The sequence below is a fragment of the Streptomyces sp. NPDC050732 genome (assembly GCF_040654255.1).
Classification (GTDB): Bacteria; Actinomycetota; Actinomycetes; order Streptomycetales; family Streptomycetaceae; genus Streptomyces.
This window is the reverse complement of sequence record NZ_JBFAHP010000017.1, coordinates 1-179,740: the sequence shown is the minus strand read 5'-3', so window position 1 is coordinate 179,740 and position 179,740 is coordinate 1. Positions and strand designations below refer to the sequence as shown.

Sequence of the window (179,740 nt, the reverse complement as noted above, 5' to 3'; positions counted from 1 at the left end):
GCCGACTTCCCCGTCATCCTCGGCGGCGCCGCGCTGACCCGCGCCTACGTCGAGCAGGACCTGCACGAAATCTACGAGGGCGAGGTGCGCTACGCCCGCGACGCGTTCGAGGGCCTGCGCCTGATGGACGCCCTCATCGCGGTCAAGCGCGGCGTGCCCGGCGCCACCCTGCCCGAACTCAAGCAGCGCCGGGTGCCCAGCAAGGCCGCCACCGCGGTGCTGGAGGTCAACGAGGAGGAGCAGCCGGCCCGTTCGGAGGTGGCCACCGACAATCCGGTGCCCACTCCGCCGTTCTGGGGCACCCGGGTGGTCAAGGGCATCCAGCTCAAGGAGTACGCCTCCTGGCTGGATGAGAGCGCCCTGTTCAAGGGCCAGTGGGGCCTCAAGCAGGCCCGCACCGGCACCGGCCCCACGTATGAGGAGCTGGTGGAGAGCGAGGGGCGGCCCCGCCTGCGCGGCTGGCTGGACGAGCTGCACACCAAGAACATGCTGGAGGCGGCCGTCGTGCACGGCTACTTCCCGTGTGTCTCCAAGGGCGATGACCTGATCATCCTCAACGACGACGGGTCGGAGCGCACCCGCTTCACCTTCCCGCGCCAGCGCCGCGGGCGCCGGCTGTGCCTGGCGGACTTTTTCCGCCCCGAGGAATCGGGGGAGACGGACGTCGTGGGGCTGCAGGTGGTCACCGTCGGCTCGAAGATCGGCGAAGCGACCGCCGAACTGTTCGCCGCCGACTCCTACCGCGACTACCTCGAACTGCACGGCCTGTCCGTCCAGCTCGCCGAGGCCCTCGCCGAGTACTGGCACGCCCGGGTGCGTTCCGAGCTGGGCATCGCCGGGAGCGACCCGGCGGCGATCGAGGGCATGTTCCGCACCGAGTACCAGGGGTGCCGCTACTCGCTGGGCTACCCGGCCTGCCCCGACCTGGAGGACCGGGCGAAGATCGCCGAGCTTCTGCAGCCGGAGCGGATCGGCGTACAGCTCTCGGAGGAGTTCCAGCTGCACCCCGAGCAGTCCACCGACGCGATCGTCACCCACCACCCCGAGGCGAATTATTTCAACGCGCGCTGATCCGGAGCAGTCGTACACTGGTCGGTCCAGTGCAGGCCGGTTGCCTTCCCGCAAGAAGGAGGCGACCGGCCTTCTCGTCCCTCATGGAAGGTGTGGTCGCATGACCAGTACGGTTCCCGCGCTCGGCACCCGAACGGCCGAAGGCTCCGCGCTGCAGGGTGTGCTGCTCGACATGGACGGAACCCTCGTGGACACCGAGGGCTTCTGGTGGGACGCCGAGGTCGACGTCTTCGCGTCCCTCGGCCACGCACTCGACGAGGCGTGGCGCGATGTCGTCGTCGGCGGCCCCATGACGCGCAGCGCCGGTTTCCTCATCGAGGCCACCGGCGCCGACATCACCGTCGCCGAGCTCACCGTGCTGCTCAACGACCGCTTCGAGGACCGCATCGGCCGCTCCCTGCCGCTGATGCCGGGCGCCGCGCGCCTGCTCGCCGAACTCGCCGCGCACGAGGTGCCGATGGCGCTGGTGTCCGCGTCGCACCGCCGCATCATCGACCGCGTCCTCGACTCGGTCGGCGCCCACCACTTCGAACTCACCGTCGCCGGCGACGAGGTGGCCCGCACCAAGCCCCACCCCGACCCGTACCTCCTCGCGGCCCGGGGGCTCGGCGTGGACCCCACCAGATGCGCCGTCATCGAGGACACCGCGACCGGCGTCGCCTCGGCGGAGGCCGCGGGCTGCCGGGTGGTGGCCGTGCCCTCGGTCGCCCCCATCCTCGCCGCCGCGGGCCGCACCGTCGTCCCCTCCCTCGAACACGTCAACCTGCCTTTCCTGCAAGGCCTGATGACCCTCTGACAGCTACCGTCGGAACCCCGCCGTCAGCTGTGACGTTTCCCACTCCGGCGGGGGTCGACAGCGGGCCCGGCGTATGCAGGGAGCCCCTTTGGGGTGCCGGGTGGCGTGACGTTGTGTCCCGATTGGTGGGAGCGTGCACGAAACCTTCCGGTGTCGGGTTATCGGTGTGTCCACGCCCGGTTTCGCAGCGTGATTGATACGCGGTTCATGCGCCCTCCGAAGCTCATCTGGTGCGGACTAATCTCGTCGCGAGAACATCGCCCCACCCCCCGTGCCCCACCAACCCTCACCCCGCGTTGCGGGATTCACGGGATTCAAGAGCTCTGGAGAACGTCGAGCATGAACCGCAAGACTTTGGTGCTGCCGGCAGTCATAGGTCTGCTCGCCCCCGCGCTCGCCGCGTGCGGCGGTTCGGACGGCGGAGACGGCGACAAGCCGGTCACCGCCGGCACCACGGACACGTTCGCCATCTCCAAGGAGGTCCCGGCGCCCTTCGACCCGGCGTACGCCTACGACGCCGGTTCCTGGAACATCCTGCGCCAGACCGTCCAGACGCTGATGGCCATGCCGCGCGGCGGCGGCGACCCGCAGCCCGAGGCCGCCGAGCAGTGCGGTTTCACCGACACGGGCAACGAGCGCTACGCCTGCACCCTGCGCAAGGGGCTGAAGTTCTCCGACGGCAAGCCGCTGACGGCCGCCGATGTGAAGTTCTCCATCGAGCGGGTCCGCGACATCAAGGTCAAGTACCCCAGCGGTTCCGACGGCCTGGTGTCGAACGTCGAAGAGATCGAGGTCCAGGGCGACCGCGACATCGTCTTCCACCTCAAGACCCCGGACGCCACGTTCCCGTTCAAGCTGGCCACGCCGACCGCCGGCATCATCAGCAAGGACCACTACAGCAAGAACAAGCTGCGGGACGGCTTCGACGTGGACGGCTCGGGCCCGTACACGGCGAAGCAGGAGGTCGAGGACGACCGCCTGGTCAAGACGGTGTTCACCAAGAACCCCCACTACAAGGGCGCGTTCAAGGTCCAGAGCGACAAGGTGGAGCTCCGCAACTTCGCCGACACCGACGCCATGGGCAAGGCCCTTGAGGACGGCGACATCGACCTGATGACGCGCACCATGTCGCCGGAGCAGGTCAAGCAGTACGACGGGGCCAAGGACAAGAAGATCGACGTGGTCGAGATGCAGGGTCTGGAGATCCGCTACCTCGCCTTCAACACCGAGGCCCCGACGGCCAAGACCAAGGCCGTCCGCCAGGCCATGGCGCAGCTCGTCGACCGCGGCGCGCTGGCCTCCGCGGTGTACGGCTCGACGGCCGACCCGCTGTACTCGCTGGTCCCGTCCACCATCACCGGGCACGCCAACTCGTTCTTCAACAAGTACGGCAACCCGAGCACGGCCAAGGCCCGCGCCCTGCTGAACAAGGCGAACATCTCCACGCCGGTGAAGATGACGCTGCACTACACCACCGACCACTATGGCCCCGGCACGAAGAAGGAGTTCGAGCTGCTGCGCGAGCAGCTGAACGACTCCGGACTGTTCGACGTGTCGATCAAGGGCGTGCCGTGGAACACCTTCCGCGCGGCCGAGCGCAACGGCAAGTACGCGGCGTACGGCATGGGCTGGTTCCCCGACTTCCCGGACGCCGACAACTTCCTCGCGCCGTTCCTCGACAAGGACAACTTCCTCGGCTCGCCGTACGTGAACGACACGATCAACGATCAGCTGATCCCGACGTCGCGACGCGAGGCCGACCGGCTCGCCGCCTCCAAGAGCATCCGCCGCATCCAGGACATCGTCGCCGACGACGTCCCGGTGCTCCCGCTCTGGCAGGGCAAGCAGTACATCGCGGCACGCGACGACATCACGGGTGTCGAGTGGGCCCTCAACTCCTCCTCCAACCTCCAGCTGTGGGAGCTCAGCCGCGGCGTCAGCGGCTGACCGTCCGCCCCTGGCGGGCACCTCCAGTTCCAGCGAACGACCACAACACCAAAGGCACGTAAGTGAAATGTCGTAACCAGTGGCTGGCCCTTCCCCTCACGGGAGGGCTCGCCGCCGCCCTGCTGACCGGCTGTGGCACGGAATCGGGTGGCGCGGGGGACACGGGCGACGCGGTCGTGATGGGGATGTCCGACGACGTCCTCGCCACCGACCCGGCATCCGGCTACGACCCCGGTTCCTGGCTCCTGTTCAACAACGTCTTCCAGTCGCTCCTGAGCTTCCCCAAGGGCGCCACCGAGCCCGCGCCGGAGGCCGCCGAGAGCTGCGGCTTCACGGACACGGAGGCGAAGGTCTTCAAGTGCGAGCTGCGTGACGGACTGAAGTTCAGCAACGGCAACGCGCTCACGTCGAAGGACGTCAAGTTCTCCTTCGACCGCATGCGGAAGATCAACGACGGCGACGGCCCCGCGATCATGTTCCCGATGCTCGACCGGGTACAGGCACCGGACGCCAAGACCGTCGTCTTCAAGCTGAAGTACTCCGACGCGACGTTCCCCAGCAAGATCGCCTCGGGCGCCGGCTCCATCGTGGACCACCGCGAGTACGACATGAACCGGCTGCGCGAGGACGGCAAGGCCGTCGGCTCCGGACCGTACAAGCTCGACTCGTTCGACAAGGAGCAGGCGGCCTTCTCCGTCAACTCCGGCTACAAGGGCACCGCCAAGGTGAAGAACGAAGGCGTGGCCATCAAGTTCTTCCACGGCGACCAGAAGGGCCTCAAGAAGGCGCTCCTGGAGGACCGGATCGACCTGGCCTACCGAGGCCTCGCCGCCGCCGACATCGCCGACATCGAGCAGGACACCTCCAAGGACGTCGACATCGTCGAGGGCACCAGCGCCGAGGTGCAGCACCTGGTCTTCAACATGAAGGACCCGGTGGCGGGCAAGCTCGGCGTGCGCAAGGCCATGGCGTACCTCCTCGACCGGGACGCCCTGGTCAAGGAGGTCTACCAGGACACGGCCACGCCGCTCTACTCGATCGTCCCCGCCGGCATCAGCGGCCACAACACGGCGTTCTTCGACACCTACGGCGCCCGCCCGCAGCGCGCCAAGGCCGCCGCCGCGCTCCGCTCCGACGGCATCGACGGCAAGGTCAAGCTGACGCTCTGGTCGACGCCGACCCGCTACGGCCCGGCCACCGACCACGAGCTGCGGGCCATCGCCAAGCAGCTCAACGCGTCCGGCCTCTTCGACGCCGACGTGAAGTCCGTCGCGTTCGATCAGTACGAGAAGGACATCGAGGCCGGCAAGTACGGCGTCTACGTCAAGGGCTGGGTGCCGGACTACCCGGACCCCGACAACTTCACGCAGCCGTTCTTCGGCAAGGGCAACGTCCTCGGCAACCACTTCGAGAACGGCACCATCACCGGGAAGATCATCCCCGGCACCGCGACGGAGAGCGACCGCGCCAAGACCGACAAGCAGTACGGCCAGCTGCAGGACATCGTGGCCGAGCAGCTGCCCGTCCTGCCGGTCTGGCAGGCCAAGCAGTACGCCGTCGTCCGCGACAGCGTCTACGGCCTGGAGTCCTGCCTCGACGCGTCCACCGTCTTCCGCTTCTGGGAGATCAGCAAGGGCTGACCGCACCGCCGACCGACCCCACGAACGAAGGTGGCCGCCCCCACGGGGACGGCCACCTTCGTCGCGCTCGGAGCAAGCACCCGGTCACTGCGCGCCGGGACGCACCAGACCGCTCTCGTACGCATACACCGCGGCCTGCACCCGGTCGCGCAGGCCCAGCTTCGTCAGCACATGGCCCACATGCGTCTTCACGGTCGTCTCGCTAACGAAGAGGTCCGCCGCGATCTCCGCGTTCGACAAGCCGCGCGCGACCAGCTTGAGGACCTCCACCTCCCGGTCGGTGAGCGTGTGCAGGGTGTCCGGCACCGGCTCGTCACCCGACGGCAGGTGCGCGGAGTACTTGTCGAGGAGCCGCCGCGTGATGCTCGGCGCGAGCATCGCCTCACCCGCCGCCACCACCCGGATCGCCTGCACCAGCTCGTTCGCCGGAGCGTCCTTCAGGAGGAAGCCGCTGGCACCGGCCCGCAGCGCCTCCACCACATACTCGTCGAGGTCGAAGGTCGTCAGGACCAGCACCTTCGCCGGACCGTCCCGGCCGGGACCGGTGATCTGCCGGGTCGCCTCCACACCGTCCATCCGCGGCATGCGGATGTCCATCAGGACCACATCGGGCTGCAGCGCCCGCACCTGGTCGAGAGCCTGCAGGCCGTCTCCGGCCTCGCCGACGACCGCGATGTCCTGCTCGGCCTCCAGAATCATCCGGAACCCGGTGCGCAACAGCGGCTGGTCATCGACCAGTAGGACGCGGATGGCCACGTGTCTCTCCTTCAGCTAGTCCGCGCCCATTCTGCCCTGCCCGCCCTCCGCGGACTCGGGCGCCCTCACAGGAAGCGGATACGGCGGGGGAGTCCCCCCGAATTCGGGACACACCGCCTGATGATCGCACCAACCGCACAATTTGGTCGGCCGCGGCCGCCAGTTCCCCGTCTCCGTCGCCAGCTCGATCGCCTCCCACAGCGCGAGCAGCTTCCGCTCCACCCGCTCCAGATCCGCCACCACCGGGTCATACGTGATCACATCACCGCTGCCCAGATAGACGAGCTGGAGACGGCGCGGCACCACACCCTTCAGACGCCACACCACCAAGGCGTAGAACTTCATCTGGAACAGCGCGCCCTCCGCGTACTCCGGACGCGGGGCCTTGCCCGTCTTGTAATCCACGATGCGGACATCGCCCGAAGGCGCCACGTCCACCCGGTCGATGATCCCGCGCAGCTTCAGCCCCGACGCCAGCTCCGCCTGCACGAACAGCTCACGCTCCGCCGGCTCCAGACGCGTCGGATCCTCCAGCGTGAACCAGCGCTCCACCAGCTTCTCCGCGTCCGACAGCCAGCGCGCCATGCGCTCGCCCTCCGGATCGTCCGCGAACAACTCCGTCAGCTCCGGCTTCGCCTCCCGCAACCGGTCCCACTGACCCGGAATGAGCGACTTCGCACGCGGCGCCGTCCGCTCACCCGCCGGGGCATCGAAGAGCCGCTCCAGAACCGCGTGCACCAGAGTGCCCCGGGTCGCCGCCTCACTCGGCTTCTCGGGCAGCTTGTCGATCACCCGGAACCGGTACAGCAGCGGACACTGCATGAAATCGCCCGCGCGCGAGGGCGACAGGGACGCCGGGCGCACGGCCGCCGCGGCACCGTCGGTACTGGTTTCCATGAGGACAGACCCTACGACCCACCACTGACAACAGCCGCATACCATCGACGACAGACCGTCTCACCCTGCATGATCGTGCGGGTAACCGCGCCATACCGGGGCGAGGGACGCTTCGAACGAGGGGACATCGTGGACGAAAGCGGCGGGAGCGGCGGGCCGCAGTCCGACGGCACCGAAGGGCTGCGGCAGAAAGACCCGCAGAACCCGAAAGACGCACACGGCGCGACCGGCTCCCCGGAGCCGACACGCCCGGCCGACACGGACACGGACACGACCACACACACGACCCACGAGCCGGAACACCCCCGGCACAGTGAGACCGGCACGTCCCTCACCAAGACGCCCCGAGAAGAGCCGCCCGCCGGGCCACCACGCCCGCCCGGGCCACCCCGCGGCAAGGGAACCCCGGTCCCCCCCAAGGCACAGAAAGGACCCGGCGGCGGACTCCTCATGGGCAAGCCGTTCGGCGTGCCCGTCTACGTCGCACCCAGCTGGTTCCTCGTCGCCGCCCTCATCACCTGGGTCTTCGGCGGCCAGCTCGACCGCGTCCTGCCCGAGCTCGGCGGCGCCCGCTACCTCGTCTCCCTCTTCTTCGCCGTCGCCTTCTACGCCTCCGTACTCGTCCACGAGCTGGCCCACACCGTCGCCGCCCTCCGCTTCAAACTCCCGGTCCGCCGCATCCAGCTCCAGTTCTTCGGCGGCGTCTCCGAAATCGAGAAGGAGTCCGAGACCCCCGGCCGCGAATTCGTCCTCGCCTTCGTCGGCCCACTCCTCTCCCTCGTCCTCGCCGGCATCTTCTACGCGGGAATGCAGGCCGTCGACCCCGGCACCGTGCCCGGCGTACTCCTCGCCGGACTGATGATCTCCAACCTCATCGTCGCCGCCTTCAACCTCCTCCCCGGCCTGCCCCTCGACGGCGGCCGCATGCTGCGCGCCGTCGTCTGGAAGATCACCGGCAAACCCATGAGCGGCACCGTCGCCGCCGCCTGGGTCGGCCGCGCCCTCGCCATCTCCGTCCTCATCGGACTGCCCCTCCTCAACCAGTCCGGCGCCCTCGGCGGCGAACCCGAGGACATCGGCGGCATGAACACCGTCACCGACGCCCTGCTCGCCGCGATCCTCGCCGCCATCATCTGGACCGGCGCAGGAAACAGCCTCCGCATGGCCCGCCTGCGCGAACACCTGCCCGAACTCCGCGCCCGCACCCTGACCCGCCGCGCCGTCCCCGTCGAAAGCGACACCCCCCTCTCCGAAGCCCTCCGCAGGGCCAACGACGCCGGCGCCCGCGCCCTCGTCGTCGTCGACGCCGACGGCGACCCCATGGCCGTCGTCCGCGAAGCCGCCATCGTCTCCGTCCCCCAGCACCGCCGCCCCTGGGTCGGCGTCGGCGGCCTCGCCCAGGACATCACCGAAGGCATGCGCATCTCCGCCGAGCTCGCCGGCGAAGAACTCCTCGACACCCTCCGCGCCACCCCCGCCACCGAATACCTCGTCGTCGAGGAGTCCGGCGAGATCTACGGAGTACTCTCCGCCGCCGACGTCGAACGCGCCTTCGTCAAGGCCATGGCCAGGCCCTCCTGACCACCGCACCTCCAGCGGTGGTCCGAGCTTCCCGCCACGGCCGGTAGGCTGGTCACATGTCCGAACCGACCGGTGCCGCCCGCCGTCGCGGGCCCTTCAAGGTCGGGGACCAGGTCCAGCTCACCGACCCCAAGGGACGCCACTACACGTTCACGCTCGAAGCCGGGAAGAACTTCCACACCCACAAGGGTTCCTTCCCCCACGACGAGCTGATCGGCGCTCCCGAGGGCAGTGTTGTCCGAACCACGGGAAACGTCGCCTACCTGGCGCTGCGACCCCTGCTCCCCGACTACGTCCTGTCCATGCCCCGCGGCGCCGCCGTGGTCTACCCCAAGGACGCGGGGCAGATCCTGGCCTTCGCCGACATCTTCCCCGGCGCCCGCGTCGTCGAGGCGGGCGTGGGCTCAGGATCGCTCAGCAGCTTCCTGCTGCGCGCCATCGGTGACCAGGGAATGCTGCACTCGTACGAGCGCCGCGAGGACTTCGCCGAGATCGCCCAGCAGAACGTGGAACGCTACTTCGGCGGCCCCCACCCCGCCTGGCAGCTCACCGTCGGCGACCTCCAGGACAACCTCAGCGACACCGAGGTCGACCGCGTCATCCTCGACATGCTCGCCCCCTGGGAATGCCTGGAGGCCGTCTCCAAGGCACTCGTCCCCGGCGGCATCCTCTGCTGCTACGTCGCGACCACCACCCAGCTCGCCAGGACCGTCGAGTCCATCCGCGAGATAGGCGGCTTCAACGAGCCGACCGCCTGGGAGTCGATGATCCGCAACTGGCACATCGAAGGCCTCGCCGTCCGCCCCGACCACCGCATGATCGGGCACACCGGCTTCCTCCTCACCGCCCGCCGCCTCGCGGACGGCGTCGAGCCCCCCATGCGCCGCCGCCGCCCCGCCAAGGGCGCCTACGGCGACGACTACTCCGGCCCCAACGCCGACGGCGGCACCCCGCGCTGACCCGCGCCACGGAACCCGCCCAATGAACAGGCGCCGCCGCCGAGTTCCCTGACCGACCAGGGAACTCGGCGGCGGCGCCGTTTCGTTGACAGGACACCAGCCCGTACCGGAAGAACCGCGAGAACCACCGGCCCACCATCCGACCCCGGTGTTCCACCTCACTGTGACGTATGGCACGATGCTGGCCACCCCCCGCCGGCACAGCCCTCACAGGAGACACTTCCTAGTGCAGCACCCCGCCGTCCCGGAACTGGCCCACACCGCCACCCGCCCCATCCACTGGCTCGCCACCGCCGCCGCACTGGCCGCCGTCGTCGCCGGCTCGGCCGTCCTCCAGCCCGACCCCGCGACCGCCGCACAGACCGGCCCCAAACCGCACCCCAGAGCCGCCGCGGCCGCCCCGGCCCCGGCCCCCGCACCCGACCCGGCCTCCGTCGACTTCCCGATCACCTGCGGCCCCGTCAAGCCCGTCGTCAAGGAAAAGGCCACCGGCGACCTCGACGGCGACGCCCGACCCGAAACGGTCGCCGTCGTCCACTGCCGCGCCGGCTCAGGCACCCCGCCCGACGGCATCTATGTGATCACCAGGCCGGCAGCGGGCAAACCCCGCGTCGTCGCGACACTCGTCGACCCCAAGGACCGACTCACCGTCAGCGACTTCGCCCTCCGTGACGGCACAGTCACCGCCACCCTCCTCGGCTACTCCACACCCGACGTACCCCGCTGCTGCCCCGACAAGCACGACAAAGCCAAGTGGCAATGGCAGGACGGGACGTTCGAGCGGACGACACCCGCCGAAGCCCTCGGCGTATGACGCCCCGGCAGCGGCCGGATCAAGCCGCCTCGGGCCCGTAGACCTCGACACCGTCCGAAACACGCCGCACATGGATACAGTCGCCAGGACACTCCTTGGCCGAATCCACCACATCACGGAGAAGCGGCAACGGCACGGGCGTTGTCGCCCCAGGAGCCTGCAGCAGCTCGTCGTCACCACTCTTCACATACGCCAGACCATCGATGTCCAGCTCGAAGACCTCCGGCGCGTACTGCGCACAGATGCCGTCCCCGGTACAGAGGTCCTGGTCGATCCAGACCTCCAGCGGATCGCCCTCACTGCCGGTCTCGGCCTGGTGCCGCACGGTCATCTCTCCTGCCGGTCGCTGCGCCGGGCGGCCCGAAAATACAGCAAGTCGGGCCAGCCCTGACGGGTGTTGAACAGTTCGACGATACAACCGCCCGCTTTCCGATGTTGTTGGGTGGGTATTCCTCTGGCGTGAGGGAGAGCGCAAGGGTGAAGATCGGACACACCCCCACTGTCTTTGTGATCTAGGGGTTTCAATCGACACCCACCCAGGTAGGGTCTGGAAGCGTCCAGCTCCCCTTGGAGGAGGTGAGGACCGTGGCAGCCCACGACGACGACATCAACCGCGGCATCCGGCCGGGGCGAGGGTCTGAGGACCCCGCCGGTCAGGTTGCCTATCTCGAGCAGGAAATCGCCGTCCTGCGACGCAAGCTCGCCGACTCTCCGCGTCATACGAGGATTCTCGAAGAGCGGATCGTCGAGCTGCAGACCAACCTGGCCGGCGTATCCGCACAGAACGAGCGGCTCGCCAACACGCTCCGTGAGGCCCGCGACCAGATCGTGGCCCTCAAGGAGGAAGTCGACCGGCTCGCACAGCCACCGGCCGGCTTCGGAGTCTTCCTCGTGGCGAACGAGGACGGCACGGCGGACATCTTCACCGGGGGCCGCAAGCTCCGGGTGAACGTCAGCCCGAGCGTGGAGCTCGAAGAGCTCAGGCGCGGCCAGGAAGTCATGCTCAACGAAGCGCTCAACGTGGTCGAGGCCATGGAGTTCGAGAGCGTCGGCGACATCGTCACCCTCAAGGAAATCCTTGAGGACGGCGATCGAGCCCTGGTGGTCGGACACACCGACGAAGAACGAGTGGTGCGGCTCGCCGAACCCCTCCTCGACGTCACCATCCGCCCGGGCGACGCCCTCCTGCTCGAACCCCGCTCCGGCTACGTCTACGAAGTCATCCCCAAGAGCGAGGTCGAAGAACTCGTCCTCGAAGAAGTCCCCGACATCAGCTACGAGAAAATCGGCGGCCTCGGCGGCCAGATCGAGATGATCCGGGACGCCGTCGAGCTCCCCTACCTCTACCCCGACCTCTTCAAGGAGCACGAACTGCGGCCGCCCAAGGGCGTCCTGCTGTACGGGCCCCCCGGCTGCGGCAAGACGCTGATCGCGAAAGCCGTCGCCAACTCCCTTGCCAAGAAGGTCGCCGAGGTGACCGGCCAGCCCGCGGGGAAGAGCTACTTCCTCAACATCAAGGGCCCCGAGCTCCTCAACAAGTACGTCGGCGAGACCGAGCGCCACATCCGCCTGGTCTTCCAGCGAGCCCGGGAGAAGGCGAGCGAGGGCACCCCCGTCATCGTCTTCTTCGACGAGATGGAATCCCTCTTCCGCACCCGCGGATCCGGAGTCAGCTCGGACGTGGAGAACACCATCGTCCCCCAGCTGCTCGCCGAGATCGACGGCGTGGAAGGCCTGGAGAACGTCATCGTCATCGGCGCCTCCAACCGCGAGGACATGATCGACCCCGCGATCCTGCGACCCGGACGACTCGACGTCAAGATCAAGATCGAGCGCCCGGACGCCGAGGCCGCGAAGGACATCTTCGCCAAGTACCTCACCGAACGGCTCCCCCTGCACGCCGACGACCTGGCCGAACACAGCGCCGACCGGCGCACCACCGTCCAGGGCATGATCCAATCCGTCGTCGAGCAGATGTACGCCGAATCCGAGGAGAACCGCTTCCTTGAGGTGACGTACGCCAACGGCGACAAGGAAGTCCTCTACTTCAAGGACTTCAATTCCGGCGCCATGATCGAAAACATCGTGGGCCGCGCCAAGAAGATGGCCATCAAGGCCTTCCTCGAAGCGAACCAGAAGGGCATCCGGGTCGCTCACCTCCTCCAGGCTTGCATCGACGAGTTCAAGGAGAACGAGGACCTGCCCAACACCACCAACCCCGACGACTGGGCCAGGATCTCCGGAAAGAAGGGCGAGCGGATCGTGTACATCCGAACCCTCGTCACCGGAAAGCAGGGCGCGGACACCGGACGCTCCATCGACACGGTGGCCAACACCGGTCAATACCTGTAGAACACAGGACGGCTGCGGGTGTCCTTCACGGGTACCCGCAGCCGTCTGTTTTTCAATGAAGGCAATGATCTCCCCACCAGCGCAAAGGCGTTCTAGGCTCTTCGGTACCGCCGAGTCGCGCAGTGCGGGGACGGGCACCGCACACGCACCGGAGCAACAGCGGTACTTGAGCGCCGTTCCCGAACGGGAGCGCCGCCGGGCAAGGAGGGCCGCATGACCGTACGGCGAGTAATGGGCATCGAGACGGAGTACGGCATCTCCGTCCCCGGCCACCCCAACGCCAATGCAATGCTCACCTCGTCCCAGATCGTCAACGCCTACGCCGCGGCGATGCACCGGGCGCGGCGCGCCCGCTGGGACTTCGAGGAGGAGAACCCGCTGCGGGACGCGCGGGGATTCGACCTCGCCCGCGAGGCCGCCGACTCCAGCCAGCTGACCGACGAGGACATCGGCCTCGCCAACGTCATCCTGACCAACGGAGCGCGCCTCTACGTGGACCACGCGCACCCCGAATACAGCTCACCCGAGATCACCAACCCCCTGGACGCGGTCCTGTGGGACAAGGCCGGCGAACGCATCATGGCCGAGGCCGCCGAACGCGCGGCCCAGCTCCCCGGCGCCCAGCCGATCCACCTCTACAAGAACAACACCGACAACAAGGGCGCCTCCTACGGCACGCACGAGAACTACCTGATGAAGCGGGAGACCCCCTTCTCGGACATCGTGCGGCACCTGACACCCTTCTTCGTCTCCCGCCAGGTCGTCACCGGCGCAGGACGCGTCGGCATCGGCCAGGACGGCCACGAACACGGCTTCCAGCTCAGCCAGCGCGCCGACTACTTCGAAGTCGAGGTAGGCCTGGAGACGACCCTGAAGCGGCCCATCATCAACACCCGCGACGAGCCGCACTCAGACGCCGAGAAGTACCGCAGGCTGCACGTCATCATCGGCGACGCCAACCTCTCCGAGATCTCGACGTACCTCAAGCTCGGCACGACGTCCCTGGTCCTCGCGATGATCGAGGACGGCTTCATCAACGTCGACCTCGCCGTCGACCAGCCCGTGCGCACGCTGCACCAGGTCTCCCACGACGCGACACTCAAGCACCTCGTCACGCTCCGCAGCGGCCGGTCACTCACCGCCGTCCAACTCCAGATGGAGTACTTCGAGCTCGCCCGCAAGTACGTCGAGGAGCGGTACGGCTCCGACGCCGACGACCAGACCAAGGACGTACTGACCCGCTGGGAGGACGTCCTCGGCCGCCTGGAGAGCGACCCGATGAGCCTCTCCGGAGAGCTCGACTGGGTCGCCAAGCGCGAACTCATGGAGGGCTACCGCCGCCGCGACAACCTCGACTGGGACGCCGCCCGGCTCCACCTGGTCGACCTCCAGTACGCCGACGTACGTCCCGAGAAGGGCCTCTACAACCGGCTGGTGGCCCGCGGCAAGATGAAGCGGCTCCTCGACGAGGCGGACGTCGAGCGCGCCACCACCAAGCCGCCCGAGGACACGCGCGCGTACTTCCGCGGCCGTTGCCTTGAGCAGTACGCGGACGACGTGGCCGCGGCGTCCTGGGACTCGGTCATCTTCGACCTCCCTGGCCGTGACTCTCTGCAGCGGGTCCCCACGCTGGAGCCCCTGCGCGGCACGCGCAACCACGTCAAGGAACTCCTGGACCGCTGCCGCACCGCAGAGGACCTGGTTCGGGTCCTCTCGGGCGGCTGAAAGGTCATCGACGGGGGAATCACAGAGGTGGGTCCCGCACGTTGATGCAACTGCGGGGCCGATGTCGGACCCGGAGCGTAGGGTCTGATCAAGAACGTCTAACCGAGCGAGCGGGGTGAGGTAGATGGCGACCAAGGACACCGGCGGCGGACAGCAGAAGGCGACGCGTCCCACCGAGGAGACCGAGGAGCAGACGCAGGACGCGCAGGCTTCGGAGGACCTCAAGGAGCGGCAGGAGAAGCTGAGCGACGACGTCGACTCTGTGCTTGACGAAATCGATGATGTGCTCGAGGAGAACGCCGAGGACTTCGTGCGCTCCTTCGTTCAGAAGGGCGGAGAGTGATTCTTCCTTTGAATCGAAGGCTGGGGATGTAGGGAGGGGTCTTGTCGGAGCCGCTCAAGCGGTGCGCGCGATGCCGAGAGTTGAAACCGCGCGAGGCGTTTGCATCGAATCGGGCATTGCGTGACGGCCTGCAGTGCTACTGCAGGCCGTGCGCCGCGGAGTATCACCAGGAGCGGCAAAAGGCCAAGGGTAAGAACGTTCGGCTCAAGGTCGCAGCTCCGGCCGGGCACAAATACTGCCGCAGGTGTGGGGAGACCAAGCCTCATGCCGAATGGGACCGTAACAAGACGGCATCCGACGGCCTGTCCACTCGGTGCAAAGCGTGTCGGGCCATCGAAGGCCGTGCAGCCCATCTCAAGCGTCAGTACGGCATGACCGAGGCCGAGCGTGACCAACTGATCAGGTCCCAGAAGGGCCTCTGTGTGATCTGTCTCGAGGCACCTGCCGTGCATGTGGATCACTGTCACGAGACGGGTAAAGTCCGAGGCGTACTGTGCTTCAACTGCAACTCAGGCATCGGCAAGTTGGGGGACGACCCCGACAAGACCCGCCGAGCCACCGCTTACCTGGAAGGAAACTCGTGGAAGCCAATCCTCGTAGCACCGGGCGTCTACCAGCTGCCTTCCTGACGCCTGGTTCGTCGTCGTTCATGGACTTCCTGTCCGAGCACCAGCCGGAGATCCTGCCCGGCAACCGTCAACTGCCGCCCACCCAGGGCGTCATCGAGGCTCCGCACGGCACGACCATCGTGGCCGTGACGTTCCCGGGCGGTGTGGTCCTGGCCGGTGACCGGCGGGCCACCATGGGCAATGTGATCGCGCAGCGCGACATCGAGAAGGTGTTCCCTGCCGACGAGTACTCGGCGGTGGGCATCGCCGGTACGGCGGGTCTCGCCGTGGAGATGGTGAAGCTCTTCCAGCTGGAGCTGGAGCACTTCGAGAAGGTCGAGGGCGCCACGCTCTCGCTCGAAGGCAAGGCGAACCGGCTGTCCACGATGATCCGCAGCAACCTCGGCATGGCCATGCAGGGTCTCGCCGTGGTGCCGCTCTTCGCGGGGTACGACGTGGACCGCGAGAAGGGGCGCATCTTCTCGTACGACGTGACGGGTGGGCGTTCGGAGGAGCACGGCTTCGCGGCGACCGGTTCGGGTTCGGTGTTCGCGCGCGGTGCGATGAAGAAGCTCTACCACGATGGTCTGACCGAGGAGCAGGCGACGACGCTGGTCGTCCAGGCGCTGTACGACGCGGCCGACGACGACTCGGCGACCGGTGGTCCGGATGTGGCCCGCCGGATCTATCCGATCGTCACCGTGATCTCCGACGAGGGGTTCCGGAGGCTGACGGACGACGAGTCGTCCGCGATCGCGCGCGCGATCCTGGAGAAGCGTCTTGAGCAGCCGGACGGACCGCGCGCCGCACTGCTCTGATCGCTCCGAATTCGCCACTGACTGAAGTTTTTTGACAGAAAGGGACGGATCCGGTGTCGACGCCGTTCTATGTCTCACCCCAGCAGGCCATGGCCGACCGGGCGGAATACGCCCGGAAGGGCATCGCCCGTGGCCGCAGCCTTGTCGTGATGCAGTATGCCGACGGCATCGTGTTCGTCGGCGAGAACCCGTCCCGTGCGCTGCACAAGTTCAGCGAGATCTATGACCGGATCGGCTTCGCGGCCGCCGGCAAGTACAACGAGTACGAGAATCTGCGGATCGGCGGTGTGCGGTACGCGGACCTTCGTGGATATACGTACGACCGCGATGACGTGACGGCCCGTGGGCTCGCCAATGTCTATGCGCAGACGCTCGGCACGATCTTCTCCAGTAACGCGGAGAAGCCGTACGAGGTGGAGCTGGTCGTCGCCGAGGTCGGCGTGACGCCGGACGGCGATCAGATCTACCGGCTGCCGCACGACGGTTCGATCGTGGATGAGCACGGTTCGGTCGCGGTCGGTGGCAATGCCGAGCAGATCAGCACGTATCTCGATCAGCGTCACCGGGACGGGATGACGCTGGCCGAGGCGCTCAAGCTCGCGGTGCAGGCGCTGTCCCGCGACACCAACGGCAGTGAGCGGGAGATCCCCGCGGAGCGGCTGGAGGTGGCGATCCTCGACCGGACGCGGCCGCAGCAGCGGAAGTTCAAGCGGATCGTGGGGCGGCAGTTGTCGCGGCTGCTCGACGAGGGCGGTGCGACGGACGCGGCGACCGACACGGACGAGGAAGCCGGGCCCGCGCCGCGGTCCGGCGGCGACATCGAGTAGGTCGTTTCCGCTTCCTGTTAGTGGGTGCGCCCCGTGTTCCGGCCTTGCGGCCGGGAGGCGGGGCGCTTCTTTGTGTGTCGTGTGTCGTGTGCGTCAGTGGGCGGGGCCTGTGGAGCCGCGCACGATCAGTTCGACGGGGAGTGGGGTGGCGTCGGGGCTGCGGCCTTCCAGGACGGCGACGAGGGATTCCATGCCGCGCTCGCCGAACCGTTCGGCGGGGAGGCGGACCGTCGTGAGTTCGGGTTCGACGGCGGTGGCCAGGGTCAGGTCGTCGAAGCCGGTGACGGAGACGTCCTCGGGGACGCGCAGGCCGAGCCGGCGTGCGGCTTTGCAGACGCCGGCGGCGAGGAAGTCGTCGTCGCAGACGACCGCGGTGGGCCGGGGGCCGGGGGCGGAGAGGGCGGCTTCGGCGACGACGCGGGCGCTCGCGACGTTCAGGGGGGCGGCGACCCGGTGCACGGCGGTGTCCGTGCCCCGCAGTGTCCGCGCGAGGGCTTCGGCGCGGACGTCGAAGGTCCAGGAGTCGACGTCCGCGCCGAGGTGGAGGAAGTCGCGGTGGCCGAGGGCGAGGAGGTGTTCCGTCACCTGGCGCATGCCGTCGGCGAGGTCGAGGTTGACGGTGGTGGCGCCGAGGCTGCCCGCGGGGTCGCTGTCGAGCATGACGAGGGGGAGGTCGTCGCCGCGGATGGTGGCGAGGGTGTCGGAGGCCATGGAGGAGGCGAGGACGCCGTCGAGGGAGGCGCGTGCGGAGGCGAAGGGGTCGCGGGCGGGGCCGATGCCGTCGGGGGAGGGGTAGAGGACGACGCCGAAGCCGTGCCGGGCGGCGATGCGGGCGACGCCGGTGTAGACGTGGGCGAAGAATTCGTTGGTGAGTTCGGGGACGACGAGGAGGGCGGTCCTGGTCCTGCCGAGGCGGAGGTTGCGGGCCGCGAGGTTGGGGCGGTAGCCGAGTTCGCGTGCGGCGGTCCGTACGCGTTCGGCGGTGGGTTCGGCGACGCGGCCGCGCCATTTGTCGCCGAGGACGAGGGAGACGGTGGCCTGGGAGACCCCGGCCGCGCGTGCGACGTCGCGGCTCGTGGGGCGGGTGCCCCCGGTTTCCTGTAGCGGCCCGGCCACTGAGACCTCCTGGTTGGTGCCCGCGGCACGGAGCTGTCTCGTGGTCGCGGGGTCGCGGTGGACCCGCGTGCTGCGCTCATGGTACGTATGACGCCGGACGTTATACGTAAAACCCCGGCTCGGCGTGCGGGGGGAGGGCGGGAGAGCATGGCGGCGGGATACGCGGAGATCCTCAGGACGCGCTACGCGACACGGCTGCTCGCCGGGACGCTGGTGGGCAGGCTGCCGAATGCCACGGCGGCGATCGCGATCGTGCTGTTCATCCGGGCCGAGGGCGGCACCTACAGCCTGGCCGGCGCGCTCGCCGCGGTGTACGGCGTGGCGAACGCGGTGGGTCAGCCGCTGCTCGGGCGCCTCGTCGACCTGTACGGCCAGCCGCGGGTCCAGCTGCCCGCCGCGCTGCTCTCCGGGCTGGGCATGGCGGTGTTCGCGTTCACGGGGCCGGACCAGCTGGGGCTCGCGTATGTGGCGGTGGGGGCCGCGGGTCTGTTCACGCCGCCTCTGGAGGGCGGTCTGCGCGCCCTGTGGCCGAGTGTCCTGGGCAAGGAGGAGCAGGTCCACACCGCGTACGCGATGGATGCCATCGCCCAGGAAGTCATGTTCACCGTGGGCCCGTTGCTCATCACGGGCTGCGTGGCCCTGTGGTCGGAGCGGGTGGCGCTGCTCGTCGTCAATGTGGTGGGTGTGCTCGGTGCCCTCTCCGTAGTGGTGTCCCGGCCTTCGCGCGCGTGGCGCTCGGCGCCGCGGGAGGCGCACTGGCTCGGTGCCCTGCGCTCGCCCGGGCTCCTCGCGCTCCTCGGCGCGTTCCTCTTCATCGGCATGGCGCTCGGCTCGATCACCGTCGCGGGTGTGTCGTACGCGGACGTGCACGGCGGTGACGCGGTGTACGGCTGGATGATGGCGGCGCTCGGACTGGGTGCGCTCGTCGGGGGTTCCGTGTACGGGGCGCGGCAGTGGGCCGGCGTGCCGGAGCGGAGGCTGAGTGTCCTGGTGGCGTTGTTGGCGGTCTGCTATTGGCCGTTGGTGTTGACGCCGGGGGCGGTGGCGATGACGGCGCTGACGGCGCTCGCGGGTGTGTTTCTCGCGCCGGCGCTCGCGTGTGCGTTCATCATCGTGGACCGGCATGCTCCGCGGGGGACGGTGACGGAGGCGTTCTCCTGGCTGGTGACGACGTTCACGGTGGGGGCGTCGTTGGGGACTGCGGCGGCGGGGCCGGTGGTCGAGTGGGGTGGTACGGCGTGGGGTTTCGCGGTGCCGGGGCTCGCCGGTGTGGCGGCGCTGATGGTTCTGCTGGCCACGGCGCGGGTACTGGTACCGGTCGTGGAATCCGGGGTCGTTGCGGGTTCATCGGAAAATGATCGAAACGGTGCTGCCGAACCCGGTTTCAGTGCCGGGCATCAGGCGTAATGTTCAGTCATGGACCGCCGCATTTTCGGGCTGGAGAACGAGTACGGCGTCACGTGCACGTTCAGGGGACAGCGCCGCCTGTCGCCTGACGAGGTGGCGCGCTACCTCTTCCGCCGTGTTGTGTCATGGGGCCGCAGCAGCAACGTCTTTCTGCGGAACGGTGCCCGCCTGTATCTCGACGTGGGGTCACATCCGGAATACGCGACACCCGAATGTGACAACGTGACCGAGCTGGTCACCCACGACAAGGCGGGCGAGCGCATTCTGGAAGGCCTGCTCGTCGACGCCGAGCGCCGCCTGCACGAGGAGGGAATCGCGGGCGACGTCTACCTTTTCAAGAACAACACCGATTCGGCGGGAAACTCCTACGGCTGCCACGAGAACTATCTGGTGGCCCGTCACGGGGAGTTCTCCCGGCTCGCGGACATCCTCATTCCGTTCCTCGTCACGCGGCAGCTGCTGTGTGGTGCGGGCAAGGTGCTGCAGACTCCGCGCGGTGCCGTGTACTGCGTCAGTCAGCGTGCCGAGCACATCTGGGAAGGGGTGTCCTCCGCGACCACCCGGTCCCGGCCGATCATCAACACCCGCGACGAGCCGCACGCGGACGCCGAGCGCTATCGCAGGCTCCACGTCATCGTCGGTGACTCGAACATGTCCGAGACGACCATGCTCCTCAAGGTCGGGGCCACCGATCTCGTGCTGCGCATGATCGAGGCGGGCACGGTGATGCGGGACCTCACTCTGGAGAACCCGATCAGGGCGATCCGCGAGGTCAGTCACGACATCACCGGCCGCCGCAAGGTGCGTCTGGCCAGTGGCCGTGAGGCCTCGGCCCTCGAAGTGCAGCGCGAGTACTACGAGAAGGCGGTGGACTTCGTCGACCGGCGCGGCATCCGCACCGGCACCGTCGAGCAGGTCCTGGAGCTGTGGGGCCGCACGCTGGACGCGATCGAGAGCGAGGACCTCGACCGCATCGGCACCGAGATCGACTGGGTCATGAAGTACAAGCTCATCGAGCGGTACCGCGCGAAGAACAACATGACCATGTCGCATCCGCGGGTCGCGCAGATAGACCTCGCGTACCACGACATCCACCGTCGTCGAGGGCTGTACTACCTCCTGGAGAAGAAGGGGCAAGCCGCCCGCATCTGCAACGACTTGAAGATCTTCGAGGGCAAGTCGGTGCCGCCGCAGACCACCCGTGCGCGGCTGCGCGGGGACTTCATCCGGCGGGCTCAGGAGCAGCGGCGTGACTTCACGGTCGACTGGGTCCACCTCAAGCTCAACGACCAGGCACAGCGCACCGTGTTGTGCAAGGACCCCTTCCGGTCGGTGGACGACCGGGTGGAGAAGCTCATCGCCGGTATGTGAGCCCCTGGGTCCCGAGGGGCCCGGGGGAATCGAGTGACGTTGCGGGAACGCAACACGGGCGCCGTACGTTCCTCGTACGGCGCCCTTCTCACGCCGTAGAGTTGCGCGCACGCCAACCCACAAGATCGACCGATACGAGGCCCCCACCGTGCGCCGACGCTCACTTCTCCTTGCTGTCCCGGCCGGCCTGCTCACGCTGGCAGGTTGTGGTGACGACAAGGCCGACAAGGCCAAGACGAAGCCCAGCGACAGTCCGACGAACGCGACGTCGGCCCCGCCGACCGCGAAGATCGTGGACGGGCCGCTGCCCGAGATCACGAAGGGCGACAAGTTCGGCGAGAAGCCGACCGTGGCCAAGGGCAAGGGCGAGCCGTCCTCGGATCTCGCCGTCAAGACCCTGATCGAGGGCAAGGGCAAGAAGGTCGTCAAGGGCGACTATCTGCAGGCCAACTACCTCGGCCAGATCTGGGCGACGGCCAAGGTCTTCGACAATTCGTACGACCGCGGCAACCCCACGGTCTTCCCGATCGGTGTCGGCCAGGTCATCCCGGGCTGGGACCAGGCGCTGGTCGGCAAGAAGCTCGACAGCCGGGTGGAGATCGCCATCCCGCCGAAGATGGGGTACGGCAAGGAGGGCAACAAGCAGGCAGGCATCAAGGGCTCGGACACGCTGGTGTTCGTCGTCGATCTCGTCGGGACCTTCAACTCCAAGAGCTCGGTGGAGGGCAAGGAGGTCGCGCAGTCGAACAAGGACCTGCCCAAGGTCGGTACGAACACCGACGGCAAGGCCCCCTCGATCGACGTCCCGAAGACCGACGCCCCCAAGAAGCTCGTCGCTTCGTACGTCCTGGAGGGCGACGGCGACGAGGTCAAGGAGACCGACAGCCTCCTCTGCCAGTACAAGGGTGTGCTCTGGGCCGACGGCAAGGAGTTCGACTCCTCGTACAAGAGCGGTCAGCTCGCCCAGTTCCAGCTGGCGCAGGTCGTCAAGGGCTGGGCGCAGGGTCTGACGGGCAAGAAGGTCGGCAGCCGCGTCCTCATCGTCATCCCGCCGGAGCTGGGGTACGGCGACCAGCCCCCGCAGGGCAGCTCGATCAAGAAGGACTCCACGCTGGTGTTCTGCGTGGACATCCTCGCGAAGGCCTGAGCCCTCGCGGATGTAAGACTGTCCGAGCTGACCTTTCGTATCAAAGCAGGAGCATTTTCGTGAGCATTGACAAGCCCGAGGTCGACTTCCCCGTCGGCGAGGCGCCGACCGAGCTGCGGATCAAGGACATCTGGGAGGGCGACGGGGCGGTCGCCAAGGCGGGCGACCGCGTCAAGGTCCACTACGTGGGTGTGGCCTTCAGCACGGGCGAGGAGTTCGACGCGAGCTGGAACCGCGGCGCGCCGCTGGAGTTCCAGCTGGGCGCGGGCCAGGTCATCTCCGGCTGGGACCAGGGCGTGCAGGGCATGAAGGTCGGTGGCCGGCGCGAGCTGACCATTCCGGCCCACCTGGCGTACGGCGACCGTGGCGCCGGTGGCGGCCGCATCGCCCCGGGCGAGACGCTGATCTTCGTCTGCGACCTGGTCTCCGTCTGAGGACGTCTGTGACCTGATCCTTTCGCCGAGGGTCCATGCCTGTCCGGCATGGGCCCTCCCGTCTCCCACCACCACCCTCAACGGAATTCCCTTCGGGATGCACCCCTAGCCCTCGGCTTTTGCGCAGACACCCCCGGGCGGTACGGTCATCGGTCGGAAGCACAATCTGAACAGCCGAGAAAGGGCGTCGATGGCCATTGCCAAGGCCGAGCGGCTGATGAACCTTGCGCTGTGCCTGCTCGGGACCCGGCGGCCGCTCAGCAAGCGTGAGCTGCGGGACTCCATCGAGGCTTACGTCGAGGCCTTCGGGGCGGGGGGCCGGGCGGCCGGTTCCGACGACTCCTTCAATCGGATGTTCGAGCGTGACAAGGATGATCTGCGCGAGCTGGGCCTGGTCATCGAGACCGTGGAGAACCTGGAGGGCGAGGTCGGCTACCTCGCCCGCCGCGACAGCAACCGCCTGCCGCCCATCACCCTCGACGCCGAGGAGGCCGCGGCCCTCGGCCTGGCCGCCAAGGTCTGGCAGCAGGCCCGCCTGGCCGGGGCCGCCAGCGGTGCCCTGCAGAAGCTGCGCGCCGCCGGCCTGCCCGAGGGCGTGGACCCGTACGGGGCGCACAGCGCCCTGGAGCCCCGCATCCCCGCGCACGAGGCGGCCTTCGAGCCGCTGATGCTGGCCTGCCGCGACCGCCGTCCCGTCGTCTTCGACTACCGCAAGGCGACCGCCGCCCGCCCCGAGCAGCGGCACGTGGAGCCCTGGGCGCTGGAGTGCTGGCGCGGCCACTGGTACCTCGCGGGCTGGGACCGCGACCGGGGTGCCGAGCGGGTCTTCCGGCTCTCCCGGATCACCGGCAAGGTGCGCGCCCGCGCGGGGAAGTACACGGCGGACGTACCGGACGTCGTCACGGTCCGCGAGACCGTCGCGAGCTGGGCGGGCGAGACCGCCGACCGCACCGCCCTGATCCGGCTGCGCACGGACGCCGGCTACCCGCTGCGGGCCAAGGCCATCGCGGTGCGGGAACTGGGCGACGGCTGGGCGGAGTTGGAGATTCCGTACGGTCACGGGCTCGATGCCTGGCTGGTGGAGTTCGGGCCCGACGTGGTGGTCCTGGAGCCCGCCGAGCTGCGGGCCGACGTCGTGGACCGGCTGCGCGCCGTGGCCAAGGGCTGAGGGGAACGGAAGACCAATGGCCTCGAACGCCATCGACCAGACGCGGCGGATGCTGTCGCTGGTCACCTATCTGCGGGAGCGCCCCGGCGCCCGCGTCGGCGATGTCGCCCGCGCCTTCGGCATCACCACGGACGAGCTGATCTCCGACCTCGACGTGCTGCCGATGTGCGGGACCAGCTTCCGCGGCGGCGACCTCCTCGACATCGACACCGACGGCGACCGCATCTGGTGGCACAACCCCGACGACGTCGCGGCCCCGCTGCGGCTCGCCGCCGACGAGGCGACCGCCCTGCTCGTCGCCGCCCGCGCCGTGTCCACCCTGCCCGGCCTGCGCGAGAGCGACCGGCTCGCGCTGCTGCGCGCCACCGCGAAGCTGGAGACCGCGGCGGGCGAGGCGGCGGGCGCCAGTTCGCGCCTCTCGGTGACCTTCGAGTCCGAGGGCGGCGTCTTCGCCGACGTCGACCGGGCCATCTCCGAGCGCCGCAGGCTCTGGATCCGCTACTACTCACCCGCCCGCGACGAGGTCACCGAGCGCGAGATCGACCCGATCCGCCTGGTCAGCGTCGGCCACACCTATGTGGAGGCGTGGTGCCGCCGCTCCGAGGCGCGGCGCACCTTCCGCCTCGACCGCGTCGCCGAGATCAAGATCCTCGACGAGCCGTCCGCGCCGCCCGAGGTGGAGCTGCGCGACCTCTCCGAAGGCCTCGTGCAGCCGGCCGCCGAGGACCCGGAGGTCGTCGTGGAGGTCGGCCCCGGCGGCCGCTGGGTCGCCGAGTACTACCCGCACGACAGTGCTGAGGAGCTGCCCGACGGCGGTCTGCGGATCACGCTGCGCACCCCCGAGCCCGCCTCGCTGCGCCGGCTCGCGCTGCGGCTCGGCAGGGACGGCCGGATCGTCTCCCCGGCGCAGCTCGCGGAGAGCGCACGGCAGGCGGCACGCGAGGCCCTGGAGGCGTACGACAGGGATGTCGAGACGTACGGGAAGGGCGTCGAGACGTACGAGAGGGACGTCGAGGCGTACGAGAGGGATCACGACAGTCAGGAGCAAGGGCGTTGAGCACACCGACGATGTCCGGGCTGCCCGGGGTGCCGGCGCAGCCGCGGCCCGCCCCCGTCTTCTTCACGGCCGCCTGCCCGGACTGCCGCGCACGCTTCGAGCTCTCCGCCGGGGCGCTGCGGCTCGCGATCGGCGCCAGCCGCCGCACCACCTTCTACTCCTTCACCTGTCCCGAGTGCGGGGCCGCGGTGCGCAAGCCCGCGGGGGAGCGCATCGTCGAACTCCTCACCCGCGGCGGGGTGCGGACGCTGCGTCTGCACTCGACCGTCTAGGCTCGGCGCATGTTCTGGGCGATGCTCGCGATCGCGGCGGGCTTCTTGGGCCTCGCCGTCCTCGGCGTACTGGCGGTCAGGGTCTTCGTGGAGGCGCAGCGCCTCGCACGTCAAGTGACCGAGACCACACAGAAGATCAACCGGGCCGCGGAGGACCTGGAGAAGGCCGCGGCCCGTGTGGCCGGTGCGGGACGAGGGGCTCTTTAGCGTCCGCGACCTGTCAACTCCCCGAGGAGGGCGGGTACGCTGCGGGCACGGCCCGGATCGAGGCGGGGGCCGCACTCGGAGTATGCGCGGGGATTGCCGAGCGTTTACCCCGGGGGGTTACGATCGCTGTCAGCGCGGGAGATCGGATGTATGTCCGGTCTGCCGGGCAACCAGACTCCTGTCGCCTCGGTGAAGAAGGTATACAGCTATGGGTAGGCTCGGCCCCACCGAGATCATTCTCATCCTCGTCATCGTCGTCCTGCTGTTCGGCGCCAAGAAGCTGCCCGACATGGCGCGCTCCCTCGGCAAGTCGGCCCGCATCCTCAAGAGCGAGGCCAAGGCCATGAAGTCGGAGGGCAAGGACGACGCCGCCGCCCCGGCCGACCCGCCGAGCGACCCGGCCCTCCAGAAGCGCACGATCCAGGCTGCCCCCGGCGACGTGACCAGCTCGCGCCCGGTCACCGAGCCGACCGACCGCACGACGCAGCGCTGATCCAAGGCCGGCGACGACGGCCGGTCTGCCGCACGAGATGAGGACGTGGGTTGCTCAAGTCTGCCCGCAAGAAGGAGAAGGACCCCGAGGGGCGGATGTCCCTCGCGGAGCACCTGCGCGAGCTCCGCAACCGGCTCGCGAAGGGGCTCCTCGCCATCACGGTCGTATCGATCGTGGCGGCTTTCTACAGCCAGGAGCTGATGGAGTTCCTGGCTGATCCGGTGCCGCGCTGCGAGCCGGGGATGGACCCCACGGGCGGCCACTGCGCGAAGGTGACGTTCAACGACCTGCTGTCGCCCTTCACCACCACGGTGAAGGTCAGCCTCATGGTCGGCATCATCGTGTCCAGTCCGGTGTGGCTGTACCAGCTGTGGGCCTTCGTGGCGCCCGGTCTGCACAGGCACGAGCGGAAGTACACCTACTGGTTCGTCTCCGCCGCGGTGCCGCTCTTCTTCGGGGGCGCCTGGCTGGCGTACACGATCATGCCGGTCAGCATGCGGGTCCTGATCAGCATCACGCCCGACCAGGCCGAGAACCTCCTCGCGATGGACAAGATCCTCGACTTCACGGTCAGGATGGTCCTCGTCTTCGGTATCTCCTTCGAGCTGCCCCTGCTCCTGGTGATGCTGAACATGACGGGGATGGTGACCGGCCGCCGCATGCTCACGTGGTGGCGCGGCGTGGTCATGGGTGTCTTCATCTTCGGTGCCGTGGCGACCCCGACCACCGACCCCGTCGGCATGATCGCGCTCGCGGGGCCGATCGTCGTCCTCTACTTCATGGCCGTCGGCATCTCCTTCCTGAACGACGCGCGCCGCCGTCGCAACGATCCGGACGCCGAGCTCGACGACGACGAGGCCTCCGACATCGACCTCACGCCCGAGGCCGTCGGCGAGGTCGAATCGGTGCGGTCGCCGCAGGCGCTGCCGGAGCAGGCGGGCACCGGGCGTGCCGATCATCGTGTGAACGGTTTCGACGACGTGACCTGACCTTGTAGGGTCCGGCCGTGACCAGCGAGATCACCCTCTTCGTCAATCCCACCGCGGGCCGCGGCCGGGGCGCCCACGCGGCGCAGCCGGCCGCTTCCGCTTTGCGGGCCCGCGGCTTCTCCGTGCGAACGGTCATCGGTGAGGACGCCCCCGACGCGCTGCGGCGGGCCCGCGAGGCCGTCGACGGCGGCACGGGGGCGCTGATAGCCGTCGGCGGCGACGGCATGGCGAGCCTCGCGTTGCAGGCCGTCGCCGGGACGGGCACCCCGTTGGGGGTGATCGCGGTGGGGACAGGCAACGACTTCGCGCGGGCCCTCGGCCTGCCGGTGCGTGACCCCGCCGCCGCGGGGGAGGTCGTGGCCGAGGCGCTCAAGGGGGCGCGCACCCGCGACGTCGACCTGGGCCGGGTCGGCGGGACCTGGTTCGGGACGGTGCTCGCCTCGGGCTTCGACTCGCGCGTCAACGACCGGGGCAACCGGATGCGGTGGCCCACGGGGCGCTTCAAGTACGACCTCGCGATGGTCGCGGAGCTGGCCGCTCTCAAGCCGATCCCGTACCGCGTCACCCTGGACGGCGAGGACGTCCACGAGGTCGAGGCCACGCTGGTCGCGGTCGGCAACGGATCGTCGTACGGCGGCGGCATGCGGATCTGCGCCGGTGCCGACATGGGCGACGGCCTCCTCGACGTCACCGTGGTGGGGGAGTGCAGCCGGACGACGCTGCTCAAGGTCTTCCCGCGGGTCTACAGGGGCACGCACCTCGACCATCCGAAGGTCACCGTGCACCGCGCGGCCAGGGTCGAGCTCGCCGCGCCCGGTGTCACCGGGTACGCGGACGGGGAGCCGCTGGGCGCGCTGCCGCTGACCGCGGAGTGCGTGCCGGGGGCGGTGCGGGTCCTGGCCACGTGAGCTGACGATATTGATCGTCTGTTGTCAGTGGTGGCCGGTAGTCTCGAAAGCACGATGACAGAGGACCTCTCACCGGCCGAGCGGTACGCGGCGGCGCGCAAGCGCGCTGCCGAGCAGGCCACCGCACTCGCGTCCTTCCGCGAGATGTACGAATTCGGCCTCGACCCCTTCCAGATCGAGGCCTGCCAGGCGCTGGAGGCGGGCAAGGGCGTGCTCGTGGCCGCCCCCACGGGCTCGGGCAAGACGATCGTCGGCGAGTTCGCCGTGCACCTCGCGCTCCGCCAGGGCAAGAAGTGCTTCTACACCACGCCCATCAAGGCGCTCTCCAACCAGAAGTACGCCGACCTCTCCAAGAGGTACGGCGCGGACAAGGTCGGCCTGCTCACCGGCGACAACAGCGTCAACAGCGACGCCCCGGTGGTCGTCATGACCACCGAAGTCCTGCGGAACATGCTGTATTCGGGCTCGCAGTCGTTGCTGAACCTCGGCTATGTGGTCATGGACGAGGTGCACTATCTCTCGGACCGCTTCCGCGGCGCCGTCTGGGAGGAAGTGATCATCCACCTCCAGGAGTCGGTGACACTGGTCTCCCTGTCGGCCACGGTGTCGAACGCGGAGGAGTTCGGCGACTGGCTCGACACCGTCCGCGGTGACACCGAAGTGATCGTCTCCGAGCACCGGCCCGTGCCGCTCTTCCAGCACGTGCTTGCCGGGCGCCGGATGTACGACCTCTTCGAGGAGGGCGAGGGCCACAAGAAGGCGGTCAACCCGGACCTCACGCGCATGGCGCGCATGGAGGCCAGCCGCTCGTACAACCCGCGCGACCGCCGCAAGGGCAAGATGATCCGCGAGGCCGACCGCGAGCGGGAGCGCCGCCAGCGGTCGCGGATCTGGACGCCGGGCCGCCCCGAGGTCATCGAGCGGCTCGACGCCGAGGGCCTGCTGCCCGCGATCACGTTCATCTTCAGCCGTGCGGGCTGCGAGGCCGCGGTGCAGCAGTGTCTGTACGCGGGCCTCCGGCTGAACGACGACGAGGCGCGGATGACGGTCCGCGAGATCGTCGAGGAGCGCACGGGCTCCATTCCGAACGAGGACCTCCATGTCCTCGGCTACTACGAATGGCTGGAGGGGTTGGAGCGCGGCATCGCGGCGCACCACGCGGGCATGCTGCCCACCTTCAAGGAGGTCGTCGAGGAGCTGTTCGTGCGCGGCCTCGTCAAGGCCGTGTTCGCCACCGAGACCCTCGCGCTCGGCATCAACATGCCCGCGCGCAGCGTGGTCCTGGAGAAGCTCGTCAAGTGGAACGGCGAGCAGCACGCCGACATCACCCCGGGTGAGTACACGCAGCTGACCGGTCGTGCCGGGCGCCGCGGCATCGACGTGGAGGGCCATGCGGTGGTCCTCTGGCAGCGCGCCATGAGCCCCGAGCACCTGGCGGGCCTCGCGGGCACGCGGACGTATCCGCTGCGCTCCAGCTTCAAGCCGTCGTACAACATGGCGGTGAACCTGGTCGAGCAGTTCGGGCGGCACCGCTCGCGCGAGCTCCTGGAGACGTCCTTCGCGCAGTTCCAGGCCGACAAGTCGGTCGTGGGGATCTCCCGGCAGGTCCAGAAGAACGAAGAGGGCCTGGAGGGCTACAAGGACTCCATGACCTGCCACCTGGGCGACTTCGAGGAGTACGCGCGGCTGCGCCGCGAGCTCAAGGACCGTGAGACGGAGCTCGCCAAGCAGGGCGCGGCCCAGCGCAGGGCCGCTGCCGCCGCCGCCCTGGAGAAGCTGAAGCCGGGGGACGTCATCCACGTCCCGACGGGGAAGTACGCGGGCCTGGCGCTCGTCCTCGATCCGGGTCTGCCCGCCGGGCGGGCCAACGGCCACCGCGGCTTCGACCACGTGGACGGGCCGCGTCCCCTTGTGCTCACCGCCGAGCGGCAGGTCAAGCGGCTCGCGTCGATGGACTTCCCGGTGCCCGTCGAGGCCCTGGAGCGGATGCGCATCCCGAAGTCGTTCAACGCCCGCTCGCCGCAGTCCCGCCGCGACCTGGCGTCCGCGCTGCGCACCAAGGCCGGGCACATCGTCCCCGACCGGCACCGCAAGGGGCGCGCGGCGGCCGCGGACGACCAGGAGATCGCACGGCTGCGCACGGAGCTGCGCGCGCACCCCTGCCACGGCTGCGACGAGCGCGAGGACCACGCCCGCTGGGCCGAGCGGTACCACCGCCTCAAGCGCGACACCGCGCAGCTGGAGCGCCGCATCGAGGGGCGTACGAACACGATCGCCCGCACCTTCGACCGCATCGTCGCGCTCCTCACCGAGCTCGACTACCTCCGCGGTGACGAGGTCACCGAGCACGGCAAGCGGCTCGCCCGGTTGTACGGCGAGCTGGACCTGCTGGCCAGTGAATGCCTGCGCGCCCGCGTGTGGGAGGGGCTGAACCCGGCGGAGCTGGCCGCGTGCGTCTCGGCGCTGGTGTACGAGTCGCGGGTGGGTGACGACGCGCTCGCGCCGAAGCTGCCGTCCGGTGCGGCGAAGGCGGCGCTGGGCGAGATGGTGCGCATCTGGGGCCGCCTTGACGGTCTGGAGGAGGAGTTCAGGATCAGTCAGGCGGAGGGCGTCGGTCAGCGCGAGCCCGACCTCGGCTTCGCCTGGGCGGCGTACATGTGGGCGAGCGACAAGGGCCTCGACGAGGTGCTGCGCGAGGCCGAGATGCCGGCCGGTGACTTCGTGCGCTGGTGCAAGCAGGTCATCGACGTCCTCGGGCAGATCTCCGCGGCGGCGCCGCGCGAGGGCAGCACGGTCGCGCGGAACGCCCGCAAGGCCGTCGACCAACTCCTGCGCGGCGTCGTGGCGTACAGCTCGGTGGGCTGAGGGCGCGGCAGCGGCTGGACACGGGCGCGTTCTTCGACCGACGGGTCGTCGAACGCGCCCGTTCCGCATGCCCTTTCGGCGTCACTCCATGTGTGCGAAGGGTTGCCGGGTGTGCAAAAGGGGAGAGTGTATGCCCCTCGGCGAGCCCTTTGCAGGGGGTTGCCGAATATGACTCGGCGATGATTTCGGCGGACTAAGCTCGCCCGGAGCGCGGCGAGTTGAAACGAGTTGCGACGTATTCGCGCGCTTGTTCCCAAATCTCCCGATCGTTCGTTTCGTCATCCCCAAAAACATGTTCCGTCATCCCCCGAAGACGTCAAATCCCCCAAGACGAGTGTTCAGAGGGCATACATGGTGAGTGTTCAATCGCCTCCCGGTGGCCGAGAAGTCCCTTACGCGCGCGTGTTGTTGCTGCCCGCCATGCTGATGGCGGCGGCGACCGGAGCCGCCGTCGCCTCGGTGGCGGCGCCGGCCCGGGCCGCCGTCGGCTGGTGCGGCGCCGTCGCGACCCTCATGGTCGTCGCGGTCGGCGCCGAGGCGGTACGCCGCGGCCGGACCGTCCGGAGGCAGCGCACGCAGTACGCACAGCGACTCGCCAACCTCGAACGGCGCATCGCATCCCACGACGACGAGACCGTCCGCCTCGGCCGGGAGATCCTGCCCGACGCGGTGTGGCGGCTGCGGCAGGGCGAAGCGCCCGCGGAAGTGATCCGCAACGTCGTCGACAAGAGCGAGGCCTACCACGAACTCCCCTCCTCGCAGCGCGACTTGCTCCGCTCCGTCCTCGAAACCCTGGACCACGAGGAAGCGATGCGCGAGTCCGCGCAGCGCGCCTTCGTCAACATCGCCCGGCGCGTCCAGTCGATCGTCCACCAGCAGGCCGCCGAACTCCGCGAGATGGAGGAGTTCCACGGCCGCAACCCCGAGGTCTTCGACGACCTCCTGCGCATCGACCACGGCACCGCCCTGATCGGCCGGCTCGCCGACTCCATCGCGGTGCTCGGCGGCGCCCGCCCCGGCCGCCAGTGGCCCAAGCCCGTACCGCTGTACAGCGTGCTGCGCGGCGCGATGTGCCGGATCCTCGACTACCCGCGCGTCGAACTGCACTCCATCGCCGACGTCGCCATCCACGGCACGTCCGTCGAGCCGCTCATCCATGCCTGCGCCGAACTCCTCGACAACGCCACCCGGTACTCGCCCCCGCAGACCAAGGTGCACGTCACCGCCGTCGAGGTGCAGACCGGCATCGCCGTCGAGATCGAGGACGGCGGCGTCAGCCTCAGCGAGGAGGCGCGGGCCCGCGCCGAGCGCATGCTGGCCCAGGCACAGGCCGGCATCGACCTCAACGACCTCGGGGAGACGCCCCGCCTCGGCATGGCCGTCGTAGGACGCCTCTCGCAGATGTACAACCTCCAGGTCTCGCTGCGGCAGTCCGCGTACGGCGGGGTCCGCGCGGTGCTCATCGTGCCGCGCGAGATGATGACCACCGGACCCGCGCCCGGCCTCGCCCACGGCATCGGCGCCTCCGCCGTGCCGCGCGTGGACAACGCCGGACGGACCATCGAGGAGCCCGCCCGCAACATCCGCCGCAAGAAGCCGCGCGTCGTCACCGCGGGCCCGCCGCTGCGCTCCCCGCTCACCGCGACCGCGACCGTGGAGGACGACGTTCCCGAGGTCACCGAGTGGACCTCCGGTGGCCTGCCGCAGCGCCGCAGCCGCGTCAAGATCTCCCTCAAGGAGCGGTACGCCCAAGCGGCCGAGGCCCAGCGGGCCGCCGAGGCCCACGCCGCCGCCACCGCGTCGCCCCCGCCCGCGCCCAAGCGGGACGAGCCCGAACCGGGCCTGTGGATCGAGGCGTTCATGAAGGGCGTCAAGGGGGACGACCAGCCGGGCGGTTCCGATCCGGTGCCCCCGCAGAACAACCACGGCAGCGCCGACGAGAGGGACTGGCAGTGATCCAGCAACGCGCCAACTTCGACTGGATGCTGAAGGAACTCGCCGACGGGGTCCCGCAGACCCGGCAGATCGTGGTGCTCTCCGCCGACGGCCTGCGCATCGCGCGCTACGGCGGCGACCCCGACGCGGCCGACCGCATCGCCGCGGCCTGCGCGGGACTGCAGTCCCTCGCCGCCGCCGTCGCCACCGAGATCCCGCACAGCGACGGCGGCATGAAGATGGTCATCATCGAGATCAACGGCGGCTACTTCTACCTGATGGCCGCGGGCGCGGGCGCCTACCTCGCCGTGCTCGCCGACGAGACCGTCGACGCGGGCCTCATCGGCACCCGCATGCGTGACCTCGTCGTGCGCATCGGGGCGCACCTGACGAGCCCGCCCAGGCGTGACGGGCAGGCCGTATGACTCCTCCGCAAGACTCCTCCCACGGCTCGGAGCAGGGCGCGGGTCCGCCGGACCCCGGCATGCCCCCGCAGCGGGAGCGCCGCAGTCCCGAGAACCCGGAGCGGCTGTACATCCTCACCGGCGACGACTCCGAGCGGGCCCCGCTCGACCTCGTCACCCTGATCGTCGCGCAGGGCGAGGCGTCCCCGATGGCCCAGCCGGAGCACTCCGCGATCCTGCGGCTGTGCACGACACCGCTGTCCGTCGCCGAGCTCTCGGCCTACATGGCGCTGCCGTTCAGCGTCGTGACCGTCGTCCTGACGGAGTTACTGGCGACCGAGCTCGTGCAGGCGCGCGCCCCCATCGTCCGCTCCGCGCTCCCCGACCGATCCCTCCTCGAAGCGGTGATGCATGGACTTCAGAAACTCTGAGACCACCGACACGATCTCCGGCCCGCGCAGTGAGGACGTCCTGCCGCACACCGCCACGGCCGCCGTGAAGGTCGTGATCGTGGGCGGCTTCGGGGTCGGCAAGACGACGATGGTCGGCTCGGTCAGCGAGATCCGCCCGCTGACGACCGAGGAGACCATGACCCAGGCGGGCATCGGGGTCGACGACAACTACGGCTCCGAGTCCAAGACGGCCACCACCGTGGCGATGGACTTCGGTCGCATCAGCATCTCCGAGGAGCTCGTCCTCTACCTCTTCGGCACCCCCGGCCAGGAACGCTTCTGGTTCCTGTGGAACGGCCTCTTCGAAGGCGCGCTCGGCGCGGTCGTGCTCATCGACACCCGGCGCCTCGAAGTCAGCTTCGACGTGATCGGCCGCCTGGAGGAGCGCGGCGTGCCGTTCGTCGTCGCCGTCAACGACTTCCCGGACGCGCCCGTCCACCCCGTCGAGACGCTCCGCAGGGCGCTCGACCTGGAACCGATCGTGCCGATCATGGCGTGCGACGCCCGCCGCAGGGAGTCCAGCCGGGACGTCCTGATGACCCTGATGCGCTATCTCCACTCCCTGGCGGCGGCCCGCGTCTGACCGTCCCCGCACCCCGTATCCAGCAACCCGGAACCCTTCAGCGAAACCCGGAGCGACGACCGTGACGACCCCTGCCACCCCCTCCTGGCCCGGCACCGGCGACCCGACCGCCGAGCCCCCCGTCGGCTGTCCCGCCCACGGCCTCGGCCCCCGCGGCCTGCGCCGGCTGTACGGCCCCGAGGCGGACGCCGACCTCGCGGGTCTGTACGAGAAGCTGCGCGCCGAGCACGGCGCGGTGGCGCCCGTGCTGATCCACAACGACGTGCCGATGTGGGCGGTGCTCGGCCACAGCGAGAACCTCCACATGGTCCGCACCCCCTCGCAGTACACGCGCGACTCGCGCCGCTGGCGGGCGGTGCAGGACGGCTCGGCGGGTCCCGACCACCCGCTCGCGCCGGTCTTCACCTGGCAGCCGATGTGCAGCTTCGTCGAGGGCGACGAGCACCAGCGGCTGCGCGGCGCGGTCACCGGAGCCATGTCGAGCATCGACCACCGCGGCATCCGCCGCCACATCAACCGCTATACGAACCACCTGCTCAACGACTTCTGCCAGGACGGCCGCGCCGACCTCGTCAGCCGGTTCGCCGAGCACCTGCCGATGATGGTGATGTGCCACGTCCTCGGCATGCCCGAGGAGTACAACGAGCGCATGGTGCAGTCGGCCCGCGACATGATCAAGGGCACCGACACCGCCATCGCCAGCAACGCGTACGTGATGGAGGTCCTGATGGGGCTCGTGGCGCGGCGCCGCGCAAACCCCGAGGAGGACTTCACCAGCAACCTCATCGCGCATCCCGCCCGGCTCACCGACGACGAGGTCGGCGCGCACCTGCGCCTGGTCCTCATCGCCGCGTACGAGGCGACCGCCAACCTCATCGCGAACGTCCTGCGGATGGTCCTCACCGACCCGCGCTTCCGCGCCCAGCTCAGCGGCGGCCAGATGACGGTGCCCGAGGCGGTCGAGCAGTCCCTGTGGGACGAACCGCCGTTCAGCGCGATGATCGGCTACTTCGCCAAGCAGGACACCCAGCTCGGCGGGCAGCGGATCCGGGCGGGCGACGGCCTGATCATGGGCATCGCGCCGGGCAACGTCGATCCGGTCGTACGGCCCGATCTCGCCGCCAACATGCAGGGCAACCGCTCGCACCTCGCGTTCGGCGGCGGGCCGCACGAGTGCCCCGGCCAGGACATCGGCCGCGCCATCGCCGACACCGGCGTCGACGCGCTCCTGATGCGGCTGCCGGACGTCGAACTGGACATCGACGAGAGCGAGTTGCGGTGGACGGCGACGATCATGTCGCGGCATCTGGTGGAGCTGCCGGTCAAGTTCGCGCCGCGGCCCCCGCAGGACGTGACGGCCCGCCCCTCGGCGCAGATGCCGGCGCCGCGCAGGGACTGGCAGGTGTCGTCCCCGCCGCCGCGCGGTCCTGAGCCCGTCGCCCCGGTCGCCCGGCCGGCGGCCGCCGCCCCGGCCGCGAGCCCCGAGACCGCCCGGCCCAAGGGGGCCTGGCAGCGCTTCCTCACCTGGTGGCGCGGCTACTGACGGCTACCGCGCCCAGACGTCGTACGCCGACCAGGCGCTCAGTGTCCGCCCGCTGACGAAGCGGTGCGCGGCGCCCGTGACCGGATCCGTGAACTCCAGGACGCGCGCCAGGAGTTGCAGGGGCCGCCGGAAGTCGTCCGGCGGCACGGGCCCGGCCACCACCGGGTAGACCGGGTCGCCGAGGATGGGCAGGCCCAACGCGTTCATGTGGACGCGGAGCTGGTGGGTGCGGCCGGTGTGCGGGGTGAGGCGGTAGCGGCCGAGACCGGCGCGGTGCTCGACGAGCTCGATCCGGCTCTCGCTGTTCGGCGCCGCGCCCGCCACCTCGTACGCCGCGATGATCCCGCGCTCCTTGACGATGTGACTGCGCACGGTCCGCGGGAGGAGCATGTCCGGGTCGTACGGGGCCACGGCCTCGTACTCCTTCCGTACGCGGCGCTCGCTGAACAGCGTCTGGTACGCGCCGCGTTCCTCGGGCCGCACGGTGAACAGGAGCAGTCCGGCGGTCAGCCGGTCCAGGCGGTGCGCGGCGCCGAGCGTCGGGATGCCGAGCTCCTTGCGCAGCCGGGCGAGGGCGGTCTGGGTGACGTGGCTGCCGCGCGGCATCGTCGCGAGGAAGTGCGGCTTGTCCACGACGACGATGTGCTCGTCGCGGTGGACGACGTCGAGGGCGAACGGCACGGTGACCTCGGGGCGGAGGTCCCGGTGGAACCAGACGAAGGCGCCCGGCACGTAGGGCGCGTCGGGGGGTACCGGTGCGCCGTCCGCGCCGACGATCCTGCCGTCCCGCAGCATCGCGTCGATGACGCCGGGGCCGGCCGCGAGCCGCTCCACCAGGTGGTCGCGGACGGTGGGCCACGCCCCGTCGGGCGGCAGCTTGACCCGGGTGGGGTCGACGCCGTCGCGCTGGGGGAGCGGGGCGGGCGGGATGCGGGGCTTGCGTGTCATCAGGGGGTCAGCGTACGGGGCGGCGCGCGAAGGAAGGGCGGCCCAGGTCACGGGGGGCGGGCGGTGGTGGTGGGGTGCGTTCGCGGGGCTTCGGGGGCGGACGGTGTGCGGGGCGCGCGAGCGCGGCATCCGAGGGCTCACGTGCGCCCCGGAAAACCACTGCCGCCCCATGGGCCCCCGCTGGCACGATGCGCCCATGCCTTTCAAGATCTCCGACATCGTCGCGGCCGGCACGCTCGCCCGCCGTCCGCAGCCGACGCTTGCCGTCGCCGGGGGCGGCCTGGTCGTGCGGCCGTGGGCGGTCGAGGACGCGCCCGCCGTGTACGAGGCGTTCCAGGACCCCGAGATACAGCGCTGGCACGCGCGCGTGGCCGACTCCGAGAGCGAGGTGCGGGGGTGGATGGAGGGCTGGCGCAAGGCGTGGGCGGACGAGCGCGACGCGTACTGGGCGGTCGCCGACGCCGGGACCGACGAGGTCCTGGGGCGGGTCGCCCTGCGGTGCATCGTCCTCGGTGACGGCCAGGCGGAGGTCGCGTACTGGACCATGCCGTCGGCGCGCGGTCTGGGCATCGCCCCGCGCGCCGTCACGGCACTCAGTGACTGGGCCTTCGACGAAGTGGGCCTGCACCGCCTGGAGCTGACCCACTCGACGGCGAACGAGGCGTCCTGCCGCGTGGCCCTGAAGACGGGGTTCGCGGTGGAGGGCACGAAGCGGAGCGCACTGCTGCACGAGGACGGCTGGCACGACATGCACCTGCACGCCCGCATCAGGGACGACGGGCCGGCCGCCTTGGTGTGACGCGGCGTCTCCCGGGGAACCGCGCGCTCAGCCCCCACGCGCCGCACCGGCCGCCGCACCGCACCGCGGAACGGGGTTACGCCTGCTCCTGCTCCGCCTCCACCTGTGCGTTCCACTCGCGCTTGGAGGCCTGCCAGCCGTCCTCGTTGTGGCCGAGGCGCCAGTAGCCGGAGATGGAGAGCCGCTCGCGCGGCACCTCGCGCTCCACGCGCAGATGGCGGCGCAGCTCCTTCACGAAGCCCGCCTCGCCGTGCACGAAGGCGTGGAGGTCGCCCTCGGGGAACTCCAGTGCGCGTACGGCTTCGACCAGGAGCTGTCCGACCGGGCGGCCGGCGCGGTGCAGCCAGACGATCTCCGCGTCCGTCGCGATCTTCTGCTCCTCCTCGGGGCCCTCGACCTCGATGAAGATGCGGGCGGCCGCGCCCTCGGGCAGGGCCTCGGCCGCGGCGGCGATGGCGGGCAGGGCGCTCTCGTCGCCGGCGAGCAGGTGCCAGTCGGCGTCGGCGCTCGGGGCATAGCCGCCGCCGGGGCCGAGGAAGCGGACCGTGGCGCCCGGCTCGACGTCGCGCGCCCACGGTCCCGCGAGGCCCTCGTCGCCGTGGATCACGAAGTCGAGGGCCAGCTCGCGGGTCGCGGCGTCCCACCAGCGCACCGTGTACGTCCGGGTCACCGGCCACTGCTCGCGCGGGAACTCCTCGCGGACGCGCTGCATGTCGAACGGCTCGGGGTAGGTGACGCCCTCGGCGTCGAAGAGGAGTTTCACGTAGTGATCGGTGCACTCGCCCGCCGTGAACTCGGCGAGCCCGTCGCCGCCGAGGACCACGCGCTGCATGTGCGGGGTCAGCCGTTCCGTGCGCACGACCTGCGCGACATGGGCCTTCGGTGCTTTGCGTGCCGGACGTTCTGCCATGGCGACGGCCTCCCCTGATCCACAAGTACTTAGGTTTACCTAAGCTAACACCTCAGGTGTGCAGGGTGGTGAGAAGCCGTGTCAGCGAGCCGCCGAGGCCCCAGCGGGCCGCGAGCTCGTCCAGGGCCGCGGGATCGCGCGGCTCGTGCGGCAGGGCGAGGTCGACCTCCGGCAGGGGGACGTCGTCCGCCACCCGCACGACCTTCGGCGCGACCGCCACATACGCGCGGGACTCGTCGAGCCGCTTGCGCTGCGACGGCGTGAGCTTCGACTTCGGGTCGTCGACGGCGGCCATGATCCCGGCCAGGTCGCCGAACGCGTCCAGGAGCTTGGCCGCCGTCTTCTCGCCGATGCCGGGCACGCCGGGCAGGCCGTCGCTCGGGTCGCCGCGCAGCAGTGCCAGGTCCACATAGCCCGGCCCGTCCACGCCGTACTTCTCGCGGAGCCACGCCTCGTCCGTCGTCTGGAGGGTGCCGACGCCCTTCAGGGGATAGAGGACACGGATGCCGCGCTCGTCGTCCACCAGTTGGTAGAGGTCGCGGTCGCCGGTGACGATGTCGACCGGGCCGGTGGCGCGGGCCGCGAAGGTGCCGATCACGTCGTCCGCCTCGTACGCCTCGACGCCGACGCGGGCGATGCCGAGCGCGTCGAGGACGGCCTCGATGACCGGCACCTGCGGGGCGAGGGTGTCGGGGGTCTCCTCGGCGTCCGGACCCTGCGCGACCTCCTCGGCGACGCGGTGCGCCTTGTACGAGGGGATGAGCTCGACCCGCCAGTGCGGGCGCCAGTCCGCGTCCATGCACGCGACCAGGTCGTCCGGCCGGTGGTCCTGGACGAGGCGGGTGATGAAGTCGAGGAGTCCGCGCACGGCGTTGACCGGGGTGCCGTCCGGTGCCTTCACGGACTCCGGGACGCCGAAATAGGCCCGGAAGTAGAGGGACGCCGTGTCGAGGAGCATGAGCCGTCGGGTTCGCTGAGTCACATCGCGCATCATGCCGCACGGCACCGACAGCGCGGCCGCGTTGCGCATCGCGCCCCAGCGTGCCGAGAACGCAACGGATGTGAACTGGGTCACTCTTGCGTTTGCTTCGGGTAAGTGGGGGCAGGGGCGCACCCGGAGCGAACACGGTCGCAGTTTCAACTTTTCGACCGGTAAGCGGGCAGACACCGCGTCGCTCCACGGCCCGCCGGCGGGGGAGGCGGGCCGTCTTGGTTCAACCCGAGAGGTGTATGTGTCCAGGCTGCAGGCCGAGCACTTGTACAAAGTGTTCGGCAGACGACCCGATGACGCGGTGGAGAAAATCCGCCACGGAGCCGACCGAGAGGAGCTGCGAGCCGACGGCACGACCGCTGCCGTGATCGACGCCTCCTTCGAGGTCGAGCCGGGCCAGATCTTCGTCGTCATGGGTCTCTCCGGATCCGGCAAGTCCACGTTGCTGCGCATGCTCAACGGACTGTCGGAGCCGACGGCCGGCCACGTCCGCTTCGACGGTCAGGACCTGACCGAACTGAGCGCCAAGGAGATGCGGGAGGTGCGCTCCAAGAAGATCAGCATGGTCTTCCAGCACTTCGCGCTCTTCCCGCACCGCAGCGTCCTTGAGAACGCCGGCTACGGCCTTGAGGTGCAGGGCATCCCGCGCGCCGAGCGTGAGAAGCGCGCCACCGAGGCGCTGGAGCTCGCCGGCCTCAAGGGCTGGGAGAAGTCCTGGCCCGACGAGCTGTCCGGCGGCATGCAGCAGCGCGTGGGCCTCGCCCGCGCGCTGGCCACCGACGCCGACCTGCTCCTCATGGACGAGTCGTTCAGCGCGCTCGACCCGCTGATCCGCCGCGACATGCAGGACCAGCTCCTGGTGCTCCAGAAGCGGCTGAAGAAGACCATCGTCTTCATCACCCACGACCTCAACGAGGCCATGCGCCTGGGCGACCAGATCGCCGTCATGCGCGACGGCCGCATCGTCCAGATCGGCACCGCGGAGGACATCCTCGTCACCCCGGCCAACGACTACGTCGCCGCGTTCACGCAGGACGTCGACCGCTCCCGCGTGCTCACGGCGGGCGCGATCATGGCCGACCCCGACGAGGACTTCGTGTTGGCCGACGCCCCCGCGACGGTCACCGAGGACACCCCGATCATCGAACTGTTCACGCCCTGCTCGACCAGTGGTGTGGCGGTCGCCGTGACCGACGGCGACGGCAAGCTCGTCGGCGTCGTACCGCGGGCCAGGCTGCTCGCCGTGCTCGGCGAGCCGATGGACTCCGAGGACGAGCCGCAGGAGAGCGAGAAGGTGAGCAGCGGTGCCTAGGATTCCGTTCGGCGACTGGGTCAACGACTGCGTCGACTGGCTGCTCAGCCACATGGCCTGGCTGTTCGACTTCTTCAAGACCGTCTTCCAGGGCGCCTACGACGGCATAGCCGACGTGCTCCAGGCGCCCGAGCCGCTGCTGCTCGCGGGCATCTTCGCCGTCATCGCGTTCTGGCTGCGCGGCGTGGTCGCGGGTGTGCTGACCTTCGCGGGCTTCGCGTTCATCGTCTCGCTGGAGCTGTGGGACCACGCGATGATGACGCTGGCCCTGGTGCTCGTCTCGACGATCATCGCGCTGCTCATCTCCGTGCCCGTGGGCATCTGGGCGGCCCGGTCCAGCACGGTCAGCGGCGTCGTCCGCCCGGTGCTCGACTTCATGCAGACGCTGCCGGCGATGATCTACCTCATCCCCGCCATCCTCTTCTTCGGGATGGGCGCCCCGGCGGGCATCGTCGCCACCCTGATCTTCGCCCTGGCGCCCGGCGTCCGCATGACGGAGCTGGGCATCCGCCAGGTCGACAAGGAACTGGTCGAGGCCGCCGACGCGTTCGGCACCACGCCGCGCAACATCCTGCTGCGCGTCCAGCTGCCCCTCGCCCTCCCCACGATCATGGCCGGTGTCAACCAGGTCATCATGCTGGGCCTGTCCATGGCCGCCATCGCGGGCATGGTCGGCACGGAGGGCCTGGGCGCCGACGTCAACGAATCCATCGGTCAGCTCAACGTAGGCCTCGGCTCCGAGGCGGGCATCGCCATCGTCATCCTGGCGATCTACCTGGACCGGATGACGGGCGCCCTCGGCACGCAGGTCTCCCCGCTGGGCCGGCGCGCCGTCGCGAAGCTGCGGGCCGCGCAGGGCCTGAACATCTGGACCTACCGTCCGCAGGCCGCCGTCGCGGTCGTCGGCGTGGTCGTCCTCGCCCTCGTCGCGGGCGGCATGGGCGTCTTCGGCGGTTCGAAGTCCGAGGACACCGCCTCGGGCTCGGCCAACGTCGGCCAGGGCAAGCGGCTCAACATCGGCTACATCCCCTGGGACGAGGGCGTCGCCTCCACCTTCCTCTGGAAGGAGATCCTGGAGCAGCGCGGCTTCAAGCCGCAGACCAAGCAGCTGGAGGCGGGCCCGCTCTACACCTCGCTGGCGCAGGGCAGCATCGACTTCCAGACCGACGCGTGGCTGCCGACGACGCACGCCGCGTACTGGAAGAAGTACGGCTCCAAGCTGGAGGACATGGGCTCGTGGTTCGGCCCGACCTCGCTGGAGCTCTCCGTGCCCTCGTACGTGAAGGGCGTCGACTCGCTCGACGACCTCAAGGGCAAGAGCGGCACGTTCAAGGGCAAGATCGTCGGCATCGAGCCGAGCGCAGGAATGATGGGGCTCCTCAAGGACAAGGTCCTGAAGGAGTACGGCCTCGACAAGGAGTACAAGGTCGTCGACGGCTCCACCCCGGCGATGCTGGCCGAGCTGAAGCGCGCGTACGCCAAGAAGGAACCGATCGTCACCACGCTCTGGTCGCCGCACTGGGCGTACAGCGACTTCGACCTGAAGAAGCTCAAGGACCCGAAGGGCGCCTGGGGCAAGGGCGACGGCGTGCACTCGCTGGCGCGCAAGGGCTTCTCCGACGAGAATCCCCTGGTCGCCAAGTGGCTCAAGGACTTCAAGATGAGCGAGAAGCAGCTCACGGGTCTTGAGGCGGAGATCAACAAGGCGGGCAAGGGCAAGCAGCAGGAAGCCGTCCGTGCCTGGCTGAAGAAGAACCCCGGCGTCGTCGACGAGCTCGCCCCGCTGCCGGACGACTCCACCCCCGCCGAGGCGAAGCGCCCGCTGAACGCCGCGTACTTCGCGTGGGACGAGAACATCGCCGTCACCAATCTGTGGAAGCGCGTCCTGGAGAAGCGCGGCTACAAGATGAAGCTGACGCCGGCCGACGTCGGCCCGGTCTACACCGCCCTCGCCCAGGGCGACCTCGACCTGGACCTCGACGCCTGGCTGCCCACGGCCCAGAAGCAGTACTGGGACAAGAACAAGGCGAACCTCAAGGACCTCGGCTCCTGGTACAGCCCGACGTCGCTGGAGATCGCCGTCCCGTCCTACGTCAAGGACGTGAAGTCGCTGGAGGACCTCAAGGGCAAGGGCGACAAGTTCAAGGGCAAGATCATCGGCATCGAGCCCGGCACGGGCGTGATGACGGCCCTCAAGGACAAGGTGCTCCCCGGCTACGGCCTCGACAAGGAGTACAAGATCGTCCCCGGTTCCACGCCGGCGATGCTCTCCGAGCTGAAGTCGGCCTACGCCAAGAAGGAGCCGGTCGCGGTCCTGCTCTGGTCGCCGCACTGGGCGTACAACGAGTACGACCTGACCAAGCTGAAGGACCCCAAGGGCGGCTTCGGCAAGGGCGACACGATCCGCACGATCTCCAGCAAGAAGTTCCCCGAGCAGTACCCGCAGCTCACGAAGTGGCTCAAGGACTTCAAGATGAGCGAGCAGGAACTGGCCAGCCTGGAGAACGAGATCAACAAGGCGGGCAAGGGCAATGAGCCCGAGGCCGTCGACGCCTGGCTGAAGAAGAACCCGGGCTTCGAGCAGAAGATGACGGCGGCGAAGTAAGCCGAAACCTTTCCGCTCCCCGAGGGGTGGGCCTCGCCCTGTGGCGAAGCCCACCCCTTCCGGCGTTCCTGTAGGGGCCGCCGACTCCTTAGCCTCGGCTGGGCCCTTATCGACCGCATACCTGAACGTGAGATCCCGCCCGTGACCGCAAGGCAGCCCAGGACGGCAGTCTTCGCCGCCGCCTCGGCACTGGCCCTGGCCGCCGCCCTCCTCGTCGCGCAGCTCGCCCGCGCCGACGCAGCCCCCGCCTCCGCGGCCACCGCGCGCCTCGCCGCGCTCGCCGAGGACATGACCGCCGCCGCCGGGCACCGCTACGGCGCGCGGGACCACACCGGCCGCACCATGGACGCCGCGCAGATCGCACAGGACCCGGACGGCCGCTACCTCGCCGTCTACCACACGCTCCTCGCCGACGGCCGCTTCCACGCCGCCGTCGCCACCTCCACCGACCTGCGCCACTGGCGGCGCCGCCACGACTTCGGGCCCGGCACGCACCAGGCCTCGCTCGCGCACGACGGCCGCGGGGGCTATGTCCTCGCGTACGAGAAGGACCCGCGCAACCACATCGCGGTGCGGTCGTACGAGAACCTCGCCGCACTGCTCGACGGGCACGCCGGCCGGGCCTTCGACGCGCCGCTGACCCTCTCGCGCTGCGCCGAGGGCACCCCGAGCGTCACCGCGGTGCGCGGCGCCACGATCCACCTCACCGGGCACTACCGGGCGGACTGCGACACCGACCGCCAGCTGCGCGCCACCCTCACCGGCTTCCGGCACTGGCACGCCGAGCCCGACCGGCGCCTGGACCGTGCCGTGCGCGCCCGGGGCAACGGCGGCAACATCGGCGACCGGGCGCCCGTGGAGCTCGACGGGCAGCGCGTGGTGCTCGTCGAGGGCCAGGGGCGGCGGGGCGACTTCGGCAGCTGGGGCACGTACGCCTACGACCCCCCGAGTGGCCGCGCGGACCGCCTCGACATCCGCACGCACGGCGGCAGCCGCGCCTTCGCCAACCCGTCGGCGACCCTCCTCACCGACCCGCGGGGCCGTCCCGCCCTGCTCGTCAGCCTGTTCGTACCGGCGGAGGGGGCCGCGCCCGGGGAGGCCGGACAACTGCTCTACTGGCACAAGCTGTAGCTCCACCGGCACAAGCTGCGGGGGTCGGTCCCGGCAACGGGGCGAAACCGTTTGGCGAACATGCGTAGGGTGCAGAAAACCCCTCAGGGTTGAGAGCGGGCCGATGCGCTGAAGGGAGCCGAGGCGATGGACGAGCACAAGGAGACCCTCCGGGTGGGCTCTGCCGTGCGGCGGCGCCGCCGCCAGCTGGAGCTCACCCTTGCCGTCGTCGCCGAGCGCAGCGGACTCTCCGTGCCGTTCCTCAGCCAGATCGAGAACGAGCGCGCCCGGCCCAGCTCGCGGTCCCTGCAGCGGGTCGCCGACGCGCTGTGCACCACCGACGTGGAGCTCCTGGCCGCCGCCGACCCGGCCCGCACCGTCGAGGTGGTGCGCGCCGACGACGCCACGGACCTGGAGGGCTCCACGCCCGAGGCGCGCGTACGGGAACTGGCGCGCGGCCACCACCAGCTGCACGCCCTGGAGTTCATCGGGGACCACGACGAGGGACGCGAGTTCCAGCACCGCAACGACGAGCTGATGTACGTCGTCGAGGGCGCCGTCGAGATGGAGGCCGAAGGGCGGGCCTACCGCCTGGGACGCGGCGACACGCTGTTCCTCACGGGTGGGGTGCGGCACCGCTGGCGGGCCACCGTGCCGGACACCCGGGTCCTGGTGATCGCCGTGGGGGACCACATCGAAGCGGTGGACGACAGGGGGCGCTGACGTGCCGCTCGCGCGTGGCCCGCGACGGGTCGTCTCGCTGGTGCCCTCGCTGACCGAGGCGGTCGCGGTCACCGTGCCGGGCGCGCTGATCGGGGCGACGGACTGGTGCAGCCACCCCGCGGACCTCGACGACCTCGGCGTGGTGCGGGTGGGCGGCACGAAGAACCCCGACGTGCCCCGCATCGTCGCCCTCGCCCCCGACCTCGTCGTCGCCAACGAGGAGGAGAACCGCGCGCCCGACCTGGCGGCCCTGCGCGCGGCCGGCATCGAGGTCCTGGTGACGGAGGTGCGGACACTGGGCCAGGCCTTCCGCGAACTGGCCCGCGTCCTCGCGGCGTGCGGGGCGGAGCGGCGGCCGCGGTGGCTGGCGGACGCGGAGACGGCGTGGCACGGCGTGGCGTCCCCCTCGGCCCGCCTCCGGGGGGCGGTCCCGATCTGGCGGCGCCCGTGGATGGTCCTGGGCCGCGACACGTTCGCGGGAGACCTGCTCGCGCGCCTGGGCGTCGACAACGCGTACGCGGCGCATGCCGAGCGCTACCCCCGCGTCTCCGTCGAGGCACTGTGCTCGGCCGGCCTCGACCTGGTGGTCCTCCCCGACGAGCCGTACCGCTTCACGCCCGACGACGGCCCCGAGGCGTTCCCGCCGGACACCCCGGTCGCCCTGGTCAGCGGCCGCCACCTCACCTGGTACGGGCCGTCGCTGGCGGAGGCGCCCGGGGTGCTCGGCACCGCGTTGCGGGCAGCGGTCGACTAGCCCGCGGCCGGCTACTCCGGCCGACCGAAGGCCCGACGGCTTTTGGACACAGGCATCCGCCTGCCGCCGCGCGCCAGGGCGTGTTTCAGGCAGGCGCCGCGAGCAGTTTCCCGCCGGCGAGGCCGCGCAGGGTGTGGTTCAGGGCCACGGCCACGGCGGTCACGAGGAAGGCGAAGAGACCGGTCGCGAGCCAGTCGAACACCGCGAGGCCGGTGTGGTGGGCGAGGCCCTCCGCGCCGGTGACGCAGGTGCCGATGGGGAAGGTGAACGCCCACCAGGTCATCGCGAAGCCCATGCCGCGGCGGCGGGCGCGGACCACCATGGCTGCGGCGAGTGACAGCCACAGCAGGGCGAAGCCCAGCACGGGGACGCCGTAGAGGACGGCGAAGGCGAGGAAGCCGCGGTCGAGGGGGGCGGGGACGACGCCCGGGGCGAAGTCGGCGAACTTGTTCGCGGCGGTCGTGGACTGGCCCAGCGGGCCGAGGACCAGGAACAGGGTGGGGGTGAGCGCCAGGGGCAGCGGGCCCGCGGTCACCAGACGGGCGAAGACCATCGGCAGCATCACCAGGGTGGCGAGCAGGCTCAGGCCGAACATCGCGAAGCAGGCGTACAGCATGGTCTGCTGGGCCTGGCCCGCGGGCAGGTGGGGTATGAGCAGCGGTCCTACGGCCGCCGACACCATGGGCGCCACCACGGGCAGCAGCCACACCGGCGAGGCCTGGTCGGCGGTGATGCGGTGCCGGGTCACCATGAGGTACGGGATGGTGACGGCGGCCGCGAGACCGATGGCCGTGCCGGCGGTGAACAGGACGGTGTCGAGCGCGACGGCCGCGCCCGTGCCGAGCCAGTCCTTGCCGACGATCAGCGTGCCGGCGCCGACCGCGAGCAGCGCCATGGACAGGCAGCCGTAGAACGGTGCCACGGCCGGGTCGAGCAGGTGGGCCCTGGCCTGGTCGCGGTGGTGGATCCAGTGCGCGGCACGGGCGGTGAGCAGGACGGCCAGCATCGCGAACGACAGCGCCCACACGATGGTGCAGCCCGTGCGCAGCCCCGTGAATGGGTACGGCAGCGTCGCGCCCGCGTTGGCGATGATGGCGGTGCCCATGACGGACGCGTACCAGTTCGGGCCGAGGTGCCGGACCGCGAGGGCGCGGGCGGGGAGGGCCGTGGGGGAGACGGCGACGGGGTGAGCGGTGGTGACCATGTGTCCACCGTCGTACGGGGGAGGCGGTGCGACCAGGGAGTGCTCTTCTATGGGGGCATAAGCTGGCTTTATGAGTACTGGCTTTATGAGTCCGTCCCCTGCGTCCCCCGAGCCCTCTCAGCCCTCCGCCGCCGCCTCTGACTCTGCCTCTGCCTCTGAGGCGTCCCTCGCGCACCGCGTGCCCGACCTCGGCGCGCTCCAGCTGCTGCTCGCCGTGGCGCGGCTCGGCAGTCTCGGGCGGGCCGCCCGGGAGCTCGGCATCACGCAGCCCGCGGCGAGCAGCCGGGTGCGCGCGATGGAACGCCAGCTGGGCGTCGCCCTCGTCGACCGGTCGCCCCGCGGCTCGCGCCTCACCGACGCGGGCGCCCTGGTCACCGACTGGGCGGGCCGCGTCGTGGAGGCGGCGGAGGCCTTCGACGCGGGGGCGCAGGCGCTGCGCGTGCGGCGGGACTCGCGGCTGCGGGTGGCGGCCAGCATGACGATCGCCGAGTACCTGCTGCCGGGCTGGCTGATCGCCCTGCGGACGCAGCGGCCGGACACGGCGGTCTCCCTGCTCGCGGGGAACTCCGCGACTGTTGCCTCCCGGCTGCTCGCCGGTGAGGCGGACCTCGGCTTCGTCGAGGGGCTCACCGTGCCGGGCGGTCTTGACGGGGTCGTCGTCGCGCACGACCGCCTGGTCGTCGTGACGGCGCCGGGGCACCCGTGGGCGCGGCGCAGGAAGCCGCTCGCGGCGGCGGAGCTCGCGGCGACGCCGCTGATCCTGCGCGAGGAGGGCTCGGGCACCCGCCAGGTCCTCGACGCGGCGCTCGGCGGCCTCGCCCGCCCCCTGATCGAGCTGTCGTCCACGACGGCGGTGAAGGCCTCGGCGGTGAGCGGCGCGGGCCCCTCGGTCCTGAGCGAACTCGCGGTCGGCGAGGAACTGGCGGCACGCCGCCTGGTGGAGATCCCCCTGGCCGAGGTCCGGCTGCGCAGGGAACTGCGGGCGGTCTGGCCGACAGGGCACCGGCCTGCGGGGCCGGGGCGGGATCTGCTGGCGCTGACGCGGAGTGGGGTGGGGGCGCGGTAGGCGTGATGTGTGTTCCGTGGAGCGGTGGCGGGTTGTTCTTCCCTCGCTTTCGACTGCGGGCCCTTTGTGGCTGGTCGCGCAGTTCCCCGTGTCCTGAACGGCTCCGCCGCCAGGGCACGAGGGCCTGGCTCCGCTAACGGGCAGCGAGGGCGGGCGTACGGAAAAATGCGTGGCGTCCGTCGAGACGCGACGCCCACCATGGACGGCATGAACCCCACCGCGCCCCCGGCCACCGGCGTACGTACCCCCTGGTGGCAACTGCCCGTGCACGTACGGGGAGGGCTGGAGGCCGCGCTCGGTGCGCCCGTGAGCGAGGCGGTGACGCAGCGGGGCGGGTTCTCGCCGGGGGTCGCCGCCCGGGTGCTGCTCGCCGACGGGCGGCGGGCGTTCGTCAAGGCTGTCAGCGCCGACGTCAACCCCGGCAGTCCGCGGCTGCACCGCGCCGAGGCCCGTAACGCCGCCGCGCTGCCGGACTCCGTGCCCGCGCCCCGGCTCCTCGCTTCCTACGACGACGGGACCTGGGTCGCCCTGGCCTTCGAGGACGTGGAGGGGCGCCAGCCGCAAGTGCCCTGGCAGGCGCACGAGTTCGGGCGGGTGCTGGAAGCTGTGGATGGTCTCTCGCGGGTCCTGACTCCCGCGCCGCTGGACGCCCCCACCGCGGCAGAGGCGCTGACGGGCGTCTTCCGGGGCTGGGAGCGGCTGATCGAGCAGGGTGCGGAGGGTGCGGGGGGTGCGGAGGGCGCGGGGGGTGAAGAGGGTGCTGCCGGGCTTGATCCGTGGGTTCGCCGGAATCTGCCCGCCCTCGCCGAACTCGCCGCCCCGTGGCAAGAGTTCGCGGTCGGCGACACTCTCGCCCACGGCGACCTGCGCGCCGACAACATGCTGCTCACAGCGGACGGCGACCGGGTCGTTTTCGTCGACTGGCCGCATGCCCTGCGCGCCGCGCCCTGGCTGGACCTGCTCCTCATGTTGCCGTGCGTGCGGGCGCAGGGCGGGCCCGACCCGGAGGAGGTGTTCACCGCCCAGCGGATGGGCCGGGCGGCGGATCCGCGGGGTGTGACCGCGACGCTGGCGGGCGTCGCCGGATTCTTCGTACGGGGCTCGTTGCAGCCGGCGCCGCCCGGCCTGCCGACCCTGCGCGCCTTCCAGGCCGCCCAGGGAGCGGCCGCCCTGGAGTGGCTCAGGACGCGGCTCGGACCAGCGCTGCCATGACGCGCGTGTCCTCGCCCATCTCCGGATGCCACTGCACGCCGAGCGCCCAGGCGGGCCGGGGGAGTTCGACTGCTTCGACGGTGCCGTCCTCCGCGTACGCCGACACGATCAGGTCCCTGCCGAGGCGGTCCACCGCCTGGTGGTGATAGGTCGGCACGTCCGTCGACGCGTCGGGGACGATCGAGGCGTAGAGCGTGTCGGGGACCGGCTTCACGGAGTGCGTGCCGAACACGCCGACTGCCTCCGCGTGTCCGTCCATGTGCTGGATCAGCGTCCCGCCGAGCGCCACGTTCATGAGCTGCATGCCGCGGCAGATGCCGAGCAGCGGTGTCCCCGACGCCAACGCGGCCTCGATCAGCGCCAGTTCCCAGCTGTCCCGCTCCCGTGCGGGCGGCCCGGTGCGCTCGTCGCGCACCGCCCCGTACCGCTCGGGCTCCACGTCGGGGCCGCCCGCGACGACCACGCCGTCGAGGCGGGCGACGACGGCCCCCGCGTGCGCCGGATCGTCCGGCGGCAGCATCGCGGTGAGGCCGCCCGCCGCCCGTACGAGACGCGGGTACCCGGCGGGCAGCAGGGCCGCGGGCAGCCGCCACACGCCCCAGCTGACCTGGGGGTCCAGATAGGTGCTGACCCCGATCAGCGGCCTGCTGCTCACTGCGCTCTCGCTCTCGCTCACCGTTCTCCTCACGATCGTGCTCAGTCGCGTTCCAACTCTGCCTCCGCCGCCGCGAGCGCCGCGAACTCCTCCTCCGGTGCGCGCGCCACCAAATGCTTGCGGCTGTAGACGCCGAAGTAGGCGAGGGCGACCACGTACACCGCGAGCGCGATGAGCGCCGCCGTCACGTCCACCAGGAACGTCGCGACGAGTGCCGCGCACGCGAGGACCAGCGCCACGGACGACGTCAGGACGCCGCCGGGCGTGCGGTAGGGCCGCTCCAGGCCGGGCTCGCGGCGGCGCAGGACGATGTGGGAGAGCGACATGAGGGCGTACGAGATGGTCGCGCCGAAGACCGCGACGTTCAGCATGCGGGCGCCGTCGCCGGTCGCCGCGGCGAGCCCGAAGCCGATGGCGCCCGGCACGAGCAGGCCCAGATACGGGGCCTTGCGACTGCTGGTGAGGGAGAGGAAGCGGGGGAGGTAGCCGGCGCGGGAGAGCGCGAAGAGCTGGCGCGAGCCCGCGTAGATGAGGGAGAAGAAGGAGGCGACCAGGCCGGCGAGGCCCGCGTAGTTGATGACGCGGCTCAGGCCGGTCGCGTCGCCGTCCGGCTGCAGCGCCTCGACCAGGGGGTTGCCCGCGTCCTGGATCGCGTTCGCACCGCGCGCGCCGGCCGACGCGAAGAAGGTGAGCAGCGCGAGGGCGACGAGGATGGCCATCGACCAGCGGATCGCGCGCGGCAGCGTGCGCGCCGGGTCCTTGGTCTCCTCGGCGGCCAGCGGCACGCCCTCGACCCCGAGGAAGAACCACATGCCGAACGGGAACGCCGCCCAGATGCCCAACAGGCCCATCGGCAGCCACGAGTTGGCGCCGAAGGCGTCCGGCTCCACGGGGATGTCGTTCAGCTTCGACGCGTCGAAGTCCATGAAGGCGCCGACCGCGAAGACGAGCAGCGCCGCCACCGCGACGCCGGTGACGACGAAGCTGAAGCGCAGCGCCTCGCCGACGCCCCACAGGTGGATCCCGATGAAGATGACGAAGCAGGCGAGGTAGACGGGCCAGCCCGAGGTCAGGCCGAAGAGACCGAGCGACTCGACATAGTCGCCGATGAAGATGGAGATCGCGGCCGGCGCCAGGATGTACTCGATCAGGATCGCCGTGCCGGTCAGGAAGCCGCCCCAGGGGCCGAGCGCGCGGCGTGCGAAGCCGTAGCCGCCGCCCGCGGTGGGCAGGACGGACGACAGTTCCGCCAGCGAGAAGACCATGCACGTGTACATCACGCCCATGAGCGCCATGGCGATCGCGAGACCGCCGAAGCCGCCCTCCGCGAGGCCGAAGTTCCAGCCGGAGAAGTCGCCGGACACGACGTAGGCGACGCCGAGTCCGGTGAGCAGCAGCCAGCCCGCGCTGCCCCGGCGGAGCGTTCTGCGTTCCAGGTAGTCGTCCGCCGGTTCGGCCGGGCTCGGCTTGCTGGACTCCACGGTCATGGCACGGCTCCTATGCGGCGGCGGCACTGCGTTCGGCTTGGCGACGGGGTGACTCAATGGAACGGATCCATACCTTTGCCGTGTCGCGCACCGGAAAGCAAGACCCGTGCGTTACGTGATGGTTAACCCGTGCCCCTCACGTCAGAAAGCCCCGCAACAGCGCCGCCGTCCCCGCGCAGTGCTCCCGCATCATCTCCCGCGCGCCGTCCGCGTCCCCGTCGAGCACCGCCTCGACGAGCGCGGTGTGCTGGCGCTGCGAATGCTCCAGGTTCCGCACCAGCAGCGGGATGCAGTCCAGGAGGTCGTTGACGGTCGCGCGGACCGCCGCGTACTGCGCGGTGAGCGTCGGCGACCCGCACAGCTCGGCGAGCGTGAGGTGGAGCAGCGTATCGAGCCTGCGGTACTCCGCAAGGGGTGCGTCGTGGGTCCGCGCGAGCGCCGTGCGCAGCCGGTCCGCCTGCTCGCCGGTGAGGCCGTGCGCCGCGCAGAGCCCGGCCGCGCCGACCTCAAGGACCTCGCGGAAGCGCAGGGCGTCCTCGACGTCGACGTCCTTGATGCGGCGGCGCAGCTCGTCCTCGCCCGGCGCCTCGGGGCGCGGTCGCACGAACGTGCCGCCGTACCTCCCGCGCCGCGACTCGACGAGCCCCTGGTCCTGCAGCACCTTCAGGACCTCGCGCAGCGTCACCCGGCTGATGCCGAGGCGGTCGGCCAGCTCCCGCTCCGACGGCAGCCGTTCGCCGCCGGGCACCAGGCCGAGGCGGACGACCTGGAGGATCTGCTCCAGGGCCTCCTCGAAGCCGTTGCCCGCCCGCACCGGACGCAGTACCGGTGTCAGCCGGTCGTCGTCCAGCGCCGCGGGTGACGTGCCCTCTTCCGTGTGCGACATGCCCGTACCCCCTTCCCAAGCAAAGGTTCTCGGCAATACCTTATGGCTCCCGGCTGACCCAAGGAGGCTTTTCCCGTGGCAGACCGCACACCCCCGCTCGCCGTCGAGGAGCTGAAGGCCCTCGTCGCGAGCGGCGAGATCGACACTGTCGTCCTGGCCTTCCCCGATATGCAGGGGCGGCTCCAGGGCAAGCGGTTCGCCGCCCGCTTCTTCCTCGACGAGGTCCTCGAACACGGCACGGAGGGCTGCAACTACCTCCTCGCCGTCGACGCGGACATGAACACCGTCGACGGCTACGCAATGTCCTCCTGGGACCGCGGATACGGCGACTTCGCCATGCACCCCGACCTCTCCACCCTGCGCCGCGTCCCCTGGAACGAGGGCACGGCCATGCTCATCGCCGACCTCGCCTGGGCCGACTCCTCGCCCGTCGTCGCCGCGCCCCGCCAGATCCTCCGCCGCCAGCTGGAGCGGCTCGCGGAGCACGGCTACACCGCCCACGTCGGCACGGAGCTCGAATTCATCGTCTTCAAGGACACCTACGAACAGGCGTGGGACGCCGGATACAAGGACCTCACCCCGGCCAACCAGTACAACATCGACTACTCCGTCCTCGGCACCGGCCGCGTCGAGCCGCTGCTGCGCCGCATCCGCAACGACATGGCGGCCGCCGGACTCGTCGTCGAATCGGCCAAGGGCGAGTGCAACCCGGGCCAGCACGAGATCGTGTTCAAGTACGACGAGGCCCTCGTCACCTGCGACCAGCACGCCATCTACAAGACCGGCGCCAAGGAGATCGCGGCCCAGGAAGGTGTCTCCCTCACCTTCATGGCCAAGTTCAACGAGCGCGAGGGCAACTCCTGTCACATCCACCTCTCGCTCCAGGACGCCGACGGCACCAACGTCATGGCCGGCTCCCCGGACGACCCGGGAGGCATGTCACCCGTCATGCGGCACTTCCTCGCGGGCCAGCTCGTGGCGCTCCGCGACTTCGCCCTCCTCTACGCGCCCCACATCAACTCCTACAAGCGGTTCCAGCCCGGCACGTTCGCGCCGACCGCCGCCGCCTGGGGGCACGACAACCGCACCTGCGCGCTGCGCGTGGTCGGCCACGGCCGTTCGATGCGCTTCGAGAACCGCCTCCCCGGCGGCGACGTCAACCCGCACCTCGCGGTCGCCGGTCTGATCGCCGCCGGTCTCCACGGCATAGAACACAAGCTCGAACTGCCGGACGAGTGCACCGGAAACGCCTACACCGGCGACTACGCACACGTCCCCACCACCCTGCGCGAGGCCGCCGAGCTCTGGGAGAACAGCCCGATCGCCAAGGCCGCCTTCGGCGACGAGGTGGTCGCGCACTACCGCAACATGGCCCGGGTCGAGCTGCAGGCCTTCGACTCCGCGGTGACCGACTGGGAGCTCCGCCGCTCCTTCGAACGCATGTGAGGAACGACTTGCTGCAGGTACTCAACCCGGCGACCGAAGAGGTCGTCGCGTCCGTCCCGGCCGCCACCGCGGCGGACGTCGACGCCGCCGTCGCACGGGCCGCCAAGGCCCAGGAGAAGTGGGCGGCCGCCGCCCCCGCCGACCGCGCACGCGTCCTGCGCCGCTTCGCCGCCACCGTCGACGAACACCTCGAAGAACTGGCCGGGCTGGAGGTCCGCGAGGCGGGCCACCTCATCGGCAACGCCCGCTGGGAGGCGGGCAACGTCCGCGACCTGCTCGACTTCTCCGCCGGGGGAGCCGAGCGGCTGAGCGGCCGGCAGATCCCCGTACCCGGCGGCCTGAACATCACCGTCCTCGAACCCCTCGGGGTCGTCGGCGTCATCGCCCCCTGGAACTTCCCGATGCCGATCGCCGCGTGGGGCACGGCGCCCGCCCTCGCGGCGGGCAACGCGGTGATCCTCAAACCGGCCGAGACGACGCCGCTCACCGCGCTCCGCCTCGCCGAACTCGCCCTCGCGGCGGGCCTGCCCGAAGGGCTCTTCCAGGTCCTGCCCGGCGAGGGCGGCGTCGCGGGCAACGCCCTCGTCGAGCACCCCGGCGTCGCCAAGATCGTGTTCACCGGCTCCACCCGCGTCGGCAAGCGGATCATGGCCACCTGCGCCGACCGGGTGAAGCGGCTGACCCTGGAACTCGGCGGCAAGAGCCCGAACATCGTCTTCGCCGACGCCGACGTGGAAGCGGCGGCGCTCGCCACCCCCATGTCGTACCTGGACAACTCGGGCCAGGACTGCTGCGCCCGCACCCGCGTCCTCGTCCAGCGTGCGGTGTACGACCGGTTCCTGGAGGTCGTGGCCCCCGCGATCGAGTCCATCGTCGTGGGCGACCCGTCCGACGAGAAGACCCAGATGGGCCCGCTGATCTCCCGGACCCAGCTGGACCGCGTCCGCTCCTACGTCACCCCGGGCGACGGCATCCACGGGACGGCGCCCGAGGGGCCCGGCTTCTGGTTCCCGCCGACGCTGCTCACCGACGTCGACCCGGACGCGCCGGTGGCCACGGAGGAGGTCTTCGGCCCCGTCGCCGTCGTGATCCCCTTCGACGACGAGGCCGACGCGGTCCGGCTCGCCAACGCCACCGACTACGGCCTGTCCGGCTCCATCTGGACGCGGGACGTCGGCCGGGCCCTGCGCGTCTCGGCGGCCGTCCGCGCAGGCAACCTGTCCGTCAACTCGCATTCCAGCGTGCGCTATTGGACGCCCTTCGGCGGCTACAAACAGTCCGGACTCGGCCGCGAGCTCGGCCCGGACGCCCTGCACGCCTTCACGGAAACCAAGAACGTCTTCATCGGCACGGAAAGCACGGAGGCCTGAAGCCCCATGACCGAGAACATCTGCCGCCGCCTCGTCGGCCGCACCGCCGTCATCACCGGCGCCGGCAGCGGCATCGGCCTCGCCACCGCCCGCCGCCTCGCCTCCGAGGGCGCCCACGTCGTCTGCGGCGACATCGACGAGAGCGCGGGCAAGAAGGCAGCCGAAGAGGTCGGCGGGACCTTCGTGAAGGTCGACGTCACCGACGCCGAGCAGGTCGAGGCGCTCTTCAAGACCGCCTTCGACACCTACGGCTCCGTCGACATCGCCTTCAACAACGCGGGCATCTCGCCGCCCGACGACGACTCCATCCTCGACACCGGCCTCGAAGCCTGGAAGCGCGTCCAGGAGGTCAACCTCACCTCCGTCTACCTCTGCTGCAAGGCCGCCATCCCCTACATGCGGCGCCAGGGCAAGGGCTCGATCATCAACACCGCGTCGTTCGTGGCCCGGATGGGCGCGGCGACCTCACAGATCTCGTACACCGCCTCCAAGGGCGGCGTCCTCGCCATGTCGCGCGAGCTGGGCGTGCAGTTCGCCCGCGAGGGCATCCGCGTCAACGCGCTCTGCCCGGGGCCGGTGAACACCCCACTCCTCCAGGAACTGTTCGCCAAGGACCCCGAACGCGCCGCGCGCCGCCTCGTGCACATCCCGGTGGGCCGCTTCGCCGAGGCCGAGGAGATGGCGGCCGCGGTGGCGTTCCTCGCCAGCGACGACGCCTCGTTCGTGAACGCCACGGACTTCCTCGTGGACGGCGGGCTCACCGGGGCGTACGTCACGCCCCTGTAGTTCACCCAGCAGCCACCCACCCGTCAGCCGGGCGTCGCGCGACGCCCGGCTGACCTGCGTAAACACGGGAGTGTGTACATGAACCTCAAGCGCCGCTGCACCGCCGCGGCCGCCGTCCTCGCCGTCGCCGGGACCGGCCTCATCGGCGTCCAGGCCACCGCCGAAGCAACACAGGACTCCTCCCGGCCGACGGCCGAGAAGTGCCCCGCGCTGACGGTCTCCAAGGGCTGGTACGGCGACAACAGGGCCAGACTCCAGCGCATGGTGGACCAGTACGGCAGCTGCGGCGACGGCCACGGCGACCACGGCCACGGCGCCGAGCCCGTCGCCGTCTTCGACTGGGACAACACCGTCATCAAGAACGACATCGGCGACGCCACCATGTACTGGCTGCTGCGCAACGGCAAGATACGCACCCCGCAGGGCGGCGACTGGTACACCACCAGCCGCTACCTGACCCGCCCGGCCGCCGCGGCCCTGGCGAAGGCCTGCCCCGCCACCGGCACCACCCTGCCCACCCACCGGAACACCGCCTGCGCCGACGAGATCCTCTCCGTCTACGGCGAGGGCACCACCACCTCGGGCAAGACGGCCTTCGCCGGCTTCGACCACCGCCGGATGGAACCGCAGTACGCCTGGCTCGCCCAGCTCACCCGCGGCTGGACCACCCGCCAAGTCAAACAGTTCGCGGCCGCCGCACGCGAGGAGAACCTCGCCGCGCCCATCGGCACCGAACAGCGGGTCGGCACCGGCAAGGTCACCGGCTGGGTCCGCTACTACGACCAGCAGCGCGACCTGATCCGCACGCTCAAGAAGGCCGGCTTCGACGTGTACGTCGTCTCCGCGTCGCCCGAGCCGGTCGCCGAAGTGTGGGGCAAGGGCGTGGGCGTCGACGCCGGGCACACCCTCGGCATCCGCAACGTCACCGCCCACGGCAAGCACACCGCGCACCTCAAGGGCTGCGGCACCGTCGAGGACGGCGACGACTCGATGATCACGTACATCGACGGCAAGCGCTGCTGGATCAACAAGGAGATCCTCGGCGTGCGCGGCGCCGCCGCCGAGAAGGTCCAACCGGCCGCGAAACGCCAGGTGTTCGCGGCGGGCGACTCCGACACGGACGTCTCCTTCCTGCGCGACGCCACCGGCCTGCGGCTCGTCCTGAACCGCAACAAGAACGAAGTGATGTGCCGCGCCTACGACAACGGCGACGGCCGCTGGCTGGTCAACCCCATGTTCATCGAGCCCAAGGGGAAGAAGGCCGACCCCTACCCCTGCGCCTCCACCGGCTACACCGAACGGGACGGCGCCGAGGGCCCGGTGCGCCGTACGGACGGCTCCGTGATCCCCGATCAGCGGGACACGGTGCACGGAGCGGCTCGGGCATCGTCAGCCCCGCAAGGCTGATGTACGGTCCACTCACATGCGTAACAGAAATATTTTGGCGCTGACCCTGGCCGCGGCCGCCACCCTGGCGGCCGTGCCGACAGCTCTCCCCGCGGCCGCCGCCACGGCCGCGAACTCCCGTACGGCACCCGCGGACTGCCCCCAGCTGTCGAAGAAGCTGACCTGGTACGGCAACAACCGCGCCAAGCTCCAGCGCACCATCGACGAGCGCGGCACCTGTGCGAACCCGGACCTCGGCCACGGCAGGAACAAGCGCCCGGTCGCCGCGTTCGACTGGGACAACACCATCACGAAGAACGACGTCACCGACGCGACCATCGCCTGGTCCCTGCGGCACGACAAGATTCTGCGGCCCAAGAGCTGGAAGTCCACCAGCAAGTGGCTGACCGACGACGCCGACCGCGCGCTCACCGAGGCGTGCGGCACCAAGGTGCCCGTCGGCAAGCCGCTGCCCACCTCCACGAACACCGCCTGCGCCGACGAGATCTTCGAGGTCCGCGAGGACGGGAGGACGATGAGCGGCGCCGCCGCGTTCGCGGGGAAGTGGGACCACCGCCACACCGTCCCGCAGTACGCCTGGGTGCCGCAGCTCTTCGCCGGGCACACCGTCCGCGAGCTGGAGTCGTACGCCGCGAAGGCCCGCGAGGAGGCGCTTGCCGCCCCCGTCGGCGCCACGCAGACCGTCGGCACGCACAGGATCCCCGGCTACGTCCGCTACTACGACCAGCAGCGCGACCTGATCCGTACGCTCAAGAAGGCCGGCTTCGACGTCTACATCGTCTCGGCGGGCTCGGAGCCGGTGACGGAGGTCTGGTCGAAGGGCGTCGGCATCGACCGCGCGCACACCGTCGCCATCCGCTCCGTCCTGGACCGCAAGGGCCGCATCACCACCTGGAACCAGGGCTGCGGCGGCGTCCCCGTCAACAAGGGCGAGGCCATCCCCTACATCGACGGCAAGCGCTGCTGGGTCAACCAGGAGATCTTCGGCGTCAAGGGCGAGAAGGCCTGGCAGAAGCAGGACTTCAGGCACCGCATCGCGCTCGGCGGCGGCGACGCCGACACCGACGTGACCTTCGTCGGCGACGCGACCGGCGCGCACCTCGTCCTGAACCGCAACAAGAACGAGTTCATGTGCCGCGCGTACGACGACGCGGACGGCCGCTGGGTCGTGAACCCCATGTTCATCGAGCCGATGCCGCAGAAGCAGGACCTGTACCCGTGTGCGACGAGCGCGTACAACGAGCACGACGGGGGCAAGGGCCCCGTCCGGCGCGCCGACGGCACCGTGGTCGCCGACCAGCGGGACTCGGTGTACTGAGCCTCGGTGTACCGGTCCTCTGTGTACCGGTCCTCTGTGTACTGATCTTCGCGGCACGTCTTAGAGTGCCGGAATGAGCATGTCGACGCCGCCCGGCTGGTACCCGGACCCGAACCAGCCCTCCGTCGAGCGCTGGTGGGACGGTGCCGCCTGGACCGAACACCGGCGAACCCCCGAGTACGCCCAAGTCGCCCCGGCGCAGCAGGGCTTCGGGCCGCCGCAGGACACGCCGCAGGGCCCGACCTCGGTCATGCCGGTGGCGTCCCGGGGTGGCGGCCGGGCGAAGGTCGTCGCGCTGGGCGTCGCCGGGGCCGTCCTCGTCGCGGGGATCGTCACGGGAGCCGTCGCCCTCGCCGAGGACGACGGCGACCCGCGGGCCGGCACCCCGGCACCGAGCGCCACCGCCGGGAGCAGCCCGACGCCCACCGAGTCGGAGAAGGAGTCGGCGTCCCCGAGCGCCGACCCCGACCCGGACACCCTCGTCGACGACCTCAACGGCATCACGCTCCCCGTGCCCGACGGCTGGGAGAAGGACGACGACTCCTTCGGCGGCGGCGCGACCATCCAGACCCCCGACATCGTCGACTGCCCGGGCGACTCCGGCCTCTGCCGCGAGGGCACCGTCACGTCGAACACCGTGACGGGCACGGACGAGACGGACCCCAAGGCCCTCGCCCTCGGCGACATCAAGGACGCGGCGGACGCCGCCTACGACAAGGACAAGCTGGACAACAAGCCGTACGGCGGCATCACCGGCCACGAGAAGGTCAAGGAGGGCCAGGTCGCCGTCGCGGGCCGCAGCGGCTATTTCGTGCGCTGGCGCGTGCACACGGCGAAGGGCGACGGCGGATACGTCCAGTCGCTGGCCTTCGCGTCGAGCGTCGGCTCGGAGTCGATGGTCATGGTCCGGTTCAGCGTCGGCGCGGGCAAGGACGCCCCGCCCGTCTCCGTCATGGACGAGATCACCGACGGGATCCGCTCGGTCGACGACAGCGCGACGGGCGGCGGGGTGGGCGACGACGTGGGACCGACACCGTGAGCGACACGGTTCACAGGAACGTGTGACCCTCGCCGCGGTACGTCGGAACGCTCCCCGTCACCTCGTCGCCCTCGACCAGGTGCAGGATCTCGAACCGCTCGCACAGCTCCCCGGCCTTGGCGTGCCGGAACCACACCTTGTCGCCGATCAGCAGATCGTCGGCCGGGGGCCCGTGCAGCGGCGTCTGCACTTCACCCGCGCCCTCCTGCGGGTCGTACCGCAGCCCCTCGGGGAGGTACGGCACCGGCGAGCGGTCCGGGCCCGCGACACCCGACGCCGGATAGCCGCCGCCGAGCACCGTCACCGTTCCCGGGCCGGGCCGCCGCACCACGGGCTGCGCGAACAGGGCGGCGGGACGCCCGCTGAACGACGTGTAGTTGTCGAAGAGGCGCGGCACGAAGAGCCCCGACCCCGCGGCGATCTCGGTGACCGCGCGCTCGGCCGCGGTGTGCTGCACACTGCCGGTGCCGCCGCCGTTCACGAACTCCAGGTCCGGCGCGACCGCCCGGACGGCGGCGATGGTCTCCCCCCGGCGCGCGGCCAGCTCCCTGCGGGCCGCGGCCTGCATCGTGCGGATCGCCCGGGACCGCGCCGGGCGGCCCTCCACCGCGTCACCCACACCCGCCACATGCCCCTCGTACGCCATCACACCCACGAGCCGGAACCCGGGCCGCCGGGCGATGGCGCGGGCCAGGGCGGCGACCTGGGCGGGGGAGTGCAGCGGCGAACGCAGCGCGCCGATCCGCACCTTGCCGCCGAGCACCTGGAGGGAGGTGTCCAACTCCAGACAGACCCGCACCTCCTCGGTGCCGCCGTCCCTCGCCCCGTCGATCAGCCGCAGCTGGGCCGGGTCGTCGACCATCACGGTCACCGATTCCGCGAGCTTCGGATCGGCGGTCAGCTCGGCGAAACCGGCGCGGTCCGCCGAGGGGTACGCGAGCAGCACGTCGGCGAAGCCGGAGCGGGCCAGCCACAGCGACTCCGCGAGCGTGAAGGACATGATCCCGGCGAAGCCGTCGCGGGCGAGGACCCGTTCGAGCAGGGCGCGACAGCGCACGGACTTGCTGGCGACCCGGATCGGCTTGCCCGCGGCCCGGCGTACGAGATCGTCGGCGTTGGCGTCGAAGGCGGCCAGGTCGACGACGGCGAGGGGGGCGTCGAGGTGTGCGGTGGCGCGGTCGTAGCGGGCGCGGTCGGCGGCTCGGTCTGCGGCACGGGCTGTCATGGCCGAAGCCTGCCAGACGCGATTACCAGAGGGTAGGGGGATGATCCGGGCAGATCGCCCGGTGCGCGGACTGAGTTCCCTTACTCCGTTGGTCTGCCCGTAGAGTGACGCGCACGGAGCCTGGCCGAGCGGTGCGTACGGAGCCTCGCCGACCGAGCGCTCCGGCCGGCCGAGCGCGAGGAAACGGGGGAGCATGAGCACGGAGGCGCCTCACAGCCCCATCCCCCCACGCCCCGCGGCCCCGCCCCGCCCCGCGACACCCCCGGCCTCCGCGGTCCCGCACTCCGTCGCCCCGGCCCCCGCGGTCCCGCACTCCGCGGACGCGGCCGACGAGGCTGCTGAGCCGCCGCCCGTGCCGTCCGCCCGCTTCCCGGACGTCCGGCCGCCGGTCGACCAGGACTGGGTACTGGGTCGCCCCCGCCCCACCCCCGCCCGCCACGACGAGGACCCGGACCAGGCGGCCCGCATCCAGGACCTGCTGGCCCCCTTCGAAGAGGCCCGCCCCCGCCCTCAACGCAGCACCCCCACCGCCCCACCACGCCTGCCGGACGCCCCGCCGACGGTCGCGGCGGAGAGCCGCACGCCCGCCCCGGTCGAGTCGGCCGCCCCGCCCGCCGACGAGGACGTATCCCGCACGCCCCGCAACGCTTCCGGCAAGACACCGCCGCTCCCGGCCCGTGCCCCCGGCACCCCGTCCATTGACGACGGCACACCCCACACGCAGGGCGATGCGCCACCGCCCCCGCCGTCGTCGGCCCGTCTGGCCGATGCGTCGCCCCTCGACGGTGGCGCGTCCCGCGCGCGAAGTGAGGTCTCCGCCGAGCCGAGAACGCCGCCACTGCCAGCGTTTCCAGCCCGTCTGGCCGATGCGTCGGCCCCTGGTGACGGTGCGTCCCGCACGTCAGGCGACGTCGCCGACGATGCGCCGCCTCCGCCGTCCTCGGCTCGTCTGCCCGATGAGCCGCCGGTGGTTGTGGGGAAGGTGGGTACGGACGCTGTCCTCGATGGTGGTGTGTCCGGCGCGGGGGGTGAGTTGGGGTCGGGGGCCGGGGGCGGGCGGCCCTTTGTGTTTTTGGCGCGGCCTGCGGTGGGGGACGACCGCCCCGCCCGGCTGCGGCCCGTCGCTGCCTGGGTGCGGCCACGTGCTGCCGCCGCCGCGGCCTGTGCCGTGCTCGGGCTCGGGCTCATCGGCGGTGCGGTGACCGGGAGTTGGCTGACCGGGGAGTCCGCGGCGGGCGGTGCCGCCCGGAGCGCGTACACGGTCACCGGGGCCCTCTGGCACAGCGTCCCCGTCGACCGGCTCTTTCCGCCGGAGCTTGAGGGGGAGGGCGCGGGGCCCGGCGGTGCCGACCGCGCCTGGACCCGCATAGCCGTCGCCCCGGACAGCGGCTGCCGGGGCGCGTTCGACCCGCTGTTGAAGAAGGCGCTCGACCCGGTCGGCTGTCTGCGGCTGCTCCGGGCCACGTACACGGACGCCACCCGCAGCCATGTCACCACCGTGGGCCTCCTGTTCACCAAGGCGGACGCCGACGCGATGCAGACCCTGCGGAACCGTTTCACGGAGGAGGGCCTGGACCGGCGGACCGACCTCATGCCGCGGCCGTACGCCGCCAAGGGCACCGCCTGCGAAGGCTTCGGTGACGCGCAGCGGGCGGCCTGGACCGTCTCCGTGCTGCCGGACGCGCCCGTCGTCGCGTACTCCGTATCGGGATTCGCCGACGGCCGCGCCGTCACCGACCCCGCGCCCGCCACCGAGGCCATGGGCAGCAACACCACGTCGGCGCCCGCCCAGGCGGGCCTCGGCCACGAGGCGAAGGGCATCGCCGACCGCGTCGAGCGAGGTCTACGTAAAATCATCGCGGCCGCGGAGAAGGCGGCATGAGGGGCCGCAGGCGAATGGTCGCCGTCATGGCCGCCGCCGCGCTGGTGCTCGCCCCGACCGCCACCGCGTACGCCGACGACGGCATCCGCGCCCAGCAGTGGGCCCTCGACGCCATGCACACCAACCAGGCCTGGCAGATCAGCAAGGGCAACGGCATCACCGTCGCCGTCCTGGACACCGGCATAGACGCCGAGCACCCGGACCTCGCGGGCAGCGTCCTCGAAGGCAAGGACATGGTCGGCTTCGGCGCCCGCCGCGGCGACCGCCCCTGGGCCCGGCACGGCACCGCCATGGCCGGCATCATCGCGGGCCACGGACACGGCGCGGGTGGCCGCGACGGTGTGCTGGGCATCGCGCCCGAGGCGAAGATCCTGCCGGTCCGCGTGATCCTTGAGGACGGCGACCCCGCCCGCAAGAAGGCCCGCAACACCCGCGGCAACGCCCTCGCCGAAGGCATCCGCTGGGCCGCCGACCACGGCGCGGACGTCATCAACCTCTCCCTCGGCGACGACTCCAAGTCCGCCCACCCCGAACCGGCCGAGGACGCCGCCGTGCAGTACGCCCTGAAGAAGGGCGTCGCCGTCGTCGCCTCCGCGGGCAACGGCGGCGAGCGCGGCGACCACATCTCCTACCCGGCCGCCTACCCCGGCGTGATCGCCGCGACGGCCGTCGACGAGAACGGCGCCCGCGCCTCCTTCTCCACCCGCCGCTGGTACGCCACCGTCGCCGCCCCCGGCGACGACATCGTCATCGCCGACCCCGACCGCAAGTACTACGAGGGCTGGGGCACCAGCGCCGCCTCCGCCTTCGTCTCGGGCGCCGTCGCCCTGATCCGCGCGGCCCACCCCGGCCTGCGGCCCGCGCAGATCAAGGAGCTCCTGGAGGACACGGCCCGCGACGCCCCGCCCGGCGGCCGTGACGACTCCCGCGGCTTCGGCCTGATCGACCCAGCGGCGGCGCTGGCCCGCGCCGGCCGGCTCAAGCCGGAGAAGCCGCGCACGGCGACGTACGGCACGAAGTACTTCGGCCGGGGCCCGGACGCGACGCGGGGCGACGACGGCCCCGCCGGCTGGGTCGGCCCGGTCGCCGGCGGCCTCGGCGTCGCCCTGCTCGCTCTCGCGGTCCACCTGTGGCGGACCAGGTCCGGGGCGCCGCGGCGCGACTGACACCACTCTGTAGGGTCGACACCGTGGCGAACATGGTGAACAAGGCGAATATGGCGAGCAAGAACATTCCCGACCCCGGCTTCTCCGACGACGACGGGACGGCCGACCCGCGGCTGGCCGCGGCGCTCGCCGCCTGGTCCGCGGACCGTACGGCCCACGGCCCGGTCCTCGAAGCCCTCGCGGGGGCCCGGCTCCTCGTGCCCGTCGTCGCCGTGCTCGGCGAGGTCGAGGTGGACGAGAACGGGCTGCGCAGGGAGAAGACCAGCGACATGGCCGTCCCCACCCTGAAGGCGGGCGACCGCAAGGCGCTGCCCGCGTTCACCTCCATCGAGGCCCTCGCCCTGTGGGACCCCGCCGCCCGTCCCGTCGCCGTCCCGCTGCACCAGGCGCTGCAGGCCGCAGCCCACGAGCAGGCCGACACCATCGTCCTCGACCTCGCGGGCCCCGTCCCCTATGAGCTGGGCCGCTCCGCCCTGCTCGCCCTCGCCGAGGGACGCGCGAGCGCCGACCCGCTCGCCGACCCGGCCGTGACCGAGGCGGTCCGCGCCGCGGTCGCAGCCGAGCCCGTCGTGCTCCGCGCCCACCTCGGGCCCGGCCGCGCGGACGGCACCCTCGCCCTCGTCCTGGACCCGGCCGCGGACCAGGCCGACGCCGCCCAGCGCGTGGCCCGGCGGATCGCCGCCGACGAAACACTGAGGGCCCGCCTGGTGCGCGGCCTCGACCTGGCACTTCTGCCGGCCGAGGCGACGCCACCGGGCGAGCCCCTCTACGTACGTACGGTGTAACTGCCTCGGTCGTACGGCGGTGCACCCGGCCGCACGGTGTGCCGGGTCAGCCGTAGACCGGACCGGTGTACTTCTCGCCCGGCCCCTGGCCCGGCTCGTCCTTCACCAGCGACGCCTCGCGGAACGCCAGCTGCAGCGACTTCAGCCCGTCGCGCAGCGGCGCCGCGTGGAACGAGCTGATCTCGGTGGCGCTCGCGTCCAGCAGGCCGGCCAGCGAGTGGATCAGCTTGCGGGCCTCGTCCAGGTCCTTGTGGCCCTCGCCGCCCTCGGCCAGGCCGAGGTTGACGGCGGCGGCGCTCATCAGGTGGACCGCCACGGTGGTGATCACCTCGACCGCGGGCACGTCCGCGATGTCACGGGTCAGGGTGTCGAAGTCGGGGGAGTCACCCGTGGGGGACTCGGGGGCGGGGGTCGCGTCGCTCATGCTCACATCTTCCTGAGGGCCGAAACGGTGTAAGCCTAGTTGATGGCCGAATCCGGGCCCCGGGCGGCGCCGCCCGGGGCCCGCAGGCGCCCCCGGCCTCCCCGGCACGGTCGCACAGGTAAACAGAAGGTAATGTCGCGGGCTGCCCCGTGTCCGGAAGCCGCAGGTGCCTGCCCGACTATCGATCCCCCGGCAAGTCGTAAACGTTTGCTGGAGCAACTGTGAGTCGGTGAGTGATCGATACGGGGCCTCTCGGTCCGCCTCTTCTGGCGCTCACTCCGTGCTACGGAACGTCGCAACGGGCGAAGTCAAGTGTTGACTTGCTGCTTTCCGTGGCAGAAGGTGGCTCCAGCGGGGGGAGCGGCCATAGTGGCCTGGGGGGCGTAATGAGTGGGATTGCGTCGCGCGTTCGTCATGGGTTCAACCTCCGAACTGATTCAAATTCGATGGCTGATTTGAACGGGGGAGTTATTCGTGGCAACGGGGATGGTCGCACTCTTTCCTGGCATCGGTGCCCAGCGCACCGGCATGGGGGAGCGGCTCCACGATAACCATGCCGTATTCCGCGACACCTTCACCGAGGCTTCCGACCATCTCGGTGAGAACTTCTCCGCGCTCATATTCGACAAGGCCAACAAGTCGAGGCTGAAGCGTCAGGAAGAAGCGCAGCTGACGACTTTCCTGGTCAGTGTCGCCATGTACCGGACCTACTCGGCCGAGTTGGGGCACGAGTTCGACTACTGCGTCGGGTACAGCCTGGGTGAGTATTCCGCTCTCTGCGCCGCGGGCGCTCTTCGCTTCACGGACGCCCTTGACCTCGTGCGGCGCAGGGCGGAAATAATCCGTGCCGTGGCGGACCGGGTCGACGGCACCATGATGTGGGCCCTCGACCTCGACGCGGAAACCGTCGAGCGGGTGTGCCGGAGGGCCGCCGGTGCGGAAGGCGGCCTCTTCGTGTCGGCGGTCGACGCGCCGCGGCAGGTCGTCATGTCGGGCAGGGAAGAACTCGTCGGACGCGCGGCCGAAATGCTGGAGGCGCGCGGCGGCCGTGTCTATCCGCTGCGGATGGAAGGCCCCTATCACAGCCCGCTGATGGCAGGGGCGAAGAGCGAGATGGCCGCCGTGCTCGGCGCGGTCGACATCGTGCCGCCGCGTATGGCCGTCCTTTCCACGGTCAACGGCCGTCCGCACCCGGGCGGTGACGGGAGCCGGGAACTCCTGGCCGACCAGCTCGTCTCACCCGTGCAATGGCTGTCCGTGCAGCGCAGGTTCCTCGCGGAGAACATCGGGAGCGCCATCGAATTCGGCCCCGGGAACGTCCTGAGTTTCCTGCTCGAAAAGGTCACCGACCGGATCAGGCCCTGGCCGGTGGAGCGGTACGGAAGTCCCGCCGAACTCCGGGCGGCGATGACGCTCGGCCCGCACGACCACGCCCGGCTGGTCGGCCGCTGCCTCGCGGTGGCGGCGGGCACCGGCTGCCGGGAGCAGCCGTCCGCCGCGCAGCGGGACCGGATGGACCAGGCCTACGCCGCACTGCTCGCCATGGCGGACGGCGCGGCGGAGGAGCGGCCGGGAACGCCGGCCGAGACGCGCCGCGCGCTCGACTGGATAGGCCAGATCCTGGAATGCAAGGGCTGGCGGGGAGCGGACAAGGAGAGCCGGCTCCTCCGCGTCCTCGACGGACGGCTCCTGCCCGCCCGGTAGCGGCCCGCGAGTACCTCGAATCCCTGACCGCGCAGCACGGCTGCCCGGGCGACGCTCGGCGTGCCCGAAGACCATTCCTTCCTCTTCCGACCCTGGGGTGACGCGTGTCGAAAAGTAGTGCCGCACGGACGATGGGCGTCATTGGCGCAGGGGGCATCGGGCTCGGTGTCGCCGCGGATTTTGTTCTGCACGGGTTCGACGTGGTCCTCGTGGACACCGATGAGTCCCGGCTGAAGCAGTCGAAGGACGAACTCGTCGACGCGGTCCGGTACGGGCCGATGATCCGGCGCGAACTGCCCCGCATGGACACCGAGGAGGCCCTGCGCCGCGTGGTGTTCACGACCCGCGTCGAGGAGGTCGCCGAGTGCGAGTTCGTGGTGGAGAACGTCACCGAGTCCTGGGAGGTGAAACGCGTTCTCTACGGCCGTCTCGACGCCGTGCTGCCGCCGGACGTGGGAATCGGAGTGAACACCTCCAGCATTCCCATCGGCAGGCTCGCCGCCGAGACGTCCCGTGCGGAACGCGTCATAGGCATCCACTTCATGAACCCGTCCTACCTCAAGGACGCGGTGGAGGTCATGCGCGGCGACGCGACCTCCGATGAATGCCTGACGTACGTCCTGGAACTGCTCGATCAACTGGGCAAGAGCGCGGTGGTCGTGGGCGACTTCCCCGGCTTCGTGAGCAACCGGATCTCCCATCTCTTCTTCAACGAAGCCATTCGCGTGGTCGAGGAGCAGGGTGTCGCGCCCGCCACCGTCGACGCCGTCTTCAAGAAGTGCTTCGGCCATTCCATGGGTCCGCTGGAGACCGCCGACCTCATCGGCCTCGACACGGTGGCGCTGACCCTGGATCACCTGCACGAGTCCTATGGCGAGGACAAGTTCCGCTGTGCCGGGCTCCTCCGCGACATGGTCGCGGAAGGACGGCTCGGCCGTAAGGCGGGAGAAGGGTTCTACCGCTACCGCCCGCAGCAACGCTCGGAAGACTGAGAGGACCAATTCTCCATGAGCATCAACCGTGACGAAGTCACTCAGATTGTCCTGGACTACCTGGCGCAGTACGACACGAGTGGTACGCCCGATTTCGACGAGAACCTCTTCGAGACGGGCCGGGTCAATTCCCTCTTCGCGATACAGCTGGTCGGATTCCTGGAGAGCACCTTCCGCATCAAGATGTCCGTCGACGACCTCGATTTGCAGAACTTTTCGACCGTCAACTGCATTGCCGACCTGGTCCAGGCCAAGTCGGCGACGGTCGCCGGTGCCTGACCACCGCCGGGGTCGGCGGCGCCGACGAGAGAGGGATCGACGGGCGTGAACCACCTACTGACCACGGACGAGCAGCGTCACCACGCGGACCTCGTGCACCGCGTCGAGTCGGCCTGGGCCGGCACCGCGGCCGACTGGGAACGGCTCGGCACGCTGCCGGACGACGTCGTCCGCTGGTGCGCCGACGAGGGACTGATGGGCGCGGCCCTCCCCGCGGAGCTGGGCGGCGGAGGCGCGACGGCGGTGCGCACGGGGCTGCTGTACGAGGCGCTCGGCCGGGTCAGCGCGTCGCTCGCCTCCTATGTGAACGTCCACGGGATGGCCGCCCAGACCGTGGCCAAGTGGGGCACCGAAGAGCAGTGGCGGGAGGTCATGCCGGGGCTGGCCACCGGGAAGCGGGCGGCCGCCATCTGCATGACCGAACCGGGCGCGGGCAGCGACCTCAGCACCATCGGCACCGAACTGACCGAGCGTGACGGGAAGTTGGTGCTCAACGGCGGCAAGGTCTTCATCACCTGCGGTGAACTGGCCGACGTCTTCCTCGTGTTCGCCCAGCGGGCGGGGCACTCCACGGTCTGTCTCGTCGAGCGGGACAACCCGGGCCTGGTGACCCGCCCCATGGGTGAGCTGCTCGGCCTGCGGGCCGCCGCGCTCGCCGAGGTCGACTTCCGTGACTGCGTCGTACCGGAGCGGCACGTCGTGGGCCGGGACGGGTTCGGGCTGAGCATCCTGATGCCGCACGCCCTCGAACACGGCCGGCACGCCGTCGCCTGGATGGCTCTCGGCATGCTCCAGGCCGTGGTCTCCGAGGCCGCCGCCTTCGTCGCGGGCCGCCGCTCCTTCGGGCGGCACCTCGTGGAGCACGGCCAGGTCCAGTCCCTCGTGACGCGGATGGGCACCGACCTGGAGGCCGCGAAGCTGATGTGTCTCGCGGCGTCCCGGGCCGTGGACGACGGCGCCCGGGACGCGTCCGACCGGATCCTCATGGCGAAGTACTTCACCTGCCGGGTCCTGGAGGAACACGCCGCCCAGGCCGTCCAGTTGCTGGCCTCCCGCGGCGTCCTTGAGGCGGGCAGGGCGGCGCGCGCGTACCGGGACAGCAAGGTCCTGAACATCATCGAGGGCACCACGCAGATCGTCGAACGGATGCTTGCGCCCAGCCTGCTGCGGACGCACGCGAAGAAGGGGCTCTGACATGGCACGGGCAGCCAGAGGACTCGACCGGCGGACCCGCGAGCGGCTCGCGCCGCTGACCGCGGACGCGACGGGGGAGACGCTCGCCCTGACCGCCGCGGCGGCCGCGGCCGCGTTCCACTACGCCGGATTCGTCACGGAGCTGACCCTGTGCGTCGCCGTGCCCGGCGCGGCGGGCACGCAGGACGACAAGATCCTCGTGGTGGAGACCGGCGTCGACCCGGAGCTCTCCCTCGCGGCCCACGCCGAGCGGATCGCCAAGGACATGCGGGCGCGGAGCGCGGAGGAGGCCACCGCCGCCGCGGGCCACTGGCTCGTGCTCGGTCCCGGTACGGCGGACGAGGGCGCCCGGCACCCGCACGAGACGGCCGCGGACGGCCCGCTCCTGGCACTCGACCCCGTCGACGGCAGACTGGCGGCCCGGTCGGACAGCGCGCCCAGGCCGGAGTGCGACGTGCTCGCGGGGCTCTTCGCCACGCTCCTCGGCCACGCGCTCGACGAGCCGGGACGGCCCCTGGTCGACTGCCCGGTGCTGACCGGGCCCGAGCGGTCCAGGGTCCTGACGGACTTCAACGCCACGGCCCGCGACTTCCCCGACGACCGCACGCTGCACGAGGTGTTCCGCGGGCAGGCGGCCAGGACGCCGGACCGGGTGGCGGTCACCACGGACGACGCGGAGCTGACCTACGCCGAGCTGGACGAGCGGTCCGACCGGCTCGCCCACGCCCTGCGCGGGCGGCTGGGCGACGGCACCGACGTGGTGGTGGCCGTCCTCGCCGAGCGCGGCCTCGAACTGCCGGTGGCGCTGCTCGGCGTACTGAAGGCGGGGTACGCCTACACGCCGCTCGACCCGTACGCGCCGGCGCTGCGGATCCAGGACATCCTGGAGCGGAGCGGCGCGCGGGCGGTGGTCGGACAGGAACACCTCCTCGCCGGGCGCGAACTGCCCGTGGACACGCTCGTCCTGGAGGCGCCCGAACTGACCGCCGGGCCCGTGCCCGAGGCCGTCCGGCACGGCTCCCCGGACGACCTCGCGTACGTCATCTACACCTCCGGGTCCACCGGCCGCCCCAAGGGCGTCATGGTCGAGCACCGCTCGGTGGTCAACCGGCTCTGCTGGATGCAGCGCGACCACCCGCTGGGCCAGGACGACACGCTGATCCAGAAGACCCCCGTGATCTTCGACGTGTCCGTCTGGGAACTGTTCTGGTGGATGTTCGGCGGCAGCAGGATGTACCTGCCCGCCCCCGGCGCAGAGAGGTTCCCGCTGGCCCTCGCGGAAGGCGTCCGCAAGCACGGCGTCACCGCGATCCACTTCGTGCCCTCCATGCTGAACGTCTTCCTCGACGAGGTGGAGCGCAGCGGACTCGCCGGCTCCCTCAGCGGACTGCGGGTCCTGTACTCCAGCGGGGAGATCCTGCCCCGGCAGGTCGTCGACTCCTTCCACACCGTGCTCGGCGCCCCCAACGGGACCCGCCTCGTGAACCTCTACGGACCGACCGAGACGACCGTCGACGTGACCGCGTACACCTGCGCTCCCGGCGACCCCGCGCCCCGCGTGCCCATCGGGGGCCCCATCGACAACACCCGGCTGTACGTCCTGCGGCACGGCCACCCCATGCCCGTCGGAGTCTTCGGCACCCTGCACGTCGCCGGCGTCGGCGTCGCCCGCGGCTACCTCGGCGACGAGGAGCTGACCCGGGAGAAGTTCGTCCCGGAGTACCAGGTCCCCGGGCGCGAACGCCCGGACGGCCGCATGTACGACACCGGTGACGTCGCCCGCTGGCTCCCCTCCGGAGACATCGAGTTCCTCGGCCGCCAGGACCAGCAGGTCAAGATCCGCGGCATCAGGATCGACCTCCAGGAGATCGAGAACGTGCTCCTCGAAGCCCCCGGCGTCGTGGAGTGCGCGGTCCGCCTGGAGCAGACGAACGCCTTCATCGCCGTGCTGCGCGCCGCCGTCACCGGCACCGACGAACTCGACAGGAACAGGCTGCGCGGATACGTCGCCGACCGCCTGCCCGCCTACATGGTGCCGGCGACGTACGACCGGTTCGACCGGCTGCCCCGCACCCCCAGCGGCAAGATCGACCGCCGCTCGCTGACCGAGGACCCGGACCTCACGGCACGAGGAAAGCGACTGTGAACGAACCCCGACAGGACATGGCGATGGACTGGCTGCTCGACCGGCTGCGCGGCTTCGCGGGACGCGAGGCGATCACCGGCACGGGCGGCACCGCCGACTACGGGCGGCTCGTCGAGTCGGTCCTCGGCCGGCGCGGCGACATCGACGCCGCGGGCGTGCGCCCCGGCTCCTCCGTGGCAGTCGTCGCCGACACCTCGGCCGCCTCCGTGGCGCTGGTCCTCGCCCTGATCCGCGAGGGCTGCACCGTCGTGCCGCTGGCGCCGAACGACCCGCCGCCGGACGCCCGGAGCGCCCGCTTCGACATCGCCGACGTCGAGACCGTCTTCACCTTCTCGGGCCCGGACACCTGGCAGGCGGAAACCCTGCCGCCCCGCACCGGCGACCGCCACCCGCTCCTGGAGTCGCTCAGGGCCGGGCGGGAAGCCGGCCTGGTGCTCTACTCCTCGGGCAGCACCGGCGAGGTGAAGGCCGCCCTGCACTCCTTCCCGCAGCTGCTCGACCGGTTCCGCACCGATCCCGGCCGACCCCTGCGCGCCCTGCAGTTCATGGCGATGGACCACATCGGCGGCATCAACACGCTGTTCCACACGCTCTGTTCGGGCGGCACCGTCGTCGTGGAGACCCGCCGCACCGCCGAGCACATCTGCGCCGCCATCGAACGGCACCGGGCGGAACTCCTCCCGACCACACCCACGTTCCTCAACATGCTGCTGATCTCCGGTGCGTACCGCAGCCACGACCTGTCGTCGCTCCGGATCATCACCTACGGCACCGAGCCCATGCGTGACGTGACGCTGAAGCACCTGGCGGAGACGTTCCCCGAGGCACGCCTCAAGCAGACGTACGGACTGACGGAGACGGGCATCCTGCCGACCCGCTCGGAGGCCAACGGCTCACTCCTGATGCGGGTGGGCGGCAGCGGCTTCGAGACGAGGATCGTCGACGGCACCCTCTGGATCCGCTCGCCCAGCAGCATGCGCGGCTACCTCAACAGCCCCGACCCGTTCGACGGCGACGGATGGCTGGACACCGGCGACGCCGTGGAGGAGGCGGGGGACGGACTGCTCCGCATCATCGGCAGGCGCTCGCACTGCATCAACATCGGCGGCGAGAAGGTCTTCCCCGCCCAGGTCGAGAACGCCCTGCTCCAGGCCGACAACGTCCGGGACGTGGTCGTCGAGGGCCGGGCCAACGCCGTCACCGGGCAGATCGTGGCCGCGCGCGTCCAGGTCGTCGAGCCCGAGGACCCCCGCTCCATGGCCAGACGGCTGCGCAAGCACTGCACCACACTGCTCGCACCCCACCAGGTGCCCGCAGTCATCACACAGACCGAGGAACAGCTGCACAGCAGCCGTTTCAAGCGACAGGGGTGGACTGGATGAGCCGGGCTACGAACCAGGACGGGCGCCGGGTCGCCGTGGTCAGCGGCGGCAGCCGCGGCCTCGGCCTCGCACTGATCGGGCACCTCCTCGAACAGGACTACCGCGTCGCCACGTTCAGCCGCACGGAGTCCGACGAACTGGTCAAGCTGCGCGCGGGCCTCGACGATCCGGACCGGCTGCACTGGAGCGCCCTGGACGGCGCCGACACCGGCACGGCACCGCAGGAGTTCGTACGCGCGGTGATGCGGCGCTTCGGACGGGTCGACCTGCTCGTCAACAACGCCGGAGTCGGCCTCGAAGGGCTGCTCTCGACCACCCCGCCCGCGGACATCGACCACTCCCTGCTGGTGAACATGTCCCTGCCGCTGCAGCTGAGCCGGGCCTGCCTCAAGCCGATGCTCGCCGCGGGCGGTGGCTGCATCGTCAACATCTCCTCCATCAACGGACTCCGCGGCCAGCCCGGCGTCTCCGTCTACAGCGCCGCCAAGGCCGGGCTCGACGGGTTCACCCGCAGCCTCGCCAGGGAGGTCGGCCCGGTCGGCATCCGCGTGGTCGGACTCGCCCCCGGCTACTTCGAGAGCGACATGACCGCGGGCATGTCCGAGAAGACCCGCGACCGGGTCGCCCGGCGCACCCCCCTCGGCCGCCTCGGCACCCTCGACGACCTGGTCGGCGTCTTCGCCTTCCTCATCTCCGACCGGGCCCGGTTCATCACCGGCCAGACCCTCACCGTCGACGGCGGGTTCACATGCTGAGCGCCTTCCCGTCGTCCCCGTCCAGCAGCCCCACGCGTTCCGGAGGCCAGCAGTGAGTCGTAGAGAAGCCATCAAGGCCGCAGTGCTCGAAATGATCGAGGAAGTGGTGGGCGAGGACCGCGACGGCGGGCCGCTCCCCGAGATCAAGGACACCGACCTGCTCGTCGACCACCTCGGGCTGCGCTCCCTGCACCTGGCGAGGATCACCGCCATGCTGGAGGTGGAGCTCGACCTGGACCCGTTCAGCGAACTCGTCCCGATCACCAGCATCCGCACCGTCGACGACCTGTACCGGGCCTACGACATCGCCGCCGAGGGCGGCACCGCCGCCGACTTCGCGCCCGCCCCCGCCGACGCACCGACCGCCGCCGGCATGGCCGCGGGCCGGAGCGCCGCGCAGCGGGTCCGCGCACTGCGTTCGAAGGCGCGGGACCAGGCATGAGCGACGAACTGGCCGACGACGCGGCCGCAGGGTTCATCGCGGTCGTCGGCATGGCCGGGAGGTTCCCCGGAGCAGCCGACATCGGCCAGTTCTGGGAGAACGTCGTGGCCGGCAGGACCGCGATGCGCGACCTCTCCGACGACGAGCTGCGCGGCGCGGGCGTGGCCGAGCAGTGGATCGGCCACCCCGACTACGTCAAGACGGCCGCCGTGCTCGACGACGCCGACCGCTTCGACGCGGGCCTGTTCGACATCGCGCCGCGCGAGGCCGCGCTCATGGACCCGCAGCAGCGGATCTTCCTGGAGACGTGCTGGGCGGCCCTGGAGCACGCGGGACGCCTCGCGCCGTACGCGGGCCAGTCGACCGGGGTGTTCGGCGGCGCCGGCGGCGTCCTGGCCGGCTACCTCCCCGAAGTGCTCGGCACCGGCGGCAGGTTCCTCGACAGCACGGCGTCGCTGGAGCACCTGGGCAACGACAAGGACTTCCTCGCCACCCGGGTCTCGTACAAACTCGGCCTCACCGGCCCCGGCCTCACCGTGCAGACGGCCTGCTCGACGTCGCTCGTCGCCGTCCACCTGGCCTGCCAGAGCCTGCTCCTCGGCGAGTGCGACACGGCCGTCGCGGGCGGCGTGACCGTGCGCGTCCCCGAGCTCGCCGGATATCTCCACCAGGACCAGGGCATCCTCTCCCCGGACGGGCGCTGCAGGCCCTTCGACGCCCGCGCCCGCGGCACGGTCTTCGGCAGCGGTGCCGGAGCCGTCGTGCTGCGCCCCCTGGCCGACGCCCTGCGGGACCGCGACACCGTCTACGCCGTGATCCGGGGCACCGCCGTCAACAACGACGGCGGCGGCAAGACGAGCTACGGCGCCTCCACGGTCGACGGCCAGCTGGCCGCCATGCGCCAGGCGCTGACCGTCGCGCAGCTCCCCCCGGCCGCCCTCGGCTACGTCGAGGCGCACGGCACGGGCACCCTCCTCGGCGACCCGCTGGAGGTGTCAGCCATCCGCCGCGCCCTGGGCGACGACGCGGTGTGCGCCCTCGGCTCGGTCAAGGCCCTCGTCGGACACCTGGAGGCCGCCGCGGGCATCGCAGGACTCATCAAGACGGTCCTCGCGCTGCACCACGGCGTCGTCCCGCCCAGCCCGCACGTCGAGGAGCTCAACCCCCGGCTCCGCCTCGACGGTTCCGGCCTGTACATCAACAGCGAGCCCAAGGAGTGGCCCGCCGACGTGCGCAGAGCCGCCGTCAACTCCCTCGGCATCGGCGGCACCAACGCCTTCGCCGTCCTCGAACAGGCACCGGACCACACCCCCGCAGCCCCCGTCCTGCTGCCCCGGGAACTCCTCACCGTCTCCGCGAAGACGGCGGACGGCCTCAAGGCCGCCGCCGCACGCTGGGCCCAGGAGCTGAGCGGCCGCGACCTGCCCGGCGAGCGCGACGCCGAGGAACTCGCCGACCTGGCCCACACCAGCCAGGTCGGGCGGCGCAGGCTCCCGCACCGCGTGAGCGTGCTCGCCTCCTCCACGGCCGACGCGGCCGAGCAGCTGGCGGCCTGGCTCGAAGGCGGCGCGGACAGCACGGCGGTGCTCGGCCGCGAGGCGGCCCGCCCGCCCAAGGTCGCCTTCCTCTTCTCCGGACAGGGCGCCCAGTACGCGGGCATGGGCGCCGACCTGCACGAACGGCACAGCGGATTCCGGGCTTCACTGGCCCGCCACGCCGACCTCTTCGAGGAGCTCACGGGCGTCGACGTCGAGGCCGCCCTCGCGGACCGGGAGCGCTCCGGCGCCCTGCTGAAGCGCGCCGAGGTCCTGCAGCCCGCGATGTTCCTGCTCCAGGTCGCGACGGCCGAGCTGTGGGCCTCCTGGGGCGTACGCCCGCAGGCGGTCGCCGGGCACAGCCTGGGCGAGTACGCCGCCGCCTGCGCGGCCGGAGTGCTGACCGTGGAGGACGGTCTGCGGCTCGTCGCCGAGCGGGGCGCGGCGATCGCCGAGGACGCCGAGCCCGGTGGCATGATCGCCGTACGCTGCCCCGACCTGGCACAACTGCGGGAACTCGTCCGACCCTACGGCCGCGACCTCGCCGTCGCCGGGCACAACGCACCCGGCCGGTACACGCTCTCCGGCACGGCGGACGCGCTCGCAGCGGTGCGGGCCGCGTGCCTGGAGCGCCGCTGGGCCGTCGTGGAACTCGACGTCACCCACGCCTTCCACTCCCCGCTCATGGCTCCCGCGGCCGACCGCATCCGGCAGGCCGCGCAGGGCATCACCCACCGGCCCCCGCGCACCCCCCTCGTCACCAACCTGACCGGTGCCGTCGCCGCGCCCGACGAGCTGGGCGGCGACTACTGGGCGAGCCAGCTGGCCTCCCCGGTGCTGTTCAGCGAGGCGGTCGACACACTGCTCGCCGACGGCTTCACACACTTCGTGGAGATGGGCCCCGGCCGCTCCCTGACCGGCTTCGGCAGCGGCAGGCGGGAGCCGGACACGGCCTGGCTCGCCGGCCTGACCTCCCGCGGCTCGGACTGGGACACCCTCCAGCGGACCCTGGCCGAACTCGACGCGGACGGCGTGCGCGTCGACTGGCCCGCCTTCCACGCCCCCCTCCTGCGGCGCCGGGTCGCCGCACCCACCTACCCCTTCGCCCGGCAGCGGCACTGGGTCGGCGAGGACGGCTCGCCCGCGCCGCGCGCCACCGCGCAGACCACCACCGCCGCCGCCGTCCCGGCCGCCCCGCGGACCGGCGCCGACCTCACCGCCCTGCGCAGGATGCCGCTCCCGCAGGCCTCCCAGCGCCGGTGGGAGAGCGGTGTGAACCACCGGGACCCCGCATTCCTGGGCGACCACGTGCTGTTGGGCCGGGTCGTCGTCCCCGGCGCCTACCACACCGCGTGCCTCCTGGAGGCGTTCGGCGGGCAGCGGCCCGTGCTCGTCGAGGACCTGGTGTTCCCCCGGGCGCTCGCCGTGGACGAGGAGCCCACCGGCCTCCAGATCGTCCTGGACGAGACCCGCGGCGCGACCGCCGACGCCCGGGTGCTCGGTCTGCGCCCCGGCGCGGCCGCCCACCTCGACACCTCCTGGACCACCCACGCCCAGGGCCGCATCCGTACCGCGGCAGGCGATGCGGACCGGCGCACCCCGGCGCCCGCCGAGCGGGGCGAGTGGACCCGGACGCTGTCCGGCGACGCCCTGTACGGGCAGCTGCACCGCCTCGGCTACGACCTGGGGCCTGCGTTCCGCTGGATGCGGGAGCTGCGGCTGCGGGACGGGCAGGCGGAGACGGACATCACCGTCCCCGAGTTCCTCGACCCCGCCGCACGGCCGGCGAAGACCGTGCTCATCGACGTCTGCGTCCAGACCGCCATCGGCCTCAACGTCCTGGACACGGAACGCCTCGACGGACTGCTGCTGCCCTTCCGGGTCGAACACGCGGTGTTCCACCCCGTCGACGAGGTGCCGCGCACCGCACGCGTCCGGGCGACGGTCCACGCCAGGGCCGACTTCGCCTCGGACACCCCGCGCGCACTCCTCGACGTCAGGATCGACTCCGCGGACGGCCGTCCCCTCGTCGAACTGACCGGCCTCGAACTGCGCCTGGTCCCGCCGCACCTGGTGACGGGCACCGACGACCCGGGCACCGTCCACGTCCAGCGCTGGAAGGCCCTCGACTCCGTGCGGCCCGGCACCGGACTGCCGGACCACTGGCTCGTCCTCGCCGACCGGCAGGGGCACTGGGCGTCCGCGATCGCAGGGCTGACCCAACAGGGCGCCCGCTGCGTGGTTCTGACGGACGTCCCGGACGCCGGCCGCCCGGACACGGCCCCGGCCGGCGTCACCGTGCGGCAGGTCGGCGACCTCGCCGACGCCGGACAGCTCGAAGCCGCCCTGAGCGGCATCCAGCCCACCGGACCGTACGGCGTGCTGCACTGCGCCGGCCTGGACCTGCTCGCGGCGGAACCCGACAACGCGCTCCAGCGGCGCGCCCTGGGCAGCCTTCCCGCCCTGGTCCGCGCCCTGGAGAAGGCGGGCGGGACGGCGCCGGCCCGGCTGGCGCTGATCACCGGGGGTGCGCTGCACACCGGTGGGCCGGGGCCCGTCCTCCACCCGCAGCAGGCCACGCTGTGGGGCGCGGGACGCAGCGCCGTGCACGAACTCCCCGACACCGACGTGCGGTTGGTCGACGTCGACCCCTACGACCTGCGCACCTGCCTCCGCACGGCACTCGTCGACGTACTGACCGGCGACGCCGAGCAGGTGTCCGAGGCCGCCGTCCGCGACGGCAAGGTGCGGGTGCCGCGCCTCGAACAGCGGCGCGGCACCGCCACGGGAGAGTTCCGGGCGCGGCCCGACGGCACCTATCTGATCACCGGCGGCCTCGGCGCCCTCGGCATCGGCACGGCGCGCTGGCTCGCCGACCACGGGGCACGGCACCTCGTGCTCACCGGACGCGGCGCCCCCGCAGGACCGGCCCGGCAGGCCCTCGCGGAGCTGGAGCGCAGCGGCGTGCGCTGCACGGTCGTCGCCGCCGACGTCTCCGAACAGGCCGACGTGGAGCGGCTGATGGCGCGCGTCCGCGCCGACGGAGTCCCCCTGCGGGGCGTCCTGCACGCGGCGGGTGTGGTGGAGGACGCCCTCCTCACCGGCCTGGGCTGGGACGCTTTCGCGCGGGTCCTCGCCCCGAAGGTCGCGGGCGGCTGGCATCTGCACCGGGCCACGCTGGACGAGGAACTCGACCTGTTCGTGCTGTACTCGTCGACCTCCGGGCTGCTCGGAGCGGCGGGGCAGGCGCACTACGCGGCGGCCAACACCTACCTGGACGCCCTCGCCCAGCACCGACACGACCGCGGGCTGCCCGCCCTCAGCCTCGGCTGGGGCCCGGTGACGGAGGGCATGACGGCCCGCCTCGACCAGCGGCACCGCGACCGCATGGCGGCGGCCGGGTTCACCCTCCTCGACCCGCGACGGGTCTTCGCCGCCCTCGGCCCGCTCCTCGCCGGCGGCCACGACGCCGTACACGGCGTCTTCGAACTCGACTGGGACACCCAGCTGTCCCGGTTCGCGCCGGGACGACGGCCTGGCAACCGGCCCGAAACGGCGACCGGACGCCCCGAACCCGCCTCGCCCGGCGCGACGCCCGGCGCCGGCCTGCTGCGCGCCTGGGGCTCCGCGGGGCCTGAGCAGCGGCAGGCGCTGGCCGCCGAGTACCTCGCGTACGTCCTGGCGCAGCGCGTCGGCGCCGAAGCCGCCGGCGGCGACCGGGCGGCGTCGCTCACCGCACTCGGCGTCGACTCGATGCTCGCCCTGGAGATCCGCAGCGACATCCGCGCGGACCTCGGGGTCGACCTGCCGCTCGGCCTGCTGCTGCAGGACGAGCCGGTGCACCGGCTCGAAACGGCCCTGCGCGAGGGACTCGACCGCGAGACGGCCGACGGCCCCGCGGCCGAGCAGGCCACGGCGCCACGGGAGCCGGGAGAGCGGCTGACACCCCGGGCCGCCGGAGAACTCCTCATGTCGGTGCACCACTTGGACGACGCCGGACTCGAAGCCGTCGCGGCCCTGCTCGACGCGCAGGAACAGGAGAGCTGACCCATGTCGAACACCGCGAACACCGCGGAGCCCGGGAAGACAGGGGCCGTCACCCTGCGCCGGCGCGTCGAGGCCGAACTGCGCCGCCGAGCGGCTCCCGCACGCGCGGAACACCCGCTCTCCTACGGGCAGCGCTCGATGTGGCTGCTGCACCGCGTGGACCCCGCCGGAGCCTCGTACCACATCTCCTTCGCCGCACGGGTGCGGGGCGCCGTCGACGGCGGAGCGCTGCACGCCGCGCTGCGCTCCCTGGCCGGCCGGCACGAGGCGCTGCGCACCACCTTCGCCGAGCGGGACGGGGACGTCCGGCAGGTCGTGCACGGCTGGCTGGAGCCCGGCTGGCAGGAGACCGACGCCACCGCGTGGGACACGGACCGGCTCGACGCCGAGGTCCGTGCCGCCTACCGGCAGCCCTTCGACGGCGAACACGGCCCGCTGTTCCGCGCCGCCCTCTTCCGCACGGGCGCGGACGACGCCGTCCTGCTGCTGGTCGTCCACCACCTGGTGGCGGACTTCTGGTCGCTGGAACTCCTCATCGACGAACTGGGCACGCTGTACGCGGGGGAGCGCGACGGCACGGACACCCGGCTGCCCGAGGGCAACGCCCCGTACCGCTCCTTCGTTGCCTGGCAGGAGCGGTTCCTCGCCGGTGAGCAGGGCGCGCGTGCCGCCGCGTACTGGCACGACCGGCTCGCGGGGGAGCTCGACATCGTCGACTGGCCCCGCTTCCGCGTCGAGCCCGACGCCGATCCGGCCGCCGGAGCCTCGGAGTTCTTCCGGCTCGACGACGAACTCGCCAAGCGCGTCTTCGCCTTCGCCAGGCAGGAGAACACCACCCCGTACATCGTGCAGCTCACCGCCTACCAAGCGCTGGTCGCCCGGTACACCGGACAGGACGACGTGCTCGTCGGCATGCCGGTGTCGGGGCGCACCGACCCCTCATTCCGCGGCAGCGTGGGCTACCTCGCGGACCCCGTCGTCCTGCGCGGCGACCTGAGCGACGAGCCGTCCTTCATGGAGCTGATGCGGCGCACCCGGACCGCCGTCACCGAGGCCCTGGAGCACCACTACCCCTTCGAGCGGCTCGTGGAGGAACTCGCGCCGCGCCGGATGCCCGGCGTGAACCCCGTCTTCCAGACCCTGTTCGTCTACCAGAAGCCGCAGCGCCTGCCCGGCCTCGCCGCCCTGCACTGGGGAGCCGAGCCCGGCGCCGACGCACCGGCCGTGCCCTGGGCGGGACTGAGGCTGCTGCCGCACCGGCTGCCCCAGCAGGAGGGCCAGCTCGACCTGATGCTCGAAGTCGCGGAGGACGGCGAACGGCTGCTCGGTACGCTCAAGTACCGGCCCGCCGTCTTCTCGGCCGGCGCCGCGCGCGGGGTGATCGAGCACTACACCGCCCTGCTGCGGGCCGCCCTCGACGACCCGCGGACCGCTGTCGCGAGCCTGCCGCCGGCCACCGGCTCCGGTGTCCCGCGGGCCGCGGGCGCGGCCGCGGAGCCGGTGCTCGACGCCGACGACAGCCTGCTCCGGCGCTTCGCCACGGTGGCCGGGACCCACGCCGACCGGCCGGCGGTCCGGCACGAGGGGACCGAACTGACCTACCGTCAACTCGACGGCCTCGGCGAGCGCTGGGCCGGGGCCCTGCGCGCGGTCGGCACCCGGCACGGCGACCGGGTGGCCCACCTGCTCGCGCCCTCGCCGGAGACCGTGGTGGCCCTGGTGGGCACGGTCAAGGCGGGAGCGGCCGCGGTCTGCCTCGACCCGCACCACCCGCCGACCAGACTCCGGGCCATGCTCGCCGACTGCGGCGCCACGACGGTGCTCACCACCCGCGCCCTGGCACCGCTGCTCGACGGCGCCGACGCACGGGTCCGGTTCCTGTACATGGACGACAGCGCGGATGACGCGCTGGACACGCGGGATGTGTCGGAGCCGCCGGCCCTGACCCCGGACGACCTGCTCTACACCGTCTACACCTCCGGCTCCACCGGCACTCCCAAGGGCATCGACGTTGAGCACCGCAACGTCCTGAGCCTGCTGGACGCCATGCGGGAGCACGTCGAGCCCGACCCGGAGGCGGTCTGGTGCCTCTTCCACTCCACCGCGTTCGACCTGTCCGTCTGGGAGCACTGGGGCAGCCTCCTCTCCGGGGCGTGCCTCGTGGTGGTCGGCGCGGAGACCGCCCGCGCGCCCGACGCGCTGCGCAGACTGCTCGTCGCGGAGGGCGTGACCCATCTGACGCAGACCCCGTCGGCGCTGCACGGCCTCGCCGCGGAGGTCGCGGCCCACGGCGCCGGCGGACTGCGGCTGCGGCACACCTTCAGCTGCGGCGAACTGCTCTCCGCCGGTACGGCCAGGTCGGCCCTGGACTGGTGCGGCACGCTGTGGAACTGCTACGGCCCCGCCGAGACCACGGTGTGGGTCACCGCACAGCGGGTACGCGCGGAGGACTGCCGCGGCGCTTCCGTGCCGGTCGGCGGCCCGCTCGCCAACGCGGCGCTGTACGTCCTGGACACCCACGGCAGGACCGTGCCCGCCGAGGTCACCGGGGAGCTCTACATCGGGGGACAGGCCGTCGCACGCGGCTATGTGAACCGGCCGCGGCTGCTCGCGGAGCGCTACCTGCCCGACCCCTTCACCGGCGGCGCCGCCCGCATGTACCGCTCGGGCGACCTCGCGCGGGTCGACGCCGACGGCCTGGTGGAGATCCTGGGCCGGGCCGACAACCAGGTGAAGGTCAGCGGATACCGCATCGAACTTGAGGAGATCGAGGCCGCCCTCGACCGGGTGCCGGGCGTGGACCGCTCCGTCGTCGTGGTCGAGGGGACGGGCCCCGGCACCCACAGCCTGACGGCGTGCGTCGTGCCGGCGCGCCCCGGCGCGGCTCCCGCGGAGGCCGAGCTGCGGGCCGCCCTCCAGGACGCGCTGCCCCCGTACATGGTGCCCACCTCCTTCGTCTTCCCGGACCGGCTGCCCCTCAACGTGAACCAGAAGACCGACCGGTCCGCGGTGGCCCGGCTGGTCGAGGCCGAGCGCGCCCGGCAGCTGCCCCGGCACTCCGCCGCCCCGGCCGCGGGCAGCCGGATGGAACGGGCCGTGGCCGAGGTCTGGCGCCGCGTCCTGCGCCGCGACGGCATCGGCAGGGGCGACAACTTCTTCGAGGTCGGCGGCACCTCCATGCTCCTGCTCCAAGTGCACCAGCAGCTACGGGAGATACCCGGCGCGGCCCCGGTCGCCGTCTCGGAACTCTTCGCGTACCCGACCGTCGCCGCGCAGGCCGGCCGCCTCGCACCGGCCGCGGCGGCCCGGCCCGCCGGACCGGAGGGACAGGGCGGCCGCCGCGCCGCACTACGGAAAGCGGCCGCCCGAGGCGGCCCCCAAGCGGCACTGCGCCGTGGCCACCGGGCCCGGCGGGACGAGGCAGCCGGAGGCGACCATGAGTGACCCCCAAGAGCACGTGCGGCCCGGCGACATCGCCGTCATCGGCATGCACGGCCGCTTCCCCGGCGCACGCGACTGCGACGAACTCTGGCAGCGGATCAGCGCGGGCGACGACTGCGTGGGCTTCTACTCCGACGAGGAGCTGCGGGCCGCCGGAGTCACCGACGAGCTGCTCGGCGACGGCCGCTATGTGAAGTCCCGCGGCGGCCTGGACGATCCGTTCGGCTTCGACCACACCTTCTTCGGCTACAGCGCCAGGGAGGGCGAGCTGCTCGACCCGCAGCAGCGGATCTTCCTGGAGACCGCCTCGGAGCTGCTCGACACCGTCGGGTACTCCGGCGGGCGGCAGGACGACCCGGACCGGCCCATCGTCGGCGTCTTCGCGGGCGCCTCGATGAACACCTACCTCGTCAACGTGCTGGCACGCGGCTGCGACCTGCTCTCCCTTGAGGGCACCGAGCTGATGCTGACGAACGACAAGGACTATCTGCCCACCCGCGTCTCCTACAAGCTGGGTCTCACCGGGCCCAGCATCAACGTGCAGAGCGGCTGTTCGACGTCGCTGGTGGCCGTCCACGTCGCGGTGCAGAGCCTGCTGAGCGCCGAATGCGACATCGCGCTGGCCGGCGGCGTCTCGGTGCACGTGCCGCCCCGGCCCGGCTACGTCCACCAGGAAGGCCTGATGTTCTCCCCGGACGGCCGGTGCAGGCCCTTCGACGAGAAGGCCCAGGGCGCGGCGTTCGGCGACGGCGTGGGCATCGTGGCGCTGAAGCGGCTGAGCGAGGCGCTCCGGGACGGCGACGAGGTCCTTGCCGTGATCAAGGGCACCGCGGTCAACAACGACGGTGCCCGCAAGGTCGGCTTCGCCGCACCCGGCGCCGCCGGACAGCGCGACGTCATCACCGAGGCGCACGCCGTCGCCGAGGTCTCCGGCAGGTCCATCGGATACGTCGAGGCCCACGGCACCGGCACCGTACTGGGCGACCCGGTGGAAGTCGCGGCGCTGCGCGAGGCGTTCGGCTCGGACACGGCCGACACCGGGTTCTGCGCGCTGGGTTCGGTCAAGGCCAACGTCGGGCACCTCGCGGGCGCGGCGGGCGTCACCGGACTCATCAAGGCGGTGCTCGCCCTGCGGAACCGGCAGCTCCCGCCCCACCCCCACCTCACCCGCCCGCACCCCGAACTGCGCCTCGACGAGAGCCCGTTCTACCTCAACGACAGGCTGCGGCCCTGGCCGTCGCGGGACGCCCCGCGCCGTGCCGGCGTCAGCTCCTTCGGCGTCGGCGGCACCAACGCGCACGCCGTCCTGGAGGAGGCGCCGCCCGTCCACGCCGCCGCGCCCGCCCCGGCCGGACCGCACCTGATCCCCGTCAGCGCGGCCTCGCCCAAGGCGCTCAGGACCGCACTGGAGCGGCTGGCCGACCGCCTCGGCACGGCCCCCGCCGACGCCCCCGCTCTGGCCGACGTCGCCCACACCCTGCTCATGGGCCGGCGCACCTTCCCGTACCGCGTCGCGGTCCGTGGGCGGACGCACCGGGAGGTGGCCGAGCGGCTCCGCTCCTGCGCCGCGCTGCCCCACGACCGGGCCGTCGAGTTCCCGGCACCGGTCACCCTGTTCCTGGGCCGCGGCCCCGGCGGCCCCGCGCTCGCCGGACCCGTCGCGGAATGCGCTTCCGTGCGCACGGTCCTTGAACACGCCCGGAGCCTGCTCGCCGACGCCGGAGTCGCTCCCGCACGAGCCGCCGACGTGATCGCCGGAGCGCTGTCCGGCCGGCCGGAGCCCGCCCTGGGGGAGCTCGCCACGTTCCTCTCCCAGTACGCGATCGCCACGCTCTGGCTCGACGCGGGGCTGCTGCCGGACGCCGTGGCGGGCGCGGGAGTCGGCGAACTCGCCGCGGCCTGCGTCACCGAGGCGCTGCCCCTGGCCGACGCCCTGGCCCTGCTCGCCCGGCGCGCGGACCTCACCCACGGAACCCCCACCGCCGTGGAGCGCCACTGGGCCGAGAAGACAAGGGCGCAGGGGGCCGGGATCTCCGAGGGCGACCTCGCCGGGGCCGTCCTGGCCGTGGCCCCGGACGACCGGCGCGCGATGGCCTACCGCGCCGGGGAAATTTCCGAGCTGTCCCTGCCCGCCACCGGCCACACCGGCGACCACGTCGAGGAGCACCTGCTCGACGTGGCGGCCGCACTCTGGACCGCGGGACACGACGTGTGCTGGACCGAGTGGCGGGACGGGCCGAGGCGGCGGGTGGCGCTGCCGCCCCACCCCCTCGACCGCCGCACGCTCGTCCCGCTCCCCGGCCCCCCCGCCCAGCAGAACACCGCGGACCGGGGCGCCCAGGAGAGCAGCGCGCCGCACCGGGCCGAGCACCCCGAGCAGTGGCTGTACACGGAGTCCTGGGAGCGCGCGGGCAGACTCGGTCCGGTCACGGAACCGCCCGCCGCCTCCCGGTGGCTGCTCTTCGAGGACGAGGGAGGCCTCGGCGCCCGGCTGCGCGCCGAGCTCGCGGCCCACGGGACCGACGCGGTGACGGTCCGGGTCGGCCCCCGGTTCGAGCGGGTCGGCCCGCGCGCCTTCACCCTGGACCCGGGCGACCCGGACGGCTGCCGGTCGCTCTTCACCGCACTCGCCGCCGACGGGACCGTACCCGACCACGTCGTACACCTGTGGTCGCTCGACGACCCGGACCACGGCGGTGCCGCGCTGCCCACCGGGGCCGAGACCGAACAGGCACAGGAGCGCGGCCTCTACACCCTCCTCGATACCGCCGTCGCCCTCAGCGGCGCGGCCCGCGGAGAGGCAGCCCGGATATCGGTCGTGGCACGCCACGTCTTCGACGTGCTCGGCGGCGAACCGGTCGCCCCGGCCACCAGCACGGTGAGCGCGGCGGTCCGCGTCGTCCCGCAGGAGTTCGCCGGCCTCGACTGCCGGTGCGTCGACCCGGGACCCACCCCGCCGGCCGCCGCCGAACTGCTCGCCGAACTCACCGTGGAGCGGGCGGACGAGACCGCGGTGGCTTTGCGCAACGGCCACCGCTGGGTCCAGCGCTTCCGGCCCGCGCCCGCACCCCGCCCCGCCGACGGGACGACGGCGCTCCGGCCCGGCGGCGTCTACCTGATCACCGGTGGCCTCGGGGGCATCGGCCTCGCGCTCGCCGGCCACCTGGCCAAGGAGTACGGCGCCCGCCTCGTCCTCACCGGCCGCACCCCGCTGCCCGACCCCGCCTCGTACGCCACGTGGCTGGACACGCACACCCCGGACCACCCCGCGTACGCCAAGGTGACCGCGCTGCGCGAACTGGCCGACGTCGCGGGCGGGTTGCTGACCGTGGCGGCGGACGTGACCGACCGCGCCGCCATGGCGGAGGCCGTGGCGGAGGCGGAGCGGAGGTTCGGCGCCGTCGACGGATGGTTCCACGCGGCCGGCGTGCCGTTCGGGGACGCCGTGCAGTGGCTCGGCGCGACCGGCCGCGACCAGTGGCGCGCCACGCTGGCCCCCAAGGTCCGGGGCGCCCTGGTCCTGGAGGACGTCTTCGCGGGCCGCGGGATCGACTTCGGCTGCATGGTCTCGTCGCTGGCCTCCGTGGTCGGCGGCATGGGATACGCCGCGTACGCCGCCGCCAACACCTTCCTCGACAGCGTGGCCCTCGGGCGCGAACGGCGGCTGAGCGTCGACTGGGAGGGCTGGACGGGCCCGAATGCGGAGCCGCCCACCGGCACCGCGTCGGACGCCTGGCGGGAACTGCGGTCGTACGCGCTGAGCCCCGAAGAGGGACTGCGCGCCTTCGACCTGGTCCTCGGGCGCGTCGAGGAGCGCAGGCTCGCCGTCTCCACCGTGGACCTGGAGACCCGCAGGCGGCGCTGGGCCAAGCCGGTGACCGGCGCCGCCCGGGGAGCCGCCGCGGAGGCGGTGGGCGCACCCGACCTGGGGCCTGGCCTCGACCAGCGGCTCGCCGAGGTGTGGGGCGAGGTCCTGCACACCGAGATCGACCGCTACGACCAGAGCTTCTTCGACCTGGGCGGCGACTCGCTGCTCATCGTCGAACTCGTCCTGCGGATCGAGGAACGCCTGGGCATCCCGCTCCAGGCCGCAGACGTCCTCCAGGCCCCCACGGTGGACCACCTCACGGCACGGCTCAGGGGAGACACGGACGACCGGAACGAGACCGACGACGTCATGGCACGGGCCGAACAACGGGCGGACCTGCGTTCCCGCAGGCGTGCGGCCCGGAACAACAGAAAGGACCGGGACGCGTGAGTGAGCATCCCAGTGTGGCGATCGTCGGCATGGCCGGACGGTTCCCGGGAGCGGACGGGGTGGACGAGCTGTGGCGCGTCCTCGACGAGGGACGGGAGACGGTCCGCGGCTACGTCGACGCCGAGCTGACCCGGGCCGGAGTCCCCGCCGACACCCTGCGGCACCCCGACTACGTGAAGCGCGGCTCCCACCTGAAGGACGTCGAGTACTTCGACGCCGCCTTCTTCGGATACACCGGCAGGGAGGCCGAGCTGACCGACCCGCAGCAGCGCATCTTCATGGAGGTCTGCCACGAGGCCATGGAGAACGCGGGCCACGGGCCCGGCACCTTCGACGGCCCGGTCGGCATCATCGCCGGCACCCGCCGCAGCGGCTACCAGGACCTCCTCGACCGGCCCGAGTACGACAACGTCACGGACACCTACGTCAAGGCGGGCAACGAGCCCGACGCGCTGGCCACGAAGGTCGCGTACAAACTCGACCTGACGGGCCCCGCGCTGACGGTCCAGACGTTCTGCTCCACCTCGCTGGTCGCGGTGCACCTGGCCTGCCAGCAACTCCTCGACGGCGAGTGCGACATGGCGCTCGCCGGCGGCGTCGCGCTGCGCCTGCCGCAGCACACCGGCTACCTCTACCGGCAGGGCGGCACGCTCTCCCGCGACGGACAGTGCCGCTCCTTCGACGCCGACGGCAGCGGCCTGATCTTCGGGGACGGCGCCGCCGTCGTCGTGCTGCGCCGCCTGGAGGACGCCATCGAGGACGGCGACACCGTGCTCGCCGTCATCCGCGGCTCCGCGGTGAACAACGACGGCGCCCAGCGGGCCGGTTACACGGCGCCCGGCGTGGTGGGCCAGGCACGCGCCGTACGGGAGGCGCTCGCCGCCGCCGACGTCACGGCCGACGAGATCGGATACGTGGAGACCCACGGGGCGGGCACACCGCTCGGCGACGGCGTCGAGTTCAAGGCGCTGACGCAGGCGTTCGGCACGGACCGGCGCGGGGTGTGCGCCATCGGCTCGGTCAAGTCGAACCTCGGCCACCTGGACTCCGCGTCCGGAGTCACCGCGCTGATCAAGACGGTCCTCGCCCTGCGGCACCGCCGCATCCCGGCAAGCCTCCACTTCGACCGGCCCAACCCGGAGATCGATTTCCTGAACAGCCCGTTCTACGTGTGCGCGGAGGCGCTGGACTGGCAGCCCGTCGGAGGGCGGCGGCTCGCCGGGGTCAACTCGCTCGGCATCGGCGGCACCAACGCCCACGTGATCGTCGAGGAGGCGCCCGAGCCGGACCCGGCGCCGGCGGGCGGCGCGGGCGCCGGGGAACAGCTCCTCGTCTGGTCGGCGCGGAGCCCGGAGGCGCTGGAGCTGCACACCGAGAACCTGCGCCGCCATCTGGAGGACCGGCCCTCGCTCGACCTCGCGGACGTGGCCTGGACGCTGCAACGCGGCCGCCAGGCGTACCGGTACCGCCGGACGCTGGTCGCCGCGGACTGCGAGGCCGCCGTCGAGGCGCTCACCGCGGGCCGCTGGACGGACGGCGAGGTCGCCCCCGGCCGGACCCGCGAGGTCCGTCCGCCCGAGGGGGCCGGCGCCCTCGAAGCGGTGGGCGCGCGCTGGCTCTCCGGCGAACAGGTCGACTGGACCACGCTCCACACCGGTACGCGCCGCCGACTGCCCCTGCCCACCCACCCCATGCTGCGCAAGCGCCACTGGCCCGACGAGACGGCCCCCGAGCCAGAGCCCGATCCCGAACCCGAGCTCGAACCCGCGCCGGAGACGGAAGCCGTTCCCGAGCCCGTTGTCACCACTCACAAGGACGAGGCCATGAAAGACGCTCTTCTCGACGAACTCAGGACCGTCGTCGCCACTCGTTTCAAGATGGCGCCCGAGGACCTCGACGCCCATGTGCCGTTTCTGGAGATGGGCGCGGACTCGCTGCTGCTGCTGAGCATCCTCCAGCCCCTTGAGGAGCGGTACGGCTGCAAGCTCTCGATGCGGCAGTTCTTCGGTGAGTTCCAGACGCTGGACGAGCTGGCCGACTACCTGGTCGGACACGCGGACGCGCAGCGGCTGCCCGGTGCGACCGCCCCGGCTGCTGTTGTCGTCGTTCCCGCGCCCGCGCCCGTGCCTGCCGCACCTGTCCCCGCCGCTCCGGTCGCGCCGGTGCCCGCGCCCGTCGCGCCGGAGGTGACGCTCTCGCCGGAGGTCGTCCCCGCCCCGCAGGCCGCTCCCGTGGCCCCGGCCCCCTCCGCGATACCCGTGAGCCCCGTCGGGATGTCGGCGATCGAGCAGATCACCTCCGAGCAGCTGAAGCTGATGGGACGGCAGCTCGACGTCATCCAGAGCGCGTACGGCTCGGCCGTGCCCGCGCCCGCGGTCGCTGCCCCGGCCCCTGCCCAGGTCCCCGAGCCGGTCACCGCCCCCGAGCCGGTCACCGCCGCACCCGTACCCGTCCCCCTGCCCGCGCCGGCCCCCGCCACCGCCGACCAGAACGGCGCGGGCCCGAAGGTCCCGCTCGCCCCGCGCATGCGGTCCACCGCCGCTCTGCCGCCGGACACCGCGGCGCGCAAGCAGTACCTGGACGGCTTCATCGACCGCTTCTCGCGGCGCACCCGCAACTCCAAGGACTACGCCCAGCGGTTCCGCCCGCTGATCGCCGACAGCCGTTCCACCATCGGCTTCCGGATGTCGACCAAGGAGCTGCTCTTCCCGATCGTCGCCGAGCAGGGCCGCGGCGCCCGCCTGTGGGACGTCGACGGCAACGAGTTCGTCGACCTCACGATGGGCTTCGGCGTCCACTTCTTCGGGCACCAGTACGAGCCGATCATGAACGCCGTGCGGGAGCGCATGGACGTCGGGTTCGGCCTCGGGCCGCGCACCGAGCTGACCGAGGACGTGGCCGCCTCCATCCTGGAGCTGACCGGGATGGAGCGCGTCGCCTTCGTCAACACCGGCAGCGAGGCCGTGATGAACGCGGTCCGCCTGGCCCGCGCCGCCACCCGGCGCGACAAGATCGTCATCTTCTCGACGGGCTACCACGGCCACGCCGACGGCGTGCTCGCCGCCCCGACCTGGGTCGACGGCGACCTCCGTACGAAGCCCATCGCCACCGGCGTCACCTCCCGCAGCGTCCAGGACGTCTACGTCCTGGAGTTCGGCACCGAGGAGGCGCTCTCCTTCATCGACCGGCACGGCAGCGAACTGGCCGCCGTCATGGTCGAGCCGGTGACGACCCGTCACCCCGGCAACCAGCAGCCCGAGTTCCTGCGCCAGCTGCGCCGTCTGACGTACCAGCACGGCGCGAAGCTGATCTTCGACGAGATGGTGACCGGCTTCCGCGCCCACCCCGGCGGCATCCAGGGGCTGTGGGACATCCAGGCCGACATCGTCACCTACGGCAAGGTCATCGGCGGCGGCCTGCCGCTCGGCGTGGTGGCGGGCCGCGGCGGCGTGATGGACGCCATCGACGGAGGCGTCTGGCACTACGGCGACAACTCCTACCCGACGGTCGAATCGACCTTCTTCGGCGGCACGTTCTGCCAGCACCCGCTCTCGATGGTCGCGGCGAAGACCGTACTGGACGAGATGAAGGCCACAGGCCCCGCGCTGCAGGCGGACCTCGCCCGCAGGACGGAGCGGTTCACCGACGACCTGAACGCCGACTTCAAGGCCCTCGAAGTACCCATCAGCGTCGACCGGTTCGCCTCGCTCTTCCGCTTCGAGCACGACGCGAACATGGACCTCTTCTACTACAACCTCCTCGACAAGGGCGTCTACGTCTGGGAGTGGCGCTGCTGCTTCCTGTCCACCGCCCACACCGACGACGACCTGACCACCACCCGCAGGGTGATCCGCGAGTCCATCGAGGAGCTGCGCGACAACAAGCTGCTGCCCCCGCTGTCCGGCGGAGCGAGCGCGCCCCCGGCGCTCCCCGCGGCAGCGGCGCCCGCCACCGCCCCTGCGTCCGCGGCGGCCACCGCCGGCGAGGGAGCCTCCTTTCCGGCAGGCCGCGCACACCAACAGCTCTGGGCGCTGGCCAACATCAGTGACGGCGGTTCCCTCGCGTACAACCTGAACGCCGACTTCTGGCTCGACGGCACCCTGGACGAGGCCGCGCTGCGCACCGCCGTGCGGCGGCTGACCGACCGGCACGAGTCGCTGCGCATGACCATGAGCGCGGACGGCCGCACCATCGAGGTCCGCGGCAGCGCCGACCTGTCCGTCGACTCCGTCCTGCGCACCGAGACCGTCACGAGCGACGAGCAGCGCGACCGCCTCCTGGAGGAGCTGGCCGCGCGCCGCTACGACCTGGTGAACGGCCCCCTGTTCAAGGTGACCCTCATCCGCACCGGGCAGGACCGGCACCTGCTGCACCTCGGCGTGCACCACCTCGCCGCCGACGGCTGGTCGACCGTCCCGATCCTCGGCGACCTCGTCGCGCTCTACAACGAAGCCCGCACCGGCGTCCCCGCGGACCTCGGCCCCGTGCCCCAGCTGCGCGACTTCCTCGCCTGGCAGCAGGAGAACGCGGCATCGCCCGAGGCGGCCACCCACCGGGCGTACTGGGAGAAGGTCACCGAGCGGGCACCGGAGCTCGACCTGCCCGGCGCGGCCCACCGCGTGCTCCCGACGTTCCGCAGCGAGCGCCGCACCCTGCGGCTCGACGGCGAGCTCCTCGGCAGGCTGCGCAGGGCGGCCGCCGCGCAGGGCGTCACCGTCTTCGCCTACCTGGTGTCGGCGTGGGGCACACTGCTCCAGCGCCTCACCGACCAGCGCGAGCTGATGCTGCTCGTGCCGTCGGCGGCCCGGCCGCCGCACCTGGACAGGACCGTCGGCTACTGCACCAACCTGCTGCCGCTGCGCTTCGGCCCCGAGGGCACCGACCCGGTCGGCACCTGCGTCGGCGCGGTCCAGGAACAGCTGCTCGACGCCATGGACCACGACACGTACCCGTTCGCCGAGACCGTGCACGCGCTCGACCGGGCCGCCACCGGCTCCGCGGGCCGCGTCTTCCGCACCGTCCTCGCCTTCGACCGCGAGGTGACGCTGCCCGAGATGCACGGGCTGCGCATCCAGGAGGCGGGCCTGACCCCGGTCCGGCACGCCATCTACCCGCTCTTCGCGACCGTCACCGACACGGGGTCCGGCTACCGCTGCGACTTCGACACGCACCTCGACTCGTTCCCCGAGGCGGTCACCCGGCAGCTGCCCGAGCTCTTCCGCGACGTGCTCGTCGCGATGACCGAGGACAGCGACCGGCCGCTGGCCGACATCGACCCGCGGCAGCGGGACGAGCACGCCGAGCTGCTCGGCTGGGGGCGCGGCCCGGACGTCGACCTCGGCTCGCGCACCGTCTGCGAACTCTTCGAGGACCAGGCGGCCCGCACCCCCGACCGCACGGCCGTCGCCTACGAGGACCGCACCCTCACATACGCGGAGCTCGACGACCGCGCCGACCGGCTCGCGGACGTCCTGCACCGCAGGCTCGGGATCGGCCCGGAGTCCGTGGTCGGCATCAGGCTGCCGCGCTCCGAGAAGTTCCTGATCACCATCCTCGCCCTGTGGAAGTGCGGCGCCGCCTACGTCCCCCTGGAGCCCAAGCACCCCCTCCAGCGGCACCTGAAGGTGCTCCGGCTGAGCAACGCCGTCGCGGTCGTCTCCGAGGAGCGGTACGAGCCGGACTCCGTCGAGGGCGACGTCACCTGGCTGCGCTACCCGGACCTCGTCGCCGAGGGCGCGGCCGCGGAGGGCGGACCGCTCGGCCTGCGCCGGCCGATGGACGCCGCCGCGTACATCATGTTCTCGTCGGGCTCGACCGGTGAGCCCAAGGGCATCGTGATCGAGCAGCGGGCCATGCTCAACCACGTCCTCGCGAAGATCGAGGACTATGAGCTGGACGGCCCCGACGAGATCCTCGCGCAGAACGCCCCCAGCTCCTTCGACATCTCCGTGTGGCAGTTCGTCGCCCCGCTGCTCGGCGGCGGCCAGACCCGCGTCTACCCCGACGCGGCCGTCGAGGACCCCGCCACCTTCGTCGACCTGGTCGACCGGCACGGCGTCACCGTCCTGGAACTCGTCCCGAGCTACCTCGCGATGATGCTCGACGAGCTCGACCTCTCCGACCGGACCGGCATCCTCACCGCCCTGCACCACGTCGTGCTCCAGGCCGAACCGCTGAAGCCGTCCCTGGTGGCCCGCTGGTACGCCCGCTTCCCCGACACCGTGATGTCCAACGCGTACGGCGCCACGGAGACCGCCGACGACGTCCTGCACCCGGTCACCGCCGTCCCGGACGGCGACCTCACCCCGACCGGCAAGCCCATCCGCAACTCCGCCGTCTACATCGTGGACGAGGACCTCAAGCCGGTCCCCGTCGGTGTGCGCGGTGAACTCCTCGTCGCCGGCGTCCCCATCGGCCGCGGCTATCTCACCGAGACCCCGGCCAACGCGCGGGCGTTCCTCGATCACAACCCCGTCGAGCCCGAGCGCCCCGGCCGGGTCTACCGCACGGGCGACATGGCCCGGTGGCGCGAGGACGGCCAGATCGAGATCCTGGGCCGCACCGACCACCAGGTGAAGGTCCGCGGCCAGCGCGTCGAACTCGGCGAGATCGAGCGGGTCCTCGACGGCCTCGACCAGGTGTCCGACGCGGTCGTGAAGCACTTCCCCGTGCCCAACGGAGGCGGCTCCTACCTCGTCGGCTACGTGGTCGCGGCGCCCGGCACCACCCTCGACACCGACGCGCTGCGCGCCGTACTGCGCGAGCAGCTGCCCGACTACATGGTCCCCGCGCACCTCGTGCCGCTCGACGCGCTGCCCCTCAACGACAGCGGGAAGACCGACCGCAAGGCGCTGGAGGAGCCCCGGGTCTTCACCGGCCGCAAACACGCCGTCACCCCGTCCCGGCACTCCGTGGACGACGTGGTGCTGCGCTCCGCGAGGACCCTCTTCGGCCACAACGACCTCGGCATCGACGACGACTTCTTCGAGCTCGGCGGCAACTCCATCTCGGCGATCCGCCTCACTCAGCTCGTCCGCGAGGCCTTCGGCATCGATCTGCCGGGCATCACCATCTTCGAGAACCCCGTCCTGCGCGACTTCGGCGACGCGGTCGCCGCTCAGGCCTTCGACCCGATGGCGCCCATCAAGGCCGCACCGGACAAGGAGACCTACCGGGCGTCCGCGGCCGAGGAGCGCATGCACTTCCTCTGGACGCTCGACCCGGACAGCAACCTCTACAACATCCCCATGGCCTTCGTCGTCCGGGGACCGGTCGACCGCGAACGGCTGCGACGGGCGGTCGACGCGGTGGTGACCAAGCACGACATCCTGCGCACCACCTTCCACATGGAGGACGGCAGGCTCGTCCAGCGCGTCCTGCCCTCCGTCGACGTGCCGGTCACCGACCTCGGCACCTCCGACGAGTCGATCGAGGAGCTGGTGCGCGGCTGGGTGAAGCCGCACGACCTGCGGACAGGCCCGCCGATGCGCACGGCCCTCGCCGTCCGCCCCGACGGCGACGAGCACGTGCTGCTCCTCGACCTGCCGCACATCGTGCTGGACGAGGGCTCCATGCCCGTCCTGTTCCGTGACCTCTCCACGGCCTACCGCGGCGAGCCACTGGCGCCGGCGGAGCTCACGTACAAGGACTTCGCGGAGTGGGAGCAGCTCTACCGCGGCTCCGACGCCTACGCCAAGGACCGCACATACTGGCTGGAGCGGTTCGAGAACCCGCCGCCCGCCCTCCAGTTCCCCTACCGCCCGCGCCCCGCGGTGCTCGACCTGACCGGGCGCAGGCACTCCTTCGCCCTGGACGCCCAACTGACCCGGCGGCTGCGCGACTACTGCAAGAGCCACCGCGCCACCCCGTACATGGTGCTGCTCAGCACCTTCAACCTGCTGCTCTCGCAGTACACCGGTGAGGAGGACGTGGTCGTCGGCAGCCCCGTGGACGGCCGCTACCACCCGGCGTGCGCCGACATCATCGGCATGTTCGGCAACTCGCTGCCGCTGCGCACCTCCCCGGAGCGCGCCAAGCCCTTCAGCACGTACGTCAACGAGGTGCGCGCCACCGTCGTCGACGGACTCCAGCACCAGGCCTACCCGTTCGAGGAGCTGGTCAGGGAGCTGGACATCCCGCGCGACGCGAGCCGCAACCCGCTCTTCGACTTCATGTTCGTCTTCACCGACCTGGCCTCCTACGCCTTCGACATGGACGGCGTCACCGGCGTCCCCCAGTCGGTCAGCATCGGCGTGGCGAAGATGGACATGACGTTCTCCGCGTACGAGCGGGAGGACACCGTCCAGGTCGTCCAGGAGTACGCCACCGACGTCTTCGACCTGGACACCGTCGAGCAGATGGGCCGCCACTTCGCCCGCCTCCTCGACCAGGTCCTCGCCGCCCCCGACGCGCCCATGGGGGAGACCCGCCTCGTCACCGACGAGGAGCGGGAACTCCTCACCGGCGCCGCGCAGCTCGGCGACGGTTCCGAGGGTGACACGCTGCACGCCCTGTTCGAGCAGGCCGTCGACCGCCGGCCGGAGCACACCGCAGTGGTCGGCGACGGCGTCCGGCTCAGCTACGCGGAGCTCGACGAGCGCGCCAACCGGCTCGCCCGCAAGCTCAGGGACGAGCACGGGGTGCGCCGCGAGGAGCCCGTCGGCATCCTCACCGGCGCGCCGCACGACACCGTCACGGCGATGCTGGCCGTCCTCAAGGCGGGCGGCGCCTATGTGCCGTTCGACCGCTCCACGCCCACCGCGCGCGTCGGCGAACTCCTCACCGCGGCCGGCGCCACGGTGCTGGTCGGCGACCTCGCCGAGCAGGCCGCGCTGCCCGACGGCGTCCGCCTGATCGCCCCGGACGCCGCACTCGGGGACACCCCCCCCGAGCGGCTCGAAGACATCAACGGCCCCAAGGACCTCGCCTACATCATGTTCACCTCCGGCTCCACAGGCCGCCCCAAGGGCGTCCTCGTGGAACACGCCGGAGTCAGGCGGCTCTCCCACCGGCCCGCGTACCTCTCCGCGGGCGCCGACGACCGGGTGCTCCAGGCCACCAGCTGGGGCTTCGACATGTCCGCGGCCAGCATGTACACCGCCCTGCTCAACGGCGCCACCCTGGTCTGCCCCTCCCACGAGGAGCTCCTCGACCGGACGGCCCTGCACCGGCTCGTGCGGGCGGAGGACATCAGCGTCGCCTTCTTCAGCACCGCCTACTTCCACCTGCTCGCCGACGTCTCCATGGAGTGCCTGGAGCCCATCGGGACCATCGTGACCGGCGGCGAACGGATGTCGGCCGAACACGCCCGCCGCGTCGTCGAACGCATGGGCCCCGGCCGCCTGATCAACGGCTACGGCCCCACCGAGTGCACGGTGTTCGCCACCGCGCACCGCGTGGACAAGGTCGAGGACGACGCGGTGTCCGTCCCCATCGGCACCCCCGTCGACGAGACCCGCGTCTACATCCTCATGCCGCACGGCGAGCCCGCTCCCGACGGCATCGCGGGCGAACTCTGCGTCTCCGGCCCCGGCGTCGCCCGCGGCTACCTGGGCGCGGAGGACGACCAGGAAGGACCCTTCAGGCCCGACCCGTTCGTCGAGGGCGCCCGCATGTACCGCACGGGCGACCTCGCCCGCCGGCTGCCGGACGGCACCGTCGAGTTCATGGGCCGCAACGACGACCAGCTCAAGATCCGCGGCTTCCGCGTCGAACCCGCCGAGACCGAGGCGGCACTGCGCGCCTGCCCCGGCGTACTGGACGCCCGGGTCGTGCCCCTCCAGTCCGACGGCGAGACCTACCTCTGCGCCTACCTCGTCGCCGAGGACGAGTCCGTGGCCGCCACGGCCCGCCGCGAGCTCGACGACCGGCTCCCCTCCTACCTGCGGCCCGGCGCCTACGTGGTCCTGGCCGAGCTGCCCCTCAACGCGAGCGGCAAGGTCGACAGGAAGGCCCTGCCCCTGCCCGAGAAAGGCGCCCGCGCGGGCACCGGCGAGCCGGAGCAGGCCGAGGCCCGCAACGCCACCGAGAGCGAAGTGCTCCGCGTCTGGGCCAAGGTGCTCGGCGTCGACGCGCCGCAGCCGAACGACAACTTCTTCGAAGCGGGCGGCCACTCGCTGAAGGCGGTCGCCCTGATGGCCGAGATCCGCGAGTCCTTCGGAGTCGACATCCGGCTGATGGACTTCTTCCCGGTACCCACCGCCCGCGCGCTCGCGGAGCACATCGACAACGCGAAGTGGCTCGAATCGGGCGGCGACGACACCGCGGCGCCCACGGACCATGAGGAGTTCTACATCTGATGACGAGCATCACCGCCGCAGATGTGGCGGGTCTGCTGTCACGGTTGCGTACGGCGGGCGTCCAGCTGCGGGCCGAGAACGGCCGGCTCGTGCTGGACGCCCCCCGGGGCGCCGTCGACGACGACCTGCTCGCCCTCGTGCGCGCGTCCAAGGAAGAGCTCCTGAGAAGGCTCACCACCGGCGGCGGGACCGGCCCGGCGGCGGCCCGCCTCCCGGCGGCCGCGCCCGCCCGGTGGTACCCGCTCTCCTCCGGACAGCAGCGCCTCTACTACACCCAGCTGCTCTACCCCGACGCGGTCACCTACCAGATCCTGGACGTCCTGCGCCTGGACGGACCCGTCGAGGCCGCACGCGTCGAGAACACCCTGCGCGCGCTCGTACGGCGGCACGAAGGGCTGCGCACCGGTTTCGACCTGGTCGACGACGAGCCCCGGTTCACCGTCCACGACGAGGTCGACTTCCACCTCGAACGCGTCACGGACCCCGGCTTCACGCCCGGGGACACCGCGGACTTCGTGCGGCCCTTCGACCTCACCGCGCCACCGCTGCTCCGCGGCCGGCTCGTCGAGGTCCGCGACGACCTGCACTACCTGCTCCTCGACAAGCACCACCTGGTGTTCGACGCGGCCTCGCGGGAGCCCTTCGCCCGTGACTTCGCCCGGATCCACCGCGGCGAGACCCCGCCCCCGCCGGCTCGGACGTACAAGGACTTCGCGGTCTGGCAGAACGACCTCGAAGGCACCGAACTGACCGCGGCGGCCGCCCACTGGGACACGGTGTTCTCCGCCGCGCCCCGCGTCGGCCCCGACCCCGTCAAGGCACACCCCGAACTGTTCGGCACCGACTCCCGCCGGGCGCACGTCGACCTCACCGGGGAGGAGATCCGGCGGGTCGGCGCGTACTGCCGCGCCCAGGGGCTCACCACGGCGACGTTCCTCCAGGCCGCCTACCACGTCGCCCTGCACCGGTTCAGCGGCCAGGACGAAGTCGTGGTGGGCTTCCCCGTCGACCTGCGGGCGGGCGTCGGCCTCGACGACCAGCTCGGCCTCTTCGTCAACACCGTCCCCGTACGGTCCTTCCCCGAGGACCGGCTGCTCTTCACCGAGTACGCCGCCACAGTCCGGGACGGCGTGCTCGCCGCGATCGACCACGGCCAGTACCCCTACGACGCCCTCGTCGACCGCGTGTCGGCACGGCGGAACATGAGCGAGGACCCCCTGGTCGACGGGTTCTTCAACATGGCCACCGAGGGGACGGGGCCGAGCCCCTGGGCCGCGGCCGGCCTGACCGAGGAAGCGGGGGACCCGAAGGCGGCCCTGCCCGAACTCCCCTGCCTCACCTGCCGGTTCGACCTCACACTGAGCGTCCTGGAAGGGCCCGGCACCCTGCGCCTTGAACTGGAGTGCACCACCGCCCTGCTCGACGAGGCGACCGTCGGGCGGATCGTCCGGGACATGGCCGCGGTCGTCCACCACGTCGTCGCCGACCCGGGGACGACCATCGGCGCCCTGCCGGGCGCGGAGGCGGTCACGTGATCACGGCGAACCCGTTCGAGCTCCGGTTCCCCGAGGTCTTCTTCGAGATGACCGGCTTCACCCCGGCGGGCCGGATCCTGCTGAAGCTGGAGGGCTTCGGCGCGACCGGCTCCATCAAGCTGAAGCCCGCCCTGTTCATGGTCGACCGGCTGGAGCGGGAAGGGCGGCTGCAGCCGGGCCGCTCCACCCTGGTCGAGTCCTCCTCGGGCAACCTGGGCCTCGCGCTCGCCCTGGTCTGCCGTATGCGCGGCTACGGATTCATCTGCGTCACCGACCCCAACGTGTCACCCGCCAACCTCCGGGCCATCCGCGCCTACGGCGGCCAGATCGAGACGGTGACCACCAAGGACGCCCAGGGCGGCTATCTGCGGACCCGCCTCGACCTGGTGCGCAGACTGATCGCCGAGGCACCCGACCGCATCTGGCTGAACCAGTACGCGAACCCGGCGAACCTGGAGGCACACGCCCGCTGGACCGCCGAGGAGATCCTGCGCTCCCTGCCCGACGTGACCCACCTGTATGTCGGCACCGGCACCACCGGCACCATGATGGGCATCGCCAGGCACTTCGCCGAGTTCTCCCCGAAGACCGAACTGATAGCCGTGGAACCCGAGGGCTCGGTCACCTTCGGCAGCGGCAGGCCGGGGCGCCGCCGGCTGCCGGGCGTCGGCACCAGCCGCCCGCCGGAGATCGCCGACGCGGACCAGGTGCACCGCATCTCGTACGTGGCCGAGCGGGACGCCGTGCTCCGCTGCCATCAGGCGGTGAACGAGCACGGACTGCTCGTCGGCTGCTCCACCGGCCACGTGCTGCACGCCATCGCCGCCGACGCCGACATGTTCTCGCCGGACAGTGTGGTCGTCGGCATCAGCGCGGACCTCGGCGACAAGTACCTGGACACGGTCTACGACCCGCAGTGGCTGCGGGACAACTTCGTGGAGCTCGACACGGAGGACGTCCTGTTCCCGACCGGCCCCGGCACGCCCCTCTGCGGGCCGCTCAGCGACTACCTCACCGAGCACCCTGTCTCATGAACGGAGCCAGCACGATGCCCCACCCCGCGAACACCCCGACGTTCCAAGTGATCGGCGCCACCGCCGTCGCCGAGGTCCTCGACGGCCGCCACGAGGACGTCGTCGGCCTGGTGTCGGACATCTACCGGCTGCACGGCGGCGGCGGAACCACCAACCCCGACAGCTACTTCCTGCGCTTCCCCGAGCGCCCCGAGGCGCGGATCATCGCGCTGCCCTCCCGCATCCAGGACGAACAGGAGGTCGCCGGCATCAAGTGGATCGGCAGCTTCCCGGGCAACCACGCCGCCGGCACCCTGCCGCGCGCCTCGGCCGTCGTCATCCTCAACGACATGGCGACCGGATTCCCCTTCGCCTGCGTGGAGGGCTCGGCCATCAGCGCCCACCGCACCGCCGCGTCGGCGGCGCTGGCGGCCGGCCTGCTGCACCCGGAGAAGTCCGCGTCCCGGGTGGCCGTGATCGGCTCGGGCCCCATCGCCCGGCGCATCCTGGAGTACCTGCGGGAGACCGGCTGGAAGGCGGGGCGCTACGCGATCCACGACCTCGTCCCGGCCCGCGCCGAACAGCTCAGGGACGACCTCCTGGCACGCGGCGACAGCGCCGAGGCGGTCACCACGAGCGCGGAGGACGCGGTGCGCGGCGCCGAGCTGGTCGTCCTCGCGACCACGGCGGGCGAACCGTGGCTGCACGACGCCTCCCTGCTCACACCCGAGCAGACGGTGCTCAACGTGTCGCTGCGCGACCTCGGGGTGCCCGTCGTGCTGGCGGCGCAGAACATCCTGGACGACGTCGACCACTGCCTGAAGGCGAACACCTCCCCGCACCTGGCGGAACAGGCCACCGGCAACCGCGACTTCGTCGCCGGCACGGTCTCCGACCTGATCGAGGGGCGGCTCGCGCCCGACCCCGGCCGCCCCCGCGTCTTCTCGCCGTTCGGACTCGGCGTCCTGGACCTGGCCCTCGCCCGCTTCATCCACGCGGAAGCGGTCCGCCGCGGCTCGGCGGTCACGATGGAGAACTTCTTCGGCCTGGCGTAGCCCCGGGCGCCCCGTGCCCGCGGATCAGGTGTCCGCGGGCACGGCGGGCTCCCGCGGCGGCAGCAGGTCGTCCCCGTGGTCGTCCTGATCGTCCACCGTGCGCAGCGTGCGCACCGGAGTGAACAGGGGCCACACCGCCGCGAGGATCAGCCCGGCCGTCGCCGTGACGAGCGCGCCGGGCAGCCCGAGGGCCGTGGAGGCGATGGCACCGCCGGTCAGCGCCCCGAGCGGCTGCACCCCGAGCCCCATGAAACGCGCCGACGAGATGATCCGGCCCTGCAGGTGCTCGGGGACCATCGTCTGCCGCATGGTGTTCACGCAGACGTGCATGACCACGATGCCGAAGACCCAGGAGAACTGCGCGATCCCGATGAGGACGAGCGCGAGCGGCCGGTCCACGTGGTGCACGAGCCCCACGGGAAGCCCGGTCACGCCCGGCAGCGCGAGGCCGATGATCGCCGTCGGGCCGATGCCGAACCGGGCGATCATCCGCTGGTTGACCATCGCCGCCGTCAGCCCGGCGACACCGCCCAGCATCGTCATCAGACCAAGGAGTGCCGGGCTGAGCCCGACCACGCGCAGCGCGTAGAGCATGTACGTGGCGGCGAAGACGGACGAGAAGAAGTTGAAGAACACCGAGGTGACCGCCAGCGGCCACTGGTACCGGTCCCTGCGCAGCACCCGCAGACCGCTCCGGATCGCCCCGAAGTGCGACTCCGCCGGTTCCTCCGTCCTGCGCTCCTTGGCGGGGTGCGCCTTCGGCAGCCCGATCAGGGCCGCGCTGCTGACGACGTACGAGCAGGCGTCGATCACCACGGCTATCGGCGCTCCGAACGACTGCACCAGGATGCCCGCGAGGCCGGGACCGCCCACATCGCCGACGGCCTCGCTCGCCTCAAGCCAGGAATTCGCGGGACCCACCTTGTCCCGTCCCACCAGCCGGGGGACGTAGGGGGTCATCGCGCTCTCGAAGAGCAGCGACAGCGCACTGATCAGGTACGTGACCAGGGCGAGCAGCCACACGCTGAGCGCGTCGGCCCAGTACAGGAACGGCACGGACATCAGGACGGCGAGCCGCGCGAAGTTCGCGACGTGCATCACCGCGGTCCGCTCGTACTTGTCGGCCATCACCCCGGCGGAGAGCCCCAGCGTCAGACTCGCCATGCCGGCCGCGGCGACGAGGAGACTCATCTCCCACGGGGACGCGTCGAGGTTGACCGCGGCCACCAGGGGCAGCGCGAACGTGGTGATCTGGGCTCCGGTGAGGGAGATCGACTCGGCGGCCCAGACCCGGAAGAAGCCCGTCGAGGCCAGTACCGATTTCTTGCGCATGGCAGTATGCGCCCTTCTGGCCTGTTCAGCCGATGGTCACGGGCAGGCTTGAGTAGCCGCGCGGATTGAGGACGGGCCGCCGCACGGGCTCCCCGGCCAGGGCCAGGCGCGGGAAGCGGCGGAAGAGCTCTCGGAAGACGATCTCGCCCTCCAGCCGGGCGAGTGCGGAGCCCACGCAGTAGTGGATGCCGCCGCCGAAGCCCATGTTCTTCGCCCCGGTGCGCCCGAGCCTGAACCGGTTCGGCTCGTCGAACTGCTCGGGGTCGCGGTGGGCGGCACCGATGAAGACGACGACGGGCGTACCGGACGGGACGTCCACGCCGGCCAGCGTGGTGCGGCGCAGCGCGCGCCGCACGGTGGCCTGGATCGGGGACTCGTACCGCACGGTCTCCTCGACCGCGGCGGCCGCGAGGCCGGGGTCGGCCCGCAGCAGGGCCAGTTCGGCGGGGTGGCGCAGCAGGGCGTGCACGCCGTTGGTGAGGAGGTTGACGGTCGTCTCGAAGCCCGCGATGAACAGCAGCAGCACGAGCTGGAGCAGTTCCTCCCGGGTGAAGGCGTCCGTTCCGTCGTGCGAGGCGAGGAGCGCGGAGATCATGTCGTCCCGCGGGGACCTGCGGCGCTGCTCGATCAGCTCTTCCAGGTAGGGGCCGAGCGTGCGCAGCGCCTCGTCGGAGAGCGACCGGTCGCTCTCCGAGGTGAAGATGTCGAAGACCACCGAGATCGCCGACGTCGGCCCGCGCAGCCACTCCCGGTCGGACGCGGGGATCCCCAGCATGTCCGCGATGACGGAGACGGGCAGGGGGTGGGCGAGCAGCTCGTGCAGATCCACCGTCCCGCCCCCGGCCCCCTGCTCGGCCACGGCGTCGAGCCGCTCCGCGACCATCCGCTCGACCCGGCCGCTCAGCGCGTGGATGTGCCGCTGCACGAAGGCGCCGTTGACCAGGCGCCTGAGGCGGGTGTGCTCCGGCGGGTTGCGGTTCAGCAGGGACTGCCCCATGACCAGCTCGGTCGGGCTGGCGCGCCAGCCCGGTTCGTGGACGTCCATCCAGGCGGCGTCGTCGACTCCGAGATCGGCGGAGCGCAGCGCCTGTGCGGCGGCCGCGTATCCGGTGACGAGGACGGGGCCGTACGAAGTGGGGTGCACGGGTGCGGTGCGGCGCAGCACGTCGTAGCTGGGGTAGGGGTCGTCGATGCCCGCGCGGGTCCGCAGTTCGAGGAAGGCGATGTCGGCGGGGGAGGGCCCCGAGCGGGGGCGGGGCGCGGGCGGGGGAGGCGCGTCGGCGGTCAGGTGCTCGCGGATCAGGGTGGCGACCTCGTCGACCGCGCCCGGGCCGAGGACGTCGTAGTGCGTGCCGGCGACGGTACGGACGGTGAGGTCGCCGCTGAGCAGGGGCCGCCACCGCTCCGGCCGCAGGTCGGACGAGGCGGCGCGGACGATCAGGACGTCGGCGTCGAGGGGGCCCGGCCGGTAGGAGAAGGCGGCGCGCATGTTGCTGCGGAACACGGCGAGGCGCCGCCGGAAGTCCTCGACGAGCGCGGCGCTCGGCGGCAGGCCGAGGAGCTCCACGACGCGGGCGAGCCCCTCGTCCTGGTTCTCGACGGGTTCCCAGGGACCGGTGTCGGCGCCGACGGAGCCCAGGATGTCCTCGGCGAACCACTGCAGGAATTCCGTGTCGGCCGGAGTCCTCTCGAACGGCCGGGGGTACTGCGTGTCGACCATCACGAGCCGGACGCGGTGTCCGCGCGCGACGAGTTTCCGCCCCATCTCCCAGCCGATGGTGCCGCCCATGGACCAGCCGGAGATATGGACGACCGGCGGCAGCGGTCCGTTCCGTGTCAGCGCGTCGAGATAGGAGTCGGCCATCTGTGCGATGGATGTGTGGGGTGCGACATCGGGGTGCAGGCCCGCCGACTGGATCCCGGACAGCGCGAAATCGTCTTTGAGCTTGGCCGCGAGCAGACCGTAGACGGAGGCGCTGCCGCTGACCGCGTGGGGGCAGAAAAGGGGCGGGGGTGATTCGCCCGCCGCCGCATTCGCCGTCGTATTCCCCATTGCCGCCCGGTTCCCCACCGCGTTCGAGGACAGCGGAACGATGAGCGAAGGCTCGGATACTGCCCGCAATGCTCGGCCCTTTCCATGACGGACGTCGTGCAATCGTCGATCAATTCCCCGGACTTCGGAGAATCGGACCGTTAACGCGCGGCCTCGACGGCTTCGGCGCACTGGCGCAGGGTCGAGTTCTTGAAGAAGAGCGGAGCGGGCAGGTCGACCCCGAGCTCACGGCGGACGCGCAGCAAGAACTTGACCGCTTGGAGGGACTTGCCGCCGAGGGTGAAGAAATCGTCGTCCGGCTGTACGTTCTCGACGCCGAGCAGCTCGCTCCAGAAGCGGCCGAGGGTCTCCTGCGCAGACGTCGGCTCGGATGTCGATTTCATGACCGTCCCCCACCCCGTATTCGGGGTGAGCCGAACGGATCCCCCGCTGTAAAAGTCTCACCGCCGACCCAATGGCCCGCCCCGCAAGGAAGCTATCAGCCGCCGTCAGAGTAGGCCAAGGGTCCGAGAGAGTCCATGTGTGGCGTACATCACTATCGGGAATTCGCTATTCCGGTTGTGCGCACTCCCGTCCGGAACGCTTGCGCAAAAGGGGCGAAAGGCGTCCCTGGTCAGCCTTGTGTCCGTCGGGTAGTGTCGCGCTCGGTCAGCTGAATCGAACGTGCTGAGGAGAAGAGATGCCGCGATATTCCATACCCCTTTCTCCGGAAGTCCCCGCATCTCTGGCAGACGAACTGGCGAAGCGTATTTACTACACATCGTCCGACATTCAGGAATTCAAACTCGTCCATGCCGAAGGCGGTGCCGTCTCCGCGGTCGACGTCGTGACCGGACGGGACATCGACCCGGCCGAGTTCGGCCGCAAGCTCGGCATCATGGTCGGGCGCGACGTGCTGCCGCAGGAGGAGATACCGGAGGCGACCGTCATATGGCGCTCCACCGAGAGCCCGCGGGAATCGCGGGTGGAATTCGCCGAGCTGGAGAAGCTCGGCGTGGTGACGCGCATGGGGGCCGGCTCCTTCGCCGTCTCGGAGCTCCTCGCCGACCTCCTGGAGCGGCTCGACGCCCGCGTCAAGAAGATCGCCGTGGACCGCTTCGGCGCCGAGAGCTACCGGTACCCGACGCTGGTCTCCACCGACGTGCTGCGGAAGGCGGGGTACCTGGACGCGTTCCCGCAGTTCCTGATGACCGCCAGCCGCTTCCACTCCGACGTCGACGCCTACCAGACGTTCGCGGCGGGCTTCGGTGCCGCGGAGGACAAGGCGGAGTTCATCGACGCGTGCAGCGAACACTCCGGCTACTGCCTCCAGCCCGCGGTCTGCTACCACGCCTACCAGCAGCTCTCCGGGCAGACGCTGCCCGAGGGCGGAGTCGTCGTCACGGCACGCGGCAAGGCGTTCCGCTTCGAGTCGCGCTACCACCACTCCCTGGAGCGGCTCTGGGACTTCACCCTGCGGGAGATCATCTTCCTCGGTGACCGCGAGACGGTGGCCGACCGCCGCAAGGAGCTGATGGAGGCGGCGTTCGAGCTGGTGGGCGAGCTCGGCCTGGCCGGCCACGCGGAGGTCGCGAACGACCCCTTCTTCAGCAATGACACGACCGCCGAGCAGGTCATGGTCCAGCGCGTGCTGGAGATGAAGTACGAGCTCCAGCTCCCGGTGGTGGAGGGCCGCACCATCGCGGCGGGCTCCTTCAACATCCACGGCGAGAAGTTCGGCGAGGGATTCGACGTGCGGCTGCCCGGCGGCGGCCCCGCGTACTCGGGGTGCGTGGCCTTCGGCCTGGAGCGCCTCGCCTACGCGTTCCTCTGCCGGCACGGAGTGGACCCGGCGGACTGGCCCGCTTTCTGAGGGGAGCCCGCCTCCCGAGGCCGCCGAGGCCGCCGGGGCGGCCACGCGAGCAGCGTCAGCCCGTCGGCGGTGACGTCCTCGGCGACGGCCTCGGCGGGCCGGGCGACCGCCACCGTCGTCCCGGGGGCCGACGGCGGGTTCTCCACGAGCCACCGCCGGGACGGGGACACCGTGTCGTCACGAACCGGCGCCCGGTCGAGCCAGGGCCGGGTGTTCCAGCGGCGCAGATCGCCGACCAGCCCGATGCCGATGGCCTTCAGCACCGCCTCCTTGCGGGTCCAGCACCGGTAGAACCCGCGGATCCGGTCCTCGTGTCCCGCGAGGCCGTCCAGCCACGCCGTCTCCGCCGGGCCCAGGGCCGTCCGCGTGAGACCGGCCACGTCCACCTCCCGGTGGGACTCCACGTCGACGCCCACCGGCGCCGGGCTCACCGCGAGCACGCCCCCGGTGCCCGTATGGCTCAGACTGATCCACAGGGGCACGTCCGGCCGCGCGATGCGGGGCGGCCCGTGATCGGCGGAGCCGCAGCCGGGACAGGGGTGCCTGGCCAGCTCTATCTCGTGCCCCGGCGTGTCCAGCAGGCCGGCGAGGATCGAGCGCACCGCCACCCGCCCGGCGACGAAGACGGCCGCGGGGCCCGGCCGCATCCCCGCGGCCCTGCGCAGCTCGTCCTCGCCCAGCAGGCGCGGGGCCGAGCCCGACAGGTCGATGTCCGCCCCACCGGCGGCCCAGGACCACACCTGTGTCGTGGCGATCGGAGGCGGCATGGCGGGGACCCTACCCGCTGGGGCGTGTACTCCCCGAAGTGCTGGTATTCTGGACAGCGACCGGTTGGCTCCGCAGTGAGTCAACCCGCAAGTGGAGGCTCCGAATCTCCCACCTGGCCGCCCTCAGGGCGGCGGGTCACCGGTCAGACGGTTTCCATCGTTCCGTACGGACGATGGAATTGTCAGATGCGCCCCGCGGTACACCGTGGTGGTGCTCCGGTTTGTGAGGAGCCCCGCCTGTGTTCCGGCCGGGGCATTTTTTGTGCGCCGAATCGGTTAGGTCCAACGAAAACAGACGTTACGTGGCAGTCCGCCAGACGGTCACGTGGTGCTACCGAGGAGGATCCATCAGCGCCGAGCCCCGCATCAACGACCGGATTCGCGTTCCCGAGGTGCGACTTGTCGGCCCCAGCGGCGAGCAGGTCGGGATTGTTCCGCTTGCCAAGGCCCTGGAGCTTGCGCAGGAGTACGACCTTGACCTGGTCGAGGTCGCGGCGACCGCCCGTCCGCCCGTGTGCAAGCTCATGGACTACGGGAAGTTCAAGTACGAGTCGGCCATGAAGGCCCGTGAGGCGCGCAAGAACCAGGCGCACACGGTCATCAAGGAGATGAAGCTCCGGCCGAAGATCGACCCGCACGACTATGACACCAAGAAGGGTCATGTCGTCCGGTTCCTCAAGCAGGGCGACAAGGTCAAGATCACGATCATGTTCCGTGGTCGCGAGCAGTCCCGCCCCGAGCTGGGTTTCCGACTGCTGCAGCGCCTCGCTTCGGACGTCGAGGACCTTGGGTTCATCGAGTCGAACCCGAAGCAGGACGGCCGAAACATGATCATGGTTCTCGGTCCGCACAAGAAGAAGACCGAGGCGATGGCCGAGGCCCGTGAGGCCCAGGCGGCCCGCAAGGCGGACGCGAAGGCCAATCCGGGCCGCTCGCAGAACTCCGCCGAGGGGGAGGAGCTCGACGAGGCTCCCGCCGAGGCCCCTGCCGAGGCCAACGCCGAGGCCTGATCCCCGGACGCGAGTCCAGGGGATGCCAACCGATACATATGGCTCCCGGATGCCCGGTTTCGCGACCGGGCATCGGATTGCCACTGACGAGGAGAGAACGGCGCTATGCCGAAGAACAAGACTCACAGCGGTGCCAAGAAGCGTTTCCGGGTCACCGGCTCGGGCAAGGTGCTCCGGCAGCGTGCCAACCGCCGCCACTACCTCGAGCACAAGTCCTCGACCCTGACCCGCCGCCTCGCCGGCACCGTCGAGCTGTCGTCGGCGGACTCCGCCAAGGTCAAGAAGCTCCTCGGTATGTGACGGCGCGCCCCGCACACACGGGGCGCAGCCGACCGACCATCGGGACCAAGCCGTTCTCGGGTCACGCACGTGACCCAGCTACAAGGAGTTAACAAGTGGCACGCGTCAAGCGGGCAGTCAACGCCCACAAGAAGCGTCGGGCGATCCTCGAGCAGGCCAGCGGTTACCGCGGCCAGCGGTCGCGCCTGTACCGCAAGGCCAAGGAGCAGGTCACCCACTCCCTGGTCTACAACTACAACGACCGCAAGAAGCGCAAGGGCGACTTCCGTCGGCTGTGGATCCAGCGCATCAACGCCGCTGCCCGCGCCAACGGCATCACCTACAACCGCTTCATCCAGGGTCTGAACGCCGCCAACATCGAGGTGGACCGCAAGATCCTCGCGGAGCTGGCCGTCAACGACGAGAACGCGTTCGCCGCGCTCGTCGAGGTCGCGCAGAAGGCGCTGCCGTCGGACGTCAACGCGCCCAAGGCAGCCTGACGCCTGCGTCTCGCCCTGGCGTGATTTCGGACCCGTGAGCCGGTTGGCTTGCGGGTCCGCTGTCGTTCGGCGTCTCGTCTGCCCCCTCTCTGTTCTCTGCCGTCCGCGGGCCGCTTGTGGCTGGTCGCGCAGTTCCCCGCGCCCCTGGTGGGCTCGCCCCTGCGGGGCGCCCACACATATCCACGAAGGTGAGTTCATGACCGCCGCCCCCGAATTGATTTCCCCCAAGTCGCCCCGCGTCAGTGCCGCGCGGCGGCTGGCCAAGCGGAACTTCCGGGGGAAGGAGCGGCTGTTCCTCGCCGAGGGGCCGCAGGCCGTGCGGGAGGCCGCCGGGCACGGGCGGACGCTCGTCGAACTGTTCGCCACCGTCGAGGCCGCCGAGCGGTACGCCGACATCGTGGGGGAGGCGCGCACCGCAGGGGCCCGGGTGCACCTGGCCGACGAGGACGTCATCGCCGACATCTCGACGACCGTCACCCCGCAGGGCCTCGTCGGGGTCTGCCGGTTCATGGACGTGCCCTTCGAGGAGATCCTCGCCGCCCGCCCCCGGCTCGTCGCCGTCCTCGCGCACGTCCGGGACCCCGGGAACGCCGGGACCGTGCTGCGCTGCGCGGACGCCGCGGGCGCCGACGCCGTGATCCTCACGGACGGCTCCGTGGACCTCTACAACCCCAAGTCGGTGCGCGCGTCGGTCGGCTCGCACTTCCACCTGCCCGTCGCCGTCGGCGTACCCGTCGAACAGGCCGTACGAGGGCTCAAGGAAGCGGGCGTGCGCATCCTCGCCGCCGACGGGGCCGGCGAGGACGACCTCGACACGGAGCTCGACAAGGGCACCATGGGCACCCCCACCGCCTGGATCTTCGGCAACGAGGCGTGGGGGCTGCCGGAGGAGACCCGCGCACTCGCCGACGCGGTGGTGCGTGTTCCGATCCACGGCAGAGCCGAGAGCCTCAACCTCGCGACGGCCGCGGCCGTGTGCCTCTATGCCTCAGCCCGTGCACAGCGCGCCGCTGGAGGGTGCCGCTCCGTCACATCGAGCTAGTAGTGTGACGGGCTCGGGGGCCCCGACAGGTCCGAGAGGTGGGGTACGGGGAATGAGTGTGGGCACGAGCAGAGCACCGGGGGTACAGGACCTCGTCCGTGCTCGCGCGGACCACGGAGGTCCCGGTGACCTCGGCGGCCTCGGACTCGACCCGGACGAGCTGCCCGACGGGCTCGTCGTCGCGGACGAGACGGGCCACGTCATCTGCTTCAACGCGGCGGCGGTGCGGATCACCGCGGTCCCCGCGGCCGACGCCCTCGGCACGCCCCTGGACCACGCGCTCCCCTTAGAAGACCTCGAAGGCCGCCGCTGGTGGCAGCTGACCGATCCCTACGGCGGCCTCGCCATCCGCGTCGGCCAGCCCGAGCGCAACCTGCTCCTGCCCGGCGGCCGCGAGGTCCTCGTCTCCGCCCGTTACGTCCGCACCACCCGCACCGGGCCCGTGCGCCGTGTCGTCGTCTCCCTCCGCGACACCGAGGCCCGCCGCCGCACCGAGCGCAGCCACGCCGAGCTGATCGCCACGGTCGCCCACGAGCTCCGCTCCCCGCTCACCTCCGTCAAGGGCTTCACGGCCACGCTGCTCGCCAAGTGGGAGCGGTTCACGGACGACCAGAAGAAACTGATGCTGGAGACCGTCGACGCCGACGCCAACCGCGTCACCCGGCTCATCGCCGAGCTCCTCGACATCTCCCGCATCGACTCGGGACGCCTTGAGCTGCGCCGGCAGCCCGTCGACATCGGAGTGGCCGTCGGCCGGCACATCCAGGCGCACGTCGCCGCGGGCCAGGACGCGGACCGCTTCCTCGTCCGGGTCCAGCAGCCGCTGCCCGACTGCTGGGCGGACCCCGACAAGGTCGACCAGGTGCTCAGCAACCTGCTGGAAAATGCGGTGCGGCACGGCGAGGGAACCGTCACCATCGAGGTGGCGCCCTCCGCATCGCCGCGCGAGCGGGGCGGCGCCGAGACGGCCGTGACCGTGAGCGACGAAGGTCCCGGCATTCCGGAGGAGTCGATGGGCCGCGTCTTCACCCGCTTCTGGCGGGGCAGCAAGCGCGGCGGGACGGGACTGGGGTTGTACATCGTGAAGGGCATCGTGGAGGCGCACGGCGGGACGATCACCGTCGGCCGCGCGACCGGCGGCGGCGCCCAGTTCCGATTTACGTTGCCCGTGGGGGCCCCGGCGTATCTCCAGTGATGCACAGGAATCAGTGAGGACGCCCTGAGCAGCCCGCGGGCGCATTCGTTCACCGCACCCCCGTTAGACTCGGTCGTTGGCACTTTGTGTCCCCACACCTGGGACAGCTTGTCTCCGAGTCGTTGACGGGGACCCATCCGCCAGCCAACCGGAAGCACGGGAAGAGATGTCGGCACCGAACAAGTCGTACGACCCTGTTGAGGTCGAGGCACTGAAACCTGAAGAGATCGAGCGCATGCGGGACGAGGCGCTCGCCGCCTTCGCGGCCGCAGACTCCCTCGACGCGCTCCAGGAGGCCAAGGTCGCGCACACCGGCAGCACCTCGCCGCTGGCGCTCGCCAACCGCGAGATCGGCGCGCTGCCCCCGCAGGCCAAGGCCGAGGCGGGCAAGCGCGTCGGCATGGCGCGCGGCGCCGTCAGCAAGGCGCTGGCCGCCCGCCAGGCCGAGCTGGAGGCCGAGCGCGACGCCCGCGTCCTGGTCGAGGAGGCGGTGGACGTCACGCTGCCGTACGACCGCACGCCCGCCGGCGCCCGGCACCCGCTGACCACGATGATGGAGCGCGTCGCCGACGTCTTCGTCTCGATGGGCTACGAGGTCGCCGAGGGCCCCGAGGTCGAGGCGGAGTGGTTCAACTTCGACGCGCTCAACTTCACGCCCGACCACCCGGCCCGGCAGATGCAGGACACGTTCTTCGTCCAGGGCCCCGAGGGCGCCCAGGGCGATGAGTCCGGTGTCGTGCTGCGGACGCACACCTCGCCCGTGCAGGCCCGCGCGCTCCTCGAACGCCGCGAGCCCCCGGTCTACATCGTCTGCCCCGGCCGCGTGTACCGCACGGACGAGCTCGACGCGACGCACACCCCGGTCTTCCACCAGATCGAGCTGCTCGCCGTCGACGAGGGCCTCACCATGGCCGACCTCAAGGGCACCCTGGACCACATGGTCCAGGCGCTCTTCGGCCCGGACATGAAGACCCGCCTGCGGCCGAACTACTTCCCGTTCACCGAGCCGTCCGCCGAGATGGACATGGTCTGCTACGTCTGCCGCGGCGAGTCCGTCGGCAACCCCGACCGCCCCTGCCGCACCTGCGGCAGCGAGGGCTGGATCGAGCTCGGCGGCTGCGGCATGGTCAACCCGAAGGTCCTCACGGCCTGCGGCGTCGACCCCAAGAAGTACAGCGGATTCGCCTTCGGGTTCGGCATCGAACGGATGCTGATGTTCCGCCACAACGTCGAAGACATGCGAGACATGGTCGAGGGTGACATCCGGTTCACCCGGCCGTTCGGGATGGAGATCTGATGCGGGTCCCGCTTTCCTGGCTGCGGGAGTACGTCGACCTCCCCGCCACCGAGACCGGCCGTGACGTGCAGGCCAAGCTGATCGAGGTCGGCCTTGAGGTCGAGACCGTCGAGCAGCTCGGTGCAGGCCTGAAGGGCCCGCTCGTCGTGGGCAAGGTCCTCACCATCGAGGAGCTGGAGGGCTTCAAGAAGCCCATCCGCTTCTGCACCGTCGACGTCGGCCGGGCCAACGGAACGGGTGAGCCGCAGGAGATCGTCTGCGGCGCCCGGAACTTCCAGGTCGGCGACAAGGTCGTCGTGGTCCTGCCCGGCGCCGTCCTGCCCGGCGACTTCGCCATCGCCGCCCGCAAGACGTACGGCAGGACGTCGCACGGCATGATCTGCTCCGGCGACGAGCTCGGCATGGGCGACGACGGCAGCGGCGGCATCATCGTCCTGCCGCCCGAGCACGAGGCCGGCACCGACGCCATCGAGCTCCTTGAGCTCGTCGACGAGGTCCTGGACATCGCCGTCACGCCCGACCGCGGGTACGCGCTCTCGATGCGCGGCGTCGCCCGCGAGACCGCCATCGCGTACGGCCTGCCGCTGCGCGACCCGGCGCTCCTCGACGTGCCCGCGCCGAACTCCTTCGGCTACCCCGTCAAGATCAGCGACCCGCTCGGCTGCGACCGCTTCACCGCGCGCACCGTCACGGGCCTGCAGCCCGAGGCCCGCTCCCCGATCTGGCTGCAGCGCCGCCTGCAGAAGGTCGGCATGCGCCCGATCTCGCTCGCCGTCGACATCGCCAACTACGTGATGATGGAGCTCGGCCAGCCCCTGCACACGTACGACCGCTCCCGCATCCAGGGCACGATCGGCGTGCGCCGGGCCGAGCAGGGCGAGAAGATCACCACGCTCGACGGCGTCAAGCGCGTCCTCGACGCCGGGGACCTGGTCATCACCGACGACCGCGGCCCCATCGGCCTCGCGGGCGTCATGGGCGGCGCCAACACCGAGATCGCCGACTCCGACGAAGCCGCCGGGACCACCGACGTCGTCATCGAGGCCGCGCACTTCGACGCGATCTCCGTCGCCCGCACCGCGCGCCGCCACAAGCTGACGTCCGAGGCCTCCAAGCGCTTCGAGCGCGGCGTCGACCCGCAGGCCGCGGCCGCCGCCGCGCAGCGCACCGTCGACCTGCTGGTGCTGCTCGCGGGCGGCACCGCCGAGGCCGGCGTCACGGAGGTCATCGCGCCCACCGCGCCGCGCACGATCACCATGCCCGCCGACCACCCCGACAAGGTCGCCGGTGTCACCTACGGCCGCGAGACCGTCGTACGCCGCCTCCAGGAGGTCGGCTGCGACGTGTACGGCCAGGACGACCTGACCGTCACCGTCCCGTCGTGGCGCCCCGACCTCGCCGAGCCGAACGACCTCGCCGAAGAGGTCATCCGCCTGGAGGGGTACGAGAACCTGCCCTCGACCCTGCCGAAGCCCCCCGCGGGCCGCGGCCTGACCGAGCGGCAGCGGCTGCACCGCCGCGTAGGCCGCGCGCTGGCCGGCGCCGGCTACGTCGAGTCGCTCAGCTACCCCTTCGTCGGGGAGGGCGTCTTCGACCAGCTGAGCCTGGACGCGGACGACCCGAACCGCCGCGTGGTCAAGCTCGTCAACCCGCTCTCCGACGAGGAGCCCGCGCTCCGCACGACGCTGCTGCCGGGCCTGCTCTCGGCGCTGCGCCGCAACGACGGCCGCGGCTCGCACGACCTGGCCCTCTTCGAGACCGGCCTCGTCTTCCACCCGCGTCAGGAGCTCAAGGTCGCGGTGCGGCTGCCCGTCGACCGGCGGCCCACCGACGAGGAGATCGCGTCCCTCACGGACGCGCTGCCCGTCCAGCCCCGGCACGCCGCCGTCGTCCTCGCGGGCGCCCGCGAGCAGGCCGGTTGGTGGGGCAAGGGCCGCCCGGCCGACTGGGCCGACGCCGTCGAGGCGGCGCGGACCGTCGCCCGTGAGGCCGGCGTCGAGCTGATCGTCGACAAGGGGCAGTACGGACCGTGGCACCCGGGCCGCTGCGCCGAGCTGAAGGTCGTCGTCGACGGCGACATCGTCTCCGTCGGACACGCCGGTGAGCTGCACCCGCGCGTCGTCAAGGCGTTCGGCGTGCCCGCGCGCACCTGCGCGATGGAGCTCGACCTGGACCGTCTGGAGCAGGCCCGTGAGGGCGTGCTGCGCGCGCCGCGGATCTCCACCTTCCCGGTGGCCACGCAGGACGTCGCGCTCGTCGTCGACAAGGAGGTGCCGGCCGCCGTGGTCGAGTACTTCCTGCGCGGCGGGGCGGGTGAACTCCTGGAGTCCATCCGGCTGTTCGACGTCTTCGAGGGCGAGCAGCTCGGCGAGGGCAAGAAGTCCCTCGCGTACGCGCTGCGCTTCCGGGCCGCCGACCGCACGCTGACCGTCGACGAGGCCTCCGCGGCCCGCGACGCCGCCGTCGCGCTGGCGGCCGAGCGGACGGGCGCGGTGCTGCGCGGAGCGTAGTCACCGCCCGTAGCCGCCAACAGGCGTACAAGAGGCGCAAAGAGGGGCTTACCCGGACCACCGGGTAAGCCCCTCACTCATTTGGGTGACAAAAGGCGTCACTTTGCCCGATCGGTTCACCCGGTAGACAGAATCGATCCGGTCGTAAGGGCCGGTCTGCGCGGGACAGGGCCAAGGGGGGCCGTCGGCATGATCCGTATCAAGACCAGAGCCCCCTGCCGGGCGGAGCGGCAGGGCGCCCGGCGGGTGCTCACGCTGGGCCTGCCCACGGTGTGGGGCGCCGTCGCCATCACGTACAAACTGGCCTGCCCGCTCGCCACGCAGGACAGCATGGGGGCGCGGATCGTCAGCAGCGCCGTCTTCTTCGCCGTCGGCACCGGGCTCATACTCCACGTCCGGCGGGCGCTGCTGCGGGAGTTGCGGCAGGTCCGCGAGGTCGCCGGCGCCGCGCAGAACGTCCTCCTGAGACCCCTGCCGCCCCGCGTCGAAGGGCTCACGCTCGCCGCCGGGCGGCTCTCCGCCTCCCGGGGCGCCTCCGTCGGCGGCGATCTGTACGAGGTGGCCGCCACCGACCACGGCGTCCGTGTCGTGATGGGAGACGTGCGGGGCCACGGCCTCGCCGCCATGGGAACCGTCGCCGCAGTCCTCGGCAGCTTCCGGGAGGCCGCGCACGACGAGCCCGAACTGCCCCTGGTCCTGCGCCGGTTGGAGCGGGCACTCGCCCGGCACCTGCACGAGCGCTCGCGGACCGGGGACACCGCGATCGGCACTCCGGCGCCGGACAGCGCGCTCGCCGAGGAGTTCGTCACCGTACTGCTTCTGGAGATCGCCAAGGACGGCGGGATCTCCGCCCTCAACTGCGGCCACCCCTGGCCGCACCTCCTCAGCGGCACCGCACGACACCTGACGGACAGTGAGCCGCTGCCGCCGCTCGGCTCCTTTCCTCTCCCCGCCGACCTGCCGGTGCTCGACTGCGGTCGGCTGCTGCCCGGCGAGGTGCTCGTCCTGTACACGGACGGCATGGAGGACGCGCGCGACGCGGCCGGGACGTTCTTCCCGCTGCGGGCCGTGCTCGCCGAGGCGGCCCGCGTCCCGCCGGTCTCCCCGCAGGGCCTCATCCGCGCGGTCTACGCCGAACTCCTGCGCCATTCGGAGGGGTTGCCGTCCGACGACACAGCACTGCTCGTGCTGCGCAACGACCGCAAGAGGGTTCCGTTGCAGCAGCCCGAGGAGGAGCCGGAGCCGGAGCCGGAACACGAGTCGGAGCGGCACGTCCGCTCCATGACCGGCAGGTGACGGCGGCCGCACGGGCCATGGGCACCGGCATGCGCCATCCGCCCCGCCATGGAGTTGTCGGGCAGACGGCGGGACGGACGACGCGAGTGAGGGCCGCCGCGCTGTTCGAGGGGGGAGCCGGCGGCCCGGCCGGCCTCCTTAACTGATGAGGCATCTCAGTCAAGCGATCCCACACACCGTGCGGCAGAGCGCACACCCCCCGGATCCGGGCACTCAGTTCACACCCCGTGTGAAGGCACCTCCACTAATCTGAGGAGCACCGAGCCACCGGAGGGCATCCATGCAGCCCAACACCCTGCTCGACGCGATCCTCGACGAAGCCGGCATCTCCCACGCGGGACTCGCCGCACATGTGAACCAGGCCGGCAGATCCAGAGGTCTCGCGCTGCGGTACGAACACACCGCCGTGTCCCGCTGGTTGAAGGGCCAGCGCCCGCGCGGCCAGGTGCCCGACCTGATCTGCGAGGTGCTCGCCGCCCGGCTGCAGCGGCCCGTCACCCTGGACGACATCGGCCTCGGGCTGCCCGGTGTCCCCGCCACCCGGGTCGGCTCGGCCGCCTCCACGCTCTCCGGCTTCGTGGAACGCGCCACCGCCCTGTGGCGCTCGGACGAACAGCAGCGCCCGCACCTGCTCGGCGCGCCCGCCGTCACCGGCACGCCCGCCGTGATGCCCGTCTGGGAGTGGGAGAACCCGCCCGACGACGTCGACGTGTCCCGCGGCGGACGGCACCCCGTCAGCACGGCCGACATCGAGATGATGCGCGCCGCCCGCGCCCACTACGAGCAGATGTACCGCAAGACCGGGGGCATCGCGACCCGCACCCGCATCGTCGGCTTCCTCAACGCCGAGGCCGCGCCCTTACTGCGCGGCAGCTACACCGACGAGATGGGGCGCCAACTGCACCGCTCCACGGGCGGGTTGGTGGCCATCGCGGGGATCTGCGCCTATGACTCGGACGCGCACGGTCTCGCCCAGCGCTACTTCCACCAGGCGCTGCGCCTCGCCAAGGCGAGCGGCGACACGGGGCTCGGCGCGTATGTGATCGCGCTGCTCGTCAACCAGTCGCTGTTCATGCGCGAGTACCGGCAGGCCGTCGCGTTCGCCGAGGCGGCGCTGCGGGCGGCGGGCCGCGACCTCACCCCGGCGCTCGCCTCCGATCTGTACGCGATGCAGGCCAAGGCGTACGCGCACCTGGGCGACGGCAGGAGCGCGCTGTCCTGCATCCGGCGTGCGGAGGCCGCGGCCGACCGGATCCTGCGCGGCCGCGAGCCGGACGAGACCGGCTATGTCCAGCCCGGCCTGGTGAACGTGCAAGTGGCGGAGGCGCTGCTCAGCCTCGGCGATCTGGCCAGCGCCCGGGAGCATGCCGCGGCGGCCGTGGACACTCCGGCGCACGACCGCGGGCGGGTGCACCGGCTCGCCATGCTGAGCCAGATCGAACTGCGCCAGGGCAATACCGACGAGGCGGTGGCCACGGCGGTGGAGATGGCGGAACAGGCGCGGGGGATGGAGTCCCAGAGACTGCGCGACCGGCTGCGCGCCGTGCGCGAGCACCTGGTCCGCAGCGATTGCGCGGGCACGGCCGAGGCGGCCGAACTGATCGCCGGGGCGCTGCGCGTACCGCTGTGACGCACAGTCCCGAGGCGCACACACGCTGCTGCAAAGATTCGTCTGCTGCGATATTGCCATCTACCAGTCGGAAGGTGGCAGAACCGTGCAGTGGACGAAACAGAGCGAACAAACTGTGTATGGAAACAGGTGGTTCACGGTCAATCTCGCCGACGTCGAACTGCCCGACGGCCGGCATCTGGACCACTTCCTGATACGGCTGCGGCCCGTCGCCGTGGCCACCGTCGTCAACGACGCCAACGAAGTGCTCCTGCTGTGGCGGCACCGCTTCATCACCGACAGCTGGGGCTGGGAGCTCGCGGCAGGCGTCGTCGAGGACGGTGAGGACATCGCGTACGCGGCGGCACGCGAGATGGAGGAGGAGACCGGGTGGCGGCCGGGCCCGCTGCGGCACCTCATGAGCGTGGAGCCGTCCAACGGCCTCACCGACGCCCGGCACCACATCTACTGGTCCGACGAAGGGACGTACATCGGTCATCCCGAGGACGACTTCGAGTCGGACCGCCGCGAGTGGGTCCCGCTCAAGCTGGTTCCCGACATGGTGTCCCGCGGGGAGGTGCCGGCCGCGAACATGGCCGCCGCCCTGCTCCTCCTCCACCATCTGCGCCTCGGTCAGGACGCTCGCTAGTCAGCGGCCCATGGCCTGCCAGATCGCCACGGCGATCGCCACGACCGCCGAGAGGGCGACGATGGTCGGCAGGGGCCAGCGTGTGTGCTCCAGCGCGGCGACCCGGGCCTCCATGGTCTCCACGTTCTTGGCGGTCTGTTCGTCGTGCTGAGTGAGCAACGCCAGCCGTCCGTCGACGCGGGCAAGACCCACGTCCAGGCTGCGTCGCAACTCAGCGAGTTCTTCCGGGACCACGGCACTCTCGCCGTCGGTGGTCACGAGACCACTCCTCTCTGTAATGGCGCGTCCCCCCTTCCTCCGCACAGAAAGTGAACTAGCGCGGTGGGCAGGGCGGGAGCGTGTGCGACGGGCATATGCGAGCCCCCTGCGCACACGGTGTGTGAACGCCGCGGGCCCGGCACTCGCAGGAGTGCCGGGCCCGTCGGGTACGGAGAGTGTTCGTACGGGGAGTGAGAATCTGTGCTCGAACCCCGTCAGGCGTACGTGTAGAAGCCCGAGCCGGTCTTCCGGCCGAGGCGTCCGGCGTCCACCATCCGCTGCAGCAGCGGGGGAGCGGCGTACAGCGGCTCCTTGTACTCGGCGTACATGGAGTCGGCGACCGAGGCGACCGTGTCCAGGCCGATCAGGTCGGAGAGCTTGAGCGGGCCCATCGGGTGGGCGCAGCCCATCTCCATGCCGTTGTCGATGTCCTCGCGGCTCGCGATGCCCGACTCGAACATCCGGATCGCGGAGAGCAGATACGGGATGAGCAGCGCGTTGACCACGAAGCCCGAGCGGTCCTGGGCGCGGATGGCGTGCTTGCCGAGGATCTTCTCGACCACGGCCTGGGCCCGGCTGATGGTGCCCTCGGAGGTGGTCAGCGCGGGGATCAGCTCGACGAGCTGCTGCACCGGCGCCGGGTTGAAGAAGTGGATGCCGATGACCTGGTCGGGACGCGAGGTCGCGACGGCCAGCTTCACCAGCGGGATGGAGGAGGTGTTGGAGGCGAGGATCGCGTCCTGCCGGGTCACGACCTGGTCGAGGACCTGGAAGATCTCCGTCTTGACCTGCTCGTTCTCCACCACGGCCTCGATGACCAGGTCACGGTCGGCGAACTCGCCGAGGTCGGTGGTGAAGCTGAGGCGGTCCAGCGTCGCGTCGCGCTCCTCGTCGGAGATCTTGCCGCGCTCGGCCGCCTTGGAGAGCGAGTTGTAGAGCCGCGTACGCCCGATTTCCAGGGCCTCGCCGGTGGTCTCCGCGACCTTCACGTCCAGTCCGGAGCGGGCGCAGACCTCTGCGATTCCGGCGCCCATCTGGCCACAGCCCACCACTCCGACGCGTGCGATATCGGTCATGGAGTCGGTCACCTCGTGCCTTTCGCTGATCAACGGGGCCGGCAGGTCCCCCGTATGGATGCGGTGCCTGCCTCGGCCGTGAACGTTACTCCGCAATGAGGGGTCCATGGCGGGCCGGGTCGGGCATGCTGTGCGCAACCGGCAAGGGGTGCCGGTGCACAGCGAGCTCAGGGGGCATGCAGATGAGGCGTATGTCACGTCGGGGTTTCTCGGTGGTGGCCGCCGCGGCGGTGGCCGGCCTGGCGACGGCGGGTGACGCGGCCGCCGCTCCGGACCGGCGTCGGAAGAAGAAGCGCGAACTGCGGGGCATGTGGCTGGCGAGCGTCGTCAACCGCGACTGGCCCTCCAGGCCGGGGCTCCCGGCGGCACAGCAGCGCAGCGAACTCCTGGCCTTCCTGGACTCGGCCGTGAGCCGCAGACTCAACGCGGTGGTCTTCCAGGTGCGGCCCACGGCCGACGCCCTGTGGCCGTCGCCGTACGAGCCGTGGTCGGAGTACCTCACCGGGACGCAGGGCAAGGACCCGGGCTGGGACCCGCTGGGCACCGCCGTGCAGGAGGCGCACCGCAGGGGTCTTGAGCTGCACGCGTGGTTCAACCCCTTCAGGATCGCCAACCACACCGACCCGTCGCGCCTGGTGGCCACGCACCCCGCGCGCGTGCACCCCGACTGGGTCGTGCCGTACGGCGGGAAGCTCTACTACAACCCGGGCCTGCCCGCGGTGCGGCGCTTCGTCCAGGACGCGATGCTGGACGCCGTCCGCAAGTACCCGATCGACGCGGTGCACTGGGACGACTACTTCTACCCGTACCCCGTCGCGGGCCAGGTCTTCGACGACGACGCCGCCTTCGCGGAGTACGGCGGCGGCTTCCCGGACCGGGCCTCCTGGCGGCGGGACAACATCGACCGGCTGGTGCGTGAGATGTCGGGCCGGGTGAAGAAGGCGCGGCGGCGGACCCAGTTCGGGATCAGCCCCTTCGCGGTCTGGCGCAACATCGCGACCGACCCGACGGGATCGGACACCCGGGCCGGGGTGCAGACCTACGACGACCTGTACGCCGACACGCGCGGCTGGGTGAAGAAGGGCTGGCTCGACTACATCGTCCCGCAGGTGTACTGGAACATCGGCTTCCCCGCTGCGGACTACGCCAAGCTGATCCCGTGGTGGAACGAGGTCGTGCGCGGCACCGGTGTGAACCTCTACATCGGCGAGGCCCTCTACAAGGCCGGTGACCCGGCGCAGCCCGCCGCCTGGCAGGACCCGGCGGAGCTGTCCCGCCACCTCACGTACGCCAAGGGGTACGACGAGGTGGGCGGGCACATCTACTTCTCGGCGAAGGAGGTCGGCGTCGACAGGAACGGCGCGATGGCGCGGGTGGTCGCCGACCACTACCAGGAGCCGGCAAAGCCTCCGCGCCTGACCGAGTGACCTGTCCGGCCGCGTGACCTAGGAGGCCGGGTCCCGGTGCCGCACGACGGTGTCGGGGCCCGGCGACATCACGGTCTCGTGGCCGTCCGCGAAGCGGACGCGGTACGGCGGGCCGCCGTCCGTGCCCAGCACCTCGACGATCCGCGCGACCCGGTCGCGCTGCCCCACGACCCTGCCGTGCACCACCAGCTCGTCGTCTACGGTTGCACGCATCTGGAGTGCCCCCTCGTCCCGCTCTGCGGTAGCGATCTGTGGCGGCAAGTGTACGACGGGTGGCGGGAGTTGAGGCCCCGTCGGACGGGCAACCGGTCAGCCCCGGGCCCGTTGGGTGACCGCGATGCAGACGAGGACGGCGGCGGCCGTGAGCGGTGCGGCGACGGTGAGGTGCTCGCCGAGCAGGAACACGGACCAGACCAGGGTCAGCAGCGGCTGGGCGAGCTGCAGCTGGCTGGCCTTGGGGACGCCGATCGCCGCCATGCCCCGGTACCAGACGACCAGGCCGAGGAACTGCGAGCCGATCGCGGCGTACAGCAGCCCCGCCGTGCTGTGCCCGGTGAGCTGGAAGGACTCGTGGGGCAGGGCCAGCAGCGCGCCCACGATGTTGAGCGGCAGGCAGAGGATCAGCGCCCAGCCGATGACCTGCCAGCCCGGCATCTCACGGGCCAGCCGGCCGCCCTCGGTGTAGCCGGCCGCGCAGATCAGGAGCGCGCCGAAGAGGTAGAGGTCGGCGGCGGTCAGGGCGCCGCCGCTCTGCTGCACCGTGAACGCGATGACGGCGGCGGCCCCGGCGAGCGCCGCCGCCCAGAACGCGCGCGACGGCCGCGCCCCCGTGCGCAGCGCCGAGAAGACGGCGGTCGTGAGGGGGAGCAGGCCGACGACCACGGCGGCGTGCGCGGTGGTGGAGGTCTGCAGGGCCAGCGTGGTGAGCAGCGGGAAACCGACGACGACGCCCGCGCCGACCACCGCGAGCCCCGCCCAGTGGCGGCGGTGCGGGACCGCGACGCGCAGGGCGAGCAGGCAGCCGCCCGCGATGAGCGCGCTGAGCACGCCGCGCAGGGTGACGAAGCTCCAGGGGCCGATGCCTTCGAGACCCCAGGCGGTCGAGGGGAAGGTGAGCGAGAAGGCGGTGACGCCGAGGGCGGCCATCACGGTGCCGGCGCGGCGGGTACCGGAGGGGCGGGGCGGCCTGGGGGCCTCCGCGGGGGCCGGGACCGGGGCCGGGACCGCTATCCGGGTCGGGCGAGTAGCGCTATCCTGTGCTGTCATGCATGACAGTAGCAGTGTGGCTGAACTGGCGAAAAGTCTGCGGAGTGAGCTGGACCGCTACTCCCCGGGTGGAAAGCTGCCGTCGAGCCGGTCGCTCGTCGAGCGGTTCAGGGTGAGCCCGGTGACCGTGTCGCGGGCCCTGGGCCAGCTGGCCGCCGAAGGGCTCGTCGTCACCCGGCCCGGCGCGGGCGTCTTCCGCGCGGAACCGGCGGCGGCCGCCGCACCCGCCGGGGACACCTCGTGGCAGGAGGTGACGCTGAGCGCCGACGCCGCTGCCGAGCTCGTGCCGCGCTCGGTCGACGCGTCCGGGGTCCTGGCCACGCTCGCCGCGCCTGCGCCGGGCATCATCGAGTTCAACGGCGGCTATCTGAACCCCGCGCTGCAGCCCGAGCGCGCGATGGCGGCGGCCCTCGCGCGGGCGGGGCGGCGGCCCGGCGCGTGGGGGCGGCCGCCCGTCGACGGCCTGCCCGAGCTGCGCGAGTGGTTCGCCCGGGGGATCGGCGGCGCGATCACGGCCGCCGAAGTCCTGATCACGGCGGGCGGCCAGAGCGCCCTGACGACGGCCCTGCGCGCGCTCGCCCCGCCCGGCGCGCCGGTCCTCGTCGAGTCCCCGACGTATCCGGGCATGCTCGCCATCGCGCGGGCGGCGGGGCTGCGGCCGGTGCCGGTGCCGGTCGACACCGACGGGGTGCGGCCCCAGCTCCTGGCGGCCGCCTTCCGGGCGACGGGCGCCCGCGTGTTCGTCTGCCAGCCGCTGTTCCAGAACCCGACCGGCGCCGTGCTCTCCGCCGAGCGCCGCCCCGAGGTCCTGCGGATCGCCCGCGAGGCGGGCGCCTTCGTCATCGAGGACGACTTCGTGCGCCGCCTCGTCCACGAGGACGCCGGGCCGCTGCCGCGCCCGCTCGCGTCCGACGACCACGACGGCGTCGTCGTCCACGTCTGCTCGCTCACCAAGGCCACCTCGCCGAGCTTCCGCGTCAGCGCGCTCGCCGCCCGCGGGCCGGTCCTCGAACGGCTGCGCGCCATCCAGGTCGTCGACCACTTCTTCGTGCCGCGCCCCCTCCAGGAAGCGGCACTCGAACTGGTGGGCACGCCGGCCTGGCCGCGCCATCTGCGGGCCGTATCAGGGGAGTTGAAGGAGCGCAGGGACGCGATGGCAGCGGCGCTGCGGCTGCGGCTGCCCGAGTTCACGGTGCCGCACATCCCGGCGGGCGGCTACAACCTGTGGCTGCGGCTGCCCGACGGTGCGGACGAGTCCGCGTTCGCCTCCGCGGCCCTGCGCGCGGGCGTGGCCGTGGCCCCCGGCCGCCCGTACTTCGCGGCCGAACCCCCGGCCGGCCACGTCCGGCTGAGCTTCGCGGCGGTCGCCGGGGTGGGGGAGATCACGGAGGGCGTGCGCAGGCTGCGGACGGCGTGCGACGAGGTGCTGGGACAGCCGTGCCCGACCCGTCCCACCAGGCGGAATCCACTCGACTCCACCCCATGACGGATGCGTAGGCTCACCCCATGAACGACAGTGTCACCGTGCCCGACGGCTACGAGATATCCGCCGACCCCGCCCGTATCGACGCCGACCGCGTCCACCACTGGCTCTCCACCGACGCGTACTGGGCGCCCGGCCGCCCGCGCGAGAAGCAGGACGCGGCGATCGCCGGATCGATCAACTTCGGGGCGTACGAGGAGGGTTCGGGAGAGCAGGTCGCGTACGCCCGCGTAGTGACCGACCGGGCCACCTTCGCCTGGCTCTGCGACGTGTACGTCTCGCCGGACGCGCGCGGCAAGGGCCTCGGTGTCGCGCTGGTCGGCGCGGTCTGCGCGCACCTGGAGCCGTACGGCGTGCGGCGGACCCTGCTCGCCACGGGGGACGCGCACGGGGTCTACGAGAAGCTCGGTTTCAAGGCCCTTGAGGCCCCGGAGAACTGGATGGCGCGCGGCAGCCAGTGAGGCATTGCGCCCGCCGGTAATCCGTGACGAGCAGCAGGTCCTTCGCCGGGCCGCCGACCCGCCACCGGGCGCGCCAGCGGTCCGCGTCGATCACCTCGAACTCGCCGCGGTAGAGGTCGCGTGCGCAGGGGTGGTCGGCCGTCCAGCGGCCCGTGCGCAGGTCGAGGTCGTGGAAGAAGCGGCCGTCGGCGAACTCCACGCGGGCCGTGCCCGCCTCCTCGCCGGGCACGAAGCGCAGGGTGCGCTCGGCGGGGCGCGCGACGCCGTGCCAGGTGAAGGTGCCGGACTCGTGGTGGAGGAGGCCGCCGGTGTCCGGGGTGGGCAGCGGCGAGAAGAGCGTCGTACCGGTGAAGCGGCCCTCGGAGCCGTCCGCGAGGTCGCGGACCGTACGCTCGACGCGCCACTCGCCCGCGAGGTGGGCGAGGACGTCCGGTACGGGTGCGTTCTCCTCGGGAAGGGGCATACCCGCAGGTTACGTGTCGCGCGCCCGGACGTGCCCCTACTTGTCCACGGCCGCCAGGCTGCGCTCGTCGTACCGCGTGCCCGCCACCCGGTCCGCGGGCGCCGCCGCGTCGATCGCGGCGAGGTCGTCGGCCGACAGCTCGACCGCGACGGCTCCGAGGTTCTCCTCCAGGTACTTCTCGCGGCGCGTGCCCGGGATCGGGACCACGTCGTCGCCGCGGTGCTGCACCCAGGCGAGCGCGAGCTGCCCCGCGGTGACGCCCTTCGCGGCGGCGAGCGACTCCAGGGTCTCCACGATGGACAGGTTCCGCTCCAGGTTGCCGTCGGTGAAGCGGGGCTGGGTGCGGCGCAGGTCGTCCTGCGGGAGCCCGTCGAGCGAGGTGTAGCGGCCGGTGAGGAAGCCGCGCCCGAGCGGTGAGAACGGCACGAGGCCGATGCCGAGCTCGCGGCAGACCGGCGCGATCTCCGCCTCCAGGTCCCTGGTCCACAGTGACCACTCGCTCTGCAGCGCGGCGATCGGGTGCACGGCGTGCGCCCGCCGGAGGGTGCGCGCACCGGCCTCGGAGAGCCCGAGGTGCCGCACCTTGCCCGCCGCGACCAGCTCGGCCATCGCGCCGACGGTCTCCTCGATCGGCACGCTCGGGTCCACCCGATGCTGGTAGTACAGGTCGATGTGGTCGACGCCGAGGCGGCGCAGCGACGCGTCACAGGCCTCGCGCACGTACGCCGCGTCGCCCCGGATGAGGGTGGGCTCGCCGAGCCGGTTGGCGAAGCCGAACTTGGTGGCGATCACGGCCTGTTCGCGCCGGGGGCCCGCGAGGGCGCGGCCGATGAGCTGTTCGTTGTGGCCGCCGCCGTAGAAGTCGGAGGTGTCGAGCAGGGTGACGCCGAGGTCGAGGGCGCGGTGGATCGTCGCGATGGACCGCGCGTCGTCCGACGTGCCGTAACCGTGGCTCATCCCCATGCAGCCGAGGCCCTGGGCGGAGACGGTCAGCGCGCCGAGCCGGCGCGTGGGAAGGCTGGTCATGGTGGTACCTCCTGGGGTGTGCCCGGTGATCGCCTCCGACCCTAGGAGCTGGAGCGGACTCCAGGTCAAGGCGGTGTCGCCGGGGGCGGGGCGGGCGTACGGGGGTTGTCCCCAGGGAGGTTCGGCCCGGTAGCCCGATGGTCCGGGGCGGCGCGCGTTCCTAGCGTGGTGATCGTCTTCCCGCCGTTCCCCTTCCACCGGACCTAGGAGCACGATGCGCGTCGCGTCAGCAGTCACCGCGAGTCTGGGCCTCGTCGGGTTACTCGCGAGCGGAGTCTCCGCCGCGGACCTGCCCGAGAACTCGAAGGAGTCGCGCCATGCCCTCAGTTGGCGGCCTTGCCCGGCGGACCAGAAGGAGCTGAACGAGGCGGGCGCGCAGTGCGCGAAGGTGACCGTGCCGCTCGACCACGCCGACCCCGGCGGCCGCACGATCGACATCGCGATATCCCGCATCAGGGCGAAGTCGCCGGGCGAGCGACGCGGCATCCTCCTCTCCAATCCGGGCGGGCCGGGCGGCACGGGGCTCGCCAACACCCTCGCGCTGCGGCCCGCGCTGAAGGACGTGGCGGACCGCTACGACCTGATCGGCTTCGACCCCCGCTTCCTCGGCGAGAGCACCCCCATCACCTGTGGCGAGGCCCCGCCGCCCACCCCGCCCGCCGAGACCACCACCCCGCGCCGCGACTTCGAGGACTCGGTGCGGTCCGCGCGCGACACCGCCCGCCGCTGCCAGGAGCACGGCGACAACGCCGAACTGCTCCCGCACGCCTCCACCAGGAACGTCGCCCGCGACATGGACGCCGTCCGGGCGGCGCTCGGCGAGCGCAAGCTGTCGTACTACGGCATCTCGTACGGCGCCGACCTGGGCGCCGTCTACACCCAGCTGTTCCCGCGCAGGGCCGACCGGATCGTCCTGGACTCCTCGACCGACCCTTCGGCCACGCAGTACGAACTGTTCCAGCGGTCGGGGGCCCCGGCGGAGGCCGCGCTGAGCCGTGAAGTGCGTCCGGACGTACGGAAGTTGCTGGGCCGGGCCGAGCGGCACCCCATCGCCGTCAAGGGGGTGCGCCTGACCGCACCGCTGCTGCGGCTGCTCTTCAAGCAGCTCGTCCAGCACGAGGAGTACGACCCCCAACTGACCAGTGTCGTCGCCGACTTGAAGAAGGCCGCGGCGGGCGAGGAGATCGAGCCCGGCCCCGCGCTGGGCGGGCTCCTGGAACTCCTCTCCTCACCCGAGCTGGCGGACAGCATGGTGGGCGGCGCGATCTTCATGTGCGGCGACGGCGGCTGGCCCGCGGGCGGCTGGCCGGAGAACCCGGCGACGTACTGGAAGAACATGCAACGCAGCCGCGCCACCCAGCCGGTCTTCGGGCCGTACGTCAACGGAATGATCGCCCCGTGCGCGTTCTGGGGGAGCGAGCCCCGCGAACCCGGCACGAAGATCGGCAACGACGTCCCCGCCCTGCTGCTGCAGGCCCGCCACGACAACAACGTCCCGTACGAAGGCGCCCTCGCCCTGCACGAGAAGCTCACCGGGTCCCGCCTCGTGACGGCCGACATCCGCTCGCACGGTGTCTACGGGCGCGGCAACGACGGCCTCACCCCCGTCCCGTGCGCCGACCGCGCCGTCAACACCTACCTGCGCGACGGCGAACTGCCCGCCACGGACATCACCTGCACGACGACCGACCGGAAGGCGGAGAGGACCCGATGACGGAGATCAGCAGGCGCACCGGCCTCGCGGCCACCGCGGCGGCACTGCTCACGGCAGCGTCCGGAACGGCCGCCGACGCCGCGCCCGCCCCGCGGAGGCACACCCTCCAGCGTGGTGTCGACGCGATCCACGCGACCGGCGCGACCGGTGTCATCGCCGAGGCGCAGAGCGCGCACGGCCGCATCACCGCCCGCGCGGGCGTCGCCGGCCTCGCCGACCCCGCCGGAAAGGGTCCCGTGCCCCTGGACGCGTACTACCGCATCGGCAGCGACACCAAGACGTTCACGGCGACCGTCGTCCTCCAACTCGTCGGCGAAGGGCGGCTGAAGCTCACCGACACCGTCGAGCGGTGGCTGCCCGGAGCGATCCGCGGCCACGGCAACGACGGCCACCGGATCACCGTCGCCAACCTGCTGCGGCAGACCAGCGGACTCAACGACTACATCGCCGCGGACAGCGGAGACTTCACCCCGGACGCCTATCGGCGCAACCGCTTCCGTTCGCAGTCGCCGAAGGAACAGCTGACGGTGGCCCTGAGCACGCCCCCGCAGTGGCTGCCCGACGCCGACGACCCGGCCGGGGAGCGGCGCTGGTCGTACTCCAACACCAACTACGTCGTCGCCGGGATGGTCGTCGAGGCGGTCACCGGACACCCTTGGGCCCAGGAGGTCCATGAGCGGATCATCGAACCGCTCGGCCTGCGCGCCACCTTCGCGCCCGGCACCTCTCCCTACGTGCCACGGCCGACGGCCACCGGATACACGTACTTCCCGGACGAGAACCGCCCCACCGACACCACCCTCGGTTTCGGCGGAGGAGCGGACGGCTGCCTCATCTCCACGACCCACGACCACGGCGTCTTCCTGCGCGCCCTGCTCGGCGGGCGGCTGCTGCGGCCGGCGCAGCTCGCGGCGATGAAGAGGACCGTGCCGGTGCGGGACTGGATCCCGGCCGACGGGGTCCGCTACGGCCTGGGCATCGCCTGGCGTCCCGTCGCGGGGCGCGAGGACGGCGTCTGGTTCCACGGCGGGACCAGCCTCGGCTGCGTCAGCGAGTGCGGCGTGACCCCGGACGGCACCAAGGCCGTGACCAGCGCGGCCTTCACCCTGCGTCTCGACGACGGCCGGGCGCACCAGGCGCAGGCGCGGGCCGCGCTCCGGATGGTCGACTCGGTGCTGCGCGGCAGCGCTTCGTAGAGGGCGCGTGCGGGCTATGGGGAGTGCGTGCGGCTCATGGACCCCGGCAGCCGTGCTGCCGCCAGCGCGCCGAGTGCCGCCACCGCCGCCAGGGCCGTCAGCGTCGGAGCCATCGCGGAGAGGAACGCGTCGGCGGGCCAGTGCGGGTCGTGTCCCCGTGGGCGGGCCGTGGGGGAGGAGAGGGCCGTCATGAGGGTGGTCGCCGCGGCGATGCCCACGGCGGGGCCCACGTTCATCGCCGTCTGCTGGAGGCCGCCTGCCACCCCGGCGTCGGCCACCGGGGCATGGCGGACGACGACGGCCGTCGCGGCCACCATCACCGTGCCGAACCCGGCCCCCACGAGCACGAACGCAACGCCGGTCGCGAGCGGGCCCGAGGTCTCGTCCAGGCGGGACAGGGCCAGTACGCCGAGGGCGAGCACCGCCATCGCCGCCGTGATGGTCCGCCGCGGGCCCTGCCGCCGCAGCAGTACGGCGGCGAGCGGCGCGCCCACCACCATCATCACCGCGAGCGGCAGCGCCCTCAGCGCACTGTGCAGCGGGTCGAGACCCAGCACCTCCTGGAGGAAGTACGTCCCCACGAAGAGCGCCCCGAACATCGCCGCGGACGCCGCGACCAGAAGGCCGAGCGCGGGGCCGACCGCGGCGGACCGGAGCAGGCGGGGCGGCACCAGCGGGCTCGCCGCACGCCGTTCGTGCCGGACGAACGCGCCGCCCGCGACGACCGCCGCCAGGAGCCCCGCCGCCGTCGCCGCCGTCCAGCCCTGATCCGGCACGGCGACCAGCGTGTGCACGAGACAGGCCAGCGCCACCGCGAGGAGCCCGGCACCCGGCAGGTCGAGCCCGGGTGCGGGACCGTCGCCCACGGCCCGCGCCGTCGGGACACGTACCAGCAGCGCCAGTACGCCGATCAGGAGCGCGGGCACCACGCTGAGGAAGAACACGGAGCGCCAGCCCAGCTGCGTGGCGAGCGCTCCGCCCAGCACGGGACCGGCCGCCGCCGACAGGCCGATCGCGCTCGTCCGCAGCGCGATCGGCATCCCGAGCCGGTCCGCCGGGAACGCGCCCCGCAGCATGCCGAGCGTCGCGGGCTGCAGCAGCGCCCCGAAGATCCCCTGGGCGACGCGCAGCGCGATCACCCAGCCGACGCCGGACGCCAGGCCGACGCCCGCCGACGCGGCGGCGAAGCCGAGCGTCCCGACGGCGAAGACCTGCCGGTGTCCGTACCGGTCGCCGAGCCGCCCGGCGAAGACGAGCAGGCTCGCCACGGCGATCAGATATCCGGTGCTCGTCCACTGGACCTGCGTGAACGAGGCGTCCAGATCGCGTTGCAGGGCGGGCTGGACGACGGTCAGCGCGGTGCCGTCCAGCGCGACGACCATCGCGCCGACGACACTGCAGGCGAGGGTGAGGTTCCGCTGGGCCGCCGAGAGCCGGGGCTTCGGTAGCGCTGCCTGGACCACTGGTGCGGGCGTCACGCGCCCTCCGGTCCCAGATGCGCCTCCAGCGCCGCGTCGAGCAGCGCCTCCACGTCCTCGGCGCCCGTGGCGAGGCGCAGGCTGCCCCACCCCCACAGCTGGGCGATGCCGTGCAGGTTCGCCCAGAGCGCGCCCGCGGCGACCCGCGCTTCCGTGCCGGAGGCGGGGCGGGCCTCGGCGACGAGTCCGGCCAGCGTCTCGAAGAGCGGCAGGCTGGTCTCCCGCAGCCCCAGCCGACCGCTCTCCAGCAGGTCGTGGCGGAACATCAGCTCGAACATCCCGCGGTGGGCCGCGGCGAACCCGAGGTAGGCGCGGCTCAGCGCCTTCAGCCGGGTCCGGGCGTCCTGGCCGGCGCCGTCCGTCAGGGCCCGCGCCGCCTCGGCCGCCAGCTCCTCGAAGCCCCGCCGCGCGATCGCGGACAGCAGCGACACATGCGTGGGGAAGTACCGCCGGGGCGCCCCGTGCGAGACGCCTGCCTCGCGTGCGATCTCCCGCAGCGACAGCGCCTGCACGCCTCGCGCCGCCACCAGTTCGACGCCCACGTCGACCAGCCGGGCCCGCAGCCCGGTGTCCTGTTCGTTCATGGACACTGTCTACTACGTCGAGTAGACAGTGTCTACTAGTCGGTGCGGGCGGGGTCCCGTAGATCAGGCCCCTAGGCCCTGTCCTTCAGGGGGGAGGTAGGAGATATCTTGATGTCGAGCAATGTTGCAGACGCGGAGCGGAGCACCCGGTGACTGACTCGACCATCATCTACACCCACACTGACGAGGCCCCGGCCCTGGCGACCCATTCGTTCTTGCCGGTGGTCCAGGCCTACGCCTCGACGGCCGGTGTCGGCGTGGAGACCCGCGACATCTCGCTCGCGGGGCGCATCATCGCGAGCTTCCCGGAGCGTCTTGAGGAGAGCCAGCGCATCTCCGACGCCCTCGCCGAGCTCGGCGAGCTGGCCAAGACGCCCGGCGCGAACATCATCAAGCTGCCCAACATCTCGGCCTCGATCCCGCAGCTGAAGGCCGCGATCGCCGAGCTGCAGGGCCAGGGCTACGCGCTCCCGGACTACCCGGACGACCCGAAGACCGACGAGGAGCGCGACATCCGCGCCCGCTACGACAAGGTCAAGGGCAGCGCCGTCAACCCGGTCCTGCGCGAGGGCAACTCCGACCGCCGCGCCCCCGCGTCGGTCAAGAACTACGCCAAGGCCCACCCGCACCGCATGGGTGCCTGGACGGCCGACTCGAAGACGAATGTCGCCACCATGGGCGAGAACGACTTCCGCTCGACCGAGAAGTCCGCGGTCATCACCGAGGCCGGTTCGCTGCGCATCGAGCTCGTCGGTGACGACGGCTCCACCACGGTCCTGCGCGAGTCCGTACCGGTCCTCGCGGGCGAGGTCGTCGACGCCTCCGTCATGCGCGTCGCGGCGCTCCGCGAGTTCCTGAAGCAGCAGGTCGCCCGCGCCAAGTCGCAGGGCGTGCTCTTCTCCGTGCACCTCAAGGCCACGATGATGAAGGTCTCCGACCCCATCGTCTTCGGCCACGTGGTCCGCGCCTTCTTCCCGAAGACCTTCGCCGCGCACGGCGAGACCCTCGCCGCCGCGGGCCTGACCCCGAACGACGGCCTCGGCGGCATCTTCAAGGGCCTGGAGTCGCTGCCCGAGGGCGACAAGATCAAGGCGTCCTTCGAGGCCGAGCTGGCCGAGGGCCCCGAGCTCGCCATGGTCGACTCCGACAAGGGCATCTCCAACCTGCACGTCCCCAGCGACGTCATCGTCGACGCCTCCATGCCGGCCATGATCCGCACCTCCGGCCACATGTGGGGCCCGGACGGCGAGGAGCACGACACCCTCGCCGTCCTCCCCGACAGCAGCTACGCGGGCATCTACCAGGTCGTCATCGACGACTGCCGCGCCAACGGCGCCTTCGACCCGGCCACGATGGGCTCTGTCCCGAACGTCGGCCTGATGGCGCAGAAGGCCGAGGAGTACGGCAGCCACGACAAGACCTTCGAGGTCCCGACCACGGGCACCGTGCGCGTCGTCGACACCGCGGGCAACGTCGTCCTGGAGCAGACCGTCGCCGCCGGTGACATCTTCCGCATGTGCCAGACCAAGGACGCGCCGGTCCAGGACTGGGTCAAGCTCGCCGTCACCCGCGCCCGCGCCACCGGCAGCCCGGCCGTCTTCTGGCTGGACGAGACCCGCGCCCACGACGCCGTGCTCATCGGCAAGGTGCGGCAGTACCTCGCCGACCACGACACCGAGGGCCTGGACATCCGCATCATGTCCCCGGTCGAGGCCACCGCGTTCTCCCTGGAGCGCATCCGCCGCGGCGAGGACACCATCTCCGTCACCGGCAACGTCCTGCGCGACTACCTCACCGACCTCTTCCCGATCCTGGAGCTGGGCACCAGCGCCAAGATGCTGTCGGTCGTCCCGCTGATGAACGGCGGCGGCCTCTTCGAGACGGGCGCCGGCGGCTCCGCCCCGAAGCACGTCCAGCAGCTGGTCAAGGAGAACTACCTGCGCTGGGACAGCCTGGGCGAGTTCCTCGCCCTCGCGGTGAGCTTCGAGCACCTCGCCACCACGACGGGCAACGCCCGCGCGCAGATCCTCGCCGACACCCTGGACCGTGCCACCGCCACGTTCCTGGAGAACGACAAGTCGCCGAGCCGTCGCCTCGGTGGCATCGACAACCGCGGCAGCCACTTCTACCTCGCCCTGTACTGGGCGCAGGAGCTGGCCAAGCAGACCGAGGACACGCAGCTCGCCGAGGCGTTCGCGGCCCTGGCCAAGACGCTGGCCGAGCAGGAGCAGACCATCGTCGACGAGCTGATCGCGGTGCAGGGCTCCCCGGCCGACATCGGCGGCTACTACCAGCCCGACGCGGCCAAGGCCTCCGCGGTCATGCGCCCGTCCGCGACGCTCAACCAGGCGCTGTCGATCCTGGGCTGACGCCCGCACGCGGCGGTCTCGTACGCGGCAGTGAAGAAGGGGCCTCCCGCCATCCGGCGGGAGGCCCCTCCTGCTGTGCCCTACGAGCTGTGCGCTACGACCTGTGCGCTACGAGCGGCGCCTGGGCTTGCCGCGCTTGGCGGGCTTGGGCCGGGCCGCGCCGCCCCGCTTCGCCTGCGCCGCCCTCCTGTCGGGTGCCTTGGCGGACGCCTTGGCAGGGGTCTTCGCCTTGGCCTTGGGCTGGTCGGGGCTCTGCGCGCGGCCCCGCGAGCTGTTGACCGTACGGCCGCGGACGATCCCGATGAAGTCCTCGACCAGGTCGGTGGTCTCCGCCTCCGGCCACGCCAGGGCGACGCGCGACTCGGGCGCGCCCCTCACCGTGCGGTAGGTGAGGTCCTTGCGGTGGTGCAGCCGGGCCAGCGACTGCGGTACGACGAGGAGACCCACACCCGCCGCGACCAGGTCGACGGCGTCCGAGGTGGTCGCCGGACGCTCGTACGCGGGCTTGCCCGGCCGTGTCTCCCACTCCAGCGTCTCGTCGAGGGGGTGGAACACGACCTCGTCGGCGAGATCGTCGGGGGACACCTCCTCGACCGCCGCCACGACGTGGTCCTTGGGGACGACGACGACCGTGGTCTCGGTGTAGAGGGGGATCGCGCTGAGGTCCGTACGGTCGATGGGCAGCCGTACGAAACCGGCGTCGGCGCCGCCCGCGCGCAGCAGGCCGGGCGCCTCGGCGGCGGCCACCGGGAGGAGGGTCAGGGGGATGTCGGGCAGCCGCTCGTGCCAGATCCGCACCCATTTGGCGGGTGTCACTCCGGGAACGTAGGCGAGCCGGAACGACGGGGGTACTTCCGAGCCTGTCACCTCGCCAGGCTACCCGGCGTGGTCAGGAGTAGCGCACATGCTCGATACCCTGGTCCCATGACGTCGCACCAGACCACCCAGACCATGAAGCCCGCGACCGCGGCGAAGAAGCTGGGTGTGTACCTCCAGGCCACGCCCGCCGAGTTCCAGGAGGGCGTCGTCTCGCGCAGCGAGCTGAACGCGCTGCAGGCCGACCCGCCCGAGTGGCTCCAGGAACTGCGGCGCAACGGCCCGCACCCCCGCCCCGTGGTCGCCGCCAAGCTCGGGGTCTCCATCGCCGGCCTCGCGCGCGGCGGAGTGACCGAGGCGCTCACCACGGAGCAGATCGACGCGCTGAAGGAGGAGCAGCCCGGCTGGCTGCGCCAGGAGCGCGCCGTCCAGGCCGAGGTGCGCAAGGAGACCGTGCGCATCAAGGAGAAGCAGGCGGAGCAGGCGGAGAAGCGCGCCTCGCGCGCGGACGACTAGCGAGGCAGCTGCTGCTGTCGCGCGTCGCGCATGAGGTGCCGTGTCTCGCGGTCGACGGCCCAGACGTCCGCCACGGGACCCAGGTGCCCGAGCTTGTCGGGGTTGATCATCAGGCGGACCGCCCGGATCCGCTCGTCGGCCACGTCGAGCGACAGCGTGGTGAGCACCTTGCCGTCCCGGTCGCGGAAGACCGCTCCAGGCCCGCCGTTGAGCGCGTGCGTCTCGTGCGTCACGCCGAGCGCGGTCAGCGCCGGAAAGCCGGCCGCCAGCAACTGGGCCACCTTCTCGGGGCCCACCACTGCCCTGGACAGCTGCGGGCCCATGCCGCCGCCGTCGCCGGCCATCGTCACGTCGGCGGCGAGCAGCCGGCGCAGGCCGGCGACGTCGCCCACGTGGAGCGCGGCGAAGAACCGCGAGGCCAGTTCCTCTCGCTCCTCGCGGGCCGCCGGGAAGCGCGGCCGTCCCGCCCGCATGTGCCGCCGGGCCCGCACCAGGAGCTGCCGGCACGCCGCCTCCGACCGCTCCACCGCCGCGGCGACCTCGTCGAACCCGAAGCCGAACACCTCCCGCAGCACGAACACGGCCCGTTCCAGCGGGCTGAGGCGCTCAAGGAGCAGGAGCGCCGCCACCGACACGGATTCGGCCAGCTCCACCGAGCGCTCCGGGTCCTGATACGGATCGCTCAGCAGCGGCTCGGGGAACCACGGACCCACGTACTGCTCGCGTCGCACCCGCGCGGAACGCAGCACGTCGATCGAGATCCGTGTCACCGCGGCCGACAGATAGGCCTTGGTCGACGTGGGCAGGGTCGTCGCGGCGTCGAAGCGCAGCCACGTCTCCTGCACCGCGTCCTCGGCCTCGCTCACGCTGCCCAGAATCCGGTAGGCGATCGAGAACAGCAGCGGCCGCAGCTCCTCGAACTCCTCCACCTTGCCCACGTCGTCCCCCACGCTCGACGTCAGTGCTTCTGCCCGGGCTCGTAGTCGCCCGCCGGCTGCTGAGTGATGACATTCAGCCGGTTCACCATATTCATGAAGGCGACGTGCACCACCAGGGCGGTCAGCTCCTCCTCGTCGTAGTGCTTCGCGGCACGGGCCCACACCTCGTCGCTCACCCCGCCGGCCGCGTCGGCGACCCGGGTCCCTTCCTCCGCCAGCTCCAGCGCGGCACGCTCGGCGTCGGTGAAGACCGTGGCCTCCCGCCACGCCGCCACCAGGTGCAGCCGCAGCGCGGTCTCGCCCGCGGCGGCGGCGTCCTTGGTGTGCATGTCGATACAGCCCGCACAGCCGTTGATCTGGCTGACCCGCAGCGCCACGAGCTCCCGGGTCGCGGCGGGCAGCGTCGACTCCTGGAGCGTCCGCACGCCCGTGAGGAAGTGCTTGATCGCCTTGGCGGCCCTGGGCTGGGCGAAGTAGTTCAGTCGTGCGTCCATGGGGGTGCTCCTTCGTGATCGTCGGTGGCTTGCAACCCCTGAGACGAGACAGCCCCTCGCCCTGTGACACGCACTTCTCCGTGACGGGTTGGATACACCCCGTATCGGAGGGGTAGGCACGAGCCATTCAGTGACATCTTCCGGAGGGCGGCTCATGTCTTTCAAAAACATTTTCGAGAGCGGCGGCGGTGAGGCCAAGTCCGCCGAAGAGTCCGCTCAAAAGGTCCGTGACGACATTCCCGGTGCCCGGCCCGAGGAGGAAGGGGTCGATCCGGAGCTCTACGACGGCATTCCTCCCGTCACGCGTGACCCGAAGACCGTGCGCGAGACGTCGCCCGAGGCGCTCAACATCGTGAACAACTTCATCACGCCCCTGTTCAGGAACACCCGGACGGCAGCCGCCGCACAGCAGGCGGCCAGCGAGGACCCCGCGTCGACGACCGGTATGGCGTCCTCGGCCAAGGACGAGGCGTTCAAGAAGGTGAAGGTGGAGATCCGGGACGAAGACCGGCCGCACATCAGCGAGGAGGACCGGCCGAAACTCAGCGACGAGGAGCGGGAAGAGCTGCGGAAGAGCAATGCCGAATCGGCCAAGAACACCAAAAGGATCGAGTAGTCGCCGAGGTCACTGACGTGCCGTTGAGTCCCGTACCGCAAGGAGGCTGAAAGACATGAGTGGCCCGGCCAAGAACCACGTGAGCACTACCCATCTGGGCGAGAGGTTTCTGCGCCACCCGCTGACCGGACGGAACCTGAAAGAGCTGAAAATCGCCGAAAGGGCCGATGTCATCCTGGAGCGGGACAAGGAGAAACTGAAAAGGAGGGCCGAGAAGAAGACGCCCGACGGGGAGGACCGATATGTATCCCCCATCGGGTTCTCCCTGAACAAAGGCCGCTTCGGCCGGTTTCCCGACGGGACGGACGGCGTCGACGCGGAGGACACCGCACACGAGCGCGGCTGGCGCGCCTATATGACGGTGGGCGTACCGCTCATCGAGGAGCGGGGCGACATCGTGCAGCCGCCTCCCGACGTGATCTCCAAGCAGACGTACGTCAACCGCACCGACCCCACCCCGACCAAGTGGTCGCACACCGTCGAATTCTCGATCTCGAACACGATCAGCTGGTCGCTCCAGGGGCAGATGCAGCTCACTTTCGGGGCGAAGGCCACCGCGTCACTGCAGCAGCAACTGCAGAAGACCATGTCGACGAAGCAGCACCAGAAGAACACCCAGCTCGCCAGCAAGGACCGGCAGGGCAGCGACTCGGAGTCCCAGTCGGAATCGACCAGCACGAGCACGGCCACGAGTACCGCCACGGGCACCGGGGAAGTGTCGGCGAGTCTCATGCTGGGGATCACCGCGTCGGTCAGCGGCTCCCTGACCACCGGGTTCAAGACGTCGTCCACGCTGAGCGGTGAAGTCGGCAGCCGCGTCGACGTCCTGGCGACGCAGCGACGCCAGGTGCGCAGGTTCGACTACGAATTCCCCGTCTCCTTCGGCGGCTGGGTCGCCCTGTATTACCCCGAGCCGGTGGAGGTCAAGGAGACCCGCCCGCAGGGCCCGCAGGCCCGGGAGCCGAAGTACGCCCAGGTGATCGCCTGGAAACTCGGCGAGACCGGCGCGCCCGCGGAGACCTTCGACCTGACCGACGAGGGCAAGCCCTTCCTGCAGAAGGGGGAGGCCGAGGTCGTCTCCACGCTCGCCGGGGTGCACGAGGTCTTCGAGCTCGAAAGCCTCGCCTTCGACTTGAAGGATCACCCGCTGCACAAGGGGGAAGCCCGCGAGAGCCCGAAGCAGGCGCCCGTCGAGCTCGCCACGGGATTCGGGACGGCCGACGGCCTCGCGCTGGACCTGGCGAACCAGAAGGCGTACATCACCGAGCGGTACAACGGCGGCAAGCTGTACGAGGTGGATCTCGCCGGCGGCGGCACGGAACGCGTCTGGGAGAAGCTCGGCCAGGTCAACGACGTGGCACTGGACCTGTCCGCGAACAAGGTCTACGTCGCCGACTACGGCGGCAGGCGCCTGTTCACACTGGACCTGTCCGATCACTCCGCCACCCCGGTCGTGGTCGCCGAGGGCGTACAGGCGTACGGCGTCGCGCTGGACCTGCCGGGCCGCAAGGCCTATGTCGCCGACATCGAGAGCGGGAAGCTGATCGAGTACGACCTGGGCGACGGCGGCAGACGGGCGGAGCAGAAGCGCACCTGGGACGTGCCGAGGGCCGCCGGGGTGGCGCTGGACGGAGGCAAGGCGTACGTCGGCCAGTACGACGGCGGCCGGCTGTACGAGATCGACCTGGCGGCGGACGGCGGCGGCCCGCAGCAGGTGGCCGGCCATCTCGGGAACAGCACGCGACTGACACCGGACGGCGCGGCCCACGCGTACGTCGCCGACTCGGCCGGCGGCAAGCTCCATGAAGTCGTCGTGGCGGCCGGCGAGGCCAAGGGCCGGCAGCGCGTGGTGGCCGACGGCCTCGGCTCGGTCTACGGCGTCGAACTGGACCCCGCGCACGGCTTGGTCTACGTCACCACCCGGCAGGGCACGCTGTTGCGGCTCCCGGGCGTACTGCCCGACGCCGCCTCGGCCCAGTAGCGGCGCGCCGGTCTCCGCACCCACTCACCCCGAGCGCCCCTCCAGGCACCGCATTGCATAAAACTGCGGCAGTACGTATAGTCATGCCATCCAGGAGGAGGGTTCCATGAGGGTACGCGCAGCAGTGGCAGGGGCGAGTGGGTACGCGGGCGGCGAGCTGCTGCGTCTGCTGCTCGGTCACCCCGAGGTCGAGATCGGCGCCCTCACCGGCAACTCGAACGCGGGCCGGCCGCTCGGCGGTCTGCAGCCGCAGCTGGCGCCGCTCGCCGACCGCGTCCTGGAGCCGACCACCGCGGACGTCCTCGCGGGGCACGACGTCGTCTTCCTCGCCCTGCCCCACGGGGAGTCCGCCGCCGTCGCCGAGCAGCTCGGGCCGGACGTCCTCGTCGTGGACATGGGCGCTGACTTCCGGTTGAGGGACGCGGGGGACTGGGAGAAATTCTACGGGACCCCGCACGCCGGCACCTGGCCCTACGGCCTGCCCGAACTGCCCGGAGCCCGCGCCGCCTTGGCGGGCACCAAGCGGATCGCGGTGCCCGGCTGCTACCCCACCGCCGTCTCGCTCGCCCTCTTCCCCGCGTACGCCGCGGACCTCGTCGAGCCCGAAGCGGTGATCGTCGCGGCGTCCGGCACCTCCGGCGCGGGCAAGGCGGCCAAGCCGCACCTCCTCGGCTCGGAGGTCATGGGCAGCATGTCCCCGTACGGGGTGGGCGGCGGCCACCGGCACACCCCCGAGATGATCCAGAACCTCAGCTCCGCCGCGGGCACCCCCGTCAGCGTCTCCTTCACGCCGACCCTCGCCCCGATGCCCCGCGGCATCCTCGCCACCTGCAGCGCGAAGGCCAAGCCGGGCAGCACGGCCGAGTCCGTGCGGGACACGTACGCGAAGGCGTTCGCCGACGAGCCGTTCGTGCGGCTGCTCCCCGAGGGGCAGTGGCCCGCCACCGCCTCCGTGTACGGCTCGAACGCCGTGCAGATCCAGGTGGCGTACGACGAGGCGGCCGGGCGCGTGATCGTCATCTGCGCCATCGACAACCTGACCAAGGGCACCGCGGGCGGCGCCCTGCAGAGCATGAACATCGCCCTCGGCCTCGACGAGGCCACCGGGCTCACAACGATCGGAGTAGCGCCGTGAGTGTGACGGCAGCCAAGGGATTCACGGCCGCGGGCATCGCCGCCGGAATCAAGGAGAACGGCAACCCGGACCTGGCCCTCGTGGTCAACACCGGGCCCCGCCTGGCCGCCGCGGGCGTCTTCACCTCCAACCGCGTCAAGGCCGCCCCGGTCCTCTGGTCGGAGCAGGTCCTCAAGGGCGGCCTCGTCTCCGCCGTCGTCCTCAACAGCGGTGGCGCCAACGCCTGTACGGGACCCCAGGGCTTCCAGGACACGCACGCCACCGCCGAGAAGGTCGCCGACGTCCTGTCCCTGAACGCCGGCGAGGTCGCCGTCGCGTCGACCGGACTCATCGGCGTGACGCTGCCGATGGACAAGCTGCTGCCGGGCGTCGAGAAGGCCGCAGGCGAGCTCTCCGCGCACGGCGGCGAGAAGGCCGCCATCGCCATCAAGACCACCGACAGCGTGCACAAGACGTCCGTGGTCACCAAGGAGGGCTGGACCGTCGGCGGCATGGCCAAGGGCGCGGGCATGCTCGCCCCCGGCCTCGCCACGATGCTCGTCGTGCTGACCACGGACGCCGACCTCGAAGCCGATGTCCTGGACCGGGCGCTGCGGGACGCCACCCGGCTCACCTTCGACCGCGTCGACTCCGACGGCTGCATGTCGACCAACGACACGGTGCTGCTGCTCGCCTCGGGCGCCGCCGAAGTCACCCCCGAGTACGCGGAGTTCGCCGAGGCCGTCCGCGAGGTCTGCGCCGACCTGGGGCGGCAGCTCATCGGCGACGCAGAGGGCGCCAGCAAGGACATCAAGGTCGACGTCGTCAACGCCGCGAGCGAGGCCGACGCCGTCGAGGTGGGCCGCTCCATCGCCCGCAACAACCTCCTCAAGTGCGCCCTGCACGGCGAGGACCCCAACTGGGGCCGGGTGCTCTCCGCCATCGGCACGACCTCCGCCGCCTTCGACCCGGACCGGCTGAACGTCGCCATCAACGGCGTCTGGGTCTGCAAGAACGGCTCCGTCGGCGAGGACCGCGACCTCGTCGACATGCGCTACCGCGAGGTCGTCATCACCGCCGACCTCGCCGCCGGTGACGAGAGCGCGACGATCTGGACCAACGACCTCACCGCGGACTACGTCCACGAGAACAGCGCGTACAGCTCATGAGCAGTGACATGAGCAAGGACGCGAAGAGCCAGCCGACCGCGCGGAAGCACACCGCGCTGCCCAAGGCCCAGATCCTCATCGAGGCGCTGCCCTGGCTGACCCGGCACCGCGGCAAGACCGTCGTCATCAAGTTCGGCGGCAACGCCATGGTCGACGAGGAGCTGAAGGCCGCCTTCGCGCAGGACGTCGTCTTCCTGCACCACGCCGGCCTCAGGCCCGTCGTCGTGCACGGCGGCGGACCGCAGATCAGCAAGGCCCTCGACCGGCACGGCATCATCAGCGAGTTCAAGGCGGGCCTGCGCGTCACCACCGAGGACGCCATGGACGTCGTCCGCATGGTGCTCGCCGGACAGGTGCAGCGCGAGCTCGTCGGGCTGCTCAACCAGCACGGCCCGCTCGCCGTCGGCCTCACCGGCGAGGACGCCCACACCATCACCGCCACCAAGCACCGGCCCCGCATCGAGGGCGAGCTGGTCGACATCGGCCGGGTCGGCGAGATCACCGAGATCGACACGGGCGCCATCGAGGCGCTGCTCGCCGACGGCCGCATCCCGGTCGTCTCCTCGATCGCCCGTTCCCAGGACGATCACCATGTCTACAACGTCAATGCTGATACGGCGGCTTCGGCACTCGCTGCGGCGCTTGGTGCCGAGACCCTGATGGTCCTCACCGACGTCGAGGGCCTCTACGAGGACTGGCCGAACAGCGACGAGGTCATCAGCCGCCTCACCGCGAAGGAGCTGGAGAAGCTCCTGCCCGAGCTGGCCAGCGGCATGGTCCCGAAGATGGAGGGCTGCCTGCACGCCGTGCGCAACGGCGTCGAGACGGCCCGCGTCATCGACGGCCGCGTCCAGCACTCGATCCTGCTGGAGATCTTCACCGACGAAGGCATCGGCACGATGGTCGTGCCCGACCGGGACGACGACAGCACCACCGACGACAGCACCATCGGCACGAAGGGGGAGTCATGAGCAACCAGGAGCTGACCGCGCGCTGGCAGGGCGCGCTCATGGACAACTACGGCACGCCCCGGCTGCCCCTCGTGCGCGGCGCGGGCACCAAGCTGTGGGACGCCGACGGCAAGGAGTACCTCGACTTCGTCGGCGGCATCGCGGTCAACGCCCTCGGCCACGCCCACCCGGCGCTCGTCGAGGCCGTCAGCACCCAGATCGGCGCCCTCGGCCACGTGTCGAACCTCTTCGTCGCCGAGCCGCCCGTCGCGCTCGCCGAGAAGCTCCTCGGACTCTTCGGGCGCGAGGGCCGGGTGTACTTCTGCAACTCCGGCGCCGAGGCCAACGAAGGCGCGTTCAAGCTCGGCCGGCTGACCGGCCGCCCGCACATGGTCGCCACTCAGGGCGGCTTCCACGGCCGCACGATGGGGGCGCTCGCCCTCACCGGCCAGCCCGGCAAGCAGGAGCCCTTCCTGCCGCTGCCCGGCGACGTCACCCACGTCCCGTACGGCGACGTGGAAGCCCTCCGCGCGGCCGTCACCACGGAGACCGCCTTCGTCGTCATCGAGCCGATCCAGGGCGAGAACGGCGTGGTCGTGCCGCCCGCGGGCTACCTCAAGGCGGCCCGGGAGATCACGGAGGCCACCGGCACCCTCCTCGTCCTCGACGAGGTGCAGACCGGAATCGGCCGCACCGGGCAGTGGTTCGAGTACCTGGCGCACGACGGCGTGCAGCCCGATGTCGTCACGCTCGCGAAGGGTCTGGGCGGCGGACTTCCGCTCGGCGCGACCGTCGCGTTCGGCGCCGCCGCCGAGCTCTTCAAGCCCGGTCACCACGGCACGACGTTCGGCGCCAACCCCGTCGCGTGCGCCGCGGGCCTCGCCGTCCTGGACACCATCGAGACCGAGGGCCTGCTCGACAACGCCAAACGCGCGGGCGAAAAGCTGCGCGACGGAATCGAGTCACAGGGACACCCGCTGGTACGGCATGTCAGGGGCGCGGGCCTGCTGCTGGGTATCGTGCTCACCGAGCCGCTCGCGCCGCGGGCGCAGCAGGCGGCTCAGGACGCCGGCTTCCTCGTGAACGCGCCCGCCCCCGATGTCGTACGGCTGATGCCGCCGTTGAACGTGCGCGACGACGAGGTGGACGCGTTCCTGAAGGCACTGCCCGGCATCCTGCACAAGGCCGCCGAGGCCGACGGGGACGGACGATCCGGAGAATGAGACGACGATGAGCCAGGCGCAAGGCAACGAGCACGGCGACCACGCGGGTCCCGCCGTGCCGCAGACCCGCACCGCACGCCACCGCCGGATCGTGGACATCCTCAACCGGCAGCCGGTGCGCTCCCAGAGCCAGCTGGCGAAGCTGCTCGCCGACGACGGTCTGACCGTCACCCAGGCGACGCTCTCCCGGGACCTGGACGAACTGAACGCGGTCAAGATCCGCAACGCCGAGGGCGACCTGATCTACGCGGTACCGAGCGAGGGCGGCTTCCGCACCCCGCGCGCACCGCTGGGCGAGTCGGCCAAGGAGGAGCGGATGCGACGCCTCTCCGCGGAACTCCTGATCTCCGCGGAGGCCTCGGCCAACCTCGTCGTCCTGCGCACGCCACCGGGCGCGGCCCAGTTCCTGGCATCGGCCATCGACCAGGCCGAACTGCACGACATCCTCGGCACCATCGCGGGCGACGACACCCTGATGCTGATCAGCAGGGAGCCGACGGGCGGCCAGGCACTGGCCGACCACTTGCTGCGGCTGGCGTCGAACGAGCACTGAGGAGCCGGCCGCACGGATGTCAGCCGCGCGAGCGGCGCGCCATCCACGCCGCCACCAACGCCCCCGACACGTTGTGCCACACGGAGAAGACCGCCGCGGGCAGTGCGGCGAGCGGGCTGAAGTGGGCCGTGGCCAGGGAGGCGGCGAGGCCGGAGTTCTGCATGCCGACCTCGAAGGCCATCGCCCGTGAGGCGGGCGGGCCGAGCCGGGCCAGCTTGCCCGCGCCGTAACCGAGCGCGAGGCCGAGGCCGTTGTGGAGGAAGACCGCGAGGAACACCAGTGCCGCGGCCGACTTGATGGCCGCGGCGCTGCCCGCGACGACGATCGCCACGATCGCGGCGACGGTCAGCGCCGACAGCCAGGGCAGCGCGCCGAGGACCCGGTCGACGTACCTCCCGAAGAGCAGCCGCACGGCCAGGCCCGCGAGCACCGGAAGCAGCACGGTCTTGAGGATGTCCGTGACCATCGAGCCCGCGTCGACGGGCAGGTACTCGCCCGCGAGCAGCAGCGTCAGCGGCGGTGTGACCAGCGGCGCGAGGACGGTCGAGACGGTGGCGACGGAGACGGACAGCGCCACGTCGCCGCGCGCGAGGTAGGTCACCACGTTCGACGCCGTGCCGCTCGGCGCGCAGCCCACCAGGATCACGCCGGCCGCCAACTGCGGTGACAGGCCGAGCGCGTGGGCGATCAGCCAGCCCAGGCCCGGCATGATGATGTAGTGGGCGACCAGGCCGAGTGCGACGGCCCAGGGGCGCCTGACCACGCCCTGGAAGTCGAGCGGGGTCATGGTCAGCCCCATGCAGAACATCACCACACCCAGCAGGTACGGGACGTCGGTGCCCCAGCCCTCGAAGGCGTCCGGCAGGGCGAGGCCGAGCGCGCCCGCGGCCAGCACCAGGACGGGGAAGACGGTGACGGCGCGGCGGGCGGCCCGGTCGGCCGTGCCCGTCCCGCCGACGGTGGAACCGGTGTTCGTCTGTTCGGTCTGCACGGCGCGATGCAACGCCCCGGCCGTGCGCGCGTGCAACCCCGTCTCGATATGTGGTCGCTACACGAGCCTGCGCTCAGGCGACGCTGGGCGGCAGCGGCAGGGGAAGCCCCGGCAGGCCGTCGATGCTCTGCGCGATCCAGTCCTTCTTGGTGAAGTACGCGCTCAGCGAGGCGTCGTCCTCGCGCGCGAAGCGCTTGGCGTGCAGGTCGCGGTCCTCGTCGTACGTCATGAAGGGCACCCCGTAACCGCAGGTGTCACGGATGAGGTCGGCCGTCACGACGATGATGGCGCGCAGCCCGTGCGGCGTCGGATCGATGCCGGGGAAGTGGCCGAGCAGCTCGCGGAAGCGCGGGTCGTCACGGAAGACGGGCTCGCCGCGGCCGTGCACGCGCACGATGTTGGGCGGCCCCTGGAAGGCGCACCACATGAGCGTGATGCGGCCGTTCTCCCTGAGGTGCGCGACGGTTTCGGCGTTGCTCCCCGCGAAGTCGAGGTAGGCGACGGTGAGTTCGTCGATGACCGCGAAGGAGCCCTTGAGGCCCTTGGGGGAGAGGTTGATCGTGCCGTCGTCGGCGAGGGGCGCGGTCGCCGTGAAGAACATCGGCTGCTCCTCGATGAAGGCGCGCAGCCTGCCGTCTATGCGTTCGTGAGTCTTTCCCATGCGGGAATTATCGGCCACAAGTACTTCGTCTGTCTAACGAACTTTCCGTGCCGCACCCCGCATCCGCCCCGCCCTCGCAGATTGACGAAACATACGGAGCACTGCATACTCATGCATAACAGCGCATGCACGCACCGCAAGGAGGGCCCCGTGACCGAGCGCGTCGTACTCGCCTACTCGGGCGGCCTGGACACGTCCGTCGCCATCGGCTGGATCGCCGAGAAGACGGGGGCCGAGGTCATCGCCGTCGCCGTCGACGTCGGCCAGGGCGGCGAGGACCTGGACGTCATCCGCAAGCGCGCGCTCGCCTGCGGTGCTGTGGAGGCCGAGGTCGCCGACGCCAAGGACGAGTTCGCCGAGGAGTACTGCCTCCCGGCGATCAAGGCCAACGCCCTCTACATGGACCGCTATCCCCTCGTCTCCGCCCTCTCGCGGCCCACGATCGTCAAGCACCTGGTGGCCGCCGCCGAGAAGCACGGCGCCGGCACGGTCGCCCACGGCTGCACCGGCAAGGGCAACGACCAGGTGCGCTTCGAGGCCGGCATCGTCGCCCTCGCCCCCGGGCTCCGGTGCATCGCCCCCGTCCGCGACTACGCGATGACCCGGGACAAGGCGATCGCCTTCTGCGAGGAGAAGCAGCTCCCGATCGCGACGTCCAAGAAGTCGCCGTACTCCATCGACCAGAACGTCTTCGGACGGGCCGTCGAGACGGGCTTCCTGGAGGACATCTGGAACGCGCCGATCGAGGACATCTACGAGTACACCGCGAACCCGGCCGACCCCCGCGAGGCCGACGAGGTCGTCATCTCCTTCGAGGCCGGCGTCCCGGTCGCCGTGGACGGCGAGCCCGTCACCGTCCTCCAGACGATCCAGCGGCTCAACGAGCGCGCGGGCGCCCAGGGAATCGGCCGGATCGACATGGTCGAGGACCGCCTCGTCGGCATCAAGTCCCGCGAGGTGTACGAGGCGCCGGGCGCCCTCGCCCTCATCACCGCCCACCAGGAGCTGGAGAATGTCACCGTCGAGCGCGAACTGGCCCGCTACAAGCGGCAGGTCGAGCAGCGCTGGGGCGAACTGGTCTACGACGGCCTGTGGTTCTCGCCGCTCAAGCGGGCCCTCGACGGCTTCATCGACGAGGCGAACCAGTACGTGACCGGCGACATCCGGATGACCCTGCACGGCGGCCGCGCGGTCGTCACCGGGCGCAGGTCCAGCGAGTCGCTCTACGATTTCCACCTCGCCACCTACGATTCGGGCGACACGTTCGACCAGTCCAAGGCGCAGGGCTTCATCGAGATCTTCGGTCTCTCGTCGAAGATCGCCGCCAAGCGGGACCTCGCGTAAGCGCGCGGCCCGTCGTACCAGCAACAGCCTTGAGGAGTACGTGCAGTGAGCAGCAACAACGGCGGTGACGTCCGGCTCTGGGGCGGACGGTTCGCCGACGGGCCCGCGGAGGCCCTGGCGAAGCTGTCGGCGTCAGTCCACTTCGACTGGCGCCTGGCGCCGTACGACATCGCGGGCTCCCGCGCCCACGCGCGCGTGCTCCACACGGCGGGCCTGCTCACCGACGACGAGCTGACCGGCATGCTGAACGGGCTCGACCGTCTGGAGGCCGACGTGGCCGACGGATCGTTCGTCGGCACCATCGCCGACGAGGACGTCCACACCGCCCTGGAGCGGGGCCTGCTGGAGCGGCTCGGCCCCGACCTCGGCGGCAAGCTGCGCGCCGGAAGGTCCCGCAACGACCAGGTGGCGACGCTCTTCCGGATGTACCTGCGCGACCACGCCCGGATCATCGGCGGCCTGCTCGCCGACCTCCAGGGCGCGCTCGTCGGTCTCGCCGAGGCGCACCCCGACGTCGCCATGCCGGGCCGCACGCACCTCCAGCACGCCCAGCCGGTGCTCTTCGCGCACCACGTCCTCGCGCACGTCCAGGCGCTGTCCCGGGACGCGGAGCGGCTGCGGCAGTGGGACTCCCGGACGGCCGTGTCGCCGTACGGCTCGGGCGCGCTGGCCGGGTCCTCGCTCGGCCTCGACCCGGAGGCGGTCGCGCGGGACCTCGGCTTCGAGCACGGGTCGTCCGCCAACTCCATCGACGGCACGGCCTCGCGCGACTTCGTCGCGGAGTTCGCCTTCATCACCGCGATGATCGGCGTGAACCTCTCCCGCATCGCCGAGGAGGTCATCATCTGGAACACGAAGGAGTTCTCCTTCGTCACCCTCCACGACGCCTTCTCGACCGGCTCGTCGATCATGCCGCAGAAGAAGAACCCGGACATCGCCGAGCTGGCGCGGGGCAAGTCGGGCCGCCTCATCGGCAATCTGACGGGCCTGCTGGCCACGCTCAAGGCCCTCCCGCTCGCGTACAACCGCGACCTCCAGGAGGACAAGGAGCCGGTCTTCGACTCCTGCGACCAGCTGGAGATCCTGCTGCCCGCCTTCACCGGCATGATGGCGACGCTCACCGTCCACCGCGAGCGCATGGAGGAGCTGGCCCCGGCCGGCTTCTCACTCGCCACCGACATCGCCGAGTGGCTGGTCAAGCAGGGCGTGCCGTTCCGCGTCGCGCACGAGGTCGCGGGCGAGTGCGTCAAGGTCGCCGAGGCCGAGGGCAAGGAGCTCGACGACCTCACCGACGACCAGTTCGCCGCGATCTCCGAGCACCTCACCCCCGAGGTGCGCACCGTCCTGAACGTGCCGGGCGCGCTGGCCTCCCGCAGCGGCCGCGGCGGCACCGCGCCCTCCGCCGTCGCCGACCAGCTCGCCGACGTCAAGGCGGACCTGTCGGTGCAGAAGGAGTGGGTGAACGCCCGCAAGTGACGCAGGGGCCCGTGGCCCCTGCGTCACCGGGGGTGTCGCGGGCCATCAGGGGCGTCGCGGGTTACGTTGACGGGGAACCCCCTACAACGAGGAGCCCGCGATGCCCTTCGCCCGGCTGGCCGAAGCCACGTCCCCGACCGCGCACATAGGGCTCGGTCTCGCCGCCGTCGGCAGGCCCGGCTACATCACGCTCGGCCGAGACACCGACCTGCCGCCGTCCCGCAGCGTCGAGGCCCTGCGCGAACGCACCTTCGAACTCCTCGACGCCGCCTACGCCTCGGGCGTGCGCTACCTCGACGTGGCGCGGTCGTACGGCCGCTCCGAGGAGTTCCTCGCCGACTGGCTGCGCGCCAGGCCCGACCTCCGCGACGTCGTCGTCGGCAGCAAGTGGGGCTACACCTACACGGCCGACTGGCGTACCGAGGTCGAGGGCCCGCACGAGGTCAAGGACCACAGCCCGGCGGCGTACGCCCGCCAGCGCGCCGAGACCGCCGAGCTGCTCGGCGACCGGCTCGACCTCTACCAGATCCACTCCGTGACGCCCGAGAGCCCGGCGCTCACCGACAAGGAACTCCACGCCCGCCTCGCCGGGCTCGCGGCCGAGGGCGTCACCGTCGGCCTCTCCGTGAGCGGCCCGGGACAGGCGGCCGCGATCCGCGCCGCCCTCGCCGTGACCGTCGACGGGGAGCCGCTCTTCCGCACCGTCCAGGCGACGTACAACATCCTGGAGACCTCCGCCGGGCCCGCGCTCGCCGAGGCGCACGACGCGGGGCTCACGGTGATCGTCAAGGAAGGCCTGGCCAACGGCCGCCTCGCAGGCCCCTACGCGCCGCCCGCGCTGCGCGAGGTCGCCGAGGAGACGGGGCTCGGCTGCGACGCGGTGGCGCTGGCCGTCCTGCTGGCCGAGCCCTGGGCGGGCGTGGTCCTGTCCGGGGCGGCCACCTCGGTCCAGCTCGTCTCCAACCTGCACGCCGCCGCCGTCGACCTGGACGCCGGACAGGTGGAGCGGCTCGTGGGGCTCACTCAGGACCCCGCCGCGTACTGGGAGGGCCGCGCGCGGCTGCCCTGGAACTGAGCGGGGGCACGCCAGGGGCGGCATGAGACGTATCTGTCTCATCAGCCTTATGGTTGTCTCATGTCAGTCGATCGCGACCAGGTCCTGCGCACCGCCGCGGCCCTGCTCACCCGCAAGGCCACCGCCACCATGGACGAGGTCGCCCGCGCCGCGGGCATCAGCAGGGCGACCCTCCACCGCCACTTCGCCGGCCGCGACGCGCTCGTGCTCGCCCTGGAGGAGCTGGGCCTCCAGGAGTGCGAGGCCGCCCTCGACCGGGCCGGGCTCGACGAGGGAGGGGCGGGCGACGCCCTGCGGCGCCTGGTGAAGGAGATCGAGCCGGCCGCCGGGCTGCTCGCGTTCCTCTACACCGAGAACCAGCTCTTCGAGGGCGACGCGCAGCACGAGGGCTGGTCCCGCATCGATGAGCGGCTCGCCGCGCTCTTCCGGCGCGGCCAGGAGGGCGGCGAGTTCCGCATCGACCTGACCCCCGCCTGGCTGACCGAGGCGCTCTACGGCCTGATCGGCTCGGGCGCCTGGGCCGTGCAGGACGGCCGGGTGGCCGCCAACGACGTCTCGTACATGATCGCCGAGCTGCTGATCGGCGGCGTACAGCGGAGAGTGGACTCATGACCAGCATTCACCGGCCGACAGCGGCACCGGAGGCGGAGCGCAGCCCCGGCCGCTGGCTCGCGCTCGCCGTGCTCGCGCTGGCCGTGCTCCTGGTCGCCGTCGACGCGACCGTGCTCGGCCTGGCGACGCCGTACATCAGTGAGGACCTCAAACCCTCCGGCACCCAGCTGCTGTGGATCGGAGACGTCTACTCCTTCGTCATCGCGGGCCTGCTCGTCTCCATGGGCAGCCTCGGCGACCGCATCGGCCGCAAGAAACTGCTGCTCACCGGAGCCGTCGCCTTCGGCGCGGTGTCGGTCCTCAACTCCTACGCCACCAGTCCCGAGCTGATGATCCTGGCCCGCGCGCTGCTCGGCGTCGCGGGCGCGACCCTGATGCCGTCGACGCTGGCGCTGATCCGGAACATCTTCCACGACCCGCGCGAGCGCAGCCTCGCCGTCGGCATCTGGGGCGCCATGGCCTCCGCGGGCGCGGCCGTCGGGCCCGTCGTCGGCGGCTTCCTGCTCGAACACTTCTGGTGGGGCTCGGTCTTCCTCATCAACCTGCCGGTGATGGCCGTGCTCGTCCTCGTCGGCATCAAGTTCCTGCCCGAGTCCAAGAACCCGGCGCCGGGCCCCTGGGACCTGACCAGTGTCGCGCTGTCCCTCGTCGGCATGATCGCGGTGGTGTACGCCATCAAGGAGGCGGCCGCGCACGGGCTGCGCTGGGACGCCGTGGCGGCCGCCGTCGTCGGCGTCGCCGCGCTCTTCTGGTTCGTACGCCGCCAGCTCACGCTGCCCGCGCCGCTCCTGGACATGCGGCTCTTCCGCAACCGCGGGTTCTCCGGCGCGGTCCTCGCCGACCTGCTGACCGTCCTCGGCCTGTCCGGCCTGGTCTTCTTCCTCTCCCAGTTCCTGCAACTCGTGCAGGGCAGGCGCCCCTTCGAGGCGGGCCTCGCCGAACTGCCCGCCGCGGTCGGTGCGGTGGGGGCGGGCCTCATCGCGGGCATGGTGGCCCGGCGGTTCTCGGTACGGATCGTGGTCGCAGGCGGCCTCGCGGCGGTCGGCCTGTCGCTCGCCGCGCTCACGGGACTGAGCCAGCACACGGGCTACCCCCTCCTGGGCGCGTCGCTCCTGGTCGTCGGCATCGGCGCGGGCTTCTCGTTCACGGTGACCGCCGACGTCATCCTCTCCAGCGTCCCCAAGGAACAGGCGGGCGCGGCCTCCGCGGTCTCCGAGACGGCGTACGAACTGGGCGCGGCCCTCGGCATCGCCCTGCTCGGCTCCATCGTCACCGGCGTCTACCGCGACTTCACGGCCCCACCGGGCACGCCGCCCGACGTGGCGTCCGCCTCGCACGAATCGCTCGGCGGCGCGGTGGAGTCGGTGACGGAACTCCCGCCCGCCCAGGCGGACGTGCTCCTCTCGGCGGCCCAGACAGCCTTCGTCGACGGCCTGCGCCTCGCGGCGGGCGTCGGGGCGGGGGTTCTCCTCGTGACCGCGGCGGTCGCCTGGTTCCTCCTGAAGAACCAGAAACTGGAGGACGGCCCGGGCCCGGAGCACTGACCGCTGACGCGGGGCCGGGTGCCTTTGCTGCGGGCCGGTGGGGGGCGGTCGCGCAGTTCCCCGCGCCCCTGAGCGGCTTGCCCGCGGTCGTTTGCTGCGGGTTGTGTGTGGCTGGTCGCGCAGTTCCTCGCGCCCCTCATGGGGGCTGTTCGCCGTTGCCGCTGCGGGGCGGGGGCGTGGGCTTTCAAGGGGCGCGGGGAACTGCGCGACCAGCCCCCACCGGCCCGCAGGCGACGAACGCGCCACCCCCGGTGCCGGGCACGGGAAAACGGAACGCCCGCCCCGGCGCCGGGGAAAGCCCCCTGCACCGGTGCGGGCGCACCGTAAGAAACCGGCTCCGGGCCGCTACGCGGCCTTCGCCTTGGTCGCGTACATATCCACGTACTCCTGCCCCGACAGCAGCATGACCTCCGTCATCACGGAGTCCGTCACCGCGCGCAGCACATACCGGTCACGGTCCATCCCGTCGTACCGCGAGAACTCCATCGCCTCGCCGAAGCGGACCGTCACCTTGCCGGGCCGCGGCAGCCCCTTGCCGCCCGGCTGGAGCTTGTCCGTGCCGATCATCGCGAAGGGGACGACCGGCGCCCCCGTCATCAGCGTCAGCCGAGCGATGCCCGTACGGCCCCGGTACAACCGCCCGTCGGGCGACCGCGTCCCCTCGGGGTAGATGCCGAAGACCTTGCCGTCGTCGAGAATGCGCCGACCGGTCATCAGCGCGGCGACACCGCCGCGCCCGCCGTCCCGGTCGACCGGGATCATGCCGACGCCCGTGAAGAACCACGCCATGAGGCGGCCCTTGAGGCCCTTGCCGGTGACGTACTCGTCCTTGCCGATGAAGAACACCGGCCGGTTGGTCACGAGCGGCAGGATCATCGAGTCGATGAACGTCAGGTGGTTTCCGGCCAGGATGACGGGTCCGGTCCCCGGGATGTTCTCGGCACCTTCTACCCGTGGACGGAACATCAGGCGCAAGATCGGTCCGAGCACTGCCTTGATGAGCGCTAGACGGGACAACAGGCCCTCCGGTGTCAACGGGTCGACGACGAGTAAGTGCAGGTGAGTACGGTACTCGCGGGCCACCGCCCTTTGCACATCGGGTTCATGCACCCGATACGCACTGTTGACCTGATTCCGTGCGGTGTCACCCGGGGCAGTCGCCCGTGGGGCGACCGTATCCCCGCGGTGTCGCTGTGGCCCGAATCAGTGGTTCTTGTCACGCACACCGTTCGCTGTGCGTGGTGGCCGCGCGGCACGCACCGCCACCCCCATGGTGCGCCCAGTCGCCACGCCACGTCATCCCGCCGTTCCTTCAGGGGTCTCCCACAGGTCACTTGTGGCCACCTACGATCAGTCCCGCTTTGTCAGGTGCAAGGCAGCGGTACATCGGGAGGAGCGCCAATGGCGACGCAGGAGTCGGGTCAGCAGCAGCCGGGGACGAGCCGGGGGCGTCGAGCGGTACTGGGGGCGGCGATCCTCGGCGCGGGCACCGCCGCCGTGGGACTGCCCGGCGTGGCGAGAGCCGACGAACGGCACGGCGGCGGGCACGGCAGACATGGCGGATACAAGTCGCTGCCCGTGCCGACGGTCGTGGCCCACCGGGGGGCGAGCGGCTATCGGCCGGAACACACGCTCGGCTCGTACCAGCTCGCCCTCGACATGGGCGCGCACGTCATCGAGCAGGACATCGTGCCGACCAAGGACGGCCATCTCGTATGCCGTCACGAGAACGACATCACGGCGACGACGGATGTCGCCGCGCACCCCGAGTTCGCGTCCCGCAGGACGACCAAGTCCGTGGACGGCACCTCGCTCACCGGCTGGTTCACCGAGGACTTCACGCTCGCCGAGCTGAAGACGCTGCGCGCCAAGGAGCGCATCCCGGGCACCCGCCAGCGCAACACCCTCTACGACGGCCGCTGGGACGTCCCCACCCTCGAAGAGGTCTTCCGCTGGGCGGAGAAGGAGGGCCGCAAGCGCGGAAAGCCGATCTGGCTGCACATCGAGACCAAGCACCCCACGTACTTCCGCAAGCTGGGCCTCGGCCTTGAAGAGCCGCTCGCCAAGCTCCTGCGCCGCTACGGCCGGCACACGAAGAACTCGCCCACCTTCCTGCAGTCCTTCGAGCCCAGCAGCATCCAGCGGCTGGCCAAGCTGGTCTCGGCGCCGCGCGTCGTGCTCCTGTCCGGCGCGAACTCCCGCCCCTGGGACTTCGTCGAGGCGGGCGACCCGCGCACCGTCGCCGACCTGATCAAGCCCGAGGGGCTGCGGTGGATGGCGCGCTTCGCGCAGGGCATCGGCCCGACCCTCGACCTGATCATCCCCAGGAAGGCCGACGGCAGCCTCGGCACCCCGACCACGCTCGTCAAGGACGCCCACGCGGCGGACCTGATCCTGCACCCGTACACGATGCGCAACGAGAACACCTTCCTGCCCGCGAACTTCAGGAAGGGCACCGACCCGGCCGCCTACGGGGACGCCTTCGGAGCCTTCAAGACCTACTTCGAGACGGGCATCGACGGCATCTTCTCCGACAACCCGGACACCGCCCTGCTCGCCGCCGCCGACTTCGTCAACCGGTGAGCCGCAGGCCCCGGTTGGGGTGAGACACGGCCGCTCCGGAAACCCGGCGCCGGAGCGGCCGCGTCCCGCCGTGCATGACGTACGACCTCATCCCCGCGCTCATCCCCACCCTGCGCCCGCTGCTCGCCGCCGAGGCGTCCGCGGAGGCGCTGGGCTCGGGCACCGACCCCGGCGACCTCGAACAGGCCGTCTGGCTGCGCCTGTTGGAGCGCGTGGAGTCCGAAGGGCCGCCCGCCGACCCGGCGCTGTGGCTGCGCGGCGCCGTCCAGGCCGAGGCGCGCCGCACCCGGCGTACGAGCCGACGGGAAGCGGCGTACGCGGCCGAGCCCGCCGACGCCGCCGAGCGCGGCCCCGAACAGCGTGCCCTGACCGCCGACCGGGACCGCGCGCTGCACGCCGCGGTGCGCAGACTGCCCGGACGCTGCCCCCGCCTCATGGCCGCACTGCTGTCCCCCGAAGACCTCACCTACCGAGAAATCGCAGGAGAGTTGGGAATGTCACAGGGGAGTCTGGGGCCGGAACGTTCCCGTTGCCTGGGATGCCTGCGCAGAATGCTGGCGGCGGAGGTTGCGGCTCCAACCCCGAGGGGAATGGAGCGTTAGACAACCGGTGGAGCAGGTGAGCGGGAGGCATGCACACATGGGCATGAGCGTGACCATCTCGGAGGCGGCGGCCGACGACCAGGACGCCGCCGAACAGATCCTCAAACTGCAGTACCTCTGCTACCAGAGCGAGGCCGAGCTCTACGGCGACTACTCGATCGAGCCGCTGACCCAGTCCCTCGACTCCCTCAGGGCGGAACTGGCCGCGGGCACCGCCCTGGTGGCCCGCCTCGGCGACGAGGTGGTGGCCTCCGTGCGCGGCACGGTCGACGCCGACGGCACGGCCCGCATCGGCAAACTCATCGTCCACCCCCGCATGCAGCGGCACGGCCTGGGCGGCCGCCTCCTCGACGCGATCGAACGCCACCTCGGCGCGGACGGCACCGCGAAGTCCTTCGAACTCTTCACCGGCCACCGCAGCGAACAGAACCTCCAGCTGTACCGCAAGCACGGCTACGCGCAGGTCAGGACCCAGCGCGTCGACGACCGGCTCACCGTCGTGACCCTCGCCAAGGAGGCGGACGCCAGCGGCGAGAGCGTGTCCCACATCACCTTGACGGCCTGATCGCGTAAGCCCGGTGGCGAGGGCTCAGTGCGTCGCGCGCCGAGCCTTCGCCAGCCAGAAGATCGCCGTCACCGGCAGGATCACCGGGATGAAGAGGTAGCCCATCCCGAAGTCCGACCACACCGTGGCGTCGGGGAAGGCGGACGGCTCCACGAGCGTCCAGGTGCCCACGCCGAGCACGCCGACCAGCTCGGCGGCGCAGCACACCAGCGCCGCCGTGCGGGCCGTGCTCCCGCCGCGCACCAGCGAGTACGTGATGAAGCCGTAGACGAGGCCCGCGAGCGCGGAGAGCGAGTACGCGAGCGGGGCCTTGTCGAAGTCCGTGGAGATCTGCACGGCCGAGCGGGACACCGCGCCGACGACCATCACGCCGTACAGCCACACCAGCAGGATGCCCGGGCCGCTGATCAGCTTCTGGCGGGTGTCGCGGGTGTCGCGGGTCTCGTGGGACTTGTGGGGCTCGCTCTCTTCGGTCACCGTCACCTCAGCCTCCCCAGATGTCGTAGAGCCGTACTTCGAGCACCGCGAGCACCACGCCGCCCGCGGCCACCGTCAGGGAGCCCCAGCGGCTGCGCTCGGCGAGCGACATGAAGCCCGCCGCGGGGACGCACGCGAAAGCGCCGATCAGATACGCCACGAAGATCACCGTGCCCTGCTCCGCGTGCTCGCCGCGGGCGAGCTGGACGATGCCGGCGACCAGCTGGACGGCGGCCAGCAGAGTCACCACGCCCATGCCGATGAAGTGCCAGTCCTTGGTCGGCTGGTCGCGGTACGCGGCGAAACCGCACCAGGCGGCGAGGGCGAGCGCGGCCACCGAGGTCGCGATCGTCAGGGCAACAAGCATGCCCGTGACTTTATTACGGGGCCTTCGGCCCGCCGCGTCCGGCCCTCGGCCCCCGGCACCGCCCACGGGAGCGCCCCGTACGCTCGATGCCCATGAAGATCCATGCTGACGCGCTCCTGTTCGACAACGACGGCACCCTCGTCTCCTCCCTGGAGTCGGTGTACCGCTGCTGGACGCGATGGGCGCGGGAGTACGGGATCACCGCCGAGGAATTCGGCCGGGTCGAGCTGCACGGGCGCCCCGCCGCCGAGATAGCCGCCGACCTGCTGCCCGCGGACAAGGTCGCCGAGGCCGTCGCCCGCATCGAGGAGCTGGAGGTCTCCGACGTGACGGGCGGCGTCGTGCTGCTGCCCGGTACGCGTGAGCTCCTGGACTCCCTGCCGATGGACCGCTGGGCCGTGGTGACCTCCGCGACCCGCGTCCTCGCCGAGGCCAGGCTCGCCGAGGTCGGCATCCGCCCCGGCCTCGTCATAGCCGCCGACGACATCACGCACGGCAAGCCCGATCCGGAGCCCTACCTCCTCGCGGCCGGGAAGCTCGGCGCCGACCCCGCGCGCTGCGTCGTTTTCGAGGACGCGCCGGCCGGGCTGCAGGCGGGGCGGGCCGCCGGCATGACCACCGTGGCGTTGGCCACAACGCACGACGCCTCCGAGCTCTCCGCCGACGTCGTCGTCAAGGACCTCTCCGCCGTGTCCGCGCAGGCCACGGCGGGCGGCGTGGAGATCGTGACCGCCGGCTGAACCGTCAGGCCGGGGCGTCCGGCGCCGTCCCACCGCTGTCCGCAATGCGGACAGCGGTGGCGGACGCCGACCTCACGCGTGTTTTACTTGGGCCCATGACCACGACGAGCAGCCGCACCCTTGCGACCGAGGCGATCACGACGCCCGGTGCTCGTTGTATGTGTCGAATGTGCGCCTTCTGAGGGCCCCCGCACCACCTCTGAGCCTCGCGCCCCGAAGCGAAGCCGCTGTGCCGCACTCCTGATCGACGTACTCCATGAACTCCATCCCGATGAATCCCATGGAGTCGACAAGTCGACGTAGGAGGCGAGCCGGCCCCGCGCACACGTCCTCCGGTTCCACCGCACCACCACCGCGAGAACCGTGCCGCGTTCCGAACGAATGCCCCGTGCCCGGCGCATCCCGCGCCGCGCACTCGACAGTGACGGAAACCCCTGTGATCACCACTTCCGGCCTCACCAAGGTCTACCGCTCACGCGGTCGTGAAGTAACCGCCCTCGACGGAGTCGACCTGCACGTCCGCGAGGGCGAGGTGTACGGCGTCATCGGCCAGTCCGGCGCCGGCAAGTCCTCCCTGATCCGCTGCGTCAACCTCCTGGAGCGCCCCACCTCCGGCACCGTGACCGTCGCCGGCCAGGACCTCACCGCCCTGGCGGGACGCGGTCCGCGCGCGGGCAAGGAGCTGCGTCAGGCCCGCAGCCGCATCGGCATGGTCTTCCAGCACTTCAACCTGCTGTCCTCCAGGACCGTGCAGGACAACGTCGAGCTGCCCCTGGAGATCCTCGGCCTCTCCGGCCAGGAGCGCTCCCGCAAGGCCCTCGAACTCCTCGACCTCGTCGGCCTCGCCGACAAGGCCAGGTCCTACCCGGCCCAGCTCTCCGGCGGCCAGAAGCAGCGCGTCGGCATCGCCCGCGCCCTGGCCGGCGACCCGAAGGTGCTGCTCTCCGACGAGGCGACCAGCGCCCTCGACCCCGAGACCACCCGCTCCATCCTCCAGCTCCTGCGCGACCTCAACCGGCAGCTCGGCCTGACCGTCCTGCTCATCACGCACGAGATGGACGTCGTCAAGAGCGTCTGCGACTCCGCCGCCCTCATGGAGCGCGGACAGATCATCGAGTCGGGCACCGTCAGCGAGCTCCTCGCGACGCCCGGCTCCGAGCTCGCCGCCGCGCTCTTCCCGGTCAGCGGCGAGGCCACGGGCGCCGACCGCACCGTCGTCGACGTGACCTTCCACGGCGAGGCCGCCACCCAGCCGGTCATCTCCCAGCTGTCGCGCACGTACAACATCGACATCTCGATCCTCGGCGCCGCGATGGACACCGTCGCGGGCAAGCAGGTCGGCCGCATGCGCATCGAGCTGCCAGGCCGCTTCGAGGAGAACGTCGTCCCGATCGGCTTCCTGCGCGAGCAGGGGCTGCAGGTCGACATCGCGGGCGAAGACGCCGCGCCCACGCCGAAGGACGCGACGCTGCTGGTCAAGGAAGGTGCCAAGTGACCTGGTCGGAGATGCAGCCCCTGCTGGAGCAGGCCTGTTGGGACACCCTCTACATGGTGGGCTGGTCGACGCTGATAGCCGTCGTCGCCGGGCTGCCGCTCGGTGTCCTGCTCGTCCTCACCGAGCGCGGCGGGCTGCTGCAGAACGCCCTCCTCAACAAGGTGATCGGGCAGATCGTGAACATCGCGCGCTCGATGCCCTTCATCATCCTGATGGTCGCCCTGATGGGGTTCACGCGCTGGATCACCGGCACCACGATCGGCCGCGACGCCGCACTCGTGCCGCTGGCCATCGGCGCCATCCCGTTCTTCGCGCGCCTGGTGGAGACCTCCATCCGTGAGGTCGACGGCGGGCTCGTCGAGGCCGTGCAGTCGATGGGCGGCTCCACCTGGACCGTCGTACGCAAGGTCCTCGTCCCGGAGTCGCTGCCCTCGCTGATCTCGGGCGCCACCACCACGATCGTCGCGCTCATCGGCTACTCCGCCATGGCGGGCACCGTCGGCGGCGGCGGCCTCGGCGACCTCGCCCTGCGCTACGGCTACCAGCGCTTCGAGACCGAGCTCATGTGGATCACCGTGGCGATCCTCGCCGTGGTCATCTCGATCATCCAGTTCGTCGGCGACTACGCGGCCCGCAGGCTGCACAAGCGCGGCGGCGGCTCCGGCCGGCTGCCGCTCTTCCGGCCGCTGCGGGGCGCGGTGCCCTCCGCCGTGACCGCCGAGTCGACCACGAAGACCGGCTGACCGGGAGAACCGGCCGCCGGGCGTCACCGCAGACTTCCCCGCGCACCACCACCGCGGGGCTGCACCACCCATGGAGAAAGGCACTTTTCGTGCGTAACACCGCCAAGATCACCACCGCTGTCCTCGCCGCCGGAGCCCTCACCCTCGGGCTCTCCGGCTGCGGCTCCGACAAGGGCTCCGACAAGGACGGCCCGCTCGTCGTCGCCGCGACCGCCACGCCGCAGGGCGAGATCCTGGACTTCGTCCAGAAGAACCTCGCCAAGAAGGCCGGCCTCGACCTTGAGGTGAAGGAATTCACCGACTACATCACGCCGAACACCGCCGTGGAACAGGGCGAGGTCTTCGCGAACTACTTCCAGCACAAGCCGTACCTGGACGACTTCAACAAGAAGCGCGGCACCGACATCGTGCCCGTCCCGGGAGCCACGGTTCACCTGGAGCCGCTCGGCGTCTACTCGCAGAAGGTCAAGAAGCTCGGTGAGCTGAAGAACGGCGCCACCGTCGCCATTCCGAACGACACCACCAACGAGGCCCGCGCGCTCAAGCTCCTCGCGGACAACGGCATCATCGAGCTGAAGAAGGGCGTGGGCTACGAGGCCACCCCCAAGGACATCGCCAAGAACCCCAAGAACATCAAGTTCAAGGAGCTTGAGGCCCCCACGGTGCCCCGCACCCTGGCCGACGTCGACGCCGCGGTGATCAACGGCAACTACGCCCTGGAGGCCAAGCCCGCGCTCAGCCCCGCCAAGGACGCCATCGCCGCCGAGCCCGCCAAGGGCAACCCCTACGGCAACTTCCTCGCCGTCAAGAAGGGCGACGAGGACGACCCGCGCGTGAAGAAGCTCGCCAAGCTCCTCACCTCGCCCGAGGTCAAGAAGTTCATCGAGGACAAGTACGACGGCGCCGTCGTCGCGGCGTTCTGATCATGCGTACGTCCGCCATCGCCGCCGCGGCGGGGGCCCTGACCCTCGCGCTGGGCCTCACCGCGTGCGGCGCGGACACCGGGAACGACGGCGAGCTCGTGGTCGGCGCCACCCCGACGCCGGCCGGCGAGGTCCTCGCGTACATCCAGCAGAACCTCGCGAAGAAGGAGGGCCTCGACCTACGGATCACGGAGTTCACGGACTACGTCACGCCGAACACCGCGCTCCAGGAGGGCTCCCTCGACGCCAACCTGTACCAGCACACCCCGTACCTCGAAGACTTCAACAAGTCGAAGAACGCGGACCTGGTACCGGTCACCGAGGTGTACCTGCCCCCGATGGGCGTGTACGCGAAGGAGACCAAGGACCTCACCCGGCTCCCCGAAGGTGCCACCGTGGGCGTCCCGAACGACACGACCAACGAGGGCCGGGCGCTCCAACTGCTCGCCTCCAAGGGCCTCATCGGGCTGAAGAAGGGCGTCGGCGGCACCGCCACGCCCGAGGACATCACGTCCAACCCGAAGAAGCTCACCGTCAAGCCGCTCGAACCGGCGCAGCTGCCGCGCTCCCTCGACGACCTCGACGCGGCGGTCATCAACAACAACTACGCGCTCGACGCGAAGCTCAGCCCCAAGAAGGACGCCATCCTCCTTGAGTCCCCGAAGAGCAACCCCTACAACAACGTCCTCGCCGTCAAGAAGGGCGACGAGGACGACCCGCGGGTCAGGAAGCTGGCGAAACTGCTGACTTCGCCCGAGGTGAAGAGGTTCATCGAGGACAAGTACAGGGGCTCCGTGCTGCCCGTCGAGGCGGGCTGAACGGCCTCACGCGCGCGTGCCGCCCACGGGGTCCTCCTCCACACCGGGAGAGGACCCCGTGGTGCGTCTGCGCCCGCACATGCTGCATGCTGGGCACTTCAGAAGGCCGAAAGGTGAAGGTCCTTCAGGTCTATGAAGGTTACGGAGCGGCGCATGACTACAGCCTCCTCGGGCACATCGGGCACGTCGGGCTCGGCCGGTTTCCCCGACATCTCCATCAGCACGGAGCGGCTGGTGCTGCGCCCCCTCGAAGAGGCGGACGTCCCCGCGTACGCGGAGATGATGAACGACGAGCAGGTCACTGCCTGGACCTCCGTGCCCGAGCCCTTCACCGAGGCCGACGCCCGCGACTGGATCACCCGGCTGGCCCCCGCCGAGCGCGCCGAGGCCCGCGGCATCGTCCTGGCCGTCACCGAATTCCTCACCCAGCGCCTCGTCGGCATCATCCAACTCAAGTGCACCGACTGGCGCGTGCGCTCCACCGAACTGAACTACGTCGTGGCCCCCTGGGCCCGCGGCGAGGGCTACGCGTCGGAGGCGGCGCTCGCCACCGCCCAATGGCTGTTCCACGACCAGAAGTTCGAACGTATCGAACTGCGCACCGCCGCCGACAACACCGCCGCCCAGCAGGTCGCGCAGAAGATCGGCTGCATCAGCGAGGGCGTCCTGCGCGGCGCCTGGATAGCGCGCACGCGCAACGGCGGCGACCCCTTCGGCGGCTGGCTGCAGGTGCGCACCGACCTCATCGTGTGGAGCCTCCTCCCCGAAGACCTCGAAGGCGTCTCCGAAAGCCTCGCCGACAGCGGCTTCTCGGCCTTCTCCGACTGGAACTGACCCCGCTTCCAGCAGGTAGGCTCGCCCATGGCCGCGTGCCCGGCTGTCCCCACCGCAGCCGCCACCCCGCACTGACGACCCGCGAGAACCCAGGAGACAGACCAAGATGGCCGACCGGGTCACGGTGATCGGCTGGGACGGCACGCCGCTGACCGCGGCGGCGCGCTCCGCGCTCGGCGCGGCGACGCTCGTGGCGGGCGCCGCCCACCACCTGGCGCTCGACGAGCTCCCCGCCCGCGCCGAACGGATCCGCCTCGGCAGCGTCGCCCTCGCCGCCCGCCGCATCGCCGCCCACCGCGGCACCGCCGTCGTCCTCGCCGACGGCGACCCCGGCTTCTTCGGCGTCGTACGCACCCTGCGCGCCCCGGAATTCGGCCTCGAAGTCGAAGTGGTGCCCGCCGTCTCCTCCGTCGCCCAGGCCTTCGCCCGCGCCGGCATGCCCTGGGACGACGCCGAGGTCGTGGTCGCCCACCGCCGCACCCTGCGCCGCGCCGTCAACGTCTGCCGCGCCCACCCCAAGGTCGCCGTCCTCACCTCGCCCGGCGCGGGCCCCGCGGAGCTCGGCCTGCTGCTCCAGGGCGTCCACCGCACCTTCGTGATCTGCGAGGAGCTCGGCACCGAACGCGAGCAGGTCTCCGTCGTCACCTCCGACAACGCAGCCGACCACACCTGGCGCGACCCGAACGTCGTCATCGTCATCGGCGGCACCGCCGCGGCCGCCGACACCGGCTGGATCATGGGGCGCGAACCGGCCCGCGGCGCACGAGGCTGGGCGCTGCCCGCCGCGGAGTACGGCGGCGACATCTGGCTCGGCGAGGGGGAGAACGACCGGCTGCGGGCGGCCCAACTCGCGCGCCTCGGGCCGCGCCTCGGGGACCTCGTCTGGGACATCGGCTGCGGCAGCGGCGCCTTCACCGCGGAGGCGGCGCGCTTCGGCGCCGCCGTGATCGCCGTCGACCGCGACCCCGACGCCCTCGGCCGCACGACGGCGGCCGTCCGCCGCTTCGGCGTCCAGGCGCAGACCGTGCACGGCGTCGCCCCGCACATCCTCGAAGACCTGCCCGAACCCGATGTCGTACGCGTCGGGGGCGGGGGAGCCGCGGTGGTCTCGGCGGTCGCCGACCGCCGGCCGGAGCGCATCGTGACGCACGCCGCGACACGCGACGCCGCCGAACTCATCGGCAGGGACCTGAGCGAGCACGGATACACCGTGGAGTGCGCTCTCCTGCAGTCCGTGGAACTCGACACCCGGGGCTGGCGCGAAGAGAAGCGGACGGTGGCGTTCCTGCTCTCGGGGCGGCTGCCCGACCGCTCCCCGTGACCCTGCCGACACAGAGTGCGGGGTAGGCTGGCCGATTGTTGTACTGCACCCGGGCGCCCAGCGGTTCGCTGGTCGATCCCCGGAAAGCCCGCCCGTTTTCGGGGGGTGTGTGGTACGGCATGACCGGAGGACGCGCAACGTGGCGCAGTCCACAGCGGGCCGTGGCCGATCAAGCTGCCACGGCGGCGGACCGACAGGGACAATGCCTGTTGTCCGGCGCGCGGTTCGTGCCGCGGGGCGCGCACGCTCGTTGAGGATGACGGGCGGTTGGTGCGCCGCTCCGGGCGATGGGGCCGCCCCGGCCGAAGGCCGGGGGGCGGCCGAAGAAGCACTAACCGATGGGCGAGGGGTTACGCATGACCGACACCGGCCAGGTCCCGGGTGAGGGACTGCCGGAGGGCGCAGGCAACGGTGTGCCTTCCGGGCCCGTGCAGGGCATGGAAGCACAGCAGCCGGGCGTCTCCGCGCAGGGCACGCGTCCCTTCGCCGATGCGGCCGCCGCGGCTGACCCCGCCGACCCCGCTGCTCCCGCCGCCCCCTCCGACTTCGCCGAGCATCCCGCCGACGACGACGACCTGCTGCTGATGCCGGGCGCGCAGGGCGCGTGGAGCGAGGGTCAGACGGCGGTTCCGGGGCACACCGGGGCCGTCCACGCCGTCCACCAGCCCGGGCCGCACGAGACGTCGGGCCGGGACAGCGGTTCGGTCGACCTGACCGGCGTCCGCATGCCCGGCGCCACGCCCGCCGCGTCCCACCCGGGCCCCGCCCGCCGCCCGCTGCACCACGGCCCCTCGGGCCCGGTCGTGCCGGACAGCACGGGCAGCCCGGTGCGTTCGCTCGCCGACCGGGGCCCCGCGGGCGCCCCGGCAGCGCAGCAGCACTCCGTGCCGGTACGCCAGGCGGGACCGCCGACCACCGGCCCCGAGTATCTCGACATTCCGCGGGACGACGCGGGGCTGCCGGGTCCGCAGCTGGGCGAGATCCAGCCGCAGGGAGCCGCGCCGTGGGCCCCCGAGGGCGCGGGCGCCTATTCCGCGCCAGCAGAAACGGTCGTCCCAGAGGCCGCGGGCGCAACAGCCGCCACGGCGGCAACGGGTGTCACAGCTGTAACGCCTGCACCGGAGTCCCCGGAGGCGGATGTTCCGGCTCCGCAGCTGCCCGAGGCGACCGAGGTGCATGAGGCACCTGAGGTGCCCGAGGCATCCGAGACCCCCGTGGCGGCCGAAGCGCCCGCGGCCCCCCAGCCCTCCGTGTTCCCGCAGGCCGCGGACGCCGGGGACGGCGCTCCGGGCGAGGCCGCCCCCATGGCGCAGCACGCCGCCGAGCTCGGCCAGGCTCCGGTGGAGGAACAGCAGTTCCCCATGGCGCAGCAGCAGTTCCCGGTGGCGGAGCAGCAGTTCCCGCCGGCCGCGCAACAGCTTCCGGCGGAGGAGCAGCCCGCGTTCGTGCAGGGCGTGCCCGCCGCCGTCGGCCAGTCCACGTTCGCCGTCGCCTCCGCCCAGCCATGGGAGAGCGCCCAGGCCCCGCACGCCGAAGAGGCGGCTCAGGCCGGCTTCGCTCCCGAGGCGCGGCATGCCGCGCCGGACCCGCACAGCCCTGAGCCCCGGATGCCGCAGGAGCCCGCGCCCATCGGCCAGTTCGTGCCGGTCGAAGGCACGGTCCCGACCACGCCCCACCTGGCGCCGACGCCTCCGCACCCCGTGGTCGTCCCCCAGGAGGACCAGGCCGCCGAGACCCGTCCCGTCCAGGAGGACACCGCTCCGCAGGCCCCCGCCCCGGAGTTCCCCGCGGACCCGGCCGACGGTGCCCCCGTCCCCGTACCGCCCCTGGAGGTCGCGGAAGCCGCGGCACCCGAGGCCATGACCGCCGAGCCCTCGGCCGCCGCCGAGCAGACGGCTCACGAAGCGCCGATCGTTCACACAGCGCCGGCAGCTCACGCAGCGCCGGCAGCCGCCGAAGAGCAGGCAGCCCCCGAGGAACCGGCAGCCGCCGAAGCGAGACCCGAGGCAGCGGGGCAGCCCGCCGTCACCGTGCCCGGCCCGCGCGACGGCGCCCAGCCCACGGCGGCACCCGCCGCAGAGCCGACCGGCGCGCCGGAAGCGGCCGTCCAGCAGAGCGATGTGCCCGAAGCGGCCCCCCAGCAGAGCGACGAGAGCCCGACGGGCGAGGCACCGGCCGAGCCCGTGCGGACCCCCCAGGTCCCGCCCGCCCCCACTGTGCCCCGTATTGTCTCCTCTGCGGCGGCTCCGACCGAGTTCCCGGCCGCGCCCGAGACGGCCGACCCGGCCGACGAGTTGGACGAGGCCGACGAAGTCATCTCGTTCGAACCGATCGAAGCGAACGAAGTGACCGAAGTGGCCGAAGCACCCGAGATGGCCGAAGCGCCTGAAGCACCCGCCCCCGCGCCCGAGACGGCCGAGGCCCCCGAGGCACTCGCGCCCGTCGCCGCGCAGGAAGCCCCCGAAGCTGAGGCGCCCGTCGCCGAAGCACACGCCGTCGCGGCCCCGGCAATGGCCGTGGCGGAGACGGCGGAGGCCCCGGAGCCCCTGATCGTGGTGGAGCCGACCGCCGACCCGGCCGAGCCCGCGATGTCGCCCGGCACCGCCGCTCCCGGCTACGCCGACGCCGAGCGCGAGGCCGTCCTGCGCGTCATGCGCGAGCGCCGCGACATCCGCAACGGCTTCCGTTCGGACCCGATCCCGCACGAGGTGCTGCTGCGCGTCCTGGAGGCGGCCCACACGGCGCCCTCCGTGGGCCACTCCCAGCCCTGGGACTTCGTCGTCATCAAGTCCGCCGACACCCGGCGCAGCATGCACGAACTGGCCATGCGCCAGCGCGACGCGTACGCCAAGTCCCTCCCCAAGGGCCGCGCGAAGCAGTTCAAGGAACTGAAGATCGAGGCCATCCTCGACACCCCGGTGAACATCGTCGTCACCGCCGACCCCACCCGCGGCGGCCGCCACACCCTCGGTCGGCACACCCAGCCGCAGATGGCCCCGTATTCCTCGGCGCTCGCCGTCGAGAACCTCTGGCTCGCCGCCCGCGCCGAAGGCCTCGGCGTCGGCTGGGTCAGCTTCTTCGACGAGCGCGAGATGGTCCGCGCCCTCGGCCTGCCCGAGCACCTCGAAGTCGTCGCGTACCTCTGCGTGGGTTACGTCGACGAGTTCCCGGACGAGCCCGAGCTGATGCAGGCGGGCTGGTCCAAGCGCCGCCCGCTGTCCTGGGTCGTCCACGAGGAGACGTACGGCCGGCGCGCGCTGCCCGGCGAGGACCCGCACGACCTGCTCGCCGAGACCGTCGCCAACATCCGCCCGCTGGACGCCAAGGCGCTCGGCGAGGCGTGGGAACGCCAGAAGCGCATGACCAAGCCGCCGGGCGCGCTCGGCATGCTGGAGATCATCTCCGCCCAGCTCTCCGGCCTCTCCCGGATGTGCCCGCCGCCGATCCCGGAGCCCGCGGCCGTCGCGATCTTCGCGGGCGACCACGGCGTGCACGCCCAGGGCGTCACCGCCTGGCCCCAGGAGGTGACCGCGCAGATGGTCGCCAACTTCCTCGGCGGCGGCGCGGTCTGCAACGCCTTCGCCAACCAGGTGGGCGCCGAGGTCTGCGTCATCGACGTGGGCGTGGCGAGCGAACTGCCCGCCACCCCGGGCCTGCTGCCCCGCAAGGTCCGCGCGGGCACCGCCGACATGACGACCGGCCCCGCCCTGACCCGTGAGGAGGTCAAGGCGGCGATCGAGGTCGGCATCGAGACGGCCCGCGACCTGGTGGCCGCCGGCAACAAGGCGCTCCTCACCGGTGAGATGGGCATCGCGAACACGACCGCGTCCGCGGCCCTCATCTCCGTCTACACCGAGGTGGACCCCGCCGAGGTCACCGGCCGCGGCACGGGCATCAACGACGAGATGCACAGCCGCAAGGTCGAGGTGGTCCGCCGCGCCCTGGACCTCCACCAGCCCGACCCGGCGGACCCGATCGGCGTCCTCGCGGCGATCGGCGGCCTGGAGCACGCGGCCATGGTCGGCCTGCTGCTTGGCGGCGCCTCCCTGCGTACGCCCGTCATCCTGGACGGCGTCAGCGCCGGCGCCGCGGCCCTGGTCGCCCGCGCCATCGCCCCCGAGGTCCTCGCGGCCTGCATCGCGGGCCACCGCAGCGCGGAGCCCGGCCATGTGGCGGCCCTGAACAAGCTGGGCCTGCGCCCCCTGGTCGACCTGGACCTCCGCCTCGGCGAGGGCACGGGCGCGCTCCTGGCCCTGCCGGTCGTCCAGAGCGCGGCCCGCGCGATGCACGAGGTGGCCACGTTCGACTCGGCCGGCGTCACCGAGAAGTAGAAGCAGCCGTCCAGGGGCGAAGCCCCCGTTTTCGGTACCGGGGCGGGGCTGGGGGAGACCTCCGGCCCCGCCCCCGCCATACTGAACCCGCACGTCAAGCAGCCGCTCCAGCGCAGCAGCGGTAGCGCACCACGAAGACTCCGCCCGCACGAGGAGCCCCAGAGCCATGGCCGATAACCCCGCCTACCCCGTAGGTCTCCGCCTCGCGGGACGCCGCGTCGTCGTCCTCGGTGGCGGCCAGGTGGCCCAGCGCCGCCTTCCGGCGCTGATCAAGGCAGGTGCCGACGTCCTCCTCGTCTCTCCCTCGGCGACGCCGTCCGTGGAGGCCATGGCGGACGCGGGCGAGATCACCTGGACCAGGCGCCGTTACGAGGAAGGCGACCTCCAGGACGCCTGGTACGCCCTGATCGCCACCAGCGACGCCGAGGCGAACACCCGTGCCTCCGCCGAGGCCGAGCGGCAGCGTGTCTGGTGCGTGCGCTCCGACGACGCGGAGGCGGCCACCGCCTGGACCCCGGCCACCGGCCGCTCCGAGGGCGTCACCGTGGCGGTCCTCTCCAGCGACGTCCACGACCGCGACCCGCGCCGCACCGCCGCCATCCGCGACGCGGTCGTCGAGGGCCTGCGCGACGGCAGCCTCGTCGCCCCGCACCTGCGCACCAGGACCCCCGGCGTGGCCCTGGTCGGCGGCGGCCCCGGCGACCCCGACCTGATCACGGTCCGCGGCCGGCGCCTGCTCGCCGCCGCGGACGTTGTCATCGCCGACCGCCTCGGCCCCCGCGACCTCCTCGACGAGCTGCCGCCGCACGTCGAGGTCATCGACGCCGCGAAGATCCCGTACGGCCGCTTCATGGCGCAGGAGGCGATCAACAACGCGCTGATCGAGCACGCCAAGCAGGGCAAGGCCGTCGTCCGCCTCAAGGGCGGCGACCCCTACGTCTACGGCCGCGGCATGGAGGAGCTCCAGGCGCTCGCCGAAGCGGGCATCACCTGCACCGTCGTACCCGGCATCTCCAGCTCGATCTCCGTCCCCTCGGCCGCCGGCATCCCCGTCACCCACCGCGGTGTCGCCCACGAGTTCACGGTGGTCAGCGGCCACGTGGCCCCGGACGACGAGCGCTCCCTGGTCGACTGGCAGTCCCTGGCCAAGCTGCGCGGCACCCTGGTGATCCTCATGGGCGTCGACAAGATCGGCAGGATCGCGGAGGCCCTGATCGCCCACGGGAAGAAGGCCGACACCCCGCTCGCCCTGATCCAGGAGGGCACGACGGCCGCCCAGCGCCGCGTCGACGCGACACTCGGCACCGTCGCCGACGCGGTCCGCACCCACGAGGTGAAGCCCCCGGCCGTCATCGTCATCGGCGACGTGGTGAAGGTCGGCCCCGAGCCCCTCGCGTAACCCGCCCCGCCCACCTCCACGTAACCAGCGGTAACGGAACCCGTCCGGAGCCGTTGGCACCACACCCAGGACAAGGCAGTATCACCCTGTGGCTGATCTCATCACCGTCGACGACCCCGACGACCCACGCGTGCGCGACTACACAGGCCTGACCGACGTCGAGCTGCGCCGCAAGCGTGAACCGGCCGAGGGCCTGTTCATCGCGGAGGGCGAGAAGGTCATCAGACGGGCCAAGGACGCCGGGTACGAGATGCGCTCGATGCTGCTCTCGGCCAAGTGGGTCGACGTCATGCGCGACGTCATCGACGAACTCCCCGCGCCGGTGTACGCGGTCAGCCCCGACCTCGCCGAGCGGGTCACCGGCTACCATGTGCACCGCGGCGCCCTCGCCTCCATGCAGCGCAAGCCGCTGCCCACCGCCGACGAGCTCCTCGCGACCACCCGCCGCGTGGTCGTCATGGAAGCGGTCAACGACCACACCAACATCGGCGCCATCTTCCGCTCGGCGGCGGCGCTCGGCATGGACGCCGTCCTGCTCTCCCCGGACTGCGCGGACCCGCTCTACCGACGCTCGGTCAAGGTCTCGATGGGCGCCGTCTTCTCGGTCCCGTACGCCCGCCTGGAGTCCTGGCCCAAGGGCCTTGAGGGCGTCCGCGAGGCGGGCTTCAACCTCCTCGCGCTCACCCCCGACGAGAAGGCCACGTCGCTGGACGAGGTGGCACCGCACCGCATGGACCGTGTCGCGCTGATGCTCGGCGCGGAGGGCGAAGGACTCTCCACCCAGGCGCTGGTCGCCGCCGACGAATGGGTGCGCATCCCGATGGCCCACGGCGTGGACTCGCTCAACGTGGGCGCGGCGGCGGCGGTCGCGTTCTACGCGGTGGCGACGGGCCGCCCGCGGCTCTGACGGGACGGACGCGCTCAGCTGCGGACGCCGCCCCCGGGCCCGCCCGGCGGACGGTATGACTGCGTCTGCGTCTGTGCCTGCTTCTGCTGGTGTACGTCCGTGTCGCCGAGGCTCCGCGCGGGCCCCTGGCACCCCTGGGCCGCCGCGATGCCGAGCGCGACCAGCAGCGTCACGACGACGAACACGGTGAGCCGCTGCCGCAGCAGCCGCGGATTGGCGGGCATCCGACGGCCCGTACCCGTGGTGCGCGGGCCCGTGCGCGGCCCCTGGCGCCCGGTGCCGCTGCGGGGGGCGGGCCTGCCGCCGGAACGGGTGGTGTTGCGGGGCCCGGCGGGCCGGGAGCCGGACCGCGGCGCGGCCGGGCGGGACGAGCCGGTCCTGGCCGGCCCCGACCGGGGCGGGGGAGTGGCGCCCGGGGCGGCCCGCCGCTGGGTGCGCTCGTCCAGGTAGCTCTCGGCGAGCCTGCCGGTCGGCCGGTCGTGGTCCTGCCGCGGCGCGGGCGGCCGCGCCTCGCCGATCCCCTGGGCCTCGCGGGCGGCGATCTCCTTCAGCCGCAGCGACAGTTGGAGCGTGCTGGGCCGCTCCTCCGGGTCCTTGGCGAGACAGGCCCTGATGAGCGGCGCGAGCGCGTCGGGCACGCCGTGCAGCTGCGCCTCCTCGTGCACCACGCGGTAGAGCATGACCTCGGAACTGCCGTGGCCGAAGGGCGAGTCCGCCATGCCCGCGTACGCGAGCGTGGCGCCGAGCGCGAAGACGTCGGTGGCGGGGGTGACGGCCGCGCCGCGCACCTGTTCGGGGGCGAGGAAGCCGGGGGAGCCCACGGCGGTCCCGACATGCGTCAGCGTCGAGGCGCCGGTGGCCCACGCGATACCGAAGTCGATGATCCGCGGCCCCTTCGGGGACAGCAGGATGTTGGACGGCTTGAGGTCCCGGTGCACGACACCGGCCTCGTGCACCGCCACGAGCCCTTCGGCGAGCGCCGAGCCGACCACCGCGACATCCGCTGCGGAGAGCGGTCCCTCGGCGGCGACCTTGTCGTGCAGCGAGGGCCCGGGGACGTACTGCGTGGCGAACCACGGCCGGTCCGCGTCGAGGTCGGCGGCGACGAGCCGCGCCGTGCAGCCGCCGCGAATACGCCGGGCGGCCGAGACCTCCCGCGCGAACCGCGACCTGAACTCCTGATCCTCCGCCAGATCGGGCCGGATCACCTTCAGGGCGACGCGCTGCCCCCTCCGGTCCGACCCCAGATAGACGACCCCCATGCCGCCGGCGCCCAGGCGCCTGTGCAGCCTGAACGAGCCGACGACACGCGGGTCCTCGCGCCGGAGCCGCATCATCGCCATGTCCATCCCCGCTACCCGGTCCGTCTGACGAGCCACAGCTTACGTTTCCGCGGCCGGGCACGTGCAGAGGCCGCGCCCTCGCGGGGCGATCGATTGTCAGTGCCGGGTGGGAAACTTGAAGAGTGGTCAGGGGGCGGGGGCCGGGCGGCGGTTGCCGTCGCCCCGTGCTCCAACCAACCGTCACTGAAGGGGGATTGATCCCGTGAAGGGTGATCGTGTGGAGATAGTCGTGGACGCCGGTGACACGACTCGGACGTACGAAGTGGTGGCGAGCAGGGCCGGTCGGCGGGTGGAGACGGCGGTCCGCAGGGGAGTGGTCGAAGTGAGCGAAGTCACCCGTAGCGGGTCTGTGGTGCGTACGGCGCGTTTCATGGCGACCCGGGTCCTGGCCCTGGTGGAGCAGCCCGTCCCCAGGGAGGACGCTTCGGAAGCCACGGCGCGTCCCTCAGGGCAGACCCTGAGTCCCCCTAAGTCCTAGGACCCCGTCGTAGGACCCCATCTCCACCCACGGGAGTACGCGCACCCCGGCCGCTCATCCTCCGGGAGGCCCGGCAATCGGTACGAGGGCATGACGCCCGGGACCCCCCGCGCGCCTAAATTTGAGGTCAAGCGGCGGGTGTAGCACTCGTCCCCCGAGGTCAGACACTCGCCGCTCCAAATCCACATCGAAGGGGTCAGGAGAGGAATCATGGCGGACACGGCACCGCGGACCATGATCCGCACGCAGGGGCGCAGGTTCTCCGCGTTCGGCGTCCGCCCGTCCGGCACGCGCCATCCCTTGGTGGCGACGGCCATGGTCCTCCCCCTGGCAGCCCTGCTCGTGGTCGTCTTCGGCGGCTGGGAGGCAGTGGTCACACAAGCGTCGTCCGTAGGCGTGATGCTGGGGCGCTGAGCGGCGCCCCGGGCCCGGAAGAGCGGTCCGGGCGGGGACATCCGGCCTTGAAACCCCGTGGGGACGGGGGTGCGGCGGACGGCAGAATGCCCGCGCAGCTGGGGAGCTGCGCGGGCATTGCCATGCCCGACACCGACCGCGAACGCGGCCCCCGGACGACGGACACGCGGACACCGGGCCCGCAGCGGCGCCCCCGGGCTACGCCCGCTCGGGTGGCGGCCCTGACCCCTCTCGTGGGGTGCCGTCAAGGTGGGTGGCGCGGCGCGTGGACGCCTGACGTGGAGGCCCGGCACGGCAGCGGCCCTTCCCGGCCCGCCCGTTCAGGCGGCGCCCCTGGCCCCGCTCACACGCTGCCGTCAAGACGGTCGGCGCGACGCGGCGCCCGGGCGGCAGGCAGGCGGACGCCCGGCACGGACACCGGGCACGCACTGGTGCTCCCGGGCTCCGCACGCTCGGGGCAGGCGCGCCCGGCCTCCGCTCGTAGGGTGCCGCCTGGGCGGTCGGAGCGTGGACGCCCGACGTGGATGCTCGGCACGTAGCTGTGCCCCCCGGCCCGCCCGCTCGGGCGGGCGCCCCCGGCCTCCGCTCATACGCTGTCGTCAAGGCGCGGCGCCACGCGGCGCCCCGTCGGTCGGTATGCAGACGTCCGACGCGGACACCCGGCCCGCAGCGGTGCCCCCGGCCCCGTCCGCTCAGGCTGCGCCCCGGGCCCCCGCCCCTGCGGTGCCGTCAAGGCGCGCAGGCAGTCGTACGCTTCGTTCGGCGACAGCACTTCGACGTACGGAAGCACGTGACCATCGCGATCCTCACCGCTCTGACCGCCAAGGCCCGTGCCGCGGCCCACCCCCGCCCCGGCGGGCCCTGCGTCTGCGGGGCCGGGGACGGGGGCGGGGTGCTTGCGGACCGGGTGGACGCCACCGTCGTTCGGCACGGCGAGCTCGTCGCGAAGGCTCACGCTCCTGAGACGGAGCCGGGTGAGCTGGCGGTGCGTCTCGGCGTGGCCGCGCGCCTCCCCGGTGTCCTGCTGGCTCCGCTGCGAACCGCCGCAGACCGGCTGCACGGGCGCCTCGTGACGTTCTGGCCCCACGGCACCCCGGTCGACCGCGACGACCCCGACGCCGCCCCCTGGGAGGCCGCCGCCACCCTTCTCGCCCGCCTGCACGCCACCCCTGCGACCGCGCTGCCGCGCCCGCTCCCGCCGATGCGCGGACCGGCCAAGGCGGCGAGAGCCGTCGAGCGGCTCCGGGCCACCGGTCCGCACCCCGCGGCGCCCCCGGTCCTGCGGGCCTGGGCGGGCCTGCCGGCCTGGGCCCGTGCCGAGGCCCCCGCACCCGGCCCCCGGCACCTGTGCCACGGCGACTTCCACCTGGGCCAGCTCGTGCGCGCGGCGGCAGGGCACTGGCTGCTCATCGACGTGGACGACCTCGGCGGCGGTGACCCCGCCTGGGACCTGGCGCGCCCCGCCGCCTGGTACGCGTGCGGCCTCCTCGCTCCGGAGGAGTGGACGCGGTTCCTCGACGCCTATCGGAGCGCCGGCGGCCGCGCGGTCCCCGTGGACGGCTCCGACCCCTGGCCCTCCCTGGACGTCCCGGCCCGCGCCCTGACCGTGCAGACCGCCGCCCTGGCCATCGCCAAGGCGGTCGCCGCCGGACGCCCCCTGGACGAGGTGGAGCAGGCCCTGGTCGACGCCTGTGACCGGATGGCCGGAGTGGCCGCTCGCCCGCCCGAGTTGGTACCGGACACGACGAAGTAGGGTGCAACGCACCGAAGCCGGGCAGTCTTCCCGGCGAAGCAGTCACCATCGGCGAGGAGTTGAGCCGTCCATATGCAGTGCCCCAAGTGCCACGCACCAATGCACACGTACAACCGCAATGGCGTCCAGATCGAGCAGTGCAACAACTGCCGCGGGATATTCCTGGACTACGGCGAGCTGGAGTCGCTGACGCGCCTTGAGGCGCAGTGGGGCGGCCAGCAGGTTCCCCCGCCGCCCGCGCCGCCCGCCGCCCCCCAGGCCTACCCCGCGGCTCCGGCTCCCGCCTGGGGCGCCCCGCACGTCGCTCACGGCGGCGGCCACCACGGCCACGGCGACCACTACGGCCACAAGCGTCACAAGAGCTTCGGGCACATGCTCTTCTCGTCCTGAACGAACGGCGAAGTGAACGACGAAGCCCCCGGTCGCGGAGACGGCCGGGGGCTTCTGTGCTGGTGCGCGATACTGGGATTGAACCAGTGACCTCTTCCGTGTCAGGGAAGCGCTCTCCCGCTGAGCTAATCGCGCGGGGCAACCTGCATGTGCTGCGTGCTGCATAGGGTGTGCTGTGCTGCGTACTGCGTGCGCGATACTGGGATTGAACCAGTGACCTCTTCCGTGTCAGGGAAGCGCTCTCCCGCTGAGCTAATCGCGCGGGACGATCTCCATGAAACCGATCTCCATCGGCCTTCACCAAGATCCAGTGGACGATACTGGGATTGAACCAGTGACCTCTTCCGTGTCAGGGAAGCGCTCTCCCGCTGAGCTAATCGTCCTTGGAGGTGGAGACGGGATTTGAACCCGTGTAGACGGCTTTGCAGGCCGTTGCCTCGCCTCTCGGCCACTCCACCAGGAGCGTAGGGGTTCGGGAAGATCCCCCACTTTCCTGCGAGCGGACGACCAGGTTCGAACTGGCGACCTCAACCTTGGCAAGGTTGCGCTCTACCAACTGAGCTACGTCCGCTTGTCTTTCCCGGTCCGCTTGCGCGTCCCGGCGACGTGTTGAACTCTAGCGGATTCCTGGGCCAGTACAAAAACGCGTTTGCGCAGCGTGCTGCGCTGTCCCTGGTCCGAGGCACGGCCGGCACACCGGTCATAGACTCACAGCCGTGCACAACCCCCCTCTGACGTCCTCCTCCACGCTCCCTCCCATGGCGCGCTTCGGCGGTCTCGTGGCCACCGGCCTGCGCGACGTGACCAGCGACCCCGCCGCCCTGGACTCCACCGGCTTCTGGGCGGTGACCGCGGACTTCGAAGGGGGCGTGGTCTGCGCCCGCTTCGACGACGTGCGCGCGGAAGCCGTGCCCGCCCCCGTCCCGGGGAGGTGGCACGGCCCGGCCGCCGACGACTGGACGTCGTCCCTCGACCGCGCCGCGTACACGGAGGGCGTACGCCGCGTACGCGCGTACATAGCCGCCGGCGAGGTCTACCAGGCCAACCTCTGCCGCGTACTGTCCGCGCCCGTCCCCGCCGACGCCGACGTGGACGCCCTGACGTCCCTCCTCGCGCGCGGGAACCCCGCTCCGTACGCCGGAACGATTCGGCTTCCCGAGTACGGCGTGGAGGTGGCCACCGCCTCCCCCGAGCTCTTCCTGCGCCGCCGGGGACGCTCCGTGGAGTCGGGCCCCATCAAGGGCACCGGCCGCACCGAGGCGGACCTCCTGGAGAAGGACTACGCCGAGAACGTCATGATCGTGGACCTCGTCCGCAACGACCTCGGACGCGTCTGCGCGACCGGTTCGGTGACCGTCCCCGACCTCTGTGTCGTCGAGAAGCACCCCGGACTCGTCCACCTCGTCTCCACCGTCGGCGGCGAGCTGCGGCCCGGCGCGGGCTGGCCCGAGCTGTTCGCCGCCGCGTTCCCGCCCGGCTCCGTCACCGGCGCCCCGAAGTCCAGCGCCCTGCGGATCATCGACGAACTGGAGACCGCGCCCCGCGGCCCGTACTGCGGCGGCATCGGCTGGGTCGACGCCGACCGCGGCACCGGCGAGCTCGCCGTCGGCATCCGCACCTTCTGGATCGACCGGGCCGAGGGCGTCCTGCGCTTCGGCACCGGGGCGGGCATCACCTGGGGCTCGGACCCCGAGGGGGAGTGGCGGGAGACCGAGCTGAAGGCCGCGCGGCTGCTGGCGGTAGCGTCGGGGGCCTACGAAGCGAGCGGAGGGACCACCACGTGAAGATCTGGCTCAATGGCGGGCTGCAGGACCTCGACGACGCCCGCGTCTCCGTCCTCGACCACGGGCTGACGGTCGGCGACGGCATCTTCGAGACGGTGAAGTCGGTCGAGGGCCGTCCCTTCGCCCTGACCCGCCACCTCGCCCGGCTCGCGAAGTCGGCGCGCGGCCTCGGACTGCCCGAGCCGGACCTCGACGAGGTGCGCCGCGCCTGCGCCGCCGTCCTGGCCGCCAACCCCCTGCCGCTCGGCCGGCTGCGGATCACCTACACCGGGGGCCTCTCGCCGCTCGGCTCGGACCGCGGCGACCAGGGCACCACCCTCGTCGTGGCTCTCGGCGAGGCCCAGCGGCGGCCCGACACCACCGCGGTGGTCACGGTGCCGTGGACCCGCAACGAACGCGGCGCGCTGACCGGCCTGAAGACCACCTCGTACGCGGAGAACGTCGTGGCCCTGGCCCGCGCGCGCGAACAGGGCGCTTCGGAGGCACTGTTCGCGAACACCGTCGGACAGCTCTGCGAGGGCACCGGATCCAACGTCTTCGTCGTTCTCGACGGCGAGATCCACACCCCGCCGGTCGCCTCCGGGTGCCTCGCCGGCATCACGCGCGAGCTGGCCGTCGAGTGGACGGGCGCGCACGAGACCGACCTGCCCCTGGACGTCCTGGACCGCGCCGACGAGGTCTTCCTGACGTCGACACTGCGCGACGTGCAGGCCGTGCACCGCGTCGACGGACGTCAAATCCCCACGGCCCCCGGGCCGGTGACCACCAAGGCGATGCGGATCTTCGACGAGCGGGCCGCGGACGACCTGGATCCGTAAGTCCGGGGAATCCCCGGTGACGGTGCGGGCCCGTGGCGGGTAGAACCAGAGGGATGACCACGACCCTGCGGCCGACCGGGCCGCTTCAGCAGAGCGCCGACGGCGGCAAGGCGCGCACGTACGACGTCTGTGTGAACAGCCGTCCCGTGGGCTCGATAGCCCTCGCCACGCACGAGGTCTTCGGCCCCCGCGTCTGCCGGGTCCGCGACCTGCGCATCACGGAGCCGGACCGCGGACGCGGGCGCGGCACAGTGGCTGCGCTGGCCGCCGAGGAGGTGGCGCGCGGCTGGGGCTGCACGCGTATCGAGGCCGCCGTCCCCGCCGCAGCCACCGCGGCCCTGCGCCTCTGCATGGCCCTCGGGTACGTCGAGCGGAACCGCGTGCTGCGCAAGCCGCTGCCCGCCGACGCGCCCGCCCTGCCCGACGGCGTCGAGTGGCGGCCGATGGCTGAGGACGAGTACGAACCGTGGCTGGCGCGCGAGGAGGACGGTTACGTACAGGACTGGACGGAGCGCGGTGTGCCCGAGGCGGAGGCGCGTGCCAAGGCGCGCGCCGACCACGCGCGCCTGCTCCCGCAGGGGCTCGCGACGCCTGACTCCTGGGTGAGCGTCCTGACCCGGCACGGTGTGCGGGTGGGCACCCTGTGGGTCGCCCTGGAGGATGAGGACGCCTTCGTCTACAACGTAGAGGTGGCTGAGGAGCACCGAGGGCAAGGCCACGGCCGTTCCCTCATGCGCGTCGCGGAGGCGCAGGGCCGCGCGGCCGGCCGGAACCGCATCGGCCTCAACGTCTTCGCCGGCAACACCCCGGCCCTGCGCCTGTACGAGTCGCTGGGCTACGAACCCGCCTCGTACTACCTCTACAAGCCGCTGATCTAGGGGTCTGCTCCCGGCGTCCGCTCTAGGCGTCGTCCGTCGCGAGAAGACGGTCGGCGATCCCCTCGACGCGCTCGCGCAGGCCCTCCTGGCTCTTGCCGCCGTCCAGGCGCTCGCCGTCGACGACGTACGTCGGCGTGCCGGTGACGCCGATCGCCTTGCCCTCGGCCTGGTCGGCGTCGACGATCAGGATGTGCCGCCCGTCGATCAGCGCGGTGTCGAACTCGTCGTCGTCGAGGCCGAGTTCGCGGGCCGTGTCCACCAGGTACTTCTCACCCTCGCGGTCGAGGTTCTCCACCCCGGCGAGCACCGCCTCGACGTACGGCCATCCCTTGCCCTGCTCGAAGGCCTCCTCGGCGGCCTGGGCGGCGGCGAAGGAGTGCTTGTGCTTTTCGAGGGGGAAGTGCCTCAGGCGCAGCTCGACGCGGTCGCCGTAGCGGGCGCGCAGGGCGCGCACGTCGTCGAGGGCGGTGCGGCAGTCGGGGCACTGCAGCTCGCACCAGACGTCGATGACGACGGGGCGGGCCGGGTGGTCAGGAGGGGAGTCGCTCATACGCACAGTCTTCCAGCCCGAGAACGCGCCACCCAACCGGAGGGGCGGCGCCGACCGGCACCTGGGGAGGAGGCCGGACCCCGAGATGACCCGGAAATGTCCCTGAGGTCCGACCGGGACATGGCTACACGGCGCCCGTCCGGTGCAGGATGGAAGGGACGACAGCGTCTTTTCCGACGTAAGCCCGCATGCCTGGAGGACCGGATGATTGCCGAGACCGTCTGTTCCGCCGTATCCGCGGCCGGGCTCGGCATCGCCGCGGTCTCGGCCTACCGCAAGCGCTTCCTCTCCGCCGCCCGGCTCGCCGCGTACTCACTGGTTCCCGTCGGCCTGGTGATGACGGGAGTCGTCGGCTGGGCCGCCGACACGGCGTTCAGCCTCAAGGCATGGATCGGCTTCGGCGTGCTCGGCGTGGCCTGGCTCATGTTCCTGGGCACGCGTGCGGTGGAGCGCCGCACCGGCGGCACCCGCAAGGAGCGCAAGGCGGCGAAGGCCGCGCAGCGGGAGGCGGTGGCGCCCGCCGCGTCGGCGCCCTCGCTCGGCGCGAGCGCCCGTCCGCCCGAGGGCCGCCCCGCGGCCAAGCCGCAGAAGGCCGCGCCCGCGGAGGACTTCAGCGACATCGAGGCGATTCTGAAGAAGCACGGCATCTGACATCTGACGGCAGCAGCGTCCGCACCACGTCCGGCGACCGCCGCTGTGCCGAGGTGGTCGTCAACAGCCGGCTGCGTTCCATGGTCATGCGCGGCTCCCTCGTTCGAGTGCGGACGGTGCCGCCGGGTCTCGCGAGGGAGGACGCCCGTGAGCCATGGGCGGAGCGCGCTGGGCACGGGACTTTCGCCTGTTCACGGGATCCGGCTAACTGCCGCTCCGACCGGGCGTGTTGGTAGGCGACGGCCCGGCGGCTGCGTCATCATCACCGCGAGATGCTTGACACCACCACAGAGGGCGATGCCGCCCCGCCGGACGACGGCGGACGAGCGGCACCGGCCCATGAGCGACCTGCCGACACCGAGCGGCACGCCACCGGCGACGAGGAGCGGCAGGGCTGTCTCTTCGCCCTCTCGCAGCCACCCCTGATGATCTTCCTGGCGGTGATCAGCACCTTGATCCTGGTGGCCTCGCTGCACGACCTGCTGCTGCTCTAGCCCGCGGCTCCGCTAGCCCGCGGCCTCCTTGCGGCGGGCGCGGTACGCGGCGACGTGCAGCCGGTTGCCGCAGGTGCGGCTGTCGCAGTAGCGGCGCGAGCGATTGCGGGAGAGGTCGACGAAGGCGTGCCGGCAGTCCGGCGCCTCGCAGCGCCGCAGCCGCTCCTGCTCCCCGGCGACGAGGAAGAAGGACAGCGCCATCCCGCAGTCGGCCGCGAGGTGGTCCGCGACGGAGGCGCCGGGCGCGAAGTAGTGGATGTGCCAGTCGTAGCCGTCGTGGTCGGTGAGCCGGGGCGTGGTGCCCGCCGTCGCGATCAGTTCGTTGAGGATCACGGAGGCGGCCTGCGGTTCGGGGTTCGCGAAGACCTCCCCGAAGCGGGCGCGGATGCGGTGGACGTCGGCGAGGTCGCCTTCGGAGAGCGTGCCGACATCGCTGACGTCGTGGCTTCGTACGAATTCACCGAGCGACGCCAGATTCGCGAGCCCGTCTGTGCCGTTCGTCTCCGGTGCGGTGTTCACCAGATCGACCACGGCGTCGAGAGAACACCGGGTGTCGTGGGTGATCAGCACGATTCGCTCCCTGGCCTGGAGGTAGTGGGGGGCTCCCCTGCTCATCAAGAGCTTGGGAACGATGCCCGCCGATGCTGGCCGATGCTAGCGCCCGGCTCCGGCCCCCGCCGGCCCACGTCTCACCAGCTCGCCCAGCGTCCGCCGCACCCCCGGCTCGTACGCCGAGAAGGTGCGCC

General features: G+C 71.6%; 150 protein-coding genes and 5 tRNA genes. 114 read left to right on the top strand and 41 right to left on the bottom strand.

What is annotated here, in order from left to right; genetic code table 11:
• The 4 genes from AB0H82_RS17940 to AB0H82_RS17925 all read left to right on the top strand — a co-directional run.
• On the top strand, positions 1-1,071 hold a 1,071-nt coding region (locus AB0H82_RS17940), incomplete at its 5' end, for a vitamin B12 dependent-methionine synthase activation domain-containing protein (protein WP_362993710.1).
• A 100-nt stretch (positions 1,072-1,171) separates the two neighbouring features.
• Positions 1,172-1,867, top strand: a complete 696-nt coding sequence (locus AB0H82_RS17935; RefSeq protein ID WP_362993708.1) for an HAD family phosphatase — start codon at positions 1,172-1,174, stop codon at positions 1,865-1,867.
• 339 nt (positions 1,868-2,206) lie between these two features.
• Positions 2,207-3,814 carry an ABC transporter substrate-binding protein gene (locus tag AB0H82_RS17930; protein ID WP_362993706.1) on the top strand — a complete coding sequence of 536 codons (1,608 nt, stop codon included), beginning with the start codon at positions 2,207-2,209 and terminating at the stop codon, positions 3,812-3,814.
• 62 nt (positions 3,815-3,876) lie between these two features.
• Positions 3,877-5,454 carry an ABC transporter substrate-binding protein gene (locus AB0H82_RS17925; RefSeq protein ID WP_362993704.1) on the top strand — a complete coding sequence of 526 codons (1,578 nt, stop codon included), beginning with the start codon at positions 3,877-3,879 and terminating at the stop codon, positions 5,452-5,454.
• Positions 5,455-5,538: 84 nt separating this feature from the next.
• Here the strand turns inward: AB0H82_RS17925 and AB0H82_RS17920 are convergent, their stop codons facing one another.
• Together AB0H82_RS17920 and AB0H82_RS17915 are read right to left on the bottom strand one after the other, a co-directional pair.
• On the bottom strand, positions 5,539-6,210 hold the full coding sequence (locus AB0H82_RS17920) for a response regulator transcription factor (protein ID WP_030782872.1): 672 nt from the start codon (positions 6,208-6,210) through the stop codon (positions 5,539-5,541).
• Between the two features lie 15 nt (positions 6,211-6,225).
• On the bottom strand, positions 6,226-7,107 hold the full coding sequence (locus AB0H82_RS17915; protein ID WP_362993702.1) for a RecB family exonuclease: 882 nt from the start codon (positions 7,105-7,107) through the stop codon (positions 6,226-6,228).
• Positions 7,108-7,236: 129 nt separating this feature from the next.
• On the opposite strand from AB0H82_RS17915, the gene AB0H82_RS17910 reads away from it, so the two are divergent.
• The 3 genes from AB0H82_RS17910 to AB0H82_RS17900 all read left to right on the top strand — a co-directional run bounded on the left by AB0H82_RS17910 (position 7,237) and on the right by AB0H82_RS17900 (position 10,461).
• A complete protein-coding gene (locus AB0H82_RS17910; RefSeq protein WP_362993700.1) occupies positions 7,237-8,688 on the top strand; it encodes a site-2 protease family protein in 1,452 nt (483 codons plus the stop codon).
• Positions 8,689-8,744: 56 nt separating this feature from the next.
• Positions 8,745-9,647, top strand: coding sequence for a tRNA (adenine-N1)-methyltransferase (locus tag AB0H82_RS17905; RefSeq protein ID WP_362993698.1), 903 nt, complete (start codon positions 8,745-8,747; stop codon positions 9,645-9,647).
• 226 nt (positions 9,648-9,873) lie between these two features.
• A complete protein-coding gene (locus AB0H82_RS17900) occupies positions 9,874-10,461 on the top strand; it encodes a hypothetical protein (protein ID WP_362993696.1) in 588 nt (195 codons plus the stop codon).
• A 19-nt stretch (positions 10,462-10,480) separates the two neighbouring features.
• Here AB0H82_RS17900 and AB0H82_RS17895 read toward each other — a convergent pair whose 3' ends face one another.
• Positions 10,481-10,792, bottom strand: coding sequence for a ferredoxin (locus AB0H82_RS17895; RefSeq protein ID WP_362993694.1), 312 nt, complete (start codon positions 10,790-10,792; stop codon positions 10,481-10,483).
• Between the two features lie 254 nt (positions 10,793-11,046).
• Here AB0H82_RS17895 and arc point away from each other — a divergent pair, with 254 nt between their 5' ends.
• The 6 genes from arc (at position 11,047) to prcA (ending at position 17,134) form a co-directional block, all read left to right on the top strand.
• The gene (gene arc / locus AB0H82_RS17890; protein ID WP_362993692.1) at positions 11,047-12,813 is read left to right on the top strand and encodes a proteasome ATPase; all 1,767 of its coding nucleotides are present in this window, start codon (positions 11,047-11,049) and stop codon (positions 12,811-12,813) included.
• 213 nt (positions 12,814-13,026) lie between these two features.
• Entirely contained in the window at positions 13,027-14,538 is a 1,512-nt protein-coding gene (dop, locus tag AB0H82_RS17885) for a depupylase/deamidase Dop (RefSeq protein ID WP_362993690.1), read from the top strand.
• A 124-nt stretch (positions 14,539-14,662) separates the two neighbouring features.
• Positions 14,663-14,881, top strand: coding sequence for a ubiquitin-like protein Pup (locus AB0H82_RS17880; protein ID WP_150219625.1), 219 nt, complete (start codon positions 14,663-14,665; stop codon positions 14,879-14,881).
• A gap of 80 nt (positions 14,882-14,961) precedes the next feature.
• Positions 14,962-15,510: an endonuclease VII domain-containing protein gene (locus AB0H82_RS17875; RefSeq protein ID WP_362993735.1), complete on the top strand. Its 549-nt coding sequence runs from the start codon at positions 14,962-14,964 to the stop codon at positions 15,508-15,510.
• Positions 15,462-16,307 carry a proteasome subunit beta gene (prcB, locus tag AB0H82_RS17870; RefSeq protein WP_362993687.1) on the top strand — a complete coding sequence of 282 codons (846 nt, stop codon included), beginning with the start codon at positions 15,462-15,464 and terminating at the stop codon, positions 16,305-16,307. Before AB0H82_RS17875 ends, prcB begins: the two co-directional genes overlap by 49 nt.
• A gap of 53 nt (positions 16,308-16,360) precedes the next feature.
• On the top strand, positions 16,361-17,134 hold the full coding sequence (gene prcA / locus AB0H82_RS17865; protein WP_362993685.1) for a proteasome subunit alpha: 774 nt from the start codon (positions 16,361-16,363) through the stop codon (positions 17,132-17,134).
• A 93-nt stretch (positions 17,135-17,227) separates the two neighbouring features.
• Here the strand turns inward: prcA and AB0H82_RS17860 are convergent, their stop codons facing one another.
• The gene (locus tag AB0H82_RS17860; protein WP_362993683.1) at positions 17,228-18,250 is read right to left on the bottom strand and encodes a LacI family DNA-binding transcriptional regulator; all 1,023 of its coding nucleotides are present in this window, start codon (positions 18,248-18,250) and stop codon (positions 17,228-17,230) included.
• Between the two features lie 147 nt (positions 18,251-18,397).
• Here AB0H82_RS17860 and AB0H82_RS17855 point away from each other — a divergent pair, with 147 nt between their 5' ends.
• The 17 genes from AB0H82_RS17855 to AB0H82_RS17775 all read left to right on the top strand — a co-directional run bounded on the left by AB0H82_RS17855 (position 18,398) and on the right by AB0H82_RS17775 (position 35,485).
• Positions 18,398-19,657 (top strand): MFS transporter, encoded by a 1,260-nt coding sequence (locus AB0H82_RS17855; protein ID WP_362993681.1) that lies wholly within the window; start codon positions 18,398-18,400, stop codon positions 19,655-19,657.
• Between the two features lie 9 nt (positions 19,658-19,666).
• On the top strand, positions 19,667-21,028 hold the full coding sequence (pafA, locus tag AB0H82_RS17850; protein WP_055567245.1) for a Pup--protein ligase: 1,362 nt from the start codon (positions 19,667-19,669) through the stop codon (positions 21,026-21,028).
• A gap of 148 nt (positions 21,029-21,176) precedes the next feature.
• On the top strand, positions 21,177-22,175 hold the full coding sequence (locus tag AB0H82_RS17845; RefSeq protein WP_362993679.1) for an FKBP-type peptidyl-prolyl cis-trans isomerase: 999 nt from the start codon (positions 21,177-21,179) through the stop codon (positions 22,173-22,175).
• A 59-nt stretch (positions 22,176-22,234) separates the two neighbouring features.
• Positions 22,235-22,609, top strand: a complete 375-nt coding sequence (locus AB0H82_RS17840; RefSeq protein WP_362993677.1) for an FKBP-type peptidyl-prolyl cis-trans isomerase — start codon at positions 22,235-22,237, stop codon at positions 22,607-22,609.
• Between the two features lie 190 nt (positions 22,610-22,799).
• Positions 22,800-23,777 (top strand): WYL domain-containing protein, encoded by a 978-nt coding sequence (locus AB0H82_RS17835; RefSeq protein WP_362993675.1) that lies wholly within the window; start codon positions 22,800-22,802, stop codon positions 23,775-23,777.
• Between the two features lie 16 nt (positions 23,778-23,793).
• On the top strand, positions 23,794-24,834 hold the full coding sequence (locus tag AB0H82_RS17830) for a WYL domain-containing protein (protein ID WP_362993673.1): 1,041 nt from the start codon (positions 23,794-23,796) through the stop codon (positions 24,832-24,834).
• An 11-nt stretch (positions 24,835-24,845) separates the two neighbouring features.
• Entirely contained in the window at positions 24,846-25,106 is a 261-nt protein-coding gene (locus AB0H82_RS17825; RefSeq protein ID WP_362993733.1) for a hypothetical protein, read from the top strand.
• 9 nt (positions 25,107-25,115) lie between these two features.
• Entirely contained in the window at positions 25,116-25,313 is a 198-nt protein-coding gene (locus AB0H82_RS17820; protein ID WP_362993671.1) for a hypothetical protein, read from the top strand.
• Positions 25,314-25,521: 208 nt separating this feature from the next.
• Positions 25,522-25,806 (top strand): Sec-independent protein translocase subunit TatA, encoded by a 285-nt coding sequence (tatA, locus tag AB0H82_RS17815; RefSeq protein ID WP_362993669.1) that lies wholly within the window; start codon positions 25,522-25,524, stop codon positions 25,804-25,806.
• A gap of 95 nt (positions 25,807-25,901) precedes the next feature.
• Positions 25,902-26,795, top strand: a complete 894-nt coding sequence (gene tatC, locus AB0H82_RS17810) for a twin-arginine translocase subunit TatC (RefSeq protein ID WP_362993731.1) — start codon at positions 25,902-25,904, stop codon at positions 26,793-26,795.
• A gap of 17 nt (positions 26,796-26,812) precedes the next feature.
• Positions 26,813-27,703, top strand: coding sequence for a diacylglycerol kinase (locus tag AB0H82_RS17805; protein WP_362993667.1), 891 nt, complete (start codon positions 26,813-26,815; stop codon positions 27,701-27,703).
• Between the two features lie 9 nt (positions 27,704-27,712).
• Positions 27,713-30,568 carry a DEAD/DEAH box helicase gene (locus tag AB0H82_RS17800; RefSeq protein ID WP_362993729.1) on the top strand — a complete coding sequence of 952 codons (2,856 nt, stop codon included), beginning with the start codon at positions 27,713-27,715 and terminating at the stop codon, positions 30,566-30,568.
• 351 nt (positions 30,569-30,919) lie between these two features.
• On the top strand, positions 30,920-32,524 hold the full coding sequence (locus AB0H82_RS17795; RefSeq protein ID WP_362993665.1) for an ATP-binding protein: 1,605 nt from the start codon (positions 30,920-30,922) through the stop codon (positions 32,522-32,524).
• On the top strand, positions 32,521-32,928 hold the full coding sequence (locus AB0H82_RS17790; RefSeq protein ID WP_055556816.1) for a roadblock/LC7 domain-containing protein: 408 nt from the start codon (positions 32,521-32,523) through the stop codon (positions 32,926-32,928). The genes AB0H82_RS17795 and AB0H82_RS17790 overlap by 4 nt, the downstream gene beginning before the upstream one ends.
• 59 nt (positions 32,929-32,987) lie before the next feature.
• Positions 32,988-33,338, top strand: coding sequence for a DUF742 domain-containing protein (locus AB0H82_RS17785; RefSeq protein WP_362993727.1), 351 nt, complete (start codon positions 32,988-32,990; stop codon positions 33,336-33,338).
• Positions 33,319-33,942, top strand: coding sequence for an ATP/GTP-binding protein (locus AB0H82_RS17780; protein WP_362993663.1), 624 nt, complete (start codon positions 33,319-33,321; stop codon positions 33,940-33,942). The genes AB0H82_RS17785 and AB0H82_RS17780 overlap by 20 nt, the downstream gene beginning before the upstream one ends.
• 61 nt (positions 33,943-34,003) lie before the next feature.
• Positions 34,004-35,485: a cytochrome P450 gene (locus AB0H82_RS17775; protein ID WP_362993661.1), complete on the top strand. Its 1,482-nt coding sequence runs from the start codon at positions 34,004-34,006 to the stop codon at positions 35,483-35,485.
• A 3-nt stretch (positions 35,486-35,488) separates the two neighbouring features.
• On the opposite strand, the gene AB0H82_RS17770 is transcribed toward AB0H82_RS17775, so the two are convergent.
• Complete coding sequence (locus AB0H82_RS17770; RefSeq protein ID WP_362993659.1) at positions 35,489-36,433, bottom strand: RluA family pseudouridine synthase; 945 nt, start codon at positions 36,431-36,433, stop codon at positions 35,489-35,491.
• Between the two features lie 196 nt (positions 36,434-36,629).
• Between AB0H82_RS17770 and AB0H82_RS17765 the strand changes: the two genes are divergently transcribed.
• Positions 36,630-37,232: a GNAT family N-acetyltransferase gene (locus AB0H82_RS17765; protein ID WP_362993658.1), complete on the top strand. Its 603-nt coding sequence runs from the start codon at positions 36,630-36,632 to the stop codon at positions 37,230-37,232.
• 76 nt (positions 37,233-37,308) lie between these two features.
• Here AB0H82_RS17765 and AB0H82_RS17760 read toward each other — a convergent pair whose 3' ends face one another.
• Positions 37,309-38,142: a siderophore-interacting protein gene (locus tag AB0H82_RS17760; RefSeq protein ID WP_362993656.1), complete on the bottom strand. Its 834-nt coding sequence runs from the start codon at positions 38,140-38,142 to the stop codon at positions 37,309-37,311.
• Positions 38,143-38,194: 52 nt separating this feature from the next.
• The gene (locus AB0H82_RS17755) at positions 38,195-39,133 is read right to left on the bottom strand and encodes a 5'-3' exonuclease (RefSeq protein WP_362993725.1); all 939 of its coding nucleotides are present in this window, start codon (positions 39,131-39,133) and stop codon (positions 38,195-38,197) included.
• 241 nt (positions 39,134-39,374) lie between these two features.
• Here AB0H82_RS17755 and AB0H82_RS17750 point away from each other — a divergent pair, with 241 nt between their 5' ends.
• The 5 genes from AB0H82_RS17750 (at position 39,375) to AB0H82_RS17730 (ending at position 45,637) form a co-directional block, all read left to right on the top strand.
• On the top strand, positions 39,375-40,445 hold the full coding sequence (locus AB0H82_RS17750; protein ID WP_362993654.1) for a glycine betaine/L-proline ABC transporter ATP-binding protein: 1,071 nt from the start codon (positions 39,375-39,377) through the stop codon (positions 40,443-40,445).
• Positions 40,438-43,050 (top strand): ABC transporter permease/substrate binding protein, encoded by a 2,613-nt coding sequence (locus tag AB0H82_RS17745; protein WP_362993652.1) that lies wholly within the window; start codon positions 40,438-40,440, stop codon positions 43,048-43,050. The genes AB0H82_RS17750 and AB0H82_RS17745 overlap by 8 nt, the downstream gene beginning before the upstream one ends.
• Before the next feature lie 141 nt (positions 43,051-43,191).
• Positions 43,192-44,181 (top strand): hypothetical protein, encoded by a 990-nt coding sequence (locus tag AB0H82_RS17740; RefSeq protein WP_362993650.1) that lies wholly within the window; start codon positions 43,192-43,194, stop codon positions 44,179-44,181.
• Between the two features lie 126 nt (positions 44,182-44,307).
• Positions 44,308-44,883, top strand: coding sequence for a cupin domain-containing protein (locus AB0H82_RS17735; RefSeq protein WP_362993648.1), 576 nt, complete (start codon positions 44,308-44,310; stop codon positions 44,881-44,883).
• 1 nt (position 44,884) lies between these two features.
• The gene (locus AB0H82_RS17730) at positions 44,885-45,637 is read left to right on the top strand and encodes a helical backbone metal receptor (protein WP_362993646.1); all 753 of its coding nucleotides are present in this window, start codon (positions 44,885-44,887) and stop codon (positions 45,635-45,637) included.
• 85 nt (positions 45,638-45,722) lie between these two features.
• Here AB0H82_RS17730 and AB0H82_RS17725 read toward each other — a convergent pair whose 3' ends face one another.
• A complete protein-coding gene (locus AB0H82_RS17725; protein ID WP_362993644.1) occupies positions 45,723-46,841 on the bottom strand; it encodes a TDT family transporter in 1,119 nt (372 codons plus the stop codon).
• Between the two features lie 178 nt (positions 46,842-47,019).
• Here AB0H82_RS17725 and AB0H82_RS17720 point away from each other — a divergent pair, with 178 nt between their 5' ends.
• On the top strand, positions 47,020-47,907 hold the full coding sequence (locus AB0H82_RS17720) for a LysR family transcriptional regulator (RefSeq protein WP_362993642.1): 888 nt from the start codon (positions 47,020-47,022) through the stop codon (positions 47,905-47,907).
• Positions 47,908-48,114: 207 nt separating this feature from the next.
• Complete coding sequence (locus tag AB0H82_RS17715; protein WP_362993640.1) at positions 48,115-49,119, top strand: phosphotransferase; 1,005 nt, start codon at positions 48,115-48,117, stop codon at positions 49,117-49,119.
• Here the strand turns inward: AB0H82_RS17715 and AB0H82_RS17710 are convergent.
• From AB0H82_RS17710 to AB0H82_RS17700, 3 genes are all read right to left on the bottom strand, one after another.
• On the bottom strand, positions 49,088-49,795 hold the full coding sequence (locus AB0H82_RS17710) for a gamma-glutamyl-gamma-aminobutyrate hydrolase family protein (RefSeq protein ID WP_362993638.1): 708 nt from the start codon (positions 49,793-49,795) through the stop codon (positions 49,088-49,090). The genes AB0H82_RS17715 and AB0H82_RS17710 overlap by 32 nt on opposite strands.
• Before the next feature lie 20 nt (positions 49,796-49,815).
• Positions 49,816-51,261, bottom strand: coding sequence for an ethanolamine permease (gene eat, locus AB0H82_RS17705; RefSeq protein ID WP_362993636.1), 1,446 nt, complete (start codon positions 51,259-51,261; stop codon positions 49,816-49,818).
• 136 nt (positions 51,262-51,397) lie between these two features.
• Complete coding sequence (locus AB0H82_RS17700) at positions 51,398-52,147, bottom strand: FCD domain-containing protein (protein WP_362993634.1); 750 nt, start codon at positions 52,145-52,147, stop codon at positions 51,398-51,400.
• 75 nt (positions 52,148-52,222) lie between these two features.
• Between AB0H82_RS17700 and AB0H82_RS17695 the strand changes: the two genes are divergently transcribed.
• The 6 genes from AB0H82_RS17695 (at position 52,223) to AB0H82_RS17670 (ending at position 59,513) form a co-directional block, all read left to right on the top strand.
• Positions 52,223-53,593, top strand: a complete 1,371-nt coding sequence (locus AB0H82_RS17695; protein ID WP_362993632.1) for a glutamine synthetase family protein — start codon at positions 52,223-52,225, stop codon at positions 53,591-53,593.
• Between the two features lie 8 nt (positions 53,594-53,601).
• Positions 53,602-54,963 carry an aldehyde dehydrogenase family protein gene (locus AB0H82_RS17690; RefSeq protein ID WP_362993630.1) on the top strand — a complete coding sequence of 454 codons (1,362 nt, stop codon included), beginning with the start codon at positions 53,602-53,604 and terminating at the stop codon, positions 54,961-54,963.
• 6 nt (positions 54,964-54,969) lie between these two features.
• Positions 54,970-55,749, top strand: a complete 780-nt coding sequence (locus tag AB0H82_RS17685; protein WP_362993628.1) for a 3-oxoacyl-ACP reductase — start codon at positions 54,970-54,972, stop codon at positions 55,747-55,749.
• Between the two features lie 78 nt (positions 55,750-55,827).
• Positions 55,828-57,156 (top strand): haloacid dehalogenase-like hydrolase, encoded by a 1,329-nt coding sequence (locus AB0H82_RS17680; protein ID WP_362993626.1) that lies wholly within the window; start codon positions 55,828-55,830, stop codon positions 57,154-57,156.
• Between the two features lie 16 nt (positions 57,157-57,172).
• Positions 57,173-58,474 (top strand): haloacid dehalogenase-like hydrolase, encoded by a 1,302-nt coding sequence (locus AB0H82_RS17675; protein ID WP_362993624.1) that lies wholly within the window; start codon positions 57,173-57,175, stop codon positions 58,472-58,474.
• Between the two features lie 73 nt (positions 58,475-58,547).
• Positions 58,548-59,513, top strand: coding sequence for a DUF2510 domain-containing protein (locus tag AB0H82_RS17670; protein WP_362993622.1), 966 nt, complete (start codon positions 58,548-58,550; stop codon positions 59,511-59,513).
• A 10-nt stretch (positions 59,514-59,523) separates the two neighbouring features.
• Here the strand turns inward: AB0H82_RS17670 and AB0H82_RS17665 are convergent, their stop codons facing one another.
• Entirely contained in the window at positions 59,524-60,738 is a 1,215-nt protein-coding gene (locus AB0H82_RS17665; protein WP_362993620.1) for an amino acid deaminase/aldolase, read from the bottom strand.
• Positions 60,739-60,931: 193 nt separating this feature from the next.
• On the opposite strand from AB0H82_RS17665, the gene AB0H82_RS17660 reads away from it, so the two are divergent.
• The 3 genes from AB0H82_RS17660 to AB0H82_RS17650 are packed head-to-tail and all read left to right on the top strand — an operon-like array spanning position 60,932 to position 64,571.
• Positions 60,932-62,620 carry a hypothetical protein gene (locus AB0H82_RS17660; RefSeq protein ID WP_362993618.1) on the top strand — a complete coding sequence of 563 codons (1,689 nt, stop codon included), beginning with the start codon at positions 60,932-60,934 and terminating at the stop codon, positions 62,618-62,620.
• The gene (gene mycP / locus AB0H82_RS17655; protein WP_362993616.1) at positions 62,617-63,786 is read left to right on the top strand and encodes a type VII secretion-associated serine protease mycosin; all 1,170 of its coding nucleotides are present in this window, start codon (positions 62,617-62,619) and stop codon (positions 63,784-63,786) included. The genes AB0H82_RS17660 and mycP overlap by 4 nt, the downstream gene beginning before the upstream one ends.
• Positions 63,787-63,836: 50 nt before the next feature.
• Entirely contained in the window at positions 63,837-64,571 is a 735-nt protein-coding gene (locus AB0H82_RS17650) for an SseB family protein (RefSeq protein ID WP_362993724.1), read from the top strand.
• A 46-nt stretch (positions 64,572-64,617) separates the two neighbouring features.
• Here the strand turns inward: AB0H82_RS17650 and AB0H82_RS17645 are convergent, their stop codons facing one another.
• Complete coding sequence (locus AB0H82_RS17645) at positions 64,618-64,995, bottom strand: DUF1844 domain-containing protein (protein ID WP_362993614.1); 378 nt, start codon at positions 64,993-64,995, stop codon at positions 64,618-64,620.
• Positions 64,996-65,469: 474 nt separating this feature from the next.
• On the opposite strand from AB0H82_RS17645, the gene AB0H82_RS17640 reads away from it, so the two are divergent.
• The 15 genes from AB0H82_RS17640 (at position 65,470) to sbnB (ending at position 101,071) form a co-directional block, all read left to right on the top strand.
• Positions 65,470-66,699, top strand: coding sequence for an ACP S-malonyltransferase (locus AB0H82_RS17640; protein ID WP_362993612.1), 1,230 nt, complete (start codon positions 65,470-65,472; stop codon positions 66,697-66,699).
• A gap of 104 nt (positions 66,700-66,803) precedes the next feature.
• Positions 66,804-67,691 (top strand): 3-hydroxyacyl-CoA dehydrogenase family protein, encoded by an 888-nt coding sequence (locus AB0H82_RS17635; protein ID WP_362993610.1) that lies wholly within the window; start codon positions 66,804-66,806, stop codon positions 67,689-67,691.
• Between the two features lie 15 nt (positions 67,692-67,706).
• On the top strand, positions 67,707-67,970 hold the full coding sequence (locus AB0H82_RS17630; RefSeq protein ID WP_362993608.1) for an acyl carrier protein: 264 nt from the start codon (positions 67,707-67,709) through the stop codon (positions 67,968-67,970).
• Between the two features lie 45 nt (positions 67,971-68,015).
• Entirely contained in the window at positions 68,016-69,164 is a 1,149-nt protein-coding gene (locus AB0H82_RS17625; protein WP_362993606.1) for an acyl-CoA dehydrogenase family protein, read from the top strand.
• Between the two features lies 1 nt (position 69,165).
• Positions 69,166-71,310 (top strand): amino acid adenylation domain-containing protein, encoded by a 2,145-nt coding sequence (locus AB0H82_RS17620; RefSeq protein ID WP_362993604.1) that lies wholly within the window; start codon positions 69,166-69,168, stop codon positions 71,308-71,310.
• A complete protein-coding gene (locus AB0H82_RS17615) occupies positions 71,307-72,692 on the top strand; it encodes a fatty acid--CoA ligase family protein (protein ID WP_362993602.1) in 1,386 nt (461 codons plus the stop codon). The genes AB0H82_RS17620 and AB0H82_RS17615 overlap by 4 nt, the downstream gene beginning before the upstream one ends.
• Positions 72,689-73,447: an SDR family oxidoreductase gene (locus AB0H82_RS17610; RefSeq protein WP_362993600.1), complete on the top strand. Its 759-nt coding sequence runs from the start codon at positions 72,689-72,691 to the stop codon at positions 73,445-73,447. Before AB0H82_RS17615 ends, AB0H82_RS17610 begins: the two co-directional genes overlap by 4 nt.
• A gap of 52 nt (positions 73,448-73,499) precedes the next feature.
• Entirely contained in the window at positions 73,500-73,889 is a 390-nt protein-coding gene (locus AB0H82_RS17605) for a hypothetical protein (RefSeq protein WP_362993598.1), read from the top strand.
• Complete coding sequence (locus AB0H82_RS17600; RefSeq protein ID WP_362993597.1) at positions 73,886-79,471, top strand: type I polyketide synthase; 5,586 nt, start codon at positions 73,886-73,888, stop codon at positions 79,469-79,471. Before AB0H82_RS17605 ends, AB0H82_RS17600 begins: the two co-directional genes overlap by 4 nt.
• A 3-nt stretch (positions 79,472-79,474) precedes the next feature.
• Complete coding sequence (locus AB0H82_RS17595) at positions 79,475-82,915, top strand: amino acid adenylation domain-containing protein (protein ID WP_362993595.1); 3,441 nt, start codon at positions 79,475-79,477, stop codon at positions 82,913-82,915.
• Complete coding sequence (locus AB0H82_RS17590) at positions 82,908-87,170, top strand: SDR family oxidoreductase (RefSeq protein ID WP_362993593.1); 4,263 nt, start codon at positions 82,908-82,910, stop codon at positions 87,168-87,170. The genes AB0H82_RS17595 and AB0H82_RS17590 overlap by 8 nt, the downstream gene beginning before the upstream one ends.
• Positions 87,167-97,468, top strand: a complete 10,302-nt coding sequence (locus AB0H82_RS17585; RefSeq protein WP_362993591.1) for an amino acid adenylation domain-containing protein — start codon at positions 87,167-87,169, stop codon at positions 97,466-97,468. The genes AB0H82_RS17590 and AB0H82_RS17585 overlap by 4 nt, the downstream gene beginning before the upstream one ends.
• Positions 97,468-99,003 carry a condensation domain-containing protein gene (locus tag AB0H82_RS17580; RefSeq protein ID WP_362993589.1) on the top strand — a complete coding sequence of 512 codons (1,536 nt, stop codon included), beginning with the start codon at positions 97,468-97,470 and terminating at the stop codon, positions 99,001-99,003. Before AB0H82_RS17585 ends, AB0H82_RS17580 begins: the two co-directional genes overlap by 1 nt.
• Complete coding sequence (gene sbnA / locus AB0H82_RS17575) at positions 99,000-100,037, top strand: 2,3-diaminopropionate biosynthesis protein SbnA (RefSeq protein ID WP_362993587.1); 1,038 nt, start codon at positions 99,000-99,002, stop codon at positions 100,035-100,037. The genes AB0H82_RS17580 and sbnA overlap by 4 nt, the downstream gene beginning before the upstream one ends.
• Positions 100,038-100,051: 14 nt before the next feature.
• Entirely contained in the window at positions 100,052-101,071 is a 1,020-nt protein-coding gene (sbnB, locus tag AB0H82_RS17570; protein WP_362993585.1) for a 2,3-diaminopropionate biosynthesis protein SbnB, read from the top strand.
• Positions 101,072-101,095: 24 nt separating this feature from the next.
• On the opposite strand, the gene AB0H82_RS17565 is transcribed toward sbnB, so the two are convergent.
• From AB0H82_RS17565 to AB0H82_RS17555, 3 genes are all read right to left on the bottom strand, one after another.
• The gene (locus AB0H82_RS17565; protein WP_362993583.1) at positions 101,096-102,403 is read right to left on the bottom strand and encodes an MFS transporter; all 1,308 of its coding nucleotides are present in this window, start codon (positions 102,401-102,403) and stop codon (positions 101,096-101,098) included.
• 25 nt (positions 102,404-102,428) lie between these two features.
• Positions 102,429-104,456 (bottom strand): cytochrome P450, encoded by a 2,028-nt coding sequence (locus AB0H82_RS17560; protein WP_362993581.1) that lies wholly within the window; start codon positions 104,454-104,456, stop codon positions 102,429-102,431.
• A 140-nt stretch (positions 104,457-104,596) separates the two neighbouring features.
• On the bottom strand, positions 104,597-104,839 hold the full coding sequence (locus AB0H82_RS17555; RefSeq protein ID WP_362993579.1) for a phosphopantetheine-binding protein: 243 nt from the start codon (positions 104,837-104,839) through the stop codon (positions 104,597-104,599).
• A gap of 443 nt (positions 104,840-105,282) precedes the next feature.
• On the opposite strand from AB0H82_RS17555, the gene AB0H82_RS17550 reads away from it, so the two are divergent.
• Positions 105,283-106,308, top strand: coding sequence for a hypothetical protein (locus AB0H82_RS17550; RefSeq protein ID WP_362993577.1), 1,026 nt, complete (start codon positions 105,283-105,285; stop codon positions 106,306-106,308).
• Here AB0H82_RS17550 and AB0H82_RS17545 read toward each other — a convergent pair.
• Positions 106,254-107,075, bottom strand: a complete 822-nt coding sequence (locus AB0H82_RS17545; protein WP_362993575.1) for a 4'-phosphopantetheinyl transferase superfamily protein — start codon at positions 107,073-107,075, stop codon at positions 106,254-106,256. The two genes, AB0H82_RS17550 and AB0H82_RS17545, sit on opposite strands and share 55 nt — an antisense overlap.
• A gap of 302 nt (positions 107,076-107,377) precedes the next feature.
• Between AB0H82_RS17545 and infC the strand changes: the two genes are divergently transcribed.
• The 10 genes from infC to AB0H82_RS17495 all read left to right on the top strand — a co-directional run bounded on the left by infC (position 107,378) and on the right by AB0H82_RS17495 (position 118,462).
• On the top strand, positions 107,378-108,085 hold the full coding sequence (infC, locus tag AB0H82_RS17540) for a translation initiation factor IF-3 (RefSeq protein WP_362993573.1): 708 nt from the start codon (positions 107,378-107,380) through the stop codon (positions 108,083-108,085).
• Positions 108,086-108,190: 105 nt separating this feature from the next.
• Positions 108,191-108,385, top strand: coding sequence for a 50S ribosomal protein L35 (gene rpmI, locus AB0H82_RS17535; protein ID WP_362993571.1), 195 nt, complete (start codon positions 108,191-108,193; stop codon positions 108,383-108,385).
• A gap of 95 nt (positions 108,386-108,480) precedes the next feature.
• Positions 108,481-108,864: a 50S ribosomal protein L20 gene (rplT, locus tag AB0H82_RS17530; RefSeq protein WP_362993569.1), complete on the top strand. Its 384-nt coding sequence runs from the start codon at positions 108,481-108,483 to the stop codon at positions 108,862-108,864.
• 196 nt (positions 108,865-109,060) lie between these two features.
• Positions 109,061-109,906, top strand: coding sequence for an RNA methyltransferase (locus AB0H82_RS17525; RefSeq protein WP_362993567.1), 846 nt, complete (start codon positions 109,061-109,063; stop codon positions 109,904-109,906).
• Positions 109,907-109,958: 52 nt separating this feature from the next.
• The gene (locus AB0H82_RS17520) at positions 109,959-111,101 is read left to right on the top strand and encodes an ATP-binding protein (protein ID WP_362993565.1); all 1,143 of its coding nucleotides are present in this window, start codon (positions 109,959-109,961) and stop codon (positions 111,099-111,101) included.
• Positions 111,102-111,267: 166 nt separating this feature from the next.
• Positions 111,268-112,398: a phenylalanine--tRNA ligase subunit alpha gene (gene pheS, locus AB0H82_RS17515; RefSeq protein ID WP_362993563.1), complete on the top strand. Its 1,131-nt coding sequence runs from the start codon at positions 111,268-111,270 to the stop codon at positions 112,396-112,398.
• On the top strand, positions 112,398-114,908 hold the full coding sequence (gene pheT, locus AB0H82_RS17510) for a phenylalanine--tRNA ligase subunit beta (RefSeq protein WP_362993561.1): 2,511 nt from the start codon (positions 112,398-112,400) through the stop codon (positions 114,906-114,908). Before pheS ends, pheT begins: the two co-directional genes overlap by 1 nt.
• A 189-nt stretch (positions 114,909-115,097) precedes the next feature.
• Entirely contained in the window at positions 115,098-116,204 is a 1,107-nt protein-coding gene (locus AB0H82_RS17505; protein WP_362993559.1) for a PP2C family protein-serine/threonine phosphatase, read from the top strand.
• 280 nt (positions 116,205-116,484) lie between these two features.
• Entirely contained in the window at positions 116,485-117,834 is a 1,350-nt protein-coding gene (locus tag AB0H82_RS17500) for a transcriptional regulator (RefSeq protein WP_362993557.1), read from the top strand.
• Between the two features lie 85 nt (positions 117,835-117,919).
• Positions 117,920-118,462, top strand: a complete 543-nt coding sequence (locus tag AB0H82_RS17495; RefSeq protein WP_362993555.1) for an NUDIX hydrolase — start codon at positions 117,920-117,922, stop codon at positions 118,460-118,462.
• On the opposite strand, the gene AB0H82_RS17490 is transcribed toward AB0H82_RS17495, so the two are convergent.
• Together AB0H82_RS17490 and AB0H82_RS17485 are read right to left on the bottom strand one after the other, a co-directional pair.
• The gene (locus AB0H82_RS17490; RefSeq protein ID WP_362993553.1) at positions 118,463-118,720 is read right to left on the bottom strand and encodes a hypothetical protein; all 258 of its coding nucleotides are present in this window, start codon (positions 118,718-118,720) and stop codon (positions 118,463-118,465) included. It abuts the gene before it with no gap.
• A gap of 215 nt (positions 118,721-118,935) precedes the next feature.
• Positions 118,936-119,796, bottom strand: coding sequence for a 3-hydroxybutyryl-CoA dehydrogenase (locus tag AB0H82_RS17485; protein ID WP_362993551.1), 861 nt, complete (start codon positions 119,794-119,796; stop codon positions 118,936-118,938).
• A 182-nt stretch (positions 119,797-119,978) separates the two neighbouring features.
• Between AB0H82_RS17485 and AB0H82_RS17480 the strand changes: the two genes are divergently transcribed.
• The gene (locus tag AB0H82_RS17480) at positions 119,979-121,223 is read left to right on the top strand and encodes a family 10 glycosylhydrolase (RefSeq protein WP_362993549.1); all 1,245 of its coding nucleotides are present in this window, start codon (positions 119,979-119,981) and stop codon (positions 121,221-121,223) included.
• An 18-nt stretch (positions 121,224-121,241) separates the two neighbouring features.
• On the opposite strand, the gene AB0H82_RS17475 is transcribed toward AB0H82_RS17480, so the two are convergent.
• Both AB0H82_RS17475 and AB0H82_RS17470 read right to left on the bottom strand, forming a co-directional pair.
• Positions 121,242-121,436 carry a DUF1918 domain-containing protein gene (locus tag AB0H82_RS17475; RefSeq protein ID WP_362993547.1) on the bottom strand — a complete coding sequence of 65 codons (195 nt, stop codon included), beginning with the start codon at positions 121,434-121,436 and terminating at the stop codon, positions 121,242-121,244.
• 96 nt (positions 121,437-121,532) lie between these two features.
• Entirely contained in the window at positions 121,533-122,489 is a 957-nt protein-coding gene (locus AB0H82_RS17470; protein WP_362993545.1) for a DMT family transporter, read from the bottom strand.
• Between AB0H82_RS17470 and AB0H82_RS17465 the strand changes: the two genes are divergently transcribed.
• The gene (locus AB0H82_RS17465; protein WP_362993543.1) at positions 122,488-123,975 is read left to right on the top strand and encodes a PLP-dependent aminotransferase family protein; all 1,488 of its coding nucleotides are present in this window, start codon (positions 122,488-122,490) and stop codon (positions 123,973-123,975) included. The two genes, AB0H82_RS17470 and AB0H82_RS17465, sit on opposite strands and share 2 nt — an antisense overlap.
• A 20-nt stretch (positions 123,976-123,995) precedes the next feature.
• Entirely contained in the window at positions 123,996-124,433 is a 438-nt protein-coding gene (locus AB0H82_RS17460) for a GNAT family N-acetyltransferase (protein ID WP_362993541.1), read from the top strand.
• Here AB0H82_RS17460 and AB0H82_RS17455 read toward each other — a convergent pair.
• Together AB0H82_RS17455 and AB0H82_RS17450 are read right to left on the bottom strand one after the other, a co-directional pair.
• On the bottom strand, positions 124,384-124,896 hold the full coding sequence (locus tag AB0H82_RS17455) for a DUF6314 family protein (protein ID WP_362993539.1): 513 nt from the start codon (positions 124,894-124,896) through the stop codon (positions 124,384-124,386). The genes AB0H82_RS17460 and AB0H82_RS17455 overlap by 50 nt on opposite strands.
• Before the next feature lie 36 nt (positions 124,897-124,932).
• A complete protein-coding gene (locus AB0H82_RS17450) occupies positions 124,933-125,922 on the bottom strand; it encodes an aldo/keto reductase (RefSeq protein WP_362993537.1) in 990 nt (329 codons plus the stop codon).
• Positions 125,923-126,136: 214 nt separating this feature from the next.
• Between AB0H82_RS17450 and AB0H82_RS17445 the strand changes: the two genes are divergently transcribed.
• A complete protein-coding gene (locus tag AB0H82_RS17445) occupies positions 126,137-127,636 on the top strand; it encodes an alpha/beta hydrolase (protein ID WP_362993535.1) in 1,500 nt (499 codons plus the stop codon).
• On the top strand, positions 127,633-128,832 hold the full coding sequence (locus tag AB0H82_RS17440) for a serine hydrolase domain-containing protein (RefSeq protein ID WP_362993533.1): 1,200 nt from the start codon (positions 127,633-127,635) through the stop codon (positions 128,830-128,832). The genes AB0H82_RS17445 and AB0H82_RS17440 overlap by 4 nt, the downstream gene beginning before the upstream one ends.
• 14 nt (positions 128,833-128,846) lie before the next feature.
• Here the strand turns inward: AB0H82_RS17440 and AB0H82_RS17435 are convergent, their stop codons facing one another.
• Positions 128,847-130,214 (bottom strand): MFS transporter, encoded by a 1,368-nt coding sequence (locus AB0H82_RS17435; RefSeq protein WP_362993722.1) that lies wholly within the window; start codon positions 130,212-130,214, stop codon positions 128,847-128,849.
• A gap of 92 nt (positions 130,215-130,306) precedes the next feature.
• A complete protein-coding gene (locus tag AB0H82_RS17430) occupies positions 130,307-130,894 on the bottom strand; it encodes a TetR/AcrR family transcriptional regulator (protein WP_362993531.1) in 588 nt (195 codons plus the stop codon).
• A 149-nt stretch (positions 130,895-131,043) separates the two neighbouring features.
• On the opposite strand from AB0H82_RS17430, the gene AB0H82_RS17425 reads away from it, so the two are divergent.
• Positions 131,044-133,263 (top strand): NADP-dependent isocitrate dehydrogenase, encoded by a 2,220-nt coding sequence (locus AB0H82_RS17425; RefSeq protein WP_362993529.1) that lies wholly within the window; start codon positions 131,044-131,046, stop codon positions 133,261-133,263.
• Between the two features lie 108 nt (positions 133,264-133,371).
• Here the strand turns inward: AB0H82_RS17425 and AB0H82_RS17420 are convergent, their stop codons facing one another.
• Positions 133,372-134,130, bottom strand: a complete 759-nt coding sequence (locus AB0H82_RS17420) for a LysR substrate-binding domain-containing protein (RefSeq protein WP_362993527.1) — start codon at positions 134,128-134,130, stop codon at positions 133,372-133,374.
• Between the two features lie 57 nt (positions 134,131-134,187).
• Here AB0H82_RS17420 and AB0H82_RS17415 point away from each other — a divergent pair, with 57 nt between their 5' ends.
• Positions 134,188-134,595 (top strand): DUF5997 family protein, encoded by a 408-nt coding sequence (locus AB0H82_RS17415; protein ID WP_362993525.1) that lies wholly within the window; start codon positions 134,188-134,190, stop codon positions 134,593-134,595.
• Here the strand turns inward: AB0H82_RS17415 and AB0H82_RS17410 are convergent.
• Both AB0H82_RS17410 and AB0H82_RS17405 read right to left on the bottom strand, forming a co-directional pair.
• Positions 134,592-135,533, bottom strand: a complete 942-nt coding sequence (locus AB0H82_RS17410) for an RNA polymerase sigma-70 factor (RefSeq protein ID WP_362993720.1) — start codon at positions 135,531-135,533, stop codon at positions 134,592-134,594. The genes AB0H82_RS17415 and AB0H82_RS17410 overlap by 4 nt on opposite strands.
• Positions 135,534-135,553: 20 nt before the next feature.
• On the bottom strand, positions 135,554-136,027 hold the full coding sequence (locus AB0H82_RS17405) for a carboxymuconolactone decarboxylase family protein (protein WP_362993523.1): 474 nt from the start codon (positions 136,025-136,027) through the stop codon (positions 135,554-135,556).
• A gap of 154 nt (positions 136,028-136,181) precedes the next feature.
• Here AB0H82_RS17405 and AB0H82_RS17400 point away from each other — a divergent pair, with 154 nt between their 5' ends.
• The 7 genes from AB0H82_RS17400 (at position 136,182) to AB0H82_RS17370 (ending at position 143,633) form a co-directional block, all read left to right on the top strand.
• Positions 136,182-136,643 carry a hypothetical protein gene (locus AB0H82_RS17400; RefSeq protein ID WP_362993521.1) on the top strand — a complete coding sequence of 154 codons (462 nt, stop codon included), beginning with the start codon at positions 136,182-136,184 and terminating at the stop codon, positions 136,641-136,643.
• 55 nt (positions 136,644-136,698) lie between these two features.
• Positions 136,699-138,624 carry a hypothetical protein gene (locus tag AB0H82_RS17395; protein WP_362993519.1) on the top strand — a complete coding sequence of 642 codons (1,926 nt, stop codon included), beginning with the start codon at positions 136,699-136,701 and terminating at the stop codon, positions 138,622-138,624.
• Positions 138,625-138,730: 106 nt separating this feature from the next.
• Positions 138,731-139,759, top strand: a complete 1,029-nt coding sequence (argC, locus tag AB0H82_RS17390; RefSeq protein WP_362993517.1) for an N-acetyl-gamma-glutamyl-phosphate reductase — start codon at positions 138,731-138,733, stop codon at positions 139,757-139,759.
• Positions 139,756-140,907, top strand: coding sequence for a bifunctional glutamate N-acetyltransferase/amino-acid acetyltransferase ArgJ (gene argJ / locus AB0H82_RS17385; RefSeq protein ID WP_362993515.1), 1,152 nt, complete (start codon positions 139,756-139,758; stop codon positions 140,905-140,907). Before argC ends, argJ begins: the two co-directional genes overlap by 4 nt.
• A gap of 8 nt (positions 140,908-140,915) precedes the next feature.
• Complete coding sequence (gene argB / locus AB0H82_RS17380; RefSeq protein ID WP_362993513.1) at positions 140,916-141,878, top strand: acetylglutamate kinase; 963 nt, start codon at positions 140,916-140,918, stop codon at positions 141,876-141,878.
• A complete protein-coding gene (locus AB0H82_RS17375; protein WP_362993511.1) occupies positions 141,875-143,080 on the top strand; it encodes an acetylornithine transaminase in 1,206 nt (401 codons plus the stop codon). The genes argB and AB0H82_RS17375 overlap by 4 nt, the downstream gene beginning before the upstream one ends.
• A gap of 7 nt (positions 143,081-143,087) precedes the next feature.
• Complete coding sequence (locus tag AB0H82_RS17370) at positions 143,088-143,633, top strand: arginine repressor (RefSeq protein ID WP_361726545.1); 546 nt, start codon at positions 143,088-143,090, stop codon at positions 143,631-143,633.
• 19 nt (positions 143,634-143,652) lie between these two features.
• Here AB0H82_RS17370 and AB0H82_RS17365 read toward each other — a convergent pair whose 3' ends face one another.
• Together AB0H82_RS17365 and AB0H82_RS17360 are read right to left on the bottom strand one after the other, a co-directional pair.
• The gene (locus AB0H82_RS17365) at positions 143,653-144,624 is read right to left on the bottom strand and encodes a bile acid:sodium symporter family protein (RefSeq protein ID WP_362993509.1); all 972 of its coding nucleotides are present in this window, start codon (positions 144,622-144,624) and stop codon (positions 143,653-143,655) included.
• Positions 144,625-144,697: 73 nt separating this feature from the next.
• Entirely contained in the window at positions 144,698-145,285 is a 588-nt protein-coding gene (locus AB0H82_RS17360; protein WP_362993507.1) for a pyridoxamine 5'-phosphate oxidase family protein, read from the bottom strand.
• A gap of 150 nt (positions 145,286-145,435) precedes the next feature.
• Here AB0H82_RS17360 and AB0H82_RS17355 point away from each other — a divergent pair, with 150 nt between their 5' ends.
• The 5 genes from AB0H82_RS17355 (at position 145,436) to AB0H82_RS17335 (ending at position 151,336) form a co-directional block, all read left to right on the top strand.
• Positions 145,436-146,629, top strand: coding sequence for an argininosuccinate synthase (locus AB0H82_RS17355; RefSeq protein WP_362993505.1), 1,194 nt, complete (start codon positions 145,436-145,438; stop codon positions 146,627-146,629).
• Between the two features lie 45 nt (positions 146,630-146,674).
• Positions 146,675-148,105: an argininosuccinate lyase gene (gene argH / locus AB0H82_RS17350; protein ID WP_362993503.1), complete on the top strand. Its 1,431-nt coding sequence runs from the start codon at positions 146,675-146,677 to the stop codon at positions 148,103-148,105.
• Positions 148,106-148,205: 100 nt separating this feature from the next.
• Entirely contained in the window at positions 148,206-149,180 is a 975-nt protein-coding gene (locus AB0H82_RS17345) for an aldo/keto reductase (protein WP_362993501.1), read from the top strand.
• A gap of 60 nt (positions 149,181-149,240) precedes the next feature.
• Positions 149,241-149,792 (top strand): helix-turn-helix domain-containing protein, encoded by a 552-nt coding sequence (locus AB0H82_RS17340; protein WP_362993499.1) that lies wholly within the window; start codon positions 149,241-149,243, stop codon positions 149,790-149,792.
• Entirely contained in the window at positions 149,789-151,336 is a 1,548-nt protein-coding gene (locus AB0H82_RS17335) for an MFS transporter (RefSeq protein ID WP_362993497.1), read from the top strand. Before AB0H82_RS17340 ends, AB0H82_RS17335 begins: the two co-directional genes overlap by 4 nt.
• Positions 151,337-151,681: 345 nt before the next feature.
• On the opposite strand, the gene AB0H82_RS17330 is transcribed toward AB0H82_RS17335, so the two are convergent.
• Positions 151,682-152,302 carry a lysophospholipid acyltransferase family protein gene (locus AB0H82_RS17330; RefSeq protein WP_223828252.1) on the bottom strand — a complete coding sequence of 207 codons (621 nt, stop codon included), beginning with the start codon at positions 152,300-152,302 and terminating at the stop codon, positions 151,682-151,684.
• A gap of 435 nt (positions 152,303-152,737) precedes the next feature.
• On the opposite strand from AB0H82_RS17330, the gene AB0H82_RS17325 reads away from it, so the two are divergent.
• The 3 genes from AB0H82_RS17325 (at position 152,738) to AB0H82_RS17315 (ending at position 155,086) form a co-directional block, all read left to right on the top strand.
• Positions 152,738-153,919, top strand: a complete 1,182-nt coding sequence (locus AB0H82_RS17325; protein WP_362993495.1) for a glycerophosphodiester phosphodiesterase — start codon at positions 152,738-152,740, stop codon at positions 153,917-153,919.
• Positions 153,920-153,993: 74 nt separating this feature from the next.
• The gene (locus AB0H82_RS17320) at positions 153,994-154,521 is read left to right on the top strand and encodes a sigma-70 family RNA polymerase sigma factor (protein ID WP_362993493.1); all 528 of its coding nucleotides are present in this window, start codon (positions 153,994-153,996) and stop codon (positions 154,519-154,521) included.
• A 37-nt stretch (positions 154,522-154,558) separates the two neighbouring features.
• On the top strand, positions 154,559-155,086 hold the full coding sequence (locus AB0H82_RS17315) for a GNAT family N-acetyltransferase (RefSeq protein WP_362993491.1): 528 nt from the start codon (positions 154,559-154,561) through the stop codon (positions 155,084-155,086).
• Between the two features lie 24 nt (positions 155,087-155,110).
• Here the strand turns inward: AB0H82_RS17315 and AB0H82_RS17310 are convergent, their stop codons facing one another.
• Both AB0H82_RS17310 and AB0H82_RS17305 read right to left on the bottom strand, forming a co-directional pair.
• The gene (locus AB0H82_RS17310) at positions 155,111-155,497 is read right to left on the bottom strand and encodes a hypothetical protein (RefSeq protein ID WP_362993718.1); all 387 of its coding nucleotides are present in this window, start codon (positions 155,495-155,497) and stop codon (positions 155,111-155,113) included.
• A gap of 73 nt (positions 155,498-155,570) precedes the next feature.
• Positions 155,571-155,930: a hypothetical protein gene (locus tag AB0H82_RS17305; protein WP_362993489.1), complete on the bottom strand. Its 360-nt coding sequence runs from the start codon at positions 155,928-155,930 to the stop codon at positions 155,571-155,573.
• A 92-nt stretch (positions 155,931-156,022) separates the two neighbouring features.
• Here AB0H82_RS17305 and AB0H82_RS17300 point away from each other — a divergent pair, with 92 nt between their 5' ends.
• The 10 genes from AB0H82_RS17300 (at position 156,023) to AB0H82_RS17255 (ending at position 169,441) form a co-directional block, all read left to right on the top strand.
• Positions 156,023-156,670 (top strand): HAD family hydrolase, encoded by a 648-nt coding sequence (locus tag AB0H82_RS17300; protein WP_362993488.1) that lies wholly within the window; start codon positions 156,023-156,025, stop codon positions 156,668-156,670.
• A 436-nt stretch (positions 156,671-157,106) separates the two neighbouring features.
• A complete protein-coding gene (locus AB0H82_RS17295) occupies positions 157,107-158,165 on the top strand; it encodes an ATP-binding cassette domain-containing protein (RefSeq protein ID WP_362993486.1) in 1,059 nt (352 codons plus the stop codon).
• Positions 158,162-158,908, top strand: coding sequence for a methionine ABC transporter permease (locus AB0H82_RS17290; protein WP_362993484.1), 747 nt, complete (start codon positions 158,162-158,164; stop codon positions 158,906-158,908). The genes AB0H82_RS17295 and AB0H82_RS17290 overlap by 4 nt, the downstream gene beginning before the upstream one ends.
• An 89-nt stretch (positions 158,909-158,997) precedes the next feature.
• Complete coding sequence (locus AB0H82_RS17285) at positions 158,998-159,831, top strand: MetQ/NlpA family ABC transporter substrate-binding protein (protein ID WP_362993482.1); 834 nt, start codon at positions 158,998-159,000, stop codon at positions 159,829-159,831.
• 2 nt (positions 159,832-159,833) lie between these two features.
• Positions 159,834-160,649 (top strand): MetQ/NlpA family ABC transporter substrate-binding protein, encoded by an 816-nt coding sequence (locus AB0H82_RS17280; protein WP_362993480.1) that lies wholly within the window; start codon positions 159,834-159,836, stop codon positions 160,647-160,649.
• Between the two features lie 153 nt (positions 160,650-160,802).
• The gene (locus tag AB0H82_RS17275; protein ID WP_362993478.1) at positions 160,803-161,483 is read left to right on the top strand and encodes a GNAT family N-acetyltransferase; all 681 of its coding nucleotides are present in this window, start codon (positions 160,803-160,805) and stop codon (positions 161,481-161,483) included.
• A 106-nt stretch (positions 161,484-161,589) separates the two neighbouring features.
• Positions 161,590-162,804 (top strand): precorrin-6y C5,15-methyltransferase (decarboxylating) subunit CbiE, encoded by a 1,215-nt coding sequence (gene cbiE / locus AB0H82_RS17270; RefSeq protein ID WP_362993476.1) that lies wholly within the window; start codon positions 161,590-161,592, stop codon positions 162,802-162,804.
• A 356-nt stretch (positions 162,805-163,160) separates the two neighbouring features.
• On the top strand, positions 163,161-167,135 hold the full coding sequence (gene cobT, locus AB0H82_RS17265; protein WP_362993474.1) for a nicotinate-nucleotide--dimethylbenzimidazole phosphoribosyltransferase: 3,975 nt from the start codon (positions 163,161-163,163) through the stop codon (positions 167,133-167,135).
• Positions 167,136-167,301: 166 nt separating this feature from the next.
• The gene (gene cobA, locus AB0H82_RS17260) at positions 167,302-168,534 is read left to right on the top strand and encodes a uroporphyrinogen-III C-methyltransferase (RefSeq protein ID WP_362993472.1); all 1,233 of its coding nucleotides are present in this window, start codon (positions 167,302-167,304) and stop codon (positions 168,532-168,534) included.
• An 88-nt stretch (positions 168,535-168,622) separates the two neighbouring features.
• Positions 168,623-169,441, top strand: a complete 819-nt coding sequence (locus AB0H82_RS17255) for an RNA methyltransferase (protein WP_362993470.1) — start codon at positions 168,623-168,625, stop codon at positions 169,439-169,441.
• A gap of 14 nt (positions 169,442-169,455) precedes the next feature.
• On the opposite strand, the gene AB0H82_RS17250 is transcribed toward AB0H82_RS17255, so the two are convergent.
• A complete protein-coding gene (locus AB0H82_RS17250) occupies positions 169,456-170,790 on the bottom strand; it encodes a protein kinase (RefSeq protein ID WP_362993716.1) in 1,335 nt (444 codons plus the stop codon).
• 196 nt (positions 170,791-170,986) lie between these two features.
• On the opposite strand from AB0H82_RS17250, the gene AB0H82_RS17245 reads away from it, so the two are divergent.
• The 4 genes from AB0H82_RS17245 to AB0H82_RS17230 all read left to right on the top strand — a co-directional run bounded on the left by AB0H82_RS17245 (position 170,987) and on the right by AB0H82_RS17230 (position 173,819).
• Positions 170,987-171,262: a hypothetical protein gene (locus AB0H82_RS17245; protein ID WP_362993468.1), complete on the top strand. Its 276-nt coding sequence runs from the start codon at positions 170,987-170,989 to the stop codon at positions 171,260-171,262.
• A gap of 210 nt (positions 171,263-171,472) precedes the next feature.
• Entirely contained in the window at positions 171,473-171,676 is a 204-nt protein-coding gene (locus AB0H82_RS17240) for a hypothetical protein (RefSeq protein WP_055569527.1), read from the top strand.
• Between the two features lie 790 nt (positions 171,677-172,466).
• A complete protein-coding gene (locus tag AB0H82_RS17235; protein WP_362993466.1) occupies positions 172,467-173,429 on the top strand; it encodes an aminoglycoside phosphotransferase family protein in 963 nt (320 codons plus the stop codon).
• A 72-nt stretch (positions 173,430-173,501) separates the two neighbouring features.
• On the top strand, positions 173,502-173,819 hold the full coding sequence (locus AB0H82_RS17230) for a zf-TFIIB domain-containing protein (RefSeq protein ID WP_362993464.1): 318 nt from the start codon (positions 173,502-173,504) through the stop codon (positions 173,817-173,819).
• Between the two features lie 60 nt (positions 173,820-173,879).
• Here the strand turns inward: AB0H82_RS17230 and AB0H82_RS17225 are convergent.
• From AB0H82_RS17225 to AB0H82_RS17205, 5 genes are all read right to left on the bottom strand, one after another.
• A tRNA-Val gene (locus tag AB0H82_RS17225) sits at positions 173,880-173,954 on the bottom strand.
• Positions 173,955-174,009: 55 nt separating this feature from the next.
• Positions 174,010-174,081 (bottom strand) — tRNA-Val (locus AB0H82_RS17220).
• A gap of 49 nt (positions 174,082-174,130) precedes the next feature.
• A tRNA-Val gene (locus tag AB0H82_RS17215) sits at positions 174,131-174,202 on the bottom strand.
• A 1-nt stretch (position 174,203) separates the two neighbouring features.
• Positions 174,204-174,277, bottom strand: a tRNA-Cys gene (locus tag AB0H82_RS17210).
• 40 nt (positions 174,278-174,317) lie between these two features.
• Positions 174,318-174,390 (bottom strand) — tRNA-Gly (locus AB0H82_RS17205).
• 187 nt (positions 174,391-174,577) lie between these two features.
• Here AB0H82_RS17205 and AB0H82_RS17200 point away from each other — a divergent pair.
• Genes AB0H82_RS17200 through AB0H82_RS17190 form a run of 3 tightly spaced genes read left to right on the top strand, consistent with a single transcriptional unit; the run spans position 174,578 to position 177,299 of the window.
• Positions 174,578-175,603 (top strand): chorismate-binding protein, encoded by a 1,026-nt coding sequence (locus tag AB0H82_RS17200; protein ID WP_362993714.1) that lies wholly within the window; start codon positions 174,578-174,580, stop codon positions 175,601-175,603.
• Positions 175,600-176,421, top strand: coding sequence for an aminodeoxychorismate lyase (locus AB0H82_RS17195; RefSeq protein ID WP_362993462.1), 822 nt, complete (start codon positions 175,600-175,602; stop codon positions 176,419-176,421). The genes AB0H82_RS17200 and AB0H82_RS17195 overlap by 4 nt, the downstream gene beginning before the upstream one ends.
• A gap of 53 nt (positions 176,422-176,474) precedes the next feature.
• On the top strand, positions 176,475-177,299 hold the full coding sequence (locus tag AB0H82_RS17190) for a GNAT family N-acetyltransferase (protein WP_362993460.1): 825 nt from the start codon (positions 176,475-176,477) through the stop codon (positions 177,297-177,299).
• 22 nt (positions 177,300-177,321) lie between these two features.
• On the opposite strand, the gene AB0H82_RS17185 is transcribed toward AB0H82_RS17190, so the two are convergent.
• Positions 177,322-177,849, bottom strand: a complete 528-nt coding sequence (locus AB0H82_RS17185) for a DsbA family protein (protein WP_362993458.1) — start codon at positions 177,847-177,849, stop codon at positions 177,322-177,324.
• A gap of 204 nt (positions 177,850-178,053) precedes the next feature.
• On the opposite strand from AB0H82_RS17185, the gene AB0H82_RS17180 reads away from it, so the two are divergent.
• Positions 178,054-178,500, top strand: coding sequence for a hypothetical protein (locus tag AB0H82_RS17180; RefSeq protein ID WP_362993456.1), 447 nt, complete (start codon positions 178,054-178,056; stop codon positions 178,498-178,500).
• A gap of 272 nt (positions 178,501-178,772) precedes the next feature.
• On the top strand, positions 178,773-178,994 hold the full coding sequence (locus tag AB0H82_RS17175) for a hypothetical protein (RefSeq protein WP_362993454.1): 222 nt from the start codon (positions 178,773-178,775) through the stop codon (positions 178,992-178,994).
• 12 nt (positions 178,995-179,006) lie between these two features.
• Here the strand turns inward: AB0H82_RS17175 and AB0H82_RS17170 are convergent, their stop codons facing one another.
• Entirely contained in the window at positions 179,007-179,564 is a 558-nt protein-coding gene (locus AB0H82_RS17170) for a CGNR zinc finger domain-containing protein (RefSeq protein WP_362993712.1), read from the bottom strand.
• Positions 179,565-179,740: the final 176 nt, after the last annotated feature.

Bases quoted from the DNA above. Each gene is read 5' to 3' on its own strand.
- AB0H82_RS17300 (WP_362993488.1), top strand. From the start codon at position 156,023: ATGAAGATCCATGCTGACGCGCTCCTGTTCGACAACGACGGCACCCTC.
- AB0H82_RS17320 (WP_362993493.1), top strand. From the start codon at position 153,994: ATGACGTACGACCTCATCCCCGCGCTCATCCCCACCCTGCGCCCGCTG.
- AB0H82_RS17600 (WP_362993597.1), top strand. From the start codon at position 73,886: ATGAGCGACGAACTGGCCGACGACGCGGCCGCAGGGTTCATCGCGGTC.
- AB0H82_RS17375 (WP_362993511.1), top strand. From the start codon at position 141,875: ATGAGCAACCAGGAGCTGACCGCGCGCTGGCAGGGCGCGCTCATGGAC.
- rpmI (WP_362993571.1), top strand. From the start codon at position 108,191: ATGCCGAAGAACAAGACTCACAGCGGTGCCAAGAAGCGTTTCCGGGTC.
- AB0H82_RS17545 (WP_362993575.1), bottom strand. From the start codon at position 107,075: ATGCCGCCTCCGATCGCCACGACACAGGTGTGGTCCTGGGCCGCCGGT.
- AB0H82_RS17465 (WP_362993543.1), top strand. From the start codon at position 122,488: ATGCATGACAGTAGCAGTGTGGCTGAACTGGCGAAAAGTCTGCGGAGT.
- AB0H82_RS17685 (WP_362993628.1), top strand. From the start codon at position 54,970: ATGACCGAGAACATCTGCCGCCGCCTCGTCGGCCGCACCGCCGTCATC.
- AB0H82_RS17935 (WP_362993708.1), top strand. From the start codon at position 1,172: ATGACCAGTACGGTTCCCGCGCTCGGCACCCGAACGGCCGAAGGCTCC.
- AB0H82_RS17905 (WP_362993698.1), top strand. From the start codon at position 8,745: ATGTCCGAACCGACCGGTGCCGCCCGCCGTCGCGGGCCCTTCAAGGTC.
- AB0H82_RS17825 (WP_362993733.1), top strand. From the start codon at position 24,846: ATGTCCGGGCTGCCCGGGGTGCCGGCGCAGCCGCGGCCCGCCCCCGTC.
- AB0H82_RS17735 (WP_362993648.1), top strand. From the start codon at position 44,308: ATGGACGAGCACAAGGAGACCCTCCGGGTGGGCTCTGCCGTGCGGCGG.
- dop (WP_362993690.1), top strand. From the start codon at position 13,027: ATGACCGTACGGCGAGTAATGGGCATCGAGACGGAGTACGGCATCTCC.
- eat (WP_362993636.1), bottom strand. From the start codon at position 51,261: ATGACCGTGGAGTCCAGCAAGCCGAGCCCGGCCGAACCGGCGGACGAC.
- AB0H82_RS17405 (WP_362993523.1), bottom strand. From the start codon at position 136,027: ATGGACGCACGACTGAACTACTTCGCCCAGCCCAGGGCCGCCAAGGCG.
- AB0H82_RS17595 (WP_362993595.1), top strand. From the start codon at position 79,475: ATGTCGAACACCGCGAACACCGCGGAGCCCGGGAAGACAGGGGCCGTC.
- AB0H82_RS17830 (WP_362993673.1), top strand. From the start codon at position 23,794: ATGGCCTCGAACGCCATCGACCAGACGCGGCGGATGCTGTCGCTGGTC.
- AB0H82_RS17315 (WP_362993491.1), top strand. From the start codon at position 154,559: ATGGGCATGAGCGTGACCATCTCGGAGGCGGCGGCCGACGACCAGGAC.
- pheT (WP_362993561.1), top strand. From the start codon at position 112,398: ATGCGGGTCCCGCTTTCCTGGCTGCGGGAGTACGTCGACCTCCCCGCC.
- AB0H82_RS17770 (WP_362993659.1), bottom strand. From the start codon at position 36,433: ATGACACGCAAGCCCCGCATCCCGCCCGCCCCGCTCCCCCAGCGCGAC.
- AB0H82_RS17670 (WP_362993622.1), top strand. From the start codon at position 58,548: ATGAGCATGTCGACGCCGCCCGGCTGGTACCCGGACCCGAACCAGCCC.
- AB0H82_RS17555 (WP_362993579.1), bottom strand. From the start codon at position 104,839: ATGAAATCGACATCCGAGCCGACGTCTGCGCAGGAGACCCTCGGCCGC.
- AB0H82_RS17590 (WP_362993593.1), top strand. From the start codon at position 82,908: ATGAGTGACCCCCAAGAGCACGTGCGGCCCGGCGACATCGCCGTCATC.
- AB0H82_RS17360 (WP_362993507.1), bottom strand. From the start codon at position 145,285: ATGGGAAAGACTCACGAACGCATAGACGGCAGGCTGCGCGCCTTCATC.
- AB0H82_RS17915 (WP_362993702.1), bottom strand. From the start codon at position 7,107: ATGGAAACCAGTACCGACGGTGCCGCGGCGGCCGTGCGCCCGGCGTCC.
- sbnB (WP_362993585.1), top strand. From the start codon at position 100,052: ATGCCCCACCCCGCGAACACCCCGACGTTCCAAGTGATCGGCGCCACC.
- AB0H82_RS17760 (WP_362993656.1), bottom strand. From the start codon at position 38,142: ATGGCAGAACGTCCGGCACGCAAAGCACCGAAGGCCCATGTCGCGCAG.
- AB0H82_RS17175 (WP_362993454.1), top strand. From the start codon at position 178,773: ATGCTTGACACCACCACAGAGGGCGATGCCGCCCCGCCGGACGACGGC.
- AB0H82_RS17755 (WP_362993725.1), bottom strand. From the start codon at position 39,133: ATGCGCGATGTGACTCAGCGAACCCGACGGCTCATGCTCCTCGACACG.
- AB0H82_RS17445 (WP_362993535.1), top strand. From the start codon at position 126,137: ATGCGCGTCGCGTCAGCAGTCACCGCGAGTCTGGGCCTCGTCGGGTTA.
- AB0H82_RS17395 (WP_362993519.1), top strand. From the start codon at position 136,699: ATGAGTGGCCCGGCCAAGAACCACGTGAGCACTACCCATCTGGGCGAG.
- AB0H82_RS17325 (WP_362993495.1), top strand. From the start codon at position 152,738: ATGGCGACGCAGGAGTCGGGTCAGCAGCAGCCGGGGACGAGCCGGGGG.
- argC (WP_362993517.1), top strand. From the start codon at position 138,731: ATGAGGGTACGCGCAGCAGTGGCAGGGGCGAGTGGGTACGCGGGCGGC.
- AB0H82_RS17330 (WP_223828252.1), bottom strand. From the start codon at position 152,302: ATGTTCCGTCCACGGGTAGAAGGTGCCGAGAACATCCCGGGGACCGGA.
- AB0H82_RS17675 (WP_362993624.1), top strand. From the start codon at position 57,173: ATGCGTAACAGAAATATTTTGGCGCTGACCCTGGCCGCGGCCGCCACC.
- AB0H82_RS17565 (WP_362993583.1), bottom strand. From the start codon at position 102,403: ATGCGCAAGAAATCGGTACTGGCCTCGACGGGCTTCTTCCGGGTCTGG.
- AB0H82_RS17520 (WP_362993565.1), top strand. From the start codon at position 109,959: ATGAGTGTGGGCACGAGCAGAGCACCGGGGGTACAGGACCTCGTCCGT.
- AB0H82_RS17200 (WP_362993714.1), top strand. From the start codon at position 174,578: ATGGCGCGCTTCGGCGGTCTCGTGGCCACCGGCCTGCGCGACGTGACC.
- AB0H82_RS17725 (WP_362993644.1), bottom strand. From the start codon at position 46,841: ATGGTCACCACCGCTCACCCCGTCGCCGTCTCCCCCACGGCCCTCCCC.
- AB0H82_RS17930 (WP_362993706.1), top strand. From the start codon at position 2,207: ATGAACCGCAAGACTTTGGTGCTGCCGGCAGTCATAGGTCTGCTCGCC.
- AB0H82_RS17240 (WP_055569527.1), top strand. From the start codon at position 171,473: ATGGCGGACACGGCACCGCGGACCATGATCCGCACGCAGGGGCGCAGG.
- AB0H82_RS17340 (WP_362993499.1), top strand. From the start codon at position 149,241: ATGTCAGTCGATCGCGACCAGGTCCTGCGCACCGCCGCGGCCCTGCTC.
- AB0H82_RS17455 (WP_362993539.1), bottom strand. From the start codon at position 124,896: ATGCCCCTTCCCGAGGAGAACGCACCCGTACCGGACGTCCTCGCCCAC.
- AB0H82_RS17370 (WP_361726545.1), top strand. From the start codon at position 143,088: ATGAGCCAGGCGCAAGGCAACGAGCACGGCGACCACGCGGGTCCCGCC.
- AB0H82_RS17185 (WP_362993458.1), bottom strand. From the start codon at position 177,849: ATGAGCGACTCCCCTCCTGACCACCCGGCCCGCCCCGTCGTCATCGAC.
- cbiE (WP_362993476.1), top strand. From the start codon at position 161,590: ATGGCCGACCGGGTCACGGTGATCGGCTGGGACGGCACGCCGCTGACC.
- AB0H82_RS17665 (WP_362993620.1), bottom strand. From the start codon at position 60,738: ATGACAGCCCGTGCCGCAGACCGAGCCGCCGACCGCGCCCGCTACGAC.
- AB0H82_RS17180 (WP_362993456.1), top strand. From the start codon at position 178,054: ATGATTGCCGAGACCGTCTGTTCCGCCGTATCCGCGGCCGGGCTCGGC.
- AB0H82_RS17820 (WP_362993671.1), top strand. From the start codon at position 25,116: ATGTTCTGGGCGATGCTCGCGATCGCGGCGGGCTTCTTGGGCCTCGCC.
- AB0H82_RS17835 (WP_362993675.1), top strand. From the start codon at position 22,800: ATGGCCATTGCCAAGGCCGAGCGGCTGATGAACCTTGCGCTGTGCCTG.
- AB0H82_RS17500 (WP_362993557.1), top strand. From the start codon at position 116,485: ATGCAGCCCAACACCCTGCTCGACGCGATCCTCGACGAAGCCGGCATC.
- AB0H82_RS17610 (WP_362993600.1), top strand. From the start codon at position 72,689: ATGAGCCGGGCTACGAACCAGGACGGGCGCCGGGTCGCCGTGGTCAGC.
- AB0H82_RS17440 (WP_362993533.1), top strand. From the start codon at position 127,633: ATGACGGAGATCAGCAGGCGCACCGGCCTCGCGGCCACCGCGGCGGCA.
- pafA (WP_055567245.1), top strand. From the start codon at position 19,667: ATGGACCGCCGCATTTTCGGGCTGGAGAACGAGTACGGCGTCACGTGC.
- AB0H82_RS17680 (WP_362993626.1), top strand. From the start codon at position 55,828: ATGAACCTCAAGCGCCGCTGCACCGCCGCGGCCGCCGTCCTCGCCGTC.
- tatA (WP_362993669.1), top strand. From the start codon at position 25,522: ATGGGTAGGCTCGGCCCCACCGAGATCATTCTCATCCTCGTCATCGTC.
- AB0H82_RS17190 (WP_362993460.1), top strand. From the start codon at position 176,475: ATGACCACGACCCTGCGGCCGACCGGGCCGCTTCAGCAGAGCGCCGAC.
- AB0H82_RS17630 (WP_362993608.1), top strand. From the start codon at position 67,707: ATGAGCATCAACCGTGACGAAGTCACTCAGATTGTCCTGGACTACCTG.
- AB0H82_RS17415 (WP_362993525.1), top strand. From the start codon at position 134,188: ATGACGTCGCACCAGACCACCCAGACCATGAAGCCCGCGACCGCGGCG.
- argB (WP_362993513.1), top strand. From the start codon at position 140,916: ATGAGCAAGGACGCGAAGAGCCAGCCGACCGCGCGGAAGCACACCGCG.
- AB0H82_RS17335 (WP_362993497.1), top strand. From the start codon at position 149,789: ATGACCAGCATTCACCGGCCGACAGCGGCACCGGAGGCGGAGCGCAGC.
- AB0H82_RS17765 (WP_362993658.1), top strand. From the start codon at position 36,630: ATGCCTTTCAAGATCTCCGACATCGTCGCGGCCGGCACGCTCGCCCGC.
- AB0H82_RS17895 (WP_362993694.1), bottom strand. From the start codon at position 10,792: ATGACCGTGCGGCACCAGGCCGAGACCGGCAGTGAGGGCGATCCGCTG.
- AB0H82_RS17855 (WP_362993681.1), top strand. From the start codon at position 18,398: ATGGCGGCGGGATACGCGGAGATCCTCAGGACGCGCTACGCGACACGG.
- AB0H82_RS17715 (WP_362993640.1), top strand. From the start codon at position 48,115: ATGAACCCCACCGCGCCCCCGGCCACCGGCGTACGTACCCCCTGGTGG.
- AB0H82_RS17580 (WP_362993589.1), top strand. From the start codon at position 97,468: ATGACGAGCATCACCGCCGCAGATGTGGCGGGTCTGCTGTCACGGTTG.
- AB0H82_RS17475 (WP_362993547.1), bottom strand. From the start codon at position 121,436: ATGCGTGCAACCGTAGACGACGAGCTGGTGGTGCACGGCAGGGTCGTG.
- AB0H82_RS17400 (WP_362993521.1), top strand. From the start codon at position 136,182: ATGTCTTTCAAAAACATTTTCGAGAGCGGCGGCGGTGAGGCCAAGTCC.
- AB0H82_RS17650 (WP_362993724.1), top strand. From the start codon at position 63,837: ATGGCGAGCAAGAACATTCCCGACCCCGGCTTCTCCGACGACGACGGG.
- tatC (WP_362993731.1), top strand. From the start codon at position 25,902: ATGTCCCTCGCGGAGCACCTGCGCGAGCTCCGCAACCGGCTCGCGAAG.
- AB0H82_RS17525 (WP_362993567.1), top strand. From the start codon at position 109,061: ATGACCGCCGCCCCCGAATTGATTTCCCCCAAGTCGCCCCGCGTCAGT.
- AB0H82_RS17430 (WP_362993531.1), bottom strand. From the start codon at position 130,894: ATGAACGAACAGGACACCGGGCTGCGGGCCCGGCTGGTCGACGTGGGC.
- AB0H82_RS17660 (WP_362993618.1), top strand. From the start codon at position 60,932: ATGAGCACGGAGGCGCCTCACAGCCCCATCCCCCCACGCCCCGCGGCC.
- AB0H82_RS17345 (WP_362993501.1), top strand. From the start codon at position 148,206: ATGCCCTTCGCCCGGCTGGCCGAAGCCACGTCCCCGACCGCGCACATA.
- mycP (WP_362993616.1), top strand. From the start codon at position 62,617: ATGAGGGGCCGCAGGCGAATGGTCGCCGTCATGGCCGCCGCCGCGCTG.
- AB0H82_RS17435 (WP_362993722.1), bottom strand. From the start codon at position 130,214: ATGGTCGTCGCGCTGGACGGCACCGCGCTGACCGTCGTCCAGCCCGCC.
- AB0H82_RS17305 (WP_362993489.1), bottom strand. From the start codon at position 155,930: ATGCTTGTTGCCCTGACGATCGCGACCTCGGTGGCCGCGCTCGCCCTC.
- AB0H82_RS17560 (WP_362993581.1), bottom strand. From the start codon at position 104,456: ATGGGGAATACGACGGCGAATGCGGCGGCGGGCGAATCACCCCCGCCC.
- AB0H82_RS17230 (WP_362993464.1), top strand. From the start codon at position 173,502: ATGCAGTGCCCCAAGTGCCACGCACCAATGCACACGTACAACCGCAAT.
- AB0H82_RS17450 (WP_362993537.1), bottom strand. From the start codon at position 125,922: ATGACCAGCCTTCCCACGCGCCGGCTCGGCGCGCTGACCGTCTCCGCC.
- AB0H82_RS17480 (WP_362993549.1), top strand. From the start codon at position 119,979: ATGAGGCGTATGTCACGTCGGGGTTTCTCGGTGGTGGCCGCCGCGGCG.
- AB0H82_RS17780 (WP_362993663.1), top strand. From the start codon at position 33,319: ATGGACTTCAGAAACTCTGAGACCACCGACACGATCTCCGGCCCGCGC.
- cobT (WP_362993474.1), top strand. From the start codon at position 163,161: ATGACCGACACCGGCCAGGTCCCGGGTGAGGGACTGCCGGAGGGCGCA.
- AB0H82_RS17795 (WP_362993665.1), top strand. From the start codon at position 30,920: ATGGTGAGTGTTCAATCGCCTCCCGGTGGCCGAGAAGTCCCTTACGCG.
- AB0H82_RS17485 (WP_362993551.1), bottom strand. From the start codon at position 119,796: ATGACCGATATCGCACGCGTCGGAGTGGTGGGCTGTGGCCAGATGGGC.
- AB0H82_RS17280 (WP_362993480.1), top strand. From the start codon at position 159,834: ATGCGTACGTCCGCCATCGCCGCCGCGGCGGGGGCCCTGACCCTCGCG.
- AB0H82_RS17275 (WP_362993478.1), top strand. From the start codon at position 160,803: ATGACTACAGCCTCCTCGGGCACATCGGGCACGTCGGGCTCGGCCGGT.
- AB0H82_RS17460 (WP_362993541.1), top strand. From the start codon at position 123,996: ATGAACGACAGTGTCACCGTGCCCGACGGCTACGAGATATCCGCCGAC.
- AB0H82_RS17505 (WP_362993559.1), top strand. From the start codon at position 115,098: ATGATCCGTATCAAGACCAGAGCCCCCTGCCGGGCGGAGCGGCAGGGC.
- AB0H82_RS17250 (WP_362993716.1), bottom strand. From the start codon at position 170,790: ATGGACATGGCGATGATGCGGCTCCGGCGCGAGGACCCGCGTGTCGTC.
- cobA (WP_362993472.1), top strand. From the start codon at position 167,302: ATGGCCGATAACCCCGCCTACCCCGTAGGTCTCCGCCTCGCGGGACGC.
- AB0H82_RS17700 (WP_362993634.1), bottom strand. From the start codon at position 52,147: ATGTCGCACACGGAAGAGGGCACGTCACCCGCGGCGCTGGACGACGAC.
- pheS (WP_362993563.1), top strand. From the start codon at position 111,268: ATGTCGGCACCGAACAAGTCGTACGACCCTGTTGAGGTCGAGGCACTG.
- AB0H82_RS17880 (WP_150219625.1), top strand. From the start codon at position 14,663: ATGGCGACCAAGGACACCGGCGGCGGACAGCAGAAGGCGACGCGTCCC.
- AB0H82_RS17620 (WP_362993604.1), top strand. From the start codon at position 69,166: ATGGCACGGGCAGCCAGAGGACTCGACCGGCGGACCCGCGAGCGGCTC.
- AB0H82_RS17645 (WP_362993614.1), bottom strand. From the start codon at position 64,995: ATGAGCGACGCGACCCCCGCCCCCGAGTCCCCCACGGGTGACTCCCCC.
- AB0H82_RS17785 (WP_362993727.1), top strand. From the start codon at position 32,988: ATGCCCCCGCAGCGGGAGCGCCGCAGTCCCGAGAACCCGGAGCGGCTG.
- AB0H82_RS17470 (WP_362993545.1), bottom strand. From the start codon at position 122,489: ATGACAGCACAGGATAGCGCTACTCGCCCGACCCGGATAGCGGTCCCG.